Annotated in this window: 205 protein-coding genes, 6 tRNA genes and 1 pseudogene (2 of these 212 only partly in view); 127 read left to right on the forward strand and 85 right to left on the reverse strand. The window is 66.0% G+C overall.

The features are described from left to right. A protein-coding gene (gene fabI, locus KYT87_RS22855; protein ID WP_219992753.1) for an enoyl-ACP reductase FabI crosses the window boundary here: on the forward strand, window positions 1-562 show its 3' portion. The gene continues 239 nt to the left of window position 1, outside the view; only the last 562 of its 801 coding nucleotides appear in the window; its start codon lies beyond the left edge, outside the window; it ends in the stop codon at window positions 560-562. 2 nt (window positions 563-564) lie between these two features. Here the strand turns inward: fabI and KYT87_RS22860 are convergent, their stop codons facing one another. Next, on the reverse strand, window positions 565-2,256 hold the full coding sequence (locus tag KYT87_RS22860; RefSeq protein ID WP_185975369.1) for a SulP family inorganic anion transporter: 1,692 nt from the start codon (window positions 2,254-2,256) through the stop codon (window positions 565-567). Between the two features lie 340 nt (window positions 2,257-2,596). On the opposite strand from KYT87_RS22860, the gene KYT87_RS22865 reads away from it, so the two are divergent. Beyond that, a complete protein-coding gene (locus KYT87_RS22865; protein ID WP_219990909.1) occupies window positions 2,597-3,580 on the forward strand; it encodes a tripartite tricarboxylate transporter substrate binding protein in 984 nt (327 codons plus the stop codon). 102 nt (window positions 3,581-3,682) lie between these two features. Here the strand turns inward: KYT87_RS22865 and KYT87_RS22870 are convergent, their stop codons facing one another. The 3 genes from KYT87_RS22870 to tkt form a co-directional block, all read right to left on the reverse strand. Further along, window positions 3,683-4,879 carry a phosphoglycerate kinase gene (locus tag KYT87_RS22870; protein WP_046804369.1) on the reverse strand — a complete coding sequence of 399 codons (1,197 nt, stop codon included), beginning with the start codon at window positions 4,877-4,879 and terminating at the stop codon, window positions 3,683-3,685. A 93-nt stretch (window positions 4,880-4,972) separates the two neighbouring features. Next, window positions 4,973-5,983 carry a type I glyceraldehyde-3-phosphate dehydrogenase gene (gene gap, locus KYT87_RS22875; RefSeq protein WP_046804368.1) on the reverse strand — a complete coding sequence of 337 codons (1,011 nt, stop codon included), beginning with the start codon at window positions 5,981-5,983 and terminating at the stop codon, window positions 4,973-4,975. 14 nt (window positions 5,984-5,997) lie between these two features. Continuing rightward, window positions 5,998-8,034, reverse strand: coding sequence for a transketolase (gene tkt / locus KYT87_RS22880; protein ID WP_219990910.1), 2,037 nt, complete (start codon window positions 8,032-8,034; stop codon window positions 5,998-6,000). A gap of 217 nt (window positions 8,035-8,251) precedes the next feature. Here tkt and KYT87_RS22885 point away from each other — a divergent pair, with 217 nt between their 5' ends. Beyond that, window positions 8,252-8,983, forward strand: coding sequence for a 16S rRNA (uracil(1498)-N(3))-methyltransferase (locus KYT87_RS22885; RefSeq protein WP_219990911.1), 732 nt, complete (start codon window positions 8,252-8,254; stop codon window positions 8,981-8,983). A gap of 95 nt (window positions 8,984-9,078) precedes the next feature. Here the strand turns inward: KYT87_RS22885 and KYT87_RS22890 are convergent, their stop codons facing one another. The 4 genes from KYT87_RS22890 to KYT87_RS22905 all read right to left on the reverse strand — a co-directional run bounded on the left by KYT87_RS22890 (window position 9,079) and on the right by KYT87_RS22905 (window position 14,100). Further along, window positions 9,079-9,546 (reverse strand): barstar family protein, encoded by a 468-nt coding sequence (locus tag KYT87_RS22890; protein ID WP_046804365.1) that lies wholly within the window; start codon window positions 9,544-9,546, stop codon window positions 9,079-9,081. After that, a complete protein-coding gene (locus KYT87_RS22895; RefSeq protein ID WP_370512738.1) occupies window positions 9,543-10,772 on the reverse strand; it encodes a patatin-like phospholipase family protein in 1,230 nt (409 codons plus the stop codon). The genes KYT87_RS22890 and KYT87_RS22895 overlap by 4 nt, the downstream gene beginning before the upstream one ends. Beyond that, window positions 10,753-13,041: an NADP-dependent malic enzyme gene (locus KYT87_RS22900; protein ID WP_219990912.1), complete on the reverse strand. Its 2,289-nt coding sequence runs from the start codon at window positions 13,039-13,041 to the stop codon at window positions 10,753-10,755. Before KYT87_RS22900 ends, KYT87_RS22895 begins: the two co-directional genes overlap by 20 nt. A 144-nt stretch (window positions 13,042-13,185) precedes the next feature. Then, a complete protein-coding gene (locus KYT87_RS22905; RefSeq protein WP_219990913.1) occupies window positions 13,186-14,100 on the reverse strand; it encodes an FAD-binding protein in 915 nt (304 codons plus the stop codon). Window positions 14,101-14,144: 44 nt separating this feature from the next. Between KYT87_RS22905 and KYT87_RS22910 the strand changes: the two genes are divergently transcribed. Next, complete coding sequence (locus tag KYT87_RS22910) at window positions 14,145-15,305, forward strand: pyridoxal phosphate-dependent aminotransferase (RefSeq protein WP_046804362.1); 1,161 nt, start codon at window positions 14,145-14,147, stop codon at window positions 15,303-15,305. A gap of 125 nt (window positions 15,306-15,430) precedes the next feature. On the opposite strand, the gene KYT87_RS22915 is transcribed toward KYT87_RS22910, so the two are convergent. After that, entirely contained in the window at window positions 15,431-16,249 is an 819-nt protein-coding gene (locus KYT87_RS22915; RefSeq protein ID WP_046804361.1) for a lytic transglycosylase domain-containing protein, read from the reverse strand. A gap of 83 nt (window positions 16,250-16,332) precedes the next feature. On the opposite strand from KYT87_RS22915, the gene KYT87_RS22920 reads away from it, so the two are divergent. After that, window positions 16,333-17,877 carry a UbiD family decarboxylase gene (locus tag KYT87_RS22920; RefSeq protein ID WP_219990914.1) on the forward strand — a complete coding sequence of 515 codons (1,545 nt, stop codon included), beginning with the start codon at window positions 16,333-16,335 and terminating at the stop codon, window positions 17,875-17,877. A gap of 135 nt (window positions 17,878-18,012) precedes the next feature. Here the strand turns inward: KYT87_RS22920 and KYT87_RS22925 are convergent, their stop codons facing one another. The 4 genes from KYT87_RS22925 to KYT87_RS22940 form a co-directional block, all read right to left on the reverse strand. Next, window positions 18,013-18,363, reverse strand: coding sequence for a hypothetical protein (locus tag KYT87_RS22925; RefSeq protein WP_046804359.1), 351 nt, complete (start codon window positions 18,361-18,363; stop codon window positions 18,013-18,015). A 3-nt stretch (window positions 18,364-18,366) separates the two neighbouring features. Next, on the reverse strand, window positions 18,367-18,780 hold the full coding sequence (locus KYT87_RS22930; protein WP_046804358.1) for a phage holin family protein: 414 nt from the start codon (window positions 18,778-18,780) through the stop codon (window positions 18,367-18,369). Window positions 18,781-18,846: 66 nt separating this feature from the next. Then, the gene (locus tag KYT87_RS22935) at window positions 18,847-19,164 is read right to left on the reverse strand and encodes a YqjD family protein (protein ID WP_046804357.1); all 318 of its coding nucleotides are present in this window, start codon (window positions 19,162-19,164) and stop codon (window positions 18,847-18,849) included. 84 nt (window positions 19,165-19,248) lie between these two features. Continuing rightward, a complete protein-coding gene (locus tag KYT87_RS22940) occupies window positions 19,249-19,974 on the reverse strand; it encodes a hypothetical protein (protein ID WP_082134441.1) in 726 nt (241 codons plus the stop codon). A gap of 227 nt (window positions 19,975-20,201) precedes the next feature. On the opposite strand from KYT87_RS22940, the gene cysG reads away from it, so the two are divergent. Beyond that, window positions 20,202-21,620 (forward strand): siroheme synthase CysG, encoded by a 1,419-nt coding sequence (gene cysG, locus KYT87_RS22945; RefSeq protein ID WP_219990915.1) that lies wholly within the window; start codon window positions 20,202-20,204, stop codon window positions 21,618-21,620. A 143-nt stretch (window positions 21,621-21,763) separates the two neighbouring features. Here the strand turns inward: cysG and upp are convergent, their stop codons facing one another. Beyond that, the gene (upp, locus tag KYT87_RS22950; RefSeq protein ID WP_046804355.1) at window positions 21,764-22,402 is read right to left on the reverse strand and encodes a uracil phosphoribosyltransferase; all 639 of its coding nucleotides are present in this window, start codon (window positions 22,400-22,402) and stop codon (window positions 21,764-21,766) included. A 141-nt stretch (window positions 22,403-22,543) separates the two neighbouring features. Next, on the reverse strand, window positions 22,544-23,992 hold the full coding sequence (dacB, locus tag KYT87_RS22955) for a D-alanyl-D-alanine carboxypeptidase/D-alanyl-D-alanine-endopeptidase (protein WP_370638726.1): 1,449 nt from the start codon (window positions 23,990-23,992) through the stop codon (window positions 22,544-22,546). A gap of 193 nt (window positions 23,993-24,185) precedes the next feature. Here dacB and queA point away from each other — a divergent pair, with 193 nt between their 5' ends. From queA to KYT87_RS22990, 7 genes are all read left to right on the forward strand, one after another. Continuing rightward, complete coding sequence (gene queA / locus KYT87_RS22960) at window positions 24,186-25,244, forward strand: tRNA preQ1(34) S-adenosylmethionine ribosyltransferase-isomerase QueA (protein ID WP_120156744.1); 1,059 nt, start codon at window positions 24,186-24,188, stop codon at window positions 25,242-25,244. After that, window positions 25,241-26,377, forward strand: coding sequence for a tRNA guanosine(34) transglycosylase Tgt (gene tgt, locus KYT87_RS22965; RefSeq protein ID WP_046804352.1), 1,137 nt, complete (start codon window positions 25,241-25,243; stop codon window positions 26,375-26,377). The genes queA and tgt overlap by 4 nt, the downstream gene beginning before the upstream one ends. 250 nt (window positions 26,378-26,627) lie before the next feature. After that, on the forward strand, window positions 26,628-26,972 hold the full coding sequence (gene yajC, locus KYT87_RS22970) for a preprotein translocase subunit YajC (RefSeq protein WP_006221220.1): 345 nt from the start codon (window positions 26,628-26,630) through the stop codon (window positions 26,970-26,972). 113 nt (window positions 26,973-27,085) lie between these two features. Then, window positions 27,086-28,966, forward strand: a complete 1,881-nt coding sequence (gene secD / locus KYT87_RS22975) for a protein translocase subunit SecD (RefSeq protein WP_046804351.1) — start codon at window positions 27,086-27,088, stop codon at window positions 28,964-28,966. Window positions 28,967-29,020: 54 nt separating this feature from the next. Continuing rightward, on the forward strand, window positions 29,021-29,956 hold the full coding sequence (gene secF / locus KYT87_RS22980; RefSeq protein ID WP_046804350.1) for a protein translocase subunit SecF: 936 nt from the start codon (window positions 29,021-29,023) through the stop codon (window positions 29,954-29,956). 261 nt (window positions 29,957-30,217) lie between these two features. Beyond that, window positions 30,218-30,895 carry a VOC family protein gene (locus tag KYT87_RS22985; protein ID WP_120156746.1) on the forward strand — a complete coding sequence of 226 codons (678 nt, stop codon included), beginning with the start codon at window positions 30,218-30,220 and terminating at the stop codon, window positions 30,893-30,895. Between the two features lie 35 nt (window positions 30,896-30,930). Beyond that, window positions 30,931-31,674, forward strand: a complete 744-nt coding sequence (locus tag KYT87_RS22990) for an alanyl-tRNA editing protein (protein WP_219990916.1) — start codon at window positions 30,931-30,933, stop codon at window positions 31,672-31,674. A gap of 63 nt (window positions 31,675-31,737) precedes the next feature. Here the strand turns inward: KYT87_RS22990 and KYT87_RS22995 are convergent, their stop codons facing one another. Then, the gene (locus KYT87_RS22995) at window positions 31,738-32,505 is read right to left on the reverse strand and encodes a phosphatase PAP2 family protein (RefSeq protein WP_104145558.1); all 768 of its coding nucleotides are present in this window, start codon (window positions 32,503-32,505) and stop codon (window positions 31,738-31,740) included. Between the two features lie 192 nt (window positions 32,506-32,697). Here KYT87_RS22995 and miaB point away from each other — a divergent pair, with 192 nt between their 5' ends. The 5 genes from miaB (at window position 32,698) to lnt (ending at window position 38,375) form a co-directional block, all read left to right on the forward strand. Next, on the forward strand, window positions 32,698-34,152 hold the full coding sequence (gene miaB, locus KYT87_RS23000; protein WP_046805238.1) for a tRNA (N6-isopentenyl adenosine(37)-C2)-methylthiotransferase MiaB: 1,455 nt from the start codon (window positions 32,698-32,700) through the stop codon (window positions 34,150-34,152). After that, entirely contained in the window at window positions 34,149-35,174 is a 1,026-nt protein-coding gene (locus tag KYT87_RS23005) for a PhoH family protein (RefSeq protein WP_104145559.1), read from the forward strand. The genes miaB and KYT87_RS23005 overlap by 4 nt, the downstream gene beginning before the upstream one ends. Beyond that, window positions 35,164-35,640 (forward strand): rRNA maturation RNase YbeY, encoded by a 477-nt coding sequence (gene ybeY / locus KYT87_RS23010; protein WP_046805236.1) that lies wholly within the window; start codon window positions 35,164-35,166, stop codon window positions 35,638-35,640. Before KYT87_RS23005 ends, ybeY begins: the two co-directional genes overlap by 11 nt. Before the next feature lie 216 nt (window positions 35,641-35,856). Continuing rightward, window positions 35,857-36,747: an HlyC/CorC family transporter gene (locus KYT87_RS23015; protein ID WP_046805235.1), complete on the forward strand. Its 891-nt coding sequence runs from the start codon at window positions 35,857-35,859 to the stop codon at window positions 36,745-36,747. Then, window positions 36,744-38,375 (forward strand): apolipoprotein N-acyltransferase, encoded by a 1,632-nt coding sequence (gene lnt / locus KYT87_RS23020; protein WP_219990917.1) that lies wholly within the window; start codon window positions 36,744-36,746, stop codon window positions 38,373-38,375. Before KYT87_RS23015 ends, lnt begins: the two co-directional genes overlap by 4 nt. 12 nt (window positions 38,376-38,387) lie before the next feature. Here lnt and KYT87_RS23025 read toward each other — a convergent pair whose 3' ends face one another. Further along, window positions 38,388-39,443: an aldo/keto reductase gene (locus KYT87_RS23025; protein WP_219990918.1), complete on the reverse strand. Its 1,056-nt coding sequence runs from the start codon at window positions 39,441-39,443 to the stop codon at window positions 38,388-38,390. 362 nt (window positions 39,444-39,805) lie between these two features. Between KYT87_RS23025 and KYT87_RS23030 the strand changes: the two genes are divergently transcribed. The 9 genes and pseudogenes from KYT87_RS23030 to KYT87_RS23070 all read left to right on the forward strand — a co-directional run bounded on the left by KYT87_RS23030 (window position 39,806) and on the right by KYT87_RS23070 (window position 45,010). Beyond that, window positions 39,806-39,881 (forward strand) — tRNA-Ala (locus KYT87_RS23030). Window positions 39,882-39,935: 54 nt separating this feature from the next. Then, window positions 39,936-40,011, forward strand: a tRNA-Glu gene (locus tag KYT87_RS23035). 69 nt (window positions 40,012-40,080) lie between these two features. After that, window positions 40,081-40,157, forward strand: a tRNA-Asp gene (locus tag KYT87_RS23040). Window positions 40,158-40,261: 104 nt separating this feature from the next. Next, window positions 40,262-40,337 (forward strand) — tRNA-Ala (locus tag KYT87_RS23045). A 53-nt stretch (window positions 40,338-40,390) separates the two neighbouring features. Continuing rightward, window positions 40,391-40,466: transfer RNA gene (locus KYT87_RS23050), tRNA-Glu, on the forward strand. Between the two features lie 78 nt (window positions 40,467-40,544). Then, window positions 40,545-40,621: transfer RNA gene (locus KYT87_RS23055), tRNA-Asp, on the forward strand. 271 nt (window positions 40,622-40,892) lie between these two features. After that, window positions 40,893-42,386 carry a helix-turn-helix transcriptional regulator gene (locus KYT87_RS23060; RefSeq protein WP_219990919.1) on the forward strand — a complete coding sequence of 498 codons (1,494 nt, stop codon included), beginning with the start codon at window positions 40,893-40,895 and terminating at the stop codon, window positions 42,384-42,386. Between the two features lie 366 nt (window positions 42,387-42,752). Next, window positions 42,753-43,739: pseudogene (gene bioB / locus KYT87_RS23065) on the forward strand (biotin synthase BioB); the annotation flags it as partial. A gap of 215 nt (window positions 43,740-43,954) precedes the next feature. After that, window positions 43,955-45,010: an EamA family transporter gene (locus KYT87_RS23070; protein ID WP_370638786.1), complete on the forward strand. Its 1,056-nt coding sequence runs from the start codon at window positions 43,955-43,957 to the stop codon at window positions 45,008-45,010. 17 nt (window positions 45,011-45,027) lie between these two features. Here the strand turns inward: KYT87_RS23070 and KYT87_RS23075 are convergent, their stop codons facing one another. Next, the gene (locus tag KYT87_RS23075) at window positions 45,028-46,716 is read right to left on the reverse strand and encodes an MFS transporter (protein WP_219990921.1); all 1,689 of its coding nucleotides are present in this window, start codon (window positions 46,714-46,716) and stop codon (window positions 45,028-45,030) included. A gap of 87 nt (window positions 46,717-46,803) precedes the next feature. Then, entirely contained in the window at window positions 46,804-47,307 is a 504-nt protein-coding gene (locus KYT87_RS23080) for a peroxiredoxin (RefSeq protein WP_046805231.1), read from the reverse strand. A 244-nt stretch (window positions 47,308-47,551) separates the two neighbouring features. Between KYT87_RS23080 and KYT87_RS23085 the strand changes: the two genes are divergently transcribed. After that, complete coding sequence (locus KYT87_RS23085; RefSeq protein ID WP_104145563.1) at window positions 47,552-47,977, forward strand: hypothetical protein; 426 nt, start codon at window positions 47,552-47,554, stop codon at window positions 47,975-47,977. Window positions 47,978-47,998: 21 nt separating this feature from the next. Here KYT87_RS23085 and KYT87_RS23090 read toward each other — a convergent pair whose 3' ends face one another. Together KYT87_RS23090 and KYT87_RS23095 are read right to left on the reverse strand one after the other, a co-directional pair. Continuing rightward, a complete protein-coding gene (locus tag KYT87_RS23090) occupies window positions 47,999-48,877 on the reverse strand; it encodes a dienelactone hydrolase family protein (protein ID WP_219990923.1) in 879 nt (292 codons plus the stop codon). 65 nt (window positions 48,878-48,942) lie between these two features. Then, window positions 48,943-52,635: a DUF748 domain-containing protein gene (locus KYT87_RS23095; protein WP_219990924.1), complete on the reverse strand. Its 3,693-nt coding sequence runs from the start codon at window positions 52,633-52,635 to the stop codon at window positions 48,943-48,945. Window positions 52,636-52,772: 137 nt separating this feature from the next. Here KYT87_RS23095 and moaC point away from each other — a divergent pair, with 137 nt between their 5' ends. From moaC to glp, 5 genes are read left to right on the forward strand one after another with little or no spacing between them, the layout of a single operon-like run. Then, on the forward strand, window positions 52,773-53,261 hold the full coding sequence (moaC, locus tag KYT87_RS23100) for a cyclic pyranopterin monophosphate synthase MoaC (protein WP_046805227.1): 489 nt from the start codon (window positions 52,773-52,775) through the stop codon (window positions 53,259-53,261). Further along, the gene (locus KYT87_RS23105) at window positions 53,242-53,493 is read left to right on the forward strand and encodes a MoaD/ThiS family protein (RefSeq protein ID WP_104145566.1); all 252 of its coding nucleotides are present in this window, start codon (window positions 53,242-53,244) and stop codon (window positions 53,491-53,493) included. The genes moaC and KYT87_RS23105 overlap by 20 nt, the downstream gene beginning before the upstream one ends. Window positions 53,494-53,500: 7 nt before the next feature. Then, window positions 53,501-53,983, forward strand: a complete 483-nt coding sequence (locus KYT87_RS23110; RefSeq protein WP_219990925.1) for a molybdenum cofactor biosynthesis protein MoaE — start codon at window positions 53,501-53,503, stop codon at window positions 53,981-53,983. Continuing rightward, window positions 53,980-54,501 carry a molybdenum cofactor biosynthesis protein B gene (gene moaB, locus KYT87_RS23115; RefSeq protein ID WP_219990926.1) on the forward strand — a complete coding sequence of 174 codons (522 nt, stop codon included), beginning with the start codon at window positions 53,980-53,982 and terminating at the stop codon, window positions 54,499-54,501. Before KYT87_RS23110 ends, moaB begins: the two co-directional genes overlap by 4 nt. A 3-nt stretch (window positions 54,502-54,504) precedes the next feature. Next, window positions 54,505-55,710 (forward strand): gephyrin-like molybdotransferase Glp, encoded by a 1,206-nt coding sequence (gene glp / locus KYT87_RS23120; protein WP_219990927.1) that lies wholly within the window; start codon window positions 54,505-54,507, stop codon window positions 55,708-55,710. Window positions 55,711-55,728: 18 nt separating this feature from the next. Here the strand turns inward: glp and mobA are convergent, their stop codons facing one another. The 3 genes from mobA to KYT87_RS23135 all read right to left on the reverse strand — a co-directional run bounded on the left by mobA (window position 55,729) and on the right by KYT87_RS23135 (window position 58,591). After that, window positions 55,729-56,292 carry a molybdenum cofactor guanylyltransferase MobA gene (gene mobA, locus KYT87_RS23125; RefSeq protein ID WP_255594199.1) on the reverse strand — a complete coding sequence of 188 codons (564 nt, stop codon included), beginning with the start codon at window positions 56,290-56,292 and terminating at the stop codon, window positions 55,729-55,731. Window positions 56,293-56,353: 61 nt separating this feature from the next. Continuing rightward, window positions 56,354-57,469: a GTP 3',8-cyclase MoaA gene (gene moaA / locus KYT87_RS23130; protein ID WP_046805222.1), complete on the reverse strand. Its 1,116-nt coding sequence runs from the start codon at window positions 57,467-57,469 to the stop codon at window positions 56,354-56,356. Between the two features lie 42 nt (window positions 57,470-57,511). Then, window positions 57,512-58,591 (reverse strand): substrate-binding domain-containing protein, encoded by a 1,080-nt coding sequence (locus tag KYT87_RS23135; RefSeq protein ID WP_219990928.1) that lies wholly within the window; start codon window positions 58,589-58,591, stop codon window positions 57,512-57,514. A gap of 181 nt (window positions 58,592-58,772) precedes the next feature. Here KYT87_RS23135 and KYT87_RS23140 point away from each other — a divergent pair, with 181 nt between their 5' ends. From KYT87_RS23140 to KYT87_RS23170, 7 genes are all read left to right on the forward strand, one after another. Beyond that, window positions 58,773-59,342 carry a formate dehydrogenase subunit gamma gene (locus tag KYT87_RS23140; RefSeq protein ID WP_219990929.1) on the forward strand — a complete coding sequence of 190 codons (570 nt, stop codon included), beginning with the start codon at window positions 58,773-58,775 and terminating at the stop codon, window positions 59,340-59,342. Continuing rightward, entirely contained in the window at window positions 59,339-60,943 is a 1,605-nt protein-coding gene (locus KYT87_RS23145; protein WP_219990930.1) for an NADH-quinone oxidoreductase subunit NuoF, read from the forward strand. Before KYT87_RS23140 ends, KYT87_RS23145 begins: the two co-directional genes overlap by 4 nt. A 15-nt stretch (window positions 60,944-60,958) precedes the next feature. Then, the gene (gene fdhF / locus KYT87_RS23150) at window positions 60,959-63,835 is read left to right on the forward strand and encodes a formate dehydrogenase subunit alpha (RefSeq protein WP_219990931.1); all 2,877 of its coding nucleotides are present in this window, start codon (window positions 60,959-60,961) and stop codon (window positions 63,833-63,835) included. Between the two features lie 28 nt (window positions 63,836-63,863). Then, window positions 63,864-64,694 carry a formate dehydrogenase accessory sulfurtransferase FdhD gene (gene fdhD, locus KYT87_RS23155; protein ID WP_104145572.1) on the forward strand — a complete coding sequence of 277 codons (831 nt, stop codon included), beginning with the start codon at window positions 63,864-63,866 and terminating at the stop codon, window positions 64,692-64,694. Window positions 64,695-64,759: 65 nt separating this feature from the next. Continuing rightward, the gene (locus KYT87_RS23160; RefSeq protein WP_120156762.1) at window positions 64,760-65,017 is read left to right on the forward strand and encodes a formate dehydrogenase subunit delta; all 258 of its coding nucleotides are present in this window, start codon (window positions 64,760-64,762) and stop codon (window positions 65,015-65,017) included. A 74-nt stretch (window positions 65,018-65,091) separates the two neighbouring features. Continuing rightward, the gene (locus KYT87_RS23165; protein WP_219990932.1) at window positions 65,092-66,759 is read left to right on the forward strand and encodes an OFA family MFS transporter; all 1,668 of its coding nucleotides are present in this window, start codon (window positions 65,092-65,094) and stop codon (window positions 66,757-66,759) included. A 139-nt stretch (window positions 66,760-66,898) separates the two neighbouring features. Further along, on the forward strand, window positions 66,899-68,020 hold the full coding sequence (locus KYT87_RS23170; RefSeq protein WP_219990933.1) for a class I SAM-dependent methyltransferase: 1,122 nt from the start codon (window positions 66,899-66,901) through the stop codon (window positions 68,018-68,020). Between the two features lie 115 nt (window positions 68,021-68,135). Here the strand turns inward: KYT87_RS23170 and KYT87_RS23175 are convergent, their stop codons facing one another. The 3 genes from KYT87_RS23175 to KYT87_RS23185 are packed head-to-tail and all read right to left on the reverse strand — an operon-like array spanning window position 68,136 to window position 70,123. Beyond that, window positions 68,136-68,996, reverse strand: coding sequence for a DUF1345 domain-containing protein (locus KYT87_RS23175; RefSeq protein ID WP_255593451.1), 861 nt, complete (start codon window positions 68,994-68,996; stop codon window positions 68,136-68,138). A gap of 30 nt (window positions 68,997-69,026) precedes the next feature. Further along, entirely contained in the window at window positions 69,027-69,551 is a 525-nt protein-coding gene (locus KYT87_RS23180) for a chromate transporter (RefSeq protein ID WP_046805214.1), read from the reverse strand. Beyond that, on the reverse strand, window positions 69,548-70,123 hold the full coding sequence (locus KYT87_RS23185; RefSeq protein ID WP_219990934.1) for a chromate transporter: 576 nt from the start codon (window positions 70,121-70,123) through the stop codon (window positions 69,548-69,550). Before KYT87_RS23185 ends, KYT87_RS23180 begins: the two co-directional genes overlap by 4 nt. Before the next feature lie 161 nt (window positions 70,124-70,284). Here KYT87_RS23185 and KYT87_RS23190 point away from each other — a divergent pair, with 161 nt between their 5' ends. The 9 genes from KYT87_RS23190 to KYT87_RS23230 all read left to right on the forward strand — a co-directional run bounded on the left by KYT87_RS23190 (window position 70,285) and on the right by KYT87_RS23230 (window position 79,486). Next, window positions 70,285-71,361 carry a LysR family transcriptional regulator gene (locus KYT87_RS23190; RefSeq protein WP_370638727.1) on the forward strand — a complete coding sequence of 359 codons (1,077 nt, stop codon included), beginning with the start codon at window positions 70,285-70,287 and terminating at the stop codon, window positions 71,359-71,361. A gap of 78 nt (window positions 71,362-71,439) precedes the next feature. Then, entirely contained in the window at window positions 71,440-72,459 is a 1,020-nt protein-coding gene (gene murI / locus KYT87_RS23195) for a glutamate racemase (RefSeq protein WP_255593452.1), read from the forward strand. Window positions 72,460-72,646: 187 nt separating this feature from the next. Beyond that, window positions 72,647-73,072 carry a universal stress protein gene (locus KYT87_RS23200; RefSeq protein WP_046805212.1) on the forward strand — a complete coding sequence of 142 codons (426 nt, stop codon included), beginning with the start codon at window positions 72,647-72,649 and terminating at the stop codon, window positions 73,070-73,072. Between the two features lie 17 nt (window positions 73,073-73,089). Then, window positions 73,090-73,518 (forward strand): universal stress protein, encoded by a 429-nt coding sequence (locus KYT87_RS23205; protein ID WP_219990935.1) that lies wholly within the window; start codon window positions 73,090-73,092, stop codon window positions 73,516-73,518. A 126-nt stretch (window positions 73,519-73,644) separates the two neighbouring features. Further along, window positions 73,645-74,988: a sorbosone dehydrogenase family protein gene (locus KYT87_RS23210; protein ID WP_219990936.1), complete on the forward strand. Its 1,344-nt coding sequence runs from the start codon at window positions 73,645-73,647 to the stop codon at window positions 74,986-74,988. Between the two features lie 171 nt (window positions 74,989-75,159). Continuing rightward, on the forward strand, window positions 75,160-75,609 hold the full coding sequence (azu, locus tag KYT87_RS23215) for an azurin (protein ID WP_046805249.1): 450 nt from the start codon (window positions 75,160-75,162) through the stop codon (window positions 75,607-75,609). Between the two features lie 124 nt (window positions 75,610-75,733). Further along, entirely contained in the window at window positions 75,734-76,438 is a 705-nt protein-coding gene (locus tag KYT87_RS23220; RefSeq protein ID WP_219990937.1) for an SDR family oxidoreductase, read from the forward strand. A gap of 112 nt (window positions 76,439-76,550) precedes the next feature. Continuing rightward, on the forward strand, window positions 76,551-78,065 hold the full coding sequence (locus KYT87_RS23225) for a DUF1800 family protein (RefSeq protein ID WP_120156766.1): 1,515 nt from the start codon (window positions 76,551-76,553) through the stop codon (window positions 78,063-78,065). Then, window positions 78,062-79,486: a DUF1501 domain-containing protein gene (locus KYT87_RS23230; protein WP_219990938.1), complete on the forward strand. Its 1,425-nt coding sequence runs from the start codon at window positions 78,062-78,064 to the stop codon at window positions 79,484-79,486. Before KYT87_RS23225 ends, KYT87_RS23230 begins: the two co-directional genes overlap by 4 nt. Before the next feature lie 6 nt (window positions 79,487-79,492). Here KYT87_RS23230 and KYT87_RS23235 read toward each other — a convergent pair whose 3' ends face one another. Beyond that, a complete protein-coding gene (locus KYT87_RS23235) occupies window positions 79,493-80,461 on the reverse strand; it encodes a tripartite tricarboxylate transporter substrate binding protein (RefSeq protein ID WP_104145581.1) in 969 nt (322 codons plus the stop codon). A 143-nt stretch (window positions 80,462-80,604) separates the two neighbouring features. Then, entirely contained in the window at window positions 80,605-81,726 is a 1,122-nt protein-coding gene (locus KYT87_RS23240; protein WP_219990939.1) for a 4-oxalomesaconate tautomerase, read from the reverse strand. Window positions 81,727-81,787: 61 nt separating this feature from the next. Here KYT87_RS23240 and KYT87_RS23245 point away from each other — a divergent pair, with 61 nt between their 5' ends. The 5 genes from KYT87_RS23245 (at window position 81,788) to KYT87_RS23265 (ending at window position 85,057) form a co-directional block, all read left to right on the forward strand. After that, window positions 81,788-82,714, forward strand: a complete 927-nt coding sequence (locus KYT87_RS23245; RefSeq protein ID WP_104145583.1) for a LysR family transcriptional regulator — start codon at window positions 81,788-81,790, stop codon at window positions 82,712-82,714. A 17-nt stretch (window positions 82,715-82,731) separates the two neighbouring features. Continuing rightward, the gene (locus tag KYT87_RS23250) at window positions 82,732-83,217 is read left to right on the forward strand and encodes a GNAT family N-acetyltransferase (protein WP_219990940.1); all 486 of its coding nucleotides are present in this window, start codon (window positions 82,732-82,734) and stop codon (window positions 83,215-83,217) included. Between the two features lie 112 nt (window positions 83,218-83,329). Next, window positions 83,330-83,698 carry a lipoprotein gene (locus tag KYT87_RS23255; protein WP_046805203.1) on the forward strand — a complete coding sequence of 123 codons (369 nt, stop codon included), beginning with the start codon at window positions 83,330-83,332 and terminating at the stop codon, window positions 83,696-83,698. Between the two features lie 29 nt (window positions 83,699-83,727). Next, entirely contained in the window at window positions 83,728-84,240 is a 513-nt protein-coding gene (locus KYT87_RS23260) for an RNA polymerase sigma factor (protein ID WP_046805248.1), read from the forward strand. A 1-nt stretch (window position 84,241) separates the two neighbouring features. Continuing rightward, window positions 84,242-85,057: an anti-sigma factor gene (locus KYT87_RS23265; RefSeq protein WP_120156771.1), complete on the forward strand. Its 816-nt coding sequence runs from the start codon at window positions 84,242-84,244 to the stop codon at window positions 85,055-85,057. Here the strand turns inward: KYT87_RS23265 and KYT87_RS23270 are convergent. Genes KYT87_RS23270 through atzF form a run of 3 tightly spaced genes read right to left on the reverse strand, consistent with a single transcriptional unit; the run spans window position 85,054 to window position 91,292 of the window. Next, window positions 85,054-85,782 (reverse strand): GntR family transcriptional regulator, encoded by a 729-nt coding sequence (locus KYT87_RS23270; protein ID WP_046805201.1) that lies wholly within the window; start codon window positions 85,780-85,782, stop codon window positions 85,054-85,056. The genes KYT87_RS23265 and KYT87_RS23270 overlap by 4 nt on opposite strands. Next, window positions 85,779-89,420 (reverse strand): urea carboxylase, encoded by a 3,642-nt coding sequence (gene uca, locus KYT87_RS23275; RefSeq protein WP_219990941.1) that lies wholly within the window; start codon window positions 89,418-89,420, stop codon window positions 85,779-85,781. The genes KYT87_RS23270 and uca overlap by 4 nt, the downstream gene beginning before the upstream one ends. A gap of 27 nt (window positions 89,421-89,447) precedes the next feature. Next, window positions 89,448-91,292, reverse strand: a complete 1,845-nt coding sequence (gene atzF / locus KYT87_RS23280; RefSeq protein WP_120156773.1) for an allophanate hydrolase — start codon at window positions 91,290-91,292, stop codon at window positions 89,448-89,450. Between the two features lie 372 nt (window positions 91,293-91,664). Here atzF and urtA point away from each other — a divergent pair, with 372 nt between their 5' ends. The 9 genes from urtA to KYT87_RS23325 all read left to right on the forward strand — a co-directional run bounded on the left by urtA (window position 91,665) and on the right by KYT87_RS23325 (window position 102,569). After that, on the forward strand, window positions 91,665-92,918 hold the full coding sequence (gene urtA / locus KYT87_RS23285; RefSeq protein WP_046805198.1) for an urea ABC transporter substrate-binding protein: 1,254 nt from the start codon (window positions 91,665-91,667) through the stop codon (window positions 92,916-92,918). A 14-nt stretch (window positions 92,919-92,932) separates the two neighbouring features. Next, window positions 92,933-94,564 (forward strand): urea ABC transporter permease subunit UrtB, encoded by a 1,632-nt coding sequence (urtB, locus tag KYT87_RS23290; RefSeq protein ID WP_104145588.1) that lies wholly within the window; start codon window positions 92,933-92,935, stop codon window positions 94,562-94,564. Next, window positions 94,561-95,688: an urea ABC transporter permease subunit UrtC gene (gene urtC, locus KYT87_RS23295; protein WP_219990942.1), complete on the forward strand. Its 1,128-nt coding sequence runs from the start codon at window positions 94,561-94,563 to the stop codon at window positions 95,686-95,688. The genes urtB and urtC overlap by 4 nt, the downstream gene beginning before the upstream one ends. Then, entirely contained in the window at window positions 95,685-96,524 is an 840-nt protein-coding gene (urtD, locus tag KYT87_RS23300) for an urea ABC transporter ATP-binding protein UrtD (protein ID WP_046805195.1), read from the forward strand. The genes urtC and urtD overlap by 4 nt, the downstream gene beginning before the upstream one ends. 2 nt (window positions 96,525-96,526) lie before the next feature. After that, a complete protein-coding gene (urtE, locus tag KYT87_RS23305; RefSeq protein WP_219990943.1) occupies window positions 96,527-97,225 on the forward strand; it encodes an urea ABC transporter ATP-binding subunit UrtE in 699 nt (232 codons plus the stop codon). Window positions 97,226-97,371: 146 nt separating this feature from the next. Beyond that, window positions 97,372-97,800, forward strand: coding sequence for a DUF2946 family protein (locus KYT87_RS23310; RefSeq protein ID WP_104145589.1), 429 nt, complete (start codon window positions 97,372-97,374; stop codon window positions 97,798-97,800). A 266-nt stretch (window positions 97,801-98,066) separates the two neighbouring features. After that, on the forward strand, window positions 98,067-100,268 hold the full coding sequence (locus KYT87_RS23315) for a TonB-dependent siderophore receptor (protein ID WP_219990944.1): 2,202 nt from the start codon (window positions 98,067-98,069) through the stop codon (window positions 100,266-100,268). A gap of 25 nt (window positions 100,269-100,293) precedes the next feature. Next, the gene (locus KYT87_RS23320) at window positions 100,294-101,826 is read left to right on the forward strand and encodes a PepSY-associated TM helix domain-containing protein (protein WP_219990945.1); all 1,533 of its coding nucleotides are present in this window, start codon (window positions 100,294-100,296) and stop codon (window positions 101,824-101,826) included. Between the two features lie 137 nt (window positions 101,827-101,963). Next, window positions 101,964-102,569, forward strand: a complete 606-nt coding sequence (locus KYT87_RS23325; RefSeq protein ID WP_219990946.1) for a phosphatase PAP2 family protein — start codon at window positions 101,964-101,966, stop codon at window positions 102,567-102,569. A 75-nt stretch (window positions 102,570-102,644) separates the two neighbouring features. Here the strand turns inward: KYT87_RS23325 and KYT87_RS23330 are convergent, their stop codons facing one another. The 3 genes from KYT87_RS23330 to KYT87_RS23340 form a co-directional block, all read right to left on the reverse strand. Further along, on the reverse strand, window positions 102,645-103,628 hold the full coding sequence (locus tag KYT87_RS23330; protein WP_219990947.1) for a tripartite tricarboxylate transporter substrate binding protein: 984 nt from the start codon (window positions 103,626-103,628) through the stop codon (window positions 102,645-102,647). 129 nt (window positions 103,629-103,757) lie between these two features. Next, window positions 103,758-104,843 carry a tartrate dehydrogenase gene (locus KYT87_RS23335; protein ID WP_219990948.1) on the reverse strand — a complete coding sequence of 362 codons (1,086 nt, stop codon included), beginning with the start codon at window positions 104,841-104,843 and terminating at the stop codon, window positions 103,758-103,760. Window positions 104,844-104,974: 131 nt separating this feature from the next. Next, complete coding sequence (locus KYT87_RS23340; protein ID WP_223265014.1) at window positions 104,975-105,916, reverse strand: DUF3829 domain-containing protein; 942 nt, start codon at window positions 105,914-105,916, stop codon at window positions 104,975-104,977. Window positions 105,917-106,192: 276 nt separating this feature from the next. Between KYT87_RS23340 and KYT87_RS23345 the strand changes: the two genes are divergently transcribed. Further along, a complete protein-coding gene (locus KYT87_RS23345) occupies window positions 106,193-107,641 on the forward strand; it encodes an AlkA N-terminal domain-containing protein (RefSeq protein WP_219990949.1) in 1,449 nt (482 codons plus the stop codon). 150 nt (window positions 107,642-107,791) lie between these two features. Here KYT87_RS23345 and KYT87_RS23350 read toward each other — a convergent pair whose 3' ends face one another. From KYT87_RS23350 to KYT87_RS23390, 9 genes are all read right to left on the reverse strand, one after another. Beyond that, window positions 107,792-108,697, reverse strand: a complete 906-nt coding sequence (locus KYT87_RS23350) for a LysR family transcriptional regulator (protein WP_104145595.1) — start codon at window positions 108,695-108,697, stop codon at window positions 107,792-107,794. Between the two features lie 18 nt (window positions 108,698-108,715). After that, window positions 108,716-109,198, reverse strand: coding sequence for a YajQ family cyclic di-GMP-binding protein (locus KYT87_RS23355; RefSeq protein ID WP_046805184.1), 483 nt, complete (start codon window positions 109,196-109,198; stop codon window positions 108,716-108,718). A gap of 337 nt (window positions 109,199-109,535) precedes the next feature. Then, the gene (locus KYT87_RS23360) at window positions 109,536-110,366 is read right to left on the reverse strand and encodes a heme ABC transporter ATP-binding protein (RefSeq protein WP_219992756.1); all 831 of its coding nucleotides are present in this window, start codon (window positions 110,364-110,366) and stop codon (window positions 109,536-109,538) included. A gap of 104 nt (window positions 110,367-110,470) precedes the next feature. Further along, complete coding sequence (locus KYT87_RS23365) at window positions 110,471-111,469, reverse strand: iron ABC transporter permease (protein WP_219990950.1); 999 nt, start codon at window positions 111,467-111,469, stop codon at window positions 110,471-110,473. After that, complete coding sequence (locus tag KYT87_RS23370) at window positions 111,453-112,268, reverse strand: hemin ABC transporter substrate-binding protein (RefSeq protein ID WP_219992757.1); 816 nt, start codon at window positions 112,266-112,268, stop codon at window positions 111,453-111,455. The genes KYT87_RS23365 and KYT87_RS23370 overlap by 17 nt, the downstream gene beginning before the upstream one ends. Window positions 112,269-112,385: 117 nt before the next feature. After that, window positions 112,386-113,432, reverse strand: coding sequence for a hemin-degrading factor (locus tag KYT87_RS23375; RefSeq protein ID WP_219990951.1), 1,047 nt, complete (start codon window positions 113,430-113,432; stop codon window positions 112,386-112,388). A 74-nt stretch (window positions 113,433-113,506) separates the two neighbouring features. Beyond that, window positions 113,507-116,155, reverse strand: coding sequence for a TonB-dependent receptor (locus tag KYT87_RS23380; RefSeq protein ID WP_255593454.1), 2,649 nt, complete (start codon window positions 116,153-116,155; stop codon window positions 113,507-113,509). 111 nt (window positions 116,156-116,266) lie between these two features. Beyond that, window positions 116,267-117,259, reverse strand: a complete 993-nt coding sequence (locus tag KYT87_RS23385) for a FecR domain-containing protein (protein ID WP_219990952.1) — start codon at window positions 117,257-117,259, stop codon at window positions 116,267-116,269. Next, window positions 117,238-117,747 carry a sigma-70 family RNA polymerase sigma factor gene (locus tag KYT87_RS23390; protein WP_219990953.1) on the reverse strand — a complete coding sequence of 170 codons (510 nt, stop codon included), beginning with the start codon at window positions 117,745-117,747 and terminating at the stop codon, window positions 117,238-117,240. Before KYT87_RS23390 ends, KYT87_RS23385 begins: the two co-directional genes overlap by 22 nt. A 156-nt stretch (window positions 117,748-117,903) precedes the next feature. Between KYT87_RS23390 and KYT87_RS23395 the strand changes: the two genes are divergently transcribed. The 4 genes from KYT87_RS23395 (at window position 117,904) to KYT87_RS23410 (ending at window position 120,708) form a co-directional block, all read left to right on the forward strand. Next, a complete protein-coding gene (locus KYT87_RS23395) occupies window positions 117,904-118,371 on the forward strand; it encodes a CopD family protein (RefSeq protein WP_104145601.1) in 468 nt (155 codons plus the stop codon). A gap of 140 nt (window positions 118,372-118,511) precedes the next feature. After that, a complete protein-coding gene (locus tag KYT87_RS23400; RefSeq protein WP_219990954.1) occupies window positions 118,512-119,384 on the forward strand; it encodes a hypothetical protein in 873 nt (290 codons plus the stop codon). A 142-nt stretch (window positions 119,385-119,526) separates the two neighbouring features. Then, complete coding sequence (locus tag KYT87_RS23405; protein ID WP_046805246.1) at window positions 119,527-120,216, forward strand: YafY family protein; 690 nt, start codon at window positions 119,527-119,529, stop codon at window positions 120,214-120,216. Between the two features lie 69 nt (window positions 120,217-120,285). Beyond that, window positions 120,286-120,708 (forward strand): VOC family protein, encoded by a 423-nt coding sequence (locus KYT87_RS23410; protein ID WP_219990955.1) that lies wholly within the window; start codon window positions 120,286-120,288, stop codon window positions 120,706-120,708. A 33-nt stretch (window positions 120,709-120,741) separates the two neighbouring features. Here KYT87_RS23410 and KYT87_RS23415 read toward each other — a convergent pair whose 3' ends face one another. Both KYT87_RS23415 and kynU read right to left on the reverse strand, forming a co-directional pair. Beyond that, on the reverse strand, window positions 120,742-122,148 hold the full coding sequence (locus tag KYT87_RS23415; RefSeq protein WP_219990956.1) for an amino acid permease: 1,407 nt from the start codon (window positions 122,146-122,148) through the stop codon (window positions 120,742-120,744). A 96-nt stretch (window positions 122,149-122,244) separates the two neighbouring features. Next, window positions 122,245-123,495, reverse strand: coding sequence for a kynureninase (kynU, locus tag KYT87_RS23420; protein WP_104145605.1), 1,251 nt, complete (start codon window positions 123,493-123,495; stop codon window positions 122,245-122,247). A 138-nt stretch (window positions 123,496-123,633) separates the two neighbouring features. Between kynU and KYT87_RS23425 the strand changes: the two genes are divergently transcribed. Then, window positions 123,634-124,107: an Lrp/AsnC family transcriptional regulator gene (locus KYT87_RS23425; RefSeq protein WP_046805172.1), complete on the forward strand. Its 474-nt coding sequence runs from the start codon at window positions 123,634-123,636 to the stop codon at window positions 124,105-124,107. Here KYT87_RS23425 and KYT87_RS23430 read toward each other — a convergent pair. Together KYT87_RS23430 and KYT87_RS23435 are read right to left on the reverse strand one after the other, a co-directional pair. Further along, the gene (locus KYT87_RS23430; protein WP_219990957.1) at window positions 124,104-124,733 is read right to left on the reverse strand and encodes a hemolysin III family protein; all 630 of its coding nucleotides are present in this window, start codon (window positions 124,731-124,733) and stop codon (window positions 124,104-124,106) included. The genes KYT87_RS23425 and KYT87_RS23430 overlap by 4 nt on opposite strands. Window positions 124,734-124,920: 187 nt before the next feature. After that, entirely contained in the window at window positions 124,921-125,997 is a 1,077-nt protein-coding gene (locus KYT87_RS23435; protein ID WP_255593456.1) for a P1 family peptidase, read from the reverse strand. 203 nt (window positions 125,998-126,200) lie between these two features. On the opposite strand from KYT87_RS23435, the gene KYT87_RS23440 reads away from it, so the two are divergent. The 3 genes from KYT87_RS23440 (at window position 126,201) to KYT87_RS23450 (ending at window position 128,500) form a co-directional block, all read left to right on the forward strand. Continuing rightward, window positions 126,201-126,983, forward strand: coding sequence for an amino acid ABC transporter substrate-binding protein (locus KYT87_RS23440; protein ID WP_046805169.1), 783 nt, complete (start codon window positions 126,201-126,203; stop codon window positions 126,981-126,983). An 84-nt stretch (window positions 126,984-127,067) separates the two neighbouring features. Next, window positions 127,068-127,748: an ABC transporter permease subunit gene (locus KYT87_RS23445; RefSeq protein ID WP_039884473.1), complete on the forward strand. Its 681-nt coding sequence runs from the start codon at window positions 127,068-127,070 to the stop codon at window positions 127,746-127,748. Further along, on the forward strand, window positions 127,745-128,500 hold the full coding sequence (locus KYT87_RS23450) for an amino acid ABC transporter ATP-binding protein (RefSeq protein ID WP_046805168.1): 756 nt from the start codon (window positions 127,745-127,747) through the stop codon (window positions 128,498-128,500). The genes KYT87_RS23445 and KYT87_RS23450 overlap by 4 nt, the downstream gene beginning before the upstream one ends. Window positions 128,501-128,635: 135 nt before the next feature. Here KYT87_RS23450 and KYT87_RS23455 read toward each other — a convergent pair whose 3' ends face one another. After that, complete coding sequence (locus tag KYT87_RS23455) at window positions 128,636-129,316, reverse strand: peptidoglycan DD-metalloendopeptidase family protein (protein ID WP_046805167.1); 681 nt, start codon at window positions 129,314-129,316, stop codon at window positions 128,636-128,638. A gap of 320 nt (window positions 129,317-129,636) precedes the next feature. Between KYT87_RS23455 and KYT87_RS23460 the strand changes: the two genes are divergently transcribed. The 9 genes from KYT87_RS23460 (at window position 129,637) to cyoD (KYT87_RS23500) (ending at window position 137,592) form a co-directional block, all read left to right on the forward strand. Then, on the forward strand, window positions 129,637-130,065 hold the full coding sequence (locus KYT87_RS23460; RefSeq protein ID WP_104145609.1) for a DUF2946 family protein: 429 nt from the start codon (window positions 129,637-129,639) through the stop codon (window positions 130,063-130,065). Between the two features lie 64 nt (window positions 130,066-130,129). Continuing rightward, on the forward strand, window positions 130,130-130,831 hold the full coding sequence (locus KYT87_RS23465; protein WP_219990958.1) for an SCO family protein: 702 nt from the start codon (window positions 130,130-130,132) through the stop codon (window positions 130,829-130,831). A 75-nt stretch (window positions 130,832-130,906) separates the two neighbouring features. Further along, window positions 130,907-131,467, forward strand: coding sequence for a copper chaperone PCu(A)C (locus KYT87_RS23470; protein ID WP_219990959.1), 561 nt, complete (start codon window positions 130,907-130,909; stop codon window positions 131,465-131,467). A gap of 252 nt (window positions 131,468-131,719) precedes the next feature. Beyond that, on the forward strand, window positions 131,720-132,922 hold the full coding sequence (locus KYT87_RS23475; protein ID WP_104145612.1) for an ATP-binding protein: 1,203 nt from the start codon (window positions 131,720-131,722) through the stop codon (window positions 132,920-132,922). 4 nt (window positions 132,923-132,926) lie between these two features. Beyond that, entirely contained in the window at window positions 132,927-133,478 is a 552-nt protein-coding gene (locus tag KYT87_RS23480; protein ID WP_219990960.1) for a response regulator transcription factor, read from the forward strand. A gap of 258 nt (window positions 133,479-133,736) precedes the next feature. Then, complete coding sequence (gene cyoA / locus KYT87_RS23485) at window positions 133,737-134,645, forward strand: ubiquinol oxidase subunit II (protein WP_046805243.1); 909 nt, start codon at window positions 133,737-133,739, stop codon at window positions 134,643-134,645. Window positions 134,646-134,647: 2 nt separating this feature from the next. Continuing rightward, entirely contained in the window at window positions 134,648-136,624 is a 1,977-nt protein-coding gene (gene cyoB / locus KYT87_RS23490; RefSeq protein ID WP_046805163.1) for a cytochrome o ubiquinol oxidase subunit I, read from the forward strand. 3 nt (window positions 136,625-136,627) lie between these two features. After that, entirely contained in the window at window positions 136,628-137,242 is a 615-nt protein-coding gene (gene cyoC / locus KYT87_RS23495) for a cytochrome o ubiquinol oxidase subunit III (protein ID WP_006222595.1), read from the forward strand. After that, on the forward strand, window positions 137,242-137,592 hold the full coding sequence (gene cyoD, locus KYT87_RS23500; RefSeq protein ID WP_046805162.1) for a cytochrome o ubiquinol oxidase subunit IV: 351 nt from the start codon (window positions 137,242-137,244) through the stop codon (window positions 137,590-137,592). Before cyoC (KYT87_RS23495) ends, cyoD (KYT87_RS23500) begins: the two co-directional genes overlap by 1 nt. Window positions 137,593-137,737: 145 nt before the next feature. On the opposite strand, the gene KYT87_RS23505 is transcribed toward cyoD (KYT87_RS23500), so the two are convergent. Further along, the gene (locus KYT87_RS23505) at window positions 137,738-140,260 is read right to left on the reverse strand and encodes an ankyrin repeat domain-containing protein (protein WP_255593457.1); all 2,523 of its coding nucleotides are present in this window, start codon (window positions 140,258-140,260) and stop codon (window positions 137,738-137,740) included. 228 nt (window positions 140,261-140,488) lie between these two features. On the opposite strand from KYT87_RS23505, the gene KYT87_RS23510 reads away from it, so the two are divergent. Then, complete coding sequence (locus tag KYT87_RS23510) at window positions 140,489-141,118, forward strand: nitrogen fixation protein NifQ (protein ID WP_120156794.1); 630 nt, start codon at window positions 140,489-140,491, stop codon at window positions 141,116-141,118. A 26-nt stretch (window positions 141,119-141,144) separates the two neighbouring features. Here the strand turns inward: KYT87_RS23510 and KYT87_RS23515 are convergent, their stop codons facing one another. Then, window positions 141,145-143,220, reverse strand: coding sequence for a TonB-dependent receptor (locus tag KYT87_RS23515; RefSeq protein ID WP_255594202.1), 2,076 nt, complete (start codon window positions 143,218-143,220; stop codon window positions 141,145-141,147). Between the two features lie 198 nt (window positions 143,221-143,418). On the opposite strand from KYT87_RS23515, the gene KYT87_RS23520 reads away from it, so the two are divergent. Beyond that, complete coding sequence (locus tag KYT87_RS23520) at window positions 143,419-143,634, forward strand: SlyX family protein (RefSeq protein ID WP_219990961.1); 216 nt, start codon at window positions 143,419-143,421, stop codon at window positions 143,632-143,634. Between the two features lie 65 nt (window positions 143,635-143,699). On the opposite strand, the gene KYT87_RS23525 is transcribed toward KYT87_RS23520, so the two are convergent. After that, window positions 143,700-144,515, reverse strand: coding sequence for a class I SAM-dependent methyltransferase (locus tag KYT87_RS23525; RefSeq protein ID WP_219990962.1), 816 nt, complete (start codon window positions 144,513-144,515; stop codon window positions 143,700-143,702). 223 nt (window positions 144,516-144,738) lie between these two features. On the opposite strand from KYT87_RS23525, the gene KYT87_RS23530 reads away from it, so the two are divergent. The 4 genes from KYT87_RS23530 (at window position 144,739) to KYT87_RS23545 (ending at window position 147,456) form a co-directional block, all read left to right on the forward strand. After that, window positions 144,739-145,095 carry a DUF4148 domain-containing protein gene (locus tag KYT87_RS23530; RefSeq protein ID WP_046805157.1) on the forward strand — a complete coding sequence of 119 codons (357 nt, stop codon included), beginning with the start codon at window positions 144,739-144,741 and terminating at the stop codon, window positions 145,093-145,095. A 180-nt stretch (window positions 145,096-145,275) separates the two neighbouring features. Further along, window positions 145,276-145,656, forward strand: a complete 381-nt coding sequence (locus KYT87_RS23535) for a hypothetical protein (protein WP_052946030.1) — start codon at window positions 145,276-145,278, stop codon at window positions 145,654-145,656. A gap of 351 nt (window positions 145,657-146,007) precedes the next feature. Then, window positions 146,008-147,009 (forward strand): polymorphic toxin type 44 domain-containing protein, encoded by a 1,002-nt coding sequence (locus KYT87_RS23540; protein WP_255593459.1) that lies wholly within the window; start codon window positions 146,008-146,010, stop codon window positions 147,007-147,009. Window positions 147,010-147,021: 12 nt separating this feature from the next. Then, window positions 147,022-147,456: a hypothetical protein gene (locus KYT87_RS23545; RefSeq protein WP_219990964.1), complete on the forward strand. Its 435-nt coding sequence runs from the start codon at window positions 147,022-147,024 to the stop codon at window positions 147,454-147,456. On the opposite strand, the gene KYT87_RS23550 is transcribed toward KYT87_RS23545, so the two are convergent. Then, window positions 147,425-148,723 carry an ArgE/DapE family deacylase gene (locus tag KYT87_RS23550; protein WP_046805156.1) on the reverse strand — a complete coding sequence of 433 codons (1,299 nt, stop codon included), beginning with the start codon at window positions 148,721-148,723 and terminating at the stop codon, window positions 147,425-147,427. The two genes, KYT87_RS23545 and KYT87_RS23550, sit on opposite strands and share 32 nt — an antisense overlap. Window positions 148,724-148,758: 35 nt before the next feature. Continuing rightward, window positions 148,759-150,078: an MFS transporter gene (locus tag KYT87_RS23555; RefSeq protein WP_219990965.1), complete on the reverse strand. Its 1,320-nt coding sequence runs from the start codon at window positions 150,076-150,078 to the stop codon at window positions 148,759-148,761. A 177-nt stretch (window positions 150,079-150,255) separates the two neighbouring features. Here KYT87_RS23555 and KYT87_RS23560 point away from each other — a divergent pair, with 177 nt between their 5' ends. Further along, window positions 150,256-151,236, forward strand: a complete 981-nt coding sequence (locus KYT87_RS23560; RefSeq protein ID WP_046805154.1) for a LysR family transcriptional regulator — start codon at window positions 150,256-150,258, stop codon at window positions 151,234-151,236. Between the two features lie 280 nt (window positions 151,237-151,516). Here KYT87_RS23560 and KYT87_RS23565 read toward each other — a convergent pair whose 3' ends face one another. Continuing rightward, window positions 151,517-153,817, reverse strand: coding sequence for an NADP-dependent malic enzyme (locus tag KYT87_RS23565; protein ID WP_219990966.1), 2,301 nt, complete (start codon window positions 153,815-153,817; stop codon window positions 151,517-151,519). 126 nt (window positions 153,818-153,943) lie between these two features. Between KYT87_RS23565 and KYT87_RS23570 the strand changes: the two genes are divergently transcribed. The 5 genes from KYT87_RS23570 (at window position 153,944) to KYT87_RS23590 (ending at window position 158,259) form a co-directional block, all read left to right on the forward strand. Continuing rightward, window positions 153,944-154,912, forward strand: coding sequence for a LysR substrate-binding domain-containing protein (locus KYT87_RS23570; protein WP_046805149.1), 969 nt, complete (start codon window positions 153,944-153,946; stop codon window positions 154,910-154,912). A gap of 119 nt (window positions 154,913-155,031) precedes the next feature. Next, window positions 155,032-155,670, forward strand: coding sequence for a hypothetical protein (locus KYT87_RS23575; RefSeq protein ID WP_219990967.1), 639 nt, complete (start codon window positions 155,032-155,034; stop codon window positions 155,668-155,670). Next, complete coding sequence (locus KYT87_RS23580; RefSeq protein ID WP_255593460.1) at window positions 155,667-156,161, forward strand: hypothetical protein; 495 nt, start codon at window positions 155,667-155,669, stop codon at window positions 156,159-156,161. The genes KYT87_RS23575 and KYT87_RS23580 overlap by 4 nt, the downstream gene beginning before the upstream one ends. A 70-nt stretch (window positions 156,162-156,231) precedes the next feature. After that, window positions 156,232-157,056 carry an AraC family transcriptional regulator gene (locus KYT87_RS23585; RefSeq protein ID WP_219990968.1) on the forward strand — a complete coding sequence of 275 codons (825 nt, stop codon included), beginning with the start codon at window positions 156,232-156,234 and terminating at the stop codon, window positions 157,054-157,056. A gap of 321 nt (window positions 157,057-157,377) precedes the next feature. Continuing rightward, entirely contained in the window at window positions 157,378-158,259 is an 882-nt protein-coding gene (locus tag KYT87_RS23590; RefSeq protein ID WP_219990969.1) for a DMT family transporter, read from the forward strand. Here KYT87_RS23590 and KYT87_RS23595 read toward each other — a convergent pair. Further along, window positions 158,256-158,804 (reverse strand): MarR family winged helix-turn-helix transcriptional regulator, encoded by a 549-nt coding sequence (locus KYT87_RS23595; protein ID WP_370638728.1) that lies wholly within the window; start codon window positions 158,802-158,804, stop codon window positions 158,256-158,258. The genes KYT87_RS23590 and KYT87_RS23595 overlap by 4 nt on opposite strands. 309 nt (window positions 158,805-159,113) lie before the next feature. Between KYT87_RS23595 and KYT87_RS23600 the strand changes: the two genes are divergently transcribed. After that, window positions 159,114-160,517: an MATE family efflux transporter gene (locus KYT87_RS23600; RefSeq protein WP_219990970.1), complete on the forward strand. Its 1,404-nt coding sequence runs from the start codon at window positions 159,114-159,116 to the stop codon at window positions 160,515-160,517. Here the strand turns inward: KYT87_RS23600 and KYT87_RS23605 are convergent. Then, window positions 160,438-161,400, reverse strand: a complete 963-nt coding sequence (locus KYT87_RS23605) for a LysR substrate-binding domain-containing protein (RefSeq protein WP_219990971.1) — start codon at window positions 161,398-161,400, stop codon at window positions 160,438-160,440. The two genes, KYT87_RS23600 and KYT87_RS23605, sit on opposite strands and share 80 nt — an antisense overlap. Window positions 161,401-161,747: 347 nt before the next feature. Here KYT87_RS23605 and KYT87_RS23610 point away from each other — a divergent pair, with 347 nt between their 5' ends. Then, window positions 161,748-162,518, forward strand: coding sequence for a sulfite exporter TauE/SafE family protein (locus KYT87_RS23610; protein WP_219990972.1), 771 nt, complete (start codon window positions 161,748-161,750; stop codon window positions 162,516-162,518). A gap of 49 nt (window positions 162,519-162,567) precedes the next feature. Here the strand turns inward: KYT87_RS23610 and KYT87_RS23615 are convergent, their stop codons facing one another. Then, the gene (locus KYT87_RS23615) at window positions 162,568-163,389 is read right to left on the reverse strand and encodes an SDR family oxidoreductase (RefSeq protein ID WP_219990973.1); all 822 of its coding nucleotides are present in this window, start codon (window positions 163,387-163,389) and stop codon (window positions 162,568-162,570) included. A 394-nt stretch (window positions 163,390-163,783) separates the two neighbouring features. Here KYT87_RS23615 and KYT87_RS23620 point away from each other — a divergent pair, with 394 nt between their 5' ends. Further along, window positions 163,784-164,116 (forward strand): hypothetical protein, encoded by a 333-nt coding sequence (locus tag KYT87_RS23620; RefSeq protein ID WP_006221349.1) that lies wholly within the window; start codon window positions 163,784-163,786, stop codon window positions 164,114-164,116. 306 nt (window positions 164,117-164,422) lie between these two features. Here the strand turns inward: KYT87_RS23620 and KYT87_RS23625 are convergent, their stop codons facing one another. Both KYT87_RS23625 and KYT87_RS23630 read right to left on the reverse strand, forming a co-directional pair. Further along, window positions 164,423-164,965, reverse strand: a complete 543-nt coding sequence (locus tag KYT87_RS23625) for a GNAT family N-acetyltransferase (protein WP_219990974.1) — start codon at window positions 164,963-164,965, stop codon at window positions 164,423-164,425. A 52-nt stretch (window positions 164,966-165,017) separates the two neighbouring features. After that, window positions 165,018-165,587 carry a helix-turn-helix domain-containing protein gene (locus tag KYT87_RS23630; RefSeq protein WP_219990975.1) on the reverse strand — a complete coding sequence of 190 codons (570 nt, stop codon included), beginning with the start codon at window positions 165,585-165,587 and terminating at the stop codon, window positions 165,018-165,020. Window positions 165,588-165,660: 73 nt separating this feature from the next. Between KYT87_RS23630 and KYT87_RS23635 the strand changes: the two genes are divergently transcribed. The 7 genes from KYT87_RS23635 (at window position 165,661) to KYT87_RS23665 (ending at window position 172,040) form a co-directional block, all read left to right on the forward strand. After that, window positions 165,661-167,205, forward strand: coding sequence for a phospholipase D family protein (locus KYT87_RS23635; protein ID WP_240433960.1), 1,545 nt, complete (start codon window positions 165,661-165,663; stop codon window positions 167,203-167,205). A gap of 262 nt (window positions 167,206-167,467) precedes the next feature. Next, window positions 167,468-168,178 carry a 2OG-Fe(II) oxygenase gene (locus tag KYT87_RS23640; RefSeq protein ID WP_219990976.1) on the forward strand — a complete coding sequence of 237 codons (711 nt, stop codon included), beginning with the start codon at window positions 167,468-167,470 and terminating at the stop codon, window positions 168,176-168,178. Window positions 168,179-168,323: 145 nt separating this feature from the next. Continuing rightward, window positions 168,324-168,977: a DNA oxidative demethylase AlkB gene (gene alkB, locus KYT87_RS23645; protein ID WP_046806760.1), complete on the forward strand. Its 654-nt coding sequence runs from the start codon at window positions 168,324-168,326 to the stop codon at window positions 168,975-168,977. A gap of 167 nt (window positions 168,978-169,144) precedes the next feature. Beyond that, complete coding sequence (locus KYT87_RS23650) at window positions 169,145-170,212, forward strand: formylglycine-generating enzyme family protein (protein WP_219990977.1); 1,068 nt, start codon at window positions 169,145-169,147, stop codon at window positions 170,210-170,212. Window positions 170,213-170,274: 62 nt separating this feature from the next. Further along, a complete protein-coding gene (locus KYT87_RS23655; RefSeq protein WP_046806761.1) occupies window positions 170,275-170,661 on the forward strand; it encodes a VOC family protein in 387 nt (128 codons plus the stop codon). 175 nt (window positions 170,662-170,836) lie between these two features. Then, window positions 170,837-171,250 (forward strand): cupin domain-containing protein, encoded by a 414-nt coding sequence (locus KYT87_RS23660; protein WP_219990978.1) that lies wholly within the window; start codon window positions 170,837-170,839, stop codon window positions 171,248-171,250. Between the two features lie 43 nt (window positions 171,251-171,293). Then, a complete protein-coding gene (locus KYT87_RS23665) occupies window positions 171,294-172,040 on the forward strand; it encodes an SDR family oxidoreductase (protein ID WP_219990979.1) in 747 nt (248 codons plus the stop codon). Window positions 172,041-172,061: 21 nt separating this feature from the next. Here the strand turns inward: KYT87_RS23665 and KYT87_RS23670 are convergent, their stop codons facing one another. Next, complete coding sequence (locus tag KYT87_RS23670) at window positions 172,062-172,598, reverse strand: MgtC/SapB family protein (RefSeq protein ID WP_104142260.1); 537 nt, start codon at window positions 172,596-172,598, stop codon at window positions 172,062-172,064. Window positions 172,599-172,749: 151 nt separating this feature from the next. Here KYT87_RS23670 and KYT87_RS23675 point away from each other — a divergent pair, with 151 nt between their 5' ends. Beyond that, window positions 172,750-173,532 (forward strand): SDR family oxidoreductase, encoded by a 783-nt coding sequence (locus KYT87_RS23675; protein ID WP_219990980.1) that lies wholly within the window; start codon window positions 172,750-172,752, stop codon window positions 173,530-173,532. A gap of 29 nt (window positions 173,533-173,561) precedes the next feature. Here KYT87_RS23675 and KYT87_RS23680 read toward each other — a convergent pair whose 3' ends face one another. Continuing rightward, window positions 173,562-174,254, reverse strand: a complete 693-nt coding sequence (locus tag KYT87_RS23680) for an HAD family phosphatase (protein WP_104142258.1) — start codon at window positions 174,252-174,254, stop codon at window positions 173,562-173,564. Between the two features lie 94 nt (window positions 174,255-174,348). Between KYT87_RS23680 and KYT87_RS23685 the strand changes: the two genes are divergently transcribed. Further along, the gene (locus tag KYT87_RS23685; protein WP_219990981.1) at window positions 174,349-175,152 is read left to right on the forward strand and encodes a 2OG-Fe(II) oxygenase; all 804 of its coding nucleotides are present in this window, start codon (window positions 174,349-174,351) and stop codon (window positions 175,150-175,152) included. Here KYT87_RS23685 and KYT87_RS23690 read toward each other — a convergent pair. Then, the gene (locus tag KYT87_RS23690) at window positions 175,149-176,132 is read right to left on the reverse strand and encodes a Bug family tripartite tricarboxylate transporter substrate binding protein (RefSeq protein ID WP_370638787.1); all 984 of its coding nucleotides are present in this window, start codon (window positions 176,130-176,132) and stop codon (window positions 175,149-175,151) included. The genes KYT87_RS23685 and KYT87_RS23690 overlap by 4 nt on opposite strands. Before the next feature lie 252 nt (window positions 176,133-176,384). Between KYT87_RS23690 and acnA the strand changes: the two genes are divergently transcribed. From acnA to KYT87_RS23705, 3 genes are read left to right on the forward strand one after another with little or no spacing between them, the layout of a single operon-like run. After that, window positions 176,385-179,012 carry an aconitate hydratase AcnA gene (gene acnA, locus KYT87_RS23695; protein WP_219990982.1) on the forward strand — a complete coding sequence of 876 codons (2,628 nt, stop codon included), beginning with the start codon at window positions 176,385-176,387 and terminating at the stop codon, window positions 179,010-179,012. Next, on the forward strand, window positions 179,009-179,920 hold the full coding sequence (locus KYT87_RS23700) for a GntR family transcriptional regulator (protein WP_046806766.1): 912 nt from the start codon (window positions 179,009-179,011) through the stop codon (window positions 179,918-179,920). Before acnA ends, KYT87_RS23700 begins: the two co-directional genes overlap by 4 nt. A gap of 50 nt (window positions 179,921-179,970) precedes the next feature. Next, a complete protein-coding gene (locus KYT87_RS23705; protein ID WP_219990983.1) occupies window positions 179,971-181,026 on the forward strand; it encodes a lactonase family protein in 1,056 nt (351 codons plus the stop codon). Window positions 181,027-181,122: 96 nt separating this feature from the next. Here KYT87_RS23705 and KYT87_RS23710 read toward each other — a convergent pair whose 3' ends face one another. From KYT87_RS23710 to KYT87_RS23720, 3 genes are all read right to left on the reverse strand, one after another. Next, on the reverse strand, window positions 181,123-183,687 hold the full coding sequence (locus KYT87_RS23710; protein WP_219990984.1) for a TonB-dependent receptor: 2,565 nt from the start codon (window positions 183,685-183,687) through the stop codon (window positions 181,123-181,125). Window positions 183,688-183,785: 98 nt separating this feature from the next. Continuing rightward, entirely contained in the window at window positions 183,786-184,880 is a 1,095-nt protein-coding gene (locus KYT87_RS23715) for a FecR domain-containing protein (RefSeq protein ID WP_219990985.1), read from the reverse strand. Continuing rightward, window positions 184,877-185,326: a sigma-70 family RNA polymerase sigma factor gene (locus tag KYT87_RS23720; protein ID WP_370638729.1), complete on the reverse strand. Its 450-nt coding sequence runs from the start codon at window positions 185,324-185,326 to the stop codon at window positions 184,877-184,879. Before KYT87_RS23720 ends, KYT87_RS23715 begins: the two co-directional genes overlap by 4 nt. A gap of 253 nt (window positions 185,327-185,579) precedes the next feature. Here KYT87_RS23720 and KYT87_RS23725 point away from each other — a divergent pair, with 253 nt between their 5' ends. Then, window positions 185,580-187,229: an ATP-binding protein gene (locus KYT87_RS23725; protein ID WP_223264721.1), complete on the forward strand. Its 1,650-nt coding sequence runs from the start codon at window positions 185,580-185,582 to the stop codon at window positions 187,227-187,229. 59 nt (window positions 187,230-187,288) lie between these two features. Here the strand turns inward: KYT87_RS23725 and KYT87_RS23730 are convergent, their stop codons facing one another. The 9 genes from KYT87_RS23730 to KYT87_RS23770 form a co-directional block, all read right to left on the reverse strand. Then, window positions 187,289-189,784: a TonB-dependent siderophore receptor gene (locus tag KYT87_RS23730; protein ID WP_219990986.1), complete on the reverse strand. Its 2,496-nt coding sequence runs from the start codon at window positions 189,782-189,784 to the stop codon at window positions 187,289-187,291. Window positions 189,785-189,902: 118 nt separating this feature from the next. Next, window positions 189,903-190,907 (reverse strand): FecR domain-containing protein, encoded by a 1,005-nt coding sequence (locus KYT87_RS23735; protein WP_046806772.1) that lies wholly within the window; start codon window positions 190,905-190,907, stop codon window positions 189,903-189,905. An 11-nt stretch (window positions 190,908-190,918) separates the two neighbouring features. Next, complete coding sequence (locus KYT87_RS23740; protein WP_046806773.1) at window positions 190,919-191,428, reverse strand: sigma-70 family RNA polymerase sigma factor; 510 nt, start codon at window positions 191,426-191,428, stop codon at window positions 190,919-190,921. A 107-nt stretch (window positions 191,429-191,535) separates the two neighbouring features. Continuing rightward, window positions 191,536-193,905, reverse strand: coding sequence for a ferric-rhodotorulic acid/ferric-coprogen receptor FhuE (gene fhuE, locus KYT87_RS23745; RefSeq protein WP_219990987.1), 2,370 nt, complete (start codon window positions 193,903-193,905; stop codon window positions 191,536-191,538). Window positions 193,906-194,089: 184 nt separating this feature from the next. Then, the gene (locus KYT87_RS23750) at window positions 194,090-195,130 is read right to left on the reverse strand and encodes a FecR domain-containing protein (RefSeq protein WP_219990988.1); all 1,041 of its coding nucleotides are present in this window, start codon (window positions 195,128-195,130) and stop codon (window positions 194,090-194,092) included. Beyond that, the gene (locus KYT87_RS23755; protein WP_046806776.1) at window positions 195,127-195,630 is read right to left on the reverse strand and encodes an RNA polymerase sigma factor; all 504 of its coding nucleotides are present in this window, start codon (window positions 195,628-195,630) and stop codon (window positions 195,127-195,129) included. The genes KYT87_RS23750 and KYT87_RS23755 overlap by 4 nt, the downstream gene beginning before the upstream one ends. A gap of 106 nt (window positions 195,631-195,736) precedes the next feature. After that, complete coding sequence (locus KYT87_RS23760; protein WP_046806777.1) at window positions 195,737-195,979, reverse strand: hypothetical protein; 243 nt, start codon at window positions 195,977-195,979, stop codon at window positions 195,737-195,739. 161 nt (window positions 195,980-196,140) lie between these two features. Then, entirely contained in the window at window positions 196,141-197,022 is an 882-nt protein-coding gene (locus KYT87_RS23765; protein WP_104142243.1) for a prohibitin family protein, read from the reverse strand. A gap of 260 nt (window positions 197,023-197,282) precedes the next feature. Next, complete coding sequence (locus KYT87_RS23770; protein WP_219990989.1) at window positions 197,283-197,912, reverse strand: DUF4375 domain-containing protein; 630 nt, start codon at window positions 197,910-197,912, stop codon at window positions 197,283-197,285. 231 nt (window positions 197,913-198,143) lie between these two features. Between KYT87_RS23770 and KYT87_RS23775 the strand changes: the two genes are divergently transcribed. Together KYT87_RS23775 and KYT87_RS23780 are read left to right on the forward strand one after the other, a co-directional pair. After that, entirely contained in the window at window positions 198,144-199,208 is a 1,065-nt protein-coding gene (locus KYT87_RS23775; RefSeq protein ID WP_219990990.1) for a M4 family metallopeptidase, read from the forward strand. Continuing rightward, window positions 199,205-199,537 (forward strand): protealysin inhibitor emfourin, encoded by a 333-nt coding sequence (locus KYT87_RS23780; RefSeq protein ID WP_046806781.1) that lies wholly within the window; start codon window positions 199,205-199,207, stop codon window positions 199,535-199,537. Before KYT87_RS23775 ends, KYT87_RS23780 begins: the two co-directional genes overlap by 4 nt. Before the next feature lie 20 nt (window positions 199,538-199,557). Here KYT87_RS23780 and KYT87_RS23785 read toward each other — a convergent pair whose 3' ends face one another. Then, entirely contained in the window at window positions 199,558-200,787 is a 1,230-nt protein-coding gene (locus tag KYT87_RS23785) for an MFS transporter (RefSeq protein WP_146073886.1), read from the reverse strand. A 173-nt stretch (window positions 200,788-200,960) separates the two neighbouring features. On the opposite strand from KYT87_RS23785, the gene KYT87_RS23790 reads away from it, so the two are divergent. Next, window positions 200,961-201,758 carry a helix-turn-helix domain-containing protein gene (locus KYT87_RS23790; protein ID WP_219990991.1) on the forward strand — a complete coding sequence of 266 codons (798 nt, stop codon included), beginning with the start codon at window positions 200,961-200,963 and terminating at the stop codon, window positions 201,756-201,758. A 13-nt stretch (window positions 201,759-201,771) separates the two neighbouring features. Here KYT87_RS23790 and tam read toward each other — a convergent pair whose 3' ends face one another. Both tam and KYT87_RS23800 read right to left on the reverse strand, forming a co-directional pair. Next, window positions 201,772-202,551: a trans-aconitate 2-methyltransferase gene (tam, locus tag KYT87_RS23795; protein ID WP_219990992.1), complete on the reverse strand. Its 780-nt coding sequence runs from the start codon at window positions 202,549-202,551 to the stop codon at window positions 201,772-201,774. A 219-nt stretch (window positions 202,552-202,770) separates the two neighbouring features. Then, window positions 202,771-203,757, reverse strand: a complete 987-nt coding sequence (locus KYT87_RS23800; RefSeq protein ID WP_046806807.1) for a TerC family protein — start codon at window positions 203,755-203,757, stop codon at window positions 202,771-202,773. A gap of 106 nt (window positions 203,758-203,863) precedes the next feature. On the opposite strand from KYT87_RS23800, the gene KYT87_RS23805 reads away from it, so the two are divergent. The 3 genes from KYT87_RS23805 to KYT87_RS23815 all read left to right on the forward strand — a co-directional run bounded on the left by KYT87_RS23805 (window position 203,864) and on the right by KYT87_RS23815 (window position 205,942). Next, a complete protein-coding gene (locus KYT87_RS23805) occupies window positions 203,864-204,757 on the forward strand; it encodes a LysR substrate-binding domain-containing protein (RefSeq protein ID WP_219990993.1) in 894 nt (297 codons plus the stop codon). Window positions 204,758-204,838: 81 nt separating this feature from the next. After that, on the forward strand, window positions 204,839-205,240 hold the full coding sequence (locus KYT87_RS23810; RefSeq protein WP_046806786.1) for a hypothetical protein: 402 nt from the start codon (window positions 204,839-204,841) through the stop codon (window positions 205,238-205,240). Window positions 205,241-205,291: 51 nt separating this feature from the next. Next, on the forward strand, window positions 205,292-205,942 hold the full coding sequence (locus KYT87_RS23815) for a hypothetical protein (protein WP_370638730.1): 651 nt from the start codon (window positions 205,292-205,294) through the stop codon (window positions 205,940-205,942). 26 nt (window positions 205,943-205,968) lie between these two features. Here KYT87_RS23815 and KYT87_RS23820 read toward each other — a convergent pair whose 3' ends face one another. Next, on the reverse strand, window positions 205,969-206,370 hold the full coding sequence (locus KYT87_RS23820; protein WP_104142344.1) for a hypothetical protein: 402 nt from the start codon (window positions 206,368-206,370) through the stop codon (window positions 205,969-205,971). Between the two features lie 153 nt (window positions 206,371-206,523). Between KYT87_RS23820 and KYT87_RS23825 the strand changes: the two genes are divergently transcribed. The 3 genes from KYT87_RS23825 (at window position 206,524) to KYT87_RS23835 (ending at window position 209,679) form a co-directional block, all read left to right on the forward strand. Then, complete coding sequence (locus KYT87_RS23825) at window positions 206,524-207,885, forward strand: SH3 domain-containing protein (protein WP_255593484.1); 1,362 nt, start codon at window positions 206,524-206,526, stop codon at window positions 207,883-207,885. Between the two features lie 113 nt (window positions 207,886-207,998). Continuing rightward, window positions 207,999-208,589: a YdcF family protein gene (locus KYT87_RS23830; protein WP_219990994.1), complete on the forward strand. Its 591-nt coding sequence runs from the start codon at window positions 207,999-208,001 to the stop codon at window positions 208,587-208,589. A 46-nt stretch (window positions 208,590-208,635) separates the two neighbouring features. After that, complete coding sequence (locus KYT87_RS23835; protein ID WP_104142341.1) at window positions 208,636-209,679, forward strand: histone deacetylase family protein; 1,044 nt, start codon at window positions 208,636-208,638, stop codon at window positions 209,677-209,679. Between the two features lie 21 nt (window positions 209,680-209,700). On the opposite strand, the gene KYT87_RS23840 is transcribed toward KYT87_RS23835, so the two are convergent. Further along, window positions 209,701-211,035, reverse strand: a complete 1,335-nt coding sequence (locus tag KYT87_RS23840) for an MFS transporter (RefSeq protein WP_046806790.1) — start codon at window positions 211,033-211,035, stop codon at window positions 209,701-209,703. 221 nt (window positions 211,036-211,256) lie between these two features. Here KYT87_RS23840 and cyoA (KYT87_RS23845) point away from each other — a divergent pair, with 221 nt between their 5' ends. From cyoA (KYT87_RS23845) to KYT87_RS23865, 5 genes are all read left to right on the forward strand, one after another. After that, on the forward strand, window positions 211,257-212,300 hold the full coding sequence (cyoA, locus tag KYT87_RS23845; RefSeq protein WP_046806791.1) for a ubiquinol oxidase subunit II: 1,044 nt from the start codon (window positions 211,257-211,259) through the stop codon (window positions 212,298-212,300). A gap of 86 nt (window positions 212,301-212,386) precedes the next feature. Continuing rightward, on the forward strand, window positions 212,387-214,390 hold the full coding sequence (gene cyoB, locus KYT87_RS23850; RefSeq protein WP_046806792.1) for a cytochrome o ubiquinol oxidase subunit I: 2,004 nt from the start codon (window positions 212,387-212,389) through the stop codon (window positions 214,388-214,390). Further along, a complete protein-coding gene (cyoC, locus tag KYT87_RS23855) occupies window positions 214,383-215,024 on the forward strand; it encodes a cytochrome o ubiquinol oxidase subunit III (protein WP_219990995.1) in 642 nt (213 codons plus the stop codon). Before cyoB (KYT87_RS23850) ends, cyoC (KYT87_RS23855) begins: the two co-directional genes overlap by 8 nt. After that, complete coding sequence (gene cyoD, locus KYT87_RS23860; protein ID WP_255444709.1) at window positions 215,021-215,470, forward strand: cytochrome o ubiquinol oxidase subunit IV; 450 nt, start codon at window positions 215,021-215,023, stop codon at window positions 215,468-215,470. The genes cyoC (KYT87_RS23855) and cyoD (KYT87_RS23860) overlap by 4 nt, the downstream gene beginning before the upstream one ends. Then, window positions 215,470-216,249: an SURF1 family protein gene (locus tag KYT87_RS23865; RefSeq protein WP_104142233.1), complete on the forward strand. Its 780-nt coding sequence runs from the start codon at window positions 215,470-215,472 to the stop codon at window positions 216,247-216,249. Before cyoD (KYT87_RS23860) ends, KYT87_RS23865 begins: the two co-directional genes overlap by 1 nt. A gap of 79 nt (window positions 216,250-216,328) precedes the next feature. Here KYT87_RS23865 and KYT87_RS23870 read toward each other — a convergent pair whose 3' ends face one another. The 3 genes from KYT87_RS23870 to KYT87_RS23880 form a co-directional block, all read right to left on the reverse strand. Further along, window positions 216,329-218,023 (reverse strand): nicotinate phosphoribosyltransferase, encoded by a 1,695-nt coding sequence (locus KYT87_RS23870; RefSeq protein ID WP_104142231.1) that lies wholly within the window; start codon window positions 218,021-218,023, stop codon window positions 216,329-216,331. Between the two features lie 13 nt (window positions 218,024-218,036). Next, the gene (locus KYT87_RS23875; RefSeq protein WP_219990996.1) at window positions 218,037-218,945 is read right to left on the reverse strand and encodes a phosphoribosyltransferase family protein; all 909 of its coding nucleotides are present in this window, start codon (window positions 218,943-218,945) and stop codon (window positions 218,037-218,039) included. Window positions 218,946-219,061: 116 nt separating this feature from the next. After that, window positions 219,062-219,715: an NUDIX domain-containing protein gene (locus tag KYT87_RS23880; protein WP_219990997.1), complete on the reverse strand. Its 654-nt coding sequence runs from the start codon at window positions 219,713-219,715 to the stop codon at window positions 219,062-219,064. 267 nt (window positions 219,716-219,982) lie between these two features. Here KYT87_RS23880 and KYT87_RS23885 point away from each other — a divergent pair, with 267 nt between their 5' ends. Continuing rightward, on the forward strand, window positions 219,983-221,089 hold the full coding sequence (locus KYT87_RS23885) for a porin (RefSeq protein WP_046806798.1): 1,107 nt from the start codon (window positions 219,983-219,985) through the stop codon (window positions 221,087-221,089). Window positions 221,090-221,262: 173 nt separating this feature from the next. Here the strand turns inward: KYT87_RS23885 and KYT87_RS23890 are convergent, their stop codons facing one another. Next, the gene (locus KYT87_RS23890) at window positions 221,263-221,892 is read right to left on the reverse strand and encodes an ankyrin repeat domain-containing protein (RefSeq protein WP_255594203.1); all 630 of its coding nucleotides are present in this window, start codon (window positions 221,890-221,892) and stop codon (window positions 221,263-221,265) included. Window positions 221,893-222,112: 220 nt separating this feature from the next. Here KYT87_RS23890 and KYT87_RS23895 point away from each other — a divergent pair, with 220 nt between their 5' ends. Continuing rightward, window positions 222,113-223,441 (forward strand): ParB/Srx family N-terminal domain-containing protein, encoded by a 1,329-nt coding sequence (locus KYT87_RS23895; protein ID WP_219990999.1) that lies wholly within the window; start codon window positions 222,113-222,115, stop codon window positions 223,439-223,441. A gap of 60 nt (window positions 223,442-223,501) precedes the next feature. Beyond that, entirely contained in the window at window positions 223,502-223,942 is a 441-nt protein-coding gene (gvpU, locus tag KYT87_RS23900) for a gas vesicle accessory protein GvpU (RefSeq protein WP_185975435.1), read from the forward strand. Between the two features lie 25 nt (window positions 223,943-223,967). Here gvpU and KYT87_RS23905 read toward each other — a convergent pair whose 3' ends face one another. Further along, window positions 223,968-224,777 carry a hypothetical protein gene (locus tag KYT87_RS23905; RefSeq protein ID WP_046807908.1) on the reverse strand — a complete coding sequence of 270 codons (810 nt, stop codon included), beginning with the start codon at window positions 224,775-224,777 and terminating at the stop codon, window positions 223,968-223,970. 324 nt (window positions 224,778-225,101) lie between these two features. Here KYT87_RS23905 and KYT87_RS23910 point away from each other — a divergent pair, with 324 nt between their 5' ends. Beyond that, window positions 225,102-226,677, forward strand: partial view of an ATP-binding protein gene (locus KYT87_RS23910; protein WP_370638731.1) — the 5' portion only. Its footprint extends 1,259 nt past the window's final position; only the first 1,576 of its 2,835 coding nucleotides appear in the window; the start codon lies at window positions 225,102-225,104; its stop codon lies off the right edge, out of view.

A 226,677-nucleotide genomic window follows, 5' to 3' on the forward strand; every position in this document is an offset into this window, starting at 1 on the left:
CGGCGAACTCGAAGCCGTGTTCGACCGCATCACGGCCGAATGGGGACAGCTGGATTTCGTGCTGCATTCCATTGCGTTCGCCCCGCGCGCCGACCTGCACGGCCGCGTTACCGACTGCTCGCGCGAAGGCTTCCTGCAAGCCATGGACGTGTCGTGCTGGTCTTTCATCCGCATGGCGAAACTGGCCGAACCGTTGATGAAAAAAGGCGGCGCGCTGTTCTGCATGAGCTACTACGGCTCGCAGATGGTCGTCGAGCACTACAACATGATGGGTCCGGTCAAGGCCGCGCTGGAATCCGCCACGCGCTACCTGGCCGCCGAGCTTGGGCCGCAGGGCATCCGGGTGCACGCGATATCACCCGGGCCATTGAAAACGCGCGCCGCATCGGGCATTGCCGAATTCGATGCCCTGCTGGACCGCGCGCAATCCAAGGCGCCCGCGCGCAGCCTGGTGTCCATCGACGACGTGGGCGAAGCCACCGCCTGGCTGGCCACCGACGCCGCGCGCCTGATGACGGGCCAGACGCTGTATATCGACGGCGGTTATCACATCATCGATTAGGCTCAGGCCAAGGTGGCCGGCGGCGCCTGGCGCCAGCGCTCGATCGCATCGACCGCCTGTTCCGGGGTGCCGAAGATCTTGTCGCGGCCGATCTTCTTGACCAGCCCCGAACGCTCAAGCGCCATGCGGAACTGGCCGTGCCCGCCCGCCAGCAACAAGGTGATGTTGCGGGCGTCCAGTTCGCGCTTCAGTTCATAAAGCGCTTCCACCGCATCGGCATCCGCCTGCGTCATGGCCTCGGCATCCAGCACGAACCACTGGGTGTCGGCCGCCGCCTGCTCGATAACGTCGCGCGCGCGGCGCCGAAACGCATCGGCGTTGAAAAACCAGATCGACGATTCAAACAACCAGATCACCGTGCCGGGCACGGGATGCGCATCTGGATTCAGGTGCAGCTTGCCCAATACGGACTCGCCGGGCAGCCGGCCCAGCAGCGCATCGCGCGGGTTGCCCGACACATACATCGCGTACAGCAAGGTCGCCCCCACCGACACCGCCACGCCCCGCAGCACGCCAAAGCCCACCACGCCCACGGCAGCCAGGATGCCAAATGCCAGTTCGATGCGGGAAATTCGCGCCAGGCGCAGGAAGGCCTTGACGTCGAACAGGCTGGCGGCGGCCAGCAACAAGATGGCCGACAGCACCGCCTGTGGCAGCCAGAACAAGGGCGCGCTCAACAGGCCCACCACGATGGCCAACGCCAAGGCGGCGCTGACGCTGACCAGCGGCGACGAGCCGCCCGCCACCAAGCCCACCGCCGTCCGCGAATCCGCGCCCGTCACCACAAAACCCTGGAACAGACCGGCCGCCACATTGGCCGCGCCGAAGCCCACCAGCTCGCGGTTGGGGTCCACGTGTTCGCCCGTACGCGCCGCAAAGCTGCGCGCGGTGACGATGCCGCTGGAAAAGCTGACCACCAGCACGCCCGCCGCGCCCAGCAGAATGCTGTCGACCCCCTCAAGCCGAACCGGCAGGCTGATGCCCGGCAAGCCGGCGGGCACCTCGCCCACCACCGCGATGCCCAGGCTGGGAAAATCGAATAGCCATGACAACAGGCAGCCGCCCACCACCAGCAAGATGGGTCCCGGCCAGGTCGGGCGCCAGCGCTTGAAGGCCACCAGCAACAGGCAGGACGCCAGCCCGAGGCACAGTGTGGGAATCTGGATCTCCTGGATACGGCGCGATAGCTCAAGGAAGGGGTGCACCAGGCCGCTGTTGCGCAGCCCCACCCCCGTCAGCCCGCTCAGTTGCGACAGCCCCAGCGTGATCGCCACGCCCGCCATGTAGCCGATCAGCACGGGGCGCGACAGCAGGTTGGCCAGAACGCCCAGCCGCAGCACGCGCGCAATCAGGCAGCCGACCCCCACGGTCAATGCAATGCCGGTGGCGGCCACCAACCGGTCTTCCGGGGAGGTCAGCGCCATGCCGGTCAAGGTGGCGGCGATAAGGGTGCAGGTGGCCGTGTCCGGCCCCACGATCAGCGTGCGCGACGAGCCGAACAAGGCGTAGCCCAACATGCCCGCAATGGCGGCCCACAGCCCGGCCACGGGCGGCACGCCCATCATCGCCGCGTAGGCCAGGCCCACCGGCAGGCCGACGGCGGCCACGCTTAAGCCGGCCATGATGTCGCGTCGTGCCGATTCCCGCGTCATGCCGCGGAAATTATTCAGGCCGGGAAAAAAACGTAGGTTCATGATGCTGCAAGCGACCTGATCGAAGAGACTGCGCGACAACACGCATAGACGGTCAAGGCTACACCAAGGCCAAGCCACGGCAACGGCTTCAGATCAAGTCGCCACGAAATCAGGCGGGCTTTTTCGCCAGCTTCAGAAAAACACGCCGGGGTTCGACGATCCAAAACATTCCCAAAAGGAATGAAGATCGTTGCGTTTTTATCTCTTTTATCGAAATGCCGGATTGCGTAGAGTCCTTCGGCATAAGAAAAGCGGCGCCACGCCGCACCATCGCACACCGACACGGCCTACCGCCCTTGCCACCCGGCGCGGACCCAAGGCCGGCATTTCAGGAGACTCCATGTCCTTGCCCATTCTTCGGCGCGTCAGCCGCGCCCTGGTTCTGGCCGCGCTTGCCGCCGGCATCGCCCCCGCTGTCCACGCCCAGACTTACCCCGAGCGCCCCATCAAGCTGGTGGTGCCCTGGCCCCCGGGCGGCGCCACCGATTCCCTGGCGCGCCTGCTGGCGCAACGCCTGACCGACCGCTTGGGCCAGACGGTGATCGTGGACAACAAGGCGGGCGCGGGCGGCAATATCGGCACGGCGTCGTTCGTGCGCGAAAAGGCCGACGGCTACACGTTGCTGATGGCCACCAGTTCGACCAACGCGGCAAACCCGCATCTGTATTCCCGCCTGGGCTTCGATGCGTCCAAGGACTTTGCGCCCGTGGCTTTCGTGGCCGAGATCCCCAACATTCTGGAAGTGCCCAAGCAATCGCCTTTCAAATCGGTGGCCGACCTGATCGCCGGCGCCAAGGCCGAGCCCGGCAAGTTGAACTACGGTTCGGGCGGCGTAGGGTCTTCGCAGCATCTGGCGGGCGCGATGTTCAAGCATCTGACGGGCGCCGACGTGCTGCACATTCCGTACAAGGGCAGTGGCCCCGCCGTGTCGGATCTGCTGGCCGGGCAAGTCGACATGATGCTGGACACCGGCTCGCTGGCGCAGGTTCAGGCGGGCGCGTTGCGCGCGCTGGCCGTGGCGTCGCATCAGCGTCTGCCGGCACTGCCGGACGTGCCCACGTTCGAGGAAGCGGGGGTGCCCAAGATGATCGCGTCGGCCTGGTACGGCATCGTTGCCCCCGCCGGCACGCCGCCCGCCGTGGTGCAGCGCCTGAATAAGGAAGTGAACGCCGTGGTGGCCGAGCCCGAGGTCAAGCAGCGCATGGAAAGCATGGGCGCGCTGGTACCGGCGGGGCAAACCGCCGAGCAATTCGGCGCCTTCATCCAATCGGAAATCGCGCGCTACGCGGACATCGTGAAAATTTCGGGCGCCAAGTTGGAATAAGCGCTCCGGACACAGATGAAAAAAAACGCCCTGAAATAAAGGGCGTTTTTCATGGAGAACGGCGCGCGGCAAGCGCCACGACTTGGGCGCTGCCGCCCTGCCTTACTCCGCCGCGCGCGCTTCCAGCACGGCCACGGCAGGCAGGGTCTTGCCTTCCAGGAATTCCAGGAACGCGCCGCCGCCCGTCGAGATGTAGCCGACTTGTTCGCCGATGCCGTACTTGGCGATGGCAGCCAGCGTGTCGCCGCCGCCGGCGATCGAAAAGCCGTCCGATTCCGCGATTGCGCGCGCCACCACTTCGGTGCCGTTGGCGAACTGGTCGAATTCAAACACGCCCACCGGACCGTTCCACACAATGGTGCCGGCCTTCTTCAGGATCTCGGCCAACTGCGCCGCGGTCTGCGGGCCGATGTCCAGAATCATGTCGTCATCGGCCACGTCGGTGGCCGCCTTGACGGTGGCTTCGGCGTCCGCGCCGAATGCCTTGGCGCACACCACGTCCACCGGAATCGGCACGGCCGCGCCGCGCTGCTTCATCATGTCGATCACGGCGCGCGCCTGCTCAACCTGGTCGGGTTCCGCCAGCGACTTGCCGATGGGCAGGCCGGCAGCCAGCAGGAAGGTGTTGGCGATACCGCCGCCCACGACCAACTGATCAACCTTGTCGGCCAGCGATTGCAGGATCGACAGCTTGGTCGACACCTTCGAGCCGCCCACGATGGCGACCAGCGGGCGCTTGGGTTCGTGCAGCGCACGGCCCAGGGCGTCAAGCTCGGCTTCCAGCAAGGGGCCGGCGCAGGCCACGGGCGCAAAGCGCGCGATGCCGTGGGTGGTGGCTTCGGCGCGGTGGGCGGTGCCGAAGGCGTCGTTGACGTACACGTCGCACAACGCGGCCATCTTCTTGGCCAGCGCTTCGTCATCTTTCTTTTCGCCGACGTTCACGCGGCAGTTTTCCAGCAGTACGACCTGGCCGTGATCGACCTGAACGCCGTCGACCCAATCGCGCACCAGCTGCACGGGCATGCCCAGCAATTCGGACAGGCGCTGGCCGACCTTGGCGAGCGAATCGGCGTCGGTCAGCACGCCTTCTTTCGGGCGGCCCAGGTGGGACGTAACCATCACGGCGGCGCCGGCGTCCAGCGCCAGGCGGATGCCAGGCACGGATGCACGGATGCGCGTGTCTTCGGAAATGCGGCCGGCGTCATCGAACGGCACGTTCAAGTCGGCGCGGATGAACACACGCTTGCCGGACAGGGCGCCGGACTTGGCCAGCGCGGACAGGGTATTGACCTTGGACATATTTGCTTTCCTACGATAGGCGAACAAAGGGGACGAACCCATTTTCCGCATTGGCGGAAAACAAATCCGTCCCCTATGGACTGACCGTGTTGCTTACTTGGCCGACATCAGCGCGACGGTGGTGTCGAGCATGCGGTTCGAGAAGCCCCACTCGTTGTCGTACCAGGACGAGACCTTGACCAGGCGGCCCGAGACCTTGGTCAGCGACGCGTCAACGGTGCTGGAGGCCGGGTTGTGGTTGTAGTCCACCGAAACCAGGGGCTCGGTGTTGTAGTCCAGGATGCCCTTCAACTCGCCTTCCGACGCGGCCTTCAGGATGCTGTTCACTTCTTCGGCGGTCGTGTCGCGGCTGGCCACGAACGACAGGTCGACCAGCGACACGTTGATGGTCGGGACACGGATGGCGTAGCCGTCCAGCTTGCCGTTCAGTTCCGGCAGCACCAGGCCCACGGCGGCGGCAGCGCCGGTCTTCGTGGGGATCATGCTCATCGTGGCCGAACGCGCGCGGCGCAGGTCTTCGTGGTAGACGTCGGTCAGGACCTGGTCGTTGGTGTAGGCGTGAACGGTCGTCATCAGGCCGTTTTCCAGGCCCAGCTTGTCGTTCAGCGGCTTGACCAGCGGGGCCAGGCAGTTGGTGGTGCACGATGCGTTCGAGATGACCGTGTCGGTCGACTTGAGCACGCCGTGGTTCACACCGAACACGATGGTGGCGTCCACATCCTTGCCGCCCGGGGCCGAGATGATGACTTTCTTGGCGCCGCCCTTGATGTGCGCGCCGGCCTTTTCCTTGGTCGTGAAGAAGCCCGTGCATTCCAGCACGACGTCAACCTTCAGGTCGCCCCAGGGCAGTTCAGCCGGGTTGCGGTTGGCCAGCACGCGGATCTTGTCGCCGTTGACGACCATGAAGTCGCCGTCGACTTCGACGGTGCCCGGGAACTTGCCGTGGGCGGTGTCGTAGCGCGTCAGGTGCGCGTTCGTCTTGGGATCACCCAGGTCGTTGATGGCGACGATTTCGATATCGTGCTTCTTGCCACCTTCGTAGTGGGCACGCAGGATGTTGCGGCCGATGCGACCGTAACCGTTGATGGCGACGCGAATAGTCATACTAAGCTCCTTTTTTACAAAACCTGTTTGACGGTCTCGGCCACCTTGTCGGCGGTCAGCCCGAAGAACTTGAACAATGCGCCGGCCGGGGCGGATTCACCGTAGCGGTCGATGCCGACCACGGCGCCTTCCAGGCCCACGTACTTGTGCCAGAACGCGGTCACGCCGGCTTCGACAGCCACGCGCGGCAGGCCCTTGGGCAGCACGGATTGCTTCCAGGCGGCGTCCTGCTTGTCGAACACGTCGGTGCTGGGCATGGAAACCACGCGCACGGCGATGCCTTCCTTGGCCAGCTGCGCCTGCGCGTCCAGCGCAATGGCCACTTCGGAGCCGGTGGCGATGATGACGGCGCGGGCGCCTTCGGCATCGCGCAACACGTAGCCACCGCGCGCGATAGCGTCCACGGTGGCGGCATCACGGGGCACGAACGGCAGGTTCTGGCGCGACAGCAGCAGCGCGGTCGGGCCGCCGTCGTGCACGTCCATGCCGATGCTGGTCGGGCGCGTCACGGCGGCGTTCCAGGCCACGGCGGTTTCAGCCGTATCGCAAGGGCGCCACAACGACAGGTTGGGGATCAGGCGCAGGCTGGCAGCGTGTTCGATGGATTGGTGGGTCGGGCCGTCTTCGCCCAGGCCGATCGAATCGTGCGTGAACACGTGCACCACGCGCTGCTTCATCAGCGCGGCCATGCGGATGGCGTTGCGCGAGTAGTCCGAGAACGTCAGGAACGTGCCGCCGAAGGGCAGGTAGCCGCCGTGCAGCGCCACGCCGTTCATGATGGCGGCCATGCCGAATTCGCGCACGCCGTAGTTGATGTGACGGCCGAACTGAATGCCCTTGTCGCCGGCGCGAACGGCGCCCACGCCCTTCCAGTCGGTGAAGTTGGAACCGGTCAGGTCGGCGGAACCGCCCAGCATTTCGGGCAGCAACGGCGCCAGCGCGGCGATTGCGAATTGCGAGGCCTTGCGGGTGGCGACGGTTTCGGCCTTTTCCAGCGTTAAGGCCAGGAAAGCCTTGAACTGGTCGGCGTAACCCTCAGGCATTTCGCCCTTCATGCGGCGCGTGAATTCAGCGGCTTCGGCGGGGAACGCGGCGCTGTAGGCGTCAAACGCGGTCTGCCATTCGGCTTGCGCGGCGGCGCCCGACTTGCGGCCATCCCAGCCGTCATACACGTCTTGCGGAATCTGGAACGGTTCCGACGACCAGCCCAGCGCGGCGCGCGTGGCGGCGATTTCGTCCTTGCCCAGCGGCGCGCCGTGCACGTTGTGCGTGCCGGCCATGTTGGGCGAACCCCTGCCGATGACGGTGCGGCAGATCACCAGCGTGGGCTTTTCCGACTGCGAACGCGCGGCCTTGATGGCGGCGTCCACGGCGGCGACGTCGTGGCCGTCAACGCCCCGGATCACGTTCCAGCCGTAGCCTTCGAAGCGCTTGGCGGTGTCGTCGGCAAACCAGTGTTCAACGTGGCCGTCGATCGAGATGCCGTTATCGTCATACAGCACGACCAGCTTGGACAGCTTGAGCGTGCCGGCCAGCGAGCACACCTCGTGCGAGATGCCTTCCATCAGGCAGCCGTCGCCGGTGAAGGCGTAGGTGTGGTGGTCGACGATGGTGTGGCCGGGCTTGTTGAATTCAGCGGCCAGCAGCGCTTCGGCCAGCGCCATGCCCACGGCATTGCCCAGGCCCTGGCCCAACGGGCCGGTGGTCGTTTCCACGCCCGGAGTGATGCCCACTTCGGGGTGACCCGGCGTCTTGGAATGCAGCTGGCGGAAATTCTTGAGTTCGTCGATCGACAGGTCGTAGCCCGTCAGGTGCAGCAGCGCGTAGATCAGCATCGAGCCGTGGCCGTTGGACAGCACGAAGCGGTCGCGGTTGGCCCAGGCGGGATCTTTGGGGTTGTGGCGCAGGTTGCCCGTCCACAAGGCCTGGGCGATTTCCGCCATGCCCATGGGAGCACCCGGATGCCCGGAGTTCGCTTGTTGCACTGCATCCATCGCCAGGGCGCGGATGGCATCCGCCAAGGCAAGTTTAGGGGCGGTCGGATTGCTCATTCGGAAGGCTCTTTGAAGCTGGCGCGCCTACGGGAAATATAGGGGCCAGTTGAGTGGGTTGCGAAGCAGACGATTTTAGCATCAGGGGATTTCCCTCACGCCATCGCCCTTAAGCCCGATGTAAACAAGCGTGTCGCCGGGAATCAAAGTGGTAGGCTACGCGCTCGAATAATCCGATTGCCCGCGCCCTCGTAGCCGCCCTCTTCGCCCGAACCTCATGTCCGCCCCCCGCTTCTTCTGCGACATCGCCCTTTCCGCCGGTACCCGCATCGCCTTGCCCGACGCCCTGGCGCACCACGCGCTGCGCGTGCTGCGCTTGAAAGCGGGCGAAACCGTTGTGCTGTTCAACGGCCAGGGCGGCGAATACCCGGCCGTGCTTGAAGTGGACGGCAAGGCGGGCTACGCCACGCTTGGCGACTTCAACCCGCGCGAAGCCGAGCTTGCCGGGCGCATCACGCTTGTGCAGGGTCTGCCTTCCGGCGACAAGATGGATTGGGTGGTGGAAAAAGCGGTTGAGCTGGGCGCCGCCCGCGTCAGCCCCATTGCCGCGCAACGCAGCGTGTTGCAGTTATCGGGCCCTCGACTGGACAAGCGCGTGGCGCATTGGCAGCGCATTGCGCAATCGGCCAGCGAACAATGCGGCCGCAACCGCTTGATGGTGGTAGATGCGCCGCAAACGCTTGCCGATTGGCTGGCCCAGCCGGCGGACGGCCTGCGGCTGCTGTGTCACCCGGAAGCCGGCGACGATCTGGCCGGCAAGCTGCGCGCCACGCCGGACTTGCAGGCGTTGACCTTGCTGGTCGGCCCCGAAGGCGGCTGGTCAGACAAAGAACTGGAACTGGCCCGCCAGGCCGGCGTCCAGGCGGTTCGCTTCGGCCCGCGCGTGCTGCGCACCGAAACGGCCGGGCTGGCGCTGCTGGCGGCGGTCAGCGCGTTGATGAGCTGGTAGCGGAAGGATGCGCGGTTAATCGTCCGCGCCCGCAGAGAATCGTTTTAGGCCGCGGTTAATCGTTTTCGGCCGCGGTTAATCGTTTTCGCCCGCGGTTAATCGTTTTCGCCATAGGGCGCTGCGGCGATGCCGGGTTCCGGGTCCGGGTGGCGGCCCGCGTGTTCGATGACAAATGCAAAGATGCGGCCGTTTTCACGCGCAAAGTCGGCAGCGTCCGAACACACAGTTTCAATTTTTGCGGCGTCTTCTTCCAGCACCGGGTCGCCGGAGTGCAGGCGGTACAGCCACAACACCACGCCCGTCTTGTGGTCCAGGACCGTGTCGCACAGGCAGTCGTACAGCGCATCCAGGTTGCCGCCGAAGTACTCGGGGAAATCCACCGCCTTGACGATGGCGCGAAGCACCGCTGAACGACTGCGGGCGGGGTCACAGTTGGCAACGAACAAGGACAAGCCAAGCTCGTGCGAGGCGTCCACGACGGCCTTCTTGTCCAGCCCCTCATGAGGCAGCGCTCCCCCGCGCAGAAGCTGCTTCTGCAACGTAGATTGGCCATTGCGCGTCATGCCTGAGCCTCCTTGAAAAAGGCGATCACTTCTTCGTTACGCTGCATCGTATCGGCATAACCCAGTTCGATCAATCGCTTGGTGTAGCTGGATTCGAATAGCAGATACGACATCAGCGCACCGCCGCCAGGACGGCCTGGGTCGGACGATACACCGAGTACGCGGAAAAGAGCACGGGCTTGCGCGGGCATGTCATCCAAGTGCTCAAGCGCCATCGTATCCAGCGACTGGCTGGGGGTGATGGTCAGCACCTGGATGCGGCGCACGTTGATCTGCGCGCCCTCCGGCGTCGCGTGGTCCATCAGGTAGTTGATGCGTTCCAGGCGCTCGACGTCCACCGACAGGCCATCCAGGAAAATGCTGGACAGCGCATGCCCGCCCACCTGGGCCAGCGACGGATAGGGCGGAGAATCTTCCCGGTTCTCGGGATGGGTGTCATCCCGAAAGCCCGTGCCGATCACCAGCACGCGATGGGCGCCCAGGTGTATGGCGGGGCTGATCGGCGCCAGTTGCCGCATGGACCCGTCGCCACACCATTCGCCCTTGCCGTGCACCGGCACCTGGCGCGCGGGAAACACGAACGGGATGGACGACGAGGCCATCAGATGGTCGATGCCGATAGGCGTGGGTATGGCCAGCCGCAAGTAGCGATGCCAGGGTTCGATGGGCGTGTGCGCCTGGTAGAACGTAAGGTGCTCGCCGCTGGTGTAGCCCGATGCCGTGATCGCCAGCGCCGACAGCGACCCGCGCTCGAGGTTGCCGCGCAGGTGGTCGAAGTTCAGCACGCGGCCCAGCAGCGCCTCCATGGGGCTGTTGTCCAGCAGTGACTGCGGCCGCTTGCGCGTCAGGCCCGAATACATCCAGCCCAGCGCCAGCAACCCCAGCCAACGCACGCCCGTGCGAATCAGGCCGGGCGCGTCGGCGCGGTAAATCATGTCGGTGTTCAGCGACGACCACAAGCGGCGGATACGGCGCACACCCAGGTGCGGGCGGTCGGCGCGGCACGCCAGCGCAGCGGCGTTGATGGCCCCCGCCGAGGTGCCGCAGATGATGTCGAAGGGATTCTGAAAGCGCGAATGCCAGTCAGGGTCCAGCAAGTCCATGATGGCGCTTAGCACGCCCACCTGGTACGCGGCCCGCGCGCCGCCACCCGTCAGGACCAGACCGGTCGGCGTGCGTGGGCACGCCGGACCGGCGGGACTCACTTCAACGTGGCGTGTTGACATCGACCACAGTCATCGCGGTCATGTTCACAATGCGGCGCACGGTCGAGCTTGAGGTCAGGATGTGCACCGGCGCGTTGCAGCCCAGCAGGAACGGGCCAACCGCCACGTTGCCGCCCGCCGCCGTCTTGAGCAGGTTGTAGGCGATGTTGCCCGAATCCACGTTCGGGCACACCAGCAGGTTGGCCTCGCCTTTGAGCGTGGACGACGGCAGGATGCGCATGCGCAGCGCTTCGTCCAGCGCGCAATCGCCGTGCATTTCGCCGTCGATTTCAAGCTCGGGCTCTTTTTCGCGCACGATTTCAAGCGCGCGACGCATCTTGGCGCCCGACGCGGAACTGCCCGATCCGAAATTCGATCGCGACAGCAGCGCCACCTTGGGAGCCAGGTACATACGGCGCATTTCGTTGGCGGCCGCAATAGTGAATTCGGCGATCTGCTCGGCGGTAGGTTCGTCGTTGACGTGCGTGTCCACCAACACCACCGTGCGCTCGTTGAGCAGCAGGATGTTCATGGCGGCATACACGTTGTGGCCCGGGCGCCGGCCGATCACTTCGTCCACGAACCGCAGGTGATCGTGGTAGGCGCCCACCGAGCCGCAGACCATGCCGTCGGCATCGCCCAGGTGCACCATCATCGCGCCGATCAAGGTCATGCGGCGGCGCATTTCCACGCGCGCCATTTCCTTGGTGATGCCGCGCCGGCACATGCGTTCCCAGTACGTCGTCCAGTACTGATGGAAGCGTTCGTCGTATTCCGGGTTGGTCACTTCAACGTCTTCACCCAGGCGCAGGCGCAGCCCCAGCTTTTCGATACGGGTCAGCAGCACCGATGGGCGGCCCACCAGGATGGGGCGGGCCAGGCCTTCGTCAACCACGACCTGCACCGCGCGCAGCACGCGTTCGTCTTCGCCTTCCGCGAACACGATGCGCGCCGGGCCGCCTTCGCGCACGATGCGCTTGGCGGCCGAGAACAACGGCTTCATGAACGCGCCCGAGTGGTACACGAACTGCTGCAACTGTTCTTCGTAGGCTTCCAGGTCGGCCAGCGGGCGCGTGGCCACACCGCCTTCCATCGCGGCCTTGGCCACGGCCGGCGCGATACGCACGATCAAACGCGGGTCGAACGGCTTGGGGATCAGGTATTCCGCGCCAAAAGAGATATCGAACGTGCCGTAGGCCGCTGCCACGACTTCGTTCTGTTCTTCCTGGGCCAGTTGGGCAATGGCGTAGACCGCCGCCTTTTCCATTTCACGCGTGATGGTGGTGGCGCCCACGTCCAGCGCGCCCCGGAAAATGTACGGGAAGCACAGGACGTTGTTGACCTGGTTCGGGTAGTCGGAACGACCGGTGGCCATGACCACGTCATCGCGAACGGAATGCGCCAGTTCGGGCAGGATTTCCGGCGTGGGGTTGGCCAGCGCCAGGATCAGCGGGCGCGTGCCCATGGCCGCAACCATTTCGGGCTTGAGTACGCCACCAGCGGACAGGCCCAGGAACACGTCGGCGTCCTGAATCACTTCAGCCAGCTTGCGGGCATCGGTCTTTTGCGCGAAGCGCGCCTTGTCCGGGTCCATGAGTTCGACACGGCCTTCGTAGACCACGCCTTCAATGTCGGTAACCCAGATGTTTTCCAGCGGCAGGCCCAGGTCCACCATCAAATCCAGGCACGCCAGGGCAGCAGCGCCCGCGCCCGAGGTCACGACCTTGACCTTCTTGATGTCCTTGCCCACGACCTTCAAGCCGTTGATGAACGCGGCCGATACCGTGATGGCGGTGCCGTGCTGGTCGTCGTGGAACACGGGAATCTTCATGCGCTCGCGCAGCTTGCGCTCGACGGTGAAGCATTCCGGCGCCTTGATGTCTTCCAGGTTGATGCCGCCGAAAGTGGCCTCCAGCCCGGCAATGATCTCGACCAGCTTGTCCGGATCGGTTTCATTGATTTCGATGTCGAACACATCCAGGCCGGCAAACTTCTTGAACAGCACCGCCTTGCCTTCCATGACGGGCTTGGAGGCCAGCGCGCCGATGTTGCCCAGGCCCAGCACGGCCGTGCCGTTGGTGATCACGCCCACCAGGTTGCCGCGCGCGGTGTAGCGGTAGACGTTGGCCGGGTCGGCCACGATTTCTTCACAGGCCGCCGCCACGCCGGGCGAATACGCCAACGCCAGATCGCGTTGGTTGGTCAGCTGCTTGGTCGGGGTGACCGAGATTTTTCCGGGGCGACCGTGCTCGTGATATTCAAGGGCGGCTTTGCGAAGGTTGGCATCCATAGGGGCGGCTACTGGCTATAAGTGAAACAGAGGGAGGAATTCTATTCCCATGGCGCGCGCCGCGATACGTTTGCGAAAGCGCTGGTGAAAGCTCGCCCACCGGACCGGGCAGGCGCCGGAATCTTACAGCAACCTGAACACATTTCAGGTTTCATTGGGCAGGAATAAGGGAAATCGACCCGCGGGATCGAACAGCGTCTTGACGCGGGCGTCCAGCCGAAACGTCGCCAAGCCGGGGGTCGCCCGGGACGGCACATGGGCGCCTGGCTGCGGCTCGGGCTGGGGCTTGCTAAAGGGCGGCACATCAGTCAGCGTGACGCTTTGCACCCAGGCCAGCGTACCGCCATGCCCCAACAGCAAATGCGCCAGGTTCACCGTGGCCGGCGCCTGCGGCTTCAGGGCGTCCAGCCGATAGCGGCCCAGCCAGTGATAGCCGTCGTTCGTTGCGAACGCGTCGCCGCCCGAGGCCAGCTGGAACAGCGCGGGCACCAGGGCCTGCACGGTGGCCGATCGCAGGGGCTGCACGTCGGCCTCGCCAAACGGCCCCAAGGTTTCTTCAACGCCGTCGGCCAGCATCACGTCCACCCCGAGCACGCCCGAGGCCGCGCAGCAACCCGCGGGCCACGGCGCCGGTGCGGCCAGCCATTCGGCCAAGGTCATGGCGTCAGGAAAACCGGCGAACTGCCGCAGCCCGGCCTGGGCCAGCGCGGCCATCGGCACGCCGGGCTGCGCGCGCCAGCGCGGGGTGTCGCCGGCCAGCCGCGCCAAGCCCGCCAACCGCGACGGGTCGATACGCAAACGCGGCGCGCTGCTCGCCGCGTAAGGCCCCGTTGCGCCCTCCAGCGCCATCACGACGCGATATTCGGCGCACAGCGCGCGGGCGTGCGCCACGTCGCCGTCACGCGCGGGCGTCAGAATGGCTTGCGCGCCACCTGGGCCGTTCTCGCCCAGATCAACAACCTGGCCTTGGCAAAGCAGCGTCAGCCGCTGCATGAAAGCGGCCCATGGCGTTTGCGCGGGCCGCCTGCCAAGCAGGAAAGCGCGCCGGGATGGCTGCATGACTACAATTCCTTTTTGCTTCAAAGACGCTTTTCGAGAATCCAATGCCCCGCCTTGCCGCTCGCACTCAAGACTTTCTGACATTCCAGGTAGTGGAACTATTCAAGCAGGCGCAGGCGCTACAGGCGGCGGGCCACGACATTATCAGCCTGGGCATCGGCGAACCGGACTTTACCGCGCCGCCCCAGGTGGTGGAAGCGCTGGAACGCGCCGCCCGCGCCGGGCTTAGCGGCTACGGCCCGCCCGCCGGGCTGATGCCGCTACGCGAGGCCATTGCGCAGTTCTACCACGACAAGTTCGGCGCCAAGATCAATCCGGCGCGCGTTATTGTCACGGCCGGCGCATCCGGTGCACTGACGCTGGCGTGCGCGGCGCTGGTCAACCACGGCGGCGAAGTCCTGATGCCTGACCCGTCCTACCCGGCCAACAGCAACTTCGTGCTGGCGGCGGGCGGCGTGCCGCGCTTGATTCCCAGTTCCGCCGCCAAACGCTTCCAGCTGTCGGCCGACGACGTGGCCCGGCATTGGACGCCCGCGACGCAGGGCGTGCTGGTGGCGTCACCCAGCAACCCCACCGGCACATCCATCGCACACGAAGAACTGGCGCAACTGCTAGCGCAGGTTCGTGCGCGCGACGGCTTTGCCATCGTCGATGAAATCTACCTGGGATTGTCGTATGAAAACGCGCCGCGATCCGCGCTGACGCTGGACGATGACATCATCGTCATCAACAGTTTCTCGAAATTCTTTCACATGACCGGCTGGCGCCTGGGCTGGATGATCGTGCCGGAAGACATGGTGGCGCCCGTGGAAAAAATCGCCGCCAGCCTGGCGATCTGCGCGCCCACGCTGGCCCAGCACGCCGCGCTGGCATGCTTTACCGAACAGGCGATGAAAACCTTCGAGCACCGGCGTGAAGCGTTCAAGCAGCGGCGCGACTACCTGTTGCCCGAATTCGAACGCCTGGGCATCCACGTACCCGTCAAGCCAGACGGCGCGTTCTATATCTATGCCGACATCAGCAACCTGGGCATGGACAGCGCCACGTTTTCGCAGCAGCTGCTGCTGCAAGCCGGCGTGGCTGCCGTGCCGGGACTGGATTTCGGGCCGGCCCACGGCAAGCACACCATGCGCTTTTCCTACGCGACGGGGCTGGACCGCCTGGAGGAAGCCGTGGCCCGCATCGGCAAGCTGCTGCAACGCTGATCCGCCATTTGCCGGCGCTTCCGGCGGTCGTTGCGATACCGTCCCAATGAAAAAGCGCGCTCGGTAAAGAGCGCGCTTTTTCGTCTGGCCGGCCGGGCGGTATCGCGCAGACAGGGTGTCCGGTATCAGTCCCGCGCCAGGGCAATGCCCGATGCCAGGGCCAGGCGCCGGCGTTCCGCCTGGACCTTGGCGCCGTAGCCGTTGTCGTCCGGCCCCGTGGAACCCACGTAGCAGGCCAGCCCGGCGTCGACCGAACCGCGCCGGTTGATACAGTCGCGCAGAATCGTCGCCCCGACGCCGATGTTGGCGGCTGGGTCCAGGGCGGTCTTGCCCACGGCGTCGAATTTGTCCTGGTGCACGCTGGTCATCACCTGCATCAGGCCTTGCGCGCCCACATGGCTTTCGGCCAGCGGGTTATAGCGCGACTCGATGGCGATGACCGCCAGCACCAGCAAGGGGTCCAGCTGCTTTTCGCGGCTGACCTTGTAGACGGTGTTCAACAGCGGGCCGGTAGCGTCATACGCCACCTTGTACTTGCGCGAGATATAGTTGCGCAACGCTTCTGCCTGCGGGCCGGTCGCCGACAAGGCGGGCTTCTTGGGCACTGGCGGCGCGACGCGCGCCGGCCCCAGCATGCCGGTGGCATTGCTGGCAGGAGCGGTTGGTACGGCCATGGCAATTGCCGACGCCGTGTCGGAACCCAGTTCGGAGCCGGTGTCGGGTTCGACGCCGGTTTGCATGGATGAAGGCGCTAGGGCGGTCAACAAGGCTTTGTGCACTTGCAATGCCTGGTCGCGCAAACCTGGCAGGGCAAATCCCATGCTTACCGTCACAATCACTGCAATGCCCAGATAGACTGAGCAAATACGCAAGGACTCGGCAAGATATTCGTGCACTCCTTGGGCCATATTCCTGAACAGGCTGGCCACTGACGCATCGGGCATGAAAACCTCCTGCGTGGAAAAAGAGGGAGTCAATGTTAACCTCTCTTTCGACCTCAAATGTAACCAAATCGCTGGGATCTGTAGTGAAATACCGCGACCTTAGAGACTTCCTCGCCCAACTTGAACGCATGGGCGACCTCAAACGCATTGCCGCGCCGGTGTCCACCCGGCTGGAAATGACCGAGATTTCCGACCGCGTGCTGCGCGCCGAAGGCCCGGCCCTGCTGTTTGAAAAAGCGCTGCACGACGGCCAACCGGCGCAGATGCCGGTGCTGACCAATCTGTTCGGCACGCCGTCCCGGGTGGCGCGCGGCATGGGCGCCGACAACGTCAGCGCACTGCGCGATATCGGCGAACTGCTGGCGTCGCTGCGCGAGCCCGAAGCCCCCAAGGGCCTGCGCGATGCGCTGGCCAAGGTGTCGATGCTGAAAGCGGCGCTGTGGGACATGAGCCCGAAAAACGTCAAGAGCCCGGCCTGCCAGGAAATTGTCTGGGAAGGCAAGGATGTGGACCTGACCCGCTTGCCGATCCAGACCTGCTGGCCCGGCGATGTGGCGCCGCTTCTGACCTGGGGCCTGGTCATCACGCGCGGCCCCAACGCCAAGCGGCAGAACCTGGGCATCTATCGCCAGCAGCTGCTGGGCCCGAACAAGCTCATCATGCGCTGGCTGTCGCATCGCGGCGGCGCGCTGGATTTTCGTGACCACGCGCTGGCCAACCCCGGCACGCCGTTCCCCATCGCCGTCGCTCTGGGCGCCGACCCGGCCACCACGCTGGGCGCCGTGACGCCCGTGCCCGACAGCCTGTCCGAATACCAATTTGCCGGCCTGCTGCGCGGTTCGCGCACCGAAGTTGCCCAGGCGCTGGGCAGCAACCTGTCGGTACCGGCGTGGGCCGAGATCGTGCTGGAAGGCCATCTGCTGCCCTCCTCCGACCCGCGCGCCGTCAAGCCCGTGGTGCCGGACGGCGTCAACCCGCCGCCCAACAGCGACTACGAGATGGCGCTGGAAGGGCCGTACGGCGACCACACCGGTTACTACAACGAGCAGGACTGGTTTCCGGTGTTCACCGTCGAACGCATCACGATGCGGCGCAACCCCATTTACCATTCCACCTACACCGGCAAGCCGCCCGACGAGCCCGCCGTGCTGGGCGTGGCGCTTAACGAAGTGTTCGTGCCGCTACTGCGCCGCCAGCTGCCGGAAATCGTCGACTTCTACCTTCCACCGGAAGGGTGCAGCTATCGGCTGGCGGTGGTGTCGATCCGCAAGCAATACGCGGGGCACGCCAAGCGCGTCATGTTCGGGCTGTGGAGCATTCTGCGCCAGTTCATGTACACCAAGTTCATCGTGGTGGTGGACGAAGACATCAACCCGCGCGACTGGAAGGAAGTGGTCTGGGCGATGACGACGCGCATGGACCCCGTGCGCGATACGCTGCTTGTCGAAAACACCCCCATCGACTATCTGGACTTCGCCTCGCCGGTATCGGGGCTGGGGGGCAAGATGGGCTTGGACGCCACCAACAAATGGCCCGGCGAAACCCACCGCGAATGGGGCACGCCCATCACGATGGATGCCGACGTCAAGAAACGTGTGGACGATATCTGGGGTCAGCTGGGCCTGTAGTTGTGGCTGTGGCGTGCAGCCCGTGGCCGCACGGTCAGGCTTTGGTACTGACCAAAAAAAACCCCGCGATGCAGAGGCATCGCGGGGTTTTTTGTGGCGCTTTTTATGGCGCAAGCCGCAGCAAGGTTGAACGCGTTATTCGTCGTCCTGGCGCGAGCTTTGCCACATCTTGAACAGCTGCCAGCCGACCAATGCGCCGCCCGCGATCTTGAGCAGCTTGAAGCGCTTGCCACCGCGCATCAGCAAGGTCGACACAGACGAGGTGACGACCGGATAACGACGCGCCAGCGTGATGGCCTGCAAGGCCCAGCGCGACGCCCCGCCCGCAGCCAGCCGGGGTAAAAGTCCCCGGATGATGGCGGCGGGTTCCAGCCGATGGCCGGTCGTCACGATGTCATGCACCAGCGATTCGCGTTCGATGGCGGCGCGGGCGCGCAGCAGTTCGATGCGCACGGCGCGATCCACGGTGGGAGACCTTTTCGACATGGTTCAGTCCTCCTCGCGTCGGCGCGCCGGGGGCTCGTCGTCTTGCGCGTCGCGGACCCGTTCAAGCAGTTCCGCGTCGCGGCTCAGCTCGTCAAGGGTGGCCGCAAAGGGCACCGCGCCATAGACCAGGCCATGGCGCACGACCAGCAACAACGCAATGCCCACAATGCCGTAGAACGCCGCCAGCAGGCCCAAGGCCATGTAGCGGTCTTCGGTGGGCCAGAACAGCACCGCCACCGTTACCGTGAACACCAGCACCGCAAGCGTCAAAAAGAGCAACGCCGCGAAGGCCATGCCCAGCAGCTTGAGCAGGCGCGCCTTTTCGTCGGCGGCTTCCAGCGCAAGCAGCTCCAGGCGGGTGCGCAGCAGCCCGACCAGGCTGGACGCGACGCCGAAAACAGATTTTCGTAGACCCATGTTGTCAGGAACGGCGGGCGGGCAGCGCCGGCATGCCGACGTTGCCCGCCCGATCGTTCAAACCAATCAGCGGCGGCTGATCAGCAAGCCGAGCAGCAGGCCGGTCACGCCTGCGATGCCGATGGCTTGCCAGGGGTTGTCATGCACGTAGTCGTCGGTGGCGCGAGCGGCTTTGCGGCCACGTTCCAGCACGGCGTCTTGCGCTTCATAAAGGGCTTCGCGGGTGCGCTTGAGCGAGGTCATGGCGCGCTCGCGCAATTCGTTGGCCTTTTCGCCCGTGGTGCCGGCAGCTTCGCGCAGCAGGTTTTCGGCGTCATTCAGGCTGGTCTTGACACTGTCGATCAGTTTTTCTTTTGCGACTTCTTCGGATTTTCTCGTGGCCATTTTTTTGAGCTCCTGTTGTGTGTCTATGACAAAAATATAATACCAGCCGCCCTGCCCGCAGCAAGACGTGCTTGATACCGTGTGCTACTTGATCTGCGTAATTTCAACCGCTGATTTCACGCCTGATTGATCTATGTCTTGCTTCATCACCAGGTTCACCGCCGGGCAATACCAATCGGTGACCGTCGTGTTCATGCCGGGTATCGGAATGGTCAGGCCCTGGAACGTGGCCATGGTGGGGTCGGAGTTGCGCGTGTAGGTGACCGGGTGGCAGGACTGGTTGCCCAACGCCGTGTTCAACGACGTTTTCTGGCCCACGCTTTTCTCGCCGATGCGCACCGTGGTGCTGGGCTGGCCCCCGACCGGCGCTTCTTTGCCGATCTTCAAGCGGAACGACGAGCCGGGCAGCTTTTGCCCGGCGTTCAGTTTGCCGTCGTAGGCAAACAAGCCCAGCATGCGCAGGTCGAACTGGCCCTCGGAAGGCTTGGGGGCTTCGCCCGCCGAGGCATAGCGCAGGAAGGTGGCCTGCCCGCCCTTGACCGTCATCAGGTAATCCAGCTTGGACTTGCCCGGCGGCAGGCCCGCGTAGCCAAACGTGGCCACGCCTTGCACGCGCGCCCGGCAGTTATCGCCATTGCTTTTGGTAACTTCGGTGAAGGTCAGGTCCGCGCCCAGGGACAGGTTGCCCGAGCCGGTCAACTGCACCGCGCCACCGTCATGCATGAACTGGGCGTCGCAAACGCCCGCCTGCACCGACGCCGAGGCGCCCACCGCGCCCATGCACAACACCAAGGATGCGATTTTTTGCATCGTCAATTGCCACTCCAGAATTCGGGACTTGCCACCCACGGCTGGCGGCGGCTGGGTTGATACTACACCGGTTGCCGTGCCCGACATATGTCCACTCGTGTCGGCTAATCGCTGCCCGCCAAATAAATTCTGGATATATGAATTCAAGAAATCAAAAGTTGTGGGGATGAAGGCCCGTCCCTATGATCGGGGGATATTTTGCCGGGTACGCCCGAGGCGGGCACACGATGAAGCTTTTCCCGATTTTTGCTGACCTGAAGGGTCGGCGGGTGCTGGTGGTGGGTGGCGGCGCGGTAGCCGAACGCAAAACGCTGGCACTGCTGGAAGCCTCCGCCCAAGTGGTGGTGGGCGCGCCGGAACTGACGCAGGCATTGACCGAACTGGTGGCCCAGCGCCGCGTTGAACATTTGCCAGGCTGCTTTGACGCCGCCTGGCTGGAGGACGTCTGGCTGGTGGTGGCCGCCACCGACGACCGCGCGGCCAACGCCGCCGTGTCCGAGGCGGCCGGCGCGCGCCGCATCTTTACGAATGTGGTGGACGACCCGGAGCTATCGTCGTTCCAGGTGCCGTCCATCGTCGACCGCTCGCCCGTCATCGTGGCTATTTCGTCCTCGGGCGTGGCGCCTGTGCTGGCGCGCCGCGTGCGCGAGCGCATTGAATCCCTGTTCGACCACACGTTGGGCCAGCTGGCCGCGTTGGCCGCAACCTATCGCAAGCGTATCCGCGCGAGCCATCCCGACCTGGGCGCGCGCCGCCGCTTCTATGACTGGCTGCTGGACGGCCCAGTGGCCGGCCTGCTGCGCCAGCAACAACCCGCCCAGGCCGAAGCCGCGCTGAGCCAGGCGCTGGACAAACCGCTTGCGCCCGCTGAAGGCAGCGTCGTGCTGGTGGGCGCAGGCCCCGGCGACCCCGGGCTGCTGACATTGAAGGCGCTGCGCGCGCTGAACGAAGCCGACGTCATCCTCTACGACCGCTTGGTCAGCGACGACGTCATGTCGCTGGCGCGCCGCGACGCCGACCGCATTTGCGTGGGCAAGCTGCCCGGCGAAAACCATCACGCTACCCAGGCTCGCATTCACGCCCTGCTGGTCGAGCACGCGCAAGCAGGCAAGCGCGTGGTGCGGCTGAAAGGGGGCGACGCCTTTATTTTTGGCCGGGGCGGCGAAGAACTGGAACATTTGCGCGCGCATGGCGTGCGCTTTGAAGTGGTGCCCGGCATTACGGCGGCGCTGGCCTGTGCGGCCTATGCCGGCATTCCGCTGACGCATCGCGAGCACGCCCAATCGGTGCGGCTGATCACGGCGCATTGCCGCGAAGACGAAGACAACCTGGACTGGCCCGCGCTGGCGCGTGAAAAGCAGACCTTGGCTTTCTATATGGGCGTGGGGCAGCTGGAACTCTTGACCCGGCGCCTGTTGGGCCATGGCCGCGCAGCCGACACCCCGTTCGCGTTGATCGAAAACGGCAGCCGGCCGGAACAGCGCGTGCTGTCGGGCACGCTGCAAGCGCTGCCCGAACTCGCGGCCGAACATGGCATCCGGTCCCCCGCCCTGTTGATCGTGGGCGAGGTGGCCGGGCTGGCACCAAAGCTGCGATGGTTCGGCCAACACATCGACGGGGAAGCGGTCCGTGCACCTGGCGCGTGAGCTGCGTTGCGCGGGCCCCGGCTGCCGGATCGGCAGCCGTCCGAGGCGCTAGCTAGGCAGGTTCACTAGGTAGCCGGATCACTAGCTAGCCGGATCGCCAGACAGCCCGGCCGCCAGACAGTCGCCCGCCGGGCTCCCCCCCGTCAGACCGTCTTCTGGGTCGTACCGAAGATGCGGTCGCCCGCGTCACCCAGGCCGGGCATGATGTAGCCGTGTTCGTTCAGGCCGTCATCGATGGACGCCGTATAGATATGCACGTCGGGGTGCTTGGACAGCACGGCGTCGATGCCCACGGGCGCGGCCACCAGTACCAAGGCGCGGATTTCCTTGCAGCCGGCGCGCTTGAGCAAATCAATAGCGGCGACCATCGAACCGCCAGTGGCCAGCATCGGGTCGACAATCAGCGCCAGGCGCTGGTCCAGCTCGCCGACCAGGCGTTCCAGGTAGGTATGGGCTTCCAACGTCTCTTCGTTGCGGGCCACGCCCACCACGCTGACCTTGGCGCCGGGAATCAGGCTGAGCACGCCGTCCAGCATGCCGATGCCGGCGCGCAGGATCGGCACCACGGTGACCTTCTTGCCGGCGATCTTCTCAACCTGGACCTGTCCACACCAGCCCTCGACGGTGGCGGGCGCCAGCGGCAGGTCCTTGGACGCTTCGTACGTCAGCAGCGCGCCCACTTCCTGCGACAACTCTCGAAAGCTCTTGGTGCTGAGGTCGGCGCGACGCATGATCCCGAGCTTATGGCGGATCAGCGGGTGGCGGATTTCGTGCACGGGCATGTGCGTAATTCTCCAGAATATTGAAATACAGGGTTTGTCGCCTCAGGCGGCCGTTCGCATGCCGCAACTGAGGATCGTAATCGGTTTAAAGCCCTTGGGGGGCAGCAAGCGCACATCGTGCGCGCCGCGTGGGGGCCCCCTTCATTGATCGGCCAGCCATGCGATCAGGGCGTCGTCGAAAGCCCGGACGGCACCCGCCTGTTCGTGGTTCACGATGCTGACGACCACGTAGCGCTTGCCGCTGGCTCCCAGCACGTAGCCGGCGATGGACCGCACGTCGCGCAGCGAGCCGGTCTTCAGGTGCGCCATGCCCTGCGTGCCATCGCCCTTCAGGCGGCGGCGCACCGTGCCATCCACCCCGGCAATGGCAAAGGACGAAATGTACTCGGGCATGACCGGCGAATTCCACGCCACGGTCAACATCGAGGCCAGGCTGTCGGCCGACACCCGGGCCTCGCGCGACAGGCCCGCACCGTTGTCGATGACCAGTTCGGGCATGTCCAGGCCCTGCTTGACCAGGGCGCCCTTGGCCGCCGCCTCGCTGCTGGTCACCGTGGCCGGCCGGCGGCCGCGCTCGGCGCCCAGCGTCAGCAGCAGCGTGCGCGCCATGACGTTGTTGCTGCGCTTGTTGATCTGGCGGATGACCTCGGACAAGGTCGGGGATTCATGCGAGGCCAGCACCACGGCGTCCGCCGGCACCATGCCCGATTTGACCTGCCCCTTGAACGTGCCGCCCAGCTCTTTCCACAACATGCGGAAGATTTCGGTGGCGTAATCCGGCTGCGACAGCGCCAGCCGATACAGGCTGAATTCGCCGCAAGACCCGGCCACCTTGCCGCCCACGCGGATCGTCACGCCCTGCTGGGTAATGAGGGGTTCCGTCGTCACGACCGGGGGGCCGGGACAGCGGACGTCGCTCCATTGCACGCTGCCTTCAATCTTCAGACCGGGCAAGGGCGGGTCGATCAGCGGCACCCATTTCTGGGCCACGGGGTCGGGCGTGAACAACAGGCGCAGCGCGCCAAAACCCACCATCAGCGCATCGGGGCTGGCGTTGTAGGCGCGGTCCGGGGCGCCGTCGAAAGCGCCCGGGTCCGTGGCGACCTGGCCGAAAATGCTGCGGTCGATGACCAGGTCATTGATCTGCTTGACGCCGCGCAGGCGCAGTTCGCGCAGCAGCGCCCACAGGTCCTGCATCAGAAACTGAGGGTCGCCGCCGGCCCGCAGGTACAGGGGGCCGGCCAGGACGCCGCGGGCGTCGGGCCGGGCGCCGGGCGCCGTCATGAATTCGGTGCGCCAGACGTAATTCGGGCCCAGCTCGGACAACGCGGCCCACGTCGTGACCAGTTTCATCACCGACGCCGGGTTGCGCGGTTCTTTCGCGTTCAGCGCGATCAGCCGCTGCCCGCCCAGCTCTTGCACCACCAGCGACAGCGAACTGTCGGGCAACTTGCTGGCCTTCCAGGCATTCACGACGTTGGGCGGCAGGCCCTGGACCTGCGCGCAGGCGCTGCCGGCCGACAGGGCCACCAGCGCGCCGGCCAGCCACCGCTTCAGCCCGCCCCACCGCTTCATCGCTTGTCCCGTCATGCCTTGTCCACCGGTTGCTATTGCTCTCAAGACCGAGAGCATACAAAACCTGGGACGGTTGCGGGCGGCGGGCAGATCCGACCCTGATAACCTTCGCCTTTACAATAGCCGGTTGCCCCGAGCTTGCCCGGCCGCCGCTATCAGCGTTTACCGGGCCGCCCCTCCTGACAGACAGATACCCGCAGATACCCGCGTGACCCAGTCCCTGACCGTTTCCGACTTCAATTACGAGCTGCCGCCAGAACTTATCGCGCAGACGCCCGCCGCCCAGCGCACGGGCAGCCGCCTGCTGCATCTGGACGCAGCCAGCCAGCTGCACGACCGCCAGTTCGCCGACCTGGTCGGCCTGTTGCGGCCGAACGACCTGCTGGTGTTCAACGACACCCGCGTCATCAAGGCGCGGCTGGCTGGCCACAAGATCACCGGCGGCAAGATCGAAGTGCTGGTCGAACGCATCACCGAGTCCGACCGCGTGCTGGCCCATGTGCGCGCCAGCAAATCGCCGGGGCCGGGCATGGTGCTGCGCCTGGCCGATGCCTTTGACGCCACCGTGCTGGGCCGCGAAGGCGAGCTTTTCGACATCCGCTTTCCCGGCCCGGTCCTGGACCTGCTGGACGCGCACGGCGCCACCCCACTGCCGCCCTACATTACGCACGCGGCCGACGCGGGCGACGACGATCGCTACCAGACCGTCTACGCCCGCGAGCCCGGCGCGGTGGCCGCCCCCACGGCCGGCCTGCACTTTGACCAGCCCACGCTGGACCGACTGGCCGACCTGGGCATCGCGCGCGCTTTTGTCACGCTGCACGTGGGCGCGGGCACTTTCCAGCCGGTGCGGGTCGACAACCTGGCCGACCACATCATGCACGCCGAATGGTTCACGGTGCCGCAAGCCACGGTGGACGCCATCGCCGCCACCCGCGCCAAGGGCGGCCGCGTGATCGCCGTGGGCACCACCAGCGTGCGCGCGCTGGAATCGGCGGCGGCGCAAACCGAAGGGCGCACGGCCCCCGGCCTGCCGCTGGCCGCCGCCCAGGGCGACACCCGCCTTTTCATCACCCCCGGCTACCGGTACCGCGTCGTGGACGCCCTGGTCACCAACTTTCACCTTCCCCAGTCGACCCTGCTGATGCTGGTGTCGGCGCTGGCCGGCGTCGAGCCGATCCGCCGCGCCTACGCCCATGCGGTGGCCCAGCGCTACCGCTTCTTCAGCTATGGCGACGCCATGTTTATCGAGTCCCCCGCCCCATGACCGGTCTGAACTTTGAACTGCTAGCCACCGACGGCGGCGCCCGCCGCGGCCGCATCACGCTGAACCATGGCGTGGTCGAGACGCCCATCTTCATGCCCGTGGGCACCTATGGCAGCGTCAAGGCCATGATGCCGCACGAGCTTAAAGAGATTGGCTCGCAGATCGTGCTGGGCAACACGTTTCACCTGTGGCTGCGTCCGGGCACGGACATCATGGAAAAGCACGGCGGCCTGCACGGCTTCATGCAATGGGACAAGCCCATCCTGACCGACTCGGGCGGCTTCCAGGTGTTCAGCCTGCAAGGCATGCGCAAGATCACCGAGGAAGGCGTGAAGTTTGCGTCGCCCATCGACGGCGCGCGGCTGTTCCTGACGCCCGAAGAATCGATGCGTATCCAGCGTTCGCTCAATTCCGACATCGTGATGGTGTTCGACGAATGCACGCCGTACGAAATCGACGGCCGCCCCGCCACGGTCGAGGAAGCCGCCCGGTCCATGCGCATGTCGTTGCGCTGGGCGCGCCGCTCGCGTGACGAATTCGACCGCCTGGGCAACCCCAACGCGCTGTTCGGCATCGTGCAGGGCGGCATGTACGAATCGCTGCGCGACGAATCGCTGGCCGGCCTGCAAGACATCGGCTTTCACGGTTACGCCATCGGCGGCCTGTCGGTGGGCGAGCCCAAAGAAGACATGATGCGCATCCTGGCGCACGTCACGCCCAAGCTGCCGGCCCAGGCGCCGCGTTACCTGATGGGCGTGGGCACGCCGGAAGACCTGGTCGAAGGCGTCAGCCGCGGCGTGGACATGTTCGATTGCGTCATGCCCACCCGCAACGCGCGCAACGGCTGGCTGTTCACGCGCTTTGGCGACGTCAAGATCCGCAACGCCAAGTACCGCGACGACACCCGCCCGCTGGACCCCAGCTGCGGCTGCCACACCTGCGGCAACTTCTCGCGCGCCTACCTGCACCACCTGCAACGGGCCAACGAGATCACCGGCGCGCGCCTGAACACGCTGCACAACCTGCATTTCTACCTGACGATCATGCAGGAAATGCGCGAAGCCATCGGGCAAGGACGCTTTGACGCCTGGCGCGCGCAGTTCGCCGCCGACCGGGCGCGCGGCATCGAATAACCGGGCCTTTTTCCAGGGGGGGTCTTTTTTATCGGGATTCCGTCCCCATAGATTGGGATCCATCCCTAGTGAAAGGCCGGCAATAACATAGATACAATAGTCGGCTTGCCCTATCCATGGCTCGCGCGGGGATGGGCGCATAACAACACAGCTAAGGGGTTTGGCAATGACCCACGGTTACATAGAGAACCCGGGCATGGCTGGCCGTAGCAACAAACAACCCACACAGACTTAAACGCAGGAGAATTCAATGTCCGTTATCGATACCGCAAGCCTCGTCGTGGCACAAGCCGCCGCCCCTGAAGGTAATGCGTTGATGGGCATGTTGCCCATCGTCCTGATGTTCGTGATCCTCTACTTCCTGATGATCCGCCCGCAGATGAAGCGTCAGAAGGAACACCGCAACCTGATCGCCGCCCTGGCCAAGGGCGACGAAGTGGTCACGGCCGGCGGCATGCTGGGCAAGGTCACCAAGGTCAACGACAGCTACGTGACCGTTGAAGTGTCCGAACTGGCCGACAAGCCCGTTGAAGTCATCATGCAGAAGTCGTCGGTTTCGACGGTGCTTCCTAAAGGAACCATCAAGGCCCTTTAAGCGTCTAATAGGAGCCCCGTCGGGCTCTTATTACGTTTGACGGGACCCACAGCCGCCCGCCGCGTTCATCGCCCGGGCGGCCCTTTTATCACCCTGACATGAAGTAGCCGGCAATGAACCGCTATCCCCTCTGGAAGTACATTACGGTCCTGATCGCGGTCATCATTGGCCTCTTGTACACGCTTCCGAATTTCTACGGCGAGTCGCCCGCGGTCCAGGTTTCCAGCGCCAAGGCCACCATCAAGGTGGACGCGGCGATGTTGAACCGGGTCGATCAAATCCTGACCGACGCCAAGATTCCGAACGAAGGCGTCTTCTACGAACAAAACGGCACGCTCGGCACCGTGCGCGCCCGTTTCCCCTCGACCGACCTGCAATTGCAGGCGCGCGACCTGCTCGACAAAACCCTGAACACCGTTGCCGGCGACCCGCACTACACCGTGGCGCTGAACCTGCTGCCCGCCTCGCCCGCCTGGATGCGCGCGATGGGCTGGTTCGCCCCCAAGCCCATGTACCTGGGCCTGGACTTGCGCGGTGGCGTGCACTTCCTGCTGCAAGTGGACATGCAAGGCGCGCTGACCGCCCGCTACGACTCCCTGGCCGCCGATGTGCGTTCCGTGCTGCGTGACCAAAAGGTCAACGTGGCCGGCGTCGAGCGCTCGGGCATGGGCGTTGCCGCCACGTTCGCCAACACCGACGACCGTGACCGCGCCATCGCCACCCTGCGCACCCGCCTGCCCGACCTGGAATTCACGGAACGCGAAGAAGGCGGCAAGCAAGTGCTGCTGGGCGCCCTGAACCCGGCCGCCGTCCAGCGCGTGCAGGATTCCGCGCTGAAGCAGAACATCAACACCCTGCACAACCGCATCAACGAACTGGGCGTGGCCGAACCGGTCATCCAGCAACAAGGCGCGGACCGCATCGTGGTGCAACTGCCCGGCGTGCAGGACGTGGCCAAGGCCAAGGAACTGCTGGGCCGCACCGCCACGCTGGAAATCCGCATGGTCGACGACACCCCCACCGCGCAAGCCGCGCTGCTGGGCGGCACCGTGCCCTTTGGCCTGGAACGCTACAACGACCGCGACGGCCGTCCGATCCTGGTTCGCCGCCAGGTCGTGCTGACGGGTGAAAACCTGCAAGACGCGCAGCCGGGCCGTGATTCGCAAACCCAGCAAGCCGCCGTCCACCTGACGCTGGATTCCAAGGGCGCGCGCATCTTCCGCGACGTCACGCGCGACAACATCGGCAAGCGCATGGCCATCCTGCTGTTTGAAAACGGCAAGGGCGAAGTGGTCACCGCGCCGGTCATCCGCAGCGAAATCGCGGGCGGCCAGGTGCAGATCTCGGGCAGCATGAGCTCCGAAGAAGCCGCCGACACCGCCCTGCTGCTGCGCGCCGGCGCGCTGGCCGCACCGATGTCGATCATCGAAGAACGCACCATCGGCCCGAGCCTGGGCGCCGACAACATCTCGAAGGGCTTCCATTCGACGCTGTACGGTTTCCTGGCCATCGCCGTCTTCATCATCCTGTACTACCACCTGTTCGGTGTGTTCTCCACGGTGGGCCTGACGCTGAACGTGCTGCTGCTTCTGGCGCTGCTGTCCATGCTGCAAGCCACGCTGACCTTGCCGGGTATTGCCGCTATCGCGCTAACGCTGGGCATGGCCATTGACTCGAACGTGCTGATCAACGAGCGGATACGGGAAGAACTGCGCGCCGGGGCAACCCCGCAGCAGGCCATCCACCAAGGTTTCGAACGCGCCTGGGGCACGATTCTTGACTCGAACCTCACGACGCTCATCGTCGGACTGGCGCTGCTGGCCTTCGGTTCGGGCCCGATCCGGGGCTTCGCGGTGGTGCACTGCCTGGGCATCCTGACGTCGATGTTCTCGTCGGTGGTGGGCGTGCGCGCCCTGGCCAACCTGTACTACGGCCGCAAGAAGAAGCTCTCTTCGATCTCCATCGGCGAGATCTGGAAACCGAAGGCAAACTGACAATAAGGCGGACGGCCCACAGCCGTCCGCCATAAAAAGAACCGAAGGCGAAAAATGGAATTTTTCCGTATTCACCGCACCATCCCGTTCATGCGCCATGCGTTGGTGCTGAACATCATCAGCCTCGTCACGTTCGCGCTGGCGATCTTCTTCATCGTCACGCGCGGCTTTCACCTGTCGATCGAGTTCACCGGCGGCACGGTCATGGAAGTCAACTACGCCCAGACGGCGCAGTTGGAAAACGTGCGCGGCGTGGTGTCCAAGCTGGGCTATTCCGACTTCCAGGTGCAGAACTTCGGCACCTCGCGCGACGTCATGATCCGCCTGCCGCTGCAGGAAGGCCAAACGTCGGCCACGCAAAGCGAAAGCGTGCTGGCCGCGCTGAAAACGGCCGATTCCAGCGTCGAACTGCGCCGCGTGGAATTCGTCGGGCCGCAGGTGGGCCAGGAACTGCTGCACAACGGCTTGATGGCCCTGCTGGTCGTGGTCATCGGCATCATGGTGTACCTGGGCTTTCGCTTCGAATGGAAGTTCGCCGTCGCCGGCGTGATCGCAAACCTGCACGACGTGGTGATCATCCTGGGCTTCTTCGCGTTCTTCCAATGGGAGTTCTCGCTGGCGGTGCTGGCGGGGGTGCTGGCCGTGCTGGGTTACTCCGTGAACGAATCGGTCGTCATCATGGACCGTATCCGCGAGAACTTCCGCAAGTACCGCAAGGCAGACGTCACCGAAGTCATCAACAGCGCCATCACCCAGACCATTTCGCGAACCATCATCACCCACGGTTCGACGCAGATGATGGTGCTGGCCATGCTGTTCTTCGGCGGCCCCAGCCTGCACTACTTCGCCATGGCGCTGACCATCGGCATCTGGTTCGGCATCTATTCGTCGGTGTTCGTCGCCGCCGCGCTGGCCATGTGGATGGGCGTCAAGCGCGAAGACCTGATCAAGCCGGTCAAGAAGGAAGGCGAAGAAGGCGAAGTCGCCTGATTCCCGCCCGCTGACCCCCCATCCCGATCCCGGCCCCGATCCCGGTCGGGCTGCAAACAAAAACCCGTCGCATGCGCGACGGGTTTTTGCTTTTGGGGCGGCGTGCAAGGCACGTCGACAATGCGCGGCCGCTACGAATAGCCGCGTTGGCCCCAAGTGCTTACCTTCGCCGTTCTCGCCGCGGGGCGTATTGACGGTTATATCCGAACAGATATATTCATGCGGGTACGAATCCGCCGGCATTCGCTACCATAGGTCCCCATGAAACTCACCATTGATCATCTCGTCATCGCCGCGGCGGACCTTGCCAGCGGTACGGAATATGTCGCCGGGCTGCTGGGCATCGCGCCACAAGGTGGCGGCGCGCATCCGCGCATGGGCACCCACAACCGCGTGCTGGGCATGGCGGGCGGCATGTATCTGGAGGTCATCGCCATTGACCCGGACGCGCCCGCACCCGAGCGGCCGCGCTGGTTCGGGCTGGACCAGGGCGACATGCGCGCGCGCTTGCAACAGGGCCCTTTCCTGGCGCATTGGGCCGCGCGCGTTCAAGCGCCGCTGGACCTGACGCGCATGCAGGCCGAACACCCCGAACGTATCGCCCCCGTCATCCCCATGACGCGCGGTGATCTGCGCTGGCGCTTGACGGTGCCGGACGACGGCAGCCTGCCGGCGTGGCGCGAAGCGGGTCACACGGCCGGCGACGGCTTGCTGCCTACGCTGATCCAATGGGATGTGGACGCCTACCCTGGCGTCAGCCTGCCGCCGCAACCGTTGACGCTGGTGCGCCTGACGGGATGCCACCCGCAGGCCGGCCTGCTGCGCCAGGGGCTGACCTGGATGGGTGCGGACACCCTGATCGACCTGGAACAAACCGACGGGCAGCCGCGCCTGACCGCGCTGATCGACACGCCGCAAGGGCAGAAGACCCTGGCGTAACCGCCCGCACATCGCATTCAAACCGGAGACCCCGCATGACAGCCACAGCTACCGCCACAGCCACAGCCACCCGCAAACGTTTCGACGACGAACCCTATCTGGACCAATGCCAGGCCACCATCACAGCCGTCAGCCCCGAAGGCGTCGAGCTGGACGAGACCGTTTGCTATGCGCGTAGCGGCGGACAGGCGGGGGACAGCGGCACGCTGACGCTGACGGACGGGCGCGTGCTGACGTTGGCGGACACGGTCTACGCGGACGACCGCCAGCGCATCCTGCACGTGCTGAGCCTGGCCGACGGCGACGCGCCCCCGCAAGTGGGCGACCGCGTCACCGTGGCCATCGACTGGCCGCGCCGCCATCGCCTGATGCGGCTGCACACCTGTCTGCACCTGCTTGGCGCGCTGGTGCCCGCCCCCGTGACCGGATGCAGCATCTCGGCCGACTCCGCCCGCATCGATTTCGACCTGCCCGAATCCACCCTGGAAAAGGCCGAGCTGACCGAGCGCCTGAATGCGCTGATCAACCGTGGCCTGGACGTCACCGTCACCGGCATCACCCCGGAAGAACTGGCCGCGCAGCCCGACCTGGTGCGCACGGTGGGCGCGGCGCCCCCGACGGGCACGGCCAAGATCCGCATTGTGGATATCCCCGGGGTGGATCGCCAGCCCTGTGGCGGCACCCACGTGCGCAACACCGGCGAAATCGGCGCGGTGGCCATCGCCAAGATCGAAAAGAAAAGCCGCACGAATCGACGCGTGGTCGTCAACTTTGCATAAGCGATGCGCGATAAAAAAAGGGCCGCGATGTTATCGCGGCCCTTGTTTGACGAGCGCCAGGGTTCAAGCTTTCTTCCACCAACGCCAAGGCGCGCGCAGCGGCCATTGATACTGGCTGCCCAACACGCGGGGCGCCAGCAGATGTCCTACCAGCACCGCGATGCCGGCCGCAGTCATCACGTCGGAAAGGTAGTGGTCCAGGTTGACCAGCCGGCTCATCGCCACCAACGCGGCCAGCAGCAGAAACACCACGCGCCAGCGCGGCGCGAGGATGCTCAGCACCACGGCCACGGCAAAGGCCGCATAGGTGTGGCTGGACGGAAACGAATTGAACTGCTGCGCGCGTGAAAACGATTCGCCCAGCCCGTAGATGCCCTTTTCGAAGAACAACTCGGGACGCGCGCGCGCCACCGACCGCTTGAGCAACAACACGACCACCCCGCCCACGGCCATGGTCGACAGCATCAGCAAGCTGCCGCGCGCCATGCTGGAATAGCTCATGCGCAGCGGGTTGCGCCAGCCACGCGCCAGGCCGATCAAGCCCACCACGTAGAAAGCCAGCGCCACGCCGATATACGGGCCGCTTTCGCCCAATTCGCCCACCCATTCAAAAGATTCGTTCACGCCGGCCGACACCGACTGCTTGATCCAGATGGCCAGGGGCAAGTCCACCCAGCGCGCACTCGCGCCGGCCAGCAACGCCAGGGCCGCGGCCAGCAACAGCCAGGTCGTCCAGGAAAATGGGTTGCGAATCTGGTTTTGCACGGAGGGGCCGGGCGCGGCAGGGGGCACGGAGGCGGCGGCCTGGGGCGTCAGGGGGTTCGGTGTCATCGGTGCCGCTTACGGGAAAAGAGGAACGCTTAAGGGGAAACAGGAATATTACTTGCGGCGGGAATCGAGCCGGCTCGCTATCGTAACGGCGACCTACCCACGGGGCCAAGAAACAATTTTCCGGCAAAGGTTAAAATTCCGCCTTTCCACCCCTTTCAGCCCCCGGGATCTACACCCGTCACGGCGACACTCATGCAAGCTACCTCCCTCAAGCGCGCCAACGCGCCCAGCGCCGGCGATTCCGCCGCCGCCGCCCTTCCGGACACTGCCGCCGCCGACGCGGGCACCGGTTCCCCCCGCAAGCTGTACATCCGCACCTTTGGCTGCCAGATGAACGAGTACGACTCGGACAAGATGGCCGACGTGCTGCGCGGCGACCAGGGCCTGGAGCTGACCGACAACCCGGAAGAAGCCGACGTCATCCTGTTCAACACCTGTTCGGTGCGCGAAAAGGCGCAGGAAAAAGTGTTCTCGGACCTGGGCCGGGTGCAGCACCTGAAAAAGACCAATCCCAACCTGGTGATCGGCGTGGGCGGTTGCGTGGCCAGCCAGGAAGGCGCGGCCATCGTCAAGCGCGCGCCCTATGTCGACGTGGTGTTCGGCCCGCAGACGCTGCACCGCCTGCCCGACCTGATCGCGCGCCGCCGCGCCGAGGGCCGGTCGCAAGTGGACATCAGCTTTCCGGAAATCGAAAAGTTCGACAACATGCCGCCCCCGCGCGTGGACGGCGCCACGGCGTTCGTGTCCATCATGGAAGGCTGTAGCAAATACTGTAGTTTCTGCGTCGTGCCGTACACGCGCGGCGAGGAAGTGTCGCGCCCCTTCGAGGACGTGCTGATCGAAGTGGCCGACCTGGCCGATCAGGGCGTGAAGGAAGTGACCCTGCTGGGCCAGAACGTGAACGCGTACCGCGGCAAGATGGAAGGCTCGGACGAGATCGCCGACTTTGCCATGCTGCTGGAATACGTGCACGAAATCCCGGGCATCGAACGCATCCGCTACACCACGTCGCACCCCAAGGAAATGACCCAGCGCATGGTGGACGCCTACGCCCGCCTGCCCAAACTGGTGTCCTTCCTGCACCTGCCCGTGCAAGCCGGCAGCGACCGCGTGCTGGCCGGCATGAAGCGCGGCTACACCACGCTGGAATTCAAGTCGGTGGTGCGGCGCCTGCGCGCGGCCCGCCCCGACCTGACGCTGTCGTCCGACTTCATCGTGGGCTTTCCCGGCGAAACGGAAGAAGACTTCGAAAAAACCATGAAGCTGATCGAAGACGTCGGCTTCGACACCTCGTTCTCGTTCGTGTATTCGCGCCGGCCGGGCACGCCCGCCGCCGACCTCACGGACGACACGCCGCAAGACGTCAAGCTGCGCCGCTTGCAGCGCCTGCAAGCGCTGATCAACGAGCAGGCGGCCACCATCGCCCGCAACATGGTCGGCACCCGCCAGCGGCTGCTGGTGGAAGGCCCCTCGCGCCGCGACCCCAACGAACTGATGGGCCGCACCGAGAACAACCGCATTGTGAACTTCGCCGCGCCCGCGCGGCTCATCGGACAAATGGTCGACGTCATCATCACCGAAGCGCACACCAATTCGTTGCGCGCCCGGGTGGCCGATGTGGACCGCGTTCCCCAAGAGGCCGAATGACCACTCCCCGTTCCCGCGCCCGTCGCAGCATGCCCGCCGTCGTCAACCTGGACGGCGACAACACCCACCTGGCCAATCTGTGCGGCCCCCTGGACGAGAACCTGCGCCAGCTGGCCGACGGCATGGGCGTGAAGCTGTCGCGTCGCGGCAGCCGCGTCACCATCGAAGGCGAACGCGCCGAATTGGCCGGCCGGGTCTTGCGACGCTTTCACGAACAAGCCGTGCACCGCGCCCTGTCGGTCGATGACATCCAGCTGGGCCTGGTGGAAATCGGCGTTGGACGCCAGGAAGACAAGCCGCAGGAAGCCCAGGTGCGCGAGGCCGATGCCTTGCCGGCCCTGGACGACGACAGCGACAGCATCGCGCTGCGCACCAAGCGCAGTGACCTGCGCCCGCGCACGCCGCGCCAGCGCGACTACCTGAACAACATCCTGAAGCACGACATCACGTTCGGCGTCGGGCCCGCCGGCACGGGCAAGACCTGGCTGGCGGTGGCTTGCGCCATCGACGCCATGGAACGCGATACGGTGCAGCGGCTGGTGCTGACGCGCCCGGCCGTCGAAGCCGGCGAGCGCCTGGGCTTTCTGCCCGGCGATCTGGCCCAGAAGGTTGACCCGTATCTGCGCCCGCTGTACGACGCGCTGTACGACCTGATGGGCTTTGAAAAGGTGCAGCGCCTGTTCGAAAAGCAGACCATCGAAATCGCGCCGCTGGCCTATATGCGCGGCCGCACGCTGAACCACGCGTTCGTCATCCTGGACGAAGCGCAGAACACCACGCCGGAACAGATGAAGATGTTCCTGACTCGGATCGGTTTCGGCAGCAAGGCCGTCATCACCGGCGACCCGTCGCAGGTGGACCTGCCGCGCGGTCAGGACAGCGGCCTGGCCCATGCGGTCAAGGTGCTGGAAGACGTTCAGGGCATCGCCACTACCCGCTTCACCAGCCGCGATGTCGTGCGCCACCCGCTGGTGGCCCGCATCGTCGACGCCTATGATCGCGCCTCTGAAAATGAAGCCTGATCTGTCCCTGTCCGTGCAGTACGGGGTCGAGGAAGCCCGCCTGCCCCGCTGGCGCCTGCGCCGGTGGGCCGAGCGTGCGCTGGCGGCGGCGGCCGAAGACGGGCTGGTGGATTTTTCGGCTGCGGAACTCAGCCTGCGCCTGGTCGGCGCGGCCGAGGGCCGGCGCCTGAACCGCGATTTCCGCGAACGCGACTACGCCACCAATGTGCTCACCTTCGAGTACGGCGTGGACCCGTTGGGTGTGGCGCGCGGCGATATCGTGATGTGTGTGCCGGTGCTGGTGCGCGAGGCGCGCGAACAGCGCAAACCGCTGCTGGAGCACGCCGCGCACCTGACGATTCACGGCGTGCTGCATGCGCTGGGCTACGACCACATCAAGGCGCGCGACGCCAAACGCATGGAAGCCCTGGAAACGGCCACGCTGGCGCAGATGGGCATTGCCGATCCGTACGTGGCGGCCGACTAGGCAGGCCCGGCAGGCCGTGGCCACCCGAGCGTCGAACGCCGCCGTGCGTTCGGGCATGCCGCTTGCGGCCCCTCGGGTCAACCCCTAGCCTCTGGCGAAAAATGGCGTCAAGCAACGCGCAGATGTCGTCGTTTGCCCGCATTTTCAGGGCCGTCGTTACAAAACCCACGCCAGTTTCGGTTATGCTGGCCCCTCCATAACTTGTCCTCCCGGACGATGTCTGACCCTTACCCTGCTCCTGAAGCGACCTCTGCTCGCTCATCCAAACCCGCCACCAAATCCCTTCTAGACCGCCTGCTTTCCCTTGTGCGCCGAGAGCCCGAGGACCGCGAAGGCATCAAGGCCATTCTGGAAGCTGCCCACGACCGCAACCTGCTGGATGCGGAGTCCTACAAGATGATCAAGGGCGCGCTGGCCGTGTCCGAAGGCACCGTCGGCGACATCATGGTTCCACGCTCGCGCATGGACCTGCTGGACGTCACGCAGCCCATCCCGTACCTGGTGGCCTCCGTCATTGAAACCGCGCACTCGCGGTTCCCGGTGTACGAGGGTGATCGCGACAACATCATCGGCATCCTGCTGGCCAAGGACTTGCTGCGCTGCATGCTGGAACCCGGCATCGAACTGCGCACCCTGGTCCGCCCCGCCGTGTTCATCCCCGAGTCCAAGCGCTTGAATGTGCTGCTGCACGAATTTCGCGCCAGCCGGAACCACCAGGCCATCGTCATTGACGAGCATGGCGGCATTTCCGGGCTGGTCACGATGGAAGACGTGCTGGAACAGATCGTCGGCGACATCGAAGACGAATTCGACGAAACCGAAGAAGACGAGATCTTCCCCGAAGGCGAAAACCAGTGGCGCGTCATGGCGGCCACCGACATCTCGCACTTCAACGAGGTCTTCGGCTGCCAGTTGCCTGACGACGAATACGACAGCGTGGGCGGCTGGATGGGGGGCCAGCTGGGCCGCATTCCGCGCCGTGGCGACGTAGCCGAATTCGACGGCCTGCGCCTGGAAGTGGCTCGCGGTGACGCCCGCCGCGCCATCTGGTTGCGCGTCAAGCGCAACGTGCCTGCTCAATCCTCCCGCCCCAACGACGACGCATGAGCCGTACCCCGCGCAGCATCCTCCTGCGCGGCGCCGCCGGCTTGACGCTGGCGGGCGCCGTGCACGCCCTGACCTTCGCTCCCGGCCCGCTGCCGGATTGGGCGCTGGCCATCACGCAGATACTGATGCTGGCCATCGCGGCGCGCGTCACGTTGACCGCGCCGTCGGCCACGCAAGCCTGGCTGCGCGCTTGGCTATTCGGCTTTGCCACCTACGCGGTGGGCCTGTATTGGCTGTTCATCAGCATGCATCGCTACGGCGATCTGGCCGCGCCGCTGGCCGTGGCCGGCGTGTTGGCCCTGTCCGCCTTCCTGGCGCTGTTCCCCGCCACCGCCAGTGCGCTGACGCGCCGCTACGTTCCGCTGACGGCGGGCGCCACGCCGCTGGGCAGGCTGTCATCCACGCTGGCCTGGGCCGCCCTGTGGGCCGCCTTCGAATGGCTGCGCGCGGTTTTGCTGACCGGCTTCCCGTGGCTGAACATCGGCTACGCGCAGGTGGACAGCCCGATTGCGGGATGGGCGCCCATTCTAGGCGTGCACGGTATGGCTTTCGTGGCTGCGTTCGCGGCCGCCGCCATCGCCAGCCTGTGGCAGCCGTCCCGCAAAAAGGCCATGGACTCGCGCCAGGCCCTGGCGGCGGGCGTCGCGGTGGCGCTGGCCGCCGTGGGTTGGCCGCTGTCGCGCATCGATTGGTCTTCGCCCACGGGTGACCCGCTTAACGTCAGGCTGATCCAGGGCAACATCGAGCAATCGCAAAAGTTCGACCCCGCGCTGCTGGAACAAAGCCTGGTGCGCCATCTGGAAATGACCGCGTTGCCGCCCGCGCCCGGCGTGCCGGCGCCGCAGCTTGTGATTCTTCCCGAAACCGTGATGCCGGTTTTCCAGGACCAGCTGGATCCGCGCATTTGGGACGCCTGGCGTGGCGTGGCCGCGCGCGGCAACATGACGATTGCGATGGGCGTGCCGCTGCATGATCGCGTCAATGGTCGCGACCGCTACACCAACAGCGTGGTGGGATTCGACGGCAACACGCCGGTCCAGCAACTGCTGACCGGCAGCACGGCCATGCGTTACGACAAGCGCCATCTGGTGCCATGGGGCGAATACGTGCCGCCCGGCTTTCACTGGTTTGTCGACATGCTGAACATCCCGCTGGGCGATTTCGATCGCGGCGCGCCGCGTCAGACGCCGTTCGCGGTGGGCGGCCAGCACATCGCGTTCAACATCTGCTACGAAGACCTGTTCGGCCCCGACCTCTTGCCCGCGCTACAGCCGGGCGCCAATGGCGAGCCGGGCGCAACCATCCTGGTCAACGTCAGCAACCTGGGCTGGTTCGGCAATTCGTGGGCGTTGCGCCAGCACTTGCAGATCGGCCGCCTGCGCACGATGGAAACCGCTCGGCCCATGCTGACGGCCACCAATACCGGCATTACCGCCGCGATCGACGCCAAGGGCCACGTGGCGGCGCAGCTTGCGCCGTTGCAGCCCGGCGTGCTGCCGGTATCGGTGCAAGGCATGACAGGGCTGACCCCGTATGCGCGCTTTGGCGACAAACTGGCTTTGGCCTTGATGGGCCTGATTCTTATCGCGGCCATCGGCGGCCACCGCAAGGCCCGGCCCGCCAACTGATCGCTGGTTTTCCTAGGTGAACAGGTTTTCAGGCAACCTGCCGCTGTCTTGCGGCGGGCGCACGGGCCCCTCGCCCGCCCCCGTCAGCTCAATGGCCTCGGCGATGGCGTCCAAGTCGTCGCTATCCAATTCCAGTGCGGCCGCGCCCAGCAGACCATTGACCTGCGCGGCACTGCGCGCGCCGACGATGGCGCCGGTAACGCCCGGCCATGCCAACGTCCACGCCGCGGCGACCGCGGCCACCGTCGTGCCGTGGTGTTCCGCGATGGGTTTCATCGCATCCGCCAGCGCCAGGTTGCGGGCAAGGTTCGGCGGCGCGAATTCGGCATTGCGCGCGCGCCAATCGTCCGGCGGCAACGCCCGGGCACGTTCGGCGGTAAACGCGCCCGTCAGCAGCCCGGACTGCATGGGGCTGTAGACGATCACGCCCACGTCATGCTGCGCGCACCAGGGAATAAGGTCGGCCGCCGCGCCACGCTGGATCGCCGAAAAAGGCGGTTGCAGGCAATCCACATGGCCCAGCGCCTGGGCATCCTGCAACTGCGCCAGATTGTGGTTCGACAGGCCAATGGCGCCAACCTTGCCTTCCTGCTTGAGGTTCAGCAGTTCCTGCCAATAGGTTTCGAGCGGCGTGCCGTCGCCGGCCGGCCAGTGCATTTGATAAAGGTCGATGCGCTCGACGCCAAGCCGGCGCAGCGACCCTTCGATTTCGCGGCGAATGCTGGCCGGTGCGCCGGTACGGCGCGGCATCGCTTGCGGATTATCGGTGGACCAGGTCAGCCCGCATTTGGTGAACACATAGGGCCGATCGCCGGGCGCCATCTGCGCCAGCGCGCGACGCACGACGTCCTCGGAGTGACCCAGACCGTACACCGCCGCCGTATCGATCCAGTTGATGCCCCGGTCCACGGCCAGGCGAATCGCGGCGATGGAATCGGCGTCGTCTTGCGGCCCCCACCCCACCGCCCAGCCGTTGCCGCCGATAGCCCAGGCGCCCAATCCGATACGCGTGATGTGCATGCCGCTGCGGCCCAGGGGCCGGGTGGGAAACGAAGTCTTTGTGCTCATGCCGGAATTCTCAGGTTGTCGCGCGGCTTTTTTTACGCGCAAGCCACAGGATGTCGAAAATTTTTTATCGCCCACGATAGCATCCGCACAAGCCTTTGATTTTTCTGGAATCCACGCGCTGGCACCCGGTCTTGGATGGTCTGATTTCGCTCACAAAATAAGCAGAAAAAGGCATCCCACCCCTATTTTTTTTGTCGTTTTATGGTTTTTGCCCGCGATCGACTTGCACACCCGATTTTGTTCGTGCATAATCTCGTTTCTTCGCCAACGGCACTAAACAAAACCGGCAACGAACTACGAAAAAGCGCACAATAAAACGTGTGTTTTTACCGTAAAACGTAGCAGGAATTGATTAGAGAAACGGGGGTATAGCTCAGCTGGGAGAGCGCTTGCATGGCATGCAAGAGGTCAGCGGTTCGATCCCGCTTACCTCCACCAGTCAACAGCGAAGAATGTAGTTGCAGTACCAGTTATGCAGTACAGCAAGTCCAAGTCCCCTTCGTCTAGAGGCCTAGGACATCACCCTTTCACGGTGAGTACAGGGGTTCGAATCCCCTAGGGGACGCCAGTTCACTGGCAGCAGTAAAGAAGTAGATAAGTGCAGTTGAAGTGACAAAGTAGTTGAGTAAGCCGCTGCGGAGCGGTAGTTCAGTTGGTTAGAATACCGGCCTGTCACGCCGGGGGTCGCGGGTTCGAGCCCCGTCCGCTCCGCCAAAAGCTCTCGCTCTGAGTCTTTCAAGAGCTCCGTCTTCGGGGCTTTTTGCTTTTATAGAGTGTGAGACCTTGTTGTTTGAAGTTTGGAACATCAGGGCGCCCTGGGGGGTATAGCTCAGCTGGGAGAGCGCTTGCATGGCATGCAAGAGGTCAGCGGTTCGATCCCGCTTACCTCCACCAGCACGCAGTACCGCAGTACCGTAGTAAAGTTGTTTGCAGTTCTGTTAGTTCAGGTCCCCTTCGTCTAGAGGCCTAGGACATCACCCTTTCACGGTGAGTACAGGGGTTCGAATCCCCTAGGGGACGCCAGATTTCTGGCACGTAGTACAAGCTGCCTTGACACCGCAGTGTAGTGATGAAGTTTGATGTTGTTGAGTAAGCCGCTGCGGAGCGGTAGTTCAGTTGGTTAGAATACCGGCCTGTCACGCCGGGGGTCGCGGGTTCGAGCCCCGTCCGCTCCGCCAAGCACTTTGGTGCTTGCCAGCATGCAGCTTGAAAGATCGCACGAGCGATCCTCGCAATACCCACTATCGCAATACGCATCGTCGCAGTACACATTGAAGCTCCGGATTCCGGGGCTTTTTGCATTTCAGCGCCCGCATTGTCCGCGCGTTATTTTGTGCGTTCTCCCCTCCTTTTACCCCGCCGCTAAGACTCGTCCGTTTTGCTGTCTGGACAGCTTTGCCGCGCCCCTGCATCCTGTGGGCTCACGCCACGCGAACCGAAGAGGCCTACGTGACCGCAAACGCCGCCGCGCCACACGCGCATCGCCAACACCTGCAAGCCATCATCGCGGGTTTGAATGAAGGCATCATCCTGCTTGAACCCGACGGCTCAATTGCATGGGCCAATAACAGCGCACTTGAATTACACGGCGTCGACAATCTTGAAGCGTTGGGCGGCACGCCCGCCGGCTACCGCAAGCGCTACACGCTGACCTACCGCAACCATCACCGCGTACCCGCGCGCCAATATCCGCTGGACCGCCTGGCCGCTGAAGAAACGTTTGACGATCTGCTGCTGGACCTGAGCCGCAAGGATGACGAAGAGTTCCTGCGCAACGTGCGCGCACGCGGCTTGAACCTGGAAGGCGACAAAGGCGCTGACTATCGCGTGCTGATCCTGCACGACCAGACCGAGCAGATCAACGCCGAAGAACGCTTCGAACGCACCTTCGGCGCGAATCCGGCGCCCGCCCTCATTTGCCGGCTTTCCGACCTGCGCTACGTCAAGGTCAACCAGGGCTTTCTGGAAATGACGGGCTACACGCGTGAGACCGTGCTGGGCAAGTCCGCGTACGAGCTGGATGTGCTGGACGGCGGCGACGACAAAGAACAGGCCGTGGCCAATCTGAACGAAGGCAAGACCATTACACAGCGCGAAGGCGTCGTGAAGCTGGCGGACGGCGGCGCCAAATTCGTGATGGTCGCCGGCCAACCGATCGACATGCAGGACGAACCCTGCATGCTGTTCACCTTCATCGACCTGGAAGCGCGCAAACGCACCGAGATGGCGCTGCGCGAAAGCGAAGAGCGCTTTTCCAAGGCGTTCAAGCTGGCGCCCGTGCCGATGGCCGTATGCGAAGGCGATACGCTGCGCGTGCTGGATATCAACGACGCCTTTGCAGCGGTAACCGGCGCATCGCCCGAAGACAGCGTGGGCGCGGCCTTGACCGACGTAGGCCTGCAACCCTACGAAGGCATGGCCGCCAGCCTGAAGCGCGGCGAAAGCGCGCGCAACCGCGAAGCCACGCTGGCCACACAGGATGGCGGCGCGCTTGATTGCCTGGTGTCGGCCGAGCCCGTGATGATCGGCGGGCAACGCCGACTGCTGATCGTGATGCAGGACATCACCGAACGCAAACGCTCCGAGATCGAACTGCTGGCCGCGATCGAAGCGGTGATGCAGGACACGTCGTGGTTCAGCCGGGGCATCATCGAAAAGCTGGCGCAGTTGCGCCAGCCCGCGCCGGCCTCGCGCGATGTGGCGGAACTGGCGCAACTGACCACGCGCGAACGCGAAGTGCTGGGCCTGCTCTGCCAGGGCCACGACGACGACGGCATCGCCAAGGCGTTGAAGCTGTCGCGCAATACGGTGCGCAATCATGTGGCCACGATCTACAGCAAGATCGGCGTGCACCGTCGTAGCGCGGCGATTGTCTGGGCGCGCGATCGAGGGATCACGGGCCACGAGTCCGCGCGGGCGCGTGACAAGCCGGCTAAGGAGTGATCGCGACGGGGTGATCGCAACGGGGTCATCGCAACGGGGTCGTCGCAACGGGATCGTCGCAACGGGGTGATCCGGCAAAGTGACCGCCGCGCAATAGTGCCGTCCCGGCGCCGCCGGCTACGCCCGGAATTTACAATTAGAATCAAAATATTGAGGGGGTCGGCGTCGACGAAGATGCCATCGCGTTAGACCGCGCCGCACGGTTAAATCTTCTATTCGCGGCGAACATGCGTCGAAGTGGCCCGCATTTTCGTGCAGTGGGCCTGCATTGCGCAAACCCTGCGCAGGTTCTTACGATCCGCCGATCCCGCCCTTGCCTCGCCAGGCAAGCGGCGTGGTTTTCGATAGATCGATTGGAGCCCGCCCTTGCAGACCGCCTACATCCCCGTCCCGCAAACGACCCGCAACCGAGCCGCCCCGGCCTGGACCCCCGACGGCATCCTGGCGCTGTACGCGATGCCGTTCATCGACTTGATGCACCGCGCCCAGCAGGTCCATCGTGCGCACTTCGACCCGAATGCCGTGCAGCTGTCCAGCCTGCTGTCGATCAAAACCGGTGGCTGCCCGGAGGATTGCGCGTACTGCCCGCAGTCGTCGCACTACGACACCGGGCTGGATGCCGACAAGCTGATGCCGCTGGATGAAGTGGTGGCCGCCGCGAAGGCCGCGCAGGCAGGCGGGGCGCAACGCTTTTGCATGGGCGCGGCCTGGCGCAGCCCGAAGCCGCACCATCTGGAAGCCGTGGCGCGGATGGTCAGCGCGGTGAAGTCCTTGGGGCTGGAAACCTGCGTCACGCTGGGCATGCTGCGCGACGGCCAGGCCGAGCAGCTCAAGGACGCCGGTCTGGACTACTACAACCACAATCTGGACACGTCGCCGGAGTTCTACGGCAAGATCATTTCCACCCGTACCTACCAGGACCGCCTGGATACGCTGGCGCGCGTGCGCGAGGCCGGCATCAGCGTGTGCTGCGGCGGCATTGTGGGCATGGGGGAATCGCGGCGGGAACGCGCCGGTTTGATCGCGCAACTGGCCAACATGGAGCCCTATCCGGAGTCGGTGCCAATCAACAACCTGGTCCAGGTGGAAGGCACGCCGCTGGCCAAGGTCGAGCCGCTGGACCCGTTCGAGTTCGTGCGCACGATCGCCGTGGCGCGCATCACGATGCCGCGCGCGGCCGTACGCTTGTCGGCCGGACGCGAAACCATGGACGACGCCATGCAGGCGCTGTGCTTCATGGCGGGCGCCAATTCGATGTTCTATGGCGACGCGCTGCTGACCACCGCCAACCCGCAGATGCAGGCCGACCAGCGCCTGCTGCAACGGCTGGGCATGCACGTGGAGCCGGCGCCGCACCATGCCGCGCCGGAGTTCTCGGGCGCGGGGCATTCCTCCTACGGACATGCCTCCTACGGACATGCCGCCTCCGGACTTGCCCCGTCGGCACAGGCCGCCGCCGCACTCACCGCCTCGGCACTTTCCGCTTCCCCCGAGCCGGCCGCGGAGCTTTCCGCCCCCCCTCGAGCCAGTTCTGACCAACCCTGCGCAGAAGGCGGCACGACATGCCGTTGACCCCTGGCGTTCTTTACCTGTTGGCAAGCGTGACGTGCAGCGTCACAGTAGCCGTGCTGCTCAAGTTGGCGCGCCGCTACGACGTGGACGTGCGGCAGGCGATTGCCATGAACTACGCCGTGGCCGCCCTGCTTTGCTGGGCCGTGCTGAAACCGAACCCTGCCGCGCTGTTCACGCCGAGCACGCCGTGGGCCGTTCTGGCCGCGCTTGGGGTGCTGTTGCCCAGCGTGTTCCTGGCAATGGCGGAGGCGGTGCGCCACGCCGGCATCGTGCGCAGCGACGCGGCGCAGCGCCTGTCGCTGTTCATCCCGCTGCTGGCCGCGTTCCTGTTGTTTGGCGAACCCGTCAATGGCCGCAAGCTGGCGGCGGTCCTGCTGGCGTTTGCCGCGCTGGCATGCTTGCTTCTGCGGCCGGCGCGCTGGGCGTCGGCAGGCGGTGCTGCGCGCACCGCCGGGACCGCCGCGACTGCCGCCGCGACTGCCGCCACGACTGCCGCCACGAACGCCGCCACCACCGCCACCACAACCGTCGCCACAACCGCCGCCGCCGCCGCCACCACGACCGCCGCCACAACCAACGCCCCCACCAACGCCGCCACCAACGCCACCAACGCCACCAACGCCGCCGCCTCTGAACGTGGCATCTGGCTGTGGCCGCTGGCGGTGTGGGCGGGATACGGGGTGATCGATATCCTGTTCAAGCAGGTGGCGCGCGCCGGCACCGCGTTTGCCGGCGGGCTGCTGTTGGCCTTCGTGCTGGCGGGCGTGTTGATGTTGGCGTATCTGCTGGCGCGCCGGGTGCGTTGGCAGCCGCGCCATCTGCTGGCGGGCGCGGCGCTGGGCGTGGCCAATTTTGGCAACATCCTGACCTACATCCGCGCGCACCAGTCCTTGCCTGAACATCCGGCGCTGGTGTTTGCGTCGATGAACATGGGCGTGATCACGCTGGGGACGCTGGTGGGCGCGTTAGTGTTTCGTGAGCCGCTGACCCGGATCAACGCGCTGGGTATCGCGCTGGCGCTGGGCGCGATCGTCGTGATGGCGCCCTGGTAATCCCCGCCGCGCGATCGTCAGGTGCCCGTGCGGCGGCGGCGCTGGGTGTCGGATTCGGTTTCCGAGGGCGAGACATCCTTCTCGCCTGCCCCGGATTCAACATCAGCAGCACGGGCGCCAGTTGGCGCGCCGGTACCGGCTGCCGTGGCATCGGATGCCGCGGGATCGCCCGCCGCGGGATCGCCTGCCGCAGGATCGCCTGCCGCAGGATCGCCTGCCGCAACATCGCCTGCCGCACGATCGCCTGCCGCATCGTCAACTGCCCCAGCATCGCCCGCCGCACGATCGCCTGCCGCATCGTTAACTGCCGCAACATCGCCCGCCGCAGGATCGCCTGCCGCAGCATCGGCTGCCGCAGCGTCCGCCGGCCATTCCTGCTTGAGTGCCGGCTCTTCAACGACCGGGTCCTCGGTGGCGGTGACCGGCGCGGCGGCGGGGTCCGGCTGCACCATTTCCATCGCGATGTCGTTTTCCGGATCCACGCGCGGGTCCAGCACTGCCGCCGCGGGCGAGCTTTGCAGCGTGTCGGGCATCGGCACGAAGTGCGTCGGCGCTTCGTCCACCTGGTGCGCGCCGGTGACGCGCGTGGGGCGCACCTGCCATACCAGGATCAAGGCGCAAGCCGAGATGAAGACGTAGTACATGCTGGGCCCGCCCAGCGACATCATCAGCCCCGCCACCATCGGGCCGATACACGCGCCCACGCCATAGGTCATCAGCAAGACGGCCGACAGGCTGACCCGGCGTTCGGACTCCACGTGGTCGTTGGCGAATGCCGCACCCAGCGGGTACAGCGTGAATTGCAAAATGCCGAACACGCACGACAAGGCCACCAGCGCCCAATACGGCAAGGTCAGCCAGCCCCACATCACGGTGGGCAGCAGCACCAGCAGCAAGGCATTGAAACGGATCAGGCCCGCGCGGTTGATGCGGTCGGACAGCCAGCCCATCGGCCATTGCGACAGCAGCCCCGCCGTGACGGCGGCGGCCACAAAGACGGCGGCCTGCGACGTCGTCAGCCCGTGCTTGGCGCCGTAGACGGCGGCCAGCCCGTAGAACGCGCCCGACAGGTTGCCCGCCACGAACAGCACCGTCATGGACAACGGCACGCGCCGCATGAAGAAGCGGATGTCCAGCGGCGCGGGCAGCGGCGTGGGCGGGTGGGAACGCGCGGTGACGGCAATGGGCACCAGGCACAACACCAGGCACATGGCCACCAGCGTCAGGGGCCGCAGGTCCAGCGTGGCGTAGGCGGTCAGCGCCAACTGCCCCAGCACGGTGCCCAGCCCGGACACCACCATGTAGACCGAGAACACCCGGCCGCGCTGGTGGTTTTCGGTTTGTTCGTTCAGCCAGCTTTCGATGACCATGAATTCGGTCACCATAACCACGCCGGAAATCAGGCGAAAGACCAGCCACAACGGCATGGAATCAACCAGCGTCTGGGCCAGGATCATGCTGGTGGCAATCGCCGCGCACGCGACGAACGCGCGGATATGACCCACGCGAATGATGAGCTTGTGCCCCAATCGGGCTCCGCACACCAGGCCCAGGTAGTAGCCGGCGATCAGGACGCCGATCCACACTTCGCTGACGGACTGCGCGGTCAGGCGAAGGCCCATGTAGGTGTTGAACAGACCCGTGCCGATCAGCATCAGCAAGGTCGCGAAGTACAGGGACGAGAATGAGGAGAGGGTGGCGAGCATGGCGTTGGCAACCGCTGCTGGCATTAGCACGGCGGGCTGCAAAGGCAACCCGCCGCGTTGAGCGGTAAAACTGGAAGCTACGTTAGGTCAGATTTGCGACAGCAGCGTGGCGGCGTCGCTGACTTCGAACTTGCCAGGACCTTCCACGTTCAGCTGCTTGACCACGCCGTCGACGATCAGCGCCGAGTAGCGTTGCGAACGCACGCCCATGCCGCGCGCGATCAGGTCCAGTTCCAGACCCAGTTCCTTGGTCCACAGCGCCGAGCCATCGGCCAGCATGCGGACACGGCCTTCGGTCTTTTGTTCGCGGCCCCAGGCGCCCATGACGAACGCGTCGTTGACGGCCACGCACCAGATTTCGTCCACGCCCTTGGCCTTGAGGGCGTCGGCTTGTTCCACGTAGCCAGGCAGGTGCTTGGCCGAGCAGGTGGGGGTGAACGCGCCCGGCAGGGCGAACAGCGCGATGGTCTTGCCGCGGGTCAGGTCGGAAACCTGGAACGCGTTGGGGCCCAGCGAGCAGCCGGCGGTTTCGGTTTCGATGAATTCGGTCAGGGTGCCTTCCGGCACGCGGTCGCCGACTTTGATCGTCATGGTATCTCCAGGGAAAGTGGGGCAATGCATTGAGGCAGGATCGCCTCACACCCTCCATCATAGTGCGTGCGCGCCCTGCCCGCTGCGCCAGACCGACACGAAAAGAACACGCACAGTCTGAAACGACTCCACACCGGGACCTCATCGCGCGGATACGGCTGCTTGTCATAATGCGCGAGTGTCCCACGCCCGCGCGGCGCCTACATCGCCCTTCGCCCGCCGGGCATCCAGCGGAGATCCACAGATGCACAAGTTTCTGACAGCCCTGGCCTGGGTCCTGGCCACCGCCGCCGCCCCGGCCTGGGCGGCACCGGACGCCAGCGAGCAGGCGCAATACGATTCCTTCGTGGTGGCCGCCGGCGCATCGAACGGCGCGGCGCGCGCGTGCGGCGCCTCGGAGCCCGACCTGGCGCAGCATCAGGCAACGGCCCACAAGAACCTGGCGCGCTACGCCAAGGAATATGGATTTTCAGCCGCGTCCTACGACGCGTTGTTCCAGAAGGGCCTGGCCGAAGGCAAGACGATGATGGACGACATGAAGCGGTCCGGCGTGGACGGTTGCCGGGGCGTGCTGGGCAGTTTTCAGAACGAACGCGCGATCAGCTACGACGATATGAAAAGCGCGCTGGCCGAAGTCAGCGACGGCCTGCCGGGCGAAGAAGCCCAGTAGACCGCCGCGCTAGCCGACGGGCTACAGCCCGTTCTGCTTGAACCAATCCAGCATCCGCGTCCAGGCCTGCTCGGCTTCCGGCTTGCGATACGACGGCCGGTAGTCCGCATGGAACGCGTGCGGTGATTCCGGGTAGACGTCGATGCGCGACGCCTTTGCCGGGGCCGGGCCCTTGGCCAGTTCGATGCGCATCTTGTCCACGTCCGTCAGCGGAATGCCGGCGTCCTTGCCGCCGTAAGCGCCCAGCACGGGCGCTTTCAATTCGCTCACCAGGCTCAGCACCGATTTGGGTTTGAGCTCGCTGGGTTCGCCCGCCAACTGCCCGTAGAACGCCGCGCCCGCGCGCAGCTTGGGGTTGTGGGCCGCGTAGAGCCACACCTGGCGGCCACCCCAGCAAAAGCCCACGATGCCCAGCCGGTCGGGGTTGCCGCCGTTGGCGGCCGCCCACTTCGCGGTGGCATCCAGATCGCCCTGCACCTGGATGTCAGGCACCTTGCCGATGATCTCGGCTTGCAGCTTGGGGATTTCGGTGTACTTGGACGGGTCGCCCTGGCGCGCGAACAGTTCCGGCGCGATCGCCAGATAGCCCAGGTGCGCCAGGCGTCGGCACACGTCCTGGATATATTCGTGCACGCCGAAGATCTCGGACACGACGATGACGGTGGGCAGGTTCTTCTTGCCTTCGGGCGCCGCGCGGTAGGCCGGCATCTTGCCGTCGGCGGTTGGAATATCGATCTTGCCCGCCGTCAGCCCCTTGGCGTCGGTGGCGATGGCGGTCTGCGCCACGGCTTGCCCGGCAGCCAGGGAAAAGCCCGCCGCGACGGTCGTGGCGATGAAGCCCCGCCGATCCAGCCGCAGGGGCGGCAGCAGGCTGTCGAAGTGCGCGTCCTGATCTTTCATCGAGAATCTCCTGACAAAAAAAGCCCGACCCCGGGGCGCCGCGCGCACCGTGGGCCAAGCCGGGTTCACTTCAGGGAGAAGTCCACGCGCGAGGGTTGCCCCTCGTCCTTGATGCCGTCCGCGTCCAGCTGCGGCGCGACGATGAAGACACGGTCCGCGAGTCCTTCCTGGGCTAGCAACTTCTCATATACCGCCTGGGCGCGGGCATCGGCCAATTGGCGTAACTGCTCGTCGCCCACCTTCGCCACGCCGCGCAGCATGGCTTCCATTTGCGCGGCCGGCACCGACTTGGACATGCCGATGAAATTGCGCGGCTTGTCCTTGATGTCGGCGTCGTCGTAGACCTCTTCCAGATACTTCTGGCGTTCGGCGGCCGACACCTTCACGCCGGCCGGGTCGGGCTTCTTGCCGCGCGGCGTCGTGTCGGCGGCCTTGGCGGCGCGAATTTGGGCGTCGACCCAGGCTTGGCGCAGCCCGTCCAGGTCGGTCTTGGGATCGGCGCGGCCGCTGATGTCCATCTTCAGCGCGGGGCGGTCCGTCAACGCCTTGATCAGCGTGTCGATGCGCTGCACCGAGTCTTCGGTCAGCACCGCGCTGCCCGGCGCGAACTCCACATACGACAACTCTTCGCCGCCGCCGAAGGCCGAGGCCAGCAAGCTGAACGGCGACGTCACCGCCTTGACGACCAGGTTCATCATCACGCGCACCACGATGCCGCCCACCGAAAATTCCGGGTCATCCAGCGAGCCGGACACGGGCAGGTTGATGTCGATATTGCCGCGCGAATCCTTCAACAGCGCCACGGCCAGCAGCACCGGCAGCTTGGTGGCGTCGGGGCTGTTGGTCTTGTCGCCGAAGGTCAGCTGGTTCAGCACGACGTGGTTGGACGCCTGCAATGCGCGGTCCTTGATCTTGTATTCCAGGTCCACCGACAGCTTGCCGCGCTTGATCGGGTAGCCCACGTACTTGGCCGAATAGGTGTTGAAGCGCGGCAGGTCCACGCCCTTGGCCGACGCCTTCAGGTCCAGCGTCAGGTATTTGGCGAAAGGCTGCACGATGCCGCTGATGGACAGCGGCGCCGTGGTGTAGACGCGCCCCGTGACCTTGACCTTGGCGGGCTGCGGGTTGGTGGACGACACGGCCGAGATCGCGCCTTCGATGGCCGACAGCTCGGCCACATAGTTGGGTTTGACGAAGCGGTCGGTAAACGTCATGCGGCCACGCGACAGCGTGACGCTGTTGACGGCGATGTCAGGCATGGCCGCGCCGTCGCCGCCTTTGGAGGCTGCCGGGGATGCCGCCTTGGATGCCGCCGACGATGCCGGCGCGGCGGGCGACTGGCGGCCCGGCGTTTGCGTGTCCTGCGTGATAGAGCCGCCCGCCTGGCCCGGCGCCGCCACCAGGTCCATCACGTTCAGCTGGCCCTGGGCATTCAACAGAATGCGGCCGTAGAAGTCTTCCAGCGCGATGTCGCCCAGCTTGGCGCCCACCTTGTCGCCCGCCACGGACACGTCCATGCCGGCAAAGGCCAGCCGCTTCCAGTTCAGGAAGTCGTCGTTGTTGACGCGGTCTTGCAAGTCGACGCCGGTGATCTCGACGCCGCCTTTCCAGTTGACCCGCATGGGCGCGTTGTCGGCGGCGGCGGCATAGGCCACGTCGCCCTTGGCCCCCAGCGTAATGGCGCGCACGGTGGCGTTCAGGCTGCCGGCGGCGTAGGCCGCGAACGGCGCGACGTTCAGGTCGGACAGGTCGACGGACGACGCGAAGGTCAGCGGCTGCGGCGTGAACGTGCCCGCCAGGTTCAGCTTGCCGTTGCCCTGGATGCCCGCCGCCGCCAGCGTGAAGCGGCTTTGGCCCGGGCCCATGGCAAGGCGGTCGGCCGTGACGTGCAGCGATTGCAGCGCAATGTCCAGCGGAGGTTTTTGCGCTTCGTCGCGTGCCTTGAACTGGGTCAGGTCGGCCTGGACAGCGGTGGCCGAGGCGTCGATGGCGCCGCCTTTTTCGCGCACGTGGATCTGCGCGTTGGCGGCCAGCCGGCCGTCTTGCAGCAGGATGGGGGCCACGCTGCGCACGGCCGGCGCCAACGGAGCCAGGGCAATGTTGCCCAAGCGCACGCCCAGCTCCAGCGACAGCGGCGACAACTCCAGCGGGCCTTTCGCGCGTATCCAGCCGCCGTCGGTGCTGTTGTCCACCGTCAGCCACAAGTCGATGGGCTGGTTCTTGACCTCGGGCACCACCACGCCTTCCACGGTGGCGCCGATCCCGGTCATGACGTAATCCAGCTTGCTGACCGCATCGGTCAGGTAGAGCTCGCCTTCATGCAGGTTGAAGGCGTCCAGCGTCACCTTCCATTCGGACGGGGCGGGCGCGGCGGGCGGCGTCGCGGGCGGAGCCGTTGGGGCGGGTGCGGGATCGGTCGTGGGTGCGGTGCCGGTGGCGGGCGCGGTGCTGGTGGCCGGTGCCGTGCCGGTGGCGGGCGCGGTGCTGGTGGCCGGTGCCGTGCCGGTGGCGGGCGCGGTGCCGGTGGCCGGTGCCGGGTCGGTCCCAGGTGCCGTGCCGGTGCCAGTGGCAGGCGCAGCACCGGTGCCGGCGCCGGGCGCGGCGCCCTCCTGCGCCTTCGGCGCGACCTTCAGCCCCAGGTCGCGCTTGAGCTTGTCCGCCACGGGGGTGTCGGTCGCGGCCACGCCGCCCAGCGCCTTCAGCTTGACCACCACGTCCTGCCAGTTCAGGTGTTCATTGGCGTAGCGCCGCACATGCACCTGCGGCGCCCACAGGCCCACTTCGCCTACATACACCTGGCGCGCGATGGGTTCCAGTTCCAGACGCGTGACGGTCAACGCGCTCCAGGCGGCCAGCGTGTCGCCGTCGGTATCGCGCAGATCGAAGCGGCGCAGCGCCAGATCGCCCACCACACGTATCTTGGGCGGCGCGTCCTTGGGCTGTTCAAACACCACTTGCAGGTTCGAATCCAGCAGCGCGCTGTCCAGCTTGAACGGCAGCGGCATGGGCCACACGTCGGCCCACTTTTCCAGTTGCAGGCCATTGAACGCAACGCGCAAGGTGGACGACGGCACCTTGTCGAACGGCCGCGCCACGCCCGTAAGGTCAAACGGGCTGCCGTTGATGCGCAGGTGCACGCGCGGCTGCACGTCGATATCCGTGGCATAGCCGAAGGTGGAAATGAACGGCACGCCCAGGCCCAGTTCGTCCACCACCTGTTTGCGCCCGGTGACCTTGTCGTCCAGCGTGATGGCGCCGCCCTCGATCACCATGTTGTTCAGCGAAAACCGGGGCAGGCCGGTATCGGGCTTGGGCGGTTCTTCGGGCTGGGCGGCGGTTAATTGCGCGACGCGTTGCTGTATGTCAGAGAAATTGAATCGCGTGACGTCTTCGCGCACGATGGCGATGGTAGGCTGGCGCAGCGTCAGCCGATCCACGACGGGCGCGAACCAGAACAAGGAGCTCCACGCGGCGCTGACATCCATTTCAGCCAGCGCCAGAAGCGGCGTCTGCGAACCCGGTTGCGCCACGGCAAGGTCGCGTGCGCGGATGGTCAACGTGAACGGATTGAAGGTGATCTTGCCGACCGAAACGTCGCGCCCGATCATCTTGGCCACGTCGTCCGTCAGCACGTTGTGCAGCACCTTCGGGACTTGCCAGGCGGCAATTGCGCAAAGGATCAGCACAACCGCCACTATGCCCAACAAGATTTTGCCGGCGCGCCGGGTGAACCGAAGCTTGGGGCGCCGCAAGGGCATCGCGAGTCTCCTGAGACGAGTTGATGGCGATTATCGCGCCCCGATTAGGGCTCGTCTATCATAGGCGGAACAGCGGCCTGTCCGGCCTGCCGGGACCGCCCTTTTCAAACATTAACAATTCTCGATCCCGATTCCCAATGTCATCTGCCACCCCCACCCTGAGCCACCTGGACGAAGCCGGCCAGGTCCGCATGGTCGACGTCATCGCCAAGACAGACACCGAACGCGTGGCCATTGCCGTGGCCAGCGTGCGCATGAATGCCGTGGCCTATGGCCTGTTGACGCAGCCGGGCAAGGGCAAGGGCGAAGTGCTCAACACTGCCCGCGTGGCCGCCGTGCTGGCCGCCAAGCGCTGCGCGGAACTGATCCCGCTTTGCCACAGCCTGCCGCTGGCGTTCGTGGGCGTGGACTTCTCGCTGGACGACGCCGCGCACCGCATCGACATCCAGGCCACCTGCCGCACCAGCTACAAGACCGGCGTGGAAATGGAAGCCATGATGGCGTGCAGCGTGGCCGCGCTGACCATCTACGACATGTGCAAGGCCGCCGACAAGGGCATCGTGGTTGAACAAGTTCGCCTTAAGTACAAGGCCGGAGGAAAAAGCGGTGAATGGCGCAACGATTAATCTTCTGTACTTCGCCCGCGTGGCGGAATTGGTCGGCAAGCGCGGTGAAGACTGGCCGCTGGACAGCGAGTCCACCGGCGCGCAATTGCTGGCCGCGCTGGGGGAACGCTACCCGCAGCTGGCGCCCGCTGCGCGCCTGAAACTGGCCATCAACCAAACCCATTCCAAACCCACGGCAACGATCCGGCCCGGCGACGAAGTGGCTGTGTTCGAACCCGTCACCGGAGGCTGAGAACGCCATGATCAGCGTCCAGGAAGCCGATTTCGACGCCGCCGCGCTGACGGCGGCGCTACGCGATAACGCCGGGTCCGGCGTGGGCGGCATTGTCACCTTCGTGGGCTATGTGCGCGACTACGCGCCCGACTCGCCCACCGACACGCTCTACCTGGAACACTACCCCGGCATGTGCGAGCGCGAGCTTGAAGTCATTGCCGACACCGCGCGCCAGCGCTGGAAGCTGGACGGCACCGTCATCGTGCACCGCGTGGGCGCGCTGTCGCGCAATGCGCAGATCGTGTTCGTGGCGGCGGCCAGCGCCCACCGGGGCGATGCCTTTCGCGGCTGCGAATACATCATCGACGCGCTCAAGACGCGCGCGCCATTCTGGAAGCGCGAGACGCTGGCCAGCGGCAACAGCTTCTGGGTAGAACAACGCCAGGCCGACCAGGACCGCACCGACGCCTGGGATGAAGACACCGCCCCACCGAAGGAAAGCAAATGAGCGAAGAAACTCCCGTCTCGCTGGCCTGCGCCGTGCTGACGGTCAGCGACACCCGCAGCGCGGGCGACGACACCTCCGGCAATCTGCTTGCCCACAACCTGGCGCATGCGGGCCACCAGTGCGTGCGCCGCGACATCGTGCGCGACGACATCTACCAGATCCGCCGCGTCATCAGCGACTGGATTGCCGACCCCGAAGTGCAGGTCATCCTGACCTCCGGCGGCACGGGCTTTTCGCATCGCGATCACACGCCGGCTGCCATCCTGCCGCTGCTGGACCGCGAGATTCCCGGCTTTGGCGAACTGTTCCGGCAACTCTCGTACACCGAGATCGGCAGTTCAACGATCCAGTCGCGCGCGTTCGCGGGGTCGGCCAACCAGACGCTGATCTTCTGCTTGCCCGGCTCAAACAACGCCTGCGAAACGGCCTGGGCGCAGATATTGCGTGAGCAGTTCGACAGCGCCCACCGCCCGTGCAATTTCGCCTCGCACTTCAAGCCTCAGAAAGAAGACCACTGACCCATGCTGGATTTTGATCACGCCCAGACCCTGCTGGCCAATGCGGCCGGGCCGCTGCAACGCCGCGAAGACATCGCCTTGACCGAGGCCGCCGGCCGCGTGCTGGCCACCGACCTGCAAGCCACGGTGGACATCCCCCCCGCCGACAACAGCGCCATGGACGGCTACGCCTTGCGCGTGGCCGATTGGCAAGCCGGCGCGCGCCTGCCGATCCAGCAACGCTGCTATGCCGGCGATGTGCCCGAACCGCTCAAGCCCGGCCACGCCATCCGCCTGTTCACCGGCAGCCTGATTCCCGACGGCGCCGATACCGTCGTCATGCAGGAAGACACGGTGGAAGCCGACAACCACGTGGAAATCTCGCGTGAGCCCGCGCCCGGCCAGCACATCCGCCGCCGGGGTGAAGACACGATGGCTGGCGCACCCTTGCTTGCGGCCGGCGCCATGCTGCAAGCCGCGCACGTGGCCTTGCTGGCCTCGCAAGGGCTTGCCACCGTGCCGGTGGTCGGCCAGCTGCGCGTGGGCATCCTGACCACGGGCGATGAACTCGTTCCGCCCGGCTCGCCCCGCGCCCCCGAACAGATCTACAACTCCAACGGCCCGATGCTGGCCGCGTTGGCGCGCGGCCTGGGCGCCGTGCCCGTGGACGTGCTGCACGCGCGCGACACCGAAGAAGACCTGCTGGCCGCGTTCAAGACGCTGCTGGCCGACTGCGATCTGGTGTTGAGCGTGGGCGGCGTGTCGGTGGGCGAGCGCGATCTGGTCAAGCCCGCGCTGGCCACCTTGGGCGGCGAGTTGTCGCTATGGAAAGTGCGCATGAAACCGGGCAAGCCGGTGGCCTTGGCACAGATCAACGGCAAGCCCGTCGTCAGCCTGCCGGGCAACCCCGTGTCGGCCTACGCCGTGTTCGCCATGCTGGTGTCGCCGCTGGTGCGCCGCATGCAAGGCCGCGAAGAGATCTTCCCGCCCGTCAGCCTGCTGCCGCTGCGCACCGAGAATCCGCGCAAGGACGGACGCGAGGAATTCCTGCGGGTGCAGCGCCGTGTCGCCACCGAAGGCACCGCCGAATTGGTGCCCTACGGCCATCAAGGCTCGGGCGTGATCAGTTCGATGCCGTGGGCCACGGGCCTGGCGCGCCTGCCCGCCGACGTGCTGGTCAACGATGGCGACCGCGTGCCGTATTACGACTTGCGGCACTGGCTGGCGTAGCGCCGGGCGTTGGCCGGATCAGCGGCCCTGGCTGGCGTAGCGCTGGGCCTCGGCCAATTCTTCGGGCGTATTCACGTTCATGAAGGCATGCGGCGCGTCGTCAAAGCGCGCCGCCACGGCGCCTACGCGCGCCTGCCATAGACCGACTTTTCGATCGCCGGCGTGCAGGTAGGCGCGCAAGCCCGGCAGTAGCGATGGGCGCAGCGCCATGCAGGCCGAATGGCGCTGTTCGCCTGCCATTGCATAGGCCATGGGCGCCTGCGCGGATTGCGCGGCGTCGACCAGGCGCGCGGCCAGATCGGCGGGAAGAAACGGTGTGTCGCACGGCGCCACCACCACCCACTCCACATCCGCCACTGCGGCCACAGCGGCCAACCCCGCCGCGATACCCAGCAGCGGACCCTGGTATTTTTCCAAGCCCGGTTCGTTATCCGCCACCACCGTGCCGTAGCGCGCATAGCGGTCGGCATGGCGGTTGGCGCTGATGATCAGCCGCGCCACTTGCGGCGCCAGCCGGCGCGCGACATGCGCCACCATGGGCTCACCGTTCAACAGCACCAGCCCCTTGTCCTGATGGGCCATGCGCGAGCCCTGCCCGCCCGCCAGGATCAAGCCGGCGATGCGAGGGGCCAGCAACGACGCGTCACCCACCGATGTAGCTCATTTCGACTTTGCGGCCCGGGTCCGGCGTGGGGTCCGCCATGTTGCGGCCGCGCAGTTCGGAATAATTGTCGGCGCGCCCGCCCCAGATGCCGGCCAGCATCGCGGCCAGTTCGGCGTCGGTGGCGCCATCGCGCAGCGGCGCGCGCAGGTCAAAGCCTTCGTGTGCGAACAGGCACAGAAACAGCTTGCCTTCCGGCGACAGGCGCGCGCGCGTACAGCCGCCGCAGAATGCGTGGGTGACGCTGGAAATGACGCCGATTTCGCCACCGCCGTCCAGATAGCGCCAGCGCTCGGCCACGCGCCCCATGTCGGCGGACTGCACCGGTTCCAGCGGGTAGGCCGCGCCGATGCGGTCCAGCACTTCCTGGCTGGGCACCACTTCAGACAGGTTCCAGCCGTTGGTGTTGCCCACGTCCATGTACTCGATAAAGCGCAGGATGTGCCCGCTGTGCCGGAAGCGTTCGGCCATGGGCAGGATCTGGCCGTCGTTCAGGCCGCGCCGCACCACCATGTTGACCTTGACCGGCGCCAAGCCCGCGTCCGCGGCGGCGTCAATGCCGCGCAGCACGTCGTCGGGCGTGAAGCCGCTGTCGCTCATATCCTGGAACATCGACGCGTCCAGCGCGTCCAGGCTGACGGTGACGCGGGTCAGCCCGGCGGCTTTCAGCGCGGCCGCCTTGCGCGCCAGCACGCTGCCGTTGGTGGTCAGCGTCAGGTCCAGCGGCTGGCCCGCCGGCGTGCGCAGCGCCGCCAATTGGCCGACCAGGTTTTCGATATGTTTGCGCAGCAGCGGTTCGCCGCCGGTCAGGCGGATCTTTTCCACGCCCAGTTGCGTGAAGATGCCGGCCAGGCGGCTGATTTCTTCAAACGACAACAGCGCCGAATGCGGCATGAAGGTATAGCTGGCGTCGAACACTTCGCGCGGCATGCAGTAGGTGCAGCGGAAGTTGCAGCGGTCCGTCACGGAAATGCGCAGGTCGCGCAGCGGACGCGCGCGCCGGTCCAGCGCGGGCTGGCCGTCGGCCGGAAGTTCGCCGGGCGCGGGCCAGGCCGAACGGTCGGACCGGCGGTCGGCAAGGAAAATCACTTTGCTCATGGGGCGATCATATATCGGCAAGCGGCGTCCCGGGCGGCGGCCCTAGGCGAAGGCATCTTCCAGGGTTTGCAGGCGGCCGGTGTCCTTGGCGTCGTAACCCACCAGCTGCCCCACGTAGCCGACATAGTCGGCGCTGCGCATGATGGACAGCAGGTCTTGCATGGCGGGCGTTTCCAGTGCCGACTTGCGGATGGCAAAGAAGTAGCGTTCGCGCACCAGCGGGATGAAATCCAGCCCGAAACGGCAGGCGGCGGTTTCCACGCCCACGCCGGTGTCCGCCATGCCGCTGGCGATATGCGCGGCAATGGCCATATGGGTGAATTCGTTGGTCTCGTAGCCTTGGACTTCGCCAATCGACACGCCTGCGCGCTGAAGCATCAAGCTGACCAGGTAACGCGTGCTGGACCCGATCTGGCGGTTGACGAAGCGCACATCCGGGCGCGCCAGGTCGGCCATGCCGCGTATCTGCTTGGGGTTGCCCGCCGTGACGAACAAGCCGGTGTTGCGCACGGCCAGATGGATCAGCAGGTATTCATCGGCGTGCAGCCACTGCGCGTAGCGTTCCATGATGGGCGCTTCAAAGTCGCCCAGCGGCACCTGGAAACCGGCCAGATCGCATTCGTGGCGCTCTAGCGAAGCCAGCGCCTCGATGGCGGTGCGATAGCGCAGTTCCAGCCCGGGCTTTCTGCCGCCCATGTGCTGCATCAGCGATTCCACCGCGAAGCCGTGGCTGGCGTGCAGCCGCAGATGCGGGCCGCTTTCGGGCAGCAGCTTTTCCAGTTCTTCCTGCAATTCCGACGCCATGCTGTCCAGCGTGGGCATCAGCCGCGCTTCGATGCGCCGGTTGGCCCACAGCAGGCGCTGCGCGAACGGCGCCAACTGCGTGCCCTGGCGCCGGTTCGTCACCAGCAGCTGCGTGCCAAATAGCGTTTCAAAGCGCCGCAGCACGCCCCAGGCATGGCGGTAAGACAGCCCGCATGCGCGGCACGCGCCGGTGATGTTGCCCGTGGCGTCGATGGCGGCCAACAGCGCCAGCATGTCCTGCAAGGGCAAAGGAGCCGTGTCCTCGCCCCCGCCCAAGGTCCATTGCGGCCGCAGCCCGATTCGGAACTTATATGTCATTTTTATATGTCATTTATTTCTTATTGAAGGCGTTCAAGTACGTGGTTAGAGTACACAAATAACGCGGCGGACTGGTTTTTATTATGTTTTTAAAAGCCTATTAATTGCCTGGGAATACCCGAACATTCGACCGCCACAACAGACCCCGTCAAGGGGCCCAGCAACACTGGAGGAGACCACCGTGCATCAGCGCGAGGCAACATCCGACTTGGCGTCCAGCGGCGGCGCCCGGGGCGGCCAATTGGCTCTGGACGCCGCCCAGGCGTCCACCACCCCCGCCATTGCCACCACCGCCCGCATCGTTGCGCGGCTGAAAGACCTGCCCGGCCCCTTGATGCCGGTGCTGCATCAGGTGCAGCATGAACTGGGCTGTATCCCGGCCGAAGCGGTGCAAACCATCGCCGAGGCCCTGAACCTGTCCCGCGCCGAAGTCCACGGCGTCATCACGTTCTACCCGCACTTTCGCAGCCAGCCGGCCGCGCGCCACACGCTGGAAGTGTGCCGCGCCGAGTCCTGTCAGGCGATGGGCGGCGAACAGCTGGCCGCCCATGCCCGCGCGCATCTGGGCTGCGATTTTCATGCCCACACCGCCGACGGCAATTTCACGCTGGAACCCGTTTACTGCCTTGGGCTATGCGCGCAGTCGCCCGCCATCATGATCGATGGCCGGCCGCATGCCCGCGTCACGCCCGAGAAGCTGGACCGCTTGTTGGCGCGCACGTTGGCCCAACCGCAGGAGACCACCCCATGAGCGCCCCCGTCGTCATCTACGTGCCGCGCGACGCGGCCGCGCTGGCCATGGACGCGGACGCCGTGGCGCGCGAGGTCGAACGCATCGCCGATGCGCGCGGCCTGGCCGTGCAGGTCGTGCGCAATGGGTCGCGTGGCTTGTTGTGGCTGGAACCGCTGGTGGAAGTGGCCACGCCCAACGGCCGCGTCGCCTACGGCCCCGTGGCGGTCGAGGACGTGGCCGGCTTGTTCGATGCCGGCTGGCTGACGCACCACGACAACGCCGCGGGCGCCGCGCCGGAACACCCGCTGTGCCTGGGCCTGACCGAAGACATCCCCTACCTGAAACAGCAAGAACGCCTGACCTTCGCCCGCGTCGGGGTGATTGACCCCCTGTCCTTGCAGGACTACGCCGCGCACGGCGGCCTGGCGGGCCTGAAGCGGGCGCTGGCAATGGACCCGGCCGCCATCATCGACGAGATGGTCACCTCCGGCCTGCGCGGACGCGGCGGCGCGGCGTTTCCCACCGGCATCAAATGGAAAACGGTGGCGGGCACGCCCGGCGACCAGAAGTACATCGTGTGCAACGCCGACGAAGGCGACTCGGGCACCTTCGCCGACCGCCTGCTGATGGAGGGCGACCCCTATGTGCTGATCGAAGGCATGACGATTGCCGGGCTGGCCGTGGGCGCCACCTACGGCTACATCTACGTGCGCTCGGAATACCCGCACGCCATCGAGACCCTGCAAGCCGCTATCGCCCGCGCGCGCAGCGTCGGCTGGCTGGGCGCCGACGTGCACGGCAGCGGACGCCGCTTCGACCTGGAAGTGCGCAAGGGCGCGGGCGCCTACATCTGCGGCGAAGAAACCTCGCTGCTGGAAAGCCTGGAAGGCAAGCGCGGCGTGGTGCGCGCCAAGCCGCCGCTGCCCGCGATCTCGGGCCTGTTCGGCAAGCCCACCGTCATCAACAACGTGATATCGCTGGCCACCGTGCCCATCATCCTGGCCAAGGGCGCCGCCTACTACCGCGATTACGGCGTGGGCCGCTCGCATGGCACCTTGCCGTTCCAACTGGCCGGCAACGTCAAGCAAGGCGGCCTGGTGGAAAAGGCGTTCGGCCTGAGCCTGCGTGACCTGCTCTACACCTTCGGCGGCGGCAGCGCCAGCGGCCGACCGTTGCGCGCCGTGCAAGTGGGCGGCCCGCTAGGCGCCTATCTGCCCGAATCGCAATGGGACGTGCCGCTGGATTACGAAGCCTACATACAGATCTCGGCCATGATCGGCCACGGCGGACTCGTCGCGTTTGACGACACCGTGGACATGGCGCGCATGGCGCGCTACGCCATGGAGTTCTGCGCGATTGAATCCTGCGGCAAGTGCACGCCGTGCCGCATCGGTTCCACACGCGGCGTTGAAACCATCGACAAGATCGCGGCCGGCGGCGTCAGCCCCGCGCAGCGCGAACAACAGGTGCACCTGCTGCGTGACTTGTGCGACACGATGATGGGCGGTTCGCTGTGCGCGCTGGGGGGCATGGCGCCCTACCCCGTGCTGTCCGCGCTGAACCATTTTCCGCAGGACTTCGGCATCGAGTCCTCGCAGTCTGCCGCGCACGCGGCCTGAACCCGAGAGACGATCATGCTAGAAACCGTCATCAAGCGCGACCGCGACCTGGGCACCCCGGCGCGCGAGTCCGCCAACACCATAACCCTGACCATCGACGGCCAGGAAATCTGCGTGCCCGAGGGTACGTCGGTGATGCGCGCGGCCGCCGAGGCCGGCATCAACATCCCCAAGCTGTGCGCGACCGACAGCCTTGAACCCTTTGGGTCGTGCCGCCTTTGCCTGGTGCAGATCGAGGGCCGGCGCGGCTATCCCGCGTCTTGCACCACGCCGGCGGAAAACGGCATGGTGGTGGTCACCGAAACCCCCAAGCTGCGCGAACTGCGGCGCGGCGTGATGGAGCTGTACATCTCGGACCACCCGCTGGACTGCCTGACCTGCCCCGCCAACGGCGACTGCGAATTGCAGGACATGGCCGGCGTGGTGGGCCTGCGCAACGTGCGCTACGGCTATGACGGCGCCAACCACCTGGACGCGAAGGTCGACGATTCGAATCCCTACTTCAGCTACGACGCGTCCAAGTGCATCGTCTGCAACCGCTGCGTGCGCGCCTGCGAAGAAACGCAAGGCACGTTTGCGTTGACGATCTCGGGCAAGGGGTTTGAATCGCGCGTGTCGCCCGGACAGGACCAGCCGTTCCTGGATAGCGAATGCGTGTCCTGCGGCGCCTGCGTGCAGGCCTGTCCGACCTCTACGTTGCAGGAAAAGACCGTCATCATGATGGGTCAGGCCGAACACTCGGTCATCACCACCTGCGCGTACTGCGGCGTGGGCTGCGGTTTCAAGGCCGAGATGAAGGGGCAGGAAGTGGTGCGCATGGTGCCCTGGAAAGACGGGCAGGCCAACCGCGGCCACTCGTGCGTGAAGGGCCGCTTTGCATGGGGCTACGCCACGCACAAGGAACGCGTGCTCAAGCCCATGATCCGCAAGCACATCACCGATTCCTGGAAGGAAGTGTCCTGGGACGAGGCCATCAACTACGCGGCGTCGGAATTTCGCCGCATCCAAAGCCAGTACGGCCGCGACGCGGTCGGCGGCATCACGTCGTCGCGCTGCACCAACGAAGAAACCTGGCTGGTGCAAAAGCTGGTGCGCGCGGCCTTCGGCACCAACAACGTGGACACCTGCGCGCGCGTCTGCCATTCGCCCACCGGCTACGGCCTGAAGCAGACCCTGGGTGAATCGGCCGGCACACAGACCTTTGATTCGGTCATGCACACCGACGTGGTCATCGTGATGGGCGCCAACCCCAGCAGCGGGCACCCGGTGTTTGCCTCGCGCTTGAAGCGCCGCCTGCGCCAGGGCGCGCGCCTGATCGTGATTGATCCGCGCCGCATCGAACTGGTCAGCTCGCCGCACATCAAGGCCGACTATCACTTGCAGGTACGGCCGGGCACCAACACGGCGCTGCTGTCGTCGCTGGCCCACGTGATCGCCACCGAAGGGCTGATCGACGAGGCCTTCGTGGCCGAACGCTGCGAAGCCAAGGCCTTTAACGAATGGCGCGACTTTGTATCGTTGCCCGAGAACTCGCCCGAGGCCATGGCCGAAATCACCGGCGTGCCGGCGCAAGCCGTGCGCGGCGCGGCGCGGCTGTTCGCCACCGGCGGCAACGGGTCCATCTACTACGGCCTGGGCGTGACCGAACACAGCCAAGGGTCCACCACCGTGATGGCCATTGCCAACCTGGCCATGGCCACCGGCAACATCGGCCGCGAGGGCGTGGGCGTGAACCCCTTGCGCGGCCAGAACAACGTGCAAGGCTCGTGCGACATGGGCTCGTTCCCGCACGAGTTGCCCGGCTATCGCCACATTTCCGACAACACCGTGCGCGCGCAATTCGAACGCGACTGGGGCGTGACGCTGCAACCGGAACCCGGCCTGCGCATTCCCAACATGTTCGACGCGGCATTGGGCGGCTCGTTCAAGGGCCTGTACTGCCAGGGCGAAGACATCGTGCAGTCCGACCCCAACACGCAGCACGTGGCGGCCTCACTGGCGGCCATGGAGTGCATCGTGGTGCAGGACCTGTTCCTGAACGAGACCGCCAAGTACGCGCACGTGTTCCTGCCGGGCTCGTCGTTCCTGGAAAAAGACGGCACCTTCACCAACGCCGAACGCCGCATCTCGCGCGTGCGCAAGGTGATGGAACCCAAGAACGGCAAGTCGGATTGGGAAGTGACGGTGGCCTTGTCCAACGCGTTGGGCTACCCCATGAACTACACGCACCCGCGCGAAATCATGGAGGAAATCGCGCGGTTGACGCCCACGTTCGCGGGCGTCAGCTACGACAAGCTGGACAAGCTGGGCAGCCTGCAATGGCCGTGCAATGACGATGCGCCGGACGGCACGCCCATCATGCACATCGACACGTTCGTGCGCGGCAAGGGCAAGTTCATGATCACCAAGTACGTGCCCACCGACGAACGCAGCACGCGCCGTTTCCCGCTGCTCTTGACCACGGGCCGCATCCTGTCGCAATACAACGTGGGCGCGCAGACACGGCGTACGCCCAACGTGATGTGGCATGGCGAGGACGTGCTGGAATTGCATCCGCAAGACGCCGAGGATCGGGGCGTGGCCGAAGGCGATTGGGTCGGCATCCAGAGCCGCGCCGGCGAAACGGTGCTGCGCGCCACGCTGACCGACCGGGTGCAGCCGGGCGTGGTATACACCACGTTCCACTTTCCCGAGTCAGGCGCCAACGTCGTCACGACGGACAGCTCGGACTGGGCGACCAACTGCCCCGAATACAAGGTCACGGCCGTGCAGGTGACGCGCGTGTCCCAGCCTTCGGAATGGCAACGCCAATGGTCGCGCTTTGCCGACATCCAGCAAAAGCTGCTGCGCGAGCGATCGCGCGAGAACGAAGCGGCGCTGACCGGGAAATGACCGCCTGCCAGCTACTGCCCCGGATGCCATGACTTCCCAGACAACGCCCCCGCCGCCCCGCCCCGACTGCACGCCGACCCAGGTCACGCGCGTGCGGGGCGGGGCCATCGCCCCCGCCGCCGAATCGGATTTCGTTGCCGAGGAAACGCCGGTGGCGCTGGAATTCAACGGCATCAGCCACGCCACCATGCTGGCCACGCCGGCCGACCTGGAAGACTTTGCCGTGGGCTTTTCGCTGTCGGAAGGCATCATCGACAGCGTCAGCGATGTGCGCGGCATTGATGTGCTGCCGCAATGCGATGGCATCGTGGTGCAGGTGGAAATTTCCAGCGCTTGCGAAGTGCGGTTGAAAACGCGGCGGCGCGCCATGGCCGGACGCACCGGCTGCGGCCTGTGCGGCGTGGAAACGCTGCCGGAAGTGCTGCGGCCGGTGGCGCCCGTGACGAACGGGTCGGCCGTGCGCATCCGCGCGGTGCTGGCCGCCATGCGCGACATGCGCGCGCGCCAGGCGCTGCACGACATCACGGGCGCCACGCACGCGGCCGGCTGGGCGGGCGGCGACGGCGCCGTGGCGCTGCTGCGCGAAGACGTGGGCCGCCACAACGCGCTGGACAAGCTGATCGGTGCGTTGGCACGACAGGCGATGCACGGCGGTAACGGCATCGTGCTGGTGTCCAGCCGCGCCAGTTTTGAAATGGTGCAGAAGACGGCGGCGGCCGGGGTGGCCGTGCTGGCCGCGGTGTCCGCCCCCACGGCGCTGGCCATCCGTCTGGCGCAAGACGCCAACGTCAGCCTGGTGGGCTTCTTACGCGGCGACGACGCCACGCTGTATTCGCACCCCGAACGATTCATCGCCTGAAGCGCGGGTTAAAGCGCACCTTGAATCGCATCCTGAATCGCACTTGAACCGGACCCTGACTCGCAATGGAAATCGGCAACCTGATCCGCATGGCCAACCGCATCGGCCAGTTCTTTGACGCCATGCCGGACCGCCACGAGGCGCTGGAAGGCGTGGCCAACCATATCCACAAGTTCTGGGAACCGCGCATGCGTAACGAGCTGCTGGGCTTCCTGGCGGCCACCCCAAACGGCGATGCCGGCGACGAACAATTGCATCCGCTGGTGCTGGACGCGGTCACGCAGAACCGCCAGCGCCTGACGCCCGCGCCCCGCGTGAACTAGCCGGGCGCCACCGCTTTACCCGCAGTCAAAACAAAACATAGCGGCGATAAAGCCGCACCCATCGAGGAGACTACATGGAAAGCACCGCCACCTTGGACCTGCCCGGCGCTAAGCCGGGCTTTTTTGATAAAGAACGCACCATCGCCGGGCCGGGTTTCTCGCGCTGGCTGGTGCCGCCGGCCGCCCTGGCCATCCACCTGTGCATCGGCATGGCCTACGGCTTTTCGGTGTTCTGGCTGCCGCTGTCCAAAGTGGTGGGCGGCGCCAAGCCGCTGGCCTGCCCGGCCGACATGAGCCTGGTGGCCGAGTTGTTCACCACCAGCTGCGACTGGAAAATTTCAACCATGGGGTGGATGTACACCCTGTTCTTCGTGTTGCTGGGGTGCTCGGCGGCGCTGTGGGGCGGCTGGCTGGAACGCGCCGGCCCGCGCAAGGCGGGCGTGGTGTCGGCTGTGTGCTGGTGCGGCGGCCTGGTCATTTCCGCCATCGGCGTGTACCTGCATCAGATGTGGATGCTGTGGTTGGGCTCGGGGGTCATCGGCGGCATCGGGCTGGGGCTGGGGTATATCTCGCCCGTCAGCACGCTGATCAAATGGTTTCCCGACCGGCGCGGCATGGCCACCGGCATGGCCATCATGGGCTTTGGCGGCGGCGCGATGATCGGCGCCCCGCTGGCCGACTTGCTGATGCGCCACTTCGCCACGGCGACCTCGCCGGGCGTGTGGCAAACGTTTCTGACCATGGCCGTGGTGTATTTCGTGTTCATGATGTCGGGTGCGTTGGGTTACCGCGTGCCGCCCACGGGCTGGAAGCCGCAAGGGTGGACCGCCCCGGCCAAGCATGCCAACAACGCCATGATCACCAAGGGCCACGTGCACGTGAAGCGCGTCTGGGGCGTGCCGCAGTTCTGGCTGGTGTGGCTGGTGCTGTGCCTGAACGTCACGGCCGGCATCGGCATTCTGGGCATGGCGTCGCCGCTGTTGCAAGAGGTGTTCGGCGGCGGGCTGATCAACAAACCGGAACTGGGGTTTGGCCAGCTGGACAAGGATCAACTGGCCGCCATCGCCGCCATTGCGGCCGGTTTCACGGGCCTGCTCAGCCTGTTCAACATCGGCGGCCGCTTCTTCTGGGCCAGCCTGTCGGACAAGCTGGGCCGCAAGATGACGTATCTGATCTTCTTCGTGCTGGGCTTCGTGTTGTACGCCGCCATTCCCTGGACGGCCCACATCGGCGCGCTGGCGCTGTTCGTGGCCGCGTTCTGCGTGATTCTGTCCATGTACGGCGGCGGCTTCGCCACCGTACCCGCGTATCTGGCGGACCTGTTCGGCACGCAGATGGTGGGCGCCATTCACGGTCGCCTGCTGACGGCGTGGTCGGCGGCCGGTATCTTCGGCCCGGTGCTGGTGAACTATATCCGCGAATACCAGCTGTCGATCGGCGTGCCGCGCGCGCAGGTGTACGACATCACGATGTACATCCTGGCGGGCATGCTGGTGCTGGGCTTCCTGTGCAATCTGGCGATACGCCCGGTCAATCCGAAGTACTTCATGTCGGATGACGAGCTGGCGCATGAAAAAGCGCTGGCGCACGAGCGCGCGGCCGCCGCCGAAACGCACGGCGTGGGCGCGTCCACGTTCCGCACACCCGCCGTGCTGGTGCTGTTTGCCTGGGCCTGCGTGGGCATCCCGCTGGCCTGGGGCATCTGGATCACGCTGCAAAAGGCGGTGGTCCTTTTCCACTGATGCGTGTCGCGCGCGGCGGCCGGCGTGCCGCGCGCCCGCCCCGGGGCGCGAAGCTGCTACATTGGCAGCCCGCGCCCTATCTTTTTTTATTGGTCCCCATGATCCTTACCCCTTCCCCCGTCCTTGCTGGAGCGACACATTGAGCGCCCCCGAATTGCACTGGGTTGAAAACGATGTCCCCCATTCCGCCCGCTGGCGCTCTGAAACCGGCGCAACGCCGCCCAAGCGCGTGGTGGTGGTAGACGACAAACTGACCGCCGACATGGCGTACCGCCAAGCGTGCGAAGGCGTGGGCCTGCTGTGGCGCGGAGATTTCCAGAACGCCCGCCAGCTGCTGCTGGCCATGACGCGGCGCGTGGACAAGCGCCCGCGCAAGCCGGTCCAGACCATGCTGGAAGCGTTCAACCAGCATCGCCAGATCCAATCGCAGCGCGCCCGCATCCTGGGCATGCTGCTGATTCCGTTTGACGCCGGCCACGGCATTTCGCTGCGCCGCGCGCCCGATGCGCGCCAGGCCTGCGAAGAAGCGCACGGCCCGGCCGACGAGCCTTATGTGGCGTCGCTGCGCGAGCTGCTGGGCCTGATCGGCGCGTTTGAATGGCGCAAGAAGGGCGTTGAGATCCCCGCTTTGAACAACCGCATCCATCCGCACTACGGCGTGTTTTCGCCGCTGCGTGGCGAGTATGTGGATCTGGTGGCGAATACGCCGATGCCGCGCGGTAGCGTGGCGTTCGATATCGGCACGGGCACCGGCGTGCTGGCGGCCGTGATTGCCCGCCGAGGCGGCAAGCGCGTCATCGCCACCGACCAGGACCCGCGCGCGTTGGCGTGCGCCCGCGAAAACCTGGAACGACTGGGCCTGGACAAACAGGTCGACGTGGTTGACGCCGACCTGTTCCCCGAAGGCCGAGTGTCGCTGGTGGTCTGCAACCCGCCGTGGTTGCCGGCGCGCCCCAGCTCGCCGGTGGAGCAGGCCGTGTACGACCCCGACAGCCGCATGCTGCGCGGCTTTTTGAACGGGCTGCCGGCGCACCTGACGCCCAACGGCGAAGGCTGGCTGATCCTGTCTGACCTGGCCGAGCACCTGGGCCTGCGCACGCGCGAACAGCTGCTCGAAATGATCGACACGGCCGGCCTGCGCGTCATCGAACGCCTGGACACCCGCCCCACGCACGCCCGCGCCAAAGACCCCAGCGACCCGCTATACGCCGCGCGCTCAAAGGAAGTCACCTCGCTGTGGAGATTGGGCGCCGCCGCCTGATCGCGAAGGCCCCGACGCCTGCGGCGCGGGGCACCCCAAGGCGGGAGGCGCCCCCTCGGGGGGCAGCAAGCGCGCGTAGCGTGCGCCGCGTGGGGGCATTCCCTCTCCGCTTTCGCTATGCTTTTCCCGCCGCCACGTTCACGCTGATCGCGATGATGAACACGTTGAAGAAGAACGCGATCACGCTGTGCATCAACGCCATGCGGCGCACGCGGCGGTTGACGATCTGCACGTCTGACACCTGGAACGTCATGCCCAGCACCAACGCAAAATACGCAAAGTCCCAGTAGTCCGGTTCCTGCGTGCCGGGAAAATCCAGGCCCTTGTGCGCGCCGGTCCGATGGCCGTAGTAGCCATGCGCATAGTGCAGCGCAAAAATCATGTTCATGTAGAGCCACGACAGCACGATGGTCGCGCCCGCCGCCAGGATATCCAGCGCGCCGCCCGAGCTGCTTTCGCCGTGCAGTTCGACCCACAGCGCCATCAACACCATGCAGGACAAGGCCACGCTGCTCCAGAGCACGCCGAAACGGCCCACGTCCTGCTGCCGGGCCTGCACGCGCATTGAAGCGGGGCTGGCCTTGCCAAACACCCGCGCCGTCAGCACCAGGAACACCAGCGCGGCGGCATCGAAGCCCAGCAACAGCGCCAGGCTGACTGAACGCCCCCACGCGTACGCGCCGCCGCCCACCGCGAGGAACAGCATGCCGCACAACATCAGGCGTCGATGCGCGTGAAAAAAGGGCAGGCGGTCAACTGAGGCGCTGTGGCCGTCGTTCGGCTTGGCGTGGTCGGGCTTGGCGTGGTCGGGCTTGGCTTCGCCCGGCTCTGCGTCTCCCGGCTCTGCGCAGTCCGGCTCACCGTTGTCCCGATCGGTATCGCCCCGATCCGCTTCGTCGGGCTGCGCCGTCCGAACCTTTTGTTCGCCGTCCTTTGGTTCTTCAACCCGAGGTTTGGTCGTACTCGGTTGGGTCATGGGGGCTCCTGCGCTAGGCAAGCGCCTACGCTAACCGATCGCCAACAAACCCACCAGCGCGCCGCCAAACAACAGCCATAGCGGGTGAATGCGCGTGGTGCTGCCCAGTACCGCCACGACGGTGGTGATCGCGGCCAGCAGCCACGAGTGCACGGACGCCTCGGTGATCAGCGCCGCACTGGCCGCGACCAACCCCACCGTCATCGGAAAAATACCCGCCTGGATCACGCCCCGCCATGGGCGGTCCTTGAAGCGTTCCCACAAGCCCAGCGCCACGATGGTGATCAGCGACGACGGGCCGAACTTGGCGATGGTGGTGACCAACATGCCCCACCAACCGGCCACATGCCAGCCCACCAGCGTGACCACCATCAGGTTCGGCCCCGGCGCGGCCTGCCCCAGCGCGAACAGCGCCGAAAAGTCGGCCGCCGTCATCCAGCCGTGCACGTCCACGACCTGGCGCTGCATCTCGGGCAGGATCGTGTTGCCGCCGCCGAACGCCAGCACCGATAGCTGGGAAAAGATCAGGGCCAGGGCAATCAGTGTGTGGATCATCGACGTTGCCTCCAGACCAGCAGGATGCTCAACGGCGTCAGCACCGCCATGGTGGGCAACAGTGGAATGCGTAGCACCGCCACGGCCACGAAGCACAGCGTTGCCACCACGCCCGCCAGCCAGTCGCGGCGCTTGATGACCGGCACGCCGATCTTGACCGCCATCGAAATCAGCAGCCCCGCCGCCGCCGCAGCCAGGCCGGCGAACAGGTGCTGGATATGCGGATCGTTCTGAAAGCGGTCGTACACCATGCCCAACAAAATGACGATGGCCGACGGTGCAAGAATCAGCCCCATCAAGGCGGCGAACGCGCCACGCGGCCCGCGAAACTTCATGCCCAGCGCCACCGACAGGTTGATGATGTTGCCGCCGGGCAGAAACTGGCACAGCCCCAGCAGGTCGGTGAACTCGGGGCCGCTCAACCAGCCGTGCTTTTCAACGACCATGCGGCGCGCCAGGGGCAACGCGCCGCCGAAAGCGGTCAGGCCAAGCATCAGGAAACCGGTGAACAATTGCCCGCAAGTGGGCGGCGGCCGCGTGGCGGCGTCGGGGGTCAAGGGTGCTGCATTCATAGGGTCGTAAGCCGGGGCAAGGCCGGCGGGGCAAGGGCTGGCGCGTCGTTCACACCACGCGAAACGCGCGCGGCGACAGCGGAAAACCAAGGCTCGCAGCCTACTCTTCGGCTTGGATAATGTCTAATATATGACCACGTAAACAATCATATTCACTGCATATGGCATCTGTAGACCTGCGCCTGCTGCGCTACTTCCTGGCCGTCGCCGAGGAAGCTCACCTGACCAAGGCCGCGGCACGGCTGGGCATCCGCCAGCCTCCGCTCAGCCAACAGATACGCGTGTTGGAACAGGAGCTTGGCGTGACCCTGTTTCACCGCCTGCCGCGCGGCATGGAACTCACCGAAAGCGGCCGTGCCTTGAAGGAAGACGCGCGCAGCATTCTTGCGCTGGTCGATCAGGCGGTGGACGGCGTGCGCCGGGTCTCGCAGGGCGAAGCCGGCCGGCTGACGGTGGGGTTTACCGGGTCGGCCGCGTTCCATCCCTTCGTGCCGTCGGTCATCCGCCGTTTTCGGGAAAGCGCGCCCAATGTGCGGCTGGTGCTGGAAGAAAGCAGCTCGGGCGAACTGCGCGACGCGGTCAGTGAAGGCCGGGTCGACGTGGCCTTCATTCGCGGCGCGTATGCCAGCACGCCGGGCGTGGCCGAGGAAACGGTGCTGGAAGAAACCATGCTGGCCGCGTTTCCCGCCGACCATCCCGCCGTCAAGGGGCGCGCGCGACAGCAGATCGCGCTGTCCGAGCTGGCCGAGGAATCCCTGATCCTGTATCGGCGGCACAGCGGCCCGGGCCTGTACGACGCCATCATCACGGCATGCAGCGCGTCGGGCTTCAGCCCGCGCGTGGTGCAGGAAGCGCCGCGCATGCTGTCCACCTTGAGCCTGGTGGCGGCGGGGCTGGGCGTGTCGCTTGTGCCCGCGTCATTGCGGCGCGTGAACATCGAAGGCGTGGTGTACGTCAACGTGACCGGCCCGGTGGCGCTGCGCGCCGCGCTGAAGCTGATCTGGCGCGATGCGCCGCTGTCGGGCGCGACCCGCAAGCTGATCGACGAAGTGCGCCGGCATCGCGCGGACGGCGTCGGCGCGGGCGAAGGCGGGTTCGAAGGCGCGGAGTCGGGTTCGGGTTCAGCGCCAGCTCCGGGTTCGGGTTCGGGTTCGGGTTCGGGTTCGGGTTCGGGTTCGGGTTCGGGCTCGGCTTCAGGTCTGGGATCACGTACAGGTCCAGGATCGGACTCGGACTAGGGGCCGGACCACGGCCCGGACGCCCTGCTCGCAGCGCTACACTGCGCGGCACGTGTCTTTCCTTTTTGCGTTGCCACCATGTCTTGTGATTCCCTCATCGGCGTATACGATTCCGGCGTTGGCGGCCTGAGCGTGTTGCGCGCCATTCGTGACGCCCTGCCCGATGAATCCTTGCTGTACGTGGCGGACTCGGCCCACGTGCCGTATGGCGACAAAACCCAGGACTTCGTGTTGCAGCGCGCCTACGCCATGGCGGACTATTTTGTCTTGCGGCAGGCCAAGGCCATGGTCGTGGCATGCAACACGGCCACCGCCGCCGCCATCGCGCCGCTGCGCGCGCGATACCCCGACCTGATCATCATCGGCGTAGAGCCCGCCATCAAGCCGGCCGCGCATCTGACGCATAGCGGCGTGGTCGGCGTGTTCGCCACGACCGGCACGTTGGCCAGCCCCAAGTTCGCCACGCTGGTCCAGCGCGAGGCGCCCGAGGTGCGCATCGTATTGCGGCCCTGCCCCGAATGGGTGGCGCTGGTGGAACAAGGAAAATTGTCCGGCCCCGAGGTGGACGCGGCGGTGCGCGCGCCCGTCGAGGAACTGCGCGCGGCCGGGGCCGACGTGCTGGTGCTGGGCTGCACCCACTTTCCCTTTTTGCGCGACGCGATCCAGGCGGCGGCCGGCCCTGGCGTGCCGTTGCTGGAAACGGGCGCGCCCGTCGCCCGCTGGCTCAAGCACCAGTTGCAGCAACGCCACCTGTTGCGCTCTGGCGCCCCTGGCACAGCCGACCCGGGCAAGACCGTCCCGGACCAAGGCGGCTCGGACAAAGACGGCTCGGACCAAGGCAGCTCGGACAAAGGCCGCTCGAACCAAGGCAGCTCGGACCAAGGCGCCTCGGACAAAGACGGCTTGGACCAAGGCGGCTCGGACAAAGGCACCTCGGGCCAACGCCGCTCGGACCGTGGCGACCCCGCCACCGACCACCACCCCCACGCCATCTGCCAACTGGAGACGACCGGCCATGCGCCGGCCGTGGCCGCCCTGGCGGACCGGCTTTGGGCGCCGGGCGTGGCAGTCGCTCAAACTCCCGCGCGCTGGCGGTAGCGGCGGCCCTCGGTCGACATTGCAGGCGAAAAATCGGGGTGAAAAAACCCCAAGCATCCCGCACCGCGGCAAACTCCCTGTCTGCGCCCCGCTTGATCCAGCGCATCTTCCCCGGCCCGAAACCGGCGAATAATTCGAATACAGTAGAAAAATCCGCCTGCCCAGGCTCGCACCCAAGGAGACGCGCATGAAACGCATCCTGATACCCGTCGACGGCTCGCCGCCCGCGCTGCACGCCGTCCAAGCCTTGCTGGCGGCACGTGCTTACGATCCCGTCGCGCACGTCGAGTTGCTGACGGTGCAGATTCCGCTCAAGTCGGGCAAGATCGGACGCGGTCTGGCGCAAGCCGACATTGATGCGTACCACCAGGACGAAGCCCGCGCCGCGCTTCGGGCCAGCAGCGACCTGCTCACCAAAGCCGGCGTGCCGTTCGACGTACGCATCGAAGTCGGCGAACCCGCCGACACCATCATCCGCGTGGCGGCGGAATCCGATGCGGACGAAATCTACATGGGCTCGCGCGGCCTGGGCTCGGTATCGTCTCTGTTCATGGGGTCCATCGCCACGCGCGTTGTGCACCTGACGGACCTGCCCGTCACGTTGGTCAAGTAACGCACACAGGAGCAACCATGTTGAACATCCTTGTCCCGGTCGACGGCTCCGACAATGCCAACCGCGCAGTGCTCTATGCCCGTCAATTGGCCGAAGGCGCGGCGTCCGCGCGCATCCACCTTGTCAACGTCCAGACACCCACGCATGGCCGCGCCGGCGTGTCGCGCCTGATCACGCAAGACATGATCGACCAGTTCTACGCCCGCGAGGGCCAGGAGGCCACGCAAGATGCGCGGCAGCTGCTGGGCGCGACGGGCACCGACCACACCAGCCAGGTGCTGTTTGGCCACCCCGCCACCGAGATCGCCGGATACGCCCGCGACCAGCACTGCGCCCGCATCGTGATGGGCACTCGCGGGCACGGTACGCTGGTCAACATCCTGATGGGGTCCGTCGCCAACCAGGTGCTGCAACTTGCCGAGGTACCGGTCACGCTGGTGAAGTGAATGGCTACGCGGGCCCGGCCGCGATCCATCGTGGCACGGGCAATCCGAGGCCCCGCCCGGGCCGAACCGATGCCCGGCGCACCCAGCTAGGTATGATGATGCGAATCCACAGCCTGGAGTCGCATCATGCCCACCCCGCGTACCGCGCGCCCCCTGGCGAAGGCCGGCCTGACCATTGGCGCGATGGCCGCCCTGGCCACGCTTGCCGCCTGCGGTGAAATCGCCACCCTGCCCGTGGAATCCGGCATGGGTCCGAACCCGACGCTGCCTGCGCCCAACTCCACGCTGATCCCCACCGTCAACACCGCAAAGGCCGTCGGCTGGTCCGACGGCGCACAGCCCGTGGCCGCCGCCGGCCTGGCCGTTAACGCGTACGCCAGCGGCCTGGACCATCCGCGCTGGCTTTACGTACTGCCCAACGGCGATGTGCTGGTCGCGGAAACCAATGCGCCGCCCAAGCCCGAAGGCGCGGGCGGCGGCATCAAGGAATGGGCGGCGGGCATCGTCATGAAGCGCGCCGGCGCCAAGACGCCCAGCGCCAATCGCATCACCCTGCTGCGCGATGCCGACCACGACGGCGTGGCGGAAACGCGCAGCGTGCTGCTGCAAAACCTGAACTCGCCTTTCGGCATGGCGCTGGTCGGCAACCAGCTTTACGTGGCCAACGCCGACGCCGTGCTGCGCTTTCCGTACCAGCCCGGCCAGACGCAGATTCAGGCCCCCGGCGTGCACGTCACCGACCTGCCGGCCGGCATCAACCACCACTGGACCAAGAACCTGATCGCCAACGCGGACGGCAGCAAGCTGTACGTGTCGGTTGGGTCCAACAGCAATGTGGCGGAAAACGGCATGGACATCGAAGAGGGGCGCGCCGCCATTTGGGAAATCGATGTGGCCACCGGCACCAAGCGGCTCTACGCCACGGGCCTGCGCAACCCGGTCGGCATGGCTTGGGCGCCCGATGGCAAGACGCTGTGGACGGCCGTGAACGAGCGTGACGAGCTGGGCAGCGACCTGGTTCCCGATTACATGACGTCGGTAAAAGACGGCGGCTTCTATGGATGGCCCTACAGCTATTACGGGCAGCATGTGGACACCCGGGTCACGCCGCCGCGCCCGGACCTGGTGGCGCGCGCCATCGTGCCCGACTATGCGTTGGGTCCGCACACCGCCTCGCTGGGGCTGGCCTGGTCCGGCGCCGCGCGGCTGCCCGCGCCGTACGCCGGCGGCATGTTTGTCGGCCAGCACGGGTCCTGGAATCGCGACCCGCGCAGTGGCTACAAAGTCATCTTCGTACCCTTTGAAAATAACGCGCCTAATGGCCCGGCACGCGATGTGCTGACCGGGTTTCTGAACAAGGACGGCCAGGCGCAGGGGCGCCCGGTAGGGGTCGCCATTGATGGCCAAGGCGACTTGCTGGTGGCCGATGACGTCGGCAACGTGATCTGGCGCGTCAGCCCCAAGCCCTGACCGGCCACGCTTTCACGCAACTCAATCGCCTTGGCTTGCGCTGCATCAAGCCCGCTTGCGCGGGTGTTGGCATTCTGGCCGGTAGCGGAGTCAGAATGTCGTGAAACCGGTCACGGCGCGCAAGCGCGGGCCGGAAATCCGCTTGTAGTGAAACGTTGGAGGCAAGAAATGATGTTCAAGAAACTTTGCGTGGCCGCGATCCTGGCTGCCGCATCCGCCCCGGTCCTGGCTGCCGAATGCTCGGTGGATATCGCCGGCAATGACCAGATGCAGTTCGACAAGAAGGAAATCACGGTCAGCAAAAGCTGCAAGCAGTTCACCGTGAACCTCAAGCACCCGGGCAACCTGGCCAAGAACGTCATGGGCCACAACTGGGTGCTGACCACCTCCGCCGACATGCAGGGCGCCGTCAACGACGGCATGGCCGCCGGCCTGGACAATGACTACGTCAAAAAGGGCGACGCGCGCGTCATCGCGCACACCAAGGTGATCGGCGGCGGGCAGTCCGACTCCGTCACCTTCGATGTCAGCAAGCTGGCCGCCGGCACCGACTACACCTACTTCTGCTCGTTCCCCGGCCACTTCGCGCTGATGAAAGGCAGCCTGAAGCTGGTCGACTGACCCGCCTGACGCCGCGGCCGACACGGGCTGTCGCCCCCGATTCTTTCGGGGCGACAGCCCGTTTCCATTGGGTGCGTTCCCCCTACAATGGCCGCTTTCTCGTACACACCGACAGGGAGCAGGCATGAGCACGGAAAAAGTAGCGATCGTGACGGCGGGCGGCAGTGGCATGGGCGCTGCGGCAGCGCGCAAATTGGCGGCCGACGGCTACCGCGTCGCGATCTTGTCGTCGTCCGGCAAGGGCGAATCCCTGGCGGGTGAATTGGGCGGGCTGGGCGTGACCGGTTCGAACCGCTCGCCCGAAGACCTGGCACGGCTGGTGGAAACCACGTTGCAAAAATGGGGCCGAGTCGATGCGGTGGTCAACAGCGCAGGCCACGGTCCCAAGGGCCCGCTTCTGTCCATCAGCGACGACGACTGGCACCTGGGCATGGAGTACTACCTGCTGAACGTCGTGCGCATCGCGCGCCTGGTGGCCCCGGTGATGAAGCAGCAACAGTCGGGCGCCATCGTCAATATCTCCACGTACGCCACCTTTGAACCTGAAGCGCTGTTCCCCACCTCCGGCGTTTTCCGCGCCGGCCTGGCCGCCTTCACCAAAGTGTTTTCCGACGAATACGCCGAACACAATGTGCGCATGAACAACGTGCTGCCCGGCTTTATCGACAGCCTGCCCGAAAAGGAAGACCGCCGCGCGCGCATCCCCATGGGCCGCTACGGCACCGCCGAGGAAGTGGCGGACCTGATCGCCTTCCTGGCGTCTGACGCGTCGTCCTACATCACCGGCCAGAACATCCGTATCGACGGCGGCATCACGCGCTCGGTCTGAGCCCCGGCCCGGGCCTCATGCTTAAGGATTAATCCTCTCGTCCGAATGACGGTATTGAAGCGCGCCGCGCGGTTCAGTACCGTAGTTTTTCGCATTCGACGAGAGGCTTGCGATGACAGTTACCCCCGGCCAGGCCTCGCGCTTTCTGGCGCAGGCCACGTTCGGGCCCACCCCCGCCCTGATCGACGCCGTGGTGCGCGACGGCTACGCTGCGTGGCTGGACGCGCAGCTGGCGATGCCGCCATCCCAAACGCATTTCGACTGGCTGCTACAGCAGAAGAAAAACACCGAGGCATTCAAGGGCAACGGCATCAACGCGCCGCTGGAATCCACGCTGTGGCGCAAGTTCATCAGCGCTGAAGACCAGGTGCGCACGCGCATGGCCTTCGCGCTATCGGAAATATTCGTGGTGGGCGTGCAGTCCATCACCGCCTCGTGGCCGCTGTTCGGCGCGGCCGGCTTCATGGACCTGCTGGCCGAGCACGCGCTGGGCAGCTACCAGGCGCTGCTGACCGCCGTGACCAAGAACCTGTCGATGGGCTGCATGCTGACCTATCGCGGCAACCGCAAGGAAGACCCCAAGACCGGCCGCCATCCCGACGAGAACTACGCGCGCGAGGTCATGCAGCTGTTCAGCATCGGGTTGCTGGAACTGGAGCCCGATGGCACCGTCAGGAAGGTCAACGGCGCGCCGGTCGAAACCTATACCAACGCCGATGTGCAGGGGCTGGCGCGCGTGTTCACCGGCTGGGACATCAACGGCCCCGAGACCGACGTGCAATTTCATCGCCGCCCCATGGCGCTGAACAACGCGCAGCACTCCATGGCGGAAAAGCGCTTCCTGGGCACGGTGATTCCCGCGGGCACCGATGGGCATCTGTCGCTCAAGCGCGCCATGGACGTCATTTGCGCGCATCCGAACGTGGGCCCTTTCATCGGCATGCAACTGATACAGCGGCTGGTCACCAGCAACCCCAGCCCGGCGTATGTGCGGCGCGTATCGGCCGTGTTTGACGACGACGGCAGCGGCGCGCGCGGCAACCTCAAGGCGGTGCTGCGCGCCATCTTGCTGGACCCGGAGGCGCGCAACCCCGATCTGGCGAACCCCGGCTGGGGCAAGGTGCGCGAACCCATCCTGCGCTTTTCGGGATGGGCGCGCGCGTTCGGCGCCACGTCGACCAATGGCGCGTGGGCGATGCCGGACACCACCGACAACACGATACGGCTGGCGCAAAGCCCGATGCGGTCGGCTACCGTGTTCAACTTTTTTCGGCCGCGCTATACGCCACCCGTCACCGAGTTGGCCCGCCGGCATCTGGTCGCGCCCGAACTACAGATCACGGATGAGACCAGCATTGCCGGCTACCTGAATTTTCTGGCGGTCTACGCCGATCGCGGCTGGGAGGATTTGCAGACATCGTATGCGCCCGAAATTGCCTTGGCGCGCGACCCCGACGCGCTGGTGGCGCGCGTGGTGCTGCTGCTGGCGGGCGATGCCTTCAGCGCAACAACCGCCAGCGCCATCGCACAAGCGGTGGCTACCCTGCCCGCCCACCGGCCGCGCGACCGCGTGCGCGCCGCGATCATGCTGGTGGCCGCCAGCCCTGAATACCTGGTGCAAAAATGAAACGAAGCCACGACGCCGACCGCCGCGCCTTCCTGCTTCGCGCCTGCGCACTGGGCGCAACGGGCGCCGCCGCGCCGCTGGCGCTGAACCTGGCGGCCCTGGGTGCCGCGGCCGCGCAATCCTTGCCGGAGCCATCGGCATCGGGGTCGGGGTCTGGATCGGGGTCTGGATCGCCGTCTTCCTACAAGGCGCTGGTCTGCGTCTTCCTGTATGGCGGCAACGACCCCTACAACACGATCGTTCCCTTTGACTCGCCCGCCTATCGCGCCTACGCCGCCGCACGCGGCGACATCGCCCTGCCACGCGACGCGTTGCAAGCCACCGTCTTGCGCGGCAAGGCACCCGCCGCAGGGGGTGCGCAATTTGCGCTGGCGCCCGCGCTGGCCCCCTTGGCCCCGCTGTACGAAAGCGGACGCCTGGCCGTGTTGCTGAACGTGGGGCCGCTGGTGGCGCCCACAACCAAGGCCGAATACATCAGCGCGCGCGTGCCCTTGCCGCCCAAGCTGTTTTCGCATAACGACCAGCAGGCCTACTGGCAGGCCCTCGCGCCCGAGGGGGCATCGTCGGGCTGGGGCGGCCGGCTGACCGATCTGTTCGCCAGCGCCAACGCCCAGCGCACGTTCACCGGCATCACGGCGGGCGGCAGCACGGTGCTGCTGGCCGGGCGCAAGGTCGCGGGCTATCGGGTCGGCATCAACGGGTCCACGTCCATCGATCTGCTGCACCGCGATATGTACGGGTCCAGCGCGTGCACGGCGCTGCTGCGCCAACTGATCACGCAGCCGCGCGAGCATCTGATGGAACGCGAGCTATCGCGCATCGCCGCGCAGTCCATCGATGCCGACACGCAGCTGCGCGCGGCGTTGGCCGACGTCGCGGTGCCGGGTGATTTCGCGTCGCCGCTGGCGCAGCAATTGAAGATCGTGGCGCGCATCATCGGCGCAAGGCAGGCGCTGGGCGCGCGGCGCCAGGTGTTCTTTGTGTCGCAGAACGGCTATGACAATCACACCGGCTTGAATGACACCCACCCCGCGCTGTTGCGCGAGCTGGGCCAGGCCATGGCCACGTTCCAGCAGGCCTTGGCGTCGATGGGCGTGGCCGAAAGCGTCACCACTTTCACGGCGTCGGAGTTCGGCCGCACACTGGGGTCCAACGGCAATGGTTCCGACCACGGCTGGGGCGCGCATCATCTGGTCATGGGCGGGGCGGTCAATGGCGGGCGCTTTTACGGTACGCACCCCGAGATCGCCCTGGACGGCCCCGGCTTTGTGGACAACGGCCGCTTGCTGCCCACGTTGGCGGTGGACCAGCTGGGCGCCTCGCTGGGCGCATGGTTTGGCGCCGGCCGCGACGACCTGGGTCTGGTGTTCCCGAACTTGAAGAACTTCGACGCGGACCGGCTGATGCTGATGCAGGTGTAACGGCCGTCAGCCCGAAGCCAGCTTGCGCTTGCCCAGCAACTGCTTCCAACGCAGTGCCTCGCTCTCCACGAACGCCCCCAATTCGGCCGGCGTACTCTGGCGCACCTCGGCGCCTTGCTCCGCGATTTTCTGCGCCACCGCCGGGTCCGCCAAGGCCTGGTTCAGCGCCTTGTTCAGCGTCACCACCACCGACGGCGCCGCCTTGGCGGGCGCAAAGATGGCGTACCACTGCGGCACGTCCACGCCCTTGACGCCCGCTTCGGCCAGCGTGGGCAAGTCCGGCAACGCCGCCGAGCGCGTCGACCCGGCCACCGCCAGGGCCTGGATCATGCCCGACTTCAGGTGCGGGTACACGCTGAACAGGCTGGGAAACATGACCTGCGTCACGCCCCCCAAGGTGTCGGTCAGCGCCGGCGCCGAGCCTTTGTACGGCACGTCCAGCATGGTGGTGCCGGTGGCTTGATTGAACAGTTCGCCGGCCACCGACGGCGCGGTGCCCGGGCCTGCCGATGCGTAGTTCAGGCCATCGGGATGTTCGTGGCCGTACTTCACCAGCGCGGCCACGTCTTTGACCGGGATGCGCGTGGACACGACCATGATGGTGGGCGAATCGGCCACCATGCCGATGGGCGTGAAGTCCTTGACGGGGTCGTAGTTCAGTTTCTGCATGGCGGGATTGATGCCGTGCGTGCCGATGTAGCCCAGCATCAGCGTGTAGCCGTCAGCCGGCTGACGCGCCACGTAGTCGGACGCAATGGCCCCTTGCGCGCCGGGCTTGTTCACCACGATGACGGTCTGGCCCAGCAGCTCGCCGATCTTCTGCCCCACCACGCGCGCCAGCACGTCATTGCCGCCCCCCGCCGCGGTGGGGACGACCAGCGTGATGGCACGCTCGGGAAACTCGGCGTGCGCAAACGCACTGAACGCAAACAGCATGGCGGCCGCGCAGGCGGTCTTGACGTGAGGGTGCTTCATGGTTGTCTCCTGATTCAGGGGTCGTCGCGCGGCACTTCTGTGTCATAGCCACGGGTCGCTTCGACGGTAGGGAAAGATCAAGGGTCCGGGGCGGTTTTGCCCTTTTTGTCGGACCCGATTACCCGTTGACTGGTATCAACGGGCTAGGCCATTGCGTGGGATTCCTCCACGCAGACGGGGGCATCGGTGTACTGGCCGGGCACGTACAACTGCCCTTTCATGATCTTGCGTGCGGTGCGCACCAGGCCCGCCCTGCGCACCACGCCGCTGGCCGGGTCCAGGTCGACATCGATGCTCATCGCGCCCGATGGGTGTTCGATACGCACGCTGCGATACCCCGCCTGTATCGGCGGCCCGCCACAATCGTGGGCCACCGTGCCGGGCATGAGGAACGCGCTGGCGACGCCCACCGCGCCCGTGGCGGCATGCGCCCGATGGCAGGCGCGCGGCGTGAAATAACGCGATTGCAATGCCAGCCCATCTTGGGTTGGGGACGGCGCCACCAGCACCGGTTTCGGAATGACGCTGTTCGAGACGTCCCCCAGGCCCATGAGCAGGCCGGCTTGCAGCCGGATGCGCTCGATGCGCGGGAGCAGGTCGGCGTTGCCGTCCAGCTGCGCGGCGCTTTCACTGCCCGACAGGCCAAAGTCGGCGGCCTGCATCAGCACCATCGGCATGGCCGCATCGATCAAGGTGACCGCCACGCCATCCACGGTGTCCTGCCGCCGGCCCGTGGGAAACAAGCGGCCGGTGACCGCGCCCCAGGCGTCCAGGAAGTTCAGCCGCACGGGCGCCGCCGACCCGGCCACGCCGTCAATGCGCGCATCGCCTTCGTAAGTCAGGTGGCCGCCCGGGGTTTGCACCACGGCTTCGATGACGGCGCCGGTATTGACGTTGTGCACCCGCACCGAGGTGACGCCGTCCTGCGCCTGGACCAGGCCTTCCTCGATGGCGAACGGCGCCGCGCCCGACAGCATGTTGCCGCAATTGGGGCGGGTGTCCACGCTGGCCTTCTCCACCGACACCTGCGCGAACAGGTAGTCGATATCGCAGTCCGGCCGCGTCGAACGCGACACGATGGCCACCTTGCTGGTCAGCGAGTTGCCGCCGCCCAGGCCGTCGATCTGTAGCGCGTGGGGCGAGCCCATGGCCATCAACAGCAGGCGGTCGCGTTGCACGGGGTCAGCCGGCAACCAGTCGCTCAGGAAGAAGGGGCCGCGCGACGTGCCGCCGCGCATCAGGACGCAAGGGATGATGGTTTCCATGCAAGCCATTCTGCGCGGGCATGGCTATGATGTGAATTGCAACTTACGGATGGATTAATGCATGGCACGCATCAATTTCGATTTACAGGAATTACAGGCGTTCGTGGCCGTGGCCGAGCGCGCCAGCTTCCGCGCGGCGGCCGATGACTTGCACCTGTCGCAGCCGGCGCTTAGCCGCCGCATCGACAAGCTGGAAAGCATCCTGGGCGCGCGCCTGCTGGAACGCACCACGCGCCGCGTATCGCTGACCCAGGTGGGCCGCATCTTCCTGGAGCGCGCCCGCAGCGCCATCGATGAACTGGAGAGCGCCGTGCTCAGCATCGGCGACCTGGCCGCGCAGCGCGGCGGCCTGGTCACCGTGGCCTGCGTGCCTTCCGTGGCGTATTACTTCCTGCCCTCGGTCATTCGCGACTACACCGAACGCTTCCCGCGCATCCGCGTGCGCATCATCGACGAAACCGCCAACACCGTGCTCAACAGCGTGGTGACGGGCCGCGCCGATTTCGGCATCAGCTTTTTCGGCACGCAGGAACCCGATGTGGATTTCAAGGCGGTGCTGCGCGAAGACTTCGTGCTGGCGGTGCGGCGCGACCATCCGCTGGCGACTCGCCGCAGCGTGTCGTGGGAAGACCTGTCGCAAGAACGCTTCATGACCGTCGCCAAGGAAAGCGGCAACCGCCTGCTGATCGACGATGCGCTGGCCAAGAGCGGCAAGCGCACCGTCAGCGCGTTTGAAGTCAGTCACGTGATGACCCTGCTGGGCCTGGTGGAAGCCGGGCTGGGCGTGGCGGCGGTGCCGCAGCTGGCGATGCCGCTGGCCGGCCACGCCACGCTGACCAGCGTCAAGCTGGAGCATCCACGCGTCACGCGCACGCTGGGCCTGATCGCGCGGCGCGGCCGGCCGCTGGCGCCGGCGGCCCAACAGCTCTATAACCTGATTCATCAGACCGGCAAGCTGGCCAAACGCAAAACCCCCACCCCGCCCTGAAATCACCCCGAAGCCCCATGAAGTCGTCCCAAGCGCCCCGCGCCCCCGATCATTCCCTGGCCTTGCAGCCCGCCACCGAAGAAGACGTGCCTTTTCTGCTGGCGTTGCGCAAGGCCACCATGCAGGAACACCTGGAACGCGCCGGCGCGCCGACGGCCGACGCCGACCACCTGACCCGCATCCAGTACCACTTCGACGACGCGCACATCGTCTGGGTGGACGGCCGCCCCGCCGGCCTGTTTAAGCACTACCGCGACCCTGCCGGCTGGCACATCGTGCAGATCCAGATCGCGCCGGACTTCCAGGGCCGTGGCCTGGGCCGGCGCCTGCTGGAAAGCATCCTGGATCAGGCCGATGCGCAAGGCGCGCCCGTGACGCTGAACGTACTCAAGAGCAACCCCGCCCAGCGGCTGTACGCCGCTTTGGGCTTCACCCGCGTCAAGGAGACCGACCTGGAATATGAAATGCGTTACGAACCCGGCGCGGTCCGGCCGGCCGGCTGACCCTTGCAGCAACGACCGATGCAATTTCTTTTTGCCCGCCTGGAATAAAGCCCCGGCGGCAGGCGTCTGTAGTGGGCAGTCACCCCTTCCCCCACATCGTACGAGGCTCAACATGCGCAAACATATCGCCGCCGCCCTGGTTCTTGGCTCCGCCGCCCTGTTCACGGCCGGCGCCCACGCCCAAGCCGTCAAGACGCAAGACGGCATGCTGGTCAACAGCGCGGGCATGACGCTCTACACCTTCGACAAAGACAGCGGGGGCAAAAGCGCCTGCAACGACCAGTGCGCCAAGATCTGGCCGCCCGTCGCCGCGCCCGCCGACGCCAAGCCCATGGGCGATCTGACCGTCATCACCCGCGACGACGGCTCCAAGCAATGGGCGTACAAGGGCAAGCCCGTCTACCTGTACGCCAAGGACACCAAGCCGGGCGACAAGACCGGCGACAACTTCAAGGACGTCTGGCACGTCATCAAGCCCTGACCCGCGCCTGACGCCGCCCCAGCTTGACCATGCGCGCCGACGACGAGGCCCTGATCCTGGCCTGCATCCCCAGCCTGCGGCGTTACGCCCGCGGGCTGACGGGCGACCCGCACCGGGCCGATGACCTGGTGCAGGACACGTTGGAGCGCGCATGGAGCCGCTTTTCCCGCTGGCAAAAACGCGGCGAGCTACGCGCCTGGATGTTCGGCATCATGCACAACCACTTCATCGACGGCGTGCGCGCCACCAACCGGCGGGCCGACCAGACCGCGCCGGGCGACTTGCCCGACGCGCCGGTGCGCGCCACGCAGACCGACCATCTGGAGGTACGTGATCTGGACCGCTGCCTGCAAGCCTTGCCCCCCGAGCAGCGCGAAGTGCTGTTGCTGATTTGCGTGGAAGACCTGTCCTACCAGGACACGGCCCAGGTGCTGGACGTGCCCCTGGGCACCGTCATGTCGCGCCTGTCACGCGCCCGTGAAAAGCTGGGCGCGTTGATGCAGGGTCGCGACACGGTCAACCGGCTGCATCGCGTGAAATGACATGAACGACAAATCCCTTCATCCGGTACCGAACACCGGCAGCCCCATCACCGAAGCCGATCTGCATGCCTATGCGGATGGCCAGCTGCCGCCCGCGCGGCATGCCGAAGTGGACGCGTTCCTGGCCACGCATCCGCAGGACCAGACCCGCGTGTCCGACTGGCAGGCGCAGCGCCGCGCGCTGCACGCGTTGCTGGACCCGGTGCTGGATGAACCCCTGCCCTTGCGGCTGCCCTTGAAAGCGCCTGCGCGGCAGTTCCCATGGCGCGCGCTGGCGGCCAGCGTGTTGATCGCCACCGTGAGCGCCGGCGCGGCCTGGACGGCGCGCGGCGCGATGGACGCGCAGCGCATGCAAACGGTATTGGCCACCGCCAGCCCGGAACGCGCGGCGGGCGGCTATGCCCAACGCGCCGCCATCGCGCACGCGGTGTACGCGCCGGACATGGGCCGCCCGGTTGAAGTGGGCGCCGACAACGAAAAAGGCCTGGTCACGTGGTTGACCAAGCGCATGGGCGCGCCGGTGCGCGCGCCGTCCTTATCGCAGGCGGGTTATGAACTGGTGGGCGGCCGCTTGCTGCCCGGCGGCTCGGGTCCGGTCGCACAATTCATGTACGGCGCGGCCGATGGGCAACGCCTGACGCTGTACGTTACGCGCGAAGCCGCGGGCGGGCAGACCGCCTTCCAGTTCACGCAGGAAGGGCCGGTCCGGGTGTTTTATTGGGTGGAAGGCCAGTTTGGCTATGCCCTGTCCGGCGCGGTCAGCCGCGACGAACTGCAACGGGTATCGCAAGAGGTCTACCGGCAGTTGCAGGGCTAGCCCCCGCCCTGGCGCGCTTCATGCAGCATGTGCAGCGTGATCTTGCGCACTTCCGCCTTGCTCATTTCGATATGCGAACGCAGCATGCGCGCGGCCTCGTCGCCGCGCCTTGCCAGCACCGCGCGCAGGATCGCCGCGTGTTCGTCGTAGGTGGCATCCACCCGAAAATCCTTGGTGAAATCCAGCCGCCGCACGATGCGGATCTTCTCGGTGACGTCGCGGTGTATCTGCGCCATCTCGGGGTTGCCGGCGGCGGCTACCAGCGAGCAATGAAACGCCTCGTCCAGCTGCGCCACCAAGCGGCCATCCAGAATGCGCTGCGGCGGCGGCACCAGCCACACGTCTTTCAGCGCGCCCAGGATGCCGGAGTCGTCCATCGGCTCGCGCGTGCATAGCTTGTCCACCGCTGCCTGCTCCAGCACCACGCGCACGTCGTACAGCGCCTCGAAGCGTTCGAAATCAAACGGCCGCACCTGCCAGCCGCTGCGCGGGCGCGCCAGCACGAAGCCTTCGCGCTCCAGGCGCGCCAGACCCAGCCGCACCGGCGTGCGGCTGACGCCCAGCCGCGTCACCAGATCGGCCTCGGTAAAGCGTTCGCCCGGCAGCATGCGAAAGTCGAACAGGTCGTCCTTGATGCGCTGGTACACCTGGTCGGCCAGCGATCCGGCCAGCGCCGGCGCGGGCCGGATCGCCGGGCTGACCTGAACGGATTCCAGCCGCATCATCCCGCCACGGTGCAAGTGGCGTCTTCGGCCAGCACCACCAGCGGGTCGCCCGCGTTGACGGGCTTGCCCGGCACGCAGCGTATCGCCGTGACCGTGCCCGCTGCGGGCGCGATGACCGACAGCTCCATCTTCATCGCTTCGACGACCACCAGCGTGTCGCCGGCCGATACGCTCTGCCCCACCTGAACCGGTATCTTCCAGATGTTGCCGCACATGTCGGCGCTGACCAGGCGTTCGCCCTCGCGCAGCGCGGTGTCGGCCTCGGTCTCGGGCGCCGCGGCGGGTTGCTCGGCCGCCACGTCTTCCGTTTTCCACAAGGCCACTTCGGCATCGAACGCACTTTTCTGACGCGTCTGGAACAAGGCGATGCTGTCGGCCTGCTCGGCCAGGAAGCGCTGGTGCGCGGCGAAGTCAAAGACTTCCTCTTCGATGCGCACCGTGGCGCGCCCTTCGCGGAAGTCTTCGCGCAACACGTCCAGCTCTGCTTCGGTCACCGGGTAGAAACGTACCTGGTCGAAAAAGCGCAGCAGCCACGGCTTGCCGTCCTGGAACACGGGGTTTTTCAGAAACTTGTTCCAGATCGGCAAGGTGCGGCCAACCAGCTGATAGCCGCCCGGCGAATCCATGCCGTAGATGCACATGTAGACGCCGCCGATGCCCACCGTGCCCTCGGCCGTATGGGTGCGCGCGGGGTTGTACTTGGACGTCAGCAGGCGGTGTCGCGGGTCGATCGGCACGGCGCACGGCGCGCCCAGGTACACGTCGCCCAAGCCCATGATGAGGTAGCTGGCGTCGAACACGATGTCGCGCACATCGTTGCGGTTGGCCAGCCCGTTGATGCGCTGGATGAAGTCCACATTGTTCGGCAGCCACGGCGCGTTGGCGCGCACGGTTTCCTGGTAGCGCTGCACGGCGCCCAGCGTGGCCGTATCCTCGAACGCCATCGGCAGGTAGACCACGCGCGTGGGCACTTTCAGCGTGGCCACGTCCGCCAGCCCCGCTTCGATCTTCAGCAGGCGCTCGATCAGCGCGCCCTGCAAAATCTGACGGCTGTCATAACGGATCTGCAACGAGCGCACGCCCGGCGACAGCTCTTCCACCCCGTGAATCGGATCGGCGTTCAGCGCTTCCATCAACAGGTGGATGCGCATGCGCAGCGCCAGGTCCAGCACGTTGTCGCCGTATTCCAGCAGCAGATAGCCGTCGCCCGCCTGGCGATACGACACCGACGGGCGCGCGCCCTCGGCGGGCAGCGCCGCCACGATGGTCTCGGACACGGTGGCCGGCACGGGGCTGGGCTGGGTCGCGGCGGGCGCCACGCCCGCCAGCGCGGCCACGCTCTGGTCCTGCGCCGCTTGCAGCGCCACCGCCCGCGGATAGTCCATGCGCACGAAGCGGATGCGGTCGCCGGGCTTGACCTGCCCCACCTTCCACAGCTCGGCGCTGGCGATGGTCACGGGGCACACGAAGCCGCCCAGGCTGGGGCCGTCGCGCGTCAGGATGACGGGGCTGTCGCCGGTGAAGTTGATGCTGCCGATGGCGTATTCGCAATCGTGGATGTTGGACGGGTGCAAGCCCGCCTCGCCGCCGTTCTCGCGCGCCCAGGTGGGCTTGGGGCCGATCAGGCGCACGCCCAGGCGGTTCGAGTTGTAGTGCACTTCCCAATCCGCCGCGAAGAACGTGTCCATCGCTTCGGGCTGGAAGAAATCCGGCGCGCCATGCGGGCCGTACAACACGCCGATTTCCCAGGTGTTGCCATACGCGGGGATCAAGTCGGCCGGCGCGGCCATGGGTTCGGCCAGCGGCGCAGTGGCCGTCTCATCCAGCTCGGGACGCACGATGGCCAGCATATCGCCCACGCGCAGCGTGCGGCCGGCATGGCCGCCGAACTGACCCAGCGCAAAGGTCGAGCGGCTGCCCAGGTAGACGGGCACGTCCAGGCCGTTGCGCACGGCCAGATAGCTGCGGCAACCGGACAGCGCGCGGCCGGTGGCCAGCACCTGGCCCGAACGCACGGCAATGGGTTGCCACATCGGCACCGGTTCGCCGTCCAGCGTGGCCGCGCACTCGGCGCCCGTCAACGCCACGATGGTGTCGCCATGAAAGCGCAGCGTCGGGCCGACCAGCGTGGCCTCGATGCCCGCCGCGTCCGGCGCGTTGCCGACGATGCGGTTGGCCAGCCGGAACGCGTAGTCGTCCATCGGGCCGGACGGCGGCACGCCGATGTCCCAGTAGCCCGTGCGGCCCGGATAATCCTGCACGCTGGTGTAGGTGCCCGCTTCCAGCACTTCGATGGCGGCGGGCCGATACGCAAAGCTCTCCAGGAAACGCGTAGACAGCTTGCCCGCGCGGAAACGTTCGTCGGCCACGATCTGGCGCAGGTAGTCCAGGTTGGTGGCGATGCCGTGCAGACGCGTGCGCGCCAGCGCATCGGCCAGCTTGTCCAAGGCCGCCTCGCGCGTGTCCGCATGCACGATCAGCTTGGCCAGCATCGGATCGTAGAAAGCGGGCACCTCGGTGCCGGTCGCCACCCAGCCATCGACGCGCACGCCCTCGGGAAAGAACACTTCGGTCAGCACGCCCGGCGACGGTTGAAATTGGCGCAACGGGTCTTCGGCATACAGGCGCACCTCGATGGACGCCCCTTGCGGCGCGCGCGACATCGCGGCGATGTCCAGCGCTTCGCCTGCCGCCACGCGCAGCATGCATTCCACCAGGTCCAGCCCCGTGACGGCTTCGGTGACGGGGTGCTCCACTTGCAGGCGCGTGTTCACTTCCAGGAAATAAAAACTGTCGCGCGCCGGGTCGTAGATGAATTCAACCGTGCCGGCGGACCGGTAGTTCACCGACTCGCCCAGCTGCACGGCGGCGGCCAGCAGCGCCGCGCGCGTTGTGGCCGGCAGCAGCGGCGCGGGCGTTTCTTCGATCACTTTCTGATTGCGCCGCTGCACCGAGCAATCGCGTTCGCCCAGCGCCAACACGCGGCCCGCGCCGTCGCCGAAGATCTGCACTTCCACGTGCCGCGCGTTATCCACATAGCGTTCGATAAACGCGCCGCCATCGCGGAAAAAATGTTCGCCCATGCGCTGCACGCTGTCGAACGCCACGGTCAGTTCCGCTTCGTTCTCGCAGCGCGACAAGCCAATGCCGCCACCGCCCGCCGTGCTCTTGAGCATGACGGGGTAGCCGATGCGCTCGGCCTGCGACAAGGCTTCACCCAAGCTGGCCAGCAAGCCCGTGCCCGGCGTCATCGGCACGCCCGCTTCGGCGGCCAGTTCGCGCGAGCGGTGCTTCAAGCCGAACTCGCGAATCTGCAAGGGCGTGGGGCCCACGAACGCGATACCGGCCGCCTCGCACGCCTCAGCGAATTCAGCGCTTTCCGACAAGAAGCCATAGCCGGGGTAGATGGCTTGTGCGCCGTGCTCGCGCGCGGCGGCCAGCAGCAGGTCCATGCGCAGGTAGCTGTCGGCGGCTTTTTCGCCGCCCAGGGCCACGGCCACGTCGGCTTCGCGCACGTGCGCGGCGTTGCGGTCGGGGTCGGAATACACGGCCACGCTGCGGATGCCCAGGCGCTTCAGGGTGCGGATGGCGCGGACGGCGATTTCGCCTCGGTTGGCAATCAGAACGGTATCGAACACGGTTCGGCTCCCAGTGGCTTGATGGGGTTAGCGGGGGGTAGCGGCGTTGGCGGACAGGCTGGCCAGATACGCGCGCCAACCGCCAAACGCGGTGATGTCACGCGCGCCGTCCAGGCCGCGCGGTTCGCAGATAAAGCCCTTGACCAGCCGGCCGTCTTCCAGCTCCAGCGTGCCGATGCCCAGGGGCGCGGGGATTTCGGCCACGAAGGCGCCGAACGCCGTCACCGGCACGTCCCACAGTTCCACCTCGATGGGGGCACCGGACTCGGACTTCACCAGCCCGGGCTTGGGCGGCGTGGTGTTGGCCAGTGCATACAAGCGGTAGTCGCTTGCGGTGCGCGTCTTTTCCACCAGCACTGCGTGGCGCGAGGTCAGTTGATGGTTCAGCGGCATGCCGGTCAGGTGTGCGCCCACGACCGCGACGCGCACCGTATCGGCGGGCGCGCGCGCGGCGTCGATGCCGGCGGGCAGCGGTGCGCCGGTAGCGCCCAGGGGCAGCCCGCGTTGCGCTTGCCACAAGCGGCCAAACTGCGCCAGCGCGCGGTCCTGCCAGGCCAGGCCGATCACGGTAATGCCCGACGGCAAGCCGTCGGCGCGCATGCCGGCGGGCAAGGCCAGCGCCGACAGGTCGGCCAGGTTCGCAAAGTTGGTGTACACGCCCAGACGCGAATTCAGCGTGACGGGGTCGGCCTGCAACTGGGCAATGGTGTAGATCGACGGCGAGGTCGGCACGACCAGCGCGTCGAACCCGGCCAGTGCCTGATGAATCTGCCGCGTCAATTCCGCGCGGCGGTATTCCGCCTTGAACGCATCCAGCGCGGTGTAGTTCGCGGCCTGCTCGACAATGCCGCGCACGACGGGGTTGATCGCGTCGGGCTGCGTTTGCCACAAGTCTTCCACGGCCGCGAAACGTTCCGCCACCCACGGCCCTTGATACAGCAGCGCGGCCAGCTCATTGAAGGGGGCAAAGTCAATGGCCTGCACTTGCGCGCCCGTGTCCTTCAAGGCGCGTACGGCGTCCTCGAACACGGCGGCGGCCTGCGCATCGCCAAAGAACTCCAAGGTGGCGGGCACCGCCAGCTTGGGCGCGCGCGGCCACGGCAGCGAGGCGCCGGCCGGCATCTGGCGCGAATACGGATCCCGTTCGTCGTAGCCGCCCGCAACCTCAGCAACAAGTTCGGCGTCGGCCACGGTCAGTGCAAAGATCGACACGCAATCCAGCGTGCGGCACGCCGGCACCACGCCCGCCGTGCTGAGCCAGCCCTTGGTGGGTTTGAGGCCCACGATGTTGTTGAACCCGGCCGGCACGCGGCCCGAGCCGGCGGTGTCGGTGCCCAGCGAAAACGCGGCAATGCCGCGCGCCACCACCGAGGCGGACCCCGAGCTGGAACCGCCGCTGACATAGTCGGGGTTGAACGTGTTGGCCACCGCGCCATGCGGCGAGCGCGTGCCCACCAGGCCGGTGGCGAACTGATCCAGATTGGTCTTGCCGATCAGGATGGCGCCGGCCGCGCGCAGGCGCTGCACCACGGTCGCGTCTTCCTGTGCGGTGTAGGCAAATTCCGGGCAGGCCGCCGTCGTGGGCCAACCCGCCGCGTCGATGTTGTCCTTGATGGCGAACGGCACACCGTACAGCGGCAGGCGCGTCATGTCGCCGCCCACGGCGGCCAACATCAGGCGCAGGCCATCCAGTTGCTCATCCAGCGTGGCGCGGTCCACGCGGCAGATCCAGGCATTGTCCACAGGCCCGTCTTGCGGCGCGGCGTAATCGGCCAGCAGCACGTCGGGCTGCGCGCCGGTGTCGCGGTAGGCGGCCTGCCATTGCGCGATGGTCCAACCAATGGGGCTCGTCTGGGTTGCTGCGGCATTCATGCTGGAATCCTTTCTTGTATACAAGTACGGATTCCCAAGCAATAGCCGTGCCATGTTGGCGGACTGGCGGTGTTTCCCTCTGGCGCGCGGCGCATGGCCCCACGCAATGGCCGTCGCGCGCCCACCGCGCTCGCATCACGCGCACCGCAAGCGGGCAGGACACGCACCTGTTTTGTGCACGCGGCACTGTTTTGATCCGGCCGCGACCGCCGAGCCACGCACGCCGGCATTCGCGTAAACACCCCCTCTTCATACAGCGGCCCGACGCGCGCCACGCACTTGGCATGCCTTTTGCTTTGAGGTCCTTGTTGTCAGGTGTTGTTAGAGATCGTTCCTGCCGGTGCGTCCGGCACATTCCATCCAGGAGTCACCATGAAACGCAGACTAGCCTTGAAGCAACTGACCGCCATGAGCCTGTTGGCCATGTCCGGTTGGATGCCGCAGGTATTCGCCGCCGAAGACACCATCAAGGTCGGCATCTTGCATTCCCTGTCGGGCACCATGGCCATCTCGGAGACGTCGCTCAAAGACGTCGCGCTGATGACCATCGACGAAATCAATGCCAACGGCGGCGTGATGGGCAAGAAGCTGGAAGCCGTGGTGGTGGACCCCGCGTCGAACTGGCCGCTGTTCGCCGAGAAGTCGCGCCAGCTGCTGTCGCAGGACAAGGTGGCAGTGGTGTTTGGCTGCTGGACGTCGGTGTCGCGCAAGTCGGTGCTGCCGGTCTTCAAGGAACTGAACGGCCTGTTGTTCTACCCGGTGCAGTACGAAGGCGAAGAGCTTGAGAAGAACGTGTTCTACACCGGCGCCGCGCCCAACCAGCAAGCGATTCCGGCCGTGGAATACCTGATGAGCGAAGACGGCGGCGGCGCCAAGCGCTTCGTGCTGCTGGGCACCGACTACGTCTATCCGCGCACCACCAACAAAATCCTGCGCGCCTTCCTGCACTCCAAGGGCGTCAAGGACAGCGACATCGACGAGGTCTACACGCCGTTCGGCCATTCCGACTACCAGACCATCGTGGCCAACATCAAGAAGTTCGCCACCGGCGGCAAGACGGCCGTCATCTCGACCATCAACGGCGATTCCAACGTGCCCTTCTACAAGGAGCTTGGCAACGCCGGCCTGAAGGCTACCGACGTGCCGGTCGTGGCGTTCTCGGTGGGTGAAGAAGAACTGCGCGGCGTGGACACCAAGCCGCTGGTCGGCCACCTGGCCGCGTGGAACTACTTCCAATCGGTGAAGAACCCGGTCAACGAGGAATTCATCAAGAAGTGGAAGGCCTACGCCAAGGCCAAGAACCTGCCCAACGCCAGCACGGTCGTGACCAATGACCCGATGGAAGCCACCTACGTCGGCATCCACATGTGGAAGCAGGCCGTGGAACAGGCCAAGACCACCGATGTGGACAAGGTGATTGCGGCAATGGGCGGCCAGAAGTTCAACGCGCCCGACGGCTACACCATCGAAATGGACAAGACCAACCACCACCTGCACAAGCCCGTCTACATCGGCGAGATCAAGGCGGACGGCCAGTTCAACGTGGTGTGGAAGAGCAAGGGTCCGATCCGCGCTCAACCCTGGAGCCCGTACATCCCGGGTAACGAAGGCAAGCAAGGCCTCTAAGGGAAACAGCAGCCATGCACATCGCGGCAATCGCACACGTTTTGCGTCGTCTTCTTCTTGCGTGGCTGCTTGCCATGCCGCTGCTGGCCGCCCCCGCGGCGGCAGCGGGCGTGGACCCGGCCCTGCTTGCGCCGCTGGCCGGCGACGACACGGACGCCAAGCTGCAAGCGATTGCCGCGCTGGGCCAGCTGCCCGAACCCGGCGCGGCGGCCGTCTTGCAGGCGCTGGGCAATGACCAGCTTTATGCCACGCCGGATGGACGCGTGCTGATCGGCATCGACAGCGCGCGCGCCACCGATCCGACAACCGGCGCGGCCGTGGACCTGCCTTCGGGTTCCGGCACCGTCAGCATCAACAACCGCCTGCGCCGCGCCATCGAGGCCGCGCTGGCGGGTTCGCGCTTGTTTTCGGACAAGCCCAATGAACGGCTGGACGCCGCGCGCCGCTTGCAGCAGACCGGCGACCCCGCCCGCCTGCCCATGCTTGAAAAGGCGCTCGCCTCCGAAAAGAATGACGCCGTGCGCGACGCGCTGCTGATCGCGCAGGCCAACCTGGAATTAAAAAGCGCCGACCCGGCCAAGCGCCGCCATGCCGTGGAACTGCTGGGCAACACGCGCAACGCCGCGTTCCGCCCGACGCTTGCCGCGCTGACGCAAGAGCGCGACGGCGCATACACCGAACCGGATGCCGGCGTGCGCGAGGCCGCGGCCACCGCGCTCAAACAGATCGACCGCCACCTGGCCACGATTGAATGGGCCGGCAACCTGTTCTACGGCATCAGCCTGGGCAGCGTGTTGCTGCTGGCGGCGCTGGGGCTTGCCATCACCTTCGGTTTGATGGGCGTCATCAACATGGCGCACGGCGAATTGCTGATGATCGGCGCGTATGTGACCTACGTGGTGCAGTCGCTGTTTCGTGCCTGGTTGCCAGGCTGGCTGGACTGGTACGTGGTGGCGGCGCTGCCGCTGGCTTTCGTCGTGACGGCGCTGGTCGGGATGGCGCTGGAACGCACCGTGATCCGCTGGCTGTACGGCCGGCCGCTGGAAACGCTGCTGGCCACGTGGGGCATCAGCCTGATGCTGATGCAAGGCGTGCGCACGCTGTTCGGCGCGCAGAACGTGGAAGTGGGCAACCCCAGCTGGATGTCCGGCGGCATCACGGTGCTGGGCGGCCTGGTGCTGACCTACAACCGGCTGGTCATCATCGGCTTTGCCTTCTTTGTGGTGTTCCTGGTGTGGGTGCTGCTGAACCACACGCGCCTGGGGCTGTTCGTGCGCGCCATCACGCAGAACCGGCGCATGGCCGATTGCGTGGGCGTGCCGACCGGACGCGTGGACATGCTGGCCTTCGGCCTGGGCTCGGGCATTGCGGGCCTTGCCGGCGTGGCCTTGTCGCAACTGGGCAACGTGGGACCCGATCTGGGGCGCGGCTACATCGTCGACTCTTTCATGGTGGTGGTGCTGGGCGGCGTGGGCCAGTTGGCCGGCACCGTCATCGCGGCCATGGGGCTGGGCGGCGTCAACAAATTCCTGGAGCCCTATGCGGGCGCCGTCATGGCCAAGATCACCATCCTGGTGCTCATCGTGCTGTTTGTCCAAAAGCGGCCGCAAGGCCTGTTCGCCCCTCGCGGCCGGAGCGTTGAATGAAACAGACCGCGCTGACCGATCTGACCCTGCTGACCCGCCGCCCCCTGTTCTCGGGCCGCGCGTGGACGGCCCTGGCCGTGGCGGCCGCACTGCTGGCGCTGCTGCCGCTGCTGAACCTGGTGTTTCCGCCCGGCCATGCGCTGCACGTGTCCGCGTATGCCGTGGCGCTGCTGGGCAAGTTCATGTGCTACGCGATGGCGGCGCTGGCGCTGGACCTGGTGTGGGGCTACGCCGGCATCCTGTCGCTGGGCCACGGCCTGTTCTTTGCACTGGGCGGCTACGCGCACGGCATGTATTTGATGCGCGCCATCGGCCGCGACGGCGTCTACCAGAGCAACCTGCCCGACTTCATGGTGTTCCTGGATTGGAAGAGCTACCCCTGGTACTGGTCCTTCACCGAGCACTTCTGGTACGCGATGCTGCTGGTGGTGCTGGTGCCCGGCGTGCTGGCCTTTGTGTTCGGCTACTTCGCCTTCCGCTCACGCATCAAGGGCGTGTACTTTTCCATCATCACGCAGGCGCTGACGTTCGCCGCCATGCTGCTGTTCTTTCGCAACGACACGGGCTTTGGCGGCAATAACGGCTTTACCGATTTCAAGCGCATCCTGGGTTTTGACATCACCGCGCCGGGCACGCGCGCCGCGCTGTACTGGATCACGCTGGCCGCGTTGGCGGGCGCGTTGATCCTGGCACGCGTGGTCACGCAATCCAAGCTGGGCCGCGTGCTGACCGCCGTGCGCGATGCCGAAAGCCGCCTGCGTTTCATCGGCTACGACCCCTTGGGATTCAAGCTGTTCGTGTGGATCCTGTCGGCCGTGTTGTGCGGCATAGCCGGCGCGCTGTACGTGCCGCAGGTGGGCATCATCAACCCCAGCGAAATGTCGACCGAGACCTCGATTGAAATGGTGATCTGGGTGGCCACCGGCGGGCGCGGCACCTTGATCGGCCCCATCATCGGCGCGGGTGCGGTCAATGGCTTGAAGACCTGGTTCACCAGCGTGCTGCCGGAATTCTGGCTGTATGCGCTGGGCCTGATCTTCGTGCTGGTGACGCTGTTCCTGCCCACCGGCATCGTGGGCCTGGCCCGCCGCATCATGGCACGCTTGCAGGAGAAGAAGGCATGACCAGCACGCACACCGAACAAGCCATGCTGGACGGCGGCCCCAGCGGCGATGCCGGCTACGGCCGCGTCAGCCCCAAGGGCCTGGACACCAGCCACGGCGCCATCCTGTACCTGGAAGGCATCACCGTCAGTTTCGACGGCTTCAAGGCGCTGAACGACCTGACGCTGGACATCGGCGTGGGCGAACTGCGCTGCATCATCGGCCCCAACGGCGCGGGCAAGACCACGATGATGGACGTCATCACCGGCAAGACGCGGCCCACGGCGGGCACCGCGTTTTTTGGCCAGAGCATAGACCTGACAACCTTGAACGAAGCGCAGATTGCGCACGCGGGCATCGGCCGCAAGTTCCAGCGCCCCACGGTCTTCGAGCAGCACAGCGTGTTTGAAAACCTGGAGCTGGCGATGAAGACGGACAAGCGCGTGCGGCCCACGCTGTTCTCGCGCCTGAGCAGCGAGCAGGCCGACAAGATCGGCGAAACGCTGGACCTGATCCGCCTGCGCACGGAAGTGCGGCGCCCGGCCGGCCTGCTGTCGCACGGGCAGAAGCAGTGGCTGGAAATCGGCATGCTGCTGATGCAAGAGCCGCAGCTGCTGTTGCTGGATGAACCCGTGGCGGGCATGACCGATGCCGAAACCGAACGCACCGGCGAACTGCTGAACGAGCTGCGGGGCCGCCATTCATTGATGGTGGTGGAACACGACATGGACTTCGTCAACCAGATCGCGGGCACGGGCAAGGTGACGGTGCTGCACGAAGGCTCGGTGCTGGCCGAAGGGCCGATGAGCAAGGTGCAGGCCGACCCGCGCGTGATCGAAGTCTACCTGGGGCGCTAAAGATGCTGGACGTAAGCACGATCAACCAATACTACGGCGGCAGCCACACGCTGCGCGGCGTATCGATGTCGGTGCGCCAGGGCGAATGCCTGGCGCTGCTGGGCCGCAACGGCGTGGGCAAGACCACCTTGCTGAAATGCGTGATGGGCGTGCTGCCCGTGGCCAGCGGCAACATCGCTTTCGACGGAGCGGACATCACACGGCTGGCGCCGCACCAGCGCGCCGCGCGCGGCATGGCCTATGTGCCGCAGGGCCGCGACATCTTTGCGCGGCTGACGGTGGAAGAGAACATCCTGATGGGCATGGCCACCAAGCCCGCCGCGCGCGCGCGTCGCATCAAGGAAGAAGTGTTTGAACTTTTTCCCGTGCTCAAAAGCATGCTGTCGCGGCGCGGTGGCGACCTGTCGGGCGGCCAGCAGCAACAGCTGGCCATTGCGCGGGCGTTGGTGGCCGAGCCCAAGCTCATCATCCTGGACGAGCCCACCGAAGGCATCCAGCCGTCCATCATCAAGGACATCGCGCGGGTGATCCACATGCTGCGCCAGCGCGGCGACATCGCCATCCTGCTATGCGAGCAGTACTTCGATTTCGCGCGCGAGCTGGCGGATCAGTTCGTGGTGCTGTCGCGCGGCGAAGTGGTGGCCAGCGGCGACCGTAGCGCCATCGACGGCGTGGACGTGCGGCGGCATCTGTCGGTCTGAACCGGCCCCGCGCCGGGCCATGCGGCGGGCCATCCTCCCGGCCATGCACCTGGCCGCGCCGCAGGCAAAGCGCCGGAGCAAAGCGTGTTGAGATTCTTTTGATTTTGCGCGCGCATCGGAAAACTGCTCCGATATAATCCGGCTCCATGTGCTTCGCTACTTTCCTGACCCGCCCCACCGTGTGGATCGCGCTTGCCGCGATCCTGTGGGCGTCGTTGGCGCCGTCGCTAGCCCATGCCCTGAGCCTGTCTCCCGACGGCCATCACATCCATCGCATCCAGGTCGATGTCTGCGCCGGTGGCGCGGATGACAGCGCCACGATGACGCTGGACGTCGTGCACGATGGCCCGCACGACGCCTCGCAAGACGGTCATGCCGGCGACGGCCATGGTGACAACCACCATTGTCCGCTGTGCCGTAACCCCCATGCCGACGTCGGCATCCTGCCCACGCCCGTGCCGGTGCTGCCCGTTCCCGTGGGCCGCGCCACGACCTACCCGCCGCTGTTCTTCCTGGCGGCAAACCCCCTTCATGCCTGGAGCGCGGTTCAGCCGCGCGCACCGCCCGCCAACTAAGCTGGCGCTGAGTCAACCGCCCACACGTTCGCGGCTTCCTTGGTGGTCCCTTCTTGGCCCCTTGGTGTCCCGTCGTGGCCCCTCGTGGCCCGCTGTGTGCGCAGCACGACCTATCGCCCAGCTTGCCGTCTTTAGCCGACCCACCGTCTTCGCGCCTTGATGCGCGAGGCATGGCGACGTCGTCATCCAGACCTTGAGCCTTCCCCGCGCACCGCCTGCATTCCGGCGGCGTGCCGGACGCGCTCGCCCGTTTGCAGGCATGCTTCATGAAACACACTTCTCTGTACACCTTGCTGCTGGGCGTCATGGCCAGCGCTCCCGCCCTGTCCCTGGCCGCCGAACCCGCCGTCACGACCCTGGCGCCCACCACCATTTACGGCGCCGGCCATATTGAGCCGGCGCCCAACGGCCCCATCGACCTGGACATCAAGGACAGCACCGGCAGCCGCCTGGGGCTGACCCTGCGCGAAACGCCGGCCAGCGTCACCGTCATCACGCGCGAGCAGATCGAAGCGCGTGGCTCGCTCAACACGCAGGACATCGCGCGCGGCATTCCGGGCGTGGACAACGCCTCGCCCCCCGGCAATGCCGGCGCGGTCAGCTATCGCGGCTTCGCCGGTGGCCAGGTATCGCAATTGTTCAACGGCATCTCGGTGCAGTACGACGCCATTGCCGGGCGCCCGGTGGACAGCTGGATCTACGACCGCGTCGAAGCCATCGGCGGCCCGTCCACGTTTCTGTTCGGCGCGGGCGCGGTCGGCGGCGCCATCAACGTCGTCACCAAGCTGCCCGAGCGCGACACCTTCTACGACAGCCAATTCCGCCTGGGCTCGTTCGACAGCCGCCAATATTCCATCGGCCTGAACCAGCAGTTGGCGGGTGACGCCGGCGGCCAGGGCCACTACCTGCGCATCGACGCCAACACCGGCTCCAGCCACGGTTGGGTGGACGGCAACCATAGCCGCGCCACGCAAGTGGCGGCATCGCTGCTGTCCGACCTGGGCGCGGACCTGACCCAGACCTTCGCCTTTGAATACCAGCGCGAACAGGTCGACCGCCCCTACTGGGGCACGCCGCTAAAAACCAACGCCAACGGCGTGGTGCAAGGCGAAGGCCAGATCATGGATGGCACGCGTTTCAAGAACTACAACGTCAACGACGGCCTGTACGAGCAGTCCATTCTTTGGGCGCGGTCGATCACCGAATGGCGCGCGGGCTCGAACCTGACGCTGAAGAACACGCTGTATCACTATCGTGCTGAACGCGATTTTCGTAACCTGGAAAGCTATCGCTTCAATGCCGGCAACAGCTTGGTGCTGCGCTCGGGCGCGTTGCTGCAACGGCACGAGCAGACGCTGACCGGCAACCGCATCGAAGGGCTGTACCGCTCGACGCTTGCCGGGCTGCCCAGCGACTGGTCGTTTGGCGCCGACATCAGCCAGAACAAGGTCACGCGCTTTCCAACCAGCATCAACGGCCAGGTCGATGCCGTGGACCCGTACGATTTTTCGCCCGGCGACTTCTACGATATTCCCGGCATGACGCGCGGCCACAAGCCCGACCGCGAGAACCGCATCCGCACCTTTGCCCTGACGGTGGAAAACCGCACGCAGGTGCTGCCCGGCGTGGCCATCGTGTCGGCGCTGCGCAAGGACTTTATCGACCTGGACCTGACCAACCGCCGCGCGGTGACCGCCACGTCGCCCGCCAGCGCGCAGCGCAGCTATTCGCCCTTGACCGGGCGCTTGGGCGTGAACTGGGAAGTCAGCCCCGAAGCCGCGTTGTACGCGCAGTACGCGACGGCGGCCGACCCCCCTTCCGGCTTGCTGGCCACCGCATCCTTCGCCGACGTGCTGAACAACGACAAGCTCACCACCGGCACGCAGGCCGAAGTGGGCGGCAAGTTCAACTTCTGGGACGGGCGCGGCGCGGCCACCGTGGCGGTCTACGAGATCAAGCGCAAGAACATGGCAACGTCCGACCCCGACAACCCCGGCGTCAGCGTGCCGGTGGGTGCGCAGTCCGCGCGCGGCGTGGAACTGGCGGGCGGCCTGCAACTGACGCCCAAGCTGTCCGTGCAAGGCAACGTGGCCTTTGTCGACCCGCGTTACGACGACTTCTCGCAATCCGCGGGTGGCGTGCCGGTATCGCGCAATGGCAACGTGCCGACCAACACGCCACGCCGGTTGGCCAACGTATGGGTCGATTACGCCTTCGTGCCCGACTGGAATGCCAGCGTCGCCGCGCGCTACGTGGGCCGTTCCTACGCGGACGCGGCCAACACCGTGTGGGCGCCCTCCTACACGGTGTTCGATGCGGCCTTGTCGCACCGGATCAACCGCAACGTGAACGCCACCGTGCGCGTGCGCAACCTGACCGACAAGGTCTACGCCGCCAACGCCAGCCCGACCATGTTCTACCTGGGCGCGCCGCGTTCGGTGGAACTGACGCTGCAAATGCGGTTCTGACAAACGCGCGACCAAGGGGGATGCCATGAGCACCACATCCAGCCGCGCGCCCGCGCGCCACGCCGGGCCGCCACTGTCCACGCGCGCCAAGCGTTGGCTGTACCTGATCCATCGCTGGGCCGGCATTGTGCTGTGCCTGTTCTTCGCCATGTGGTTTATTTCCGGCGTGGTGATGATGTACGTGGGCTACCCCAAGCTGACGCCGCACGAGCGGCTGACGCATCTGGCCCCGCTGGACGCGGCCACGCTTGCCGTCACGCCCGGCCAGGCGCTGGCGGCGGCCGGGGCAAGCGATGCCATCGGCCTGAGCCTGGCCGCCACACGTGCCGGCGCGCCGGTCTATCTGGTGCCCGGCGCGCCGCGCAAGCCGCCCAAGGTGGTGGATGCGGCCACCGGCGCCCTGCTGCCGCCCGCCGATGCGTCGGTGGCGAAGGCATCGGCGCTGGCATGGTTCGGCGGGCAGTACGCCGCGCGCCATCAGGAAACCGTGGACGAAGACGTCTACACGCATTCGGGTTCGCTGGACGTGCACCGTCCGCTGCATCGGGTGGACATGGACGACCCGGCGCGCACGCGCTTGTACGTGTCGTCGGCCACGGGCGCGGTGGTGCTGGACGCCACGCGCAACGAGCGCGCCTGGAACTACGCGGGCGCGTGGATCCACTGGCTGTATCCGCTGCGCGGCAACGTGCTGGACCGCTGGTGGCATGACGTGGTGGTGTGGCTGTCGGTGGCGGGTGTGCTGGTGGCGCTGACGGGCACGGTGGTGGGCATCCTGCGCTGGCGCTTTTCGCGCCCGTACGCCACGGGCAGCCGTTCGCCCTACCGCGAACGCATGATGCGATGGCATCACATCAGCGGGCTGCTGTTTGCCGCCATCACCATCACATGGATCTTCAGCGGCCTGATGTCGATGAACCCGTGGAAGTTGTTTACCAGCACGGCCGCGCCGCTGGCGCACAGCGCGTACGCCGGCCCCGCCGCCGAGACGCCGCTGGCCTCGCCGCGTGAACTGATTGCCGCGCTACCTGCCGCCCCGCGCGAACTGACCTGGACGCGCGCCGCCGGCCAGGACGTGGCGTTGGCCCGCAGCAGCGTCGGCGCGCCGCGCGTGCTGTCGGCCACGGCCGCCACGCCCACCGCGTTTGCCGAAGCAGACCTGCGCGAGTCGGCCGCGCGCCTGCTGCCCGACGCGGCGATACGCGAGGTTCAGGTCCTGCACGACTACGATTTCTACTACTACGCGCGAGACGCGCACGCGATGCTGGGCCACGTCGAAAAGCCGCTGCCGATGTGGCGCGTGGTCTACGACAACCCGCAGGCGACCTGGGTGTATCTGGACCCGGCCACCAGCCAGATCGTGGGCCGGCAAGACCGCAGCAATCGCGTCAGCCGCTGGCTGTTCGCCTTCTTGCATAGCTGGGACTGGACCGGCCTGTTGTCGCGCCGGCCGGTGTGGGACGTGCTGCTGATCGTGTTGAGCCTGGGCGGCGCGGCGTTGAGCCTGACCGGCGTGGTAATCGGTTGGCGGCGCTTGGGCAAGAAGCTGAAAGGATGAGGTTTGACCGAATCAGGCTGCGGCCGGCCTCGCGTGTCCAGAAGTAAAACCCAGCACGGCGACGCACTTTGTAAGCGGACTGACGGGAAACCCCATTACCATCGCGGCTATTGTTTATTACGCTGCGATGACGTGTCATGGATTTCCTGGACAGCCTGAACCATTCCCTGTTTCTTTCGATCAACGCCGACCCGGCTTCGCCCGCCTGGCGCATCCACGCCGCCATGCTGATCGCCAACCGGCTGATCCTGCTGGTTCCCGGCGCGCTGGCCGCGCTGTGGTTGTGGGGCGGGCAGCCGCAACGCAGCCTGGCGCTGAAGGTGCTGGCCAGCATCGGCGCCGCGCTGTTCATCAGCTATCTGTGCGGGGCGCTGTGGCCGCAGCCGCGTCCGTTCGTGCTGGGGCTGGGCCATGCGTTCTTTCCGCACAAGGCGACCTCTTCCTTCCCCAGCAACCACACCATCATCATTGCCACCTTTGCGTTCGCGCTGATCCTGGACCGGCGCTGGGCGGCCTGGGGCTGGCTTGCGTTGCTGGGCGCCGCCGTCGTCGGTACGGCGCGCGTCTATCTGGGCGTGCATTTCCCCTTGGACATCGCGGGCGGCCTGGTGCTGGCGCCCATCGCCGCGGCGATTACCGCGGCGGTGTGGAATCGCGTCGGCGCACCGCTGACGCTGGCCACGCAAGGCATTTACCGCAAACTGCTGGCCTTGCCGATTGCACGCGGCTGGTTCCGCGCGTAGACGGTCGGCGGATCAACCCGGCGCAGCGCGCCTGCCGGGGTCCGCTTCCCCTGGCGCCCGCGCAAGGCGGATCGCTCAGTTGATCGCAACGTTCGCGTCTTTGACCAGCTTGGCGTAGTTGGTGGTGTCCGCGCCGATACGGGCGCGCATCTGCTCGGGCGTATCGCCAATCGGCACCGCCCCGATCTCGGCCATCCGGCGCGCGAAGTCGGGCGAATGGATGATCTTCACCATCTCGGCGTTCAGCCGCGTCACCACCTCGGCGGGCGCGGCGGCCGGCGCCAACACGCCAAACCACGTCCCCATGTTGAAGGGCTTGATGCCCGCCTCTTGCATCGTCGGCACATTGGGCAACGCGGCCGAACGCTGATCGGTGGTGACGGCCAGCGCGCGCAGCTTGCCGCTTTGGATGTGCGCGAGCACGGGCGTGATGGTGTCGAACGACATATCGATCTGGCCGCCCAGCAAATCGGTGGTCAACGGCCCGCTGCCCTTGTACGGCACGTGCAGCAGCTTGACGTGGCCCTGCTGCTCGAACTGCGCACCGATCAGGTGTTGCCCCGTGCCCATGCCGTTGGACCCATACGTCAGCTTGCCCGGCGCAGCCTGCGCCAGCTTGAGCAGGCCTTGCACGGTGGTGGCGTCCAGCTTGGGGTTGACGACCAGCACGTTGGGCACCAGCGCCACCGTCGTCACCGGCGCGAAGTCCTTCTGAAAGTCGTAGTGCAGGCTCTTGTAGACGCTGGTGGCGATGGTGTGATGCACCGCGCCCATCAGCAGCGTGTAGCCGTCGGGCGCTGCCTTGGCCACGTAGTCGGCGCCCAGCGTCGAGCCCGCGCCCGGCTTGTTTTCCACCACCACGGGCTGGCCCAGGCTCTTGGACAGTTCCTGCCCCAGGGCGCGCGCCAACACGTCGGTGGTGCCGCCCGCCGGAAATGGCACCACCAGGCTGATCGGCCGGGCCGGATACGTCTGCGCCATGGCGGCCCCGCCCATCAAGGGCAGGCCCATCGCGCAGGCGAGCGCCAACGCGCGCACGCGGAATCGTTGCTTGAACATGCTTGTCTCCTTGGAATACGAATGGACTTCGCTTCTTGTTGTATTGCCGGGTCACCGCGTGAAGCTTGCTGCCTCGGGGTCTTGCGCCCTGTCGCGGTGTCCGGGTATCGCCGCGGGCGGCGCGTGCCGCTACGCCGCCTTGACCTGCCAGCCCTGCGCCAGCTGCGCGCAGACGGCCTCGGTGACGTCATCGGTGCGCGCCTGTCCGCCCAGGTCGCGAGTATGCAGCGCCGGGGTGGCCGTGACGCGTTCAATGGCTTGCATCAAACGCGCCGCCGCGTCCGTCTCGCCCAGGTGTTCCAGCAGCATGACCACCGACCAGAACGTGCCCACCGGGTTGGCCAGGCCTTGCCCCATGATGTCGAAGGCCGATCCGTGGATGGGTTCGAACATGGAGGGGTAGCGGCGTTCCGGGTCGATGTTGCCGGTGGGCGCGATGCCCAGGCTGCCGGCCAGCGCGGCGGCCAGGTCGCTGAGGATGTCGGCGTGCAGGTTGGTGGCCACGATGGTGTCCAGCGACGCGGGCCGGTTGACCATGCGCGCGGTGGCGGCGTCGACCAGTTCCTTGTCCCAGGTGACGTCGGGAAATTCGCGGCTGACTTGCAGCGCGATCTCGTCCCACATGACCATGGCGTGGCGCTGCGCGTTGGATTTGGTGATGACGGTCAACAGCTTGCGCGGGCGGGATTGCGCCAGCTTGAAGGCAAAGCGCAGGATGCGTTCAACGCCGGCCCGCGTCATGATGGACACGTCGGTAGCGGCCTCGATGGGATGGCCCTGATGCACGCGGCCACCCACGCCGGAATATTCGCCTTCGGAATTTTCGCGCACGATGACCCAGTTCAGTTGCTCGGGCGTGCAGCGCTTTAGCGGCGCGTCGATGCCGGGCAGGATGCGCGTGGGACGCACGTTGGCGTACTGGTCAAAGCCCTGGCAGATCTTCAGGCGCAGGCCCCACAGGGTGATGTGGTCGGCAATGTCGGGGTCACCGGCCGAGCCGAACAGGATGGCGTCCTTGTCGCGCAAGGCGTCCAGGCCATCGGCGGGCATCATCACGCCGTGCTGGCGGTAATAGTCGCCGCCCCAATCGAAGTTCTGGAATTCGAATTGCAGGCCGCCTTCGTCGGCAATGGCCTGCATGACGCGCTGGCCGGCCGGAATCACTTCCTTGCCAATGCCGTCGCCGGGGATGGTTGCGATGCGGTAGGTCTTCATAAGCCGACAGGCTCCTTGCGGGTAAGGGTCTGTCGGCAATGTACCGAGCGCTGCGCGCCGTGCGCGCAGCGCCGCTCACAACATCTTCAACCTGAAGTTGAAGATGGCGCGGCGGTGATCCGCAGCGATGATCAGCAGCGGTTGACGTTCAGGTTGTTGATCAGGTTGTTGAACGTCTGGCGCAGGCTGTAGGCGTCGTCCACGATGGTGGGGCGCATCATCTTGAAGGCGCCGGTGCGTTCGGCGTCCTGCTTGTAGCGGCCGCTGTCCGTGTTTTCCAGTACCTTGCGGCCGGCGGCCAGGAAGGCGTTGGCCTGCATCATCGTGCTGGCGCAGCCCTTGGGATCGGCCTCGCGGGTCTTCTTGTCAAAGCCCAGCGTCATCTCATTCAGCTTGTCCAGCTGCTGCTTGAACGCGTCCTTCTTGTCGCCCAGGCCGGTGCCTTCGAAAATGCCGGTGGCCTGGTCCAGCGTGGACTTGCCGTAATAGACCATGCCCGCGCGGTAGTAGGCCACGGTGTCCTTCTTGGCCTTCTCGAACGCTTCCTTGGTGTTGGCCGTGTCCTTTACGGAAATGCCATGGTAGAAGGCGCTTTCGGCCTTGGCCACGTCGGTCAGCGCGGCCACGTAGGCCGGGCTTTTCTCGCGTGCCAGCGCGCCGTTATCCGACAGGAAGGTCTTGGCGGCGGCGTAGTTTTGCAATTCGGTGGACAGCGGGGCCAGCTTGCCCAGCGCGTCGGCAAAGTTCTTGGCGGGCGCGTCGATCTCGGGGATGGCCGGCTTCATGGCCAGGGCCTTTTCCAGCTTTTCCTTGGTGCGCAGCACCATGATGTCGTTGCCGATGACGTAGTCCTTCACGGGCTTCTTGTCGGCCATCTTGGGCACCATGTACTTGTTGTACTGGTCCAGCGTTTCATCAAACGACTGGCTGATGCTGTTGGCCGCGTCAACGTACTGGTTGTACTTGACGATCTCGGCCTGGGCGGTGCTGGCTTCAGCGGCTTTTGCTTGCGGCTTGGCGTTGTCGTCACCGCACGCGGCGAGCATCAACGTGGCGGCCAAAATAGCGGACATGCACAAGGGGCGCGACATAAAAATCTGTTCTCCGAAAAAGGGAACGCATCATATGCCGTCGTGTTGCTTAACACGCTACAAAGTCATTCAGAGCTGTCACAAGGGTTTGCAAAGCGCGACGACTTCTTTACATGCGCGCCCATGCCCGCGCTTTTGGCCAAGCGCAGGCGTGCCGCGCGGTGGATGTGCCGGCGGTTTTCGGACAGCAATATCATCGGCACAACACTGTCCGAAAACCGCTAGATGCCCGCCTGCCGGCGGCGCTAGCATGGCGGCATGAACCTGGACCACGACGCCTGCTACCGCGCCATCAGCGTGCGCGACGCCCGTTACGACGGGCGCTTCTTCACGGCGGTGAAGACCACGCGCATTTATTGCCGCCCGGTGTGCCCGGCGCGCACGCCGCTATCTCGCAATGTCACGTTTTTTAGCAGCGCCGCCGCCGCGCAAGAAGCGGGGTTTCACCCTTGCCTGCGCTGCCGCCCGGAAACCGCGCCCGACCTTGGCCCCCCGCGTGAACTACCGGACAGCGTGGCGCGCGCGCTGGCGCTGATCGAGGCGGGCGCCCTGGACGATGCCGGCGTGGACGCGCTGGCCGCCAGGCTGGGCGTGGGCGACCGGCAACTACGCCGGCTGTTTCGCCAGCATCTGGGTGCGTCGGCGGTGGCCGTGGCGCAAACCCGGCGTGTGCTGCTGGCCAAGCAACTGATCCACGAAACCCAGCTGCCCATGGCCGACATTGCCTTCGCTTCCGGCTTTGGCAGCATTCGCCGCTTTAACGAAACCTTCCTGGCGCTGTTCGGGCGCGCGCCCGGCGCGCTGCGGCGTTCGGCCCGGCCCGATGTGCCCTACGCCGCGCAAGGCGAAATCAAGCTGTTGCTGCGCTACCGGCCGCCTTACGACTGGGCGGCCATGCTGGATTTTCTGCGGATGCGGGCCATACCCGGCATGGAGCGCGTGGATGGCGATGGCTATGCGCGCACGGTCAGCGTGGATGGCATGCAGGGCACGATCAGCGTGCGGCCGGGCACGGGCAACGCGTTGCAGGCCACGGTGCGCGTGGCGCGCGTGAATGCCTTGCCGACGATCATTGCGCGGATCCGGCGGCTGTTCGACCTGGGCAGCGACCCAGTTGCGCTGGCGGCGCAGTTCGCGCATGACCCGGTGATGGCGGCGTTGATCGCGGCGCGCCCTGGCTTGCGCGTGCCGGGCGCCTGGGACGGATTTGAATTGGCGATGCGCGCGGTGCTGGGCCAGCAGATCACCGTGTCGGCGGCTATCCGGCTGGCGGGCAAGCTGGTTGCCGCGCATGGCGCATGGCTGACGCAGCCCGAGGACGGCCTGACCCATTGTTTTCCCGAGCCGCCAGCGTTAGCCCACGCGGAGCTTGCCGGTCTGGGCATGCCGCGCAGCCGCGCGGCCACGCTGTCGGCGGTGGCGGCTGCGGCGGTGGCGGACCCACGTTTGTTCGATCCGGGCAGCAGTCTGGAAGACGCGGTCAAGCGGCTGCGCGCAATACGCGGTATCGGAGAGTGGACGGCGCAGTACATTGCGTTGCGCCAGTTGCGCGAACCGGATGCGTTTCCCAGCGCGGACATCGGCTTGATCCGTACGTTGGAGAAATTGGAAGCGCGGCCCTACACGCCCGCGCAGTTGCTGGCGCGGTCCGACTCATGGCGGCCATGGCGCGCGTATGCCGCGCAGCATCTGTGGTCGGCGGGTTGAGCGCGGCGGATTGAGGACGGGGCGGCCTGCTGTCTGCTGTCTGCTGCCGGCTGTCTGCTGTCTGCTGTCTGCTGCGTGCTGCGTGCTGTCGGTCCAGTCTGCCGCTTGCCACTCCCCTGGTGGCTTCTGCGCAGGGCCGCGCATCCTTCCCTACCAGGCTGCCTGTTTATCGCGCTGAAAATAGCCCACCAAAAAATCCACAAAGACGCGGACCTTGGCGGACAGGTGGTGGCGTTCGGGGAACACGGCGTAGATGTCCGCCTGCGGCAACGCGTAGTCTTCCAGCACGTGCACCAGCCGGCCGCTGCGCAGGTAGCGCGCCAGATCCCATTCGGCGCGCTGCAAGATGCCCAGGCCGGCAAGCCCCCAGGTCAGCGTGACTTCCCCATCGTTGCTGCTTAACGTGCCCCGCACCTTCACGGTTTCGCTGCGCCGGCCCTTGGTGAAGCGCCACAGGCTGTAGGCGTCTTCGTTCTGGCGCAGCACGATGCACTGGTGCCGCGTCAGGTCGTGCGGGGTCAGCGGCACGCCATGCGCTTTCAGGTAGGCCGGCGATGCGCACACCAGCCGGCGGTTGGGCGCGATCTTGCGGGCGATCAAGCGCGTGTCGGGCAGGTCGCCGAAGCGCACCGCCACGTCGAACGCATCCTGCACGAAGTCGGCGGGGCTGTCGGTCAGCTGCAATTGCAACATCACGTCGGGATACTGCGTGGAAAATTCCGCGATGGCCGGCGCAATGTAGCTGCGCCCAAAGCCCAGCGGCGCGTTAACTTTCAAACGGCCGCGCGGGGTGTCCTGGCGGCTGGCGATCAGCGCGTCCAGGTCTTCGATGTCGCCCAGGATGCGGCGGGCGCTTTCCAGGTAGACCTCGCCTTCGGCCGTCAGGCTCAGGCGCCGCGTGCTGCGGTTGAACAGGCGCACGCCCAGCCGCGCTTCGATCTGCGCCAGCCGTTTGCTGACAGCAGCCGGCGTCACATCCAGTTGGCGGGCAGCCGCCGACATGCCGCCGGCACGGGCCAGCTCAACCACCAATTGCAGTTCGCTGGAATGCCCCATGGCGGCGGGCCGGGGCGCTTAGTCGCGGAAGTTTTCGAACTGCAAGGGCAGGTCGACGTCGGTCTTCTTCAACAGTGCGATGGCCGATTGCAGGTCGTCGCGCTTTTTGCCGGTGATACGCAGCTTGTCACCGTTGATCTGCGATTCCACCTTGAGCTTGGCGTTCTTGATGGCGGCGATCAGCTTCTTGGCCACGGGCTGTTCGATACCCTGCTTGATGGTGACCTTCTGGCGGGCGCCGCCCAGGTTTTCCAGCGGGTCGGCCACGTCCAGGCAGCGCACATCGATGCCACGCGCCGACAGGCGGCCGCGCAGGATGTCGAGCATTTGCTTGAGCTGGAACGCGCTGGAGGCCACCTGGGTGACGACAAAGCCTTCCAGTTCGAACTTGGCGTCGCTGCCCTTGAAGTCGAAGCGGGTGGACAGTTCGCGGTTGGCCTGATCGATGGCGTTGGTGAGTTCGTGTTTGTCGACTTCGGAGACGACGTCAAAAGTAGGCATGACACGGGTCCTGTTGGATGATGAAAAATAGGGATGAACGTCAGAGCCGCCTGCATCAGGCGGCGCTTTGGTTAACGCTGGGTATGACTGCCGCGCACGACTGCCGCGTGCGACTGCCGCGTGCGACTGCCACGCACGACTGCCGCGTGCGACTGCCGCGTGCGACCGCCGCGTACGACGGCCGCTTACCGCTGCCGCTTACCACTGCCGCGTACGACGGCCGCTTATCACTGCTGTCTACGCCCGCAGTGTATGACGCGGTGTACCTCGGCCGCCATTTTACCGGCCCCGCGCCGCCGCGCGCCACCGCACCGAACGGCGCGCGCCGCCCTGCCCGTTACCTCGTCAGGACCAGCAGTCGGTCAGGCTGCAACGGGTGGGCGATCACCTGGGCGTCGATGCCGTAGGCCAGGTGCAGGTTGGCCGCCGTCAGCACCCGGGCGGGGGTGCCTTGCGCGATGGCATGGCCGGCGTTAAGCAGCAACAGGCGGTCGCACCAGCGCGCGGCCAGATTCATGTCGTGCAGAATCACCAGGACGCCTGTATTGCCCTCATGCGCCAGTTCCCAGGCGCGGCGCAGCAGATCGCCCTGGTGCTTCGGGTCCAGGCTGGCGGTGGGTTCGTCCAGCAACAGGTAACGTGCCTCGCCGGGTGCGCGGGCGGCGTGGCATTGCACCAGCACACGCGCGAATTGCACGCGCTGCTGTTCACCGCCCGACAGTTCCGGGTAGCGGCGGCCGGCCAGATGCGCCACATCGGCAAGGCCCAGCGCGTGGGCCACCAGCGCATCGACCTGTGCAGGCGCCAGTTCAGCGAACGGGTAGGCGCCCATTGCCACCACCTCACGCACGCCCAGGTCGAAGGTCAGGCCTGGCTTTTGCGGCAGCACCGCCCGGCGTCGCGCCTGCTGGCGCAGCGCCATGCCGGCAAGCGGCGCGCCGTCCAGCGTTATCTGGCCGGCATCGGCCGATAGCTCGGCCGCCAGCGCACCCAGCAAGGTGGATTTGCCCGCGCCGTTGGCGCCCAGCAAGCCCACGACCTCGCCGGGGCGCACCTCCAGTGACACGTCGGTCAGGATGCGCGCACCGCCGCGAGACAAGCTCAGCGTGTGGGCCGCCAGGGCTTGTCCGCCCGCGGCGTGCCCGGCCGTGCGGGGGGCGGGTTGCATCTGTGCAGCCTTCGTCTGTGCAGCCTGCGCCTGTGCGAGCGGCGCCTGGGCGAGTGGCGTCGGCGTGGCCTGCGCCTGTCCGACCGGAACCTGCGTGCGCGATGTCATGCCAGCCTCCGGCCGCGCGCCAGCAGCCACAGGAAGAACGGGCCGCCGACCAGGCCCGTGACCAGGCCGATCGGCAGTTCGGCCGGCACGACGACGGTGCGCGCCATCCAGTCGGCCAGCACCAGGGCCAGGCCACCGGCCAGCACGGTGGCCGGCAGCAGCCAGCGGTGATTGGCGCCCAGCGTCATGCGCACCAGATGCGGCACCACCAGCCCGACGAAGACGATGGTGCCGGTAGCCGCCACCAGCGGACCGACGATCAGCGCGCTGGCCAGCACCAGTTGCGCGCGCACCCGCTTGAGCGCGTAGCCCAGATGCTGGGCCTCGCGCTCGCCCAGCAGCAAGGCGTTCATCACGCGCCACTGGGAAATCAACCACGCGCTCATCAGCAGCACCCACGGCGCCAGGAAGGCCAGCACGTGCCAGTTGGCGCCGCCCAGGCTGCCCATGTTCCAGAAGGTCAAGTCGCGCAACTGCGCGTCGGTGGCCACGAAGGTGAACAGGCCGATCACACTGAACGACATCGCCGTGATCGCCACGCCGGCCAGCAGCAGGCCCGCCACGCCGGGCACGCGCCGGCCGACGGCATACGCGCACATCGTCGCCAGCAGGCTGCCCACGAAGGCGGACGGCGCGGTGACCCAGAAGCCGCCCGAGGTCAGCACGATGGCGGCAACGGCGCCTAGCGCGCCGCCCGCTGAAATACCGATCAGGCCCGGTTCCGCCAAGGGGTTGCGAAACAAGGCCTGCATGGCCGCACCCGCTATCGCCAGCCCCGCCCCCGTCACCACCGCGAACAGCACGCGCGGCAAGCGGATGTCGATCAGCACATTGCGCCACAGGGCATTCTCGGGCGTGGGCGTGCCCCACAGCAGCGCGGGCAATTCGCGCAGCGGGATCGTCACGGCGCCGTGCGCCGTCGCGCCTAGCACGGCCAGCAGCAAGGCCAGGGCCAGCAGCGCCAAGGCCGTCGGCGCGCTAACGCGCCATGACATCGGCCACCTCTTGTTTAAGCTGGGTCAGCGCCAGCGGCAGGCGCGGCCCCATGCCCAGGATCAGCAGGTCGTCCATGACCACCACGCGACGCTTGGCGGCCGCCGGCGAGCCGGCAACGCCCGGCTGCGCCAGGAACTTGTCCATGCCGCCGGTGGCCTCCAGCGACGCTTGCGTCACCACGATGAGGTCAGGCGCCAACGCGCCGATGGCCTCGGCCGACAGGGGCTTGTAGCCCTGCTGGTCATGCAGCACATTGGTCAGGCCGGCCAGCTGCATGACTTCATTGGCAGCGGTGTCGCGGCCCGCGCCCTGCGGCGTGCCCGTGCGGTTCATCAGCAACAGCGCGCGCGCCCGCGTGGGGGCAATGGCCTGGGCACGCGCGAGTTCCTGCGTGACCTTGTCCACCATGCGTTCGCCGGCCGGCGCCACGCCCAGCGCGTCGGCCACGGCGCGGATGCGCGCCTTCAGTGAATCCACCGACGGCGCATCCGGCACCGTAACGACGCGCACCCCCACGCCCGCCAGACGCTTGAGCGCGTCGGGCGGCCCGGCCTGTTCCGAGGCCAGCACCAGGTCGGGTTTGAGCGACAGCACGCCTTCCACCGGCACGGCGCGGTAATAGCCCACGCGCGGCAGGCGCGTGGCGGCTTCGGGGTACAGGCTGGACAGGTCGTCCCCCACCAGCCGGTCGCCCTCGCCCAGGCCATAGACGATTTCGGTGACGCTGCCGCCCAGGCTTACCACGCGGCCGGGTTCAGCGGCGTGCACGCCGGCCGCTGCGCCGCAGCCCAATGCCATCGCCACCGCCACAGCCCTTGCCAATGCCTTTGCTTTTGCCAATGCCTTTGCTTTTGCCAATGCCCTTGCCATTGCCTTTGGCATGGCGATTGCCGACCATTTTTTCATCGCACGTCCTCAGACCGCCAGCGGCGCATCGCACAGGCCAACCAGCAACTCGCGCCAGCCGGCCAGCTCCGGCTTGCCGGGCTTGCGTTCACCGAAGAACTGCACGATCAGGTCGCCCGTGTCGGCATAGACCTCCAGCGACGTGACCCACCCATCGGAGGTCGGCTTGTTCACCACCCATGCCGAGGCGATGGCGGTGGTGTCCAGGTGCAGGTTGAACTTCGGGTCCAGCACGTTGTACCAAGGGCCCATGCGGCGCAATTCCCGCACCGGGCCGGTATGGATCTGGATCATGCCGCGGTTGCCCACAAAGCACATGATGGGCAGCGCCGACGCCGCAGCCGACTGCAACATGCGTTCCACGGATTCGGCCGGCACGGGCTGCGCCAGGTCTTGACCCACCGCCGCCAACGCCGCCAGCCGCGTCACCTTGAACTTGCGCAGCAAGGGGAAGAATTCGTGCGTGTCCTGCATGGCCAGCCAGGCTTGCCGGAAGGCGGCCGGGTCGTCGACCTGAGCGGCGTCGGTGGCGGGCGCATAGGCTTGCGTGTCGGGCCATTGCGCCTGGCCCGCGAACTTGGCGACCAGCGCGTCATAGGCGGCGGCGTTGGTGGCGTCGGTGCGATACACCTTGTGCACCGCCACGCCCGCGCCGTCGAAGAATTGCAGGCTGTGGCGGCCATCCTGCTGAACGGCCCAGGCCGATTTCCAGGCGGTAAAGAACACGCGCAAGTCGATGTCGGGCCCCAACACCAGACCCACCGGGCCGTCGGCCTGAATGTCCAGGTATTCGCCGTGGCGTTCGTGCACGCACCAGTCGTTGCGCGTCAATGCCATCACTTCGCCCAGCGTGCCCAGTTCGCGAAAGATCTCTTGCGGTGAACCATGCAGCGCGGTGGATTGAACGCCGCCACAGCCGGCGGCAATCCATTCGGCCTCGGACACATTCAGCGCCTGTGCCAGATTGCGCGCGCGCAGCTTCGGTTGCGTGGCGGACAGGGCTTCGTTGCGGGCGCGCAGTTCGTTGGCGCGGGTCGTGAAATCTTGATTCGTCATCGTAGGCCTCCAGCCCAAGGGTTCCGTTTAGCGCCGCCGCCCGGCGGATGCCCGGCGGCGACGCGTGATCAATATCAATACTGGTACGTCAGGGACACGCGCACGCTGCGTCCGGGTTCGGTGTACCAGTCCACCGTGCGCGGCAAGGCCAGCGACCCGGCCGTCGGCACGTTGATGGCTTCCCAGTACTTCTTGTCGAACAGGTTGAACACGCCAGCCTGCACCTGCAATCCCTTGACGGCGGTGGGCCGCCAGTAACCCATCAAGTCCACCACACCATAGCCCGGCGCCTGGAAGTCGGCGTTGGGGGTAGTGGCCGATGCCTCGGGGTATTCGACCTTGTCGCGCTTGAGCGCGGTAGTCAGCATGGCGTCCACGCCCCATACGTCGCGTCCGTAGCCCACACCCAGAATGGCCTTTAACGGCGCGACCGAGTTCAGATACTGGCCCGTGCCTTCGTCCTTGCCCACGGCCCAGGCCAGCGAGCCCCAGGTGCGCCAGCCCGGCGAAAACTTCCAGTGCGCGCTGGCTTCGGCGCCATAGATGCGCACCTTGCCCCGGTTGACGTTGCCGGTCACGCCCAGCGGATACTGCCCTGCCCAACCGGTTTGCCATTGCGGCGAGCTGGCGTCCAGCGGCTGATTGGTATCGATGAAGTTCTGATAACGATTATCAAAGAACGATACCGCACCGCCCAGGTCGTCGGAACCGATCTTGGCGCCCAGTTCCCAGCCCTTGCTGGTTTCGGGTTCCAGGTACGGATTGCCCACGCGCAAGTAGGTGCCGGGGCCGCCGTAGTTGGTATAGAGCTGGCTGGCGCTGGGCGCCTTGAAGCCGTAGGCGTACTGCGCGTACAGGCTCAGGTCGTCCCGGGCCTTCCATGTGCCCAGCAGCTTGGGCGAGAAGCGGCTGCCGCTGTTGGACGGCGGCAGCGCGGCCGCGTTCGGGTTGCTGGCGTAGCTGTCGGTGGATTGCGGCTTTTGTTCGTAGTGGTCGTAGCGCAGGGCCGGCATGACGGTGTAGCGGCCGTCGGCAAAGCTGAATTCGTCCTGCACCCACAGCGCCCATTGGTTGCCCTTGGACTGCGGCACGTCGGCCTGGTTGGTGTGCAGCATGTCGCACGAACGCGGGCCGAACGGCGCGGGCAACCCGGGGCGTATGGCCGGGCAATTGTCGTAGCCGCTGGAATTCTGCTCGGTCTTGTTGCCGTACCACTCGCCGCCCAGGGTCCATAGCTGCGACACGGACGTGCCGGCCAGCCGCTTGGTCAATTCGCCGTTCACGCCAAAGAGCGTCTGCTGGATGGAATTGCTGCGCCCGTATGGGCCGCTGGGAAAGCCGTAGCGGAACGGGTCGCCCGGGATGATGCGCGCGCGGGAATCCACGCTGCGCATGCCGTCCAGCGAATTGTCCAGCCGCACGCGCTGCCAGTAGACGACGGCGGTGGCCGAATCAATCAGGCCGCCGGCGCCGGGCGCCTGGTACGAATAGTCGAACGACACGCGCTCGCGCTCGGTCTCTTTCTTTGTGCTGTTCTCGCCGTACAGATAACTGGTGCCCGCCCCCTGTTCGAACATGTTGTCGATGTCGGCCTTGCGCTTGAAGGTTTCGCCGGTCAGGCCGAAGCGGTGGCCGCCTTCGACGCGTTGTTGCAGCTTCAAGAGGAAGCTGCGCTGGTCGTAGTCTTCAGGGCTGGGTTCGCTGCGCTTGGGGCCGTAGCCGCCCACGTCGCCCCGGTTGTCCAAGGCATGGCCGTTGCGCACGCCGGCCTGCACCAGCCAGAACGTGTTGCTGTGGATCTGGCCGGCCAGCGCCGCGTTGGCGCCCCAGCTGGAATCGGCGGAGTCGTAGTCGGTCTTGGCCAATGCGCCAAAGGTCTTGCCGTCCGTCAACAGGTCGGACGGGTCCAGCGTGCGCAGGTCGGCAATGCCCGAGATGGCGCCGGAGCCGCCCGCGCTGGCGTCCGCGCCGCGCACGATGTCCAGGCGCGACAGGCTGTTGAAGTCCACCGCTTCCAGCCCGCCCTTCACGCCGCGCGCGCCGTCATCCAGCCAGGGCAGCCGGATGCCGTCCACGCGGGTCAGCACGCGGTCTTGATCCAGGCCGCGAATGTTGATGCTGTTGTTGGACCGGTTAAAGCTCACGCCCGGTTCGGCGCGCTTGCCCAGGTCGCTCCAGTTTTTGATTTGCAGCTCGTCCATGCGCTTGCGGTCGGTGCTGGTTTCCCAGGCGGGCGTGGCGACCGCGCCCTCGCCTTCTACCTTGACGGGCGCCAGCTGTGTGATGCCGGGCATGGCCGCTTGCACCACGAACACGTTGCGGCTGCGTTCCTGTACGGCCAGGCCGCTGCCGTCCAGCAGGCGCGCAAAGCCGTCCGCCACGGTGTAGGTGCCCGTCAGCCCGGGCGTGCGGCGTTGCCCCACCAGCGCGGCATCGAACAGCACCGTCACACCCGCGCTGTCGGCAAAGCGCGGCAGCGCGTCGGCCAGCGTGCCGGCGGCGATGCGATAGGCGCGTGCATCGCGTGCGGCGGCGGCCGTGGGCGCGCTGGCCGACGCGGCAATGCCCTGCGCGGCGGCCTGGGGCGGCAGCGCGGCGGCAGCGGCGGCCAGCGCCAGCGCGGCGCGCACGGCGTGGCGCAGGCGCGTCTGTCGCGTCTGGCGCGGCGGCGCGTCCGCTAAGGTTCGGGAGCCGCTTGCGCGGCTGGCGGGAAGATAAGCCATGGTCGTCCTTTCGATCCAACGGGTATCGGCATTCGTTTGCCTATACAGACCATGACCCGCGTGATCGGCGAACCGGACAGCGCATCCGCGGGTAATTTGTAACGGTGGCGATCATGCCGCCGAATCGCGCGGCCCGATGGTCACCCAATAGGGCGTGCGGTAGCGCACTTGCACCGGCAAGGTAGCGGGCAAGGCGGCCAGCACGGCGTCGGTATCGGCCAGTTGGAACGCGCCGGAGATGCGCAAATGGGCCACATCGGGGTCGCAGCGCAACACGCCCTGCCGATAGCGGCCCAGCTCGCGCGCGAAGGCGTCCAGGCGCATCTGGCCGGCATGCAGCACACCGCGGGTCCAGTCGCCGGCATGCGGATCGGCGGGCGCGGGGCCAAGCGCGCCGGTCGAGGTCAGGGTGCCCTGCTGGCCCGCCGCGATATCGACCATGCGGCCGGCCCGGCCCGCACGTACCCGGCCTTCCTGCACGCTGATCTGGCATTGCACGCCATCCTGGCGGACGCAAAAGCGCGACGGCGGCGCCTCGATATCGCCCAGCGCCGTGCGCACGACGAACGGGCGCGCGCCGGGCTGCGCATCGGCCACCGCGTGCACGGCCATTTCACCCGCTCGCAATCTCACCAAGCGGGTGGAGGCATCGAAAGCCACGTCCACCGCGCTGGCCGTATTCAGTTGCAGCGTGGACCCATCGGCCAGCGTGATGTCGCGCCGCTGCCCCGCGCCGCTGCGGTAGTCGGCCGTCCAGTCCAGCGGGTCGGCGCGCCATGCGGCCCAACCCACCGGGCCAGCCACGATCAACGCCACCAGCGTTTTCAGTGCCGCGCGGCGCGGCTTGAGCTCGGGTCGATTCAAGGTGGCCATGCCCAACGCGGACGGGATCAGGCCAAAACGTTCGTTGACGCGCTGTGCGCGCTGCCAGGCGTGTTCGTGTTCCGCCTTGCTGGCGCGCCATTGATCGCAGGCGCGCACGTCGGCGTCGGTGGCGCGGCCCGAACCCAGGCGCAGCAGCCAGCGCGCGGCCTCGCGCGCCACCTGGCGTTCGACGGCGGGCAGCTCGCCGCCCGCGCTGTTCAACTGACCGCCATGATGCATTGCTCGAACCCCCGGGCGATATAGCGGTGCACCGATCGCAGCGACACATTCAGGCGCTGCGCGATGTCGGCATGGCTAAGTTCTTCCAGCTGCGCCATCAGAAAAGCCTGCCGCGCACGCAGCGGCAGGCCGGCCAGCATTTCGTCGATTTCTTGCAGGGTTTCCAGGATGATCAGACGCTGTTCGGCCGGCGGCGCCAGCCGTTCGGGCATCAACGCCAGCGCTTCCAGGTAGGCGGCTTCGATGGAGCGGCGCCGATGGTGATTCAGCATCAGGCGCTTGGCGATGGTCGTCAGATACGCGCGCGGTTCACGCAGCGCGTCCAGCTCTTGGCGGTGGCGCAGCACGCGGACAAACGTGTCCTGGGCCAGGTCGGCCGCGTCGAAGGCGTTGCCCAGCTTCGCGCGCAGCCAATTTTGCAGCCACCCATGGTGGCTGCGGTACAAGCATTGGACAGTGTCGCCAGAGGCGAGCACGGGGTTAGGCACGAGGGGCTCCCAGAATGCTAGATTACAAATACAAATCAATCTCATTCTAATTGCAAAGACTGCGCTTCCGTCAAGTAGGGTGAAACGCGGGCGGGGAGATATCATCGGCACACATCTGCCGCGCCCCGCGGCCGCATAACGACTCGGGCTGACTCCATGTTCTATAGCGTCTTGACATTCATCCACGTGATGGCCGTGATCCTGTGGGTCGGCGGCATGCTGTTCGCGCACTGTTTTCTGCGGCCGGCGGCCGCGAAGTGGGAACCCAAAGCGCGCCTGCCGCTAATGGCCTCGGTGCTGGGACCGTTCCTGAATACCGTGCTGGTGGCCATCGTGCTGATCTTGCTGACCGGGATGTCGATGATCGGGCAGGCGGCCAGCCAGGCCGCCCAGACTGGCGGCAAGTTCTTCATGCCGCTGAACTGGACGTTGATGGCAACCGGTGGGCTGGTGATGATGGCCATCTTCGGCCACATCCGCTTTGTGCTGTACAAACGGCTGGCCGGCGCCGTGGCCGCGTCCGACTGGCCGCGCGGCGGCCAGGCCATGGCTGCCATCCGCCGCTGGGTGGGCGTGAACCTGGTGCTGGGCATCGTCGTGGTGGGCACCGCTTTCCTGGCTTGATAAGCGGGCAACTCGAACCTATCGAAACGGCCGCACCCGCTATCGGGATTCTTTCGCTTGGTGCAATACCCCGTACATCACCGGGGGCCACACTGCCGGCAGACTCTCGCGGGTCACGTCAACAACGATAGGGAAACCCCATGATCAAACGTGCATTGCACCTGGCCGCCGCCGGCCTGTTCGCCACCTCGCTGGCCGCCGCCTTTTCCGCGCATGCCGCCGACAACATCGACAACAGCGCGCTGGACAAGCCGGAATTTCGCGACCACAAGGCCACCTACGGCGTGGTCTACCGCCTGCCGCAAGAGGTCAACGCCGTGCTGGACGCCAAGGTCAATGGCGTGCTCAAGCAAGACCTGCTGGCGCTGGGCCTGAAGACCGAGGCCGACACGCCCAACCTGCCGCACGTGACGGTTGTGCACATCCATAGTGCCGACCCGGCGACCCCGGCCCGCATGCTCAAAGCCTTGCCCAAGCCGCCCGCGCCGCTGGCCGTGACGTTGAAAACGTTCTACCCGACCGAAGCCGCCAAGGGCGCCGGGCATCCGTGGTGGCTGGACCTGGGCGTGGTCAAAAGCGGCCAGGGTTTTGAAGACATGATGCGCTACAACACCGTGGCCACCGCCGCCCTGGCCCCGCTGCGCGACGGCCCGCTGCCGCGCGTGACCGGCCCCGTCTACGCCAAGATGAGCGAGGCCGGCCGCGAGCTGGTCAAGACGCTGGGGGTCAGCGGCGTCAACAGCATGCAGGACGGCAAGGAAGTGCGCGCTCACAACCCGCACACCACGCTGGTCTACAGCATGGCGCGCTACGACACCCGTCTGCAAGACGCCATGAAGCAGGAATCGGACAAGTTCAACGCCGTGCTGCCCGACGGCATCGCCACCACGTTCAAGGACGTGTCGATCGTGGAAATCGGCTTCGCCGGCAACGTGGTGCGCGAGATCTATCGCGTCAGCCTGGAAGACGGTTCGGTCATCGACGTAGCCACCGGCAAGAAGATCGGCAGCTGATCGCCGGCTGATCGCCGGCTGATCGCGGGCGGGCGCGGGCGGGCGCGGACCGGCGCCGACCGGTGCGGGCGGCGCGGGCAACATGCGCCCGCCGCTGCCATTTCATGGCAGCATTACGCCGTTACCGCCACGCGCCCTTTTCATGTCCCGCACCGAACGCCTTCTGGACCTGCTTCAGACCCTGCGCCGCCACCGCCTGCCGGTCAGCGGCCAACGCCTGGCCAGCGAAATGGGCATCAGCCTGCGCACGCTGTATCGCGACATTGCCACGCTGCAATGCCAGGGCGCGGAAATTGAAGGCGAGCCCGGCGTGGGCTATGTGCTGCGGCCCGGCTTCATGCTGCCGCCGCTGATGTTCAGCACCGAAGAGATCGAAGCGCTGGTGCTGGGCACGCGCTGGGTGGCGGGCCGATCCGACGAACGGCTGGTCTTGGCGGCGCGCAACGCGCTGGCCAAGATCGGCGCCGTGCTGCCGCAGGAACTGCGTGACGAACTCGATGCCATTCCGCTCTTGGTCGGCCCCAGCGCCGCCACGGTGGTCGACCGGGTCGACGTGGCGCTGATCCGTCAGGCAATACGCGCCGAACACCGGCTGCACATCACCTATCGCGACGACAAGGGCCTGGATTCCGCGCGGGTGATCTGGCCATTCGCACTGGGGTTTTTCGATAGCGTGCGCATCGTCATGGCCTGGTGCGAACTGCGCCAGGACTTCCGCCATTTCCGCACCGACCGCATCGCCACGCTGACCCCGGGCGAACGCTATCCGCGTCGTCGCCACGTCCTGCTGAAAGAGTGGCGCGCAATTGCGCATGGGTCACAAGACTGCTGATGCACACTACTGCCAAAATCTGACAGTACCCCTGCCTACCATGAGCGCATCAACCCCAAGGAGCGCCTCATGACCGACAGCAACTACGTCCTTTTCTACGTCGAAAAACCCCAGGCCAGCGCCGCGTTCTACAGCGCGCTGCTGCAACGCCAGCCCGTCGAAAACTCGCCCACCTTTGCCCTGTTCCTGCTGGACTCCGGCTTGAAGCTGGGCCTGTGGTCGCGCTACACCGTCGAGCCCGCCGCCGCCGGACGCGGCGGCGCGTCTGAACTGGCTTTTTGCGTGGCCGACGCCGACGCGCTTAACCAGCGCCATCGTGAATGGAGCCTGCGCGGCCTGCCCATTCTGCAAGCGCCCACCGACATGGATTTTGGCCGCACCTTCGTGGCGCTGGACCCCGACGGCCACCGCCTGCGCGTGTTTTCACCCTTGGCGCAAACGGCGGCCCCGGCGGAAGCCGCGCAGGTGGCCGAGGCCCCCACCGGCGGCTGAACCCGCAAGGCCGGCTGCCGGGCCGGCCCGGGTTCAGCCGCGCTGCTCGCCAGCTTGAAGCGCGACCGATTCGGCGCGCTTCTTGAACAGCACCCCGTACAACACCGCCAGGATCACCAGGAACGGCACGCCGAACACCAGCGTCATCTTGAAGACGTTGGTGTAGTAGGTGGTGACCAGGATGGCCAGCATCGCCACCGCGCCCAACAACGTCAGCACCGGAAAGCCGGGCATGCGGAACGACAGCGCACCGCCCCCTTCCCTGGCCCAGCGGCGGCGAAAGAAGTAGTGCGTGATGAAGATCATCTTCCAGGTGAACAGCGCGCCGAACATCGAAATGGCCATCATCAAGGTAAAGGCCGTGTCGGGGACCATGACCTTGAGCACCACGGCAATGGCGATGCCGCTGGTGGACAGCAGCAGCGCGTTCAGCGGCGTGCCGCTACGCGTAAGCCGGCCGAACAACGACGGCGCGTGACCGGCGCGCGACAGGCTGAACATCATGCGCGTGGTGATGTACAGCTGGCTGTTCATGGCCGATAACGCCGCCACCAGCACGATGAAGTTGATGACGCCCGCGGCGCCGGGGATGTCCAGCGCCAGCATCACCTTCACAAACGGGCTGCCTTCCTTGCCGGCTTCGTTCCAGGGCACGATGGCCAGGATCAGCGCCAGCGTCAGCAGGTAGAACACCACCAGCCGCAGGATAGTGGCGCGAAACGCCTTCTTCACGGCGCGCTCGGGGTCTTCGGCCTCGCCGGCCGCCACGGCGATCATTTCGACGCTCAGGTAGCTGAAGATCGAAATCACCACCGCGACCCACATGCCCCACAGCCCGTTGGGAAAGAAGCCGCCGTGCGCCGTGTATTGCGCCACGCCGTACTGCGGGTTGCCCCACACCACGTACGCGCCCAGGATGATGAAGGCCACGATGGCCGTGATCTTGATGGTGGAAAACCAATATTCAATGGTGCCGAACGCCTTGACGCTCATGGCGTTGACCAGGATCAGCGCCCCGGAAAACACGCACACCCACAGCCACCCGGGCACATCGGGAAACCAGAAGTGCATGTATTCGGCCACCGCCGTGACCTCGGTGCCCACCGCCAGCACCACGCAGGACCAGTACGCGTAGCGCACCAGGAAGCCGGCCAACGGGCCGATGTAGTGCTCGGCGTAGGCGCCGAACGACCCCGAGGTGGAATGCGCCACCGTCATTTCGGCCAGGCAACCCATCAGCAGCAACGTGATCAGCCCGCCGATGGCGTAGCTGATGATGACGCTGGGTCCGGCGAAACCAATGGCGAATTTACTGCCCAGAAACAGGCCCGTGCCCACGGCCCCACCGATGGCGATCATGCTCATCTGGCCCGAGGTCAAGCGCCGCTTGAGGCCTTGTTCGCGTTCGGCGATCTGGCCGAATCCTTGTGGTTTTTTCATTGTCTCCTGCCTTGTTGTCTTGTCCGTTGCCGCCTTGCTTTATCGGCGGGGCCGGCGTTGGGCCGGCCCCGCAAGGTCGGGCACGCTCTATGGCGTTCAGGTCACGGTCGAACGTTGCTGGTATTCCGGCTTGTCCCAGGCGCGGGTGTCGAGCACGTCTTTCAGGATGTCCACGGCGTCCCACACGTCGGCATAGCCGAAGTACAGCGGCGTCAGGCCGAAACGCAGGACCTCGGGTTCGCGGTAATCGCCGATCAGGCCGCGCGCGATCAGCGCCTGCATGACTTCGTAGCCATTGGGATGCAGGAAGCTGACGTGGCTGCCGCGCAGCGCGTGATCGCGCGGGGTGACGAGCTTGAGCGGATGGGCGGCGCAGCGTTCTTCGACCAGCTTGATGAACAGGTCGCCCAATGCCAGCGACTTTTCGCGCACCTGCGCCATGTCGGCCGCCTTAGCCACGTCCAGGCCGCATTCCACCAGGGACAGCGACACGATCGGCTGCGTGCCGCACAGGTAGCGGCGGATGCCGCCGGCCGGTTCGTAGGCCACGGCCATGTCGAACGGGCGCGTGTGCCCCCACCAGCCGGACAGCGGCTGCCAGAAGTCCTGGGTGTGGCGCGGCGCCACCCAGATGAAGGCCGGAGAACCCGGGCCGCCGTTTAGGTACTTATAGGTGCAGCCAACGGCAAAGTCGGCATTGGCGCCGTTCAGGTCCACCGGCACCGCGCCCGCGGCATGGGCCAGGTCCCAGATGGTCAGCGCGCCGCGCTGGTGCGCCAGCGCGGTCACGCTGGCCATGTCGTGCATCTGGCCGCTGCGGTAGTTCACGTGCGACAGCAGCATCACGGCAACCGAGTCGTCCAGCGCCTTGTCCAGCGGCAGGTCGGCGTCGATCAGGCGCATTTCATAGCCCTGCTCAAGCAGGTCGATCATGCCCTGGATCATGTACAGGTCGGTGGGGAAATTGTCGCGCTCGGACAGGATGACGCGGCGCGACGGCTGCTTTTGCTGCTGGATGCGCAGCGCGGCGGCCAGCGCCTTGAAGATGTTCAGCGAGGTGGTGTCGGTAACGACCAGTTCGCCTTCGCGCGCGCCCAGCAGGCTGCCCAGCTTGTCGCCCAGGCGCACGGGCAGTTCAAACCAGCCGGCGGTGTTCCAGCTGCGGATCAGGTCTTTGCCCCATTCCTGGGTGATGACGCCGGCGGCGCGGGCGGCAGCGCCCTTGGGCATGACGCCCAGCGAGTTGCCGTCCATGTAGAGCACGCCGGGCGGAAGCTCGAAGCGGTCTTTCAGGGGGGCCAGGGGGTCTTTCCGGTCTGCGGCGACGCAGTCTTCGCGAGTCGTCATGCGATGCTCCTTCGGGCAATATGCTGGGAACAGGATAGCAGCGCGGTGGTGCCGAAAAATTGCAAACCCGGGCGTGGCTTACCCTAGAATTCCGCATTAAATTGCACGCATAGCCCGTTTTTAGAATTGGATTGCACCATGCACCTAGACGCGATTGACCAGCGCATCCTGTACCGTTTGCAAGAGAACGGCCAGCTCAGCAACCAGGACCTGGCCGAGCAGGTGGCGCTGTCGCCGTCGGCCTGCCTGCGCCGCGTGCGCGCGCTGGAAGAAGGCGGTTTCATCCGCAACTACCGCGCGGTGCTGGATGCCGACAAGCTGGGGTTCGAGCTTGAAGCCATTGTCCATGTGTCGCTGGACCAGTCGCGCCCCGGGTGGCACGAGGCCTTTCTGGCCGGCATCGCGGCGCATGACGAGATCACGGAAGCCAGCATCGTGACAGGCGCGTCCAACTACATCTTGTCGGTGCGCACGCGCAATCTGGCGGCGTTTTCGCAGTTTGTGGAAGACAAGCTGAGCAAGATCGCCGGGGTGCGCGACCTGTGTTCGCATATCGTCATGCGCAAGGTCAAAGACCGGGGCGGCATGCTGCCGCTGGCGGCGTGGCGCTAGGCCGCACCAAACTTCAGAAAGCCGAATACCGTAACGAAATGGCAGGCCGAGCCGCCCATGACGAACAAGTGCCAGATGCCGTGGGCATGACGCCAGCGCTTGTCATTGACGTAGAACAGCGTACCGACGGTGTAAGCAGCCGCCCCCGCCAGCAACCAGGCCAGGCCCGCTGACGACAAGGCGCCCGCGATGGGCGCGGCAAACATCACGCCCAGCCAGCCCATGGCCAGGTATAGCGGCAAGGCCGGCGCCGCCCCGCGCGCCCACCATAGCTCGCGGCTGATGCCCACGGCGGCCAGCAGCCAGATCGCCACCCCCATGGCCGCGCCCCAGGCATGCTGCACCGGCCCGAACGCCAGCGGCGTGTAAGTGCCGGCAATCAACAGATAGATGGCGCAATGATCGGCCTTGGCCCAGCGCGCCTTGTAGCGGCCGCGCGTGCAGTGATACAGCACCGACGACGCATAGACCGCGATCATCGACGCCGCGAATACGGCGCTGCTGATGACCTGCCGCGCGTCCACCTTCAATTCGGTGGCGCGCGAAATCAGCGCGCCGGATGCCGCCACCGCCAGCGCCAGGCCCGCCAGATGCGTGGCGCCATTGAATCGTTCGCCTTTGTACATGGGTGTCCTCTCGCAACGCCGAAGCCGCATCGGCGCCCCGTCATGATCGACCCGCGATGTGACAGATTGACGTCACCGGGGTCGGGCAGCGGACAGCGAGTAGCCGGCCACGGACAGCGAACAGCGGACAGCAGGCCACGGACAGCGGCCGGGCCGGCCACGCCGGCCGGCGCCATGCAGGCAACCATCAAGCGACGAAGTCCACGGCGGCGGGAAACCCTTCAACGGCACGCGCCGCCAGGATGGCGCGCTGCACGGCGATGGCCATGGCCTCGGCGGCCATGACGCCCAGCAGCATCACGTTGCCGGGCTTGCCGGACGTGCCGGTGCCCAGTGCGAAGATCGTGTCGCCATCCAGCATGGTGTGGATCGGGTTGATGCTGCGGGCCAGGCCGTCATGCGCCATGCCCGCTATTTTCTGCGCCTGCGCCTTGGTCAGCGTGGCGTCGGTGGCCACCACGCCGATGGTGGTGGCCGTGCCGGGGCGCATGGATCGCGGCAAGTCGCCGGCCAGGATGGCCGCCCGCGTATCCAGCAGCTGTTTGCCGTCGGCCGTGCGTGCGCCGGCCAGGATGCGGCCGGTGGCCGGGTCCAGCACGTCGCCCACCGCATTGACCGCCACGATGGCGCCCACGGTCACGCCCGCTACCGTCAGCGACGCGCTGCCCAGCCCGCCCTTCATGGCGCGCTGCGGCCCGTACAACTTGCCGACGGTGGCGCCCGCGCCCGCGCCGACATTGCCTTCTTCGGGCGCCTCGGTGGACGCCGATTTGCACGCCTGGTAGCCCGCCGCCGCATCCGGCCGTATCGAGGCGTCGCCCACGCCCAGGTCAAACAGAATGGCCGACGGCACAATCGGCACATGGGCCACGCCCACGTCGAAGCCGATCTTCTTTTCTTCCAGATAGCGCATCACGCCGGAGGCCGCATCCAGGCCGAAGGCGCTGCCGCCGGACAGCACGATGGCATGTACTTTTTCCACCATGTTGACGGGATTGAGCAGGTCGGTTTCGCGGGTGCCCGGCGCGGCGCCCCGCACATCGACCCCGCCCGTGGCGCCCGCCTCGGCAATGATGACCGTGCAGCCGGTGGGGCGGCGCGTGTCGGTGTAGTGACCCACGCGCAGGCCCGTGACGTCGGTGATGCTGCCCGACCCGGGCATCCGCGCCGAAGTCTTCGCGCCCTGCGCCTGCACGCCCCCGGCAAATGCCGCCGCGCCCGCGGCCGCCGCCATGAATGCCCGCCTGTTCCATCGCTGTTGCACGCCGATCTCCGTTCAGATACCGATAGCTGGAAAAATGCCGACCGCTGACGGGCGATCGGACACCTGTTAATGACTCGTGGCTATATTTTTACTATTCCTTATGCTTTGTGGAAAAATAGACGCGTTGCTAGAGTGCGGCTACGACGGAGGGCATACAACTTGCGGTGCCCTCCCCAATGACACCGATCTTCCGGAGCATTGCCATGAAACTCTTCCGCTCACTGTTCATCGCCGGCCTCATCCAGGCCGCCGCCTTGGCCCCCGCCCACGCCCAATCCGGCCTGGACCAGATCAAGTCCGCGGGCACCTTCAAGATTGGCACCGAAGGCACCTACGCCCCGTTCACCTTCCACGATGCATCGGGGCAGCTTACCGGTTTTGACGTGGACATTGGGCGCGCCATCGCCGAACGCCTGGGCGTGAAGGCGCAGTTTGTGGAAGGCAAATGGGACGGCCTGATCGCGGGCCTGGACGCCAAGCGCTATGACGCGGTGATCAACCAGGTGGGCATCACCGATGCGCGCAAAGCAAAATACGACTTTTCCGATCCGTACATCTCGTCGGCCGCCGTGCTGATCGTGCGCGACGACAACACCACCATCAAGTCGTTCGACGACCTGAAGGGCAAGAAGTCCGCCAACACGCTGACCAGCAATTTCGGCAAACTGGCGCAAAGCCATGGCGCGCAAGTGGTGGCGGTGCAAGGCTTTAACGAAGCCATCGACCTGTTGACCTCGGGCCGCGTGGAAGCCACCGTTAACGACAACCTGTCGTTCCTGGACTTCAAGAAGCAAAAGCCGAACGCCAAGGTCAAGATCGCGGCCACCGACAAGACCGCCGAATTCAGCAATTCAGGCGTGCTGATCCGCAAGGGCAACCCCGAGCTGCAAGCCGCCATCAACAAGGCGCTGGCGGACATCAAGGCCGACGGCACCTACAAGACCATTTCGGTCAAATACTTCGGCACGGACCTGTCGGCGCAGTAAGCCGCGCGCACGCTCATGACGCTACCTACCTGGCTACAGGCGGTGATGCCGGATTGGCTGCTGGCGCAGATCGGATCCTGGACCGTGCCCGCCTGGGTGCAGCTGATGGCCGATTCGTTCTGGCCGTTGCTGCATGCCGGGCTGGTGTTCACCGTTCCGCTGACCTTGATGTCGTTCGCGCTGGGCCTGGCGCTGGCCTTCGTGGTGGCGTTGATCCGCCTGTTCGGGCCCGCGCCGCTGGTGGCGCTGGTGCGCTTTTATGTCTGGCTGATCCGGGGCACGCCGCTGTTGGTGCAGTTGTTCGTCATCTTCTACGGCCTGCCCAGCGTGGGCATCGTGCTGGACCCCTTGCCCGCCGCGCTGATCGGCTTCACGCTGAACGTGGGCGCGTACAACTCCGAAGTGATACGCGGCGCTATTGAATCCATCACCAAGGGCCAATGGGAAGCCGCGTATTCGCTAAGCATGACGCGCGGCCAGGCGCTGCGCCGCACGATCCTGCCACAGGCCGCGCGCGTGGCGGTGCCGCCGCTGTCGAACTCGTTCATTGCGCTGGTCAAGGACACGTCGCTGGCGGCGGTGCTGACCGTGCCCGAGATTTTTCAGGCAGCGCAGCGCATCGCGGCGGTCACCTATGAACCGTTGATCCTGTACACCGAAGCCGCGCTGATCTACCTGGTGTTCAGTTCCGTGTTGTCTGCCGCGCAGGTTCGGCTGGAGCGGCGCTTCGGCCAGCATGCGGTGTTTTCCGAGAAGACGCGATGATACGGCTGCAAAAGATCGAAAAAGCATTTGGCGGCAATCCGGTGCTCAAAGCGGTGGACGTGTCCATCGCCGAAGGCAGCGTGACCGCGCTGATCGGCCCGTCCGGCAGCGGCAAGAGCACGCTGCTGCGCTGCGTGAATCTGCTGGAAGTGCCGGACCGGGGCACGCTCACCCTGGGGCCGGAAACGGTGCAGTTCGAGCCGGGCGTGAAGCTGGCGCGCGACCAGGTGCAACGCGTGCGCAAGCAGACCGGCATGGTGTTCCAGAACTTTCAGCTGTTTCCGCACCAGACGGTGATCGGCAATGTGATGGAAGGTCTGCTGACGGTACAGAAGTGGCCGCTGGACAAGGCCCGCGCCCGCGCCGAAGAATTGCTGAAAAAAGTGGGCATGGCCGAAAAGGCCGACGCGTGGCCGGCCAATTTATCGGGTGGGCAACAGCAACGCGTAGCGATTGCACGCGCCCTGGCGCCCGCGCCGCGCGTGTTGCTGTGCGACGAGCCCACATCCGCGCTGGACCCGGGCCTGGCGGCCGAAGTCGTGGACGTGTTGCGGCAGCTGGCTGCCGAGGGCATGACGATGTTGATGGCCACGCACGACCTGCGCCTGGCGGCCAGCGTATCGCGCGAGGTGGTGTTTCTGCTGGATGGCGTGGTGGTTGAAGCAGGCGAATCCCGCACGATCTTCTCGCGCCCCGAAGACCCGCGCACCGCCACGTTCATTTCCACGCTGACACAGGACGCCGGCGCGTAGAAGGCGGCGCTCGGCCAGCGGCGCGCGGCCAGCGGCGGACGGCTAGCAGGTGCACGGCTGGCAGAGTTGCGGCGATCAGACGCAAGGCCGCCCGAAATACGGGCGGTTCGCGCCCTTCGCCGTCGCCCTGATCCACTATCGCGGAGGCAGATTTCCCGCCGGGTCCACCGCCTGGCCGTCGTAGCGCAGTTCAAAGTACAGCCCGACCTGCTTGCTGTCGCTATTGCCCATTTCGGCAATCTTCTGCCCCTGCTTCACGCTTTGCCCTTCCTTGACCAGCAGCTTGCTGTTGTGCGCGTAGATGCTCAGGAAGCTGGCGTTGTGCTTGACGATCACCAGATGCCCGTAGCCCCGCAAGCCGCTGCCCGAATACGCAACGGTGCCACCCGCCGCCGCCACCACGGGCGTACCCGAGGAATTTGAAATCACGATGCCGTTCGAGCCGCCGCCGTCATAGCCGCGCGTGACCTTGCCCTGCGCCGGCCACACCAGCGAAATTGCCCCCGGTGGCGCCGTGCGGCGTTTGCCGCCCGATGGGGAAGACCGCGACGTGGACGCCGGCTTCGATGCCGACTTGCTGGGCGTGGACGTGCGCGCCTGCCCGGCCGGAGGCTCGACGCGCAGCACTTGTCCGACTTCGATGTTGTTGGAATTGGACAGGCTGTTCCAGCGCACCAGATTGCTGACCGAGGTGCCCTGCTTGCGCGCGATCTGCGTCAGCGTGTCGCCCGATTGCACGCGGTAGTAGCCCGGCTGGACCTTGGTGGTGCCGCAGGCCGACAACAGCGCAGCCAGCAGCACAACACACAGGCCCATCCATATACGGTTGCGCGACCACGTTCGCGTGGCGCGCGCAGAGGGCGGCGAGGCGGTCGCAAGAACGGGCACGGACAGAGTCGGGGCGGACAAGGAAAGCACTGAAACCTGGGGCACTGAGGTAGGGGTTCAACAGGGTTTGAGGGTCGGGATGGCGCAACTGCGTTCAAGGGTACCAAGATTTTTAAACGGCCGGTGGCGGCGCGATGGTGCAGGGGGGCGCCGTGGTCGCAAGCGGGCACATGCCCATGCCCTGGCGCGCTCGGCCACGCCCCCACCACGCCCGATGGTCCGCGCAGCCATCGACTAGAATGCCCGCTATGTCCGAAATGTCCCGCCTCTTACGCTTCTCGGGCGCCACGCGCGCCCGGGTTGTGTTGTGGCTGGCGCTTTTGGCGCTGACGCTGCGCGCGTTGGTGCCCACCGGGTACATGCCGGACACGCGCGCCTTGCACGAAGGCCGCTTCGAAGTCACGTTCTGCTCCGCAGCAGGCGAGCTGTCCACGCTGGACCTCAAACTGGAATCGCCCCGCAACGACGGCTCGGCGCGGCACGACGCCACTGAGACCGGCGCGCAATGTCCCTTCGGCCTGCTGGCGCACGTGGCGCCCGCGCCCACGCCCACCGTATCCCCAATCGTCGTGCCCACGGGCCGCCCGGCCCCGCCCGCGATTGCGTACCGGGCGCTGCCCCCGCTGGCCGCGCACGGCCCGCCGCTAGGGTCGCGCGCCCCACCCTCGCTGGTCTGATCCCGCCTGGTTCGCGCGGCTAATTACCGCGCGCCCCGCCGACACGACCATCTTCGAGGTTTACATGCGTTTCCCCTTCTCGCGCGCGCCCCATGGCGCGGCGCCTTCTGTTGCGCTCTCCGTTGCATCTCCCGGCACATCCGGCCTCGCGGCCGCCGACGCGCCCTCTCGCCACCTCGGCCGGGCCCCCGACTCCCGCCGTCGCCTGCTGCTGTCTTGCCTGCCCCTTGCGGCCTTGACCTTGGCCGGCTGCGGGCCGGACGCCCCCAAGCTGCTGGGCATGGACCTGTCCGGCATGCCCACGGGCGACTTCCAATTGCAGGACGTCAACGGCCAATCGCGCACCCTGGCCGACTACCGTGGCCACCCCATCCTGCTGTTCTTCGGCTTTACCCAATGCCCCGACATCTGCCCCACGGCGCTGACCCGCGCCCTGGAGATCAAAGATCTGCTGGGCGCCGACGCCGACAAGCTGCGCGTGCTGTTCATCACCGTGGACCCGGAACGCGACACGCCAGAAATCTTGGGCGCATACACCAGCGCCTTCGACCCCGGCTTTGTGGGCCTGCGCGGCACCGCCGAACAGACGCGCGCCGCCGCCCAGTCCTTCAAGGTGTTCTATCAGAAGGTGCCGACCGGCTCGTCCTACACCATGGACCACACCGCGCTGACCTATGTGATTGACGCCAAGGGCAAGCTGCGTATCGCCCTGCGCCATGCGCAGTCCGCCGCCGAATGCGTGCAAGACCTGCGCACGGTGTTGTAAGGCCGCGCTTTGCAAGACGACCCCGGTTGGAAAGCCGGGAAATCTATATAAATTCTTAAAAGAAGAGACCCCATCATGAAAAACTTTTCGCTTCGCACGTTTGCCACCGCCCTGTCCCTGTCCGTGCTGGCCGGCGTTGCCGCCACCGCCCATGCCGCCGACGCCAGCAAGGCGACCGGCGCCAGCAACGCCCGCAACGCCAGCAATGCCACCAACGCGACAAACAACGCCACCGTGAAAGTCGAAGACGCCTGGGTGCGCGCCACCGTGCCCAACCAGCACGCCACGGGCGTCTTCATGCGCCTGACCTCGCCCGAGGCCGGCCGCCTGATCGCCGTGGAGTCGGACGCCGCCAAGCACGTGGAAGTGCACGAAATGGCAATGCAGGACGACGTCATGAAAATGCGCCAAGTCCCCGCCATCGCCTTGCCCGCCGGCCAGCCGGTGGAACTGAAGCCCGGCGGCTATCACGTCATGCTCATCGACCTGGCCCGCCAGATCACCCCCGGCGACCACATCGACGTGACCCTGATCGTGGAAGACGCCAAGCAGCAACAACACCGCGTGCCGGTGTCGGTTGAGGCCCGCGCGCTGAACGCCAAGGCCGGCGAGGCGCCCGCCAAGCACGGCCACTGAGGCGCCACGCACGGCGATTGACGCTCTATATATAGCGGTACGGACGACGCCCGGCTTTATTGGGGACGCACATGCCACCCCGCCGTCAGCGTCGGCCGCTGAATCGCCATACAATGCCAGCACATCCACCGTCGGCGCCTGTCTCCAGGGCCGGCGGCAGCCGGCTTTCTACGCCGCGCGCCGGATGCCTGCGTTCCGCGCCGCCGGGCGCTTGACCCGCCGGCGGGCCCGCCGGCAACTCTGTGTCTGGATATGCCCGGTAGTTCCGCCTTTTCATTCCTGCGTACCCTTTGCAGCCTGCGCTGGCTCGCCATCGCCGGCCAAGCTGCCACCATCCTGCTGGCCAGCAGCGTGCTGGGCCTTGCCCTGCCGCTGGAGCCCCTGTGGATCGGCGTCGGTGTCCTGATCGGCTTTAACGCCTACGCCAGCCTGCGGCTGCGCCATCCCCGCGACCTGTCCCACGCCACGGCGTTCGGCCATTTGCTGGTGGACATGGCCGCGCTGTCCTGGATGATCGGCTGGAGCGGCGGCATCAGCAATCCGTTCGGCATGATGTTCCTGATCCTGACCGCGCTGGCGGCCCTGGCGCTGCCGCGCAACTGGGCATTGGCCGCGGCGCTGGCGGGTATTTCAGGCTATGCGGCGGCGGCCATCTTCGGCCAGCCCCTGCGCGGCGACGTCGATACGCACACCCTGCTGCTGTGGGGCCTGGGCGCCAACTTCCTGATTTCGGTGGTGGTCGTGCTGGTGTTTTCCACCCGCCTGGCTTCCGACCTGCGCGCCCGCGAGCGCGAGCTGGCCCGCCTGCGTGAACGCTTTACGCGCAACGAAGGCATCGTGGCCCTGGCCACCCACGCCGCCGCCATGGCCCACGAACTGAACACCCCGCTGGCCACCATGACCCTGCTGGCCGACGAAATCGCCGCCGAGGTCAAGGACGACGACCTGCGCGAAGACGTGTCCACCCTGAGTCAATTACTGGCCCTTTGCCGGGAACGCATCCGCAATCTGGCTGTCCCAACCGCCGTGGACCTGGTGCGCGTGGTAGGTCAATGGCGGCTGATCCGCCCGACGATCGACCTGAACCGTTCGGGCTCGTTGCCCCCCAGCCTGCGGGTGGACCCGGCGATTGCGCACCTGTTGCAGGCGCTGTTGAACAACGCGGCGGACGCCGGCGAGGCGGCCGACACGCCGCGCGTGGATTTGCATCTGGAATATGGCTATGGCGCCCTGCGTGGCGAAGTGCGGGATTACGGCCGGGGCTTCGACCCCGACCAGACCCTGCTGCCCGCAACCAGCCTGTTCAACAGCGGCAAGCCGGGAGGGTTGGGCGTCGGCCTGGCCCTGTCGCATGCCACCGTGGAACAGCTGGGCGGCGAAATGACCATGACCGCCGCCGTTGGGGGAGGCACCCGCATCCGCTTTTACCTGCCCCTGGGCAACCCCGGAACTTGAAGTGATGAACCCTACCGACCTTGGCCTTCTGATCGACGACGACGAGTTGTACGTGCGCACCTTGCAGCGCAGCCTGTCGCGTCGCGGCCTGGAAACCCGAACCGCCACCGGCATCGCCGAGGCCCTGCGCGTGGCCGAGGAAATCCGCCCGGCCTTCGCGCTGGTGGACCTGCGCCTTGGCGAGGACTCCGGCCTGACGCTGATCCGCCCCTTGCGCGCGCTGCGGCCCGACATGCGCATCCTGCTGGTCACCGGTTACGCCAGCGTCGCCACCGCCGTCGAGGCCATCAAGCGCGGCGCGGACGACTACCTGCCCAAGCCCGCCACCGCGCCGATGATCCTGCGCACGCTGGGTTTGGTGAAGCCAGAATCCGTTACGATCGAAACGACCATGACACCGTTGCACCGCCTAGAATGGGAGCACATCCATCAGGCCCTGCACGAAACCGGCGGCAACGTTTCGGCGGCGGCGCGCCTCTTGGGCATGCACCGCCGATCGCTCCAGCGCAAGCTGGCAAAAAAACCGGGGCCGGAACGCGAAGTCCTCGCCGACTGATTTGTGCGGGTGCGACACATCTTTACAACACCTCATGTGCGGGTGCGACATATCGTCGCACCCCCTGCGTCCCCTCCGGGACGACTGCGCCCCTAGGAAAACCCTGAATCTGGCCCCTTCGGGACAGATTCCTCCCAGGCAATGCGACCATGTGTCGCATGCTTGATGGATATCAAGCCGATAGGATGGACGTTGCTGCTTGGCAGCATTCCAGTCTGCTGCTTTGCAGCATTTCCCACCTTCCATCCAAGGCTGTACGTGAAACACCCCCTCCTTGCGACCCTTACGCGCATTTTTGGCGTCGGCGCGGTCATGCTGCTTGGCGGCTGCAACATGGAAATCCTCTCCCCCAAGGGAGATATTGGCGCCCAAGAAAAGACTTTGCTGTTCACGGCGACCGGGCTGATGCTCATCGTTGTGATTCCAGTACTGTTCATGATTGTGGCTTTTGCCTGGAAATACCGCGCATCCAATACCAAAGCCGACTACCAGCCCAAGTGGGCCCATTCCACGGCGATTGAAGTCGTAGTCTGGACCGTTCCTTGTATCATCGTGGCGATTCTTGCCGTGATCACCTGGCGCTCCACGCACGCGCTGGACCCTTACAAGCCGCTCGTATCCGAACACAAGCCCGTCACCATCGAGGTGGTGTCGCTGGATTGGAAGTGGCTGTTCATCTACCCCGACTACGACATCGCCACGGTCAACGAGATCGCGTTCCCCGTGGACGTTCCGGTCAACTTCCGCATCACGTCGGCCTCGGTGATGAATTCGTTCTTCATTCCCCAGCTGGGTAGCCAGATCTACTCGATGGCCGGCATGGAAACGAAGTTGCACCTGAATGCGCGCGAAGCCGGTACGTACGCCGGCATCTCGGCCAACTACAGCGGCGCCGGTTTCTCCGGCATGCGCTTCAAGGCCATCGCCACGTCGCAAGAAGGGTTCGACAACTGGGTCAAGGAAGCCAAGGCTTCGCCCACGGCCCTGACCCCCGAGGTTTATGCCGAGCTGACCAAGCGCAGCGAACGCAACCCGGTGGTCAAGTATTCGTCGGCGCCTCCCGCCATGTTTGATTTCGTCTTGGGCAGCACGATGTCCAAGATGGCCGGTGTGGACTCTGCCACGTGCACGTCCACGTCGAACAATCTGATCGCAGGAATTAACTAACAATGCTCGGGAAACTCACCCTCGAGGCCATTCCGTACCATGAACCTATCGTCATGGTTACGCTGGCCGCCGTGTGCCTGGGAGGCCTAGCGGTCTTCGGCGCCATCACTTACTTCGGCAAGTGGAAGTACCTTTGGACGGAATGGTTGACCTCCGTCGACCACAAGCGCATCGGCGTGATGTACATCATCGTCGCGCTGATCATGTTGTTGCGCGGCTTTGCCGACGCCATCATGATGCGTACGCAGCTGGCGGTAGCCTCCGCCGACTCGGCCGGCTTCCTGCCACCGCACCACTACGACCAGATTTTCACCGCCCACGGCGTCATCATGATTTTCTTCATGGCGATGCCCTTCATTACCGGGCTGATGAACATCGTGGTGCCGTTGCAGATCGGCGCCCGCGACGTGGCCTACCCGTTCCTGAACTCGCTGAGCTTCTGGCTGTTCGGCGCCGGCGTCGCGCTGATGATGATCTCGCTGTTCGTGGGCGAATTCGCCGCGACCGGCTGGCTTGCCTATCCGCCGCTGTCAGGGCTGGATTACAGCCCAAGCGTCGGGGTGGACTACTACATCTGGGCGCTCCAGATATCCGGGTTGGGCACCACGCTTAGCGGTATCAACTTCATCGTGACCATCCTGCGCATGCGCGCACCGGGCATGAGCCTGATGAAGATGCCGATTTTCACGTGGACCTCGCTGGTCACCAACGTGCTGATCGTCGCCGCTTTCCCCGTCCTGGCCGCCACGCTGGCGCTCTTGACGATGGACCGCTACCTGGGCACGCACTTCTTCACGAACGACATGGGCGGCAACGTCATGATGTACGTGAACCTGATCTGGATCTGGGGTCACCCCGAGGTCTACATCCTGGTGCTGCCGGCGTTTGGCGTGTATTCGGAAGTGGTTGCCACCTTTGCCCGCAAGACGCTGTTCGGCTACAAGTCCATGGTCTACGCCACGGCCGCCATCGGCGTGCTGTCGTTCCTGGTCTGGCTGCACCACTTCTTCACCATGGGTGCGGGGGCCAACGTCAATGCCTTCTTCGGCATTGCGACAATGATTATCTCGATCCCGACGGGCGCGAAGATTTTCAACTGGCTGTTCACCATCTACCGCGGCCGCCTGCGCATCACGACGCCGGTGCTGTGGACGCTGGGCTTCATGATCGTCTTCGTCATCGGCGGCATGACCGGCGTGATGCTGGCCATCCCCGGCGTGTCCTTCGTGCTGCACAACAGCTTGTTCCTGATCGCCCACTTCCACAACACCATCATCGGTGGCGTGGTGTTCGGTTGTATCGCGGGCATGACCTACTGGTTCCCGAAGGCGTTCGGCTTCACGCTGAACGAGCGCCTGGGCCGCTACTCGTTCTACTGCTGGTTCGTCGGTTTCTTCATGGCCTTCATGCCCCTGTACATCCTGGGCTTCAAGGGCATGACGCGTCGCCTGAACCACTACGACAACCCGGAATGGCAGCCGTACCTGCTGGTCGCGCTGGCTGGCGCCGCGCTGATCATGCTGGGCATCTGGTTCCTGTTGCAGCAAGTGTTCGTGTCGGTACGCCAACGCAAGCAAAACCAGGACGTCACTGGCGATCCCTGGGATGGCCGCACCCTGGAATGGTCGATTTCGTCGCCCGCTCCTTTCTACAACTTTGCCCACGTTCCTCACGTTGATGAGCTGGACCAGTTCTGGGAAGACAAGCAAAGCGGCAAGGCCTACAAGCGCCCGGCCAAGTACGAAGACATCCACATGCCGAAGAACACCGGCGCTGGCGTCTACATCGGCTTGTTCGGCCTGGTCATGTGCTTTGCGCTGATCTGGCACATCTGGTGGCTCGCCGCCGCTGGTTTCGTCGGCATGATCGGTTCGTTCATCGCCCGTGCCTACGACCGCGACGTCGATTACTGGGTCCCGGCCGCGGAAGTCGAACGCATCGAAAACGCTCACTTTGACAAAATGCAAAAGGCCGCCTGAGCCATGATTCAAGCCGTAGCCACTCACCCCCACGCGGGTCACGACGATCACGCGCATCATGACGATGGATCCAAGACCGTTTTCGGTTTCTGGGTCTATCTGATGAGCGACTTGCTGATCTTTTCGGTGCTGTTCGCCACGTTCGCGGTGTTGTCCAACGCCACCGCGGGCGGCCCCACGGGCAAGGAATTGTTCGACCTGAAGTTCGTGCTGGTCGAAACGCTGTTGCTGTTGTTCTCCAGCTTCACCTTCGGCATGGCCAACCTGAACGTGCACGCCAACAACAAGTCCCGCGCAATGGGCTGGTTGATGGTCACGTTCCTGTTCGGCGCGGGCTTTATCGCGATGGAAGTCTGGGAATTCCATCACCTGATCACGGAAGGCGCCGGCCCGGGCCGCAGCGCTTACCTGTCGGCGTTCTTCACGCTGATCGGTACGCACGGCCTGCACGTCACCTTCGGCCTGATCTGGATCATCGTCCTGCTGGACATGATCCGCCGCCATGGCCTGGACTCGATCAACAAGCGTCGTCTGGCGTGCCTGAGCTTGTTCTGGCACTTCCTGGACATCGTCTGGATCTGCGTCTTCACCTTCGTCTATCTCATGGGAGCCATCTGATGTCGCACTCCGCTGCGGCCGCACACGGCCACGACGATCACGCCGCCGACCACGGCAGCCTGAAGTCCTACATCATCGGTTTCGTGCTTTCGTTGCTGCTCACCTTCGGCTCGTTCGGCCTGGTGATGCACGGCGCGCTGTCGCACACCATCACCATCGTCGGCGTCGTTGCCCTGTGCGTGCTCCAGTTGCTGGTGCAACTGGTGTACTTCCTGCACATGGGCGCGTCGAAGTCGGCACGCGACAACCTGGCCGCGTTCGTCTTCACCGTGATGATCATCGCCATCATCGTCGGCGGGTCGGCATGGGTGCTGTACAACATGAACGTCAACATGGGCCACGCCATGTAAGGACGGTTTGCCGATGACGCTGCCCGTCAGCGTTCACGCAAAAAAAGCAGGCGCCTTCGGGCGCCTGTTTTGTTTTGAAAGTGCGGTGTGGAAAATGCAGACCGGCGGCGGCAGCGCCCTGGCTACCGAGGCTCGGGCGCCCTGGCTACCGGGGTTGGGGCGCCTTTACCGCCAGCGTCACGTTGGCGCGCGCGGCCAGGTCGCGGGCGCTGATTCCCACGAACGGCTGTACGCGCGACGTCTGGTTCAAGTCGCAACTGGCCGCGCCTTGCGCCCCTTCCAAGACCTGCCGCACCGCGCGTGCACCCGTCGGGCTGATCGGGCCGCTATTGCCCAGCTGCCACGCCAGCACATCGGCCACCGCCATGCCGCAGCGCCACTGGGTGCGATACAGGCCGGCGTCGTGGTCCATCAGCATCCTGGCCTTGGCCTCGTTGCCTGCGCGCAGCATGATGACCAGCGGCAGCGCGTCAGCATCCGCAACGCCATCGATGCGCGTGTTCGGGTCGCTTCTGTCCGACGCGTTGGCGCCCTTTTCCAGCCATTGTTGATACAGGTCGTCAGGCAGCCAGGGCAGCCCAAGCGGCGCGATGTTGTTGTTGGCGATGCCTGTGGCGTCCTCCGCGCGCGTCAACGGCACGCCGGCGGCCAGCAAGCGGTCGGCGGTAGCGCGCAGCTTGGCGCGCTGGCCGTCCCAGTCGGGGCTGTTCTGCTTGATGGCCGCGCGGATCTCCAGTTGATTCCACACGCCCAACAGGCGCGACAGCGGCTCCGGCGTCAGTGCTTGATACGGCGGCTTGGCCGCTTGCGCCAGCTGGTCGACCAGCGTCGGCTGCATCGTGCGCGCGGCCAGCGCCAGCGCCTCGTCCATGCCGTTGCGATCCGGCGTCTTGTTGGCGCTGTAGCCGCCCACGGCCGGGTCCGCCCCGTGCGCCAGCGCAAAGCGCAACCGTTCAGGAATCGGATACACCACCGTCGGGGTGAACTCGCCGCTGATAGCGTCGCGCAGCGCTTCCAGCAAGGGCGTTTCCCACATACCGCGATTGCCGTAGTACATGCGCACATAGGCCGCGTTGATGTCGGCGCCCTTGGCCAGCAGCGCCTCGGCAAACCACAAGGTCTTGGGACTTTGCATCGCGGCGTGCAGCACCGACCGGCCGCTTTTGTCGCGCGCGTTCGGGTTGGCGCCCTTGGCCAGCAGGTAGCTAAGCGTTTCCTTGTCTTCGCTGGAATACGACACGCGGCGCATCAGCAATGGCATGCCGCTGGAGTCCGGCACATCCAGCGGCGCGCCCGCCGCGATCAGCGCGTCGGCCAGCGCATAGCGCTGCTCGGCCGGGCGGGTGTCGCGGGCGTCGGGCAACGCGGACGCCAGCAGCACATAGCCATTGTTCGGCCCATCGGCACGCGCCCCCGCCGCCAACAGCGCCCGCACAATGTCCAGCTGCTTTTGCGAGACGGCCACCGCCAGCGCGGACCTGCCGTGTTCGTTCTCGCCGTTCGGGTCCTGGCCGGCCGCCAATTCGGCGCGCACCGCGTCCAGATCTTCGGCCTGGATCGCCTTGAAGATCGCCAGGCGGGGCCGGCAGCTCTTTGCGTCAAGCGGCGCCGTTTCCTTCAGCGCCGCGCTGATGCGGGTGGCGATGTTGGCGGGAATGGCGTCGTTGGCCGCCAGCCGGCGCGAGCAATACAGGCGGTAGTCCTCGCGCGCAAGCGCTTCGAAATAGTCGCGCCGGTCGCGCGCTTTGGTGCTTTGTTTCCAGCGCGCATCGGCACGGTTCAGATAGGCCGCCGTGCGCGCCGGATCACGCCGCAAGACCTCGGACAAAATGCGATCGGCCTGTTCGGTGTCGCCGGATTCGGCCAGCCAGAACCCGTAGTCGTTCAGCGCCGTCAGCATCTCGGCGTCTTCATTGTTGGGGTCGATTTCGCGGGGGTCCTGTTCCATGACAAAACGGCGCAGGTCGGCCAACGCGCGGTTGAACTCCGCCGTCTTGGCGCGCGGGATGGCGCGCGCCACTTGATGCAGTGTGCGAAACGTAGCGGTCACGTCCACCGGCGCGCGGTATTCAAACCGCAGGTCGGCCGGAAACGCCTTCATGCGTACGGGATAGTCGGTCAGGGCGGGCCGCAGCGTGGCCAGGGCCTGCGCGCGGCGTTCGTCTGTCCAGGGGCGGTCGGCCGTTACCACGGCCAGCCTGGCATCGGCCTGCACCGACGCGGCCACGCCGCTTGCATCGACCAGGAAGCCCTGGGCTTGCGAGTCGTCATCACCGTTATAGGACACGCCTACCCAGTACAGGGTTTCCGCGTTGCGCGGTGACCGGACCACCACGTTTTCCTGTCGAGATGCGCTCCATCTGGAAGGATCGATCACCAGCGGCTGGGACCGAAATTCCAGGCTGAATGTCTTGGCGTCCGGCCGCAAATACCGATACAGATAGAGCCGGTTTTCCATCTGCCCGACCAGTACCGCGTCCTTTACGTTTTCTGTTCCCCAGACGCGGCGTTCCGGGTCGCGCAGCGGATAGCGCGACAGGCGCACGGCGTCGATGACCGCACCGATGTCGTAGGCGGCGGCCGGTGGCGGCGTAGCCGACAGGCCCGCCAGCGCGATCAGGACGGCGCCAAACAATCGGGAAACAGCGGGACGGAAGCGGCTCGGCATGCTAGGGGAAACCCGGAAAGTGCAAGGACGCCGATGATACTCGCGAGTGCCACTTTGCCTCTGGGCAAGTGCGTCTTATTGATCACTTGGCGTCTGCACCGTTCGGGTATGTCCTGAGACCATTTTGTCCACAATATCGCCGGGCTGTCATGGCTTTCGATATATATTTCGCAACATAACGACTTCATTAACATCAGAATTACTTTAGCGATTACCGCTACCCCCGCCATGGACGCTGTGCTGACTTCTTCCCCCGCCCAGGCCGACATTTCCGTGTCGGTGCAGCGGTTCGCGCGCGCCCTCTTGCACCACGCGCCACCCGGCCATCCCGACGCCGGCTTTTTCGCCACCGTCATCGGCACCAGCCTGGCGCACCACGATCTGGCGCGCAGCGGCCTGAGCCCGGACGAGATCGCGGACCTGACGGACCATCTTTTTCCGGGCGCGCTGCAATCCGAAGACGCCCGGCTGGCGGCGTTTGTCGAGCAATACGCCGTGTACGCGGTCCACGGCCGGGGCGATCCGCAACCCGGCTTCACCCTGCTGATGCGCGTGTTGCTTGAGGCCTATCGCGCCCCCGACCTGGGCACCACGGCCTGGGTCACCGGCGTGCTGGCGCACGCCTGCCTGCGGCCCGACCACCTGTGGCGCGACCTGGGTCTGGCCGGCCGCGAAGATGTCACCTTTCTGCTGGCACGCCATTACCCGGGCCTGGTGATGCGCAATACGCGCAACCTGCGCTGGAAAAAATTCCTGGCCTATTCGGCCTGCGAGCATGCGGGCCTGCCGCCGTCGGCCGCGCCCGGCTGCCCGCAATGTGAAGACCACGGCATCTGCTATTCAAGCGCGCCTGACTGACGCCGCGCCACGGCTGCGCGGCATCGTCAGAAGCGATACGTTGCGCCGAGCCCCATGCCCACGCTGCGCCCGGCGGCCGGCTCGTAATAGCGGCCATTGCTTTCGTTGACGATCACCGACCCGACGTACTTTTTGTCGAACAGGTTGTCCACACGCGCGTAGGCATTCAGTTCCCAGGCGTTGATTTTCTTCACGTAGCCCGCGCTGATGGCGGCAACGAAATAGCCTGGCGCGTCCTGATCATTGGCGTCGTTCACGTAGATCTTGCTTAACACGCGCCCTTCCACCGACGCCTGCCAGCCTTGCGGCGGCGCCCACGCCAAGGACGCAAACAAGGCTTGCCGTGCGATGCCCGGTATCTTGTTGCCCGCGCGGATGCCGCCCGTGCCGTCGTCGGCGTAGCGCGCGTTCAACCAGGTATAGGCCAGCTGCGTGCGCCAGTGCGGCGCATGTTCGCCGGACCAACCCAGTTCCACGCCGTCGCGCCGTGTGCGGCCGGCATTCTGATAGCTGGTGCGCCCGCCGCTGCTGCCAGCCGACACGATCTCGTCTTCCGTGCCCGTGTGAAACACCGCGGCGGTCGCCAGGCCGCCTGCCACGCGCGCCTTCACGCCCGCCTCCAGGTTGGTGCTAAGCGACGGCGCCAAGCCGAAGTTCAAGCCGGGCTGGCCACCGGGGCGGTACGAGATTTCGTTCAGCGTGGGCGTTTCAAATCCGCGCCCGTAAGACGCGTACAGGCTGACATCGTCACTGGCTGCGTAACGCACCGCCGCCACGGGCAAGGCCTTGCGATAGCGCGCGTCGCCGCTGTCGTCGCCATTGCCGGGGGCAAGGTAGTGGTCGTTGGAATCGAAGCTGACCGTGCTGTAGCGCAGGCCCGCGTCCAAGGTCCAGCGCGGCGCCACCTTCCACGACGCCTGCACATAGGGGTCGGCGTTGTACACGGTGTTGGTTTCGTTGCGCCGCAACGCGCCTTGCACGCCCAGGGTCGGGTTGGCCACCGAGCCGGTGAAGTTCTGATAGCCCTTGCGGTCTTCCTGCATGGCATCGTAAGCAAAGCCGCCAACCAAGGTCAGCGCCCGGCCGCCGACATCAAGCTCGGACGTCCAGCGCACATCCGCGCCGCCGTATTCGCGAGCCAGATCGATGACGCCGCCCGCCTGCGTGGGCGTCAGTTGTACGGCGGGGGGAATTGACTGGTACTGCCTCGTGTCGCGTTGGCCGTAATACGCCATCACGCGCAACGTATTGCGCCCATCCACCTGCCGCTCGTAGACCACGCCGCCCTGGGTCTGGCGCACCGTTTTCCGGGTGTCGTACTGCTCGGCCAAGGGCGCGGCGCGCGGGTCATCCTGAAACTGCTGCCAGGTCAGGCCCAAGGGGTCCTGTGCTTTCAGGTCGACGCTGTTCAGCACGATGGTCAGCCGGCTGGCGTCGTCCAGCTGCAAGCCCAGCTTGGCGTTGGCCAGGTTTTTCCGCGCCGCGCTGTGGTCGCGATAGCCATCGGTGGTGAAGCGGCTGACGCTCACCACGTAGTCCAGGGCGCCCACGCCGTCGCCCTCGCCCTCGCCCCCGCCAGTGACCCCGCTGGCCAATGCGCCATAACGCCATGTGCCAAAGCTGGCCCCCCACCCATTGGCCGACAGGGACGGCGGCGCCGCGCCATCTTCGGTGTACGCCTGGATCACCCCGCCCGACGAATTGCCGTACAACGCCGAGAACGGCCCGCGCATGACTTCAACACGGGCCAGCGACGCGATGTCGATGTTGGACGTCTGCCCTTGGCCATCGGGCATCGTGGCCGGGATCCCGTCTACGTAAAGGCGCACGCCGCGCACGCCAAACGTGGACCGCGCGCCGAAGCCTCGGCTGGATATCTGCAAGTCCTGGGCATAATTCTGGCGGTTCTGGATTTGCAGACCGGGCACGCCCGCCAGCCCTTCCGACAGGTTGATGCCGGGTTGGCGCTGGCGCATCACCGCGCCGTCGACCACATCCACCGACGCCGGCGTGTCCAGCACGGACGTGCCCAGGCGTGTGCCTGTCACGACCACCGGCGCCAGGGTCACGTCCACCGTCTGTCCCCAGGCGGTGTTGACCATGCCCGCCACCAGCGAGCCCTGCATCAGCCACTGCAAGCCCCGCCGCAGGCCGCGCTGCCCGTGCCCGCGCGTAGCGCCTTTTGCTTGCCGCCATGTGCAACGCCCCGCCTGGTCCGTCACCGATGTCTCCTGTATAAAAGCCTGAAAGATCCCGTGTTCCGTTGGAAATCCGCGGCAGGAAAGGGTCTAATAGCCGCCATGGAACCCATGCAAGACATAGAACGCCGCCTGCAAGAGCTGGAAATCAAGTCCAGCTTTGCGGATGATCTGTTGGACCAACTGAACCAGATTATCGTCCGCCAACAACAGCAAATAGAGCGCCTGCAGCGCGAGGTGGCCGACCTGCGCCAACAAGCCCCGGAAGGCGCCGCGCCCTTTCGCAGCCTGCGCGACGAGCTACCGCCGCACTACTGATCGGTACTGCCGGAAGCCGTTGCGCGCCTTCGCGCCCCTGCACGCCCTGCACGCCCCTGCTCGCCTCAGTAACCGTAACGCAGCAACCTGCCCAGCTTGCGCAGCAGCGGCACACGCCGCATCAGCCACACGCCCACGCGTGCAGGCCCGCTGAACCGCGCCCATTGCGCGCCGGCCTCTTCGTACACCCACTGTTCGGTGCGCAATCGCAGACCCGGCACCTGCGCTTCGAGCACCTGCGCGTCCTCCAAGTTCCACCGCATCGGCGCGCCGGTCGCGCGGAACATGGGGTTGCGCGAGGCCAGCGCCAGCCCCAGCCGTGAGTAGGCGTCGAACACGATCTCGCCCGAGGGAAACTGCGTGGTGATCACCCGCAGCAAGTTCAGTACCTGCGCTTCGTGCAAATACAGCAGCAGCCCTTCGGCCACCACCAGCGTCGGCTTGTCCGTGGGAATGCGCGCCAGCCAGTCCAGTTCGGCCAACGACGTACCCAGCAATACGCAGCCCGGCCGGTCGGGATAGACGGCGCGCCGCAGCGCGATCACATCGGGGTAGTCCACATCGAACCACCCCACGCCGGGTGACGGGTCCACCCGAAATACCCGGCTGTCCAGCCCGCATCCCAGATGCAGCACCGTGGCGTCGGGGTGCGCGGCCAGGAATTCCCGCACCCAGGCATCCAGCGTGTACGCGCGCATGGACAGCCCGATCATGGCGTCGCGGCTCATGCGCAACGCGGCGAAATCATGGTCGATACGCGCCACGGCCTCGGCCGCGTACCGATCCTGCAACAACGATCCAGGCAGGCGGCTTTCCGCTGCCTTGGCGTACAGGGTGATCAAGAGCGTGGCTCGTACACCGGTAAGCCGGACCTGTTCCATGCGGGCTCCTCTAAGACGCCTGGGGGGACGCTATGGCTTCCATAAATGGAATAAATCGGAAAATCGAACGATATTCTTCCATTGATGGAAATATCTTTTACGGATATCCGGGTTTATCCCTACCCGGGATCGGCGCAGAATTCAGTCATCGGGAAACAGCAACGAACCACGACGGATAGGCCGCCTGATTCGCACCCAAGGCTCTTGAAATCGGAGATTTACCATGAAGAAGACCCTAGCTACCGCATTGATGTTGTCCTTTGCCGCCCTGAGCGCCGGCGCCTACGCATCGCAAAACATCGAACCCAACAACGTGCCGTTCCAAGGCGTTTACGGCACGCAGTACGAAGGCCCGACCCGCGCGCAAGTGCAGGCCGAACTGGCCGCCGCCAAATCCGCTGGCCTGGTGACCAACGTGGAACCGAACAACGTGCCCTTCCAGGGCGTTTACGGTGCCCCGCAATCGGGCAAGACCCGCGCCGACGTCCAAGCCGAACTGGCTACCGCCAAGGCTGCCGGCCTGGTCTCCAACGTTGAGCCCAACGACATGCCCTTCGCCGGCGTCTACCACGGCAACTGATCTGGCTGACAACGCCTGACAGCGCCTGACCACGATTACCCCCTCCCTGTTGTACCTTGGCCGCCTTGAACCAGGCGGCCTTTTTTTGGGTGGCAACGTGCGTGGCAAACGCAACGCGTTCGCGTACTATCGGCTCCAGTGCCAGCAAGAAAATCTGACTCATCAGACAGGGAGCCTATCTTGAGATACACCCGCGTTCTCGCCGCCTTGCTCATCGCAAGCGGCATGTCGGCAGCCGCCGTCGCCGCACCGCCGGTGATGCTGAACAATTCTCTCATCACGCAGATTCCCAACGGCGACCGCACCTCGTTCCACGAAGCCGTCGCCCAGGCGCTGAACCAATCGGCCGACGGCCAGCGCACCGAATGGACCAGCAAGACCCAGCCCAAGCGCGCCGCGCCAATCACCGTACAACTGACGCCCACGCAAACCAGCAAGATCAAGGACGACCGCGTCTGCCGCTTCCTGGTCGCCGACTTCGCCCGCAGCAGCACCACCGAGAAATGGCAATTCTGGTTCTGCAAGCAACCGGACGGCACCTGGAAGGCCAGCAGTACTTGATGCGGGGATAGGCGGAATCCGAGCCGACCCGATAGCGAAAGACCTGATACACCGCAGCCTCCTGCTTTACAGCTGGGGGCTGTTTTTATTCGGTCGCACCATGCGCCGATGCCCACCGGCCGATTTCGCCACACCTGACATGCTCTGACGTCCCCGCGCGGCGGGCAGCTTGTCCCTGTCGGCATCGGATCAATTCCGAATCCGCTCGTAGTAGTCCGATTTTTCCCATTAGATCGTCTGGCCCGTTGCAAATTCAATAGACTCGAAGCCAGTCTAATTTGCGTGGGAGGGCGTATGTCAGCCAGACCAATCATACGAATTGGCGATACGACGAGTCACGGTGGCACCGTCTTGCAGGGAATCAACTCCTACCTGATTGAAGGTAAGGCGGCATCGGGACTAGGACATATGGTGAGTTGCCCCCAGTGCAAGGGAACCTACCCTATCGCGGAGGGCGTATCCACCTTTATGGTCGACGGGATCCGGCTGGCGATCGACGGCATGCAAACGTCATGTGGCGCGACGCTGATCGCCAGCCAGAACATCGCCGTATTAGTCCAAGATCTGGGTTTTCGGGCCCACGCAGGCAATGCCAAGAGCGCCTCACCAGAGAGTGATTCCAGCAGTGAGCGCATACGAGCCAAGGCCCCGGACCACGTTTTCTGCGATCACGCTGATACGGCGGTCGCAGTGGCCGAGTACATCGTTCGTGAAATGAAGACCAACCCCTTCTCCGTCGAAGGCAGAAAGATACTTGGGGCCAACAGCGCGGATCCCGACGCGCAAACTGCTGAATGGCATCGCTTACGCTGGCATGAAAAATTGGCTGGGAGACCCGACTATCACGCAGCGGCCGCGGCCCAAAAGGCTGCCGCCTATGCAATGTGGGTCGAGCGCGTTGGCCCTGGCCGGCCATGGGACCATAAGCCACTTCTGCGACAACGGCTGGGGCCGCACGGCTTTAATCGAGGCTGGCAAAAACTGGGTGATTTTGACTACTACTACGACATCTGGTCGAACATCCACTATGGATATGTCGGGGTGGCCCTGGGCTTTAGCGAAGCCGAGCTGCTTCACGGGGCGGGCTTGGCGCAAGCGCTATCAGACGCCTATCGGTCCATGAAGGATGGAAAACTCCCTAGGTGGCAAGACCATTCGACCAACGGCCCGTGGCCGGCCAGCGCGGACGATGTGCCGGACCACATTTCAATCAAACTGGGATGCGATCTCTATGCCGCCGCCAAGCCTCACGAACTGACCTCGGCTACGCTGTTGAAACGAATTTCCGCCGTGCCGTTGCCTTGGGGAATCGCTGAGCATCGGGCGAAGGAACGCCATGAATGCAGCCGTTGAAAGCACGCAAGCATGCGAGTCGTAGCGCACCTGCTTTGCGCCATCCTGGCATTGCTGGCATGCATCTGGGTATTTTCCGCCGCCTGGGGTGCGTTTTCGCCCGTGGTGGTGGTGCATTACTCGGAACATGCCACCGGCCGCGTCAGCGTCTTTTTCAACGACAACGACGACACGCGCAAGCTTGGCATGAGCCCCGGCCAGACCTTGAGATTTCGCACGGCCATGTTTCCCGAGCCCGGCATGTGGATCTTGATCACTTTTCCGGGCCACAGCGCTGACCATATCGAGCTGACGCAGCCGTTCAGCCGTGTCGACGTGTTTGTCGGGGAAGGGGCAAATGTCGAACGCACCGAAATACGCGATCGATTCCTTGCCCGCCTGTTTGCAGGAAACCCCGACCGAACTTCTACCTACCTCACTCCCGCACCCCACACCATTGCGCAATGAACAGCGCGATGGTCTTGGTGATAAGGCGTACCGATTCCAGGTGCACGCGTTCGTCGAAGCCGTGGATGTCCAGGGACTTGGGGCCGTAGACCAGGGTGGGCATGTCGCCGTAGATGACGAAAACGCGGGCGTCCAGGTAGCCGGGCGTGGTGAAGCTTTGCAGCTCGCTTTGGAAGGCCTGGCGGTGGCATTCGCGCAGGGTGTTTTCCGCGTCGGAGCCTTCTTCCAGCACGTAGCCTTCGGCGTAGAAGCCGGTGTAGGTGACCGCTGGCGGTGTTCCGCCCAGGCGGGGGTCGGACACGGCGTCGCGCAGGCAGGCGTCGATTTCGGCGCGGGCTTCGTCCGCTGTCGTGCCGGGGTAGATGGCGGCGCGCACGTCGAATTCGCACCAGGGCGGCACGGTGGATGGCCAGTCGCCGCCTTCGATCTTGCCGATGTTGAAGTTGATGGGGTGGTCCAGGTGTTCAAAATGGCGGTGGCAATGATGCTGCCCGTTCCACTTGGTTTCCAGCTTGCGCAGCGCTTCGATGGTGGCGTAGGCGGCGTCGATGGCGTTAAAGCCGTTGGCCATTTCGCGCGTGTGGGTGGGGTGGCCTTGCACGCGGACCTTGAACCACAACACGCCCACGTTGGCGCGCACCAGCATGTTTTCTTCGGGCTCGGGGATGATGACGGCGTCGGCCTTGTAGCCGCGCAATAACGCAGCCAGCGCGCCGTTGCCCGTGCATTCCTCTTCCACCACGGACTGGAAGTAGATCGGCGCCGCGGGTGCGTAGCCGGCCGCGCGCAGGGCGTCGTAGGCGAACAGGTTGGCGGCCAGGCCGGCCTTCATGTCGGCCGCGCCGCGTCCGTACATCCAGCCGTCGATGATGGCCGGGTCCCAAGGGGATCGGCTCCACATGTCCTGCGGGCCCGTGGGCACCACGTCCACATGGCCGTTCAAGATCAGCGAGCGGCCCGTCTGCACGTCGGGCCGGTAGGTGCCGACCACGTTGAAGGCGTTTTCGTACGAGACGGTGACGGGCCCGAAGCCCGGATGCGATTCGATGTCCTTGACGTCGATCTTCCAGCGGTCCATCGCAAAGCCGCGTTGGCGCATCGCCTCGTACAGGAAGTCCTGTGCCGTGTGCTCTTGCTCGCGCAAGGACGGAAAGCGCACCAGTTCCTGCGTGAAGGCCAGTTGCGCATCAAAGCGGTCATCGACCGCCTGCAGAATGCGGCGCGTCTGTTCGGCCGTCAACGCGGCGGGGGCTTGGGTGGTGTCCATGAAGTCTCCTTGAAGAGGAATGTTGAGCGCCCGGCCTACGCGGCCGGCGTGACGGTGCGAGCGCTGGCCGCGCGGCGCGGTTGGTGGTTAGCCAAGCCCCAAATCGACACGAGCGTAATGGCCGACAGCGCGGAATAGAACAGCGCCAGCGGCAGCCACTGGCCGGGATATTGATGCGACAGCCAGGTGCCGATCAACGGCGTGAATCCGCCGGCAACGGCCCCGCACAATTGGTACGACAGCGAGATTCCCGAATAACGCACATGGGTCTCGAAGGCCGCGCTGATGAAGCCCGCCATTGCCGAATAGATGGTTGCCATGAACACCAGCACGATGGCGATGCCGGCCACGATGCTGAGCGGCGTGGCCTGGCTGACCAGCATGAACATCGGGTACGGCGCCAACACCGAACACGCCGCCGCGATCATCAGCACGCGCGACGTGCCCAGCGATTCGGCGAACCAGGCGGCCAGCGGCTGCACGATCAGCTGGATGATGGCGACGGCGAACAGGCAGTCCAGGATCATCGCGCGGTCCAGGCCCAGCGTTTGCGTGGTGTAGGCCAGCATGAACGTGTTGGTGAAATAGATGCCGCCGATGGCGACGGTGCACACGCCCATGCACAGCAGCACGGTGCGCCACGCAGTGCGCAGCACTTCGCGCGCGGGCACTTCGGACGTTTCCTGCTGCGCCAGCACCTTGGCGAAGTCGGGCGATTCGCTGACCCCGATGCGGATGAAGTAGCCCACTGCCAGCAGCACGGCGCTGACCAGGAACGGGATGCGCCAGCCCCAGGCCAGGAAGTCGGCCTCGTCCAGCGTCGTGATCAGGCGGAACGCCACCAGCGACAGGATCAAGCCTGCCGGGCTACCCAGCTGCGCGAAGGATGCCGCGAAGGTGCGCCGCCGTTGCGAGGCGTGTTCGCCTGCCATCAACACCGCGCCGCCCCACTCGCCGCCCACGGCAAGGCCCTGCGCCAGGCGCAACACCAACAGCAGCGCGGGCGCCAGCATGCCGGCCTGCGTGTAGCTGGGCAGCAGGCCGATGCCCACGGTTGCCACGCCCATGATGACCAGCGTGGCCATCAGCGCGTTCTTGCGGCCGACGCGGTCGCCCAGGTGGCCGAACACCAGCCCGCCCAGCGGCCGCGCCAGAAAGCCCGCCGCGAAGGTGCCAAAGGACGCCATCGTGCTGACGAAGGGGTCGGCGGTGGGAAAGAACACCTTGCCGAACACCAGCGCGGCGGCGGTGGCGTAGATGTAGAAGTCGTACCACTCGATGGTGGTGCCGATGAAAGCCGCGGCGGCGGCGCGCACCGGTTGCCTGGCGGCGGATGGATGGGCGGGGGCCGACATGATTCCTCCTTGGGATTTTTTGGATTTGATGGCGGCTTTATCGCCCGCGCCCGTGGGAGCGGTCAATTTCTGATTTCTTATCATCGACTTAAGCAGGATTAATGTTCGGATATCATGTCCGGGCATTGCGCCTTCGCGTCCACCGCGCCCCACCAAATCGTTACCGATCAATGTGTTATGAAAGATAAATCGATTCTTCCCACGACGATTACGCGCGTGGGCGATCGCCTGGACTGGAACCTGTTGCGGACTTTTTTGGTCATCGCGCAAGAGCGCAGCATTAGCGGCGCTGCTATCAAACTGCACCTGACGCAGTCAGCGGTCAGCCAGGCGTTGCGCCGGCTGGAACAGCAGCTGGATCGCCGCCTGATCGAACGGCATCACTCCAAATTTGCCATCACGCGGGCCGGCGAAGAGGTGCGCCAGGCCGCGCTGGCCATTCACGGCAACGTGTCGCAACTGGTCAGCGACGTGGCGCAGGCCGAGGAACAAACCGTGGGCCGCATCCATCTGCTGGTGGCCAGCCGCATTCATTCGGCGGTGTATGACGAGTTCTGGGTGCGCTTTCATCGGGCGCACCCGCGCATAGAAGTTCAGCTGGACGTGTTGCCCAGCAGCGAAATCGTGAACGTGTTGCAGCAGCGGGGCGCGACGGCGGGCATCGCGCTATGCCGACAGATTCCCAAGCGGCTGGACCACAAACTGTTCCTGCAACAGCGCTACGCGATGTTCTGCGGCAAACACCATCCGCTGTTCGGGCGCACGGACATCCGCATGGAAGATCTGCTGAACGAGAATTTTGTCTCGTTTGCCAGCGACGCCCTGGGCGACAGCCTGTCTCCGCTGACGATCTTTCGTGACCAGCGCGGGTTCTCGGGCAGCATCATTGCAACGTCGTCACAGCATGACGAGGTCAAGCGTCTGCTGGTGGCGGGCTTTGGCATCGGCTGCCTGCCGGAACACAGCGTGCAGGCCGATCTTGCCGAGGGCCGCTTGTGGCGGCTGCCGCCGGGCGAAGGCGTGTGCGCGGCGGACCTGCATCTGCTTTGGCACGGGGACGCGCACCGCAGCGCGGCCGAAGACCTGTTCATTGCGGCGTTCCGCGACCATATCGACAACTATTCGCTGCCGCAGCGGCTGTTGCCGCATCTGCCTTGAGCCCGAGCGTGGGGGTAGCGCGGGGTAGCGTCAGGGGTGGCGGCCGGCTTGCCTTCGGGGTGACGTCCGGCAACTGCCGGCGCGCCGTTGAAGGCATGAAAAAAAACGCCCCGAGCCGCCGCGCGTAAGGCGGTGGGTCGGGGCGTTGGTTGCCGGCGTTGGTTGCTGGCATTGGTTGCTGGCGTTGGTTGCTGGCGTTGGTTGCCGGCAATGGTCGCTAGCGTTGATTGACGGCGTTGACGATGGCGTTGATTGCAGCCACGCGCGAAACGCCTCAGCCTCAGGCCGACGTTTCGACGCGGTTGGCGTCCAGCACGGTCATTGCCGTCATGTTGATGATGCGGCGCACCGTGGAGCTGGACGTCAGGATGTGCACCGGTGCGTTCGCGCCCAACAGGATCGGGCCGACCGCCACGTTGCCGCCCGCGGCCGTCTTGAGCAGGTTGTAGGCGATGTTGCCGGAATCCACGTTCGGGCACACCAGCAGGTTGGCTTCACCTTTCAGCGTGGACGACGGCAGGATGCGCATGCGCAGCGCCTCGTCCAGCGCGCAATCGCCGTGCATTTCGCCGTCGATTTCGATCTCGGGCGCGGCGTCGCGCACCAGCTCCAGCGCGCGGCGCATCTTGGCGCCCGACGCGGAACTGCCCGTGCCGAAATTCGACCGCGACAGCAGCGCCACCTTGGGCGCCAGATTCATGCGGGCCATTTCCTGCGCCGCCATCACCGTGAACTCGGCGATCTGCTCGGCCGTGGGCTCATCGTTGACATGCGTGTCCACCAACACCACCGTGCGCTCGTTGAGCAGCAGGATGTTCATCGCGGCATACACGTTGGCGCCCGGACGGCGGCCGATCACTTCGTCCACAAAACGCAGGTGGTCGTGGTAGGCGCCCACCGTGCCGCAGACCATGCCGTCGGCATCGCCCAGGTGCACCATCATTGCGCCGATCAAGGTCAGGCGGCGGCGCATTTCCACGCGCGCCATTTCCTTGGTGATACCGCGCCGGCACATCAGTTCCCAGTACGTCGTCCAGTATTGATGGAAGCGTTCGTCGTATTCGGGGTTGGTCACTTCAACGTCTTCGCCCAGGCGCAGGCGCAGGCCGAATTTCTCGATGCGCGACAGCAGCACGGCGGGGCGGCCCACCAGAATCGGACGGGCCAGGCCTTCGTCAACCACGACCTGCACCGCGCGCAGCACGCGTTCGTCTTCACCTTCGGTGAACACGATGCGCGCCTTGCCGCCGCCGCGCACGATGCGCTTGGCGGCCGAGAACAGCGGCTTCATGAACGCGCCCGAGTGGTACACGAACTGCTGCAACTGTTCTTCGTAGGCTTCCAGGTCGGCCAGCGGGCGCGTGGCCACACCGCCTTCCATGGCGGCCTTGGCCACGGCCGGCGCGATGCGCACGATCAAACGGGGGTCGAACGGCTTGGGGATCAGGTATTCCGGGCCGAACGAGATGTCGTAGGTGCCATAGGCGGCCGCAACGACTTCGTTCTGCTCTTCTTCCGCCAACTGGGCAATGGCGTACACGGCGGCCATTTCCATTTCACGCGTGATGGTGGTGGCGCCCACGTCCAGCGCGCCCCGGAAAATGTACGGGAAGCACAGAACGTTGTTGACCTGGTTCGGGTAGTCGGAACGGCCCGTGGCCATGACCACGTCGTCACGCACGCCATGCGCCACTTCCGGCAGGATTTCCGGCGTGGGGTTGGCCAGCGCCAGGATCAACGGGCGCGTGCCCATGGCCGCAACCATCTCGGGCTTGAGCACGCCACCGGCGGACAGGCCCAGGAACACGTCGGCGTCCTGAATCACTTCAGCCAGCTTGCGGGCATCGGTCTTTTGCGCGAAACGCGCCTTGTCCGGGTCCATGAGTTCGACACGGCCTTCGTAGACCACGCCTTCAATGTCGGTGACCCAGATGTTTTCCAGCGGCAGGCCCAGGTCCACCATCAAATCCAGGCACGCCAGGGCAGCAGCGCCCGCGCCCGAGGTCACGACCTTGACCTTCTTGATGTCCTTGCCCACGACCTTCAAGCCGTTGATGAACGCGGCCGATACCGTGATGGCGGTGCCGTGCTGGTCGTCGTGGAACACGGGAATCTTCATGCGCTCGCGCAGCTTGCGCTCGACGGTGAAGCATTCCGGCGCCTTGATGTCTTCCAGGTTGATGCCGCCGAAAGTGGCCTCCAGCCCGGCAATGATCTCGACCAGCTTGTCCGGATCGGTTTCATTGATTTCGATGTCGAACACATCCAGGCCGGCAAACTTCTTGAACAGCACCGCCTTGCCTTCCATGACGGGCTTGGAGGCCAGCGCGCCGATGTTGCCCAGGCCCAGCACGGCCGTGCCGTTGGTAATCACGCCCACCAGGTTGCCGCGCGCGGTGTAGCGGTAGACGTTGGCCGGGTCGGCCACGATTTCTTCACAGGCAGAGGCAACGCCCGGCGAGTACGCCAACGCCAGATCGCGTTGGTTGACGAGCGGCTTGGACGCCACCACTGAAATCTTTCCCGGGGTGGGAAACTCGTGATAGTCCAATGCTGCCTGGCGGTCGGAGGGCGAATTCATGCGGCGGTAGCCTCGTGTGGCGAAATAAAAGGGTGACGTGAATATGGGAAAAATTCTAGGCGCGCAGACATAAGGTGTTGATTCGGATTTAATATCGTCCCATTACCTTTACCTTATGACGTGTCTATGACGGCCTTTGACCCGGATGCGGTAATCCGGAAACTGACCTCGCGGCTGAAGATGCGCCACCTGATGCTGCTGTTACAGATCGAGCAGCACGGATCGCTGACCCGCGTGGCCGAACACATGGCCACCAGCCAGCCCGCCGTGACCAACGCGCTGGCTGAACTGGAAAGCATGTTCGACGTGCCGCTGTTCGACCGCTCGGTGCGCGGCATGACGCCCACGCCGCTGGGCGCCGTGGTGCTGGCGCGGGCGCGTGGGCTGGTTCACGACCTGGGCCATCTGGTGCAGGAAATGGAAGCGGTGGCGGCGGGCCATGCCGCCCATCTGCACATCGGCGTCATTCCGTTTGTGTCGGGCCAGATGCTGTCGGCGGCCATTGGCCGCACCTTGCCGCAAGGCCGGCGCATTACCGCAACCATCCACGAAGGCCAGGGCCCCGCGCTGCTGCGCCAGCTGCGCGACCACACGCTGGATGTGGTGGTGGGCTGGGCCACGCCGTCGGTCGACCTGAGCAATATCGATTTTGAAGTGCTGTACCACCAGCAGCCCCGCCTGATCGCCAGCCGGCGCCTGGCGGCGCGGCTGGGGCGGTCGCGGCTGGAATGGGAGCGGCTGGCCGACCTGGACTGGATTCTGGGCACGCCGGGCAGCCCCATCCGGGACCAGGTGGCGGAGATTTTCCTGCGTGCGGGGGTGGCGCCGCCGCCGCCATCGGTGCAAAGCGATTCGTCCAAGCTGATCGGTGAAATGATTGTGGCCAGCGACCGCGCCGTGTCGATCCTGCCGGCCGATATCGCCGACGAATTGGTGCGGATCGCGGGCGCGGCCATCGTGCCGTATTCGTTTGACTGGACGCTGCCGCCGATCTCGCTGTTCACGCGGGCCGATGGCCTGCGGCGCAACGTGGACGCGCTGTTCGCGTCAAAGCTGCGCGAGGTCTATACCAAGGGCGCGCGGCCGGGGAATTGACGGAAGGCCTTGAAGCGGGCGTTTGTCGACAAAATTGTCAACCAATGCAAACGTTGGCCCGTGCCCGGCCACCCCGATCCTATACTTGCGGCGCCAAGATTCATGCAGGAGGCCGCCGCTTGTTCCCCACCCCGCCCTCACACGCGCCGCGCCGCGCGTTTGCCCTTGCCTTGATCGGCCTTGCCGCATCCGCCGCGCTGTCCGGCTGCAATTCGATGCTTAACGAAGGCACCGGTGCGGCCGCCGGTATCGCGGGCACGGCCATTGCCAACAAAGTTACCGACAACGCCACCGTGGCCACCGGCATCGGCCTGGGCGTACAGGCCGGCGCGAAAGCGGCCCTGGCCTACGCGCAGCGCAAGACGCGCGGCGAAGAGCAGGACGCCATCGCCACAGCCGCCGGCGCGCTGGACGTAGGCGCCGTGGGCCCGTGGCGCGTCAAGCACCAGATTCCCATCGAAAGCGACGCGCAGGGGCAGGTTGCCGTCAGCCGCTTGATCGGCGGCGTCGGGCTGCAATGCAAGGAAGTGGTGTTTTCTATCGACACGCCAGCCGATAAGCCTGCCGATAAATCCGCCGACAAGTCCGCCGATAAGGCCGCCAACAAGGCCGCTAACAAGGCCACCCACAAGCCCTCCAACAAGGCCGAGGACGAACTCGCGCGCGAGTTCTACGTCACCACCATCTGCCGCGACGGCGCGCAGTGGCGCTGGGCCAGCGCCGAGCCGGCCACGGCGCGTTGGGGGTCGTTGCAGTGATCCCGCGTGTTTGTGTGTTGGCGCTGATGGCCGGCGCCCTGTTGTCCGGCTGCCAGAGCTCGTCAATCGGCGGGGCCACGGGCGCCGTGGTCGGCACCGTCAGCGGCGCGGCCACGGCCAACCCGGTTGCGGGCTACGCCATCGGCGTGACCGTGCAGGCCGCCGTGGACGCCACGGTGAAATACGTGCTGCGCGAATGGAAGAACGATCAACAGAACGTGATGGCCAACGCGGCGGGCGACCTGCCGATCGGCCAGATCCGCCACTGGCAGATCCGGCATGCGCTGCCCGTGGGTAACGAGAACGGCGGCATCCAGGTGGTGCGCGATATCGACACGCCACTGACCCGCTGCCGCGAAGTGCTGTTCACGGTCGAGCAGGAAGACTCGCCCGCCCCCGCCTACACCAGCCTGATCTGCCGCCAGCAAAACGGCCAGTGGAAATGGGCGGCGGCCGAGCCGTCGGTGGCGCGCTGGAACGGCTTGCAATAGGCTTGATCGCGTCGGGATCGGCAAGCGATACTGGGCCACCGCCACGCGCCCAGCCCCACCCTATCCGTCCATGCCTTCCGGTCAATTCCAGATGCAGCGCAGCGTGCTTGCCGGCGTGCAGGCCGTTGCCGCGCGCAGCCGCCATGCGTTCGCGCGGCATACGCATGATCAGTTCGGTATCGGCGTGATGCGCCAGGGCGCGCAGGTGTCCCACAGCGGCCGGGGCCAGGTCACGGCCGGCCCGGGCCACGTCATTACCGTCAACCCCGGCGAAGTGCACGACGGCGCGCCCATCGGAGACACGCCGCGCGCCTGGCAGATGCTTTACCTGGACCCGGACGTGGTGATGGACGCCGCCGGCCAGCTTGCCGAAGCCGGCGGCCTGGCCGCCGCCTACGAATTCGTCTACCCGGCACGCGACCAGCCCCACCTTGCCCGCGACGTGTTGCGCTTGTACGCGCACGCCATCGGCAGCCCTGCCCCGCTGGCTAGCGACGCGTTATTGCTGCGCATCCTGATGCAGGCGCACGGCGAGCGCGCACCCGAGTTGACGCCGGATGCGCGCGCGGGTGTTCCCGCTTGCATCCGCCATGCGCGGGACCTGATCGACGACACCCCCGCCGCCGTGCTGTCGTTGGCCGACCTTGCCGCCGCCAGCGGACTCAGCCGCTATCAAGCGCTGCGCGCCTTCACACGCGCCACCGGCATGACGCCGCACGCCTATCAGATACAACGTCGGCTGCTGTTGGCGCGGCAGCTGATCCGGCGCGGCATGACGCTGGCCGACGTCGCCGCCGCCAGCGGCTTTGCCGATCAAAGCCACATGACGCGGCTGTTCGCGCGCGCCTACGGCGTGTCGCCCGGCCATTACGCATCAGCGGCCCGCGCCGCCTGAGGCGGCAGTGGCGTTTCATTCCATGGAATTGGACTCAAGGGCGGGCACTGTCGCGCGATGCGGTGGCGCAATCTTGCTCGGGGCGGGCACCGCCGCGCGATGCGGTGGCGCAATCCTGCTCGGGGCGGCCCTTGCCGCGCGATGCGGTGGCGCAATCCTCCTCACGGCGGACCACTGCTGCCCGATGCGGCAATGCAAGCTCGTTCAAGGCAGACCTCTGCCGCCGATACCGCCCTCCTACTGACCCAGCCCTGCAATTTCATTCAAGACCGCGTGCGCGCGTCGGCCCATGCTGCGGCTTTCTTCAGCAAGGACGGGGCAATGAACGCAAGGAACAGGTTCCAAGGCTATGGCTTTCTGGCGGCGGCCATGGTGCTGGTGGGCAGCACGGTTGTGGCCAGCAAGATCATCGGCGCCGGCATGCCGCCTTTTACCGCCACCGCCTTGCGCTTTGCCCTGGCGCTGCCGTGCTTTGCGGTGTTGATGGCCGCCACCGGCGCCCGCGTGCCGCGCCTGGGCCGACGCGACTGGATGCTGCTGGCGGCACAAGCCATTGCCGGCAGCGTGGGCTACACGACATTGCTGATCGCCGGCTTGCAGCGCGCGTCGGCGGTGGACGGCGGCGTCATCCTGGGCACGCTGCCGCTGGTGTCCGCGGGCATCGCGATGCTGCTGCTGGGCGAGCGGCCGGGCAAGGCGACATTGGGCGCGATTGCCGTGGCCGCCGCGGGCGTCGCGCTGATGGCGCGGGGCGGTGGTGACGCGGACACGCCCGCGTCATGGACCGGCAACGCCCTGATTCTGGGCGCGGTCGTGTGCGAAGGGCTGTTCATCCTGCTGAACAAACTTTTGCACGTGCCCGTGCCGCCGCTGGCACTGTCGACGGTGATGGCCGGGTTTGGACTGGCGTTTTCGGCGCTGGCCAGCGTGACCGAAGCCCCGTGGTCGCTCACCTTTTCAAGCAGCGCGATGATGGCCGTGGGCTACTACGCGCTGGTGCCCACGGTGGGCGGCTTCCTGCTTTGGTATGCGGGCGCGGCGCGCGTGCGCGGCGCGGAAGCGGCGTTGTTCACTGCGTTGGCGCCGACGTGCGCCGTGCTGCTGGCGGCAACGGTACTGGGCGAAACGGTGACGGCGGCGCAAGCGTTGGGCATGGGCTGTGTGCTGGCCGGCGTGCTGTGGCAGGCGGTGGCCGCGCGCTAGCCCCGGCTGAAGGCCAGGGCGAAGTCCTCGGAAAAAATATCCGCCAAGGCATGCCGCAATGCGGCCGCGCGTTCGGTGCCGTAGGCCGCTTCAAAACGGCGCTGCGCATCCTTCCACAAGCGTTTGGATTCCGCCAGCTTGGCACGGCCCGCGTCGGTCAGCGCCACCCGGCGGCTGCGGCCATCGCGTTCGTCGCGCGAGGTTTCTACATAGCCGTCGCGCTCCAGCGGTTTCAGGTTGTGCGCCAGCGCGGACCGGTCCAGCACCAGCGCGCGCGCCAGGTCGGTCATGGACGGGGTGCCGGCACGGGCGATGTGCACCAGGATGGAATGCTGCGACACCTTCAAACCGCAAGGCGCCAGCACCGTGTCATACAGCTGCGAGACGCGCCGGGTCGCCTTGCGCAAGGCGGCGCCGTTGCAGACGAGCGGGTCGGGGATCGGGCCGGAGGTCTGGCCCGGGGCAGCGCCGGGGATCGGGCCGGAGGTTGGGCCGGAGGTTGGGCCGGAGGTTGGACCGGACGTGGCGGGTTCAGCGTCGGACATGTGCGTGGCAAACGGGCAGGCAAAGTGGATCGGGCAAGCTCAATACGCTACTGCCGGGAACGGCCGGCGTCCAGCGCATTGTTGACAGATATTGGCATATGCACGTAAATTTTATCCCACCTCGTGACGCGCCCAGGCAGCGCCTTTGCCGTGTCTTCGTAGCGCCTTTGCCGTGTCTTTCGTAGTGCCTTTGCCGTGCCTTTCGTAGCGCCTTTTACCGTGTCCTTCGCAGTGCCTTTGCAGCGCCCCCTTTCGCCCCTTTCGCCCCCGACTCCGCCCTAGCCATCGCCCCCCTTCCGGCCACCAACCATGTCAGCGACTCCCCCGCCACGCCCTGCCAACGCGCGCTTGCAAGCGATGCTTCATGCGCCCATTGCCCCCACGCTGGCCCGCCTGGCCTGGCCGAATATCCTGATGATGTCGGCCCAGTCCGCCACCGGCCTGATCGAAACGTGGTTCCTGGCGCGGCTGGGCACATCGGTGCTGGCGGGCGTGGCGCTGGTCGTGCCGGTGCTGTTCCTGATGGGCAATATGTCGCAAGGCGCGATGGGCGGCGGCATCTCGGCCGCCGTGGCGCGCGCGCTGGGCGGTGGGCGCCAGGAAGAGGCCAACCAGTTGGTGCTGCACGCCGTCGTGCTGAACGCGCTGCTGGGCCTGCTGTTCTGTGTACTGTTGCTGGTCTTCGGCCCGCAACTGTATCGCGCACTGGGCGCGCAGGGCGAAGCGCTGGACGCGGCGCTGGCGTATTCCAATGTCATCTTTGGCGGCATCATCCTGATGTGGTTGATGAACGCCTTTGCCAGCGTCATACGCGGCACCGGCAACATGCTGGTGCCGGGCGCGGTGATCTGCGGCGGCGCGCTGTTGCTGGTGCCCTTGTCGCCCTGCCTGATCTTCGGATGGGGGCCGTTTCCCGCGCTGGGCGTGGCGGGTGGCGGCTGGGCGCTGGTCATCTACTACGGCGTGGGCGCGCTGATCCTGGGCGTCTACTGCGCCAGCGGCCGCAACCCCGCGCGGCTGGTCATCAGCCGACTGCACCTGTCCCTGATGCGCAGCATTCTTAACGTGGGCGCGCTGGCCACGTTGAATCCACTGCTGACAAACGCCCAGGTAGCGCTGATTGCCGCGTTGGTCGGCGCCTATGCCGGCACGGCGGCGGTGGCCGGCTACGGCATTGCCGTGCGGCTGGAATACCTGCTGATGCCCATCGCGTTCGGGCTGGGCGCGCCCATGGTGGCGATGGTGGCCTCCAACATCGGCGCGGGGCAGCCCGAGCGCGCCGTGCGCATCGCGTTGACGGGCGGTGCGATGGCGTTCGTGCTGGCCGAATCCATCGGCCTGACAGCGGCGTTTTTCCCGGAAGCCTGGCTGCGATTGTTCGGCGCCGAAGACCACATGCTGCACGCCGGCGCCCTTTACCTGCAAACGGTCGGGCCGGTGTATGGATTCTTTGCGTTGGGGTTTTCGATGTACTTTGCCTCGCAGGGCGCGGGCCGGTTGAAGTGGCCGCTGTTGGCCGGTTGCCTGCGCCTGGTCACCGCCGTGGGCGCGGGCGGCATCGCCCTGCACCTGACGGGGTCACTGACGGTTTTCTTCCTGGTGGCGGCCGTGGCAATGTGCCTGTACGGGCTGATCATCCTGGTCGCGATCGCGTCAGGCTCGTGGTTTCAGCGCGGCCATCTGCCAAAGGCTCGCCCGCTGGCGGGGTCTTGACGGGCGCATCGCGCAACGCGTAGGACACCAGCGCATCCGCGTATGCCGGCAGGGTGTCGCGCACGCACAGCACCAGATCGCGCGTGGCCCAATCGTCCGCCAGCGCCACGCGTTGCACGCCGGCCGTCCTGCCCAGGCGCACGGCGGCGGCCCGCGGCACAATGGCAATGCCCACGCCCCGCCCCACCATCTTGCACACGTCGTCAACGCCGCGCAGGCGCACGCGGTACGACAGCATCTTGCCGCCACGGCGCGCGTGATGCGCCAAATGTTCTTGCAGCGCGCTGCCTTCAATCAGCCCCACGAAATCCGCGTCAGCCACCTCCGCCAGCGTGACCGAACGCCGGTTCGCCAGCGCATGGCCGCGCGGCACCACCAAGGTCAGCGGATCGTGGCGGAAGACGCGCGTGCGCAGGCCCTGCAAGTCAGCCGAATCGGCCAGCACGCCGATGTCGCAAGCGCCCGCGCGCAGCGCATCGGCAATTTCCACGCTGGTGCGTTCTTCCAGGTCCACCGAGACACGCGGGTGGTCGCGCAGAAAATCGCCCAGCACCGGCGGCAGGTGCTCGGTAAGCGCCGTGGTGTTGCACAGCACGCGCACGTGCCCTTTCAAGCCCTGGCCGTAGTGGTCAAGTTCGCCCCGCATGCGGTCGATTTGCCCCAGCACGACACGCGCGTGATGCGCCAGCGTGCGTCCGGCGGGCGTGGACTCGACCCCGCGATGCGCGCGCAGCAACAGGGCGACGCCCAACGTGCCTTCCATGCCACGAATGCGCTCGCTGGCCGACGCCAGCGTCATATGCGTACGCCGCGCGCCGGCGGTAATGGAGCCGGTTTCGTATACGTTCAGGAATAGACGAAGGTCGGTCAGGTCGAATCGCATTCGGGCAGCGTAGCACGCGCTGGCTATGGTGCAGCCATAGGCAGGCTATGCAATTTCCCGATCGCGTGGCGGTACGTGACGGCGCAAAATCGAAGCCTGCTTACCTGCGCCACTTACGCTGCCTTCGACTCCAATGCCGACCGTTACACCATGACTTCCCGCCGTATCAATCGCCTCGTTCCAGCGTCCCTGCCCGCGCGTTTCTTTTCGGCTGATCGGACGCTGCGCATCCGGGCCAGCCATGGCCATGGCCATAGCCATAGCCATAGCCATAGCCACAGTCATAGCCATAGCCATAGCCACAGCCATAGGACCAGCCATAGCCTGGACGCCAACGGAGCAACGCCATGACCCCCGCCGACCTGGTGCCCGGCGGCACCCCGGCGATGCTGACCGCCGTCATCGCGGTGTTCGTCCTGGCCGGCGTGGTGAAGGGCGTCGTGGGCCTGGGCCTGCCCACCATTTCGATGGCGATGCTGGCATTGGTGATGGCGCCGGCGCAGGCGGCCGCCTTGCTGATCGTGCCGTCACTGGTGACCAATCTTTGGCAAGCGCGTCCCTGGCCCACACTGCCGCACAGCTTGCGCCGCATCGGCGCCATGCAGGTCGGCATCTGCGTGGGTACGGTGGCCGGCGCGCTGTGGCTGGGCGCGCCCAGCGGGCAGTGGGCCGGCGTCGCCCTGGGGCTGGCGCTGATCGCCTATGCCGCGTGGGGCCTGTTCGGCACGCCGCCCAGCGTGCCGCGCCGCCACGAGCACGCGCTGGGCGCGCTGGTGGGCGCGGTGACCGGCGTCATCACGGCGGCTACCGGCGTGTTCGTCATCCCGGCCGTGCCGTTCCTGCAAGCGTTGAACCTGGGCAAGGACGGGCTGATCCAGGCCATGGGCATCTCTTTCACGGTGTCCACCGTGGCGTTGGCGCTTGGCCTGTGGATCAACGGCGGCTATAGCCCGAACGCGGCCGGGTCGTCGGTAATGATGCTGTTGCCCGCGCTGGCGGGCATGGCGCTGGGGCAGTGGCTGCGCAACAAGCTGTCGGCGCGGATGTTCAAGCTGTGCTTCATGATCAGCCTTGCCGTGCTGGGCGCCTGGCAGGTTGCGCGCGGCTGGGGCGGATAACGGGTACGCGAACGGGCGGGCAATCAAGTCCGCCTTGCCGCCGCAGCGCTCATGCGGCCAGACGCCGTTCGTCGACAAAGCCGATGGACACCGACATCTCGCGCCATCGCGCCAATTCCTGCTGCACCGACTGGATCTTGCCGCGCGCTTGATCGAAGGCGTCGCGGCCCAGGAACAGGTGCAGCGGCGCGTATTGCGCGTGCGCCGCCTGGATCAGCGCCTGCGCGGCCTTGGCCACGTCGCCCCCCTCTTGCGCGTGCGCCCCACGCGCGGCACGTTCCGGCGAACCGCCGCCGTCTTGCGGCGAGCCTGCCCGCATCGCGCCCGGGTACACCAGCGACACGCGCACGCCCCACGCGGCAGCCTCGGCGGCCAGCGCCTCGGTCAGGCCACATACCGCGAACTTCGCCGCGCTGTATGCGCCCCATTCGGCATGGCCACCATCAAAGCCCAGAATCGACGACACGTTGATAATGTGGCCGCCTGCCTGCGCCCGCATGCGCGGCAGCACGGCGCGTATCACGTTCAGCGTGCCGAAGACGTTGATGTCGAAGGCGGCCCGCACCTGCGCATCGGACAGCTCGGCCAACGACCCCGGGCAGGCCGCCCGCGCATTGTTCACCACCACATCAACGCGGCCAAACGCGGCCACCGTCGCGTCCACCGCGCGGCGCACATTGCGATCGTTGGCCAGATCCACCGTCAACGGCAGGAACTGGCCCTCAAGCTTGGCCCCGACCGCATCCAACAACGCATCGCCATCGCGCGACGTTGCCGCCACCTTGTGACCTTGGCCCAGCAGCGTCTTCACCAACACCAGGCCCAAGCCCGTGGATGCGCCCGTCACCAGCCAGATTTTTTCGGAGTTCATGCGATTTTCTTCCCTTGCTTGCGTGCTTGCTTGCGTGCTTGCGCCCCCCGGCAAGATGCCTGGCGGCCGGCTCCGATCGCCGCGCTTTCCGTGAAAAGCACCGCCCCTTAGCCTGAAGAGAATGTTAGAAATCGAGCGCCCGTGCGTACAGGCTCGTTCTTGCGTGAAACCTGCCTATTTCTACGTTGATGACCTGTCCGGCCGCATCGGGCGGCCCGCGCCCTGTGACATTGACTTCCGCTCGCCGCGCCAGGCTCGCTGCGCTTGCAGCAGCCCCAGGAAGGCCCGTTCTGGGCATCCCGACGCGGAATGTCGGATAATTCGGGTGTTTCCCGCCGCTGCATGCGGCGGATTTTTGTGGGCGCGCGTCGCCCGCCAGCATTCGGAGTCAACTATGCATCGCGGTATTCAGGCGATTGAACAATTCATGGAATCCATCGGCCTGACCTGGCGCCCCGGTTCGACAGAAAGCGCCGAGCTGCGCGTCAGCTACCGCATTGGCAACACGCGTCCGCTGGGCATCGACCGCACGCTGGTTGAATTCCACTGCGACGCCAAGCGCCCCAAAGTCTGGGTGCCTGAGTTCTCGCGCACCAGCTTTCACCAATGGTTTGAAGTGCCGTTTCAGGAATTCGAGTTCACCCCCGGTGGCTCGATGCTGAAGATCAAAGCCCCCGCCCGCGGCAACGCGCCCCCGTACAGCGTGGGTATCAAGCCGCTGGCTTGATGGCATAACGTCCCTGCCTGCGGTAAGCGGCCAGGCTAGCGGGCCAGATTTGACTCGACCGGGTCAAATCTGGCCCGTTTTTATTGTGGACCTTCTTGCGTTTCTACCGCGATTGGGCTGACAGGTACCGCAGCGACCTTGCCAGCCCAAAAGGGAAGCGGTGGGCGTCATTGTGAGCGCCCGCAAAAATCCTCTGGTTGGTCTTGATAGGGATCCCCGAAAGCCTCGCCGAATTCATCGAATACAGCGTGCCCTACACCTCGTTCCCCAAAGAGATCGACGAACTCCGCGGCTTTGCCGAGCCCGTCAAACCCGCTTGTACATGATCGTTGTCGCGTCCAGCTTGCCTGGATCGTGCGGGTCGCGGCTGAAGCCGGGGATCTGGCCTACCGTGGCGTAGCCCAGCGATGCGTATAGCGGTTCGGCGTTGTCGCCGCTGCGGGTGTCCAGGGTAAGCAGGGTGCGGCCCAGGTGGATGGCGTGGGCTTCCGCGGCTCGCATCAGGTCGCGGGCGATGCCGCGGCGGCGGAAGTCGGGGTGGACCAGCAGTTTGCGGATCTCGGCGCGGTGCGGTTGGTTGGGCGGGGTGTCGGTATCCAGTTGCACCGATCCGGCGATGCGGCCGTTCTGGCGGGCGACCCACAGCGACAGATGGCCGCCTTCTACCGCCGGCAGCACCTTGTTGCGCCAGAATGCTTGGGCGTCGTCGGCGGAATACGGCAGGACGAAGCTGATGCTGGCGCCGCCGTGCACGCAGGCATGCAGCATGTCGCCCAGCTCGTTCAGGCAGGCGCGGGCGGCGTCAGCCGTCAACAGGGTTACGTCGGTATTGGCGCGGTCTAGTGTCATGGGTGACATGGGTGGCATGGGTGGCATGGGTGGCATGGACTTCATGGTGGGCTCAGACGATGAACAACAGGTAGCGGGCGCCGCGTTGCGGCGGGGTCACGAACAGGCTGGCGCCGAACAGTTGGTAGCGCAGGCAGTCGCCCGGCGCCAACGTGTACGTTTGCCCGTCGACAGCGATGGCCAGTTCGCCCTCCAGCATCAACAGGTGGTGCTCCAGGCCCGGCCGGGGCGATTGGTCGTAGGCGATGCGGGCGCCGGGCGCCAGTTCGCAGGCCAGCACTTCGCCGGCCAGTTGCTGCGCGGGCGGGGACACCGAGCGCCGGCGAAATCCCGCGCTGTCGTCCACCCACACGGCTTGAGCGCTTTCTGGGACGAGCGGCGCGAAGTCGTCTTCCACCATCATCATCAGGCGCGACATGGTCATGCCGTGCGCGGCGCACAGCTTGCCCAGCACAGACGCCGTGGGGCTGACCTCGGCGTTTTCCAGGCGTGAGAGCGTGGCGCGGCTGACGCCAGCCAGGCCGGCAAGCTCGTCCAGCGACCAGCCGCGTTCCTGCCTCAGTGCGCGCAGCCGGTGGGCGATGCGGCGGTCCAGATCAAGATCGTTGCTTGCATTTTCCATATCCGGGAATTTATCTCAGACACGGAAACCCCACAAGGCGCCGATGGCGTGAGGAAATTCGGCACAATACGGCATGCTTTTGGCCCGAACCCTACTCATGCCCCTCCTTTGCCTATCGTTTCTGGGTGGTTGCAGCCTGCCCCCGCTGGACAAGCGCCACGAATCACAGGCGCTGACGCCCGAGGACGCAGCGGCCACCGCGCTGGGCCGTGGCATCACGCCGCTGGCCGCCGCGCACCCCGGCAAGTCGGGCATCCACCCCTTGGGCGATGCGCATGACGCTTTCGCCGCCCGGATGATGCTGGCCCGCGCCGCCGAGCGCAGCCTGGATGTGCAGTACTACATCTGGCACAACGACATGACGGGCACCATGCTGCTGGAAGCGCTGCACGCCGCGGCCGACCGAGGCGTGCGCGTGCGCCTGCTGCTGGACGACAACGGCACGGCCGGGCTGGATAAAGTGTTGGCCGCGCTGGACGCCCACCCGATGATCGAGGTGCGGCTGTACAACCCGTTTGTGTTGCGCTGGCCCAAGCCATTGGGCTACGTCACGGATTTCAGCCGTCTGAACCGGCGCATGCACAACAAGTCGTTCACCGCCGACAACCAGGCCACCATCATCGGCGGCCGCAACATCGGCGACGAGTACTTTGGGGCCACCAGCGGCGTGCTGTTCACCGATCTGGACGTGTTGGCAATCGGCGCGGCGGTGAACGACGTGTCCAAGGATTTTGACCGCTACTGGAGCAGCGATTCGGCTTACCCGGTCGACCGGATACTGAAACCGGCCGGCCCCGGCGAGCTGGACGCGCTGGAAGAGCAGGCCAGCAAAGTCGAGGGCTCGCCCGAGGCCGCGGCGTACGCGCGTGCCATGAAGCGGCTGCCTTTCATCCGGCAGTTGCTGGCCGGTGATCTGACGCTGGAATGGGCCGATACCCGGATGGTCAGCGACGACCCGCGCAAGACACTGGGCACCGCGCCACCCGAAGCCATGCTGCCGCATCAGTTGCACGACATCATCGGCGCGCCCACGCAGGATCTGTACTTGGTGTCGCCCTACTTCGTGCCCACCGCCCGTGGCACGGAGGCATTCGGAAAGCTGGCGCAAAGCGGGGTCAAGGTGCAGGTGCTGACCAACGCGCTGGAAGCGACCGACGTGGCGGTGGTGCATTCCGGTTATGCCCGGCGCCGCAAGGACTTGCTGGCCAGTGGTGTGGAACTGTTCGAGATGAAGCGGCAGGCGCGCGGCGCGGATCGCAACAAAAGCATGGGGCCCTTTGGCAGCTCGGGTTCCAGCTTGCATGCCAAGACCTTTGCCGTGGATGGCCGGCGCGTGTTCGTCGGATCGTTCAACTTTGATCCGCGATCCGCCACCCTGAATACCGAGCTGGGCTTTGTCATCGACAGCCCCACGCTCGCGGCGGGCATCGCCAACGCCTTCCAGCAAGAGTTGCCCAAGCTGGCCTACCGCGTATGCCTGAACGAGCAGGGCGACGTGATCTGGGAGGAGCAACGCGATGGCAAGAGGGTGCGCCACGATACCGAGCCCGGCACGTCGGCGTGGAAGCGGTTCTCGGTATGGTTCGTTTCCCTGCTGCCATTGGAATCGCTGCTGTGACGGGTGACTTGCGGCGGCGATTGGTGGCTGTAGCCCCGCGCCCTGGCACGCTGCCCTGGCACGCTGCCTTTGCACGCTGCCTTTGCCCGCTGCCTCTGGCCCGCTCCCGTGGCACGCGGCTGTGGCAGGTCTTGAGACGCGCTGCTATAACGTTCGTAATGTCCCATTTGCCGGGCTTATCGCCATCGCAACAAGCGGAGTTCGCCGCCACCCCTGCTGGACGTAGATTCACGGTTTTGTTTCACCGCACTTGCCGATCGCCATGGATGCCCCGCCCTGCCCCGCCTTGCCCGACCTGGACTGGACCGCCATCACGCACTCGTTGGACGCGCACGGCAATGCCATCGTGCCCGGCTTGTTGACGCCCGCGCAATGCGACGACTTCGCAAACCGGTACGACGAACCCGACCGCTACCGCAGCCGCATCGTGATGGCGCGGCATGGCTTCGGGCGGGGCGAATACAAGTATTTTTCCTACCCTTTGCCGCCCTTGCTGCATGAGCTGCGTACCGCGCTGTATCCGCGCCTGGCTCCCATTGCCAACCGCTGGAACCGGCAGTTGGGCATTGCGGTGCAATACCCAGACGACCACGCCGCCTTCCTGCAACGTTGCCACGACGCCGGCCAGCGCCGCCCCACGCCGTTGATCCTGCAATACGGCCCGGGCGACTACAACTGCCTGCATCAGGACTTGTATGGCGAACACGTGTTCCCGCTGCAAGTGGCCATCCTGTTGTCGCGCCCCGGCCACGATTTCACGGGCGGAGAATTCGTCATGCAGGAGACCAGCAGCCGCGAGCAACGCATCGACGTGCTGCCCTTGCAACAGGGCGACGCGCTGATCTTCACCGTGAACCTGCGTCCCGTGCCGGGCGTGCGCGGCTGGCGCAAGACGGCAATGCGGCACGGCGTCAGCGCGCTGCACACGGGCCGACGCCACACGCTGGGGCTGATCTTTCATGACGCACAATAGGCCGCCGCACAACAGGCCGCCGCACCATGGGTCGCCGCACAACAGGCCGCCGCACAACAGGCCGCCGCACCATTGGCCACCGCACAATAGGCCGCAACACAATAGGCCCACCGCGAATTAGGCCCGCCACACGATAGGCCCCGCCATGACCCTGAACCTGTTCGACGACGAAGACACCGCGCAGCACGGCCGGGACCAGATCGGCCCTCAGTCTTATGTGCTTCGCGGCTTTGCGCTGGCGCACGCCGACGCGCTGCTGCAAGGCGTGGACACCGTGACCGCGCAGTCGCCCTTTCGCCACATGCGCACGCCGGGCGGCTACACCATGTCGGTAGCGCTGACCAATTGCGGCGAATGGGGGTGGACGACGGACGCGCACGGGTACCGCTATACGCGCATTGATCCCCTGTCCGGCCAACCCTGGCCGGCGCTGCCCGCCGCGTTTTTGCAACTGGCGCAAGCCGCCGCGCTGGAAGCCGGCTTTCCCGGCTTTACGCCCGACGCCTGCCTGGTAAACCGCTACGAACCGGGGTCTCGCTTGTCCTTGCATCAGGACAAGAATGAACGCGATTTCGACGCGCCTATCGTGTCGGTGTCGTTGGGCATGCCCGCGCTGTTCCTGTTCGGCGGCAACGACCGCGCCGACAAGGCGGCGCGAGTGCCCTTGTTTCATGGCGACGTGGTGGTGTGGGGCGGCGTGGATCGCCTGCGCTATCACGGCGTGATGCCGATGAAGGAAGCGCCGCACCCCCGGCTGGGCAGCCGACGCATCAACTTCACGCTGCGCAAGGCGGGCTGACAGCGCTAGCTGTGCAGCCGCGAGCCGACACTAGGGTTGACCGCGTCTGGCCGTGTCCGAACGGCCGCCCTACACTTTCGCACCCCTGCCCGCGCCCCCATCGGGCGCACTTCGCCCCCGCCCTATTGCGCCCCTTGCGCCTTCTTGCGCCTATGCCGCCGACAATCATGCGTACCCGCCTTCGCCCGCCACTTGCCCGCCTGCTGTCACCCCGCCTGCTGTCACCCTGTCTGCTGTCACCCTGCCTGCCCGTTGCCGTCCTGTGCCTGGCCGGCGCGGCGCTGTCCTTGCCCGCAGCGGCGGCCGAGCCGCCCGCGCTGCTCGTCAATTCGCTGGACATGACATTCGTGGCCATACCCGCCGGCACGTTCCAGATGGGCAGCGACGAATCGGCCGAGACGCTCGCCCGTGACTACCCCCAATATCCCAAGGACCGTTTCACCCAGCTGTTCGACGAAGCGCCCGTGCACACGGTGCGCATCACCCGGCCCTTCTACCTGGAACGCACCGAGGTCACGGTCGGGCAGTTCAGACGTTTTATCGAGGCATCCGGCTACGTGCCCGAGTCCGAGGCGGACGGCACGGGAGGCTACGGCTACAACGCCGCGTATGACCCCGACAAATCCGAACGCGGCGACGCCTTTGAAGGCCGCGACCGCCGCTATTCCTGGCGCAACCCCGGCTTTGCGCAGACCGACGACCACCCGGTGGTGAACATCAGCTGGAACGACGCCACCGCCCTGGCGCGCTGGCTGACCCAGCAAGAAGGCCACGTCTACCGCCTGCCCACCGAAGCGGAATGGGAATACGCCTGCCGCGCCGGCACCCGCACGCGCTATCAGAATGGCGACGACCCGGCCGGCATGGCGGACGTGGGCAACGGCTTTGACGCCGACACCGCGCCCCTGTGGCCAAAATGGCACGCATTTGCCAACGCACGCCACGACGGCAACACCTTTACCGCGCCGGTAGCCAGCTATGCGCCCAACGCCTTCGGCTTGTATGACATGCACGGCAACGCCTGGGAATGGGTGTCGGACTGGTATGGCGAAGACTATTACGCGCAGTCGCCCACCGACGACCCCACCGGCCCGGCCAGCGGCAACGTACGCGTGCGCCGGGGCGGGTCCTGGCATACCTGGGCGCTGTACACGCGTTCGTCGTATCGCAACTGGAATACGCAGGAAACGCGCTACCCCCTGGTCGGCCTGCGGCTCGTGCGCGAGGCCGATTAAACAAAAAAGGGGCCTGGGCGGGTTAGCATAGCCGCACGCTTAACCTCAAAGAGAGTCCTGACATGCATTCGCTGGGCCGTCTCGTCCTTCTCGTGAACGACTACGACACCGCCATTTCCTTCTATCAAGACAAGCTGGGCATGGAGGTATTCGCAGATATGCCCGTGGGCCAGCAGCGCTACGTGCACCTGCGCCTGCCCGCCCAACCGGCGGTGGGTGTCTGGCTGCTGCAAGCGCTGACGCAGGCGCAACGCGACCGCGTCGGCGACCAGACCGGCGGCCAGCCGGTGGGCGTGTTCTACACCGACGACGTCATGCGCGACCACGGCAGCTTTGTCGCGCGCGGCGTGCGCTTCACCAAAGAACCCGTCCATGACGACAGCACCGTCTACGCTCACTTCATCGACCTGTACGGCAACGAGTTCGTACTGGTGCAGGTGAAGGCGTAACCCGTACCCCCTGGGGCGGCGCATGCGGCTCCGCTAGCGGGCGGCGACAAAAGCTCTGCCAATCTGGAAAACCCGCACAAGCCCGCCGAACCCGCGAAACCTGCAAGAACGTACAAGACGCGGGGTTCGGCGCGGCTCTAAGCTTGCGGCATCACCCTCCATCCAGGTTTGAAAAATGCCCCCGGCCTCCCCTACCGATATTTCCCCCGCCCGCATTCCCGCCATCAACATTGCCGGCAAGCTCGCCCTGTTCAACGAACACTGGCGGCCCAAGGTCATCGCGCAGATGAACGACTACCAGTTCAAGGTGGTCAAGGTGCAAGGCGAATTCGTCTGGCACAGCCATGCCGACACCGACGAAACCTTTATCGTGATCAGCGGCCGCCTGCGCATCGACCTGCGTGATGGGCAGACCGACCTGGGCCACATCGACCTGGGTCCGGGCGACATGACCGTCATCCCCAAAGGCGTGGAGCACAAACCCTGCGCCACCGAAGAGGCCCACCTGATGCTGGTGGAACCCTGTGGCGTACCCAATACCGGCGACCACGGCGGCGAGCGCAGCGCGCCCAACGACGTCTGGATTTGACGCCCCCGGTTCTGCTACCGTGAATCGCATCCAGGAGAACACCATGCCGAAAGTCATACTCGTTACCGGCGGCAGCCGGGGTATCGGCGCCGCCGTCGCCAAGCTGGCCGCGCGCCGGGGCTACGCGGTAGGCATCAATTACCGCACCCATTCCGACGCCGCCGACGCCGTGGTGGCCGACATCCAGCAAGATGGCGGCACCGCGCTGGCCATCCAGGCCGACGTGTCGCAAGAGGATGACGTGCTGCACATGTTCCGCACGCTGGACGAGCGCCTGGGCCGCATCGATGCGCTGGTCAATAACGCGGGCATTCTGGAAACGCAGATGCGGCTGGACGAAATGGAAGCCGACCGCCTGCTGCGCGTGCTGTCCACGAACGTCATCGGCGCTTTTCTGTGCGCGCGCGAAGCCGTGCGCAGGATGTCGATGCGGCACGGCGGCCAGGGCGGCGCCATCGTCAACGTGTCCTCGGCCGCCGCGCGCCTGGGCTCGCCCAACGAATACGTGGACTACGCGGCATCCAAGGGCGCGCTGGACACGATGACCATCGGCCTGTCCAAGGAAGTGGCGCCCGAAGGCATCCGCGTCAATGGCGTGCGCCCGGGCACCATCTACACCGACATGCACGCCAGCGGCGGCGAACCCGGCCGCGTCGACCGCCTGAAAAGCGTCATCCCGTTACGGCGCGGCGGCTCGGTCGAGGAAGTAGCCGGCGCCGTCATGTGGCTGTGTTCCGAAGAAGCCGGCTACACCAGCGGTTCGTTCATCGACGTGTCCGGCGGCAGCTGAACGCCGTTGTTCAACCGTTGTTCAAACGTTACGCGCCGGCTTGTCGTCGGTGGCGATCACGCTATTTTTGTCCTTGCGTTCCCAGATGCGGGCCTCGACGCGGCGCAGCACGGCCAGGACGAACAGCGCCAGCAAGGTGCTGACCAGCGCCGTGGCCTCGCGCCCCATCCCCGCCGCCACGCCGATCGCCGCCGTCATCCAGATGCTGGCCGAGGTGGTCAGCCCATGGATTTCTCGTTCATCGCTTAGCTTGATGATGGCGCCCGCGCCCAGGAAGCCGATGCCGGCGATCACGCCTTGCAGCACCCGGCTGATGTCGCCCACTTCCATGCCGCCTTGCAAGGGCACCAGCACGAAGATTGCCGCGCCCAGCGCCACCAGCATGTGCGTGCGCAGGCCCGCGGCCTTGCCGCTGCGTTCGCGTTCATAGCCCAGCAGCCCGCCCAGAAACACCGCCATCCCCAAGCGCAGCACAATGCGCGTGGCTTCGCCGACGTCGGGGATATCCGCGAATTCGCTGCGTACCGTGGACCAGATTTCCAGCCAGACTTGCGCCATCTTTCGCTTCCTGCAAGACAAGGGTGAAGCAGCATAGCAGGCGCGCCGGTGCCCGCGCCATGCTGCGTTTTCTTACTGGTTTGGCCCACGCAACTGGTTTACAACCATGGCTTGCGCCGCGTGTGCGGGCGCGAATTCACAGGAGGCAGACATGGACTTGCAGCTGGCCGGAAAACGCGTGCTGATCACGGGCGCGTCAAAGGGTATCGGCCTGGCGTGCGCCGTGGCGTTCGCGCGCGAAGGCGCGGACCCCATCCTGGTGGCGCGCGACGATGCGGCGCTGCATGCGGCCACCGCGTCCATCCGCGAGCAGACCGGGCGCGCGGCACAGGCCGTGACGCTGGACCTGGCACAGCCCGGCGCGGCGCAACGGCTGGCACAAGACACCGGCCCCATCGACATCCTGGTGAACAACGCGGGCGCGGTGCCCGGCGGCGCGCTGGACCAGGTGCAGGACGAACGCTGGCGCGCGGGCTGGGAATTGAAGGTGCATGGCTATATCAGCCTGGCGCGCTGCTATTACCCGCACATGCGCGAGGCGGGCGCGGGGGTCATCGCCAACATCATCGGCATGGCGGGCGCCGCGCCGCGTGCCGACTACATCTGCGGCGCGGCGGCCAATGCGTCGCTGATCGCCTTTACCCGCGCGCTGGGCGGTGAAGCGCCGCGCCACGGGGTGCGCGTCTTTGGCGTGAACCCGTCGCGCACGCGGACCGACCGCGTGCTGACCCTGGCGCGGCAACGCGCGCAAGCCCGCTGGGGCGACGAGGAACGGTGGCAGGAAACGCTATCGGACCTGCCGTTCAACCGGCTGATGGAGCCGACCGAAGTGGCCGACATGATCGTGTTCGGCGCATCGCCGCGCGCGGGCTACCTGAGCGGCACCGTCATCGACCTGGACGGCGGCGAGCAGTACGCGAATTACGGGAAATAGCCAGCGCGGGCAGATCGCGGCAAGGCCGGTCAGCGTGCCCCGGCCTGCCAGCCCGCCAGCAGCGCGGGCAACTGGTTCATGTCCGTGAACACGTGGGCCACGCCCACATTGCGCAAGGCCTCGGCGCCGCTGTGGCCATTGGCGTCGGGGCTGTAGCCGAACACCGTGGCGCCCGCGGCCACGCCGGCCGTGGCGCCGGTGACCGTGTCTTCCACGATGGCGCAACGCTTGGGGTCCACGCCCAGCGCCTGCGCGGCGGCCAGATAGACGTCGGGAAACGGCTTGCTGCGCGGCATTTCGTGGCCACTGAAAACGCGTCCATCAAAGCAGTCCGCAATGCCGACCTTGACCAGTTGCAGCTCGACCTTGCGGCGGTCGGCGCCGGACGCCACGGCGATGCGGCCGTCCAGCGTGCGGTGCAGGGCGCGCACGGCGTCGGGCGCGCCGGGAATTTCAAGCAGGTCGCGGTCCAGGGCGGCGTTGCGACGCTGGCGGAACTCGTCAAACCATTGCGGCCCCAGCTTGGCGCCGGTGCGCGCTTCGATCAGCGGCAGCTCGTCCCGCACGGCCTTGCCGGTGAAGATGCGCATGGCTTCTTCGTGGGTGATGTCCCAGCCCAGTTCGTTCAACATCTGGGTCAGCACATGGCTGGTGATGGGTTCGGAATCGACCAGCACGCCGTCACAGTCGAACAACACGGCGTCAAAGGGAAAATCAGTCATTGCGGGCGGGATGGGGGCGGTTCATGAAGCGGGTAAGCATACTGCATGGCCCGCAAAGCAAACTTCGGAGTGACGCCGGCCGGCGCGCGAGCCTATGCTGAGCCACGCACAAAACACCCGCCACGCCACGATGCCCGACCCGACACCGCCAGAACGCTTCACCGACGCCCGGCCCGACACCCGACCTGATAGCCGGCAAGCCCTGCACCGCCCCCTGGACCACACGGACTGGGCACAGGTATTCCGGGACCTGAACGCGCAAGGCTGGGCGCTGTTGCACGGCCTGTTCGCGCCGGACGCCGCGCGTCGGCTGGGCGGCGCCACAGTGCCCCCCGCGCTGGCTGCCATGCGGCCGGTTCTGTACCGGCATCTGCTGCCCATCGCGCGCGCGTGGGCAGCCGCCTTGCAGTTGCCCGCTGCCGACCCCGACGTCCACCCCAACGTCCACCCCAACGTCCACCCCAACGTCCAACCCGACGTCCAACCCGACGCCTACCCCGACGACTTCACGGCATGGACCCAGCGCAACCGCGACGCGGGCCAGACGCGGCCGCTGTCCGCCGTGCGCACGCTGACGCAGGGCGACTATCAAGCGTTGACGCATCACGACAACGGGCAAGCCGTATTCAGGCTGCAACTGGTCGCGCTATTGTCCGAGCCCGATGTGGATTTCACGGGCGGGGAATTCGTGATGACCGAGCAGCGCCCGCGCATGCAGTCCCGCCCCATGGTGCTGCCCTTGAAGTTGGGCGACGCGGCGGTGATCGCGGTGTCGCACCGGCCGGTACAAGGCGCACAAGGGATCTACCGCGTGACCGCCCGGCACGCCATCAGCCGGGTGCGGTCGGGACAGCGCGTGGGGTTGGAACTGCTGCTGCACGACGCGAGCCAGGGCTAGTTGTCCGCCGTGATATTGCCGTCCGCCACCACCTTGGCGAACACCGCTGTCTGCGCCTTGATGAAGGCGCGGAATTCGTCCTGGCTCATCGGCTGCACCTCGCCGCCCAGGTCGCGGATGCTGGCCACGAATTTTTCGTCACGCAGGCTGCGGTCGATGGCGGCGGCCAACTTCTGCTGCACGGCTGGCGGGGTGCCGGCCGCCACGAACACGCCGAACCAGTTTTCCAGCGCATAGTCCTTCAGAGATGGCGTTTCAGCCACGGCCGGAATGTCCGGCGCGAACGAGGCCCGCTTGGCCGACGTGACGGCCAGCGGCTTGACCTTGCCGCTCTTGATGAAAGGCAAGGCGCCCGCCAGGCTGACAAACGTCAGGTCGACGCTGCCGGCCGCCACGTCCACCAACTGTGCCGACGCGCCCTTGTACGGCACGTGCACCATCTTGATTCCGGCCAGCGATTGCAGCAGTTCGCCGTTCAGGTGCTGCGGATTGCCCACGCCGCTGGTGGCGTACGTCAGCTTGTCGGGATGCGCACGGCCATACGCGACCAGCTGCTCCACATTACTGACGGGCAGCTTGGGGTTGGCCACCAGCACATTGGGCACCCGCGCGATCAGCGCGATCGGCACCAGATCCTTTTCCGGCTGATATTGCATCTTGCTCTTGAACACCAGCGGGTTGATGGCGGTTTCGCCCGCCGACCCCAGCAGCAAGGTGGTGCCGTCCGGGGCGGAACGCACCACCGTCTGCGCGCCCAGCATGCCGCTGGCGCCGGGCTTGTTTTCCACCACGACGCCCTGCGGCATTTCGCTGCGCAGGCGTTCGGCCAGCAAACGGCCCATGCCGTCGACGCCGCCCCCTGCCGCAAACGGCACGATCAGGCTGATGGGCCGGCCGGTATCGGCCGCCACGGCCGAGGCGGCGGGCAGGACGGCGGCGCCCAGGCAGAAGGCCAGGGGCAGCAAGAGCGCCGGCCGCAAAGCCGTCCGTAAAGCTGCCCGTAAAGCCGTCCGCAAAGTCAGCGGCAAAGTCAGCCTCAAAGGCAGACGCAATGGCAGACGCAAAGGCAGGGCGCGCGCCGTCGCGGCGGCGGGCAGTCGGATCGGGGGCATGGCAAGTCTCCTGTTTGGCCTTCCGCTTGCTGGGCGTTCGGCCGTTTCGGCCTGTTCGAAACGACGGCCGGGTTTTTACTTAATTGCATTTTATATGTGCAATATGCAAAACTTGCAGCTATGGAAAACACCAATGCCTTGCCGCCGCGCCACGCTCGCTTCACGCTGAACGGCGTCGCACACACCTGCCTGGACCTGCCCGCGATGGTCGGCGCGGACTACTGGCGCTTGCCCGTGGTGCTGCGCCTGCTGCTGGAAAACGCGCTGCGCAACATGCAGGGCAACGAACGCGACGCCGCCGTGTCCGCCCTGCTGCGCTGGCTGGACCAGGGCACCAGCGATGCCGAGATTGCCTTTCAGCCCGGCCGCGTACTGATGCACGACACCACCAGCACCCCCGCGCTGGTCGACATCGCCGCCATGCGCGACGCCTTGGCCGAAGCCGGCACCGACCCCGCCGTGCTCAACCCCGTGTTGCCCGTGGACGTGTCGGTGGACCATTCGCTGGCCGTCGAGGCCTATGCGCGGGCGGACGCCGCCGCGCTGAACCTGGACCTGGAATTGCGACGCAACGCCGAGCGCTACCGCTTCCTGCGCTGGGCGTCCAAGGCCTTGTCCAACGTGCGCATCCACCCGCCGGGCACCGGCATCATGCACACCATCAACCTGGAACAGCTGGCCACCGTGGTCTGCCAGGGCGATGACGGCCTGCTGTTTCCGGACATGATGATCGGCACCGACAGCCACACGCCCATGATCAACGGCATCGGCGTGCTGGGCTGGGGCGTGGGCGGGCTGGAGGCGCAGACGGTGATGTTCGGCATGCCGACATTGCTGTGCATTCCCGATGTGATCGGCGTGCGCCTGACCGGCGCGCTGGCCCCCGGCGTTACCGCCACCGATCTGGCCCTGACCGTAACGCAACGGCTGCGCGCCATCGAGGTGTCGGGCGAATTCGTGGAATTCTTCGGCCCGGGCGTCAGCGGCCTGTCGGCGGGCAGCCGCTGCGTGGTGGCCAACATGGCGCCCGAATACGGCGCCACCACCGGCTACTTTCCCATCGATGCCGCCACGCTGGACTACCTGCGCCAGACCGGCCGCACCGAGGCCCACATCGCGCGCGTGGCCGCCTACGCCGAACACGCCGGCATCGCGCTGGACCCGCACGCCAGCCCGCGCTACACGCGCGTGATCGAGATCGCGCTGGACCAGGTCGGCATGCACGTGGCCGGCCCGAAGCGGCCGCAGGACCTGCACCCTTACGGCCACACCAAGCCCATCCTGGCCGCGCTGAATTTCCAGCCCGCGGCGCCCGCCGTGGGCGGCTTGCCGCGCTACCCGGTCGCCATCGCGGCCATCACCAGTTGCACCAACACGTCCGACCCGCGCCTGTTGATGGCGGCCGGCCTGCTGGCCCGCAAGGCGCGCCAGGCGGGCCTGCGCGTACCGGCCTGGGTGAAGACGTCGCTAGGCCCGGGCTCGCCCGCCGCCGCCGACTACCTGGCGCGCGCCGGCCTGCTGGACGATCTGGCGGCGGTGGGTTTTGACATCGTGGGGTATGGCTGCACCACCTGCATCGGCAATTCCGGGTCGCTGCCCGGCCCCGTGCGCGACGCCATGGCCGTCGGCGCGGTCCACCCCGTTGCCGTGCTGTCGGGCAATCGCAACTTCACCGGCCGCATTCATCCGGATCTGGACCTGGGCTTCCTGATGTCGCCACCGCTGGTCATTGCCTTTGCGCTGGCCGGCGATGCCGAACGCGACCTGTCGCAAGAGCCCGTACAGACCGCGGCGGACGGGCGCCCCGTACCCTTGCACGAGCTGTGGCCCAGCGATGCCGACATCGACGCCGCCATGGCGCGGGGTTTGCAGCCGGACGACTACCGCGCCGCGTTCAAGATCGCCAGCGCCAACCCGGCGTGGCAGGCGCTGCAATCGCCGGACACGCCGCGTTTTCCGTGGGACCCCGCGTCGACCGCGCTGCGCCGCCCGCCCTTTGCCGCAACCGAACAGGCCGGGCAGTTGGGCCACTACGTCGCCCACCCGCTGCTGGTGCTGGGCGACGACATCACCACCGACCACCTGTCGCCCGCCAGTGCCATCCCGCCCGACAGCCTGGTGGCCGACTTCCTGGTGGCGCGCGGCGACAACCGCCACGACCTGAACGTGTTCGCCTCGCGCCGGGGCAATTGGGAAGTGATGATGCGCGCGGCGTTCTACAGCAAAAGCCTGGTCAACCGGCTATGCCCGGATGCCCCCGTCGGCCACACGCGCCACGCGCCCAGCGGGCGCGTCGAACCCATCTGGGAAGCGGCCGAACACTACCGCCAGGACGGGCAGCCCGTGGTGCTGTTGGCCGGCGCGCGCTTTGGCACGGGCTCATCGCGCGACTGGGCGGCCAAGGGCCAGCGGCTGCTGGGCATCCGCGCCGTGCTGGCCGTGAGTTTTGAACGCATCCACCGGTCCAACCTGATCGGCATGGGCATCCTGCCGCTGCGGCTGCCGGACGGGGTGACGCCGGACACGCTGGCCATGCAGTCCGGCGACCGGATTGAAATCGATGCGCCGGCCGCCAGGCTGGCCCCGCGCCTGTCGGTGCCGGTGCGCATCTTGCGCGCCAATGGCGCGGTGCACGCGTTGCACGCCACGGCGGCCGTCGAGACCCAGTTGGACGTGCGTTTGTTGCGGATGGGCGGCGTCATTCCCGCTATCCTAGCGGACACACTCCGACCCGCCACGACCCCATGAGCGCGCAAACCAATACCGTCACCAAAATTCTTGAAGTCATCCGGCAAGACCGCCTGCCGGGCGGCGCGCACCTGACCGCGCAAAAGCTGGCTGACCGGCTGCGCCTGTCGCGTTCGCCCGTCAACGACGCGCTGGGCGTGCTGGAGCGCCACGGCATCGTGGCGCGCAAACCCAACCGTGGCTACTTCTTGCAGCAGGACTTCGACGCCCTGCCCGACGACCCGGACCATCTGGCCGAACTGGCGCCGCCCTCGGCTAACGACATCGTCACGCAAAGCTATTTCAAGCTGGCCGATGACCTGTTGCGTGGCCAGTTGCCCATGCAATGCAGCGAAGCGCAGTTGCGGGTGCGCTATGCGCTGACCAACGCGCAAACGCAGGCGTTGCTGGCGCGCGTGTCGCAAGAAGGCTGGGCGCAGCGCCGGCCCGGCTATGGGTGGGAATTCTCGTCCATGATGACCACGCCGGACAGCCTGTTGCAGTCGTACCGGCTGCGTCTTGCGCTGGAACCGGCCGCGTTGCTGGAGCCCACGTTCCGCATCGAAAAAAGTGTCATCGAACGCTGCCGCGCCGCCGAGAAACATCTGCTGGACGGCGGCATCGCCACCGACACGGCCGACCAGCTGCACGAGCGCGGCGTGCGCTTTCATGAATCGCTGGTTGAAGCCTCGGGCAACCCATTTTTCATCGACACCATCAAGCGCGTGAACCGCGTGCGCCGCTTGCTGTCGTACCGGTCCATGCAGGACCGCAGCCGCTACCAACAGCACTGCGATCAGCACCTGGCCATACTTGATTTGCTGGAACGCGAGCGCAACGATGAAGCCGCCGCCGCGCTGTCCAGCCACCTGCGCAGCACGCTGGACAACCTGTCGCGCATCAGCGGCATCCTGACTTCCCCGGCCTGACGCGCAATGACGTGCCCGGCCGCCTGTTTTTTTGTAAAGAAGGCAAGCCCATGCACGTCTATATCGGCTCGCGCACCACGCGCGAACGCAATGCCCGCGGCGATGGCATCAGCGTCTTTGACTACGCCCCCGACACCGGCGCCTTGACGTTGACACAGGTAGTGGGGGGCCTGCTGAACCCCTCTTATCTGCTGCCGCATCCCGCGCTGCCCGTGCTGTACACCGTGCACGGCGACAGCCACGAGGTCAGCGCGCTGCATCGCGACCCGCGTCAAGGCGCGCTGACCCCCTGGCACCAGCAGGACTGCCAGGGCCGCAACCCCGTGCACCTGGCGCTGGCGCCGTCCGGCCGCTTCCTGATGGTGTCCAACCACCTGAGCGGCACGCTGGCCGTGTTGCCCGTGGCGGATGACGGCGCCCTGGGCCCGGTGGCGCAACGCATCTCCATGCCCGGCCAGCCCGGCCCGCACCGCAAAGAGCAGCCCTTTGCCAAGCCGCACTACAACGTGGTCGATCCGTCGGGACACTTCGTGGCCGTGCCCGACAAGGGGCTGGATCGCGTGTTCGTCTTCGCGCTGGACCAACACGGCGCGGGCGATGCGCCCCACAGCGTGGCCGATACGCGCGAAGGCGCCGGCCCGCGGCATGCCGCGTTTCATCCCACCGGCCGCTGGCTGTATGTGGTGAACGAGCTGGACAACACCGTGGCGGCCTACACGGTCACGGCAGGCGCGTTGCAGCCCTTCCAGGTGCTGCCGTCATTGCCGGACACCTGTACCGGCAACAGCCGCGCCGCCGGCATTGCCGTGGACGCCCACGGCCGCCACCTGTACGTGTCCAACCGGGGCGACGACAGCATCGCCGTGTTCCGAGTGGACCCGTCCAGTGGCCGCCTGACGCCCGTGCAGCACGTGCCGTCCGGCGGCAAGACGCCCCGCTTTTTCACGCTATCGCCCGACGGCCGCTTCTGCTTCGTGCTGAACGAAGACAGCGACACGCTGGTGCGCATGCGCGTCAACGCGCATGACGGCACGCTGGCGCACGACGGCTACGAGGTGCGCGTGGGCAGCCCGGTGTGCATGGTGTTCGCGCGCAGCCGGGCTTGAGGCTTGAGGCCAGCAGCAACCGGCATGCGCGGGCAGGAACGCGCCTGCTCCGCGCATGGGCCTTACTGTGGGCCCGCCGATCTGTGGACACGCCGATCAGAAATCCATCGACGCCGACAGCATCAGCGTGCGCGGCACGCCTTGCGAAATCGTGCCGTAGGACGCCACGCCGGACCAGTACGCGCGGTTGGTCACGTTGACCACATTGGCGCGCAACGTCACGTCCTTGCCCTGCACGCGCATCGCGTAACGCGCGCCCACGTCGAACGTGGTCCACGACGGCACTGACTGCGTGTTGGCCTGATTGATGTATTCGCGCCCGGTATAGACCATGCCGCCGGTCAGCGTCAGCCCGGCGACCCACGGCGTGTCCCATTCCGCGCCCAGGTTGGCCGAGAATGTCGGCACGCCCACCGGCCGGTTGCCGACCGTGGCGGCGCTGTTGGTGCGCGTCAGCTCGGCGTCCAGCCAGGTCACCCCGCCCAACAGGCGCAAGCCGCGCAGCGGTTCGCCGGACAGGCCCAGCTCCAGTCCGCGATTGCGTTGTTCGCTGTCCGCGCCGTACACGCCGTTGGTCAACTGGCCGCTGGGCTTGGTGATTTCAAACGCGCTCAAGGTCAGCATCGCGTTGTCCAGCTCCACCTTTACGCCCACTTCCTTTTGCTTGGCCTTGTAGGGTTTGAACACCTGCCCGGCATTGGACGCAGTGGCCGGCGCCACGTCGCCTTTGCTCAAGCCTTCGATGTAGTTGGCATACAGCGACACGTTGCTCCACGGTTTCACGACCAGGCCTGCCAGCGGCGTGGTGGCGCTTTCGTCATAGCTCACCGTGCGCACGCCGGTCGTGGCGTTGAAGTTGCGCGATTCGATGCGCTGCTGGCGCACGCCCAGCGTCAACTGCGCGCGCTCGTCCAGGATGCTCATCGTGTCGGCCAGAGCCAGCCCGGTCAGGTCCGACGAGGACACCTTGGGCACGTTGCGCGGCGCGGGTATGTTCTGCTCGGGGCGCGTGATGGGGTGATAGATGTTGGACGTCAGCGGGGTGCCCGACACGCTGGCCTGAAGGTTGCGGTCGCTGTACAGGCTGCCCATGAAACTGATGGCGTGGCGCACCGGCCCGGTGTCCAGCTTGGCGCGCAGGCCAGCGTTGTAGGTGCTGCGCTCGACCTTGAAGCGGAAGTTGTTGGGCGTGACCAGCGTGTCGCCCGCGCTGTTGACGATGGTGGGCGTCTGGTCGGACAGGCGCGACACGTCGGTGTCCGATCCCCCCGCATCGGCGAACACGGTCAGGCGGTCGCTGATGTCGTATTCCACTCGCAGCAGCGCGGATTGGCCGTCGGACTTCCACCAGCCCCAGGGCTGCGTGGCGTTGCGGCGGCCATCGGCGGCATGCGGCACGTCGATGCCGGAAGCCACCAGGAACGGGCGCGTGGGCGCGTCGACTTTTTCATGTTGGGTCAACAGGTCCAGCGAGGCGCGCAGGCGTTCGCCCTGATAGTCCAGCGACAAGGCGCCGATGTCGGTGCGCGATGACAGGTTGTCCAGCGGCGTGTCGCCCTGGCGATGCATGCCGTTGACACGCACGCCCCATTCGCCGTCATTGCCGAAGCGGCGGCTCAGGTCCACGCGGCCGCCAAACTGCGAATCGCCAACATAGTCGGCCGACAGGCGCGTCAGGTCCTGCGGCAGCGAGCGCTTGGGCACCATGTTGATCACGCCCCCCACGCCGCTATTGGGCGACATGCCGTACAGCAGCGCGGCCGGGCCTTTCAACACTTCGACGCGTTCGATGTAGTCGGTGAAGACGTGATAGTTGGGGGCCACGCCGTACACGCCGTCGAACGCGATTTCGCCCAGGTTGCCTTCGCCGATGGGAAAGCCGCGAATATAAAAAGAATCGGTCACGCCGCCGATCTGCCCGGTAAAGCGTACCGAGGGCTCGGCGTTCAGCGCGTCGGCCAGCGTGACGGACTGGCGGTTGGTCAACATTTCAGAGGTGTAGCTGGTGACGTTGAACGGCGTGTCCATGACGTCGCGATTGCCCAGCAGGCCCATGCGCGCGCCGCGTGCCACCTGGCCGCCCGCGAACTCGGGCGGCAGGGCCGACGGGGTCACGCCCGATCCGGCCACGGTGATACTGGGCAGCAGCGTCGCCGCGCCGGCGTCGCCGGCCGGCAGCTTGCGCAGCGAATAGGCGCCCGCGCCCTGCTCGGCCACGGTATAGCCGGACCCGTCCAGCAAGCGCGCAAAGCCTTCGCGCACGGTGTAGGCGCCCACGATGCCGCGGCTTTGCTGTCCGGCCAGCAAGGTCGAGTCAAACGACAGCGGCACGCCCGCCGCCGCCGCGTACTGCGCCAGCACGTCGCCCAGCGGACCGGCGCCTATGGCGTAAGACTGGCGCAGCGCCGGAGCGGCTGCGGAAGGCGCGACGGCGCCCGACGCAACGGCGCCCGACGCAGCGGCGCCCGACGCAGCGGCGCCCGACGCAACGGCGCCCGACGCAACGGCGCTTGCCTCCGGCGCTGCCGTCGCGGCCATCGGCGCGCCCGCCACGGCCAGCAGCATCAGGCCCGTACCGGTGGTTTGCCTCATCGTCGCCCAGGACGACGGGGTGACGATGCCACGGGGCAGGCGCGGCGTACGGGTATTTCGGAAAACCATGAAACGATCCTTCGTAAGGGACGGGGTGGCGCTCGCGTGTCGCGACGATTCACCCGGTACACCGGACGAAGCGAAAAAAAGGCTCAGCCAAAACGCAATTAGTTTGTAACGTCGGGGCGGCCGGCCACCGTGATCCAGAACGGCGTGACGCGGCTGATGCGCACCGGCAGGGTTTTTTCCAGCAGGCGCAGGCTGCCGTCGGTATCGGCCAAGGGAAAGGCGCCCGATACCCGCAGCCCCGCCACGGCCGGATCGCAACGCAACACGCCGCGCCGGTACCGGCCCAGTTCGTCCACCAGATCGGCCAGGCGCCAGTCGCGCACGGTCAACATGCCCCGTTCCCAAGAGGCGGACGCGGTATCGGCGGCGGACGCCGGCGCCACGTCGTCGGCAGTGAACACGGTTTGCTGCCCTGCGTGCAGAAGCATCGAAGCCGGCTCCGAATGCCCGCCGCCGCCCTGCGGCTGTATCCGCACCGAGCCATCGAACACCGCCACGCGTATGCCCGCGCCGTCATCGCGCACCATGAAGCGCGTGCCCAGCGCGCGTATCGTCCCCTGCGCCGTGCGCACGATAAAAGGGCGGTACACGGGCGAGGGATCGCGGCCGGTGGTCAGCAGGATTTCGCCGGCGCGCAGCCACAGCACGCGCTCATCGGCCGTGTACTGGATGTCGACGGCGGTGGCCGTGTTCAACACCAGTTGCGTCCCGTCGGCCAGGTCCAGCCGGCGGCGTTCGCCCGTGGCGGTGCGCGCATCGGCCACCCATTCGCGCCAGGGCAGGCCGCGCCAGGGCAGGCCGCGCCAACCGGCCACGGCAGCCGGGCCCAGCACCAGCAGCGCGCCCAGCGCGCGTATCGCCTGGCGTCGGCCGGGCCGGTCCAGTCGGCGCAGCGTGTGGCTGGCAATGGCGGGCGGCAGCTGGCCGAAACCGCGCAACATGTCCTCCACCCGCGCCCACGCCGCGCGATGCGACGCGCTGCGGTCGCGCCACCGATCAAAGGCGGCGCGGTCAGCGGCGGACAGGGTTTCGGACTGCAAGCGCACCAGCCAGCCCGCGGCCTCTTGCAGGATGGCGGGATCGATGGCGCCGCCCGTGTTGCCGCCTGCGTTGCCTCCCGTGTTGCCTCCCGCGTTGCCGCCCGCGTTGCCGCCTGTGTTGCTTCCCGTGTTGCCGCCCACGACGCCGCTCATGGCGCGTGCCCGGCAAAGGCGATCAGGCAGGCCGTCAGCGCGCGCTGCATGTGGCGTTTGACGGTGGCCAGCGACACGCGCTCGCGCGTGGCGATGTCGGCATACGTCATGCCATCGAATTGCGACAACAAAAAAACCTCGCGGGTCTTGGCCGGCAAGGTGCGTAGCGTGGTGTCGATGGCGTGCAACGTTTCAAGGATCTGCGCGCTCTGCTCCGGCGATGGCGCCTCGCGCGGGGGCAGTTGCGCCACCACGGCCAGGTAGGCGTCCTCGATCGCGCGGCGGCGCCAGTGGTCCACGACCAGGCCCTTGGCAATGTGCGTCAACAGCGCGCGCGGCTCGGGACCGGCGCCGTCATGGCGGCGCCCCGACATCAAGCGCACAAAGGTGTCGTGCGCCAGATCGGCCGCGTCAAAGGAATTGCCGAGCTTTTTGCGCAGCCACATTGACAGCCAGCCGTGATGATCACGATAGAGCTTCGTGACGTTGTCAAAGGTGGATAAATGGGAAGCAGGCAAGGCGCACCTGACGCGATATCGCAAATGGGAACGATTTTTATTTTATATCAATCGCCGTTGTACCGCGCACGCGACTACCGGAAATGGGGTGCGCGAACTTTGATATTGAGCAAGGCGCGCGGCTTAACTTCACCCATGCCGTCAGATAGAATCAAGCACCCGTTCTCTCGCCAATACCACCATGCAGAACCTTCCGACGTTCCCCTCTTTTCTTGCCGGCGGCGGCGAGATGGGCAGGAAGGTGGCTGACTTCGATTGGGCCGCCACGCCGCTGGGCTCCATCAGCGAATGGCCCACGGCGCTGCGCGTGGCGGCGGGCATGGTGCTGTCGTCCCGCTTTCCGTCATGTCTGGTCTGGGGCCGGGAACTCATCACCATCTACAACGACGCGTTCCGGCCCATCCTGGGGGCCAAGCCCGAGGCGCTGGGCCGCTCGTTCAGCGATGTCTGGAGCGAAGCCTGGGCCATGATCGGCCCCATTGCCGACCGCGCCTTCGCCGGCGAAGCCACCTTTATCGAAGATTACCCGCTGGTCATCGAACGATTCGGCCAGGCCGAGGAAGCCGCCTTCACCTTCTGCTACAGCCCCGTTCGCGACGAGACCGGCGCGGTGGTCGGCATGATCGACACCGTGATCGAAACCACGTCGCGGGTACAGGCCGAACGCGCGCAGGCCGAAGCCCTGCGGCAAGCTGAAGACACCTTGCGCCAAAGCCAGAAGATGGAAGCCGTGGGCCAACTGGCCGGCGGACTGGCGCACGATTTCAACAATTTGCTGATGGGCATCGCGGGCAGCCTGGAGCTGATCAGCCTGCGGCTGGCGCAGCAACGGTTGGGCGAGCTTGAACGCCACATTGAAGTGGCGCAGCGTGGCACCGAACGGGCCGCCGCGCTAACGCACCGGCTGCTGGTGTTTTCGCGCAACCAGCCCCTGTCGCCGCAAGCGGTGGATGTGAACCACCTGGTGCGCGGCATGGAAGACCTGATCCGCCGCAGCGTGGGCCCCGGCATTGCGCTGGACCTGGCGTGCGAGCCCAAGCTGTGGGCGGCCTGGGTTGACCCGCACCAATTTGAAAACGCGCTGCTGAACCTGTGCCTGAACGCGCGCGACGCCATGGAAGGGCAAGGCCGGCTGGGCATCGAAACGGCCAAGGTCACGCTGACCGAGCAGACCTCGCGCGAACGCGGGCTGCCCATGGGCGACTACCTGCGCCTGACGGTCACGGACACCGGCTGCGGCATGACGCCGCAAACCATGCAGCGCATTTTTGAACCGTTCTACACGACCAAGTCGCCCGGTCAGGGCACGGGGCTGGGCCTGTCGATGCTGTATGGCTTCGTGCGGCAATCCGGCGGTCAGGTGCAAGTCAATTCGCGGCCGGGCCAAGGCACGGCCATGAGCCTGTACTTCCCGCGTTTTGACGGGGCGCTGGCGCCCGTCGAAATGTCCGCGCGCCTGGAACCGCCGCGCGCCTCCACCGGCGCGACCGTGCTGGTCGCCGAGGACGACGTCTCGGTGCGCGCCGTGGTCGTGGAAACGCTGTCCGAACTGGGCTACGCCGTGATCCAGGCCAACGACGGTTCCAGCGCGTTGCGCGCGCTATCGGCGCCGGGCCAGATCGATCTGCTGATTTGCGACCTGGGCCTGCCCGGCCGCATGGACGGGCGCCAGGTGGTCGACGCCGGCCGGATGTTGCGGCCCGGCCTGAAGGTGCTTTTCATCACCGGTTCGGGTTCACAGACGCTGGCCGAATCGGGCGCCCCCACGCTGGCGAAACCTTTTGCGCTGGATGAGCTGGCGCGCAAGGTTCATGCATTGATGGGGGCCTAGCGCCGGCCGCCGGAACGCCGGCCGCCGGATCGCCGGCCGCCAGTCCTGACCGGGTTCCCTTACAGCTTGGGCGCGTAGCGGAACGTCAGCATGACGTTGCGCGGCTGGCCGTAGTAGTTGTTGCTATTCAACGTGTTGTAGGACGGCACGTAGTATTTCTTGTCGAACACGTTATTGACGTTCAGGCCGATGCTCAGTTCCGGCGTGGCCTGATAACCCACGCGCGCATTCCAGATGGTGAAGCCGGCCAGCTTGAAGGCGCGGTCCGAACTGACGGTGTCGGTCTGCGTGTTGACGCCCGCGCCCACGCTCAGGCGGTTCATCATGCCTGGCAGCTTGTAGTTGGCCCACAGGCGCAGCATGTGCTTGGGCGTCCACGTGTTGAAGACCTGACCCTTGTTGTCGGGGTCTTCCAGGTACTTGGTGGTGTTGTAGGTGTACCCCGCATACAGCTCCAGCCCGCGCAGCACTTCACCCGACACCTCCGCTTCCACGCCCTGACTGCGCACCTTGCCCGACGCGCGCGAGCAGTACCAGCCGTCGCACGCGAAGCCGGCAGCGTAATCGTTGACGGCGCGGTTCTTGTGGTCGTAGCGGAATAGCGCCAGCAGCGTGTTGATGCGGCCGTCCGCCAGTTCGCCCTTGATGCCGACTTCGTAGTTGTTGCCTTCGATAGGCTTGAGCAGGCTGCCTTCCTGCGTGCGCTGCGTCTGCGGTTCGAACACCGTGGTGTAGCTGGTGTAGGCGGACCAGTTATCCGTCAGCGAATAGACGATGCCGGCGTACGGGATGAATTTGCCGGATGTGCTGGACGTGGTGGTGCCGCCGCCGCCGCTGTAGGAATAGTCATACCAGCCGACGCGGCCGCCGCCGATCAGCGCCAGCGACTCGGTGGGCTTGACGCGCCAGGTGCCATAGATGCCCTTTTGGCGGATGTCGTAGCTGCTGCGCGAGTCATAGCCGCTGGCCGCCGCGATCGAATCGATGTCCTGCCAGGGGCGATGGTGGTCCAGGTCGAAGATATTGCCGTTCTCTTCCCACACCCGCGTGAAGCGGTCGTTCGTGGTCAGCTTGGAATAGTTGGCGCCCAGCACCACTTCCTGCTCCATGCCCAGCGCGTTGAAGCTGCCGCTGATGGACATGTCCGCGCCGCGCTGCTTGCTGTTGAAGTCCACGCCGAAATCGCCATACGACAAGCCACTGCCGTCGCGCTGCACGGCGTCGGCCACGCGCTGGTGCACCGTGGTGTTCTTTTCATTCATGGCCACGCCGGCAAGCTTGAATCGCCAGGCGTCGTTCAAGCGATGCGTGAGGTCGGCGTTGAAGATCGTCTGGTCGTTCTTGGCGCGGTTCCAGGTGGATCCCGTGAACGTCGAACGCGGCAGATCGATGGCGCCGCCGTCCTGGTAGCGCGGGTAGCCCACAATCATCGGACGCGAGCGGCTGTAGCGGTTGCTGATGCCGATGCCGACCGTGGTGTCCTCGGTCACGTCGACGTCCAACGCGGCGTACAGGTTGCGCGTCTTGTCCCACACGTAGTCGATATACGAATGGCTTTGGTCTTCGTCCACCACCACGCGGCCGCGCAGCGTGCCCGCGGCGTTCAGCGGCCCGCCCGCATCCAGCGTCAGGCCGTAGTGGTCCCACGAGCCGGCCTTGCCGGACAGCACCACCGACGGCTCGGCGTCGCCGCGCTTGCGCACCAGGTTGATCGCCCCGCCCGGGCTGCCCGCGCCTTGCAGCAGGCCGGCCGCGCCGCGCAGGATCTCCACGCGGTCGTAGAACACCAGCGAGTCCTGCTCCCAGTTGCCCAGGCTGTAGCTGTTGCGCAGCAGGGACACACCGTCGTATTGCAGCAGGTCGACCGGAAAGCCCCGCGAATTGATCGCCACGCCCGCCCCCACGCCTTGCACGCCGACCATGCCGGCTGTGTTGTTGATGGCGTCCGGCAGGCTGGTCATCACCTGGTCGTCCATGCGCTGGCGGGTCAACACGGTGATGGACTGTGGAATGTCCTTGAGCGCCTGTGTGGTTTTGCCGATGGTGACGGCGGGCGTGGTGTACGACCCCGTGCCGTCCGTCGTGGGGTTGTAGCTGCCCGTCACCGTCACGGGCGCCAGCGTTGCCGCCTGCCCGGCGGCCGGCGCGGGTTGCAGACGGTAGCCGCCGCCGGCGCGGCCCACGGCCTGCAAACCGGTGCCCGCCAGCAGTTCGGACAACGCCGTGTCCACGGCAAGCGTGCCAGACACGCCGCGTGTACGGGCGTTGGCGGTCAGCGCCGGGTCCGAGGCCACCATCACGCCCGCCTGCACGCCAAACGCGCCCAACGCCGTGCTTAACGGTCCGGCCGGTATGTTGAGGTTCACGGTGCGCGGCTTCGACGCCGACGCGTCCTGCGCGTCCTGCGCATACACCGCGGATGGCCACGGAGCCGCAAGCGCGATGGCGGGCAACGCCAGATGCAGGGCAACGCTGAGACGAGTGCGCGGCAAACGTTGGCGACGCGGCGTGGACAAGTGGGCGGCGGTGGCCACGCGGGCAGGACGAGAAGACATGAAGGGGGATTCCTGGCTCATGAAGGACGGGCGCAGCGTGCCGCGCGAGAGCGCGATGGGGCTGCTTTCCTTACATGACGCGCGGGAGGATGCGTTACGCCGTTCCGGTTACAACTTTCTATGCCAAGCCCACCGACACCCAATAACGGGTATAGCGGCGCACGCGCACGGGCAGCACGTCTTGCAGCATGTCCAGCACGCGCTCGGTGTCGGCCAGCGGAAACGCGCCAACCACGCGCAGCGCGGCCGCCTCGGTCGAGCAGGCCAGCCGCCCCGGGCGATAGCGGCCAAGCTCTTGCAGGAACTGCGCCAGCGGCAGTTCGTCGGCGATCAGCATGCCGTGGGTCCAGGCCGATGCCGCCGCTTCAAGCGGGCGCGGCGCATAGCCGCCCGCCGTTGAAAATTCTGCCTGGTTGCCCGCCTGCACGCGACGCGGCGCATCGGCGGCGTTCAGGCTGCGCACATCGACCGCGCCTTGCAGCACCGCCACGCGCAGCGCGCGGCCATCGTCCAGATCGCGCACGACAAAGCGTGTGCCGACCGGCGTGAGGATGCCGCTGCGCGTGCGCACCTGAAACGGCCGGCCCTTTGCGTCTTGCGCCGTCGTCACCAGGATTTCGCCTTCGTGCAGCACGACCTCGCGCAAGGTCGCGGTGTAGCGCAGGTCCACCGCGCTGGCCGTGTTCAGTTCCAGCCGCGTGCCGTCGGGCAAAGTCAGCGCGCGGCGTTCGCCGGTGCCGGTGGAAAGGTCGGCCGTTATCCGGCGCACCGTGCCGGCCTCGCCCATGGCCCACGCGCCCAGCCCCACCCCCGCCGCCGTCACCATCCAGCGAATGGCGTTGCGGCGCGACTGGATCAAGGGCGCCTGGCGCAGCGTGTGGGCGGCCACATCATGGCCGGCCTGCGCCACGCCCGAGGCCACATCGCGCGTCAACGCGGTCAAGCGTTGCCAGGCCAGTTCATGCGCGGGCTGCGCGCGCCGCCATTGTTCGAAGCGCGCGCGGTCGGCATCGCTGGCGTCTTCGCGCAACCGCGTCCACCAGTCGGCCGCTTGCCGCAAGACCTTGGGATCGACACGCCCGGCCTCGGGCGCGTGCGGGCGCAGCAGCTTGGCGCCGTCCATCACGCCTCGGCTCATCCGTAGACCGTCGTGTAGCAATGCACCAATGCGCGCGCCAGCGACTTTTGCACGGCATTGGGCGTCAGGCCCAATTGCTGCGCGATCTCGGCATACGACAAGCCATCCACCTGCGCCATCAGGAAGATGCGGCGGCTGTTCATGGGCAGCGTGTCCAGCAGTTCGCAGAGTTGTTCCAGCGCTTCCAGGATCAGCGCGCGATGCTCCACCGACGGTTCGACCGCCACGGGTTGCAGCGCCAGGGATTCGGCATAGGCGGCTTCGAGCGCGGCGCGGCGCGCACGCCCGATGACCAGGCGCGTGGCGATGGTGCGCAGATAGGCGCGCGGCTCGGACAAGGGTTCGCGCACATTGGCGCGGATCAGGCGTTCAAACGTATCGTGCGCCACATCCGCCGCGTCGCATGCATTGCCCAGCTTGCGCTGGAGCACATTGCGCAACCACTGGTGGTGAGCCTGGTAGACCGATTGCACTTCGGCGTGGGCCGCGAAGGAAGAGGATGGCATGGCGGAGCGCCCCGGCGTCGCCGCCAGATCCTAAACAAAATGAAAATGATTCGCAATTATAAATATCTTTGAATCGTTTTCAAGACGGGATTTGCCGGGGCCCCCGATCAGAACTTGGCGGTCAGGTTGACGAACACGCTGCGGGGTTCGCCGTAATACACCTGGCTGGCGACGCCGCCCATATAGTATTTTTTGTCGAACAGGTTGTTCACGTTCAACTGCGCCGACAAGGCCGAGCTGAAGTCGTAGCGCGCCATCAGGTTGTAGATGGCGTAGGCCTTCTGCTTGGCCGTCACGGTATCGTCGCCCGCGCTGACCTGGCTATAGGTCGAGATCTGCCAGTTGACGCCGCCGCCCACGGTCAGGCGGCTCCAGTCGCCCGGCAAGCGGTACGTGGTGAACAGCTTGGCCATGGCGCGTGGCCGTTCGGTGTTGACGGACACCCCTTCGGCATCGCGGCTGGTGTAGTACGTGCCGCCCGCGTAGGCGTTCCAGCCCGGCGCCAACTGGCCACTGACTTCCAGTTCCACGCCCTTGGTCGTGACGCCGTCGGCCGTGGTGTAGGCCTGGTCCATCGAGCCCGGCACCAGCGCGTCGCCATCCAGCACCGCCAGCTTGCTTTGCTTGACCTTGAACAGCGCAATCGACGTGTTCAAGCGGCCGTCCAGGTATTCGCCCTTGACGCCCACTTCGTAGTTCTTGCCTTGCACCGGGTCCAGGTAATTGCCGTTGCGGTCGCGGTTATCCTGCGGCTGAAAGATGTCGGTGTAGCTGACGTAGGTGGAATACGTGTCGTTGATGTCGTAGACCACGCCCGCGTAGGGAATGAACTGCGAGTCCTTCTGGTCGCGCGTGTCGGACTTGGATTCCCACGTGGCGTAGCGGCCGCCCGTGATGGCGGTCAGGCGGTCGGTCAGCGACCAGCGCGCCGCGGCGTACGCGCCCTGCTGATGCGTGACCGTGTCGCGCAACGTGGCGTCCGTCCAGGTCGGCTGCGCGAATGAACCGTCCCATTGATAGAAGTTGCCGGTGCTGGCCAGGGACGCGCTTTCAAAGCCGTAGCGATAGAAGTCTTCGCCATAACGGCTGCGCATGGCGCCCACCACCACTTCGTGCTTGCGGCCCAGCAAAGTGAACGGCCCCTTGGCCTGCACATCCAGCGAGGTCTGGTCGGCGTACGAATTCCAGTAGCCCGGCAACGCGCGCAGGCCCGTGCCGGTTTCGCGGTCCAGGTCGCCATACAGGTACAGCAGCTTGGCGTCGTACTTGCTCTTGCGATGGGACCAGTCGGCGCGCACTTCCCAGTCGTTCTGGAAGCGGTGCGACAGCGTGGCGAACATGGTTTCGTTGGTGGTGTGCCAATACGTCCAGTCGGCCGCCGTGGTCTTGGAGCGCCGCCAGCTCGTGTCCGTGCCGTCGCTGAACACCACGGGCAGGCTGCCCCAGGTGGAGCCGCGCGGGCGCTTGTCCTGATAGTCGGCGCCGATGCTCAAGGTGGTGTTGGGCGTGAGGTCGGCGTCGATCACGCCGTAAAACACCTTCTTGTTAGCGTGGTACAGGTCGATATAGGAATCGCGGCCCTGGTACACGGCGACCATGCGGGCGCGCACCGTGCCGGCTTCGTTTAACGGCGTGGACATATCCAGCGTGCCGCGATACTGGTTCCACGAGCCAAAGCCCGCGCTGACCGAACCGGTAAAGGTCTTGCTGTTGGCGTGCTTGCGCACCAGGTTGATGGAGGCGCCGGGATTGCCCGCGCCCGACATCAGACCGGTGGCGCCGCGCACAACCTCAATGCGGTCATAGATGAAGGAATCGTTATCGGATTCGCCATACATGGACAGGCCGATGGTGGTGGGCACGCCGTCGTATTGCAGGCTGTCGATGTAGAAGCCGCGCGACCAGAAATCGGTGCGGTCCGAATCCTCGCTGACCACCTGCACACCCACCACGTTGCCCATCACTTCGTCCAGCGACCGCAGGTTCTGGTCGTCGATGCGCTGGCGCGTCACCACGCTGACGGACTGCGGCGTTTCGCGCAGCGACAGCGTCAGCCCGGTTGCCGCCGCGGATGCGGGCGTGGTGTAGGAGCCCGTGCCTTCGGTTACGGCCGGGTCCGAATTGCCCAGCACGGTCACGGGCGCCAGGCTGGCCACGCCGCCATCACGCGTCAGGATAATGCTGTCGCCCTGCCAGCGGTACACCACGCCCGTGCCTTGCAGCAAACCGCGCAGCGCTTCTTCGGGTGTCATGCTGCCGGAGAAACCACGGGTGGACAGGCCGGCCACCACGTCGGGCGCGTAGAACACGCGCACCTTGGTCTGCGCCGCCCATTGCAGCAGCGCATCGCCCAGCGGCTGGGCGCCGATGTTGATCGACACGCCGGCGTTCTGGGCGCGCACCGCGCCGGGCGCGGCGGCCAGACTCAAGGCCACACCCAGGGCCAGGCCCATGGCCAGCGTCAAGGAAGAAGGCATGAAGCGCGGGGTGGCGCGGGCACGGCGCGATGCCGGCAATGAATTTCGGTGTGCGAAGAAGGTCACGACTACCTGCTGTTTCGGTTCGACGAGGGGGGTGGCAAGGGCCGGGCTATGAAGCGCGGCCCAACGCCTTCCTTCGTAGAACGTTTCAAACGCAGATAAACCTGAATCTCATTCCCATTTATTTTGTAACGGCGCCCGCCGCGTCCGCCCGCGTGTAGATGTCGATGGGGCCGCCGGGGCGTGGCGCAAGGCGCACCGGCGCAATGGCAGGCAAGGCATCGATCAAGGCTTCGGGGCGGTCAAGCGGGAACGAGGCGGACACGCGCAAGCGCCCCACCTTGTCGTCGGCCAGGCGCAGCGGCGTGGCCAGATAGCGGTTCATGTCGCGCACGACGTCTGCCAGCGGCGCGTTCTTGAACACCACGCGCCCTTCCCGCCAGGCGGTCGCCCCCGACACGTCGGCGGGCGCGGGCACGCCGATGGCGCCGCTGCCGGGCACGCGGATGCCATGGCCCGCGCGCAGCACGGCGCGGCCCAGGTTCCACCAATGCCCGCCCGACACCTGCACCGTGCCGGACTCCACCAGCACGGTCACCTGGTCGGCGTCGCGGCGTACGTCGAACACCGTGCCCGTTACGCGCACCACGCCGCTGCCGGCGTCCACAGTGAACGGGCGTGTGGCATCCGCCGCCACGGTAAAGGTGATTTCGCCGCTGTCCAACGCCACGTCACGGCGTTCGGCATACAGCTTGACCGTGGCGCGCGTGCCGCCGTTGATCTCAAGCACGGAACCGTCGGGCAGGCTTAGTTGGCGGCGTTCGCCGCGTTCGGTGCTGACCGTGGTGGTGAAGGACGGCGCGGGCACCGGCAGGTTCCACCACACGCCCAGCGCAACAACCACCGCGGCCGCACAGGCCAGCGCGACGCGCAGCGTCAAGAAGCGGTCAGGCCGTGGGAGGCTGGGCCGCGCCGGCACCGCGCCGCCCAACAGGGCATGCACCTGATCGCGCGGCAAGCCCGCCGCCGCCGCGCCCAGCTGCTGCATGCGGTCGAACTGCCGGGCGCGCTCGGGGTGGTCGCGCCGCCAGCGCGCAAACGCGCGCCGGTCACGCCGTGTCAGTTCACCCGAATGCCAGCGCGCGAACCACCACGCCGCGGTGGCGGCGTCGCGCGGATCATCGCGCGGATCATCGTGATCAGGGGTAGGAGACATCGTCATGGAGTGTATTCGCGCAGGCGGTCGCGGGCATGCTCGATGGCGCGCATGACATAGCGTTCGATCATGTTCTTGGACAGGCCCATGTGCTGGGCGACTTCCGCCTGGGTCCAGCCTTCGATGCGGTTCAGCACGAATGCCTGGCGGCACTTGGGCGGCAATTCCGCCAGCACTTTGGCCAGATCGTCGGCCAGGCGCGCGGCCCGCAACGGCGCATCGGGGTCTTGCACGATCAACTGATCGGCGTCGTTCAATTCGTCCAGCGGCACGTGTTCGGCGCGGTCCTGCCGCCGCCACCGATCGATCAAGCGATGGCTTGCCGCCTGGAACAGATATCCGCGCGCCTTCAGCGCCACGCTGGCGTCCGCCTTCAGCAAGCGTTCGACGGCGTCATGCGCCGCGTCTTCGGCGTCGTGCCGGTTGCCCGTGCGGCGGCTCCATACGCCCACCAGCTCGTCGTAATACGCGAGCCAGCCGGTGCGGGTCGGAGGTGAGCGGGACATGGGCCGAACGGATTACGCAGCGAAACAGGGTGGCGAATTTTACAAATAATTCTCATTATCGCAACTGCTGTTTTTAGCGCCCGGCCAGATGCGGCGCTTTTTGCCGCTAGTAATCCATGGGGATATGCGCCTGCGCCGCGCGCAGTTCCTGGATGTGGCGTTCGGCCTCTTGCCGTTCAGCCGCCGGCGGCAAGGGCCGCCAACCCACCATGTTGCCCGGCGTTTTCACGGGCATCCAACCCAGCACGCTGTATAGCGAAATGGCGGTATCGCCCGTGTCCAGGCGCGTTTCGTAATAGCCCTGCCGATCCGGCGCGGTGTCGCCGGACGTCCAATCCAACTGCGACATCCATGTCTCCTTGTGCAAGCCTCTTGGGCAAGCGCGCCGCCCGCGTGCGGCCTTCGCTTGCCTGATCGTAAAACGGGCGTTGTACGCCGGTGCGCCTACCTTGCGCCCGCTTTGCAATTCTTGACAGAGGGGAATCCCTAGGATGCCGGCCGCGCTGCGCGTTACTTGATGCCGATGAACGGCAGCGCGGCACCGGGTACCTGCGTGGCCGGCAGCACGCCGTCCCACTTTTCAACAGCGTTCAGGCTGACCAGGTTGGTGTTGGCGGCCAGCGCTTCGGCCTTGGCGCGGATGGACGCGGCTTCGGCTTCGCCGCGCATGCGGATGCCGTCGGCTTCAGCGGTGAACTGCTGGCGGCGCGCATCGGCTTCTGCCTTGGCCTTCACCACCTGGATCTCGGCGTTGATCATCGCCGTTTCCTTTTGCTGGCGCGTCGTTTCAATCTGCACCTGCGCCAACATGCGCTGTTCAATCGAATGCTCGTAGGCTTGCGAGAAACCCACTTCTTCGATCTGCACGCCCACCACTTGCACCGGCGCGCCTTCCATCGTCTTGAGCACCGCGTTGTTCACATCCAGGCCCAGCTTCTGGCGTTCCTGAATGGCGCGCACGGCGGTGTACTGGCCGAACACGTTCTTCACGGCGTCGGGCGTCTTGCGTTCCAGCACGCGCATCTGCAAATTGTTGATGGTGCCGTATTCCGAATACAGCTCGGCCACGTGCTCGGGCGGCACGCGGTACGTGACCGACACGCGCAAGTGCGCGGGCTGTTGGTCGTACGAATACGCTTCCAGCTTTTCAAACACGAACGTGTGGTCGCGCACCGACACGGTCATCACGTTGTCGATGAACGGCGTCTTGAAGTCCAGGCCCGGTTCCGACACGCGCACCAGCTTGCCGTTACGCAGCACCACGCCGCGCTCGCCCTGGTCCACCTGAAACCACGAACCGAACGCCAGGAACAGGATCAGGAAAAACAGAATCACGGCCCCTGCGGCGACCTTAATGTTGCGCGGTTTGACCGCGCCGATCGTCTTGACCATCTGGATATCCGTCGGCTTCACTTTGAGTCCCTGTCTGATTTTGTACGTTTACGGTCCGAGAACACGGCCGCGATGCCACGAGCGAGCAAATAGGCGACCACGGCCGCCCCCACCAAGATCAGGAAATAACGCATCGCGAGCCCCCCCCGGGAAAGAAGCACCGGATTCTATCCCGTGATCGGAACCGAATCCGCATTCAAAAGGCCACCATTGTTGCCAGACATTTCCGAACGTTGCCAGGCATGCAAATGGGGCGGTTTTCAGGCGCCGTAATGCCGTAAACCCAGCCGCGACAAGGCATCGGGATAGTCCCAGAACGCGTGGTCCAGGCTGTCCATTTCCTGCTGCTCGGCCTCGGTCATCGCGCCGTAGATGTCGTTCAATTCGATGACTTCGGGCGACGCCTCAAAGCGGTCGATCAGGCCGCGCATGCGCGACAGCACGGCCAGCATGTGCGTGGCGCCCAGCTTCTTTAACGCCTGCAACGCCAGCTGGCACGTGGGGTCGCCCCAGTTGCACAGAAACTGCATGAAGCCGCCATTGTTGATGTCGGCCTCCATGCGCCACAGCGCCACCAGTTCCTGTTCGATCAGCGGCAAGCGCTCAAGCGTCCAGTCGGCCGCCTGCAACGCGGCCAGCGCTTTTTCATAGCGCTGGTCCCACAGGATGTCGTACACATTCAGCATGCCTCGCGGCGCGGGTTCCCACAGCCGCGGCCACACCAGGCCGTGGCCGTCGTCGACCAATTGCCATTGCAGGCGTTCGTCTGGCGTCGCCTTCTCAAGACGGATGTAGCGCTTGATGGGTTCAGACAGCGTCTGGCCATTGGCCAGCGTCAATTGCAGATGCGTGGGCGTGAAGGCAAGGGCCGTGATGCGGTAGTCGGGCATTGGCGAATCGGGCACTGGCGAATCGGGCGTCGGCAAATCAGAAGTCGGCATGGCGGCATGTGGCGGGGGGAAAACGACAGGCAAAGTACTGGAACGCCGTGGCGCTGTCGAGGCACGCGCTTTCCCGTCGCATCAGGCGGCAGACTGTTACGCCACCGGTCATCGGGCATCTGCTACCGTGGCATTTCGCCCCGCCGGCATTGCGCCCGGCGCTGAAAGACGGAGACCCGAATGCCACGTCCTTCCGAGTCCACCCCCTTGATCGGCGTGATCCCCCCGTATGTGCTGGACCGCCTGGCGCAGCATACCGACGCCCGCGTCAGCATGCCCGCCGTCAAGACGTTGATCATCGACCAGCAGCAGCGCAGCCTGCGCGACATGGCTACGCAACCGCCCCGCGCCACGCTTGCGCCAAACGCGCCGCCCTCTCGCCCAGGCGCGCCGCAGCGCGCCATTCACGATGCGCACAACGACACCACGCTACCGGGCACGCTGGTGCGCACCGAAGGCCGGCCCGCCAGCGGCGACGTGGCGGTGGACGAAGCCTATGCGCATCTGGGCGCCACCTACAAACTGTTCTGGGACGTCTACAAACGCCACTCCATCGACGGCCACGGCCTGCCGCTGGTGGGCAGCGTGCATTACGGCGAAGACTACGACAACGCCTTCTGGAACGGCGCGCAGATGGTGTTTGGCGATGGCGACGGCGAAGTCTTCAACCGCTTCACCGTCGCCGTCGACATCATCGGGCACGAGCTGGCGCACGGCGTCATCGATTCCGAGGCCGCCCTGCTCTATCAAGGCCAGTCCGGCGCGCTGAACGAATCGCTGTGCGACGTCTTTGGCGCACTGGTCAAGCAATACGCCCTGGGGCAAACGGCGCGGCAGGCCGATTGGCTGGTGGGCGCCGGGCTCTTCACCGAAAAGATCAACGCCCGCGCGCTGCGTTCAATGTCGGAACCGGGCAGCGCGTACGACGACCCGGCGCTGGGCCGCGACCCGCAACCCGCGCACATGCGCGACTACGTCGATACGCCGCGCGACAACGGCGGCGTCCACATCAATTCCGGCATACCCAACCGCGCGTTCTTCCTGGCGGCCACCGCGCTGGATGGCCCCGCGTGGAAAGGCGCGGGCGGCGTCTGGTACGACACCTTGTGCGACAAGCGGCTGCGCCACGACGCCGACTTCAAAACCTTTGCCGCGTTGACGGTGACGGTCGCCGCCGAACGCTTTGACGCCGCCGTGCAGCGCGCCGTGGCGCAAGCCTGGGCGACCGTAGGAGTCCTGACATGATCGAACTGCCTTCCTTGGACCTGGCGCTGCTGGTGCGGCTCACGCGTGAAGGCGGCGTGGCCTACCTGCCCGCGCTGACGCAGCCGCGCAGTATCAACCTGGCCACCTGCCCGCCCGGCGTGCGCCAGGAAGTGTGCGACACCTTGCAACGCGCGGCGCCGCTGGCCGTGCCCGAATACGGGCAGGCGGGCGGCGACCAGCGCTACTTTCATATTGAAATCGTGCTGGACCGCGACGAAGACTCGGCGGTGACGTTCGATGTGCCGGAAGCCCAGGCGCCCGACACATTGGTGCAACTATGGAAGACGCACGCCCAGCCGCTTGACTGACGCGCCAGCGCCATCACGCATCACGGCGCCGGCTGGGACCGGGGCATGCCGGCGCGGTAGCCGCCGATCTGAATGGCGCGGCCCGCGTACGTGCCGATGATGGCCATGGCCACGCACAGCGCCGCGCAAACGCCCAACGCCACGCCCCAGCCGCCCAGGCGGTCGTGCGTGGCGCCCACCAGCGCGGGGCCGGTGGCGGCGAACAGATAGCCGACGCATTGCGCCATGCCCGACAAGGCAGCCGCCTGCTGCGCATGACTGGCGCGCAGGCCCACGAAGGCCAGGCCCAGAATGATGCCGCCGCCCGTACCCAGGCCCAGCAACACGATCCACAACGTGGCCCAGTGCGGCGCGGCGATCAGCCCGGCAAACGCCACGAACGATGCGGCAGCCGAGCAGAACGCGGCCGCGCGCTGATCCTTCATGCGCCGCACGACGGGCGCCAGGAACAGGGCCGGACCCGCCGACATCAGTTGCAGCAGCCCATGCAATGACCCCGCGCGTTCGGCGGAATAGCCCGCGTCGCGCAAGATGGCGGGCAGCCAGCTCACGCCCACATAGAACACGAAAGAATTGATGCCCAGATACAGCGTGACCTGCCACGCCAGCGGCGAATGCCACAGCCGCCCACCGTGCGGGGCGTGCGCGGTGGTGGACGCGGGCGCGGTATGCCCGCCCAATTGCGGCAACCACAACAGCAAGCCCAGCAGCGGCACCACCAACAGGCACAGCGTTGAAAAGCGCCAGCCATCGGCCGACAGATTGGCCAGGGGAATGGCGACGGCCGACGCCGCGCCCGCCGCGATGCTCATCGTCAACACATAGGCCGACGTCAGGCCGGCCACGCGTTGCGGGAAGTCGCGCTTGACCAGGCTGGGCAGCAATACATTGCCGATGGCGATGCCCGCGCCGATGATTGCCGTGCCCGCATACAGGCCCCAGGCCGCGCCATACGGACGCACCAGGATGCCGGCGCAAATCAGCAACAGCGCGCCGAACAGCGTGCGCTCCAGTCCGAAGCGGCGGGCCAGCGCCGCCGAGAACAGCGACACCACGGCGAATGCCAGCAGCGGCAAGGTGATCAACATGCCGGCAGCCGTGGACGACAGGCCCAACTGTTCGCGGATCATGCCAATCAGCGGCGGAACACCGGTAATGGGCGCGCGCAGCGCCATGGCAATGCAGAGGATGCCCAGGATGAGCCAGGCCGCGCGGCGGCCGGCGGGGGGAAATGCAGAGGGAATTTTCATCATGCCGACAGCTTATCCACACGCAAGCCTGCCGAATTTCGAGACAATGACAAGCTATCCTTCATTCCTGCCAAAGCGATCCGGGCGGTGTCGTCCGGGCGGTGTGGTTCGGGCGGTGTGGTCCGGCCAAGCCAGGTTTACCGACCCCTGTCACCCTGACCGCGCCGCCTGCCATGCGACTGAACCTGCCAGCCCCCTTCGACCTCGACTCGCCCACCCAGTGCACCTTCGCCATGCCGGTGGACCCGGCGGACCGGGACGACGAATCCCCCACCCATCGCCACCCCATGGGCCAGTTGGTGCTGGCGCTGCGAGGCGGCGTCACCTGTTCCGTGCCGCAAGGGCTGTGGATGGTGCCGCCGCAGTGCGCCGTGTGGATACCGGGCGGCATGTCGCATAGCAATCGCGTCACGGCCAACGGGCTTGTGTACTTTCTGTTTGTGCCGGCCGATGTGGCCGGCCTGCCGACCAACTGCTGCACCCTGACGATCACGCCGCTGGTGCGCGAGCTGATCGTGCACCTGTCCGCGCAACCCGCCGCCGATCTGGACGCGCCCGTCAACCGCCAGCTGTCGGACGTGCTGATCGAGCAGTTGCGGCGCATGCCGGCCGAGCATCTGCACTTGCCGCTATCCGACCACCCTCGCCTGCGCGACATCGCCAGCGCGCTGAACGCCGACCCGTCCGACCGCAGCACCGTCGCGCAGTGGGGCAAGCGCGTCGCCATGAGCGAACGCACGCTGGCGCGGCTGGTGCAGCAGGAAGTCGGCATGAGTTTTGGGCGCTGGCGCCGGCAGCTGCACATCATCCTGGCGCTGCAACGCCTGTCGGCGGGCGTGTCGGTGCAGCGCACCGCCGATGACCTGGGCTACGAATCGGTCAGCGCCTTCATCACGATGTTCAAGAAAACGCTGGGCAAGACGCCCGCGCGCTACTTCGCGGACAAGTCGGCGGGTCCGGCGGCGGGGTGACGATGCCCCGCTGTTACCGCGGCTTGGGACCTGCCACGATGAACAGGCGCGGAAACGGCAGCAGCACGGTGCCATCGGCCAGCGCGGGGTAAGCCTCGGCAATCAAGGCTTGATAGCGCGCCAGGAAACCGGCCTGTTCCGCCGCGTCCAGCTTGTCCAGGTACGGACGCAGCGCGGTGCCCTTGAACCATTCCACCACCGCCGCCGCGCCTGCCAGCGGATGGTGATAAGTGGTGCGCCACACATCCAGCACGCCGCAATGCGGTTTCAGCAATTCGTAGTACCAGGCGGCGCTGTGGCGCGGCGGGTGCTTCACGTTGCCCGTCTTCGCCGCCCACGGCGCTTCGCCCGCCACCTGGCGTGCGAGGCGATGTGCGGGTTCTTCCATGTTGTCAGGCGTTTGCACGGCCAGCAGGCCGCCCGGCGCCAGCTTGCCCACCAGGCGCGGATACAGCGTGGCGTGGTCGGGCACCCATTGCAGCGCGGCGTTCGCCAGGATGACGTCGTATTGCTCGGGGGGATTCCAGGTGGCGATGTCGGCCAGGTCGAATTGCAGGGCGGGCAGGCGCTTGCGCGCGGCATCCACCATGTCTTGCGAGCTGTCCATGCCGGTGACCACGGCGTCGGGGTAGCGCTGGGCCAGCACCTCGGTGGAATTGCCCGGGCCGCAACCCAGGTCCACCGCCCGTTGCACCGCCTGGTCAGGCAGGGCGGCGACCAGATCGCGCACAGGGCGGGTGCGTTCGTTTTCAAACGCGGAATATTGCTTGGCGGACCAACTGTTGTTGCTCATGGCGGCTCCTGGTAGCGGGCATAACGGCGCATCGCGCGTAAATACGGTACGTACAGCACATACGGCACATACGGCACATACGGCACATACGGCCGACTCTACGCCCGGGAACGCCATATTACAAATAGGGAAATTTGCAGTTTTTCATATCGACGACATATCGCAACGACGAAAAAAACCCGCCGGGAACACCGGCGGGTTGTTGCTGGAACGGCTCGATTACTGCGTCGACATCGTGTCCGAGCGGGTTTTCCACAAGGAGAACAACACGCCGCCCAGGATCAGGCTGAACGTCACGCCCAGCGATACTGCCGCAGGCACCTTGCCGATGAAGCCGACCAGGAAAATCTTCGTGCCGATAAACACCAGAACCAGGGCCAACGCGTACTTCAGGTAATGGAAGCGATGGATCATGGCGGCCAGGGCAAAGTACAGCGCACGCAAGCCCAGGATGGCGAAAATGTTGCTGGTGTAGACAATGAACGGGTCAGTCGTGATGGCGAAGATGGCAGGCACCGAATCCACCGCGAACACCAGGTCAACGAACTCGATCAGGACCAGGGCCAAGAGCAGCGGCGTGGCATAACGCACCTTCTTGGACGTGGCCGGATCCGTCTCGGTCACCATGAACGCATTGCCGCGCAGGCCTTCCGTGACACGCATGTGGCGCTTCAGGAACTTCAGGATCGGGTTGGTGGCGATGTCCGGCGTCTGGTCGGCAATCATCCACATCTTGATGCCCGTGAACACCAGGAACGCGCCGAACAAATACAGCAGCCAACCAAAATTACTGACCAGCGCGGCGCCCAGGCCAATCATGATGGCGCGCAACACGATCACGCCCAAGATGCCCCAGAACAATACGCGATGCTGGTACTGGCGCGGAATCGCGAAGAAGCTGAAGATCAGCGCAATCACGAACACGTTATCCATGGACAACGATTTTTCGATCATGAAGCCCGTGTAATAGGCCATGCCGCTGGTCGCGCCCATTTGCCACCACACCCAGCCGCCGAACAGCAGCGCCGCGGTGATGTAGCCGGCCGACAACAGCAGGCTTTCACGCACACCGATCTCGCGGTCTTCCTTGTGCAGCACGCCCAGGTCAAAGGCCAGCAGGCTGACGACGATGCCCACGAACAGCAACCAGCTCCAGGTCGGTGTCCCTAAAAAATCGTTGGTGAAGAATGTGATCAAAGTGTCCATGATTGCCCCGCTGTGTTCGAAGGTGCCCATCATCCGGATATGAGACCAACCGAGAAATCAGCCTGAAAGTGAGTTAAGGTTCGAAAAAACCGAAGAGTCCAAGCGCATGCTGAATTACCGTCACCTGTATTACTTCTGGATGGTCGCCAAGGAAGGCGGCTTTTCGCGCGCCGCCGAACGGCTCGACATGGCCATCCAGACCATCAGCGCGCAGGTGCGCGAACTGGAAAAAAACCTGGGCCACCAACTGCTCAAACCGGCCGGCCGGGGGGTGGCGCTGACGGACGCCGGCAAGGCCGCCTTCGCGCGCGCCGAAGAAATCTTTCAGATCGGCCATACCTTGCCGCAGGAAGTGCGCGCGGCCGCCACCAAGCCGGTCATCCGGCTGTCGGTCGGCCTGTCGGACGGCATTTCCAAGCTGGCCGCGCACGCGCTGCTGGGCCCCGTGCTGGAAACGCCCGACCTGCGGCTGACCTGCCACGAAGGCGAAGTTCAAGAGCTGCTGGGCGAACTGGCCCAACACCATCTGGACCTGGTGCTGGCCGGCCAGGGCGCACCCGCCAACCCCAGCCTGCGCCTGACCAGCGATCGGCTGGTGTCTTCGCCCGTGGACTGGTACGGCCCGGCCCGCCTGGTGCGCAAGGCCGACACGCTGGACTTTCCGCGCTGCCTGGCGCGGCTGCCCGTGCTGCTGCCCACCGGCCATTCCGTGCTGCGCCAGACGCTGGACCGCTGGTTCAGCGAACAGGGCGTGCTGCCCAACGTCGTCGGCGAATTCGAAGACAGCGCGCTGATGTCGGTGTTTGCCGCGCGCGGCCTGGGCGTGTTCCCGCTAAGCCGCCTGGGCGGCGATGACATCGGCCTGCTGCGCGGACTGCGTCCGCTGGCCCGCTGCGACGATGTCCACGAAGAAATCCACGCCATTCGCAATCGGCGCGGCCAGCATCATCCGCTGGTCCAGGCGGTGCTGGCGCATGCCAAGACTTCGGTTTTTTCGTAATGTTTGTCACACGCACTCTGGTTTTTTAGAAATAGAATCCGCTTTATCGTGGCCCCTCTTTTGAATCGGAGTACCACTGCAATGAAGAAAATCATCTGGCTCACCTTCGCCGTCCTGGCCGCGCTTTGGACGGGGCTGGTGGCGCTGACCCTGCAACTGACCGACTGGGTGTTGGCCACCATCGCCACCGCCCAGGTGCCGGGCACGGCGCTGGACACGTCCCAATGGGTGGCGCCGGCGTGGGCGGCGGGCTGGCTGGACCCGGCCTGGTTGCAGACGCTGCAAGGCGGTCTGGTGTGGGCCGCGCAGGGCCTGAACCAGGTCTTGCCCGTGGCGGGCAGCCTGGGCACGCTGATCGCGGTGGTCGGCTGGATCTTCTGGGGCTTCATCATCGCCGGCCTGCTGGTGTTGGCGTTGATCCTGCACTGGCTCGCGGGCAAGCGTCAGCAAGCCAATGCGGCCCAAAGCCGTCAAGTGGTGTAATAAGCGCGGCAACGCGCCGCCCGGCACGCTGCCTTTCATGAGGAGCGTGCCGTGCCCACCCGATCGGTCCCACCCGTCTCACCCTCGAACAAGCCAGGCCTGCCTGGCTTGTCCGCCTGGTTGGCCGTGGTTTGCCTGCTGCCAGCCGTGGCGCTGGCCGACGCCGCCGCGCCGCCCAAGCCGAACCCGCTGGGCGTGGACGTCTGCATCACCACCGGCACCTCGGGCCAATACAGCGTGCGCGTGCGCAATGTGGGCGATGCGCCGCTGGTGCGCGTGGATGTCTCCGGCGTGCGCCTGGACGCGGCGGGCCACGCGACCGAGCCTCTCAATCTCAGCCTGGCCGACATCCCGCCCGGCAAATACAAAACCGCCATCCTGGCGCGGCACGACGAATCGGCCGCGCTGGACCGCATCGTCACCTACACCCTGGTCGACGGCAAACCGAAGCCGCAACACGAGCTGTTCGCGGGCAAGGTGGCCCACGTATCGCCGGGCTCGGCCATGCAATACACCTTGGCGCCACTGGCCGTGCGCGGTTGGACGGTGGCATATGGGTCGCCCGCCTCGGCGCGGCTGGAAGCCGGCAGCGCGGTGATCCTGGGCTATCCGGTCAGGCAAAGCGGCAAGCCGGCCACGCGCCCCGAAGCGGGCCGCTCTCCGTCGGCGGTGGTACCGCTGGCGCCGTGCAAGGCGTCGTGATCAGGCGTGGTGATCAGGCGTCTTGATCAGGTGCCGCTGAGCAGGTCGCGCTCGTTCAGCAGCGCGTAGACAATTTCCGGTTTGTTGTCGAAGCCGCGCCGGATGGCGGCGGGCAGCGCGGTGCGCGTCTTGCGGCACAGCCCGGGCGCCTCTTGCAGCTGGATAGAAATCCCCCGTGACGTACGCACCTCGTTATCGCTGGGCGTGATGACGATCACGATGCCCAGCTGCGCCTGGATACGTCCCTGCATGGCACGCAGGTCTTCCAGGCTGGTGATGTTTTCCAGGCGCGCGACCAGGCGTTTTTCTTCTTCCTTGGTCAGCCGCAGGATGCGGATATCGGCCGCCGGGTCCGCCAACAGCGCGTCGCGGTCGCACATACAGGCGCCCGGCGGACATTCTTGGCGGATGGGAAAGGCAACGTTCATGGCGGACAGGCACGCGTGGGCCGATAAGACCGGCAGCAACTCCAGACGGTCAATTCTACTCAAGATGGCAAGCCGGCTTGCGCCGCGCGCTGATCGTTTTCCCGCACGGCGCTGCGGTATATTCCCCCCCTTGTTCCAGGTGGGGAGAGGCGCGTGAAACGGATTTTGCTGGCGGCCTCACTGGCCACGATGGCGGTACAGCCGCAGGCCGGGGCCTGGGCACAGACCCAGGTTCAGGACCAAACGCGTACCCAGCCGCAGATTCTTGCCCAGGCCGCGTCCGGGACTTCTTCCCCGGCCGCCCGGCGAGACTTTCCCATTGTCATCAAGCCCGGGCTGGCGGCCGTGATCTCTCTGGGCAATGGCGATACGCAGCAAGCGAGCGTACGCGTGGGCGACGGCCCCCTCCAGCCGCTGGCCACCTTCGATGACGACACCGTGGACCAGGTGCAGGCCGTGGACATCAACCACGACGGCTACCGCGACCTGATCCTGGGGCAAAGCGGCGGCAGCACGCAGCTTTTCGCCCGCCTGTTCCTGTACCAGCCGGATCGCCGCGGCTACCAGGAAATTGCCCACCCCGACAACGCCAGCCCCTGCAAAGGCTTCGTCAACCCGGTCATTGACGACAAGCAGCCTGTGATTCACGTGGCCTGCCGCTACGGCGCCGCCAGCAATGGCTTTGAAGACTACGTGCTGCGCCCCGACGGCACCGTGCGCGCCACATCGTGGGGCACCCAGGCGCTGTTCGCGCTGGAGAGCGAGGCTGCCGAACTGACCTACCGTTTTCGGGAAGACGGCGCCATCGACCGCATCGACATCGAGGGCGAAGGATCGCCGCTGGAGGGCGGCACGGTGCCGGTCAGCCGGCTGGACCTGTACGACACGCCGGACGTCAACGCCCGGCCCGGCACGACCGCCGCTGAAGGCGAACACCTGGACGTCGTCGCGCTGCGCCCGCCCGACTGGCTGCAAGTGCGCTACGCCGACAAGACGGCGGGCACGGTGCTGAAATGGGTGCGCTACGGCGATCTGCGCGTCGACAAGCATCGGCTGGCAACGCCGTCGCCGAAAGACAGGCTGACGCTTGAGCTTGCCGACACGCTGGCCGATTGGAATGGCGAAGACGGCGGGCAGTTCATGGTCAGCGTGGCCAACCATGGCGACGGGCCCGTTGCCCTGAACGCGCCGCGCGTGTGGCTGCTGTTGACCAACGCGCAGGGCGAGCGCATCGTGCACCCGCTGTACCAGCGTGAGGGCGACACGCTGCACCCCGCCAACCCGCTGGGCTTGGCGCGCGACCCGGTCGTGTGGGCCGCCGGTGAAGATGGAAAACCGGCTTACCTGCTGAACGACAACGGCTATGGCAGCGTGCCGTTCCTGCCCGCCCTTGCGCCCGGCAAGTACCGCGCCGCCGCCGTCCTGACCGACCCGGGCAATCTTGCCGCGCCCATCGTGTCCAACGACGTCCGCTTTGATTACCCGCTGCCGAAACGGCCGCCCGCCGCGCAGTAGCCGCGCGTTCATCATCCACCACAGCGTCCCGACCCGTGACCTTTCCTCGCGCTGATCGCGGCCATTCGGGCGATAAGCCGGCCCCGGCTTCGGACCGGACTTCGAAGTCTGCAATGCCCCGCCGCGCCGGCCGCGTGGCCGCCTTATTGCTTGCCGCCGTTTTGCTGGGCGCCGTTCTGCTGGCCGCCGCCCTGGCCGCAACTGGCCTGCTTACTGGCCTGTCCACCCAAGCCCGCCCCGCCGACGTCGCCATCGTGCTGGGCAACACCGTGCTGCCCAACGGCCAGCCCTCGCCACGGCTAGCGGCCCGACTGGATCGCGCCTATGACTGCTACGCGGCCGAGCAATGCCACACCCTGTTCGTCAGCGGTGGCATAGACCCGGCCGGGGCCGACGAGGCCGCCGTGATGCGCGGCTACCTGTTGGCACGCGGCGTGCCCAGCGACCGCATCGTGACGGACAGCGCGGGCGACAATTCCTGGGCCACCGCGCGCCATGCCGGCGCCTACATGCGCGAACACGGCTATACCCGCGCGCTGGTCGTGACGCAGTATTTCCACGTCCCCCGCACCATGCTGGCCTTGCGCCGCCATGGCGTGGCGGACGTCAGCGGCGGCTATCCGCGCTTCTTTGAATGGCGCGATATTTATTCCCTATTTCGAGAACTGCCGGCCGTGGCGTGGTATGCGCTGCGCCCGCTATAGTGACCACCGCCACCTGCCATTGCCCCGCCATTCAAGGACCGACCCCGTGCTGATTTTCCACAACCCCGTCCATGACCAACACGCCGGTCGCCACGAAATGTTCCGGGGCAAGCTGGTGCCCTGCCACGAAACGCCGGCCCGGCTGACCTTTGTGCTGGACGCGCTGCGCCAGCGTGGCATCGGCGAACTGCGTGCGCCGTCCGCGCCCGACATGGACCTGATCAAGCGCGTGCACACGCCGCGCTACGTGGATTTTCTGGCCCGAGCCTGGCAAGACTGGGTGGCGCTGGATCCGGCCAACGCGGACATTGACATCCTGCCTTCCGTCTGGCCGGTGCGCGGCTTTCGCCACGATATCGAACCCACCAATTTCGCCGCCCGCGTCGGGCTGTTTTCGTTTGATAGCGGCTGTCCGTTGACGGCGGGCACCTGGGTGGCGGCCACCGCCGGCGCGGCTTGCGCCATCGACGCCGCGCGCGCCGTCACCCCCGCTGGCGGCCCGCGTGCCGCCATGGCCTTGACGCGCCCGCCCGGCCACCATGCCGGCGCTGATTTCTTCGGCGGTTACTGCTTCCTGAACAACGCCGCACTGGCCGCGCAAGCCCTGCGCGAAGCGGGCGCCGCGCGCGTGGCGATTCTGGATGTGGACTACCACCACGGCAACGGCACGCAAAGCATCTTCTACGAACGCGGCGACGTGTTGACGGTGTCGATCCATGGCGACCCAACCACCGAATACCCCTTCTTTCTGGGCTATGCCGACGAAGCAGGCGAAGGCGCGGGCTTTGGGGCCAACCTGAATTTGCCGCTGCCCGCGGGCACCGACTTCGCCACCTGGATGCAAGCGCTGCAACAAGGGCTTGCCGCCGTGCAAGCGTTCAAGGCCGACGCGGTCGTGGTCGCGCTAGGCGTGGACACCTACGAAGGTGATCCGATCTCGACATTCAAGCTGAAAAGCGCGGACTATCTGGCCGTCGGCCAGGCGCTGGCCAGCCTGGGCCTGCCAACCGTTTTCACGATGGAAGGCGGCTATGCCGTGGCCGACGTAGGCATCAACGTGGCGAACGTGCTGGAAGGATTCGGGGGCTGAAAAAAGCCCCCGGCCGAAGGATCAATCCCGCGTTTCCAGCACCTTGTTGATGCGCAATGCCAGCAAGGTGCATGCCGCGCCCGACAGCAGGTAGACGCTGACGGCCACCAGGCCGAAGCGGGCCGACAAGCCCAGCGCAACCACCGGCGCGAATGCCGCGCCGACCAGCCACGCCATGTCCGACGTAAGCGCGGCGCCCGTGTAGCGGAAGCGGCGCGTGAAGTTTGCCGTGACGGTGCCAGACGCCTGTCCATACGACAAGCCCAGCAACGCGAAGCCGATCAGGATGAAGGCGTCCTGCCCCACCGGCCCGCCGCCCAGCAGCCACGGTGCGAACAGCGCAAAGATGCCGATCGCCACCGCCAGCATGCCCAGCGTGGTGCGCCGGCCGATGCGGTCGGCCAACCAGCCGGAAGCCACCGTGCCCAGGATGCCCAGCACCGCGCCAAAGATCTGCACAATCAGCACGTCGGTAATCTGTTGCGTGGCGCTGATCGCAATCCACGACAGCGGGAACACGGTGACAAGGTGGAACAGCGCATAGCTGGCCAGCGCCGCGAACGCGCCGATGAACAGGTTGTAGCCTTGTGAACGCAGCATCTCGGTGATGCTGATGGGTTCCAGTTCGCCTTCTTCAAGCAGCTGCGTGTATTCCTCGGTGACGACCAGGCGCAGCCGCGCGAACAGCGCCACCACGTTGATGGCGAACGCCACGAAGAACGGATAGCGCCAGCCCCATTCGATGAAGTCGGCCTGCGTCAGCGTGACGTGCAAATACAGGAACAACGCGCTGGCGACCAGGAAGCCGACCGGTGCGCCCAACTGCCCCATCATCGAATACCAGCCACGCCGATTGGGCGGCGCGTTCAACGCCAGCAACGACGGCAGCCCATCCCACGAGCCACCGAAGGCCAACCCTTGCAGGCAGCGAAATACGGCAAGCAAGGTGATGGCGTGCGCGCCGATGGTTTCGTAGCTGGGCAGAAACGCCATGCCTACCGTGGCCGTGCCCAACACAAACAGCGCAACCGTCAATTTTGTGGCGCGGCCCCAACGCCGCTGCACCGCCATCGACAGCGCCGTGCCGATGGGCCGCATGATGAACGCAAACGAGAAGATCACGAAGGACCACAGCGTGCCTTCAAGCGGTGCTTCAAAGGGGAAAAAGACTCGGGGAAAGACCAGCACGCAAGCGATGCCGAACACGAAAAAATCGAAGTATTCGGATGCGCGCCCCACCACCACGCCGACGGCGATTTCGCCAGGAGCCACCTTGGCATGGCTGGCCCCGCCGGACGGTGCCCCCGGGCCGGGAACGGAAGGGGCATGACCGGGATACTGCGTGGAGGTCGACATGGATGTGCTCACTGTAGGAAGTTCGAAACCGCCTTGTCTACGATCTTGCAACATGCCAGTGCAACGCAACGTTGCTGCCCGCCAAGCCGCGCCCGCATTGGGATAGCGCCCTGCCGCGCACGCCTTGCCGCGCACACTTTTGTTCTTTTTACCCTAGATTTTTCGCGGCTTCCAGCGTAGTGTTGCGTTTACCTCCCACGGTTACGTTTCGAGGTATGGCTATGTTGTCCATCACCAGGCTCCGCGGATTGATCCTGATTACCGCCCTGCCATTGCTCGCTGGATGCAATGCAGTGCTGCTGTCGCCCTCGGGCGATGTCGCGCTTCAACAGCGTAATCTGATCATCATTTCAACCGGCTTGATGCTGCTGATCATCGTGCCGGTGATCTTCCTGACCTTTCTGTTTGCGTGGCGCTATCGGGCCAGCAACAAAGAGGCTCACTACGATCCGGAATGGAACCACTCCACCATGCTGGAGCTTCTGATCTGGGCGGCGCCGCTGCTCATCATCATCGCGCTGGGCGCGTTGACCTGGGTCAGTACCCACCAGCTGGATCCCTACCGCCCGCTTGCCCGCCTGTCCGAAGGCCGCGAGGTGCCCACGGGCACCAAGCCGCTGGTGGTCGAAGTGGTGGCGCTGGACTGGAAGTGGCTGTTCCTGTACCCCGAACAAGGCATCGCCGCCGTCAACGAAATGGCGGCGCCCGTTGACCGCCCCATCCAGTTCAAGATCACCTCGTCGTCGGTGATGAATTCATTCTTCGTGCCCGCGCTGGCCGGCCAGATCTACGCCATGCCCGGCATGCAGACGACCTTGCACGCGGTCATCAACCACCCCGGCGAATACGAAGGGCTGTCGGCCAACTACAGCGGCTCGGGCTTCTCGGGCATGCGCTTCAAGTTCCATGGGCTGGACCAGCAGGGCTTTGACAAGTGGGTGGCCGACACGCGCGCCTCTACCCAGCGGCTGACGCGCGATGCCTACCTGAAGCTTGAGCAGCCCAGCGAACGCAACCCCATCCAACACTACGCCTCGGTCGCACCCGGCCTGTTCGACGCCATTGTGAACCGCTGCGTCGAAGGCAACCGCATGTGCATGAAAGACGCCATGGCCATCGACGCGCAAGGCGGCATGGGCATACCGGGCGCGCTCAACGTCACCACGCTGGACGCGCAAACGCGCGAACGGCTGGGCCTGACCGACACCAAGCCGCGCAAGTATGTGGGCGCCATGTGCACGTCCACCGAAGGGCTGGTGTTGTAGCGGCATGCGCGCGGTCCGCGCCGTCCGCACCGCACATCGGATGACGCAGGGTTTCATGAAATCGTGGTTTTTACGCTGGAATCAAGATGCCTGATCAACCAGACCTCACCAAGCTGATCTTCGGTCGCCTGACCTGGGACGCCATCCCCTACCACGAGCCCATCCTGATCGCCACGTTTTTCATGGTGGCCATCGTGGGCATCGTGGTGCTCGGGTCCATCACCTACTACAAGAAGTGGGGCTACCTGTGGCATGAATGGTTCACCAGCATCGACCACAAGAAAATCGGGATCATGTATGTGATCCTGGGCATCGTCATGCTGCTGCGCGGCTTTGCCGACGCCATCATGATGCGCTTGCAGCAGGCTGTGGCGTTCGGCGATTCCACCGGTTATCTGCCGCCGCACCACTACGACCAGATCTTTACCGCGCACGGCGTGATCATGATTTTCTTCGTGGCCATGCCGCTGGTCACGGGATTGATGAACTACATCGTGCCGCTACAGATCGGCGCGCGCGACGTGGCTTTTCCGTTCTTGAACAACTTCAGTTTCTGGATGACGACGGGCGGCGTGATCCTGGTGATGATGTCGCTGTTCGTGGGGGAATTCGCGCGCACCGGCTGGCTGGCGTATCCCCCGCTGTCCGGCATCCTGCACAGTCCGGATGTCGGGGTCGATTACTACATATGGGCGTTGCAGATTGCCGGGGTGGGAACCCTGCTATCCGGCGTGAACCTGCTGGTCACCATCGTGAAAATGCGCGCGCCCGGCATGAAGATGATGCGCATGCCCATCTTCACGTGGACCGCGCTGTGCACCAACGTGCTGATCGTGGCGGCCTTCCCCGTGCTGACGGCGGTGCTGGCGCTGCTGTCCATGGACCGCTACGTGGGCACCAACTTTTTCACGGCGGACTTCGGCGGCAACGCCATGATGTACGTGAACCTGATCTGGATCTGGGGCCACCCCGAGGTCTACATCCTGATCCTGCCGGCCTTCGGCATCTTCTCTGAAGTGGTGGCCACGTTCTGCCGCAAGCGCCTGTTCGGCTATGCGTCCATGGTGTACGCCACCGTCGTGATCACGGTGCTGTCGTACCTGGTTTGGCTGCACCACTTCTTCACCATGGGGTCCGGGGCCAGCGTGAACTCGTTCTTCGGGATCACCACCATGATCATCTCGATCCCGACCGGGGCCAAGATCTTCAACTGGCTGTTCACCATGTATCGCGGCCGCATCCGTTTTGAAGTCCCCATGCTGTGGACGCTGGGCTTCATGGTCACCTTCGTGATCGGCGGTATGACCGGTGTGCTGCTGGCGGTGCCGCCCGCGGACTTCGCGCTGCACAACAGCCTGTTCCTGATCGCGCACTTTCATAACGTGATCATCGGCGGCGTGCTGTTCGGCTTGATGGCCGGCATTACCTACTGGTTCCCGAAAGCCTTCGGCTACAAGCTGGACCCGTTCTGGGGCAAGTGCTCGTTCTGGTTCTGGCTGGTGGGCTTCTACGTAGCCTTCATGCCGCTGTATGTGCTGGGCCTGATGGGGGTGACGCGCCGCGTGAATCACTTTGAAGACATGTCGCTGCAAATCTGGTTTCAGATCGCGGCGGTCGGCGCCTTGCTGATTGCCTGCGGCATCGCCAGCTTCATCATCCAGCTGATCGTCAGCTATCGCCGCCGCGACCAACTGCGCGACTTCACCGGCGACCCCTGGGACGGCCGCACGCTGGAATGGTCCACGTCGTCGCCGCCGCCGCAATACAACTTTGCCTTCACACCGCGCGTGCATGACCTGGACGCCTGGTGGCAGATGAAACAGCACGGCTACGAACGGCCGCAGCAAGGCTTCATCCCCATCCACATGCCCAAGAACACCTGGGCCGGCATCGTGCTGGCGGGCATCAGCGTGGTGATGGGCTTTGCGCTGATCTGGCACATGTGGCCGCTGGCCGTGCTGTCTTTCGTGGCGCTGATCCTGGTGTCCATCATTCATACCTTCAACTACAAGCGCGACTACTACGTGCCGGCCGATGAGGTCGTGCGCGAAGAGGCCGCCCGCACGAGGTTGTTAGCGAATCATGTCTGATACCTTGGCCCCCACCCTGCAAGGCGGCGCCGCGCCGCCGCAAGAGCCCGTGTTCTACGTGCCGGGCGAACACCATCCCAAGAACGGCACGCTGCTTGGGTTCTGGGTCTATCTGATGAGCGATTGCCTCATCTTCGCGTGCCTGTTCGCCACCTACGGCGTGCTGGGGCGCAGCTACGCGGCCGGGCCATCCGGCGCCGACCTGTTCGACCTGCCGCTGGTGGCGGTGAACACGTCGCTGCTGCTGTTGTCGTCCATTACCTACGGCTTTGCCATGCTGGAGATGCGGCGCAACCACATCGGCGCCACGCAGCTGTGGCTGGCGGTGACGGGCCTGCTCGGGCTGGGCTTTCTGTCGCTGGAAATCTACGAATTCGCGCACCTGATCCACCAGGGCGCGGGGCCGCAGCGCAGCGCCTTCCTGTCGGCGTTCTTCACGCTGGTGGGCACGCACGGGCTGCATGTCACGTTCGGCATCGTGTGGCTGGTGACGATGATGATCCAGGTGCGGATGCATGGCCTGATCCCCGAGAACCGCCGCCGCCTGATGTGCCTGTCGATGTTCTGGCACTTCCTGGACCTGATCTGGGTGGGCGTGTTCACCTTCGTGTACCTGATGGGAGTGCTGCCATGACGACGTCGCACATGGACAACCTGGCTGATCGTGGGCTGCATGGCCACGGCCACGGGCATGACCACGGCCATGGCCACGGCGGCGGCCATGACCACCACGACGACGATGACGGCGCCGGCCATGGCACGCTGAAAAGCTATGTCACCGGCTTCATCCTGGCGGCCATCCTGACCGCCATTCCGTTCTGGCTGGTCATGAACCGCGTGTTTCCCAGTTCGCGCACGACGGCGCTGGTGATCCTGGCGTTTGCCGTGGTGCAGATCGTGGTCCACATCATCTACTTCCTGCACATGGACACCAAGTCCGAAAGCGGCTGGAACATGTTGGCGTTAATATTCACGCTGGTGCTGGTCGTAATCACGCTCAGCGGATCAATCTGGATCATGTATCACTTGAACTCCAATATGATGCCCATGTCCACACACGACATGCGGAATATGCCCTGATGGCAGCAGTAAAAGACACCACTATCCGCGACACCCCCCGTAAACCGCGCAGCAAAACCACCCTGGTCATCCTGGGCGTGGTTGCTGCCGGCCTGTTCGCCGGCCTTTGCGCGCTGGGCACCTGGCAGGTGCACCGGCTGGCCTGGAAACAAGAGCTGATCTCGCAGGTGAAGCAGCGCGCGCACGCGCCCACCGCCCCCGCGCCGGGCAAGCAGGAATGGCGCGGCCTGACGTCAAGCAATGCCGAATACCGGCACGTCACCGCCACCGGCACGTATCAGTACGACCGCCAGACGCTGGTGCAGGCCGCCACCGAACTGGGCAGCGGCTACTGGGTCATGACGCCCTTGCAAATGGCCGATGGCGGCACGGTGCTGGTCAATCGCGGGTTTGTGCTGCCGCAATGGCGCAAGACAGAAGGCGCCAACCCGCCGCCGCCCGCCGAAGGCCGCGTGACGGGCCTGCTGCGCATGGGCGAACCCGGCAGCGGCTTTTTGCGCAACAACGATCCGGCCGCCAACCTCTGGTATTCGCGTGACCTGCCCGCCATTGCCGCCGCGCGCGGCCTGACGGACGTGGCGCCCTACTTCATCGATGCCGACGCGGCGTCCAGCCCGGGGCGCGATCCGGCCAAGGCCCCCGTCGGCGGGCTGACCGTGCTGGAATTTCCGAACAACCACCTCGTCTATGCCATTACCTGGTACGCGCTGGCGCTGATGATCATCGTGGGCGTGGTGATTTTCGTGCGTGAAGACAAGCGCGCGCGGGCCAAGGCCTGACGAACGACTCTTCAGGCCATAAAAAAGCCGCACTGCCCGAATCGGGCGTGCGGCTTTTTTCATGGGCGACGCTATCGGCTCAGCGCGAGGCCCACGCAATGCTGCCGGCTTCCGGGCATACCCACGACGTTTGCAGCCGCTGCCGGATCTGGGCCAGGTCCTGTTCCACCAGCAACTGGCCGTCGCGAAACACCGGCACCAGCGCGCCGCCCGCCGCTTGTTCAGGCGTCTGCTGGTCGTGCAGTTCATAACCCGTGGCGGTCTCGTCCACGCGCAGCAGGCCCTTGGCCGAACGCTTCACGCCGGAATCCGTGACCGGGTCCTTGACCAGTTCCTCGGGTTCGCCGTTGACTTCGGCGTACGTGGCTTTCAGTGCCCAGCCGAAGGTGTCGCGCGTCAGGTACTGGTACGTGTACGAGCCAATGCCCAGCACCACATTGCCGGAGGCGTAGCCCTTCTTTTCCAGGCGCACAAGAATGTCGCGGCCGCGTGCCAGCGTGATCGAATCGCCGTAGATCAGGCCAACGTGCGGGTCCAGCAGCTTGTAGCCACGGTCCGTCACCACACCACCGAAAATGTCCCACAGGCACTGCACCGCGCCCTTGACCTCGGCTTCGCGCAGCGGCTGGACGGCGCGGGCGTCATCGTCCAGCAGCCAGTACTTGCCGGTGGCGGCGTCGCGCACCGCCTCGAAGCCTTCGCGCCGCGCGGCGGCCAGCGCCGTCGCATCCTGGACGGCCGGCACGTCGGTGCAGAAATAGCCCGTCAGGATCTTCACCGGGTCGCCGGAATCCGGGCGGAACACCACCTTGGCATTGCCGTACGGGTCGGGCGTGCGCGCCAGGATTTCCGACTTGAGCGCAGCGGCGAAATCGGTCACCACCTGCCAGAAGTCCCAGGTGTCGGACACCACCGACACGATGCCGCCGGGATACACCTGGGTGACCAGGCGGCGAATGGTTTCGATCTCGCCTTCCTTGCTGCCCAGGCACATCACCGAGTGTTCCGTCGCGGGCACCGACCCACCGACCAGTTCCCGATCGGAATCCGCGCCGTAGATGTCTTCCAGGTAGTCGATGGCGGGAATCGTGTCCGTGCCGGTGAACGACAGCAAGTGGCCCGCGCCGCTCTTGCGTGCGTCGTACAGGCCGGACATGCCGCGCATGGAAAAGTCGTGCCCCTGCCAGTTCACGAAGTCCATGGGGCTGCCCGTGGTGCGCGCGAAATAGGTCAGCAGCTTGCGGTATTCAAAGGCAATGGTGGCCACCGTGGACGGCTTCCACGATTCGCAACTGAACAGGGTTTCGATGTAGGTGACCAGCCACGCAAAGTCAGGATGCGTGTTGATGAAGGTGACGGGCGGCACGCGGATGTCGACGCGGGCGCCTTCGGGCACCGAGCGGATCTCCAGCGGCAGGTAGCCCAGTTCATACAGCGCTTGCAGGTGGTCGACGGTGACGGCGCCCTTGCCCAGCGCATTGTCCACGCGGCGTTGGTATTGGCGCACCGCGCTGCCGGCCGGCTTGCCGAAGAATTCGCGGTTGAACAGGTCGATCAAGATTTCCTTGATAAAGCCTTGCAGGCCGAACCAGACGATCTTGTCGTCGAACAATTCGGGCAGCACCGGCGCCAGCCGCGCCGAGCGTGGCGTGAAGTTGGCCAGGATCTTGTTGGTGCCCTTGGGGTACTGGAAGGGGTGGCCAGTCTTGTAGAAATCCGCTTGCAGGAAGGGGTTGATGCCGTTCTTGGCGATCAGGGTGTCGGGAGCATTCATGGCAGTTTCCTTCTTAGTTCACAAGCGCGGGGATGGCGCACGCCTGGGGGTTGGGCGCCAAAGACGGCGATGCAGGCGTTGGGCGGTCCGGGCCTACGCAGACCGGGGCGCCGTCGCCATCGGTCAACGTCCAGTCGTAGGCGGTGAACACGCCGGCATAGCGTTCATTCAAAGCCGTCAAGCCATGGCTGAAGATGCCATGCGTGACGTACAGGTAAAGCGGCTGGCGCGTCTTGTCGGCAAGCGCCAGCGCCAGTTCCAGAAAGGTGCGGCCGCCGTCGCAGATGTCGTCCACCACCAGGATGGGCTGGTCGGGAATGTCGTCGGGCACGCGGGTTTCGGTGATGCGGCCCGTTTGCGGGTCGCGCACTTTTTCGGCGTAGCGCACGTCGGCCACGCCCAGCTTCTTGGCCAGGGCCTGCACCCGCTTGCGGGCGCCGGCGTCGGGCGCCATCAACGTCACGCCCTTGGCAAAGGCCGGTGCCGCCAGCGCCCGGCCGACAAACGCGGCGGCGTCCACCACGCGCACGCGCTGCAACAGCGCGGGGGTAACGTCGCTGTGCGGTTCGGTGATGGTGACGGTGGCGTATTGCTGGTCGTTGATCAGCTTGCAGAAGACGGCCGCGCCCAGGGCCTCGCCCGGGTTGCACACCCGGTCTTGCCGGGCATAGGGCACGTAGGGCATGTCCAGATGCACCGGCACGGCGGGATTCAGGCGGCGCAAGGCGTCGGTCAGCATCAGCAGCTGCATGACGTCATTGGCGGCCTTGAGCAGCGCGTGGATACGGAACTCGGTGGCGGCATCGGCCGCCGCGCGCAAGCCGGCGGGCACCGTGACCTGGCTTTCGCCGCCGGGAAACACGAACGCGGTCGGCGTTTCGGTTTGGCGTTGTCCTTCTACTACGGCAGTGATGGTGAACATGATCGGCCCTTAGTGGCGTTTCAAAACTAAGTGAGGCAAGTATATGCGCACTTATTGTTATCTTGCAACTATGTCGTTGAAAGTCCGCGTTGCGTGGCGGGTGTTGGCGTGCAGGGTCATCCGACTGTGCGGTCGAACAGGGCGAAGTCTTTCAGGCGGTACAGGCGCGCGGGGCGCTGCGCCCCGGTGACGAAATCGCCCGTCGGTTCCAGCACCCCCCAGGCGTCCATCTTCCTGCGGAAGTTCGATTTTTCCAGCCGCGTCTGCAAGATGGCTTCGTAGGTGTGCTGGAGCTCGGTCAGGGTGAAGCGTTCCGGCAGCAGGAAGAAGGGCAAGGTCGAGTAGCTGGATTTGCCGCGCAGGCGGGCCACGGCGGCGGCCACGATGGCGGCGTGGTCGAACGCCAGCGCGGGCAACGCGTCCACGCTGACAAAGCGCAGGCCCTGCCCCGCCGCCGCTTCCAGTTCGGCCACCGGCACCAAGGCCACGTATGACACGGACAAGGACCACTGGCGGGGGTCACGCTGGGGGCCGGAGAACACCTGTAGCTGTTCCAGGTAACGCGGTTCAAAGCCGGTTTTTTCGCGCAGGACCCGGCGGATGCTGGCTTCGGTGCTGTCGTCTTCGTCCGCATGCACCACGCCGCCCGGCAGCGCCATGGCGCCCCTGAAGGGCGCGCGGTCGCGCTGGTGCAAGGCAATTTCAAGGCCGCCGGCCCGCAAGGTCAGCAGGACGGCGTCAACGGTCACAAGGGGCTGTGGATAGTCCACGGGGCAGTTTCCAGATCAAGGCTTCGGGGCAAGATGCCACTATGACGGCGCGCGGTCAATCGGCGGGCGACATAGGCGCCAGCATCAGGCCGCAGCATGAGCCGTCAGCAGGGCCGCCCGATTAGACGAAATAGCCGGAACATCCCAGGCAATCAAAGGTAAATAGCGTAAATGTTCTACACTTGCGCCCGGGAACACCGCTGGGTTTGATGCCTGGCGTGGTGTTCCCTTTGTTTTTTCCCCTCAAAAATCCCAGGAGATTCCCGGATGAAAAAGACGCTGCTCGCCGCTGCGATGCTGACCGCTTTCACAGGCATTGCACAGGCAGAACCGTCAGTCACCCTCTATGGTGTCATCGACACCGGCATTGGCTACAACAAGATCAAGGGCGACGGCTACAGCGGTAGCAAGCTTGGCATGATCAACGGCATCCAGGCCGGCTCCCGTTGGGGCGTGCGCGGATCCGAAGATTTGGGCGACGGCCTGCGCGCCGTGTTCAAACTGGAAAGCGGCTTTGATTCCGCCAATGGCCAACGCGGCCAGTCCGGCCGCCTGTTCGGCCGCCAAGCCACCATCGGCCTGGCCAACGACGCCTGGGGCCAGCTGGACTTCGGCCGCCAAGCCACGATCGGCTCGAACTACCTGGCCGACATTGACCCCTTCTACACCAGCTACACCCAGTCGAACCTGGGCCTGGGTTTCAGCGCGGCCAACACCATGCGCTGGGACAACATGGTCATGTACCGCACCCCGTCGGTGAACGGCTTTGAATTCGGCATCGGCTATTCGTTTAACGCTGACGACACCACCGCCGACCAGACCGGTTTCCGCACCGCCGACAACACGCGCGGCATCACGGCCGGCCTGCGCTACGTGCAGGGCCCGCTGAACGTGGCGCTGACGTACGACCAGTTGAACGGCTCGAACCGTGGCAACATCGACAGCAACGCCACGCCGCGCCAATACGCGTTGGGCGTGTCGTACGACCTGGAAGTGGTGAAGCTCGCCGCCGCCTATGGCCGCACCACCGACGGCTGGTTCGTCGGCCAGGACCTGCCGGCCGACACCCCGTTCAGCGATGAATTCGGCACCAACCGCTTCGTCAACGGCTTCAAGGCCAACGCCTACATGCTGGGCGCGACCGTGCCGGTGGGCGGCGCCAGCAGCGTGTTTGCCTCGTGGCAGCACGTGGCCCCGTCCAACGACAAGCTGACCGGCGGCGACGCCAACATGAACGTGTACAGCGTGGGCTACACCTACGACCTGTCCAAGCGCACCAACCTGTATGCCTATGGTTCGTACGGCACGGACTACGCGTTCATCGACGGCCTGAAGAGCACGGCCGCCGGCGTGGGCGTGCGCCATCAGTTCTAAGGCACGCATGACACGGCCGGGCGACAGGCGATAGCGCGATAGCGCGATAACACGCCAGTTCGCCAGCCCGATAAAAAGCGGGGCGAGTCCGATGGGACGCACCCCGCTTTTTGCTTTGGCCTGGCAGGCGCTGCCTGCGTTTCGCCTGCCGCGCCCCCCGGCGCTTCATCCGCCTATCGCGCGCCCGCGCGTTCCAGCTGGGCAACGATTTCGGCCTGACCCTTCTGACGCGCGTGCCGCAACGGCGTCACGCCCTCCCGATCCGCCAGGTTCACGTCGGCGCCCGCCCCGATCAGCATGGCCACGATCGCCTGATGCCGGGGGCCGCCGTCACCCAGAATGATGGCTTCCAGCAGGCCCGTCCATCCCAGCCGATTGACGTGATCGGGCTTGGCGCCCGCTTGCAGCAGCGTCCTGACCACCTCTACATGCCCGCGTTCGCAGGCAGGAATCAACGCGGTGCCGCCGTAGCGGTTGGTGCTTTGCAAGTCCGCGCCGTGGCGCAAAGTCAGTTCAAGAATTTCGCGATTGCCTTGCGCGCCCGCCAGCAGGTAGGCGCTGTCCTGCATGCCGTTTTGCGCGTTCACGTCCGCGCCGGCTTCGATCAGCACGCGCGCCGCCTCCACGTGGTTGCCCTGCGTGGCGCGCAGCAACGCCGTGTTGCCTTGCGCGTCGCGCCCGTCCGGCGGCACGCCTTGGTCCAACAATTCCCGCACGCGCGCTGCCTGGCCCAAGGCGGCGGCCTCGCGCAATTGCGCCGTCGGGTCCACCGCGGCACGCGCCTCGCCGCTGGCCGCGCCCATTGCCCCAACGGCGCCCAACGTGCTTAGCGCCAATACGAAACAGGCCCGCCAGTGTTTGATCGTTGCCATTGCCGGTATCCTCCCGTCTGAATCGAGGACCGATTATGGACAAGCCCCTGGCGAATGGGAAATCGATGGCGTGTCATGGCCGGTGCAATACGGGGGAAACACGCCGCCGTCATGATTGGATACCTTTAGATCGCCGCAATACGGCCCGCCCATGACCCTCAACTTTGCTTCCCGCCTGCCCTTGAAACCTCTTGCTCGCCTGCTGGCCGTGGCATTGCTGCCGCTGGCCCTGGCCGCCTGCAACGGCAGCGACGACAACGACGACGCGCCCGCCTCGCCCATCGTCAGCGCGCCGCCCGCTGTCGACCCGGCGCCCGTCGTCGACCCCACCCCGGACCCCGACGTCCCCGCGCGCAACACCGCCTACCTGAACGCCAAGGCCGGCGACGTCATCCAGGTCACCATCGACGCCCTGCGCCCTACGCAGGCTGCCATCGGCTACGACCAGATCTACTACAAGCTGGGCCGTTGGCAAGGCGACTTCAACCGCTCGTGGGCCGGCGACGACGCCCGCCAGCTGGACTACCTGGATCGCACCGTCGGCAAGAAGTTTGACGACTACTGCGAGGACATGGGCGGTGTGGAACGCGCCGAAAAATTCGCCGACCTGGCTGCGGCCCGCGCCGCGCGGCTGGATCAGCCCGCCACTTTCGCGTGCAAGGACGCACCGGGCACGCATCCGGAAAACCTGAAAACCGTGGTGGTGGGCTGGGACGGCAACCTGTACCTGACCGACGGCCATCACACGTTCTCGTCGTTGCGCGAGATATTCGATGGCGGCCCAAAGCTGCCCGTCTGGGTCAAGGTGGATGCCAACTACAGCAGCCTGCCGACCGCCGCCGCATTCTGGCAACGCATGGTCGACGAACGCCGGGCGTGGCTGCGCGATGGCCAGAACCAGCCCATCACCGTCGACCAATTACCCAGCCGCCTGGGTCTGGCCAGCGCCGACGAAGCCGGCGGCATGCAGGAAGACCGCTATCGCTCGCTGGTGTACTTCACCCGCGACATCGCCTACCAGAACGGCAACCTGCCCGAGTTCGCGGAGTTTCTGTGGGGTGACTGGCTGCGCCGCCAGGTAGCGGCCGGGCAACTGCCGGCGCTGGACCAATACAAGATGGCCGCGCCCGCCACGCCCGCGCAGATCCTGGCGGTCAGCACGCTGAGTTCGACGCTGGTTCCCGGCGGCGCCAACGACAGCTATGCCGCCGCCGTTCGCGACGCCTCGTTGAAAATGGGCGCGCTGGCCGACACCGATATTGTGTTCGACGACCGGCAGGCGCAAACGCTGGGGCGCATCCCCTTGGCCGCCAACGTGGCCGCGGGCGTCTCCATCAAGAGCCAACGCGACACGCTGGAAGAACTGCCGCGCGTAGACGTCAAGACCGACGGCTCGCCGCGCAACGCCGGCAAGCTGTGGTTTGCGGTGAATTACCGCAATTGCGGCAAACCGGCGGCCGGCACGTGCTGGGGCTGGTAGGCTTTTTTTGCGCGATTCGAGTATCTTGTGCGTCTTCTACGACCTTTCCGAGACCCCGTTATGTCCAACGAGCCCACCACCAGCGCCAACACGGCCCCCCACGCCGACGCCTTCCTGCAATTTTTGGTCAACCTGGTCAACAACGGCGGCCAGCTTGAAAGCATTGGTGTGACGCTGCAAATGGGCGGCATGCTGGTGTCGGGGTCCATCGTGTCGGGCGCGGAATATTTCGACCGGTTCGCCGCCAGCTTCACGGGTTCGCTCGACATGCTGGATGCCGACGCCCGTGATGCGGTGCACCGGTCGCTGGCGGAACTGGGGGATGTGTTCCGCGTGCCGCAGCCGGCCGACCCGCTGCCCAACTACATCCACCTGACCGACGCGCTGTTCTTCACGGCCGACGGCACGCCCATTGCCGGGCAGCCCACGCTGTGGCGCGGCCGGACGAGTTCGGTGGATGGGTTTATCCTGGGCCGCCTGCAATCCGAAACCGGCAACTGAGCTAGCAACTCAGCTGACAACTACGCTAGCTTTCCGCCACGCCGGCGAAGCGCGTGGTTGATGCATTGAATGAGCGCCACGCGTTGCTGTCGGCGTCTAGCCAGATGCCCAGGCATTCGGCGCTGAGCGGGGCGGATAAGGCCGCCCCGCGAAACAGAAGATCGCTGTGCAGGCGCATCCACGCAAAGTCGCGAATGTCTTCCACGCCACCGGCCACCACTTGCAGGTTGGCGCACCAGGCGCGCTCCATCAGGGTGAAGAAGCGGCCCTGCAAGGTGCGGTTTTCGGACAGGCCCAGCGGCACCTGCACATGCAGGCCGTCGGCGCGCAAGGCGCCATGGCCGGTGTCCTTGCCGCGCAAGACGGCGGGAAGCAATCGCGCGCGCAACCGCGCCTGGAATTCCGGATACCGCGACAGCACATCGGCGTGGTCCGACAGGCGGTCCGTCAATGGCAGGGTGAAGGTGATGCGCTTTGCCGGCATCAAGAGGGGCGCGGCATCGTCGTAGCGCGCGTACTTGTTGACCCAGATGGCGTTTTCCAGCACGCCAATGCCCAACTCGGAGCACAGGCGCTCGGCCAGATCGCCATGGCCACGCACATCAAGCGCGTGTTCGAATGACAATTCGATTGGGGTTTTGAATTTCTTGAAGAACGCCACGCCGGCCATCAGGCTGGCGCCCAGGCCCACGGGGTTCAGGCTGCTCCAGGGTGACGGCCGGCAACGGCCCATCACTGCGTATTCGTGGACTTGCCCCTGTGCCGTGAACACGGGCTGGAAGCGCAGCACGACGGACTCTTCGGACAGAGCCCAGGAACGGGCGTCGTCTTTCATGGCAAGACCCGAACGATGGGGTGCGCGGGGGGGCAGAGCCGGGTCAATATCATGCTGTTCTCGATTAACGTCTAAGCGCCGTGCTGAGGCATGCCGCCGGTGTGAAAATGCGCCGGTAGGCAGCTTCTTGGCGAAGTCGGAATCCCACAGATAGTGCCCAACGCTGCCGGGTAAAAGAACAAGAAATTTCTCAAATTCCGGGATTGCGCGGCGCATACCAAAGGGCCTTTTGCTTGGGCCCTTTTCTTCCCCCTTTCTTCCCTTTTTTTTGCGCCCCCCACTTTGAGATTCTTCTTATTCACTGGGTAAGCAGGTGTTTCTACCATGCGTCAAATGCTGGTAGAAGACCATGGCGCTCCCGCCCTAGAACCCCTTGCCGCGCCGCGCGCCGCCTCGCTGTTACTGCACTTTCTTGCAGTGGCGCTGCTCGTCTGTATCGCGGCGGGCGCTACCCTGTACCTGTACTGGGCGTTCAGCAACGTGGTGTCCAACTACCGGCGCCACATGAACGCCGCCGCCTACGAAGCCCAGCATTTTTTCGACCAGCGCGAATCCCTGCTGCGCTCGATATCCGCGTCGGCGGTGCGCAACACCAACCAAGAACCCATCAGCAAGACCCCGTCGCATTTCGGCAAGACGGGGCAAATCGAAGTGCTGCCGCTTCAAGAAGGCCCGGACGCCTACGATTGGGCGCTGGTCCTGACCCCGCGCGACCTGCGCCGCGTGGCACAGGCCAACACGCGCATCGTCTACAGCGCGGTGCGCCACGCCAGCACGGTGCCCATCGCCTCGCACGACCAGCCGGGCACGCCGGCCATTCCCGCGTCCATCCAGCAGTGGCTGGCGCTGACGCTGGCCGACGTGCAGACCCGTGCGCCCACCAACGGCCTGCCGCCCATCGTCTGGCTGCATCCGCCGCAGGACACGGTCAAGCGCCTGTTCCTGTTCACGCCGCTTGATGCGGTACACCCCGAGGCCGCCTGGATCGGCCTGGAAGTCCATGGCGTGGATTCGGCCGTGAACGCGCCGCGCATCGGCGCGGGCGACTACGTGCTGTTCGACGAACTGAGCCGGCCGGTGCTGCGCAGTGCCGGCGCGGGCGCCACCAGCCAGGCCTTGCCGCATACCACCCGCGAAGACGCCTTCGGCCTGCAAGGCCAGGGCTGGCTGCCCGAATACCTGGTGCTGAGCAAATCCGTGGGCGATGACGGGTGGCGCTTGGTTTATTACGCCCCCATGCGCCACGTGCTGCGCGACAACGCCATTGCCTTTCAGACGGCGGCCATTGCCTCGCTGCTGCTGATCATCACCGTGATCCTGCGCGTGCGCTATATCCGCCGGCGCCTGGTGCTGCCCGCGTTGCGCCAATACGAAGCCCTGGCCGATAGCGTGTCGCTTAACCGCAAGCTGATCGAAGTGGCGCCGGTGGGGCTATGCCTGCTGCGGCGTTCGGATCGCGCGGTGGTGTTGTCCAACGACATGGCGCGCCGCTGGTTTCAGGGCACACCGGGCTGGCGCACCGAAATCCTGTCCGCGCAGGGCGATGAAGCCGGCCGCGAACATCGGCTGAACGATGGCCGCACCGCCTATCTCAGCTTTGCGCCCACCACGTACCGGGGCGAAGCGGTGGTGCTGTGCGGCATCAGCGACATTTCTGCGTTAAAGCGCATTGAACATTCCTTGCTGCAAGCCAAGCGCGACGCCGAAGCCGCCAACCAGGCCAAGACGGTCTTCCTGACCACGATGAGCCACGAAATCCGCACCCCGCTCTACGGCATTCTTGGCACGCTGGAACTGTTTTCATTGACCCGAGTCAGCGGCCAACAGGCGCAGTACCTGGAAACCATCCAGCAATCGTCGGCCACGCTGCTGCGTACCATCAACGACACGCTGGACCTTT

It is taken from the genome of Achromobacter sp. ES-001, assembly GCF_019448355.1.
In the GTDB taxonomy this organism is placed as follows: Bacteria; Pseudomonadota; Gammaproteobacteria; order Burkholderiales; family Burkholderiaceae_B; genus Achromobacter; species Achromobacter spanius_B.

Excerpts from the sequence above, each read along its gene's own strand:
- KYT87_RS22860 (WP_185975369.1), bottom strand. The coding sequence starts at position 2,256 with ATGAACCTACGTTTTTTTCCCGGCCTGAATAATTTCCGCGGCATGACG.
- KYT87_RS22865 (WP_219990909.1), top strand. The coding sequence starts at position 2,597 with ATGTCCTTGCCCATTCTTCGGCGCGTCAGCCGCGCCCTGGTTCTGGCC.
- KYT87_RS22870 (WP_046804369.1), bottom strand. The coding sequence starts at position 4,879 with ATGTCCAAGGTCAATACCCTGTCCGCGCTGGCCAAGTCCGGCGCCCTG.
- gap (WP_046804368.1), bottom strand. The coding sequence starts at position 5,983 with ATGACTATTCGCGTCGCCATCAACGGTTACGGTCGCATCGGCCGCAAC.
- tkt (WP_219990910.1), bottom strand. The coding sequence starts at position 8,034 with ATGAGCAATCCGACCGCCCCTAAACTTGCCTTGGCGGATGCCATCCGC.
- KYT87_RS22885 (WP_219990911.1), top strand. The coding sequence starts at position 8,252 with ATGTCCGCCCCCCGCTTCTTCTGCGACATCGCCCTTTCCGCCGGTACC.
- KYT87_RS22890 (WP_046804365.1), bottom strand. The coding sequence starts at position 9,546 with ATGACGCGCAATGGCCAATCTACGTTGCAGAAGCAGCTTCTGCGCGGG.
- KYT87_RS22895 (WP_370512738.1), bottom strand. The coding sequence starts at position 10,772 with ATGTCAACACGCCACGTTGAAGTGAGTCCCGCCGGTCCGGCGTGCCCA.
- KYT87_RS22900 (WP_219990912.1), bottom strand. The coding sequence starts at position 13,041 with ATGGATGCCAACCTTCGCAAAGCCGCCCTTGAATATCACGAGCACGGT.
- KYT87_RS22905 (WP_219990913.1), bottom strand. The coding sequence starts at position 14,100 with ATGCAGCCATCCCGGCGCGCTTTCCTGCTTGGCAGGCGGCCCGCGCAA.
- KYT87_RS22910 (WP_046804362.1), top strand. The coding sequence starts at position 14,145 with ATGCCCCGCCTTGCCGCTCGCACTCAAGACTTTCTGACATTCCAGGTA.
- KYT87_RS22915 (WP_046804361.1), bottom strand. The coding sequence starts at position 16,249 with ATGCCCGATGCGTCAGTGGCCAGCCTGTTCAGGAATATGGCCCAAGGA.
- KYT87_RS22925 (WP_046804359.1), bottom strand. The coding sequence starts at position 18,363 with ATGTCGAAAAGGTCTCCCACCGTGGATCGCGCCGTGCGCATCGAACTG.
- KYT87_RS22930 (WP_046804358.1), bottom strand. The coding sequence starts at position 18,780 with ATGGGTCTACGAAAATCTGTTTTCGGCGTCGCGTCCAGCCTGGTCGGG.
- KYT87_RS22935 (WP_046804357.1), bottom strand. The coding sequence starts at position 19,164 with ATGGCCACGAGAAAATCCGAAGAAGTCGCAAAAGAAAAACTGATCGAC.
- KYT87_RS22940 (WP_082134441.1), bottom strand. The coding sequence starts at position 19,974 with ATGCAAAAAATCGCATCCTTGGTGTTGTGCATGGGCGCGGTGGGCGCC.
- cysG (WP_219990915.1), top strand. The coding sequence starts at position 20,202 with ATGAAGCTTTTCCCGATTTTTGCTGACCTGAAGGGTCGGCGGGTGCTG.
- upp (WP_046804355.1), bottom strand. The coding sequence starts at position 22,402 with ATGCCCGTGCACGAAATCCGCCACCCGCTGATCCGCCATAAGCTCGGG.
- dacB (WP_370638726.1), bottom strand. The coding sequence starts at position 23,992 with ATGACGGGACAAGCGATGAAGCGGTGGGGCGGGCTGAAGCGGTGGCTG.
- tgt (WP_046804352.1), top strand. The coding sequence starts at position 25,241 with ATGACCGGTCTGAACTTTGAACTGCTAGCCACCGACGGCGGCGCCCGC.
- yajC (WP_006221220.1), top strand. The coding sequence starts at position 26,628 with ATGTCCGTTATCGATACCGCAAGCCTCGTCGTGGCACAAGCCGCCGCC.
- secD (WP_046804351.1), top strand. The coding sequence starts at position 27,086 with ATGAACCGCTATCCCCTCTGGAAGTACATTACGGTCCTGATCGCGGTC.
- secF (WP_046804350.1), top strand. The coding sequence starts at position 29,021 with ATGGAATTTTTCCGTATTCACCGCACCATCCCGTTCATGCGCCATGCG.
- KYT87_RS22985 (WP_120156746.1), top strand. The coding sequence starts at position 30,218 with ATGAAACTCACCATTGATCATCTCGTCATCGCCGCGGCGGACCTTGCC.
- KYT87_RS22990 (WP_219990916.1), top strand. The coding sequence starts at position 30,931 with ATGACAGCCACAGCTACCGCCACAGCCACAGCCACCCGCAAACGTTTC.
- KYT87_RS22995 (WP_104145558.1), bottom strand. The coding sequence starts at position 32,505 with ATGACACCGAACCCCCTGACGCCCCAGGCCGCCGCCTCCGTGCCCCCT.
- miaB (WP_046805238.1), top strand. The coding sequence starts at position 32,698 with ATGCAAGCTACCTCCCTCAAGCGCGCCAACGCGCCCAGCGCCGGCGAT.
- KYT87_RS23005 (WP_104145559.1), top strand. The coding sequence starts at position 34,149 with ATGACCACTCCCCGTTCCCGCGCCCGTCGCAGCATGCCCGCCGTCGTC.
- ybeY (WP_046805236.1), top strand. The coding sequence starts at position 35,164 with ATGAAGCCTGATCTGTCCCTGTCCGTGCAGTACGGGGTCGAGGAAGCC.
- KYT87_RS23015 (WP_046805235.1), top strand. The coding sequence starts at position 35,857 with ATGTCTGACCCTTACCCTGCTCCTGAAGCGACCTCTGCTCGCTCATCC.
- lnt (WP_219990917.1), top strand. The coding sequence starts at position 36,744 with ATGAGCCGTACCCCGCGCAGCATCCTCCTGCGCGGCGCCGCCGGCTTG.
- KYT87_RS23025 (WP_219990918.1), bottom strand. The coding sequence starts at position 39,443 with ATGAGCACAAAGACTTCGTTTCCCACCCGGCCCCTGGGCCGCAGCGGC.
- KYT87_RS23075 (WP_219990921.1), bottom strand. The coding sequence starts at position 46,716 with ATGCTCGCCACCCTCTCCTCATTCTCGTCCCTGTACTTCGCGACCTTG.
- KYT87_RS23080 (WP_046805231.1), bottom strand. The coding sequence starts at position 47,307 with ATGACGATCAAAGTCGGCGACCGCGTGCCGGAAGGCACCCTGACCGAA.
- KYT87_RS23085 (WP_104145563.1), top strand. The coding sequence starts at position 47,552 with ATGCACAAGTTTCTGACAGCCCTGGCCTGGGTCCTGGCCACCGCCGCC.
- KYT87_RS23090 (WP_219990923.1), bottom strand. The coding sequence starts at position 48,877 with ATGAAAGATCAGGACGCGCACTTCGACAGCCTGCTGCCGCCCCTGCGG.
- KYT87_RS23095 (WP_219990924.1), bottom strand. The coding sequence starts at position 52,635 with ATGCCCTTGCGGCGCCCCAAGCTTCGGTTCACCCGGCGCGCCGGCAAA.
- moaC (WP_046805227.1), top strand. The coding sequence starts at position 52,773 with ATGTCATCTGCCACCCCCACCCTGAGCCACCTGGACGAAGCCGGCCAG.
- KYT87_RS23110 (WP_219990925.1), top strand. The coding sequence starts at position 53,501 with ATGATCAGCGTCCAGGAAGCCGATTTCGACGCCGCCGCGCTGACGGCG.
- moaB (WP_219990926.1), top strand. The coding sequence starts at position 53,980 with ATGAGCGAAGAAACTCCCGTCTCGCTGGCCTGCGCCGTGCTGACGGTC.
- glp (WP_219990927.1), top strand. The coding sequence starts at position 54,505 with ATGCTGGATTTTGATCACGCCCAGACCCTGCTGGCCAATGCGGCCGGG.
- mobA (WP_255594199.1), bottom strand. The coding sequence starts at position 56,292 with ATGGCCCATCAGGACAAGGGGCTGGTGCTGTTGAACGGTGAGCCCATG.
- moaA (WP_046805222.1), bottom strand. The coding sequence starts at position 57,469 with ATGAGCAAAGTGATTTTCCTTGCCGACCGCCGGTCCGACCGTTCGGCC.
- KYT87_RS23135 (WP_219990928.1), bottom strand. The coding sequence starts at position 58,591 with ATGACATATAAGTTCCGAATCGGGCTGCGGCCGCAATGGACCTTGGGC.
- KYT87_RS23145 (WP_219990930.1), top strand. The coding sequence starts at position 59,339 with ATGAGCGCCCCCGTCGTCATCTACGTGCCGCGCGACGCGGCCGCGCTG.
- fdhF (WP_219990931.1), top strand. The coding sequence starts at position 60,959 with ATGCTAGAAACCGTCATCAAGCGCGACCGCGACCTGGGCACCCCGGCG.
- fdhD (WP_104145572.1), top strand. The coding sequence starts at position 63,864 with ATGACTTCCCAGACAACGCCCCCGCCGCCCCGCCCCGACTGCACGCCG.
- KYT87_RS23160 (WP_120156762.1), top strand. The coding sequence starts at position 64,760 with ATGGAAATCGGCAACCTGATCCGCATGGCCAACCGCATCGGCCAGTTC.
- KYT87_RS23165 (WP_219990932.1), top strand. The coding sequence starts at position 65,092 with ATGGAAAGCACCGCCACCTTGGACCTGCCCGGCGCTAAGCCGGGCTTT.
- KYT87_RS23175 (WP_255593451.1), bottom strand. The coding sequence starts at position 68,996 with ATGACCCAACCGAGTACGACCAAACCTCGGGTTGAAGAACCAAAGGAC.
- KYT87_RS23180 (WP_046805214.1), bottom strand. The coding sequence starts at position 69,551 with ATGATCCACACACTGATTGCCCTGGCCCTGATCTTTTCCCAGCTATCG.
- KYT87_RS23185 (WP_219990934.1), bottom strand. The coding sequence starts at position 70,123 with ATGAATGCAGCACCCTTGACCCCCGACGCCGCCACGCGGCCGCCGCCC.
- KYT87_RS23190 (WP_370638727.1), top strand. The coding sequence starts at position 70,285 with ATGGCATCTGTAGACCTGCGCCTGCTGCGCTACTTCCTGGCCGTCGCC.
- murI (WP_255593452.1), top strand. The coding sequence starts at position 71,440 with ATGTCTTGTGATTCCCTCATCGGCGTATACGATTCCGGCGTTGGCGGC.
- KYT87_RS23200 (WP_046805212.1), top strand. The coding sequence starts at position 72,647 with ATGAAACGCATCCTGATACCCGTCGACGGCTCGCCGCCCGCGCTGCAC.
- KYT87_RS23205 (WP_219990935.1), top strand. The coding sequence starts at position 73,090 with ATGTTGAACATCCTTGTCCCGGTCGACGGCTCCGACAATGCCAACCGC.
- KYT87_RS23210 (WP_219990936.1), top strand. The coding sequence starts at position 73,645 with ATGCCCACCCCGCGTACCGCGCGCCCCCTGGCGAAGGCCGGCCTGACC.
- azu (WP_046805249.1), top strand. The coding sequence starts at position 75,160 with ATGTTCAAGAAACTTTGCGTGGCCGCGATCCTGGCTGCCGCATCCGCC.
- KYT87_RS23220 (WP_219990937.1), top strand. The coding sequence starts at position 75,734 with ATGAGCACGGAAAAAGTAGCGATCGTGACGGCGGGCGGCAGTGGCATG.
- KYT87_RS23225 (WP_120156766.1), top strand. The coding sequence starts at position 76,551 with ATGACAGTTACCCCCGGCCAGGCCTCGCGCTTTCTGGCGCAGGCCACG.
- KYT87_RS23230 (WP_219990938.1), top strand. The coding sequence starts at position 78,062 with ATGAAACGAAGCCACGACGCCGACCGCCGCGCCTTCCTGCTTCGCGCC.
- KYT87_RS23235 (WP_104145581.1), bottom strand. The coding sequence starts at position 80,461 with ATGAAGCACCCTCACGTCAAGACCGCCTGCGCGGCCGCCATGCTGTTT.
- KYT87_RS23240 (WP_219990939.1), bottom strand. The coding sequence starts at position 81,726 with ATGGAAACCATCATCCCTTGCGTCCTGATGCGCGGCGGCACGTCGCGC.
- KYT87_RS23245 (WP_104145583.1), top strand. The coding sequence starts at position 81,788 with ATGGCACGCATCAATTTCGATTTACAGGAATTACAGGCGTTCGTGGCC.
- KYT87_RS23250 (WP_219990940.1), top strand. The coding sequence starts at position 82,732 with ATGAAGTCGTCCCAAGCGCCCCGCGCCCCCGATCATTCCCTGGCCTTG.
- KYT87_RS23255 (WP_046805203.1), top strand. The coding sequence starts at position 83,330 with ATGCGCAAACATATCGCCGCCGCCCTGGTTCTTGGCTCCGCCGCCCTG.
- KYT87_RS23260 (WP_046805248.1), top strand. The coding sequence starts at position 83,728 with ATGCGCGCCGACGACGAGGCCCTGATCCTGGCCTGCATCCCCAGCCTG.
- KYT87_RS23265 (WP_120156771.1), top strand. The coding sequence starts at position 84,242 with ATGAACGACAAATCCCTTCATCCGGTACCGAACACCGGCAGCCCCATC.
- KYT87_RS23270 (WP_046805201.1), bottom strand. The coding sequence starts at position 85,782 with ATGATGCGGCTGGAATCCGTTCAGGTCAGCCCGGCGATCCGGCCCGCG.
- atzF (WP_120156773.1), bottom strand. The coding sequence starts at position 91,292 with ATGAATGCCGCAGCAACCCAGACGAGCCCCATTGGTTGGACCATCGCG.
- urtA (WP_046805198.1), top strand. The coding sequence starts at position 91,665 with ATGAAACGCAGACTAGCCTTGAAGCAACTGACCGCCATGAGCCTGTTG.
- urtB (WP_104145588.1), top strand. The coding sequence starts at position 92,933 with ATGCACATCGCGGCAATCGCACACGTTTTGCGTCGTCTTCTTCTTGCG.
- urtC (WP_219990942.1), top strand. The coding sequence starts at position 94,561 with ATGAAACAGACCGCGCTGACCGATCTGACCCTGCTGACCCGCCGCCCC.
- urtD (WP_046805195.1), top strand. The coding sequence starts at position 95,685 with ATGACCAGCACGCACACCGAACAAGCCATGCTGGACGGCGGCCCCAGC.
- urtE (WP_219990943.1), top strand. The coding sequence starts at position 96,527 with ATGCTGGACGTAAGCACGATCAACCAATACTACGGCGGCAGCCACACG.
- KYT87_RS23310 (WP_104145589.1), top strand. The coding sequence starts at position 97,372 with ATGTGCTTCGCTACTTTCCTGACCCGCCCCACCGTGTGGATCGCGCTT.
- KYT87_RS23315 (WP_219990944.1), top strand. The coding sequence starts at position 98,067 with ATGAAACACACTTCTCTGTACACCTTGCTGCTGGGCGTCATGGCCAGC.
- KYT87_RS23320 (WP_219990945.1), top strand. The coding sequence starts at position 100,294 with ATGAGCACCACATCCAGCCGCGCGCCCGCGCGCCACGCCGGGCCGCCA.
- KYT87_RS23325 (WP_219990946.1), top strand. The coding sequence starts at position 101,964 with ATGGATTTCCTGGACAGCCTGAACCATTCCCTGTTTCTTTCGATCAAC.
- KYT87_RS23330 (WP_219990947.1), bottom strand. The coding sequence starts at position 103,628 with ATGTTCAAGCAACGATTCCGCGTGCGCGCGTTGGCGCTCGCCTGCGCG.
- KYT87_RS23335 (WP_219990948.1), bottom strand. The coding sequence starts at position 104,843 with ATGAAGACCTACCGCATCGCAACCATCCCCGGCGACGGCATTGGCAAG.
- KYT87_RS23340 (WP_223265014.1), bottom strand. The coding sequence starts at position 105,916 with ATGTCCGCTATTTTGGCCGCCACGTTGATGCTCGCCGCGTGCGGTGAC.
- KYT87_RS23345 (WP_219990949.1), top strand. The coding sequence starts at position 106,193 with ATGAACCTGGACCACGACGCCTGCTACCGCGCCATCAGCGTGCGCGAC.
- KYT87_RS23350 (WP_104145595.1), bottom strand. The coding sequence starts at position 108,697 with ATGGGGCATTCCAGCGAACTGCAATTGGTGGTTGAGCTGGCCCGTGCC.
- KYT87_RS23355 (WP_046805184.1), bottom strand. The coding sequence starts at position 109,198 with ATGCCTACTTTTGACGTCGTCTCCGAAGTCGACAAACACGAACTCACC.
- KYT87_RS23360 (WP_219992756.1), bottom strand. The coding sequence starts at position 110,366 with ATGCAACCCGCCCCCCGCACGGCCGGGCACGCCGCGGGCGGACAAGCC.
- KYT87_RS23365 (WP_219990950.1), bottom strand. The coding sequence starts at position 111,469 with ATGTCATGGCGCGTTAGCGCGCCGACGGCCTTGGCGCTGCTGGCCCTG.
- KYT87_RS23370 (WP_219992757.1), bottom strand. The coding sequence starts at position 112,268 with ATGGCATTGGGCTGCGGCGCAGCGGCCGGCGTGCACGCCGCTGAACCC.
- KYT87_RS23375 (WP_219990951.1), bottom strand. The coding sequence starts at position 113,432 with ATGACGAATCAAGATTTCACGACCCGCGCCAACGAACTGCGCGCCCGC.
- KYT87_RS23380 (WP_255593454.1), bottom strand. The coding sequence starts at position 116,155 with ATGGCTTATCTTCCCGCCAGCCGCGCAAGCGGCTCCCGAACCTTAGCG.
- KYT87_RS23385 (WP_219990952.1), bottom strand. The coding sequence starts at position 117,259 with ATGCATCATGGCGGTCAGTTGAACAGCGCGGGCGGCGAGCTGCCCGCC.
- KYT87_RS23395 (WP_104145601.1), top strand. The coding sequence starts at position 117,904 with ATGTTCTATAGCGTCTTGACATTCATCCACGTGATGGCCGTGATCCTG.
- KYT87_RS23400 (WP_219990954.1), top strand. The coding sequence starts at position 118,512 with ATGATCAAACGTGCATTGCACCTGGCCGCCGCCGGCCTGTTCGCCACC.
- KYT87_RS23405 (WP_046805246.1), top strand. The coding sequence starts at position 119,527 with ATGTCCCGCACCGAACGCCTTCTGGACCTGCTTCAGACCCTGCGCCGC.
- KYT87_RS23410 (WP_219990955.1), top strand. The coding sequence starts at position 120,286 with ATGACCGACAGCAACTACGTCCTTTTCTACGTCGAAAAACCCCAGGCC.
- KYT87_RS23415 (WP_219990956.1), bottom strand. The coding sequence starts at position 122,148 with ATGAAAAAACCACAAGGATTCGGCCAGATCGCCGAACGCGAACAAGGC.
- kynU (WP_104145605.1), bottom strand. The coding sequence starts at position 123,495 with ATGACGACTCGCGAAGACTGCGTCGCCGCAGACCGGAAAGACCCCCTG.
- KYT87_RS23425 (WP_046805172.1), top strand. The coding sequence starts at position 123,634 with ATGCACCTAGACGCGATTGACCAGCGCATCCTGTACCGTTTGCAAGAG.
- KYT87_RS23430 (WP_219990957.1), bottom strand. The coding sequence starts at position 124,733 with ATGTACAAAGGCGAACGATTCAATGGCGCCACGCATCTGGCGGGCCTG.
- KYT87_RS23440 (WP_046805169.1), top strand. The coding sequence starts at position 126,201 with ATGAAACTCTTCCGCTCACTGTTCATCGCCGGCCTCATCCAGGCCGCC.
- KYT87_RS23450 (WP_046805168.1), top strand. The coding sequence starts at position 127,745 with ATGATACGGCTGCAAAAGATCGAAAAAGCATTTGGCGGCAATCCGGTG.
- KYT87_RS23455 (WP_046805167.1), bottom strand. The coding sequence starts at position 129,316 with ATGGGCCTGTGTGTTGTGCTGCTGGCTGCGCTGTTGTCGGCCTGCGGC.
- KYT87_RS23460 (WP_104145609.1), top strand. The coding sequence starts at position 129,637 with ATGTCCGAAATGTCCCGCCTCTTACGCTTCTCGGGCGCCACGCGCGCC.
- KYT87_RS23465 (WP_219990958.1), top strand. The coding sequence starts at position 130,130 with ATGCGTTTCCCCTTCTCGCGCGCGCCCCATGGCGCGGCGCCTTCTGTT.
- KYT87_RS23470 (WP_219990959.1), top strand. The coding sequence starts at position 130,907 with ATGAAAAACTTTTCGCTTCGCACGTTTGCCACCGCCCTGTCCCTGTCC.
- KYT87_RS23475 (WP_104145612.1), top strand. The coding sequence starts at position 131,720 with ATGCCCGGTAGTTCCGCCTTTTCATTCCTGCGTACCCTTTGCAGCCTG.
- KYT87_RS23480 (WP_219990960.1), top strand. The coding sequence starts at position 132,927 with ATGAACCCTACCGACCTTGGCCTTCTGATCGACGACGACGAGTTGTAC.
- cyoB (WP_046805163.1), top strand. The coding sequence starts at position 134,648 with ATGCTCGGGAAACTCACCCTCGAGGCCATTCCGTACCATGAACCTATC.
- cyoC (WP_006222595.1), top strand. The coding sequence starts at position 136,628 with ATGATTCAAGCCGTAGCCACTCACCCCCACGCGGGTCACGACGATCAC.
- cyoD (WP_046805162.1), top strand. The coding sequence starts at position 137,242 with ATGTCGCACTCCGCTGCGGCCGCACACGGCCACGACGATCACGCCGCC.
- KYT87_RS23505 (WP_255593457.1), bottom strand. The coding sequence starts at position 140,260 with ATGCCGAGCCGCTTCCGTCCCGCTGTTTCCCGATTGTTTGGCGCCGTC.
- KYT87_RS23510 (WP_120156794.1), top strand. The coding sequence starts at position 140,489 with ATGGACGCTGTGCTGACTTCTTCCCCCGCCCAGGCCGACATTTCCGTG.
- KYT87_RS23515 (WP_255594202.1), bottom strand. The coding sequence starts at position 143,220 with ATGGTCAACACCGCCTGGGGACAGACGGTGGACGTGACCCTGGCGCCG.
- KYT87_RS23520 (WP_219990961.1), top strand. The coding sequence starts at position 143,419 with ATGGAACCCATGCAAGACATAGAACGCCGCCTGCAAGAGCTGGAAATC.
- KYT87_RS23525 (WP_219990962.1), bottom strand. The coding sequence starts at position 144,515 with ATGGAACAGGTCCGGCTTACCGGTGTACGAGCCACGCTCTTGATCACC.
- KYT87_RS23530 (WP_046805157.1), top strand. The coding sequence starts at position 144,739 with ATGAAGAAGACCCTAGCTACCGCATTGATGTTGTCCTTTGCCGCCCTG.
- KYT87_RS23545 (WP_219990964.1), top strand. The coding sequence starts at position 147,022 with ATGCGAGTCGTAGCGCACCTGCTTTGCGCCATCCTGGCATTGCTGGCA.
- KYT87_RS23550 (WP_046805156.1), bottom strand. The coding sequence starts at position 148,723 with ATGGACACCACCCAAGCCCCCGCCGCGTTGACGGCCGAACAGACGCGC.
- KYT87_RS23555 (WP_219990965.1), bottom strand. The coding sequence starts at position 150,078 with ATGTCGGCCCCCGCCCATCCATCCGCCGCCAGGCAACCGGTGCGCGCC.
- KYT87_RS23560 (WP_046805154.1), top strand. The coding sequence starts at position 150,256 with ATGAAAGATAAATCGATTCTTCCCACGACGATTACGCGCGTGGGCGAT.
- KYT87_RS23565 (WP_219990966.1), bottom strand. The coding sequence starts at position 153,817 with ATGAATTCGCCCTCCGACCGCCAGGCAGCATTGGACTATCACGAGTTT.
- KYT87_RS23570 (WP_046805149.1), top strand. The coding sequence starts at position 153,944 with ATGACGGCCTTTGACCCGGATGCGGTAATCCGGAAACTGACCTCGCGG.
- KYT87_RS23585 (WP_219990968.1), top strand. The coding sequence starts at position 156,232 with ATGCCTTCCGGTCAATTCCAGATGCAGCGCAGCGTGCTTGCCGGCGTG.
- KYT87_RS23590 (WP_219990969.1), top strand. The coding sequence starts at position 157,378 with ATGAACGCAAGGAACAGGTTCCAAGGCTATGGCTTTCTGGCGGCGGCC.
- KYT87_RS23595 (WP_370638728.1), bottom strand. The coding sequence starts at position 158,804 with ATGTCCGACGCTGAACCCGCCACGTCCGGTCCAACCTCCGGCCCAACC.
- KYT87_RS23600 (WP_219990970.1), top strand. The coding sequence starts at position 159,114 with ATGTCAGCGACTCCCCCGCCACGCCCTGCCAACGCGCGCTTGCAAGCG.
- KYT87_RS23605 (WP_219990971.1), bottom strand. The coding sequence starts at position 161,400 with ATGCGATTCGACCTGACCGACCTTCGTCTATTCCTGAACGTATACGAA.
- KYT87_RS23610 (WP_219990972.1), top strand. The coding sequence starts at position 161,748 with ATGACCCCCGCCGACCTGGTGCCCGGCGGCACCCCGGCGATGCTGACC.
- KYT87_RS23615 (WP_219990973.1), bottom strand. The coding sequence starts at position 163,389 with ATGAACTCCGAAAAAATCTGGCTGGTGACGGGCGCATCCACGGGCTTG.
- KYT87_RS23620 (WP_006221349.1), top strand. The coding sequence starts at position 163,784 with ATGCATCGCGGTATTCAGGCGATTGAACAATTCATGGAATCCATCGGC.
- KYT87_RS23625 (WP_219990974.1), bottom strand. The coding sequence starts at position 164,965 with ATGACACTAGACCGCGCCAATACCGACGTAACCCTGTTGACGGCTGAC.
- KYT87_RS23630 (WP_219990975.1), bottom strand. The coding sequence starts at position 165,587 with ATGGAAAATGCAAGCAACGATCTTGATCTGGACCGCCGCATCGCCCAC.
- KYT87_RS23635 (WP_240433960.1), top strand. The coding sequence starts at position 165,661 with ATGCTTTTGGCCCGAACCCTACTCATGCCCCTCCTTTGCCTATCGTTT.
- KYT87_RS23640 (WP_219990976.1), top strand. The coding sequence starts at position 167,468 with ATGGATGCCCCGCCCTGCCCCGCCTTGCCCGACCTGGACTGGACCGCC.
- alkB (WP_046806760.1), top strand. The coding sequence starts at position 168,324 with ATGACCCTGAACCTGTTCGACGACGAAGACACCGCGCAGCACGGCCGG.
- KYT87_RS23650 (WP_219990977.1), top strand. The coding sequence starts at position 169,145 with ATGCGTACCCGCCTTCGCCCGCCACTTGCCCGCCTGCTGTCACCCCGC.
- KYT87_RS23655 (WP_046806761.1), top strand. The coding sequence starts at position 170,275 with ATGCATTCGCTGGGCCGTCTCGTCCTTCTCGTGAACGACTACGACACC.
- KYT87_RS23660 (WP_219990978.1), top strand. The coding sequence starts at position 170,837 with ATGCCCCCGGCCTCCCCTACCGATATTTCCCCCGCCCGCATTCCCGCC.
- KYT87_RS23665 (WP_219990979.1), top strand. The coding sequence starts at position 171,294 with ATGCCGAAAGTCATACTCGTTACCGGCGGCAGCCGGGGTATCGGCGCC.
- KYT87_RS23670 (WP_104142260.1), bottom strand. The coding sequence starts at position 172,598 with ATGGCGCAAGTCTGGCTGGAAATCTGGTCCACGGTACGCAGCGAATTC.
- KYT87_RS23675 (WP_219990980.1), top strand. The coding sequence starts at position 172,750 with ATGGACTTGCAGCTGGCCGGAAAACGCGTGCTGATCACGGGCGCGTCA.
- KYT87_RS23680 (WP_104142258.1), bottom strand. The coding sequence starts at position 174,254 with ATGACTGATTTTCCCTTTGACGCCGTGTTGTTCGACTGTGACGGCGTG.
- KYT87_RS23685 (WP_219990981.1), top strand. The coding sequence starts at position 174,349 with ATGCTGAGCCACGCACAAAACACCCGCCACGCCACGATGCCCGACCCG.
- acnA (WP_219990982.1), top strand. The coding sequence starts at position 176,385 with ATGGAAAACACCAATGCCTTGCCGCCGCGCCACGCTCGCTTCACGCTG.
- KYT87_RS23700 (WP_046806766.1), top strand. The coding sequence starts at position 179,009 with ATGAGCGCGCAAACCAATACCGTCACCAAAATTCTTGAAGTCATCCGG.
- KYT87_RS23705 (WP_219990983.1), top strand. The coding sequence starts at position 179,971 with ATGCACGTCTATATCGGCTCGCGCACCACGCGCGAACGCAATGCCCGC.
- KYT87_RS23710 (WP_219990984.1), bottom strand. The coding sequence starts at position 183,687 with ATGGTTTTCCGAAATACCCGTACGCCGCGCCTGCCCCGTGGCATCGTC.
- KYT87_RS23715 (WP_219990985.1), bottom strand. The coding sequence starts at position 184,880 with ATGAGCGGCGTCGTGGGCGGCAACACGGGAAGCAACACAGGCGGCAAC.
- KYT87_RS23720 (WP_370638729.1), bottom strand. The coding sequence starts at position 185,326 with ATGTGGCTGCGCAAAAAGCTCGGCAATTCCTTTGACGCGGCCGATCTG.
- KYT87_RS23725 (WP_223264721.1), top strand. The coding sequence starts at position 185,580 with ATGCAGAACCTTCCGACGTTCCCCTCTTTTCTTGCCGGCGGCGGCGAG.
- KYT87_RS23730 (WP_219990986.1), bottom strand. The coding sequence starts at position 189,784 with ATGTCTTCTCGTCCTGCCCGCGTGGCCACCGCCGCCCACTTGTCCACG.
- KYT87_RS23735 (WP_046806772.1), bottom strand. The coding sequence starts at position 190,907 with ATGGACGGCGCCAAGCTGCTGCGCCCGCACGCGCCCGAGGCCGGGCGT.
- KYT87_RS23740 (WP_046806773.1), bottom strand. The coding sequence starts at position 191,428 with ATGCCATCCTCTTCCTTCGCGGCCCACGCCGAAGTGCAATCGGTCTAC.
- fhuE (WP_219990987.1), bottom strand. The coding sequence starts at position 193,905 with ATGCCTTCTTCCTTGACGCTGGCCATGGGCCTGGCCCTGGGTGTGGCC.
- KYT87_RS23750 (WP_219990988.1), bottom strand. The coding sequence starts at position 195,130 with ATGACGATGTCTCCTACCCCTGATCACGATGATCCGCGCGATGATCCG.
- KYT87_RS23755 (WP_046806776.1), bottom strand. The coding sequence starts at position 195,630 with ATGTCCCGCTCACCTCCGACCCGCACCGGCTGGCTCGCGTATTACGAC.
- KYT87_RS23760 (WP_046806777.1), bottom strand. The coding sequence starts at position 195,979 with ATGTCGCAGTTGGATTGGACGTCCGGCGACACCGCGCCGGATCGGCAG.
- KYT87_RS23765 (WP_104142243.1), bottom strand. The coding sequence starts at position 197,022 with ATGGTCAAGACGATCGGCGCGGTCAAACCGCGCAACATTAAGGTCGCC.
- KYT87_RS23770 (WP_219990989.1), bottom strand. The coding sequence starts at position 197,912 with ATGCCCGACTACCGCATCACGGCCCTTGCCTTCACGCCCACGCATCTG.
- KYT87_RS23775 (WP_219990990.1), top strand. The coding sequence starts at position 198,144 with ATGCCACGTCCTTCCGAGTCCACCCCCTTGATCGGCGTGATCCCCCCG.
- KYT87_RS23780 (WP_046806781.1), top strand. The coding sequence starts at position 199,205 with ATGATCGAACTGCCTTCCTTGGACCTGGCGCTGCTGGTGCGGCTCACG.
- KYT87_RS23785 (WP_146073886.1), bottom strand. The coding sequence starts at position 200,787 with ATGAAAATTCCCTCTGCATTTCCCCCCGCCGGCCGCCGCGCGGCCTGG.
- KYT87_RS23790 (WP_219990991.1), top strand. The coding sequence starts at position 200,961 with ATGCGACTGAACCTGCCAGCCCCCTTCGACCTCGACTCGCCCACCCAG.
- tam (WP_219990992.1), bottom strand. The coding sequence starts at position 202,551 with ATGAGCAACAACAGTTGGTCCGCCAAGCAATATTCCGCGTTTGAAAAC.
- KYT87_RS23800 (WP_046806807.1), bottom strand. The coding sequence starts at position 203,757 with ATGGACACTTTGATCACATTCTTCACCAACGATTTTTTAGGGACACCG.
- KYT87_RS23805 (WP_219990993.1), top strand. The coding sequence starts at position 203,864 with ATGCTGAATTACCGTCACCTGTATTACTTCTGGATGGTCGCCAAGGAA.
- KYT87_RS23810 (WP_046806786.1), top strand. The coding sequence starts at position 204,839 with ATGAAGAAAATCATCTGGCTCACCTTCGCCGTCCTGGCCGCGCTTTGG.
- KYT87_RS23820 (WP_104142344.1), bottom strand. The coding sequence starts at position 206,370 with ATGAACGTTGCCTTTCCCATCCGCCAAGAATGTCCGCCGGGCGCCTGT.
- KYT87_RS23830 (WP_219990994.1), top strand. The coding sequence starts at position 207,999 with ATGCCCCGCCGCGCCGGCCGCGTGGCCGCCTTATTGCTTGCCGCCGTT.
- KYT87_RS23840 (WP_046806790.1), bottom strand. The coding sequence starts at position 211,035 with ATGTCGACCTCCACGCAGTATCCCGGTCATGCCCCTTCCGTTCCCGGC.
- cyoA (WP_046806791.1), top strand. The coding sequence starts at position 211,257 with ATGTTGTCCATCACCAGGCTCCGCGGATTGATCCTGATTACCGCCCTG.
- cyoB (WP_046806792.1), top strand. The coding sequence starts at position 212,387 with ATGCCTGATCAACCAGACCTCACCAAGCTGATCTTCGGTCGCCTGACC.
- cyoC (WP_219990995.1), top strand. The coding sequence starts at position 214,383 with ATGTCTGATACCTTGGCCCCCACCCTGCAAGGCGGCGCCGCGCCGCCG.
- cyoD (WP_255444709.1), top strand. The coding sequence starts at position 215,021 with ATGACGACGTCGCACATGGACAACCTGGCTGATCGTGGGCTGCATGGC.
- KYT87_RS23865 (WP_104142233.1), top strand. The coding sequence starts at position 215,470 with ATGGCAGCAGTAAAAGACACCACTATCCGCGACACCCCCCGTAAACCG.
- KYT87_RS23870 (WP_104142231.1), bottom strand. The coding sequence starts at position 218,023 with ATGAATGCTCCCGACACCCTGATCGCCAAGAACGGCATCAACCCCTTC.
- KYT87_RS23875 (WP_219990996.1), bottom strand. The coding sequence starts at position 218,945 with ATGTTCACCATCACTGCCGTAGTAGAAGGACAACGCCAAACCGAAACG.
- KYT87_RS23885 (WP_046806798.1), top strand. The coding sequence starts at position 219,983 with ATGAAAAAGACGCTGCTCGCCGCTGCGATGCTGACCGCTTTCACAGGC.
- KYT87_RS23890 (WP_255594203.1), bottom strand. The coding sequence starts at position 221,892 with ATGGGCGCGGCCAGCGGCGAGGCGCGTGCCGCGGTGGACCCGACGGCG.
- KYT87_RS23895 (WP_219990999.1), top strand. The coding sequence starts at position 222,113 with ATGACCCTCAACTTTGCTTCCCGCCTGCCCTTGAAACCTCTTGCTCGC.
- gvpU (WP_185975435.1), top strand. The coding sequence starts at position 223,502 with ATGTCCAACGAGCCCACCACCAGCGCCAACACGGCCCCCCACGCCGAC.
- KYT87_RS23905 (WP_046807908.1), bottom strand. The coding sequence starts at position 224,777 with ATGAAAGACGACGCCCGTTCCTGGGCTCTGTCCGAAGAGTCCGTCGTG.